The sequence below is a fragment of the Hymenobacter cheonanensis genome (assembly GCF_030581075.1).
Classification (GTDB): domain Bacteria; phylum Bacteroidota; class Bacteroidia; order Cytophagales; family Hymenobacteraceae; genus Hymenobacter.
Genome location: NZ_JAUQSW010000011.1, coordinates 1 through 212,002 on the forward strand (window position 1 = coordinate 1; position 212,002 = coordinate 212,002).

A 212,002-nucleotide genomic window follows, 5' to 3' on the forward strand; every position below is an offset into this window, starting at 1 on the left:
GGCCGGGCGCCGTTCGTGGCTGCGCTAGGCCGGGCCGCCCGCGGGCGGGGCCATGCCGGCAGCGGGGGCCGGCAGCGGCGCGGCGGTGGCAGCCCCCGCCTTTGCGTTTTTAGAAGACTTGGTTTTGGTTTTTACAACCGTTTGCTGGGCGTGGGCGGCGGGGCCGGCTAGCAGCAAGGCGGCCAGCAGAGCCACCACCGAAAAAGACTTTTTCATAATGAAGGGGGGAAGAAAAATGGAAGGCGTTAGCAGTGCGTCGGCGGACTCCGGTTGCCCTTTCGACGATACAAAATTTCTATCGCCCCCTGAGGCTGGCCTGAAGCCCACATTAATTTTTCTTCAGCCTGGTTTGTGGTGCTGAGAAGCGCTCGCTGGCCGCTCGTCAACCTCACCCCCTAGTTCTCTGCTCGCTTGCGTAGGGAGGTCGGCGTGGGGTTAATGTACAAAGCAAACGCCCGCCCGCAGCTGGGCACTGCAAGCGGGCGTTCAATGAAAGTGGCTAGGGCCTAGCCGGCGGCTACTGCCTTGCGGCGGCTGGGCTTGGCGGCGGGCAGGCGCTCCTCGCCCTGGGCTAGTAATTCCTCGTCGCGCTCGGTCTTTTTGGGTATCCAACTCACGCCGTAGAGGTCCTTGCGGCGGTCGCGCAGGTTGCGCACGGCCCCACTGGTATTCAGGTCTTTAAGCAGGTCGAGGTCGAGGTCGGCGATGAGCGTCATCTCCGTATTGGGCGTGGCCTCGGCCACGATGGCGTCGTGCGGAAACGCAAAGTCGCTGGGGCTGAACACGGCCGACTGCGAGTACTGAATGTCCATGTTCTCGACGCGCGGCAGGTTGCCCACCGAGCCCGTAATGGCCACGTAGCACTCGTTTTCGATGGCGCGGGCCTGGGCGCAGATGCGCACGCGCTGGTAGGCATTCTTGGTGTCGGTCCAGAAGGGCACAAACAGAATTTTCATGCCCTCATCGCTCAGAATACGAGAGAGTTCCGGAAACTCCACATCGTAGCACACCAGGATGCCGATTTTGCCAAAGTCCGTGTCAAAGCACTTGATTTTGTCGCCGCCGCGCATGCCCCAGTAGCTGGCCTCGTCGGGCGTTACGTGCAGCTTGTACTGCTCGTCCACGGTGCCATCGCGCCGGCACAAGTAGCTCACATTGTAGAGCTTACCATCTTCGTAGAGCGGCATTGAGCCGGCAATTACGTTGATGTTGTAGCTCACGGCCAGCTCCATCATCCGCACCTTGATGGGCTCGGTGAAAGCCGCCATGCCCCGAATGGCCGCCGAGGCCGATTCCTCATTGGTAAGGGCCATCATGGGCGCGTTGAAAAACTCCGGAAACAGCACGCAGTCAGCCTTGTAGCCGCTCACGGTATCGACAAAGAACTCTATTTGCTGGAAGAAGTCCTCCAGGCTCTTGGTGGCGCGCATCTGCCACTGCACAATGCCGATGCGCACATTCGACTTCTGGTTGCCGATGAGCTTGTCAAACTCCTCGTCGTAGTACACATTAATCCACTCTAGTAGCGTAGCGTAAGCCTTTGACTCTGAGTCGTAAGGCAGGTAGCCACGGATAATTTTGCGCACGTAGAACTCGTTCGAGAGCTGGAACGTGAGGATGGGGTCGGTCAGCTCCTTGTTGCGCACCATCTCCACGTACTTGGCGGGCGTCATCTCGTTGGCATACTGGGCGTAGCCGGGAATGCGGCCGCCGGCTACCATCGCGCGCAGGTTCAGGCTCTCGCACAGCTCCTTGCGGGCGTCGTAGAGGCGGCGGCCCAGGCGCAGGCTGCGATACTCGGGGTCTACAAATACATCGACGCCGTAGAGCGTGTCGCCCTCCGCGTCGTGGGTGTCAAACTTGCCGTTGCCGGTGATTTTGGCGTAGGTGTGCTTATCGCCAAACTTGCTGTAATCCACGATGATAGCCAGGGCGGCGGCCACTACTTCACCATTGTCCTCGATGCAAATCTGGCCTTCCGGAAACTTGCGCAGCAGAGCCGCAAACTCGTCGGCCGTCCAGGCGCCCTCCATGTTGGAGTACACCTTTTCCATGATAGCCTTGATGGCCTTGAAGTCGTTGCGGCGCAGCTGGCGCAGCACCAGCTTGTGGGCCGGTACGGCGGTGGGCGTCAGGCGCTCATCAATGGCCGTGAGGGCGGGGCCTAGCTTATTGCCTTTTTTGGGGTGGTGCGCGCCGCCGGGGGCGGCCTTACCGTTGGAAGAAGTAGCCATACTAAATAGAAAAGTCGAACCGGATAAAGGGGCGGTAGTCAAAATTACCCCCGAAAAAACCCGCTGGCGGCGAGCCAGCGGGGTCTATAACGCCTAAACTGCCAGATAGGTGCGCATGTTCACTGCCGCACCACCCGGCGGGTGGCCGTGCCCCGGGCCGTAGTCACCGTGAGCAGCAGCACTCCCCGGAACGAGCCGAAGGTACCTGCATCGAGCACGAGCACGCCGCCAGGGCTGCTAGGGTAAGCTTTGGTAAATAGCTGCCGGCCAAGTAAATCGGTGCCCGAAACGGTGAGCGGGCCGCTGCCGGCCGGCACCACCAGCCGCAGCCCGGTGCCCACGGCCGAAGGATTGGGGTAGGCCCCGAGTACGGCGTCGGTGGCCGCGTCGCGGGCAGCTAGGCCCACAAAGCGCCGAAACACGTCGCGGTATTCCACGCTCGCTATTACCTCGCTGCCAGCCACAGCGGTGGTCGTGATGGTGAGCACTGGCACGTGCACGCCCTTGGCCAGCCACTTGTACTCGCGCACCAGCGGCAGCGTAAGGCCCTGGCCCGGCGCGCCGCCGAGGGCGATGCTGTCGTGGTCGGCCAGGGTCGTGACGACCCGCACTGCCTGAAACGTGCCGAAGGGCGTGGTAAGCGTGCCCCAGGCATCGGGCTGGTTGGTGCGCTGGCGCTTCTGGCTGAAGTAGCCGTTGCTGGCCAGGGCCACCGGCGTGGTTAGCAGCGAGTTGCTGACATCGGCCGCGTTGCCGTAGCTGATAGGAAAGCGGTAGATAACGTCTTGCTGCGCCCGGCTGGCGTAGGTAACCGGCACGGCCGTGCCGCTGATAGTGCCGCCGTAGCCTACCAGCCGGTAGTCGGCGCTCGACACGGCCGAAAACTCCAGCGGGTCGGTGACGGGCAATGTGCCCGCCGCGGCCGGCAAGCCCTGCGGCGACACCAGCGTGGCGCGCGTATCGGGGCTGAAAAAAGCGTTGTTAAATGTCAGCTGTAGGAGCGTACCGGCGGCGGTGCTCACGTTGTTGTAGCGCACCACGCGCTGCGCGGTGGCTACCAGGCCCGCATAGTTCCAGGTTTGGTTGGCGCCGTTGCGGCTCAGGGGCGGGGCGCTGGCCGGCAGCGCCGGGCTAGCCTGGCTCAGGCGCAGCGAATCGCCCACCACCGGCATATCGGCCGCCGTGATGCTGGGCGAGGTTTGGGCCAGCGCGGGGCTAGCCAACAGGGCGAAGGGCAGAAGTAGCGAGTAGCGCATAAAAAAGTAGGAGAAGCTTTAGCTTGCCAGCGTCAGCCGAGGCGTAGAGCTAAGCCGAAGAGCCTGACAAAGAACGCGCAAGCTAAAGCTTACGCTACACGCCCGTCATTTCGGGCACCTGCTCATCGGGCACGGGTACCAGCAGGCGGCCGGCCGTGGCGGCCCGTATCTGGGCCACGCTCACGCCGGGGGCGCGCTCGCGCAGCACAAAGCCGTCGGGTGTCACGTCGAGCACGGCCAGCTCGGTCACGATTTTCTTCACGCAGTGCAGGCCCGTGATGGGCAACGTGCAGGCGGGCAGCAGCTTGCTAGAGCCGTCGCGCGCCACGTGCTGCATGGCCACGATAATGTTTTTGGCCGAGGCCACGAGGTCCATCGCGCCGCCCATGCCCTTCACCATCTTGCCCGGAATCTTCCAGTTGGCAATGTCGCCGCGCTCGCTCACCTCCATGGCGCCCAGGATGGTGAGGTCCACGTGCTCGCCGCGAATCATGCCAAATGAGTCGGCCGACGAGAAAATGCTGGAGCCCGGCAGCGTGGTCACCGTCTGCTTGCCGGCGTTGATGAGGTCGGGGTCTACCTCGCTTTCCGTCGGGAAAGGCCCCATGCCAAGCAGGCCGTTTTCAGATTGCAGCTCGACGCTGATGCCCGGTGGAATATAGTTGGCCACCAGCGTGGGGATGCCGATACCAAGGTTCACGTAGGAATTATCCTGTACTTCTTGCGCGATGCGCCGGGCAATGCCGTGTTTGTCTAACATGGAGTGGAGTGGAGTGCAGTGGGGAGAGGAAAGTTCGCGCTACTTGGCCTGGCGCTTGGCTAGGGCCGCGTACACGGTTTTGCGGAAGCGCGGTACCAGGTCGGGCGTGTTGTTGTGCGGAAATTTCTGGGTGTAGAGCAGCACCACGAGGTGCTCCTTGGGGTCAACCCAGTAGTCGGTGCCAAAGGCACCGCCCCACTCGTAGCTGCCCACCGACTGCCCGGTTTGGGCCGCGCCGGCCGGCGTCACGATGCTGAAGCCCAGCCCAAACTTGTTGAGGCCCTGGGTCACGTCGCCAATCTGGTTCTGCGTCATCAGGGCCACGGTGCTGGGCTTCAGCAGGCGGTGGCCGCCGTAGGTGCCGCCGTTCAGCAGCATCTGCAAAAAGACGGCGTAGTCGTCGATGGTAGACGACAGGCCCCCGCCGCCCGAAAAGTACGTGCCCGCCTGGTTCGGAAAGTCGGGCCGCAGGTTCAGCATTCCCGAAGCCGGCATGGGCACGGTGCGCCCCTGGTACTCGGTGTAGAGCGGCACGAGGCGGCGCTGGCGGTCGGCGGGCAGGTAGAAATAGGTATCGGTCATGCCCAGCGGCTCAAACACGCGGGCGCGCAGGTACTGGTCGAGCGGCTGGCCGCTCAGCACCTCAATCAGGCGGCCCAGCACATCCACGCTCAGGCCGTAGGTGAAGCGCGCGCCGGGCTGGTGCATCAGCGGCTGGCGGGCCAGCGCATCGATGGCGGGGGCTAGGGTGCCCGGCGGCGAGCCCACCCCCGACGGCACGTGCGCCTTGGCATAGATGGCCCGCGCCTCGGCCGAGCCAATTACCGCGTAGCCAATGCCCGAGGTGTGCGTCAGCAGCTGCCGGATGGTAATCTCGCTGCGCGCCGGCACCGTCGTAAAGGTGGTGTCCTTGGCGTTGAAGGTGGCTAGCACCCGCGGGTGGGCAAAGGCCGGCAGGTACTTCGAGATGGGGTCATCTAGTTGAAACTTGCCCTGGTCATACAATTCCATCAGCCCCACGCTCGTGATGGCCTTGGTTTGGGAGGCAATGCGCTCGATGGCGTTGGGGCGCAGCGGCGTTTTGGCCTGGGCATCGGCGTAGCCGAAAGCCTGGCGGTACACCACCTTGCCATCGCGGGCCACCAGGGCAATCACGCCTGGCAGGCGGCCATCGGCCACGTAGCCTTGCAGCAGTTGGTCAAGCTTTTTTAGGCCTTCGGGGCTCACACCTACGCTGGCGGGCGCTGCCGCCGGCAGCAGCGCCGGGCTGCCGGCAGCCGGCTGCGCCCAGCCAGGGGTAGCAGTGCCCAAGGTGCCGAGCATCAGCAGCCCGGCAAACAGGTTTTTTCTCATAGCTGCCATCTGCAAAGGGGGTAAACTGAAGGGCAAGGTCGACACCGCTGCCCAAAACCCGGGCTAGGCGGTGGCCCGCACCGTGCGCTGCTCAATCCGCTTCTCGTAGTGCTGGCCCTGAAAAATGCGCTGCACAAAAATGCCCGGCGTGTGAATCTGGTTGGGGTCAAGCTCACCGGCGGGCACCAGCTCTTCCACCTCGGCCACGGTGATTTTGCCGGCCGTGGCCATCATGGGGTTGAAGTTGCGGGCCGTGCCCTTGTAGATGAGGTTGCCGGCGGTGTCGCCTTTCCAGGCTTTTACCAGGGCAAAATCGGCGTGCAGGGCCGTTTCGAGCAGGTACATTTTGCCGTTGAACTCGCGGCTTTCCTTGCCTTCGCCCACCTCGGTGCCGTAGCCGGCCGGGGTGTAAAAAGCCGGAATGCCCGCCCCGCCGGCCCGGCAGCGCTCGGCCAGGGTGCCCTGCGGAATCAATTCCACCTCCAGCTCGCCGGCCAGTAGCTGCCGCTCAAACTCGGCATTTTCGCCCACGTAGCTCGAAATCATCTTGCGGACCTGGCGCTTTTGCAGCAGCAGGCCAATGCCGAAGTCATCGACGCCCGCGTTGTTGGAGATGCAGGTCAGGTCTTTCACGCCGAGGCGCAGCAGCTCCTGAATGGCGTTTTCGGGAATGCCGCACAGGCCGAAGCCGCCGAGCATCAGGGTCATGCCGTCGGTGAGGCCCGCGAGGGCGGCCCGGGCGTCGGCCACAGTTTTGGTTATCATGGGTGGGAGGAAGAGCCGGGGGGCAAGTAATTAACGGGCAAAAATTCACCCATTTTTTCGAAACCCCAGTACCCGTCGGTGAATACGGCCAGCGGATTGGCCAGTTGGCCGTTGGGCTCAATCTCTATTTCGCGCTGCATCAGCACCAGCTGCGACACCTGCCTATCCTGCGGCAGGGGCGGCGCCGCGCCGCGCGCGTAGCGCGCGGGCTGGGGGTGGTAGTTGGCATCGGGGCCGGCCAGCAGGTACGTCACCTGCAGGCGGTCGCGGAAGCGCAGCAACACCCGCTGGCCGCCGGGCGCCACGCGGCGCAGGCTGTCTACGTGCAGCGGCGTGGCGTAGAGCAGCGCAAAGCTAGGCGGCACCCCGGCCCAGCGGCCCAGCGAATCCTGCTCGGCGGCCGAGTAGGCGCGGGGCTGCCGCAGCAGCGCCCGGCGCAGGCTGTCGGCGCGGGCAAAGCGCGGGTTGGGCACAATGCGCAACCGCCGGGCCACAAAGCCCTGGGCCGTGAGCTGGCTATCGCGCAGGCTGCGAAAAAAATGGGTGGGCGAGCCCAGGTAAGCCTGCGCACGGTTGGCCGCCCACTGGCGGCGCTGCCGCTCCGAGCGGGGCGTCATCTCCTCAAATACCGGCTGGCCGTAGAACGTGACGACCTGCCGGGTGAAGTTGCAAGTGAAGTGCAGCCCATAGTATCGCACGCGGTAGCCCAGCGCCTGGTTATCGACCTGCACAAACTTATTGGCCCTGGCCGTAAGCTCGTTGGCCTCAGCATCGAAATCGACCAGCACATCGTCGGGATTGCGGATGCGGCACTGGCGCGAAAACGTGCTCTGGCCTAAAAACAGGTCAGTGAATTTCTGGTAGTCGCTGGCCCGGTTGGGGTTGGGGCGCACTACCACCTCGCCCAGCTGGTTGGCCGTGGGGGCCAGCCGCAGCGTCAGCTGCTGCGGCACCTCGGTTACTTTAATGGTTTGGCGGGCCAGCCGGTAGCCCACGTAGGAAGCTACTAGGTCGTAGGTGCCGGCCGGTACCCGGGCAAACTCAAACGTGCCTTGTTCGGTGGTGGTAACGCCTAGCGTGGTATTGGCCAGAAACACGCTGGCAAAAGCCAGCGGCTGGTGCGTCACCGAATCCTGCACCACGCCGCTGAGGCGGCCCTGGCCCAGGGCCAGCCCCGGCAGCAGCAAACAGAAAAAGGCCAGGAGCGTGCGCATCTGGCAAGCATTTACCCAGCAGCTCGGGCAAAAGTTGCGCGCCCGCCCTGGCCGGGCGGGCCTACTTGGCGGGCGCCGGGGCTAGCGCGGGCGGCTGGTAGTCGAGGGGCAAAAACTCACCCATCTTCTCAAAGCCCCAGTACTCGCCGGTCGAGATATCGGCCGGGTTGCGCAGCGCGCCGTTGGGCCGGATTTCGGCTTCCCGGGTTTGCAGGCGCAGGCGCGACACCTCGCGCTTGGCGGGGTAGGGCTGCTTGCGCGGCTCGGGGCCCAGCGTGGCCATGGGAGTGGTGTAGTTGGCGTCGGGCGCCTCGCCAAAATGGGCCACTTGCAGCTCGCCCGTGAAGCGCAGAAACACGCGGCCATCGCTGGCCACGCGGCGCAGGCTGTCGAGCGGGCGGGCGGCCGGGTAAAGCGTGGCAAACGCGGGGTCGAGCTTGCCCAGCACTGCCAGCGAATCCTGCTCGGCATCGGTGAGCGAGCCGGCCGGGCGGCGCAGCAAGGGCTCCAGCCGCTGGAAGCGTGGGTTGGGCGTGAGGCGCACCTGCTGGGCCAGGAAGCCATTGGCGCGCAGCTGGCCGGCGTACACACTGCGCACGAAGTGCGGAAACGAGCCCACGTAGGCCGTGGCGCGGTTGGCCTCCCACTGCCGCTGCTGGGCCGCATCGCGGGGCGTCATTTCCTCAAATACCGGCTGACCGCTGAAGGCAGTGAAGTCCGTTTCGGGGTTGTAGGTGAAAAACATGCCGAAGTACTTGAGGCGGTAGCCCAGCGCCTCGTTTTCGACCTGCACAAAGTTCTTGGCCGCCGCCGTCAGTTCCTTGGTCGAGTCGTTGGTATACACCACGATATCCTTGGGGTTGGTGATGTGGCACTGCTGCGAAAACGTGCTTTCGCCCAGAAAGAAATCGCTGAATTTCTTGAAGTCCTCGGCCCGGTGCGGGTTGGCCTCCACCACCACTTCGCCCAGCTGCGGCCCGGAGGAAGCCAGCAGCAGCGTTACTTGCTGCGGCGCGGCGCCCTTGCCAATGGTAATAGACTGCTTGCTAAGCCGGTAGCCCACGTAGGAGCCCACCACATCGTAGGAGCCAGCGGGTACCTTCGGAAACTCAAACCGGCCCTGCTCGTCGGTAGTGGCCCCGAGTGTGGTATTGGCCAGAAACACACTGGAAAAAGCCAGCGCCTGGTGGGTGGCCGAATCCTGCACCACGCCGCTGAGGCGGCCCTGGCCCAGGGCTAGCCCCGGCAGCAGCAAAAGAAGGAAAGCAAGCGTTTTGTGCATAGTAGCTCAAGAATAGGAAGCGGCCCGCCGCCCGGCGGGCGCCGGGCGGGGCCCAGGCAATAGTCGGGCCGAGGCTGCGCGTCTAGCCGCCGAGCGCCGCCCGCGTGGCCTGCGCATCGAGCGCCAGCTGGGCCGTGAGGGCGGCCAGGCCGTCGTACTTTTCCTCGCCCCGCAACCAGGCAACGAACTCCAGCGTCAGGAATTGCCCATACAAGTCGCCGCTGAAGTCAAGTAGGTTAACCTCAATGGTTTGGGCTAGCCCCTCGCCAATAGTAGGCCGCACCCCAATGCTGAGCATAGCCAGGTGCCGGGTGCCCGCCGCCGTGGTGGCCCACACCGCGTAAATACCCTGGGCGGGCACCAGCTTCAGGGTTGAGGGCACGTCGAGGTTGGCGGTGGGGTAGCCGATGGTGCGGCCCAGCTGCTGGCCCGTCACCACCAGACCCGTTACCGGGTAGTGGTATCCCAGGTAAGCGGTGGCGGTGGCCACGTCGCCGGCCCGTAGCGCCCGCCGGATGCGGGTGCTGCTCACGCCCACGGCGTCCACGTCCTGGCGCGGAATTTCCTCTACCGTGAAGCCGTAGCGCGCGGCATTTTGGGTGAGGTAGTCGAAGCCGCCCTCCCGGTTTTTGCCAAAGCGGTGGTCGTAGCCGATAACCAAATGCCTGGTGCCCACTATTTTGAGCAGCAGCTCCTGGATGTACTGCTCCGACGTCCAGTCCGCAAACTCGCGGGTGAAGGGCATCACCAGCAGGTAGTCCACGCCGTGCTGGGCTAGCCGGGCGGCGCGCTCCTCTAAGGTGTTGAGCAGCTGCAATTCCAGCAGCTCGGGGTGCGAGGGCGGCGGGCCCAGCACCAGGCGCGGGTGAGGCCAGTAGGTAATGACCACGGCCGGGCCGCCCACCGCATCGGCCACCTGCCGCAGCCGCGCCAATATGCGCTGGTGGCCCAGGTGCACACCGTCGAAGGTGCCGCTCGTCACCACGGCGTCGGCCAGGGCCGGGAAGTCGGCAGGGTCAGTAATAACAACCATAAATCACGGATTAGCACGGATTATAGCGGATTGCACGGATTTTGTGGACGCTGCTGCCGCTTGGTTTTGGTACCGCAATAATTACGCAGATTCGGACGGGTGCGGCGAATCCAGCGTTGGCGCATCCGATTTGGCCGGCGCCCCGGCCTGCTGGCTAGCGTAGTAGTCGAGGCCCGCGCGCGCCACCTTAATGCGCTCGCGGCGCGGGCGGTCGCCGGGGCGCGGGGTGGCCTCGGTACCTTCAGCTACTTCTGGCCGCTCGGGACGGGGCGGGCGCAGGGCCTGCACCTCGGCCACGGTCCAGGCGTCGGCCAGGCGGTGCTCGCCAATGCGGGTGCGCACCAGCCGCGTGAGGTGGGCGCCGGTGCCCAGCACCGCGCCCAGGTCGCGGGCCAGGCTGCGGATGTAGGTACCCTTCGAGCACACCACCCGAAAATCAATGTCGGGCAGCTCGATGCGCGTGATGTCAAACACCTTAATATCTACCGTTTTCGACTTGATTACCGCCTCCTCGCCCTTGCGGGCCAGCTCGTAGGCACGCTGCCCATCCACTTTCACTGCGGAAAACAGCGGCGGCGTCTGCTCGATTTTGCCCAGAAACGTGGCTGCCGCGGCCCGGATTTCCTCGGCCGTGAGGTGGGCGTAGGGCTGCTCACGGTCCACGGGCGTTTCGAGGTCGAAGCTCGGCGTAGTTTGGCCTAGCCGGAAGGTGCCCTCGTATTCTTTTTCCTGCGCCTGAATCTGGTCTATGTCCTTGGTTTTCTTGCCGGTGCAGAGAATAAGCAGGCCCGTGGCCAGCGGGTCGAGGGTGCCGGCGTGGCCGATTTTGCGCGGGCGCAACGTGTTTTTCACCTTGCGCACCACGTCAAACGAGGTCCAGGTCAGCGGCTTATCGAGCAGCAGCACTTCGCCCTTTTCAAAGTCGAAATCTGCCAGTTGTTTCTTCTCACTCATACCAATTCTAGATTCAGGCCCAGCCCGAGCATCAGCAACAGCAGCGCGCCCACAATGATGCGGTAGATGCCAAACGCCCGAAAGCCATACTTGGCCACAAAGCCCACAAACAGCCGGATGGCCAGCAGCGCCACCACAAAGGCCACCACATTGCCCAGCACCAGCAGCTTCACCTCCTGGCCCGAAAACAAGTGCCCTAGCGTGATGCCCTGGGTATGCGCCGCTTTGTAGTAGTCATAAATGTCCTTCACGGCCGCCGCCGCCATCGTAGGCATGGCCAGGAAAAACGCAAACTCGGCCGCCGCCCGGCGCGTGAGCTTTTGGGTGAGGCCGCCGATGATGGTGGCCGCCGAGCGGCTCACGCCCGGTACCACGGCCAGGCACTGAAACAAGCCGATAATGAAAGCCTCTTTCCAGCTAGGGTTCGTAACCGGGTGGCCGCCTTCCTGCGGGTCTTCCTGCGGAAACCACTTATCCACAAACAGCAGCACGATGCCGCCCAGCAGCAGCATGACGGCCACCGTCGTCACCGATTCGAGCAGGGCGTCGATGTGCTTTTTGAGGGCTAGCCCCACCACCACGATGGGCAGAAAGGCTACCAGTAATTTCAGGTAAAAATCGAAGCTCTGAAAAAAGCGCTTCCAGTACACCACCAGCACCGAGAGGATGGCGCCAAGCTGAATCACGACCAGAAAGAGCTTCACGAACGGTGTGGCCTCGATGCCCAGCAGCTTGGAAGCGATAATCATGTGGCCGGTGCTGGAAACGGGTAGAAATTCAGTAATTCCTTCCACAATAGCCAGCAAAAGAGCCTGCCAGTAAGTCATTATTCGTTGCGTAGTTGGTGATAATTAATTCTACTCTGTCATTGCGAGCAAAGCGAAGCAACCGCATCCGAACAGCTCGTTCTGAGGCGATTGCTTCGCTTTGCTTTGCTCGCAACAACAGTAGTGTAAAAAGGAGCCTAGCCGGGGCGCTTGTAGGCGGGCTTGGCCGGGCGCGGGGGCACGGGGGCGGTGGGCGCCGGGGCGCTGGCTACCGGCTGGGTCAGGGGCTGGGCAGCCTCGGCCAGGGGCGTGGGGGCGGGGGCCACCGGCACCTCTTCGCCAGGGTTGCTGCGCACCAGAATGGCCGCGAACTCAATTACGAAGCCCACAAACAGCAGAATTGGCCCTAGCGTGAGGCCTAGAAAGCCCTCGCCGTAGTCGGCGCCATCGAGCATCATCGTGATGAAGCCGACGGCCAGCACGGCCAGCCCGAGCCACATCAGGCGGTAGTTGCGGGGGCCGAAGGCAAAGCGCGGGGCCGGAGTAGTTGGTTGCATAGCAGGTTAATAAAGCTCGTCGAGCGATACGTTCAGGTATTTATTTACGGCCCAGTACGAGCTGAGAAAGCCGATGGCCGTGCCCAGCCCCAGCACCCCCAGCAGCAGCAGGCCGATGAGGTGGTCGTCGCGCAACAGGCGCAGCTGGGCAATTTCGAGGTAGGCGTATTGCAGTAAGCTCAGCAGCAGCAGCGCGGCCAGAAAGCCGCTGGCCAGCCCCTGCCAGGTGGCCCGCCGAATAAACGGCTGCCGGATAAAGAACCGCGTGGCCCCCACGAGTTGCATGGAGCGGATAAGCAGCCGCTGCGAAAACATGGCCAGCTTAATGGTATTGTTAATCAAAATAACCACCACAAGCACGAGCACGGCCGCGAAGCCCAGCAGCAGCAAGCTTACCCTAGCTAGGTTCTGATTGATGCTGGTAAAGAGGCTTTTGGGGTACTGCACCTCAAACACGCCGCGCTGCTGGCCCAGGCTGCGGCCCAGCAGGCGCAGGTGGGTGGTGTCGGTGTACTCGGGCTTGATTTTGAGGGCGTAGGCGTCGCGCAACGGGTTGTCATCCAAGAAGTTGTGGAAGTCCTCGCCAGTAGTTTCGAGCAGCTGGCGGGCACCTTCCTCCTTGCTCACGAAGCGCACCTGCGGGCGGCCATTCTGCTCGGCCACGTAGGGCTGGTGCTCCAGGTCCTGCTGCAGGCGCAGCAGTTCGGTTTCGGGCAGGTTGCGCTCCAGGTACACCTGCACTTCCAGGTTTTCGCGCACCTGCTCGCTTAGCTTGTGAGCGTGCAGCAGCAGCAGGCCAAACAACCCGATGACAGTAAGCGCCAGCGTGATGCTGAACACCACCAGCAGGGTAGGGTAAGAGCCGAGTTTCTTTTTGCGGGGCCGGGCCATAGGGGCGCAAAGGTACGCCGGGCATTTAATCGCCTGTCATTGCGAGCGCACCGAAGTGAAGCGCGGCAATCTTTCCTTTTTCGTTGAATTGGTGACCCTAGCGTAAAGGAAGGATTGCCGCGCTTCACTTCGGTGCGCTCGCAATGACAAACGTGCTAATTAGTAGCAACTTACAAGCTCGTGCGCTTGTCTTCCTCCACCGTCAGCACCTCGCGGGCGCGGCGGGTGTCGCGCTCGCGGCGGCTAGGGGTTTCGCGGCCAAAAAGCTCGCCCAGGTTGTTGAACTCCTTGGTGTGCAGCAGTGAGATACCGGCGCGGGGCTGGTTTACGGTGGTCACGATGTTGTCGCGCGGGGTGGTTTCGTAGCGCAGCTTGGCCCGGAATTTTCCGTCCGAGCGCAGGAAATATTCCAGGCTGAAATCGCCGATGAGCGACGACTGCGTGGCCGAGTAAGGCAACCCGGTATTGGGGTTGATGGCCGACGACGTAGAGTTGCTGATGCCACCCTCACGCGTGAGACGCAGCCGCCCACCCAGGAAGGAATAGCTTAGGCGCACTTGCAGCGCCTGTAGCTGGTCGGCCGTGAGGCCGTTGATGTTGAAGTCGATTTCCAGGTTCTGGTCAATCTGCGAGGTAAGCAGGCCTAGCTGCGAGGAGATAATCTGGCCCAGGCTGTTCTGTACCGCATTGCCCTGCCCCGTGAGCGAAATGCCGCTGAAGCTATTGCTGTTTTGGGGCGATAAGGTGCGGAAAACCAACAAACTAAACACCTGGCGGTTCAGCTCCTGCTCGTCGTTGCGCAGCAAGGCAATGAAGGCCGCCAAATCGTTTTGCAGCGAGCTAGGAGCATCGTCAAACTCCAGGGCCAGCTTGATAACCGGCAGCAGCAGCGGCCCGGTCAGGTTCATCACGGCCGTAACGGGCACCACCGCCGCGCTCGTGCCCGAGCCGCTGGTCGACAAAATAGGGGCTAGCGAAGTGCGCTGGGTGTAGGTGGCCGTCACGTTCATCTGGCCGTCGAGCGGGTCGCCGTTCCAAGTGATAACGCCGCCCGGCTGCACCACAAACTCTTTATTGACAAGCCCTTGCAGCGTGAAATTGTAGGCGCCGCGCACAATCTCCACCTGCCCGTACATGTTAAAGTCGCCCCGCGTGTCGATGGCCAGGCGCAGCTGGCCGGTGGCCGCGCCCCTAATTACATCGCCCGTTGCCTCATCCAGCAAAATCTCCAGGTAAGCGTCGGGCGTCACTGTCAGGTTCATATTAAGCTGAATGCCAGACAAATCGACTTTGTCCTGCGCCGCAATAATGGCCGCCTGCCGCGCCTGGCGGCGGCGCACCGAGTCGGACAGGTTGCGGTTCACAAACTTGATGTAGCTGGCCTGCTCGGCCTTGGCCGCATTGTCGAGGGGCAGGGCTAGCCGGGTGCCGGCCTCCGAGGTGGCCGTCACGTTTACCACCAGGTCATCGACGGGGCCGCGCACGGTGGCCGTACCCGTGGCGTAGGCCGTGCCGAAGTACAGGTCGTTGTCGCGCCGGGTGGTGCGCAGCACCTGAAACTTGCGGAAGCTGGCGCTCATGTCCAGCGTCATGTTCTGAAAGCCCTGGTGCCGGATAAGGCCCGTGACGGTGCCCAGGTTGCCCTGCGCGTCGCGCAACTGCACGTTGCTAAAGGCTATCGACGTAGTAGTGAAGCTGATGCGGTCGGCAAACTTATAGGTAGTGCCCAGGTAGCCGAAGGTGAAGCGGCCATCGGTGACATCGACCGCGCCAGCCAGGGTGGGCGCGCTAAACATGCCCCCTAGCTGCAACTGGCCGCGCCCGGTGCCACCCAGGTTTTGCAGAATACTACCCAGAAAAGGCTGCGCCAGCACAATGGGCGCATCATTAAGCTCGCCCACTAGGTTGAGCTGCTGGGTGGTAGAGCGCGGCGCCAGGTAGCCCGTCACGGTGAGCACGCGCTGCTGCTGGCGGGCCACGTCGAGATTGAGGCGCAGCTGGCTGCTGGGGTTGTCCCAGTCGCCGCGGCCGGCCACCTGCCCGATGGGCGTGCCCTCGTACACGAGCGAATCGACGGCCAGCGTACTGCTGATAGCCAGCTGGTTATACACGCCGCTCACGGCGGCCTGCATGTTCAGGCGCCCCCCTAGCCGCTGACCGATAACGGATGTCAGGCTAGCCAGGTCGAGGTTAGCAATGTCGAGCTTGAGCGGCGGCTGGCGCGGGTCGGGCGAGATAAAGCCCTGGGCGCTCAGCCGCTCATTGTTGTGGCTGATAACGAAGTTCTGAATGTCAAACTCCTTGCCCCCGCCGCTGATGCGCACCGAGTTGTCGGCCGCAATCACGTACTCCTGGTTCAATAAATTCAGGCTGCTGCGCCGGAATACCACCTGCACCGCGCGCGGCAAAAAGCTCAGCGCGCCGTTGATGTTGGCGCGGTTGGTGGTGCCGCTCTGGGCTAGCGAGGTCGAGAAATTGATGCGCTGCTGGTCCCACACGCCTTCCAGCACAAACTTTTCGGTGCGGCCCAGCGTGGGCACGAGCTGGTGCTCGGAGGTAAGGCTGGCCTGGGCCAGCACCTCGGGCTGGTAGGGCAGCTTGGAAGTGGTGAAGTCGAACTCGGTGGCCGTGGTGTGCACCGGCCCGTACCAGATGCTGTCAAACTTACCGCCGAGCTGCAAAATCGACGTTTCGCCCTGCCGGAACGAGCCATCGAGGTGGCTGCGGTCGGCAATCTGCAAATCGGGCATGAACAGGTTGAGCACCGGGTTGATGTGCTTGAGATTCACGTCCAGCTCAATGGCGTACACTGGCAGGCGCACCTGGCGCTTGCGCCGGTAGTAGGCGGCCGTGGCGGCGGCGTTGCTCTCAAAATTGAGCCGGTACTCGTGCCAGAGCGTCTGCAAGTCGCGCGATACCTGGGCCACCTCAAAGGCACCGTTGGCCGTGAGGTCGGCCAGCTCCGAGCGCAGCATCACCTGGCGCTGGCCGCGGCGGTTGCGGGTGCTACGCACGTCCAGCGTGTCAAGGTCGAGGCTCTGGCCGCGCAGCGCGAAGTGCGAGCCACGCAGCTGCGCCGTACCCAGCAGCGAGTCGAGCTGGGTGCCGCGCAGGTTCACGCGGGCGGTGGTGCTCACCGTGAGCGGCGCGCTCAGCAAACCCAGCGTGCCCAGGTTGGCGTGGGCAATATTGGCTTGCACGTCGATGTGCTGGTGCCTGGGGTCGAGGTTAAAATCGCCGTTGGCGGTGAGGCGCACGGCGGGGTCATCGGCCGTTACCTTGCCGGTAAAGCCCTGGCCGGCAAAGTCGCCGTCGAGGCTGATATTGTGGTAGCGGTAGCCGTTGAGCCAGATAGCGGGCACCGATACCACGGCGTGGCCCTTAGCAATGGGCGGCACGAAGCCGGTGCCCTGCACCCGCCCATTCAGCGTCACGTCGCGGATAACCGACTCATCCCCAATAAACCTACCCAGGTTAAACGCCGTGCTGCGCACGGTGCCCTCGTACACGGCGTGGTCGAAGTCGCTCTTGGTTTTCAGGTTCACATCGGTCGAGATGGCCCCGAGCGCCGTGTCAAAATTGGCCTTGCCCACAAAGTCGTTGTAGAAGCCCACAAACTGCCCATCGAGCTTTATCAGCCCTAGCCGCTGCACCAGCTTGTTGGCCGAGGCGGGCAGGAACTTGCGCAAATCGGCGGCATCGACCTGCGAAGGTTGCAGGCGCAAGTCAATGAGGCTTTCGCGCCAGCGGGGCAGGTTGTCGGCGTGGGCGCGGGTGGCCACAATGTGCGTGCGGCGGCCGTAGCGCACATCCAGGTTCTTAATCTGGAAGTCGCGCACGTAGCCTTTGGCATCGCCGGAGAGAAAAACGGAGTCGCGTAGCGAGGCCAAATCGGGGGCGAACTTGGCAATATCATCCGTGTAGAGCTTAGTACCGCGCAGCTGCGCTACTACCCGCATCGAGTCGTTGAAATCGGAGAAATTGCCGAAGCGCTTATACTCAAAGCGCACGTACTTGCGCAGCTCGCTCTTGCCCAGCCGCAGGGTCAGGTCCTTGAATTCCCAGAAGTGCTTGTTGTAGGAAATGTCGGCCGTGAGTTCGCGCAGGCGGGTTTTGGTGGGCATTTCGACGGTGCGCAGGCCCGCGATGCGGGCGCGCAGCGTGTCGGTTTTCCAGTTGAGGTTCGAGATATCGGCGTAAATGCTGTCGGCCACCAGGTGGTTGTAGTCGATGCTGCTGCCGTAGTATTTCTCGCGGGGGCGGTCGGGGCGTTCCAGGGCAAAGTGGCCGTTGCGAATAGCCACGTCATGCAGCTGAAAGTCAAACGGCTTGCTTGTGGTAGTCGTGTCAGGCGGCCCACTCAGGCGCTTAATAGCGGCCAGAAACTGGTCGAGCGTAGTCGAGTCGGGCCGGCCGGCCACGTCGCGCAGCACAAACCGCGGCTCCGTGAGCGTGAGCGTGCCCACGTGCAGGTGGCTAGGGTCGAAAACGGAGAACAGCTTGATGTCGGCATCGGCCTGGCCCACGCCAAACAGCTCGCCGCCGCGCCTATCGAGCACCCGCACGCCCTCTAGCAGCACGTGCGAAAACGGCCGGATATCGACGCTGCCGATAGTTACCGACTGGCCCAGCTTCCGGGTCAGCACGTCGGCTACCTGGTGCGCCACCCGCGTTTGCACGCTCGGCACGCGCAGCGCCAGCAGCAGGCCGCCCACGGCCAGCACCAGCACCACGGCCAGCCCTAGCAAGATTCGGAGCAGAATACGGAGAACGCGACGCACAAAAAACAGCGAATGCAGGTTTAACTAAAGCCCTAGCGAGCCGATACTAACGCAAAGGTGCGGCTTTTAGCACGCACCAATCGCGCCAACGCATAAGGTATAGCCCAGGTTCGCCCGAACTTTGCGGTTTCGCTAGAAGCAAAAAACCGGAAATTGCCGGTCGTTACGCTCGCAATGACGGCTGAATTTTGTAATTACCTGAATAATTAAGCTATGAATCTCCTCGCCATCGAGTCGAGCTGCGACGATACCGGGGCCGCGGTTTTCCAGAATGGCCAGCTGCTGAGCAACGTGGTAGCCGGCCAGGCCGTGCACGAGCAGTACGGCGGCGTGGTGCCCGAGCTGGCCTCGCGGGCCCACCAGCAGCACCTGCTGCCGGTGGTTACGGCCGCGCTGCGCCAGGCGGGCCTCACGAAGGACGACCTCGACGCTGTAGCCGTGACCCAGGGCCCCGGGTTGCTAGGGTCTTTATTGGTTGGCAACCTCTTCGCCAAAAGCCTGGCGCTGGCGCTGGGCAAGCCGCTGCTGGCCGTGAACCACATGCGGGCGCACATCCTGGCGCATTTTATCAAAGACCCGAAGCCGAGTTTTCCGTTTCTGTGCCTCACCGTGAGCGGCGGCCACACCCAGCTGGTGGTGGTGCGCAGCGCCGCCGACATGGAAATTCTGGGCCAAACCATCGACGATGCGGCCGGCGAGGCGTTTGACAAAACCGCCAAGCTGCTGGGCCTGCCGTACCCCGGCGGCCCGCGCCTCGACAAGCTGGCCCAGACCGGCAACCCGCGCCGCTTCGAGTTTCCGCTGGGCGCACTCGAAGGCTACAACTTTTCGTTTAGCGGCCTGAAAACGTCGGTGCTGTACTTCCTCAAAAAGGAAACGGCTGCCAACCCCAATTTTATTCAGGAAAACCTGGCCGACCTCTGCGCCAGCATTCAGCACACCATCGTGCGCTCGCTGCTGCGCCAGCTCAAAAAAGCGGCCCTCGCCACTGGCCTGCGCCAGGTGGCCCTAGCCGGCGGCGTGGCCGCCAACTCGGGCCTGCGCCAGGGTTTGCAGGCGCTGGCCGAGGCCGAAGGGTGGGCAGTATTTATTCCCGACTTTCAGTTTTGCACCGACAATGCGGCGATGGTAGGCCAGGCGGCCATCTTCCAGTACGAAGCCGGCGATTTTGCCAGCCAGCTCACCAGCCCCGACCCGCGCCTGAAACTGACGTAGGCCAATACCTTTAAGCCTCAGCCGCCGGGCTCGGTTGCCCCCCAGGGGCTAGCGAAGCCAAGTAGCGCAGTTCTGCGTAAGCAGCAATTCCATGAAAGACAAAACTCCTGCTCCCATCAACATCAAGAACCGCCGCGCCAGCCACGAATACACGTTTCTGGCCAAGTACGACGCGGGGATGATGCTGCATGGCACCGAAATAAAAAGCGTGCGCGCCGCCGAAGTAAACCTGCAGGATGGCTACTGCACCTTCGACCACAAGGGCGACCTGTGGGTGCACAGCGTGCGCATTGCGCCTTACACGCCAGGTACTTACAACAACCACGATGCTATGCGCGTGCGCAAGCTGCTGCTCAACAAGCGCGAGCTGAAGCAGCTGGCCAGCAAAATGGATACTGGCCTCACCATCATTCCGCTGCGCTTGTTCGTAACCGACCGCGGCTTTGCCAAGCTCGAAATAGCGCTGGCTCAGGGCAAGAAGCTGTTCGACAAGCGCGACGACCTGAAGGCCAAAGACCAGAAGCGCGAGATGGAGCGCTTTGTCCGCTAGCCTTGCTCTAGCTTAGCGCTCAAAAACGACCGTCATGCTGAACAAAGTGAAGCATCTTGCTGGAACCGTTAGAGTTGTTAATTCAACGATACGAGCAAGATGCTTCACTTTGTTCAGCATGACGTTCTTTGTAGCCTTTATTACTAGTAAACCTAAAACTTGAACCACGGTATTTGCGCGCTCAGCGCCGTTCCCGTCCGCGCCGAGCCCACCGACCGCGCCGAGCTGGTCACCGAATTGCTGTTTGGCGAGTGCTACACCGTGCTGCAAACCCAGGGCAACTGGCTGCGCATAGAGGCCGCCGCCGACAACTACCTAGGCTGGATAGACTTCAAGCAGCACCGCCCCGTGAGCGACTCCTATTTCCGGGCCTGGCGCGCCCAGGACCACCCGCGCGTGCTCGACGTGGTGCAGGTGGTATCCAGTGCCACCATGCGCCAACCCATTACGCTAGGGTGCCGGCTGCCCTTTTTCGATGGCATGACCTTGAAAGTGGGCGATGATAACCCGCTGTTTTTCAATGGTACGGCTACTAACCTGGCTAATGCTTGCCCACCTGAGCGTCAGCTAGCCCTGCTGCGCAAAATGGGCCAGCAGTTTATGCAGGCGCCCTACGTGTGGGGCGGCAAAAATCTGTTTGGTATCGACTGCTCCGGGCTGATGCAGACGCTGTATGGCCTTATCGGTATTCAGCTGCCCCGCGATGCCAAGCAGCAGATTGCCCTCGGCGAGCCCGTCGATTTTGTGACCCAGGCCAAAGCCGGTGACCTGGCTTTTTTCGACAATGCCGACGGGGCCATCGTGCACGTGGGCCTGGTGCTCGACGATGGCCTTATCCTGCACGCCCACGGCGAGGTGCGCCTCGACCCGCTCGACCATCACGGCATCTTCAACCGCGACCGCCAGAAGTACAGCCACAAGCTGCGCCTAATCAAGCGGTTGCTGTGATATGTGGTTCAGAAATTCTATTCTGTCCTTGCGAGCAACGCGAAGCAATCGCCTCAGAGTGAGCTGTTCGGGTGCGATTGCTTCGCGTTGCTCGCAAGGACAGAATTTAATCTTACCAAACTATCGGTTTTTCGCCGTGCGTTGAGAGCCATGCATTGGTTTGGCTGAAGGGCCTGGAGCCAAAGAACCCGCGGTCGGCCGAGTAGGGAGAGGGGTGCGCGGCCTTCAAAACCAAGTGCTTACTGCTATCAATCAGCTCTTCTTTTTTCTGGGCATAGGCCCCCCAGAGAATGAATACCACGTGCGGCCGGCCCTCCGACACCTTGCGGATAACGGCGTCGGTAAATTCTTCCCAGCCTTTTTTCTGGTGCGAGCCCGGCGTGGCGGCCCGCACCGTGAGGGTGGCATTGAGCAGTAGCACGCCCTGGCTAGCCCAGCGGTCGAGGTTGCCGTTGGCCGGGGCCGGCGTTCCGGGTATATCGTCCTGCAGCTCCTTGAAAATATTTTGCAGCGACGGCGGCGTGCGCACGCCCTCGTTCACGGAGAAGGCGAGCCCGTGCGCCTGGTTTTTGCCGTGGTAGGGGTCCTGGCCCAGAATAACGACTTTCACCTCCTCGAACGGGCAGGCGTCGAAGGCGTGAAAAATCTGCGACCCTAGTGGGTACACGGCGGTGGTGGCGTACTCGCCCCGCACCCAGGCCGTGAGCTTTTGAAAGTAGGGCTTGTCAAATTCGTCGGCGAGCACGGGCCGCCAGCTTTCGGCAATTTTAACCATGTGGAAGGGGGAAAGAAGAGAAGGATGCGCGCCACAACTAAACAGCCCGGCGCGGCGTTTAGGCCATGAAACCACACGAGCGGGGCGACTGTTGCCCCGGCAGCGTAATTTCGCCGGCCGCCGCTATGCCTACTACCACTACGCAGGGCGTAACCGTTACGGTTACGACCAACTACCTGCCCGACTACTCCAGCCCCGCGCAGGAGCACTTTGTTTTTGCCTACCGCATCGATATCCGTAACGATAGCGAGTTTACCATCAAGCTCTTGCGCCGCCACTGGTACATTTCCGACGTGGGCACCGGCCTGCGCGAAGTGGAAGGTGAGGGCGTGGTGGGCCGCACCCCCGTGCTCGAGCCCGGCGAGGCCCACCAGTACGTGAGCGGCTGCAACCTGAAGTCGGGCTTGGGCAAAATGCGCGGCACCTACCTCATGGAGCGCCTGGCGAGCGGCGAGCACTTTCAGGTCAATATCCCGGAATTTACCCTGATTGTGCCCTTCCGGATGAACTGATTTTCAAGCTTGTACCAACTTTTCGCTTACCTCCGCTACTGGCTCCTGCGCTCGGGCAATGCCCACGGGCTGCACTCGCCGTTCGTGTTTGGCCTCTACACCACCGTCATTCGTCCCACCGGCGCGTATGCTGCCTTCGCCCGCATCGAAAAGCGCCGCCAGGAGCTGTTGGCCAGCGGCCAGGTGCTCGACGTGACCGATTTTGGGGCCGGCTCGCAGGTGGCCGGCGCGGGTGGCCGCCGGCGCCCCGTGCGCGATATTGCCCGCCACGCCGCCAAGCCGCCGCGCCTGGCGCAGCTGCTGTTTCGGCTGGTCAACCACTTTCAGCCGCGCACCACCCTGGAGCTAGGTACCTCGCTGGGCCTCACTACGGCCTACCTGGCCCTGGCCGATTCGCGCAACCAGGTTATTACCTTCGAAGGCTGCCCCAACACGGCGGCGGTGGCCCGCCAAACGTTTGACGAGCTGCATATTAAGAACGTGCAACTGGTAGAAGGGAACCTCGACCACACGCTACCCGCCACGCTGGCCAGCCTGGCGCAGCCGCTCGACTTCGTGTTTTTCGACGGCAACCACCGCTACGAGCCCACGCTGCGCTACTTCGAGCAATGCCTGGCTAAGGCGCACGAAGACAGCGTGTTCGTGCTCGACGACATCCACTGGTCAGCCGAAATGGAGCGCGCCTGGGAGGCCATCAAGGCGCATCCTAGCGTGACGGTAACCATCGATTTATTCTACGTTGGGCTGGTGTTCTTCCGTAAAAAGCAGCGACGCGAGGACTTCTGGCTGCGGTATTGAAACCCACTTAACCTAAAAAACGCCCATCAAGCTAGCTGCTGCTAGCCCGATGGGCGTTTTTATTTTAATGTCTGGCTAGGCATTCAGCCCCTGCGGGTCGATGTCGCCGCTGGGGCGCACGGCCTCGCGCACGCGGGTGAGGCGCTGCAAGAGGCCTTCCAGCTTGTCGAGCGCCAGCATGTTGGCGCCATCGGAGAGGGCGGTAGCGGGTGTGGGGTGCGTTTCGATAAACAGGCCGTCGGCACCTACGGCAATAGCCGCCTTGGCAATGGTTTCGATGAGGGCCGGCTGGCCGCCCGTGACGCCGCTCGCCTGGTTGGGCTGCTGCAAGGAGTGCGTCACGTCCATCACCACGGGCACGCCGAAACTGCGCATGGTGGGCAGGTTGCGAAAATCGACTACCAGGTCGCTGTAACCGAACGAGTTGCCGCGGTCGGTGAGGATAACGTGCGGGTTGCCGGCGCCCTGCACTTTGTCCAGGGCCCAGCGCATGGCCTCGCCGTTCAGAAACTGGCCCTTCTTGATATTCACCACTTTGCCGGTTTTGGCGGCGGCTACCAGCAGCTCGGTTTGGCGGCAGAGGAAGGCCGGAATTTGCAGCACGTCCACGTACTCAGCCGCAAAGGCGGCTTCGTCCGATTCGTGAATGTCCGTCACGGTCGGCACGCCGATTTCGCGCCCCACTTTTTGCAGAATGCGCAGCGCCGTTTCGTCGCCGATACCCGTGAAGGAATCGAGCCGCGAGCGATTGGCCTTGCGGTACGAGCCCTTGAAAATGTACGGAATCTGGAGCTTATCGGTAATATGCTTCACGCGCTCGGCAATGCGCAGGGCCATGTCCTCGCCCTCGATAACGCAGGGCCCGGCCATCAGAAAAAACTGGCCGGAATTGGTGTTGCGGAAATGGGGCAGAGCTTGGGCGAGGGACGTGAGCATGGGGTATTTTAGTTGGAGTAAATAATAGAAAATCGCGTCTGTCATGCAGCGCGCAGCGAAGCATCTCGCGTGCCTACGTAAGCGAACGCCACTGATTACTACGCCAAGCGAGATGCTTCGCTGCGCGCTGCATGGCGATTTATCTTAAGTAGAGAGGCCGGCAGCGGCTTTTTGCAGGCAAATAAACAGCTCGCGCCCGGCCCGCGGGGCGAGCGAGTTATACGCTGTGTCGAAGTGGATAAACTCGAAATAAGGCGCAAAGTAAGCGCGGTACTCTTCGCGGCTGCCGCCAAACGGCGGCTCGCTAGCCCCCGCAAACTCGGTGTCGAAGAGCAGGCCCACCAGCTTGCCGCCGGGGCGCAGCAGTGCGGCACACTGCCGGGCGTAGGCCGGCCGCAGGCTGGGGTCGATAGCGCAGAAAAACGTTTGCTCGATGAGTAAATCGAATTTTTCGGCCGGGTTCAGCGCAAAAAAGTCGGCTAGCCAGAGGTTTTCCTGCGGGAAGTCGGGCACGCGGGCCGCTAGCTCGGCCAGTGGCTCGGGGGCCAGGTCGGCCACCACCACGTGGCGGAAACCCAGGCGGTGCAAGTACTCGGCCTCGTGGGCGCGGCCCGCCCCCGGGATGAGGATGCGCGGCTGGCTGGCCACCGGCAGCTGGTCGAAGTAGGCGCGCAGCGGCGGGGTGGTGCGGCCGGCGTCCCAGCCGGCGCGGCCGGGGGTGGCGTAGCGCGCCTGCCAATAGGCCGCATCGAAGGCGTTGGAAACCGTTTGCATGAGAGCCAAGTATAACGAAGGCCGGAGCCAACTGGAAATTTCGCCTATTTTTACCCACCACAAAGGTAGGTAATTGCCCGGCCCGCCCGGGCGGCCACCCTTTTTCTGCCACTTCTAATCCCCCCAGACCCCACTTATGGAGCCTCAACAGGAATATCCCGAACCCCGCCAAAACAACAGCCGCGTCCTCCTCTGGGTGGCCCTCGTACTAGTGCTGGTCGGTATCAATGGGGTCTTGTTTTACTTGAATTCGCAGAAGAAGACCGAAAACGACCAGCTTACGACTCAGGTGCAGGCCAAAGACACCAAGCTGCAAGCCCAGATTAAGGAATACGAAGACCTGAAAGCCAGCTACGAGCGCCAAAGCCAGGACCTGCAGAAGCTGGGCCTCAGCAACGACTCGCTCGAAGCCCGCATTGCCGGCATCAATGCCGACCTGCTGAAGCTGCGCTCGTTTAAGGCGGGCTCGTTTTCGCTGGTCGAGCAGCAGCGCTTCAAGCAGCGCGCCCTCAACCTGGAAAGCCAGCTCAAGAAGAAGGACGACCAGATTGCCGACTTGCAGAAGTCGAACGAGAACCTCTACACCGAAACCACGACCCTCAAGGAAAAGCAAAACAAGCTGACGGATACCATCAGCACCATCGCCAAAACCAACCGCGACCTGAGCGAGAAAGTGACGGTAGCCTCGCGCATTCAGGCCGACAATATTCGCGTAAGTGTGCTCAATAAGAAGGACAAGGAGACGGACGATGACAAGGATGAGTACAAGGCCCGCAAGGTAGACCGCGTGAAAGTGGCCTTCAACCTGAGCCGCAACGACGTGACGCCCAAGGACACCAAAACTATTTACCTACGCATTCTGGAGCCCGACGGCGCAGCCCTCTACAACCTGAGCACCGGCGGCGGCACCTTTACGGTAGATGGCCAGGAGGCCTTTTACACCATGAAGCAGGACGTGGTGTTTGACAACACCCGGCAGGCCCTCAACTTCGTGTATGCCAAGGGCGGCGACTACAAAATCGGCCAGCACACGGTAGAGCTTTACGAAGGCGGCGCCCTGATGGGCAAAAGCACCTTTACGCTGAAGTAGAAGACGTTAAGTTGATAAATAACGAACGTCATGCTGAACGAAGTGAAGCATCTCGCTCGAACTGTTGGAGTAGTGCCTCCAGCGGCTCGGGCAAGATGCTTCACTTCGTTCAGCATGACGTTTTTCGCGAGTAGCTAGCCCTCCCCCTATGCCCGAACAAGCCCTGATGAGCTGGAGCGGCGGCAAAGACTCGGCGCTGGCGCTCTACCACGCCCTGCACGAGCCGGGCTACCGCGTGGCACACCTGCTCACGAGCGTAAATGCGCACTACGAGCGCATCTCGATGCACGGCGTGCGCGTGGCGCTGCTCGAAACCCAGGCCGCGCGCCTGGGCCTGCCGCTTATGCAGCTGCGGCTACCCGAAATGCCCACCATGCCCGAGTACGACCAGGCGCTGCTGGCCAGCCTTGCCGCGCTACGCGCCGAGGGCGTGGCGACGGCCGTGTACGGCGATATTTTTTTGGAAGACCTGCGCGCCTACCGCGAGGCGCAGCTGATGCGGGCCGGGCTGCGGGGCGAGTTTCCGCTGTGGCAGCGGGCTAGTGCTGACCTGCTGCGCGAGTTTTGGGCGCTGGGCTTTCAGGCCATTGTGGTGTGCGTGAATGACCGCTACCTCGACGCCAGCTTCTGCGGGCGCCTGCTCGACGAGGCTTTTGTGCGCGACCTGCCGCCCGGCGTGGACCCCTGCGGCGAAAACGGCGAGTACCACAGCTTCGTGTTCGACGCGCCCTATTTCAGCGCGCCCATTGCCTTCCGCAAAGGTGAGCTGGTGCGCCGCACCTATGCGCCCCCGGCAGGCAGCGCGGCTAGCCCTGCGCCGGGCGCCGATGACCCGTTTGCCGCCGGCTTCTGGTACTGTGACCTGCTGCCGGCCTAGCGCCCAGGTGCTGTCGCCAGGGCAAACCGGCACCTGGCTAGCGAAATAGCAAATTCAGGCCGACTTTTGCGGCTTCTCTTTTTGCCCCGCCCCCGCTTGTCCGCTAAAAAATATCTCCTGCTTCTGGCGTTGCTGGCTTTGCCGCTGCTAGCCCTTGCCCAGCGCCGCCCGGCCGCCCGGCCCGGCTCCAAAAAAATGGTGGCTAACCCGCCCGCCCGCCGGCGAGCCGCTAAGCCGAAAAAAGCCAGTCCGCCCAAAGCTGCGGCGGCCACCCAGCAGCCCGGCTTTTTGCGCTACCTGCACTCGGCCTGGGTCGATAGCCTCATGCGCACGCTCACGCCCCGGCAGCGGGTGGGGCAGCTGTTTATGGTGGCCGCGTATTCCAATAAACCGGCTATCTACCAAGACTCTATCTCGACGCTGATACGCGACTACGGCATCGGCGGGCTGATATTTTTTCAGGGCGGGCCGGTGCGCCAGGCGCGCCTGCTGAATCGCTTTCAGCGCGAAAGCCGCGTGCCGCTGCTGGTGGCCATGGACGGCGAGTGGGGCGCCGGCATGCGCCTCGACAGCGTGCTACGCTTCCCGTACCAGATGAGCCTGGGCGCGGTGCCCGCCGCCGACTCGGCCCTCCTCTACGACATGGGGCGCGAGGTGGCGCGTCAGTTCAAGCGGCTGGGTATGCAAGTCAACTTCGCGCCGGTGGTCGATGTCAATAACAACCCCGCCAACCCGGTTATCGGCTTCCGCTCGTGGGGCGAAAACCCGGCCGCCGTGTCGCGCCTCAGCCGCTTGTATATGATGGGGATGCAGGATGCGGGTGTGCTGGCCGTGGCCAAACACTTTCCCGGCCACGGCGACGTGGACGCCGACTCGCACCTGGCCCTGCCGCTGGTGCGCGTAGACCGCGGCCGGCTCGACTCGCTTGAGCTGCCGCCCTTCAAAAGCATGATTGCCAACGGCATCGGCGGCATGATGGTGGCTCACCTCGATGTGCCCGCCCTCGATACTGCCCGCGGCCCTAGTACCTTGTCGAAGCCCACCGTGACGGGCCTGCTGCGCCAGCAGCTGGGTTTTAGAGGCGTGGTATTTACCGATGCCATGAACATGGCGGGCGTGATGAAAGTGACACCCACCGGCGAGGCCGAGGTGCGCGCCCTGCTGGCCGGCAACGACGTACTGGAGTTCAGCAAAAACGTGCCGCTGGCCCTGCGCACCGTGCTGGCCGCCGTGGATAGCGGCCGCATCTCGCAGGCGCGCATCGACGAAAGCTGCCGCCGCGTGCTGGCCCTCAAGCAGTGGAGTGGCCTGCGCCGGGCTAGCCCCGTGCCCGAGCAAAATATCATTGCCGACCTCAACCCCGCCCACGCCCGCTACCTGGCCCACCGCCTCACCGAGCGCAGCCTCACGCTGCTGCGCAACCAGGGCAATATGCTGCCCTTGCAGCGCCTCGATACCCTGCGCGTGGCCACGCTCGTGCTCGGCGGCAGCCCCGCCGATACCACCGATTTTCAAAAAGCAGTGGCCAGCTACGATGCCCAGGCCGGGCATTTTCACCTGCCCGCCGCACCCACGCTGGACGAGCTGGAGGACATTCGGGCCAGGCTTTTTGGCTACGACGTGGTGCTGGTGGCGCTGCAAAGCCTGGGCCGCCTGCCGGCCACCAACTTCGGCATTGCGCCCGAGGCCAACCTGCTGCTGCGCGAGCTTACCAAGCCCGGCCAGCGGGTGGTGCTCAGCATTTTCGGCTCGGCCTACGCGGCGGCCAAGGTGCGCGACTTCGACCGGGCCAGCGCCGTAGTCATGGCGTATCAGGAAAGCCCGTCGGCCCAGGAGCTGGCGGCGCAGCTCATTTTTGGCGGCATCGGGGCTAGCGGCAAGCTACCCGTGTCGGTGAGCAATAGCCTGCCCGCCGGCTTCGGCCTCACCACCCAGCCCGGCCTGCGGCTAGCCTATGCCAACCCCGAAGACGCCGGCATGAGCCCCCGCCTGGAGGCCCGCGTGGACAGCATTATGGCCCAGGCGCTGGCGGCCGGCGCCACGCCGGGCGGGCAGGTAGTTATTGCCCGGCGCGGCGTGGTGGTGCTGCGCAAAAGCTATGGGGTGCAAGAGAAAACGGGCAGCAGCGCCGGGCCGGTGGCGGCGCTGCCCGGTGCCAGCGCCCCGGCGGCGGGCAACTTCGGCAGCGAGCCGGGTAGTGAGCCCGGCCGCCCGGCTGGGGCTAGCCCGGCGCCGCAGCCGCTGCGCACTGGCCCGGCGCCCGGCGCCCGCCCCGTGCAAAATACCGACCTCTACGACCTCGCCTCGCTCACCAAGGTGCTGGCCGCCACGCCCGCGCTGCTCCGGCTGCAAGCGCAGGGTAAGTTCAGCCCCGATAGCACGCTGGGGCAGTTTTTTCCTTTCCTGCGCAAAACCAACAAGGCGGATTTGAAAATGCGCGACGTGCTGGCCCACCAGGCCGGCCTGCCCGCCTGGATTCCCTTCTGGAAGGACTTTGCCAAGGCCGATGGCGCGCTGCGCCGCCGGTGGTTCCGGCCCGATTCGTCGGCGCGCTTCCCGCTGCCGGTGGCCGGCGGGCTGTGGGGCCGCCGGCAATTGCCGGCTTATATCTACGAGCGTATCGGGGCCGCGCCGCTCAATGCCAAGCCTGGCTACGTGTACTCCGACCTCTCCTTTTACCTCTACCCCGACCTCGTGCAGCGCCGCACGGGGCAGTCGTTCGAGCAGTTTTTGAGCAAGGAAGTGTACCGGCCGCTGGGGTCGGGGCTGCACTTTCAGCCGCGCCACCACGCCGCGCTAGGCCGCATAGTGCCTACCGAGTACGACTCGCTGTTTCGGCGCCAGCTGCTGCGTGGCTACGTCGATGATGAGGGCGCGGCGCTGCTGGGCGGCATCTCGGGCCACGCGGGTCTGTTTGGCTCGGCCAACGACGTGGCCCAGCTGGCCCAAACCTACGCCTGGGGCGGGCGCTACGGCGGCCAGCAGATTTTCGATAAAGCCATGCTGGCCGACTGGGCGCGGGCGCAGTTTGCCGGCAACCGGCGCGGGCTGGCCTTCGACCGGCCGGCTAGCCCCCCGGCGGGCAATACCGCGCCCGGGGCCTCGGCCGGCAGCTTTGGGCACTCGGGCTTCACGGGCACCTATTTCTGGGTCGACCCCGAGAAAGAGCTGGTGGTGGTGGTGCTCACCAACCGCGTTAATCCCTCGCGGCGGAATAATAAGCTGAGCCAGCTCAACGTGCGCACCCAGATTCAGCAGGTGGCACTGGAGGCTATTCGCTAGCCTGGTGCAACCCCGGCCCGACTGGCGGCCTCTACTTATCATATCGGCCTGCTGAATTTATGAAGAAGTATTACGCAGCTGTCGCTGTGGGGCTAGCCAGCGCCGGGCTGGCGGGGTGCAAAAGCCAAACCATCGAAACGCGCCTGCCAGCCGAGGCGCTGGCCTGGCAGCCCTACCAGGCGGGGCAGGTGCTGCGCTTTGGCCAGGCCAGCACGAGCCAAGTGCGCACTTACATTATCGGCGATGTACACGATGAGCTTATTCAATACTCGCGGGGCGGCAATGCGCCGGTGTACCTAGGCCCGCCCACCAAATACCGCACCCAGATGATTACCGTGAGCGCCAACCGCACCGATACCGTGCGGTACGTGCGCACCGGCGCGAGCACCGCCGCTAAGCCCGATTCGGTGCTGTACACCGGCGGCACCACACTGCTCAGCCTAATGGCGGCTGACGATACCGGGAACTCGCCGCCGGCCTATCTCGGCTGGGATATTGGGTTTGAATGCAATTTTCCGCTGTCGGAAGTAGTGGTTGGCCAGGCCCCCGCCGACACGGCCCAACAACTGCTGCCCACGCTGCGCCTGGGCGGCGTCACCTATGGCCCGGTGCTGCGGCTAGCCAACCAGCTGGCGCCGCCCACGGGCCCCTACGTAAGCTTTCCGCGCAACAAGCCGGCCCGGCGGGTGTACTATGCCAAAGGCGTGGGCGTAGTCGGCTTTGTGGAAGGCAGCACGCTGTGGTACCTGCTGCCGTAGCCCGGTAGGAGAGCGCGGGGAAGGTGCGCGCTGAGTGGCAGGCCGGGCCAGCTAGCCGCCTCCGGCGCTTGCCGCGGCGGCCACACAGCTACTATCTTCCGGCGCTTATCCTTTATTTCCCACCCCGCCCCGAACATGCTCGGACTTATGATGCTCCAGCCCCTGCGCATTGCGGGGCTGCTCGAACACGCCGCCAAGTGGCACGGCGACACCGAAATCGTATCGCGCCGGCCCGAGGGCGGCCCGCTGCACCGCTACACCTACGCCGCCGCCCACGGCCGCGCCAAGCAGCTGGCCAATGCCCTGCGGCGGCTAGGTATCCAAAACGGCGACCGCGTGGGCACGCTGGCCTGGAACACGCACCGGCATTTCGAGCTGTACTATGGCATCTCGGGCATTGCGGCGGTGTGCCACACCATCAACCCGCGCTTGTTTTTCGAGCAGCTGGTTTACATCATCAACCACGCTCAGGACCGGCTGCTGTTCTTCGACCTCACGTTTCTGCCCCTGGTCAATAAGCTGGCGCCGCACTGCGCCACGGTAGAAAAATGGGTGTTGATGGCCGGCCCCGAGCACCTGCCCGCCGAGTCGGCCCTGCCGGGCCTGGCCAGCTACGAAAGCCTGCTGGCCGCCGAAAGCGCCGACTTTGAGTGGCCCGAATTTGATGAAAACACGGCCTCGTCGCTCTGCTACACCTCCGGCACCACCGACGAGCCCAAGGGCGTGCTCTACTCGCACCGCTCCACGCTGCTGCACAGCTACGCCGCCTCGCTGCCCGACTGCTTCAACTGCGGCGCCCGCGATGTGGTGCTGCCCGTGGTGCCCATGTTCCACGTCAATGCCTGGGGCATCCCCTACGTGGCCCCGCTCAATGGCTGCAAGCTGGTACTACCCGGCCCGGCGCTCGACGCGGCTAGCCTCTACGAGCTGTTTGAGAGCGAAGGCGTTACCTTCTCGGCTGGCGTGCCCACCATCTGGTTTGGGTTGTTGACCTACATGCGCGAGGGCCACCGCAAATTCTCGACCCTGCGTAAGATGATAGTAGGCGGCGCCTCGTGCCCGCCCGCCCTGCTGCGCGCCTTTGATGAGGAGCTGGGCGTCGAAATCCGCCACGCCTGGGGCATGAGCGAAACCTCGCCGCTCGGCACCGTGAGCACCCTCAAGGCCAGCCAGCTCGACCTGCCCGAGGAAGCTAGGTTCTTCTTCAAAATCAAGCAGGGCCGCGCCATTTTCGGCATCGACATGGAAATTGTGGACGGCGAGGGCCAGCCCCTGCCGCACGACGGCGTGGCCTTCGGCGACCTGCTGGTGCGTGGGCCGTTTGTGGCCAGCGACTACTTTGGCACCCCTAGCCCTGGCCAGCTCACGGCTAGCGGCTGGTTTCGCACCGGCGACGTGGCTACCATCGACCCCGATGGCTTCATGAACATCACCGACCGCTCGAAAGATGTAATAAAATCGGGCGGCGAGTGGATTTCGAGCATCGACCTCGAAAACCTGGCCGTGGCCCACCCCGCCGTGGCCGAGGCCGCCGTTATCGGCGTGCCGCACCCCAAGTGGAGCGAGCGGCCGCTGCTAATCGCCGTGCTTAAGCCCGGCCACGACCTCAGCGGCGAGGAGCTGCTAGCCTTCCTCGACGGCAAAATAGCTCCCTGGTGGCGCCCCGACGCCGTGGAGTTCGTGGCCCAATTGCCCCACACCGCCACCGGCAAGCTGCTGAAGACGCAATTGCGGAAGGATTTTGCGGGGTATGAGCTAAAGTAGTCGCATCACGCTGTAAAGTCCTTTGCAACGGACAGCTTTGGGCCCCTAGCAGTAACGCTAGGGGCTTTTTTGTGCTTGTGCAGGTATCAAGTTGGTGTCAGATTTTAGCAAAAATAGAATAGTAAGCCTCTGAGTTGCGTCGGTATATTTATTTCAGCCTATCGCACATTCCCATGAAGCCACTTCTTCTCATTCTAGCTGTCGCGCTAGCCTTATCCGCTTGTAAAAAGGACGACCCTGAGGCCAGCCTACCGGCCGCCACGCAGGAGGGAGCCAATACGGGCGGCTATTTACTGGATGGGCGGGCCGTCGGCGCTACCGGCTATCCCGGCCACAATGGGCTGCTCTCCTCAACTCAGCCTACCCCACCCGTGGCTGGCGGGTTCGTGAATGACAGTATGCTGTACGTAGGGCTGTTCAGCATGTGGGGCAACCAACGCTATGAGCTGACATTTTTTGTGCGCTACCACGGCATAGGGACTTATCAGCTTGGAAAAACAACCTCTACTTACAGCGGCTTGGCAGTGAAGTCCTTGCGTAATTACGCCGCTTTATATCAAGACTGTGTTTCACCTGCTTGTCCTACCCAAGCACATCGTACTGATTCCCTGCGCACGGGCACTCTCACGCTCACTTACGTCAACCGTCCCAAAGGCATAATCGCAGGTTTGTTTGAGTTTAGTGCCTACGATAATTCCAGTAAGCAGATTATCAATGTGAGCCGTGGTCGCTTCGACTTACGGGAGTGAGTATAAAAACTGCAAAAAAGCCCCGCTAGCTAGTGCCAGCGGGGCTTTTTTGTGGGCAAGTTGTCTACTGGCCTTGCTGCGCCTGCAAGTAGGGGGCTAGCACGTCGTAGGCTTTCTTGGCGCGGGCCTCGTCCTTCACCTGCACGGCCACCTGGTACACGCTCTGGAGCGTAACGAGGTTCATACGCTGCAAGTCGTCGAAGAGGGCGCCGTCGTGGGTTTGCAGGTAGGAGATGGTTTGCAGGCTGCGGCTGGTGAGCTTGTCGAGGATGGCGTCGCCCTTCGCCTTTTCGCCCACGGCGTAGAGCACGGGCACGAGCTGCGCGGTGTAGTAGTCGAAGGGCACGGCGTTGTCGGGCATCACTTCCAGGCACTTATTAGCCACTTCCTTGGCCTTGGCCAGGTCGCCGGCGGCGGCGTAGGCTGTGGCGAGGCGGGCAAATTTATCGCGGTAGTTGGAGGGAAAGCGCTGGTTGTTCTCGTCGTAGAACACGTTGGCGTTGTTCAGCCCGCGGTAGCTGAACTTGTGCATCAGGTCGTCGTAGCAAATGGATTTCTCCACGTAGCCTTCGTCGCCGCGGCGGTCGTAGTTGGGGTCGCGCAGCGGCAGCAGGCGGTAGGCCATGCCCTCAAGCTGGAAGTATGGCTGCAGGTTCATGAAATCCGACGTAGCCACCGTGGAGCTGAAGTAGATGGGCCGCTTCCAGTTGTTGGTCGCAATCATGTCCAGAATCACCAGGTTTTTCTTCTCGATGGCGCGCTTGCCCATGCTCCAGTCCATGCGGGAAACGAGCTGCTTTTCGCGGTCTTTCGGAATGATGCCGAGCTGCTTCACGGCCGCCGTATCCACGTTCAGGTAGAACTTGGGCGTGGGGAAGGTCATGGTCGAGTAGTTGCCGTCGGTGTACTTGAGCAGCGGGCTGCCCTGGCCTACCAGGCTGATGAACTGCTTGAGGTCCAGGCTGTCCACGGCCGGGTTGGGCGAGAAAGGCAGCATGTCGTTGTTGCCCTGCACGTAGGTAGCGTCGTTCATGCCGATGGGCAGCGGCTGCGACTTGTAGGCGCGGCGCTTCATCTGCTGGATGTACCAGTCGGTGTTCAGGTACGAGAGCACAGCCACGCGCACGTCGGTGCGAATGCCCTCCACCTCCTGGGCGTACCAGAGCGGGAAGGTGTCGTTGTCGCCGTTGGTGAACAAAATGGCATTGGGGGCGCAGCTATTGAGCAGGTTGGTAGCCGAATCGACCGAGTTGTAGCGGCCCGAGCGGTTGTGGTCGTCCCAGCCCTGCGCCAGCAGGATGGTGGGCGAAATCAACCCTAGCAGCACGGCTACGGCGGCGCGGGCATTCTCAGCCTTGAGGGCGGCGGCCAGCAGCTGGCCGATGCCAATCACCCCGAGCCCAATCCAGATGGCAAACGCAAACGTGGCGCCGCAGAACGTATAGTCGCGCTCGCGCGGCTCGATGGGCGGCTGGTTCAGATACACCACAATGGCAATGCCAGTGAACAAAAACAGCAAGCCCACAATCAGGGCATCGTGCCCGCGGCGGCGAATCTGCACAAACAAGCCGATGAGGCCCAGGATGAGCGGAATGGCGTAGAAGTTATTGTGCGCAAAGCTGCCGCCCAGGCGCGCGGGCAAGGTGCTAGCGGCCGGGCTAAAGGGCGTTACCACGCCCGACTGCTGCACGTCGGACTCGCGGCCCACGTAGTTCCAGAAGAAGTAGCGCCAGAACATGTGCCCAATCTGGTACCGGAACAGGAAGCCCAGGTTCTGGCCCATCGTGGGCTTCTGGCCCTCCTGCAAGTCGGGCACCCACTTCTTATACTCTTGAATATGAGCGGGGTCGTAGCTGTAAAGGCGCGGCAGCAGCATCTTGTCGGCGTCGGCGTAGCCGGGCTCCTGGGCGCGGGGCAAAATCTCGACGTACTTGCCCTTGTCGCGCTTGTAGCGCGGGGCACCCTCCTCGTAGTGGTCGGGCTGGGCATTAAACTGCGGGCCGTAGAGCAGCGGGCGCGAGCCGTACTGCTCACGCTTGAGGTAGCTCACGAAGCTGAGCACATCCTCGGGGTCGTTCTCGTTGATGGTGGGGTGAAACGATGAGCGGATGGGCACAATCAGGTAGGTCGAGTACCCGATGAGGATAAACACGAAGCACAGCATGGCCGTGTTCAGCAGCTGGCTGCGGCGCTGGTAGGAGAGGCGGAAGCCCCCGTAAATGGCGCCCACAAACAGCAGCAGGAAGATAATAAGGCCCGAGTTGAAGGGCAGGCCCAGCGTATTCACAAAGAACACCTCGAAGCCGCCGGCTAGGGTCGGCAAACCCGGAATAATACCCACCAGCACCGAGCCCACGATGATGAGGCTAACCACCAGGGTGACAATGCCGCCCACCAGGTTGGGGTTGCTGGAGCGGCGATAGTAGTAAATGAACGCCAGGGCCGGCACGGCCAGCAAATTCAGCAAGTGCACGCCGATGCTGAGGCCGATAACGTAGGCAATGAGGATGAGCCACTTATCGGAGTCGGGGTTGCTGGCGTGCTCTTCCCACTTCATCATAATCCAGACTACGGCGGCGGTGCAGAGGCTCGACATGGCGTACACCTCGCTTTCCTCGGCGTTGAACCAGAACGAGTCGGAGAACGCGAACGAGAGCGCCCCCACGATGCCCGCGCCCAGAATGAGCAGCGTTTGGAAGCTGGTGGGCTCGGGCGTTTCGGTTTCAAACTCGCTGCGGGCCACCAGCAGCTTGCGGCCCATGCGCGTGATTATCCAAAACAGAAACAGCACCGTGAATGCGCTGCTCAAGGCCGAGAGCGCATTGACCAGCACCGAAACCTTGGTGACATCGCCGAAGCTGAACAGCGACATCAGCCGGCCCAGGATGAGGAAAGTAGGCGCCCCCGGCGGGTGGGGCACCAGCAGCTTGTAGGCGCAGGCCGTAAACTCGCCGCAGTCCCAAAACGGGGCGGTGGGCTCCAGCGTGAGCAGGAAAACGACGGCGGCGATGGCAAACACCACCCAGCCGACCAGGTTATTCAACCGTTGAAAAGAACGCATACGGGGCAAAAAGGGCTGGCCGCCGCTGCCCAGGGCAGCCGCCGCCAAGCCAGAGGAAAATTCCGGTATAGCTAAACCGTTGCCACTTGGCAACAAGCCCCCAAAAGTAGGCAACAACCGGCGAGGGGTTGCGTCGGGGGCTGGCCGGGCCATAAAAAAAGCCGCTCCTGCGAAGAAGCGGCTTTGGCAAACTTGGCGCGGTAGCTTACAGCAGCGTCAGGCGGTTGGTGCTCACGGCCTTGTCGTTCACCAGCAGCGAGCAGAAATACAGCCCGGCCGGCAGCCCGGTCACATCCAGGGGCAGGCCCGTGGTGGCGGTAGACAGCGGCAGGGGCAGCAGGCGCACCTCGCGGCCCAGCACGTTGCTCAGGCGCAGCTTGTACTCGGGCCCGTGCTGGGCCAGCAGCTGCACCGTGAGCAGCCCCCGGGCGGGGTTCGGAAACACGCTCAGCATAGGGGCGCCCGATTGGGAAGGCATAGTAGCGAGCGCCGCGTGCAGGCTGGGCGGCGTGAAAGCCCCCGCCGGGCTAGCCGGCTTGGCCAGCGTGAGGCCGGGGGCCGGGCTGCCCAGGGCCCACAGCAGGCTGCCCGCCTCGTCGGCCGGGTTGTAAGGTGCCACCCGCGCCGGGGTGCTAGCCCCCAGGTGCGCGCCATAGGTGGCAGCGGCGGCCGGCAGCAACGCCAGCCCGGCCAAAAAGAGGGTCAGCACACGAGTAGCAAGGCGCATGGGGAAAAGAGTAAAGGAGTAGATTATAGAGAGAAGCTGGCTCAAAGGTAGTAGTTTGCCAGTGAGTCGGTAATGAACAAGCACCGTGCCGGGCGTATAAGTTTCCGGTTCGGGACATTCTGTCGACTAACGCCGGGCCTTACTCGGCGAGCGGAGTATCAAGTACTTACCCCGGCGCCACCGCGCTAGGGCTGTTTAGTCGTTTATACGCGGCTGCCGGGCTGTCAGCCCGCGCGGTGGGCGGCCGGCCAACTCATCTACCTGGCTATGAGAAAAAACGTTACGCGGCAGTTTTTTTTTAAGCGCCTGGCCGGGCTGGCCGGGCTGTGGCTAGGAGGGCTGGCGGCCTGCACCCCTGGTGCCGAGCCGCCCGTGGTGGCCCCGCCGGCCCCGCACACGGCGCAGGCCGCCGTGCGGCCCTGGCCGGTGGGCTTCGGCTACGGCTGCAACCTGGGCTACTACGGCCCCGCCTGGCCCGATGAGCAGTTGGCCCGGGCCGTGCGTACCGCCGGCGGCAATACCCTGCGCGTGACGCTGCCCGAGCAGTTTCTGGCCCAGTGGGGCTGGGATGCCCGCCGCGCCGCCTTCGCCTACTACGCCGACTCACTGCACCTGCGCGACTTGGTGTGCTTTGTAGGCGAGCCCAGCCCGGCCCACCGCGACCCCGCGACTTACCCCGGCTGCCCAGGGCCTAGCAAGCTGTTTGCAAACCTCTACGAGCCCATCTGGCGGGCCGATAGCACCGTGAACCCCAGCAATTATTACGCGCAGTACATCTACGAGCTTACCCGGCGCTACGGCCGCTACGTGCGGGTGTGGGAGGTGGTGAACGAGCCCGACTTCATCAGCGGCACCGTGAATAAGGAGTGGCTGCGCCGCGCCCCCGCGCCGGCCGAGCTGCCCAACGTGCTAGCCCCCATCGAGCGCTACATCCGCACGCTGCGCATTACCTACGAGGTAGTGAAGAAATACCAGCCCGCCGCCTACGTGGCGCCCGGCGGCCTGGGCTACCCCGAGTACCTCGACGCGCTGCTGCGCTACACCGACAACCCCCGCGCCGGCCAGCCCAGCGCCGAGTACCCGGCCACCGGCGGCGCGTATTTCGACGTGCTGGCCTTCCACGTGTACCCGTCCTACGACCTGCGCCACCGCAACTGGTGGCGCGCCGGCCGCTTTGCCTACACCCGCAACTCCGATTTTGCCGCCCGGCAGGTGCTGGCTCACCAGGCCGCCATGCAGGCTGTGCTGCGCAAATACGGCTACAACGGCACCACGTACCCGAGCAAGCACCTGCTCGTCAGCGAAACCAATATCGGCCGGCGGCCCTCGGAGTGGCGCGCCGGCACCGACGAGATGCAGCGCAACTTTGGCCTCAAGGCCCTGGTGCTGGGCCAGCAGGCCGGCTTGCGCCAGCTGCACTTCTACCGGGTGGGCGAGGGGGCCGATGCCCCGCCACCCGGCACCACCGTGGGCGGCGATGCCGAGCTGGCCCTCATGGGCCTCTACGAAAACCTGAGCCGCGACCAGCCCGGCGCTCAAAAAATGACCGAGCTGGGCCGCGCTCTGCGCACCTGCGGGCAGCTGCTGGCCGGCCGGCCCTACGATGCGGCGGGCACCGCCGCGCTGCGGCTGCCGCCCGGCGTGGCGGGCGCCGCCTTTGGCCAGGGGCGCCGCACCGTGCTGGTGCTGTGGGCCGTGGCCCAGGCCGACCAAAGCGAGGCCGCCGCCGCTACCTACGTGCTGCCCGCTGCCTGGCGTGGGCGGGCGCTCATGCGCTACGACTGGGACCACCTGCCCGGCGCCCCCGGCCAGCCCTGCCCCGGCCCTGGCCTGGCCCTGACGGGTACGCCCGCTTTTTTTGCGATAGCGCCGCTGGAGCAATAAAATTAACGTACAAAATTTGGGGATATTACCCGCTGTGCGGTTAAGCTGGGCGCTAGCTAATAAGCTGAACAGCAAGTGCTTCTAAAAAAAGCGGTTTCCGCTGATAAAAAACGGGTTTTTACCAGTTTTCAACTCCCGGGCAATAGCTGTTGACCGAAAATATAGCTAGCCAACCAAAGTACCACGGTGGACCAAAAAAGTATAATTAAACCGGCGCAAGTAGTTGATAGTGAATTGATAATTGGTTTTACTCGTGGTGCAGGTTTGTTTGCTGGGTTGTATTTTCGTGAGTAGTCAGCAACCTGTTGCCTGGGCTGGCGGCTTTTACGACCAGCAGTTTAGGTGAGAATACTTCTACGCGATTGCCCTAGCGAGCCGGGGAGCTGAACCCGATTTCTCGCCCCTGTACTATCCGGCTGCCGGCGGCAGCTCCCACCCAATCCCTCGGGGCTTACCCTATCAGGCGGCTGATACCGGCCGCGTTGTGCGCTTTTTATCCTACTTATTTTCTTATATGTTTAACTACAAAACAGCCAGTCTCTGGCTGGCCCTGGCTGCCGTTGGGCTGTTGCCCTGGGCGGCGCGGGCCCAGGCGGCGGGCGAGGAGCGCGTGGCCATTACCGCCATTTCGCCCAGTATTGATACCGGGCAGGACTACTCGGCCTGGCTCGATGACGACCCCAGCAACCTGGTGCCCAACAGCTGGATGCCCGCCAACTTCCAGTACATCGACGTGACGCTGAAGCTGGCTAAAACCACCACGCTCAGCCGCCTGGCGCTCTTCGACTACCAGGGTGTTTTTACGGCCCAGCCGGCGCTCATTTATGCCCAAAGCGGCAGCCAGCGCACCCTCATCGGCTCGTTCGACGGCGCGCAGTACAACGTGTGGGTCGATATGGCGCCTAGCGCCCCGGTTACGGCCGATGCCATCGTTATTCACAAGTTTTGCAATAATATCCCGGTCAAAATCAAGGTCTTTGGCACGGCCGGTACCAGCACTACGCCCACCACCCCCACGCCGGTAGCCGCCACGCTGAGCTTTGGCGCGTTAGCCCCCAAAACAGTGGGCGACGCGCCCTTTGCGCTCTCGGCCACCAGCACGAACGCGCTGACGCCTATTGCGTTTGCTTCGTCGGATGCCAGCGTGGTGAGCGTGGCCCTGGCCAGCGCGGGCATCTGGCAGGCCACGGTGGTGGGCGCGGGCACGGCTACCATCACGGCTACGCAGGCGGCTAGTAGCACCTATTTGGCTGCCAGCGCGTCGCAGACGCTTACTGTGCAGGCAGCTGCCCCAGTGCCCGCGCCGACGCCGGTCCCGGGGCCGACCACTACTACCCCTAGCGGGCCCGTTACGGCCGGTAAAATTCCGCTTGACCCTAGCCGGTGGTACCAGCTCACCAACGCGCCTAATACTATTACGCCGCTCTTTGATGGCTCGACGGCCACGGGCACGACCATTGGCTGGGGCAAGGTTATCCCGACCTACGATGCCTACTACCCACTGCTGCCGGGCGAGGCCATCAGCCTGGAAAGCATTCGCTTCTACGACGGCGAGGGCAGCAACCCCAGCGACCCCATGACCCTGTCGGTCATCACCGATACCTGGCAGCGCATTCCGGTGGCCACCTTCACTGGCGGGCAGTACAACCGCTGGGTGGGCCCCGACCCCAGCCAGCCCGACAACTTCAAGCTGAGCGCGCCCATCAGCAACATCCGCTACCTCGTACTCACGGCCTCGTGGGCGTACCCAACCGAAATTGAGCTGACCGGCTCTTACGCGGCCGGCAGCGGCGTGGCGGCGGCCGACGGGCAGGCCCTGGCCGTGCAAAAGAAAATCAAGTTTGCGCAGGAGCTGGGTGTGAATGGCTTTGAGTGGGATGTGGAAAACCCCGATGCCCCCGGCCAGATTGACGAAACGCGCCTCAAGGGCCTGAAGAACTTCACCGGCTTCCGCCATTATATGGATTGGCAGAAACTCGAATCGACGGAGGGCGGCTACACCTTCAACCCCGTGCACAGCGGCGGCTGGAACTACGACGTGCTCTATCAGCGCCTCAAGGCCGAGAATATCACCGTGCTGGCCTGCCTCAAAACGCTGCCCGACTGGCTGCTGAATACCTACCCCGGCGACCAGCGCGAGTTGGAAAACGTACCCGTGCGCTACGGCAAGGACTTTTCAGACCCCAACTCGTACCTGGAGCAGGCCAAGGTAGCCTTCCAGTACGCGGCCCGCTACGGCGCCAACGCCGGCGTGCCGGCTAGCCTGCTGCACGTGGACCAAAGCACCCGCTGGGCCGGCGATGGCGCGAACGAGGTCAAAATCGGCCTCAACCTGGTGAAATACATCGAGTGCGACAATGAGCGCGACAAGTGGTGGAAGGGCCGCAAGGCCTACCAGACCGGCCGCGAATACGCCGCCAACCTGTCGGCTTTCTACGACGGCCACAAGAACACGATGGGCGCCGGCGTGGGCGTCAAAAACGCCGACCCTGGTATGCAAGTGGTGATGGCGGGCCTGGCCGCCGCCACGCCCGACTACGTGCGCGGCATGATAGACTGGTGCAAGCAGTACCGGGGCTACCGGGCCGATGGCTCGGTGAATTTGTGCTGGGACGTGATTAACTACCACCTCTACTCGAACGACGCCAGCACCTCGCAGGGCGGCAATGCCACGCGCGGCGCGGCCCCCGAGGTAGCCAATACCGCCCAGGTGGCCCAGAGCTTCGTGCAGATGGCTCACCAGTACGCCAATGACATGCCGGTGTGGGTAACCGAGGCTGGCTACGACACCAACCAGGGCAGCCCGTTCAAGGCCATTGCCATCGGCAGCAAGTCGGTGCTCCAAACCGAGGCCGACTGGACGCTGCGCACCGCGCTGCTATACGCCCGCTGGGGCGTCGAGCGCACGTTTTTCTACATGCTGACCGATGATAACGCGGCTAGCCCGGTGCAGTTCAGCTCGTCGGGCCTGCTCAATGCCGACCGCTCGGCCAAGCCCGCCGCCGACTTCGTGCGCCAGGCCGGCCAGCTGCTAGGGGCTTACACCTACACCGGCACCCTCAACAATGACCCCCTGGTGGACCGCTACGAGGCCGATGGCAAAACCATTTACGCCCTGGTAGTGCCCGATGAGAAAAACCGCACCGCCACCTATACCCTCGACCTGGGCCCGGCCACTACGGCCACCATCTACCAGCCCACGGCCGGCCAGGCCATTATGACGGCCACGTCCGTGAGCGCGCCGGGCGGCAAGCTGACCATCACCGTGACCGAAACGCCGCAGTTTGTGGCGGCCGGCGGCACGCCCGCCGCCACCCCTACCACGGCCTGCGCCGGCACCGGCTCGATAGGCTGGGAGCAGTGGGCCGGCGCCTGGGGCAGCCTCGCCAACCTGCCCCTGACCACAACCGCCAATAGCATGGCCACGCTCACCAAGCTGGAGAGCGCGCGCAACATCGGCGATTATTACGGGGCGCGCATCCGGGGCTACATCTGCCCGCCCCAGGATGGCAGCTATACCTTCCGGATTGCCGGCGACGACGCCTGCCAGCTCTACCTGAGTGCCGACGACAACCCAGTCAATAAGCAGCTGATAGCCAGCGTAAGCGGCTACACGAGCTACGGCGAGTGGAGCAAGTACAGTACCCAGCAGGCGGCGCCGGTAACCTTGCAGGCCGGCCATCGCTACTACGTCGAGGTGCAGCACCTGGAAATAACGGGCGATGATTTTGTGTCGGTAGCCTGGACGCTGCCCGACGGCACCACGGAGGCGCCCATTGCCGGCGCGCACCTCCTTCCGTTTGGCCTCACGGCCAGCACGGCTACTTCCTTCACGGTCGGCGCCCAGGCGGCCAATGCCCTGGCCACGCAGGCGGCAGATGCGGCCAGCGCCACTGCGGCCACGACCGGCCTGAGCGTGTATCCCAACCCTTTCACCAAGCAAACGACCCTGGAGTTTGCGCTGCCCCAGGCCGGCCCGGCCACGCTCGAAGTGTACGACGTACAAAACCGCCTGGTGCGCCGCCTCTTCGCCGGCTCGGCCGAGGCCGGCGAGCGCCGGCAATTTATCCTCGATGGGGCTAGCCTGCCGGTGGGCGTGTACCTGGTGCGGCTAGTCACGAGCAGCCAGGTGTACACCCAAAAGCTAGTGCGCGTAGAGTAGGTATAAGCGAATTGCCTAAAGCAAAAAAAGCGCGTCCTGCCAACTTAGCAGGGCGCGCTTTTTTTGCTTTAGCCGCTGGCTAGGCTCCGGTCTTGGCGGGCCGCAGGCGGCGCAGCATGCCATCGAGCTGGCCGCGCACTTCCTCGGCCGCCAGCTCCGGAATGCCGCTGAAGCTGATGGGCAGGTAGCGCCGCAGCACCACATAGCCGTAGGCCGTACTGGCTAGCAGCGTGATGATGGAGGCCGCCGCCACGCCGTAGATGTTGCGCGTGAAGTAGATGCAGGCCACATCGGCCACCACATTCACCACCAGCGCCAGCACCACCTTCACCAGGTTGAGCTGCGGGCGGCCAATAATGTCGAGCGTCACGCCCAAAAACCGCTCCAGCGGAAACACCAGCGAGCACACAATAAGAATGCGGTAGAGGTTGGCCGCCTCGGTAGCCACGTACTTGCCGCCCCCGATGAGGCCCACGATGGCATCGGCAAACACCAGCACCCCTAGCACGATGGGCACGAAAAGCAGCGTGAGAAAGCCCGCGTACTTCTTGAGCAAGGCCACCACCTCGTCGTTGCGCCGGCGGTTTACGGCCGCCGACATGCTGGGCATGGCCGTGCCCAGCCCGCTGCGCATGGGTATCTCAATAATTTCGAGCAGGCGTTGCGGCAGGTTGTACACGGCCAGCGCCGCCGGCCCGAGCATAAACTTGATAATGAACGTGTCGGAGCTGCGTAATAAATTGGAACACAAGAAAGTGCCGAAGCTGTACTTGCCGAAGTGAAACAGCTCGGCTACTACGGCCGGCGTGCGGTGCCCCAGCGCCGCAAGCCGCGACCAGCCCATTGCCACCACCACCACGCTCGAGAGCAGCGAGCTGCCCAAAAATGCCTGAATGATGCGCGTCAGGTTCACTTCCTTCACCAGGTAGAGCGTAAAAACCAGCACGATAAACGAGCCTTGGTTGAGCAACCGCAGCCACAGAATGCGGTCGAACCGCTGCTCGGCCTGCAATACCCAGATGGCCACGTTGAAGGGCAAGGTCAGGGCCAGGCTCAGGCCAAACCAGTAGAGCAGCACCCGCACCCCAACGTCCTGGAAGTAGCTGAGAAATAGCAGGGCTAGCAGATTGAGGACCACAAAGCCACCCGTCACGAGCAGGCCAATGTACCAGGCCGAGCCCGCCACGCAGCGCTGGCGCGCCTCGTCGGCGCCGGCGTAAAACTTGATGAGTGCCGTTTGCAATAGGCCCGTGCGGAAGGTGTCGAGCAGCAAAAACGAGAACTGGAAAAACACCCAGTTGCCCATGTCCGCCTCCGACAAAAACCGAAATAAAATGCTGTAAGTCAGTATGCTGAATACCGCCATCACGCCGTTGCCGGTAAACGACTGGAAGTGCCGGTTTTGGAAGAGCGTTCTCATAGGCTGGGGGCTAGCGCCGGGGTGAGGGCCGAAGCTGGGGGCCGGGCCGTGGCGAGCCCGCCTTGGTGCGCCGCAATAGCCGCGTAGATGCGGGCCACGCTGTTTTCCCAGGTGTGGGTGGCGGCAAAGTCGCGGCGGCGGCGCTGCCGGCCAGGGTCATCTTCGGCCAGCGCCCGCTCGATGAGCGTCAGGTATTCCTCCTTGCTCTCGGCCAGGTAGGTGTGCTGCTCGAAGGTGCGCATGGCCTCGGTGCGGGTGGCCACCACGGGCTTGCCCAGGGCCAGGTACTCGTCGATTTTGCGCGGGTAGTTGCCCACCGTCAGCAGGTTCACGGCCTGCGGGTTCAGGCACACGTCGAAGCTTTGCACGTAGCTAGCCAACTCGGCGGTGGGCTTGGCGCCCAGAAAGTGCACGTTGGGCCGGCGGTGCAAGTCGCTGGCTTTGAAGACTTCATCCTCGGGCCCAACAAGTACGATGCTCCACTGCGGGCGCTGGGCGCTGAGGTAGCGCAGCACCTCCAGGTCGAGGCGGGCGCTGGTGAGGGCGCCCACGTAGCCCACCACCGGGCCGGGCAGGGGGCGCACATCGGCCGGGGCGGGCGTGCCGGCCGGCTGGGGGGCTAGCGCGTCGCAGCCCTGGCCCACGTCAAACGACTGCGGGTTGTGGAGCCGGCAGTAGTCGGCCAGGTAGCTGGAGTTGGCTACGCACACGTCGCTTTTGGCAATGAGGGCGGGCTCCAGCGCCAGGCCGTGCTTGCGCCAGTAGCCCCCGGCCACCACAAAATCGCGCGAGTAATACACGCTCACGGCGGGGGCCAGCAGTTCCTTCAGATGAAAGCTGCGGAAGATGTCGTTATCGTTGAACAGCACGAAATCCTGAAAGTTGAGCTGCGCCAGCCCCGAGCCAATGGCCTGGGCAAAGCGCTTATTATTCAGCTTATTGGCTTGCCGGTGCAGCCAGCCGGCCGGCAGCCAGTTGATGGATTCGAGCACCGTGCCCGGCGAGAGCACCCACAGGTTGGGGGCCACGGCTTGCAGGCCGCTGGCCTGGCCGCGCTGCACGGCCAGGCGGGCCTGCACGGCGGGCTCGTGGCGGTGGCGCAGCACGGTGTTGCGGTCGAGCGGCGAGTTGACGTAGAGTACGCGGTTGTGGCGGCTGAACTCGCGGGCAATATCCTTGCAGTTGCTGCCCAGCGCGGTGTCCCAGGGCTGCTGCCCTACCACCACAATGTCGCGGCCGGTGAGGAGTGGTTTCATAGCTAGCGGGTGGTTAGTGAGTGGTTGTGGCGGCCGGGGCCTAGCCGGCCGCTACGCTGCGGGGGTAATGGCGCACCAGCCAGCCATCAACCAGGTTCAGAATGCTGTGGTCGAAGTCGGCGTCGAACTTGCGGGCAAAAAGCTTGTGGGCGTGGGCCAGCTTCGGAAAATCGTCGGCTAGCAGCAGCTTGGGGTTGGCCCCACCCGCCGACCAGTCGATGTAGCGGTAGTTTTCGTTGATGATGCTGCTCTTAAAAGGCGAATTCATGAGAATGGTCGCAATCAAAAACTCATCGGAGCCCCAGGTAAACATGCTGAACCAGCGCAGCTTAGGGTGCTCATCCACGAAGTGCACCAGGTAGGCCGCGCAGGCCGTGTCGAGCGTCCACCACGAGCCATCGGCGCCGCCATACAGCGCGTAGGGCAGCGGAAACCGGCGGCGCGGCAGCACTAGGTTCAGGAAGCGCTGCAGCAGGTACTGCCCCTTAAACCGGAAGTAGGTGGTGTGGTACTTCTCGATGCGGCTCGTGGCGTGCTGCCACCACGGCGAGCCTTCCGACTCGAACGATAAAAAGGAGTAGCCCTTGTGCCGGGCAAAAAAGTCGTGGATGGTCGCCGCTGGCTTAATCGGGTAGTCCTGCCCGCTCAGCAGGTTGATAAAAGCAAACTGCCGGCCGCCGGCCAGAATGTCGCGCGTGCACTCCAAAATGGCATGCGTGAAGCGGTACGAGGCCCAGCGCACCGCAAAGCGCCGGGCCGTAAACTCGACCCGCGGCCGGGTGGCCAGGTGCTCGTAGTCTTTTAGCTCACACTTGCTGTCGAGGTGAATAAAGAAATAGAAATCATCGTGCTGCAAAGCCGACAGCAGCCGCCCGAGCTGCTCGGGGTTTTTATGGGCCATTATCAGGTGCGCAATTTTCATGGCTGCAGGAAAGCGCGGGAGATGGAAAAAACAAGGAAAATGCCGGCGCGCGGAGCCGGCGCTACGCGCTGCTTTTCAGGCACTGGCCACGGCACCCGCTACGGTGGGCTGGCGGGTGGCCTTGGCCCAGGCGGCGGGCTGCGCCTTGCGCACCCAGCGCCTAAAGCCCAGGAAAACAGCCAGGTTCATGAGGCTGAAAAACAGCGGTATCACGAGCGGCCTGGCGGTGCGGCCGGTGCGGGCCGCCTGCTGCCACCCTAGCCAGGCCGCCGCGTACAGGGCCAGCTGCCCGGCCAGCAGCAGGCCGTAGAAGCCGGCGGCCGGCCCGGTAGCAGCCAGGGCCAGCCCTAGGCTCAGGGGCAGCAGCAGAACCAGCGCCAGCGGCGCCAGGCTCCAGCGCAGCACCCGGTGCGACACGTAGAGGAACGTGACCACCGGCTGCCGCAGCGGGTTCAGCAGCTGCGGCAGCCGCGTCATGGCCTGCCAGCCGCCCGCGCAGATGCGGATTTTGCGCTCCATCTCCTCGGGCAAGGTGGCCGAGGCGTCCTCGGTGGCGTAGGCTAGGGGCTCGTACACTACCCGGTAGCCCCGGCCCACAATGCGCAGCGACTGCACAAAATCATCAAGAATAGTATCGGCTTCGAGTGGGGCGAAGAGGTCGGAGCGGAACGACACCAGCTCGCCGGCCGCGCCCATCAGGCTGTATATCTGCGAGTCGCAGCGCTTAAGCAGCGACTCGTATTGCCAGTACAGGCCCTCGCCCGCGCCGGGCGCCGAGGCCTGGGGCCGGATTTTCTTCTCGCCCGATACCGCGCCCACGCTAGGGTCTTGGTAGTGCTTCACCAGCTCGCGCACGGCCCCGGGGTTCAGCAGGGTGTTGCAGTCGGTAAACACTACATAGGGTGTTTTCACGAACTCCATCGCCCGGTTTTCGGCCATCGACTTGCCGGCCCGCTTGGCCGCGTGCAGGTGCTCGACGCGCGGGTGGCGGGCCAGCACCTGGCCCGAATTGTCGGTCGAGCCATCGGTAATGAACACCACGCGCAGCTTGTCGGCCGGGTAGTCGAGGGCGAGCGAGTTGGCAATTTTTTCCTCCAGAATGCCAGCTTCGTTATAGGCCGGCACCACCAGCGTCACGGGCGGCTCAAAGGACCGGGCCGGCCCCGCTGGCCGGCCCAGCCCCCTGGCTTTGGCCCACAGCCACACCACCCCGGCATAGCCGAAGTAGGTGTAGAAAACCAGGGCTAGCAGCGCCCAACAAGTGTAGTGGAAAGGTTGCATAGGCTTGTTTTCAAGGGAGATAGAATGCGTGTAGGCTTGTTTTCAAAGAAAAAAGGGTGACGGTAAAAAGCAGGCTGGGCTAGGGCCGCAGCTTGCGCCCGGCGCGCAGGCCACTAAGCACGCCCAGCATGAGGCAGAGCAGAACGGGCGCGGCAATGAGGGCAAAAGGCATAGGCGAAGCGGCGTTAATTATCAAGCTGGAAGGCGGTGCCCGCCTTGTGCGGCGTGGCCAAAAAAGACGTGCGCGTGCGGCGTATGCGCAACAGCGCCAGGCACATGCACCAGATGGCGTAGGGCAGGCGCAGCCCCGCCGCCAGCACCTGGCGGTTGTAGAGGCGGGCGGGCAGGGCTAGCAACAGCGTGGCGGCCAGCGTGGCCAGCAGCCCCGCCCACACCAGCGGCGGCGGCCCCACCCGCAGCCCCAGCACCCAGGCCCCCGACGAGGCAGCCACCAGCAGCCCCAGCAGGGCCAGCAGCAGCGTGCGCGGCACCAGAAAGGCCTGCATTACCTTGTTGAAAAACTCGACGTTGCCGCGCAGCAGCGCCGGCAGGCCCTGGCCGGCATACTTCTTCAAAAACTCCCACTGCGAGGCTAGCCAGCGGGTGCGCTGCTGGGTGAAAACCCGGGCGTTCTCAATCTTCTCGTCGTAGACGTACACATCGTCGAGGTAGCAGATTTTCTGCTGGTCGCGGGCAATGCGGAAGTCCAGCTCCTTGTCCTCGCCCACCGTTTCGCCAATGCCCGCGAGCAGGCGCTGCAGGTAGCCATACTCGAAGGCCATGCCCGAGCCGATGAGCGCCGCCGACAAGCCCACCGCCGCCGGCCCCTTGCGGTAGAGGTGGTTGTTAATCTCCTCGTTGCAGGTGTCGAGCAGGGCGAAGGCCGTGCCCTGGTTTTTGGCGGTGCGGTGGGCCTGCACCACGCGGTAGCCGGCCCCAAAAGCCTGGTTGACAGCCTGGAGAAAGCCCCGGCCCATCACGTTGTCGGCGTCGAGCACCACGGCCACGTCAAAGGCGCTGGCGGGCAGCACCGACAGCGCTTGCAGCAGGGCCTTGCCCTTGGTGCTGCGCTCAAACTGCACCTCGACTACGCCAATGCCCTGGCGCTGCATGGCCTGCACGGTGGCTGGCTGCAGGCCATCGGCAATCACGACTACTTGAAAAACACCATCGTAAGGCTGGGCCAGCGCCGCGCGGCTGGTTTCCAGAATTACGGCATCTTCCTTATACACCGGCATAAGCACGCAGAGGCGGCGCGGCACCGTGCCGGGCGCCACGGCCGGCAGCGGCCGGGCGCGCCGGTGCCCGGCCACCGCAAAAAACAGCAAGTACAGGCAGTTGAGCAGCAGGTAGGCCGCCAGGGTATACAACAGCCCACTAAGCAGGGATAGGAGTACCGTCATAGATTCAAAAAAATTACTGTAAGCCACTGGCGTGTTGCAGGTTCCAGCGCAGGCCCCGGCCTAGCGCGCGCAGGTGCGACCAGTCGCGCTGTCGGGCGTAGCGCAGCGCCTGCTTGGGCAGGGCGGCGGCCACAAACACGAGTGTGCTCGTGAGGCGGGCCCAACCCCGGCTGTTGCGCCGGATGAACAACAGCCGGTTGCGGTTCATGTAATACGTCTTCAGCACCGAGGCCTTGCCCACCGATACCGACTCCTTGTGGTACACCGTCGACTCGGCCACGTAGTGGCAGGTAAAGCCCGCGTTTTTGATGCGCTCGCACCAGTCAAGCTCTTCATAGTAAAGGAAATACAGCTCGGGCATGGGCCCCACGGCCGCCAGCACGCGGCGGGGCACCAGCATGGCCGCGCCATCGGCCAGGGCCGTGGGGGCGGAGGCATTGTGCTGGCCGCGGTCGGCTTCGAGGTGGCCGATGGTGATGCTGCGGCCGGTCCAGGGGTTGATGCCGCGCGAGCCGGCGTACTGGATGAGCTGCTCGCCGTCGAAATACTTGATTTTGGGCGAGGCGATGCCGGCCCGGGGGGTGGTTTCGAACAGCTCGACCAGGGGCTCCAGAAAGCCGCGCTCTACCTCGGTGTCGTTGTTCAGGAAAAGCAGGTACTCGCCCTTGGCTTGGGCAATGCCCAGGTTGTTGCCGCCCGCAAAGCCCAGGTTTTGGGCCGACTTGATGAGCTTTACCTCCGGAAAGCGCTCCTTGATAACGTCGGGGTCATCGGCAGGCGAGGCGTTATCTACCACAATAATTTCCAGGCTAGGGTAGGTAATGCGGCGTAGCGAGGCCACCAGGTCGCACGTTACCCGCGCCTGGTTGTAATTGATGGAAATAACGGAAACCAGGGGGTAGCGCATGTTTCAATAGCTTTTAGGAGAGTGAGGTGCTTGCCAGGGGGCTAGCCTGCTTCTGCGTCTTCAGTGGGCTACAAGCCACTGGCGCCGACATCCTCGTCTAGCCTGGGGCCCAGAAAAACGAAAACCCAGGAGAGGTACACGACCAGCGCCGAGGGCATGAAATTGATAACCTCGTTGCCGTAGCTGCTGAAGAAACTGCCCGCAAAGCCGGCCGTGAGGGCAATGAGCTTGGTTTTGAGGGCCGGGTCGCGGATGCGCCACACAATGCCGCCGCACTTGCCCAGGATGTAGGCCATCATGCCCATCCAAATGGTGAGGCCCACTACGCCGTACATGGCCCACACCTTCACCCAGTAGCTATCGGGCGGAATAGTGGAGAGCAGCTTGCCGGGGTTGTAGTGAATGCCCGCGTTGCCGATGGTGCCCACCCCGCCGCCAAACGGCCGGCTGCTGAGGTAGTCGCGCAGCCGCAGCTGGTTGGTAAGGCGCACATTAAGCGAGGCATCTTCGGGGTCGAGAGCCGTGCGCATCCGATAGATGTTGTAGTTGCCATCGCCGATTTTGGTGTATTTCAGCACCCCGAAGCCCGCCAGCGCCACCATCGACCCTAGCACGAAGGCCTTGATGTTCTTGCTGATAAGCAGCGCTACCCCGAGGCCCGACATCAGGGCAAACAGCGCCCCACGGGTGCCCGAAATCAGCATGCCGATGAGGAGCAAGGCCGCCGCCGCCGCCAGCAGCACCCGCTTCCAGGGCCGGAAGGGGCCTAGCGCCAGAATGCCGGCTACCAGCGCAAGGTGCGCCTGCGCCGCCCCAAACTGTCCCGCATCGCTGTAGAAGGAAAACACCCGCAGCTTGCCCCAGAGCAGGTGGGTTTTGGCGTTTTCGAGCAGAAATTCCTGCTCGCCCGCCGAGGGGCCGATGTAGAGCTGCTTGAGCCCATTGAGCGTGCCCAGCACCGAGAGGCCGATGATGAGCATCAGGAACAGGTTGAGGTCGCGCTTCTTATGAAACAGCAAAAACGCCAGCGGCACCAGCAGCACCCAGTAGAGCGTGGTGCTGCGCATCTCCTGGTACCAGCCCAGCAGGCTGGCGCCCGGGTTCACGATTTCGAGCACGTTCACCCCAAACCAGGCCACGCTGAGCAGGCACAGGTCGTTTTGCACGTAGCGCCAGTCGTAGCGCTCGTGACGAAACGCCACCGCCACCCAGGTAACTACCAGCAGCCCATCCACGGCCAGGCCAAACGGGATGCTGCCGCCCACGATGCGCGAGATGAAAAACAGCAAAAAGCAGTAGCAAATAAGGGCAATGATGCCCATGCGCGGCTCCAGAAAAATGCCAATCAGCAGCGGCGCGCCCACCGCCAGCGCTATCAGCAGCCCCGGCACCAGCATACCCTGGCTAGCCGTGAGCCAGCCCACGAGCACGGCCAGCAGCAGCCCGGCCCCGAGCAGTGGCAGGTTGGCGCGGGTTTGAAAGGCGGGGAGTGAGAGCATAGGTTGAAATAGTTGGGCTAGCCTGGATGGCCCTAGATGGCGCGGGGCCAGCTGATATCTGGGAGCTTTGTTTAAGAATTGAGTAGCGCCTGCTGCGGGTGGGCGGGCAGGGCGGGGCGGTAGGGCGAGGTAGCCGGCCGCAGGCGGGCGCCGATAAACTCGGCCACGTACTCGGGCAGCACGCCATTGAGCACCAGCTCGATAGGTGCCTGGGTTACCGCCTGAATGTTTCTAAACACCGTGCGGTCGGCGGGCTGCCAGGCGCGGTCGGCGCGCACGGCCACCAGTATCAGGTCGAGGTCTTGCAGCAGCGAGGCGGGGTAGGCCGTTTCGAGCACCGGCGGAAACTCGATGATGACCACCGAATCGGGGGCTAGCCCGTCGCCGGTGAGGTCGGCCACCGACACGCCCGGCGCCAGGGCCGCCAGGGGCGAGTAGAGCAGCGTGTCGTCATTCGGAATAATCTGGAACGAGTGGTCATCGGGAAAGAGGCTGAACGTGCTGATATGCAGCTTGCGCAGGCTGGCGGCCAGGCTGGCGCACACCGCCGACTTGCCCTCGCCGCCCTGGCTGCTAAGCACCCCGATGGTGTAGGGCCGCCCGGCGTGGCGCGGCTGCTGAAACTTGAGCAGCAGCTGCCGGGCCAGGTGGTCTTCGGCGCGCCTGGCCTGGTCGAGCAGCAGGGCATCGGGGGCCGTGATTTTGGGCACCACGCCCGCCACCGGGAAGGTCGTGACCTTGGCCGCGTAGGCCGGGCTTTGCAGCGTGGTATTGAGCAGGCCAGTAGCGGCCACGCCGGCCCCGGTCAGCAAAAACGCCCCCATAAAGCCCCCGATAAGCAATAGCAGCAGCTTCGAGCCGCTCGCCTGCGTGGGCAGGTAGGGCGGGTCTACCACGCGCAGCTGCGAGGCCATAATGCCGTTTTGCTGCGATAATTTGCTTTGCTTCAGGCCTTCCATCTGCGAGAGGTATTCCTTTTCGGCCACCTCCACCTCGCGGCGGATTTTGCGGATTTCGGCCCCCAGCGGCACCAGCTGGTTGTACTGGCCGGCGGCCAGCTCGCGCTGGCGGCGCATCAGGCCCAGCTGGCTCTTGAGGTCTTCGACCTGCAAGTTGTTTTTCGAATAGTCGCTCACCAGGTCCTTCACCGCCACGCCGTGGCTGGCGTGGGCGTCGTTGTAGTAGCTGCTCACCGTTTCGCCAATCTGCCTGTCGAGGCTGGCGGCTTCCTGCTGCACGCTGGCCAGCCGGGCGGCGGTGGCCGAGCTGGGCTGGTTCTGCTGCATTATTTCCAGCTCCGAGGCTTGGTTGTTCAACTCCGAAAGCCGGTTGCGCAGCCGGATAATCTCCTGGCTTTTCAGGTTCGACTCGCCGCGCTTGCTCAGGCTGCCTTCCACCGATTTCAGGGTCGAGGACGCGCCGGCGTACTGCATCTCAAGCTGGGCGTACTTGTCGGCCGCCGCCTGCTTCTCATCGGTCGAGGACAGAATCTGCTTGTCGTAGTCCACGATGTTGTGCTTCTCGTGGAAGGCCAGCAGGCGCTGCTCGGCCTCGCGCAGGCGGTCAGCCGCCTTCTGCACCGACTGCGTGAAGTAGTTGATAACCGACTCGTTCTGGCCCGTAAACAGCTCCTTGTGCTTGCGAATAAACACCTGGGTCAGAATCTCCAGCGTTTTCTCGCACAGCTGTGGGTCCTTGGCCGCGTAGTCGATGCGCAGCAGGTCGCTGTCCTTCACCCGCGCCGCGTTGATGGTCAGCAGCGCGTTTTCCGAAAACAGCGGGTCTTTGGAGTTCACGAGCTTATAAACGGGGCTAGCCGGCCCGGCCTGGTACGCCGCCGCCACGCGCTGCACGGTGGCGTCCAGGGTCGGGCCGGTGAGCTGGGCCTTGCGGGCGGGCGTCAGCAAGAGGTCGAAGGGCGTTTTTTTCTTGTCGGCCAGCTTGGCTTGCACCACGCTCAGCACGCCGCTGCCCGGCGCGGCGGTGGCCGCCGGCGGGTGGCTAGCCTCCTCCTGCAGGCGCCAGGCCAGCAGGCGCAGGGCCACTTCCTCGCGGGTATCGCGCGAGTTGATGAGCGAGAGCAGGTTGTCGAAGGCCGTGGTGGTGGCCTGCCAGCCCTGGCCGCTGTCGTTGTTGCCGCCCTCGATTTTGTAGCCCGAGGCAATGCCCGTATACAGCACCGTGTCCGACTCGTACTTCTTGTCCTGAAAGCGGGAAAAGAAGAAAATCGACGCGGCGGTGGTCAGCGGCACCAGTACCAGCAGCGGCCAGTGGCGCAGCAGCCGGCGCACGAGTTCTTGTCCGTTCATTTGGCGGCGAGTGAAATGGAGGTAATGGGCATCCCAATGAGGTCTTCGAGCAGCAGCTGGGCGGTCTGGTACTTGTTGCGGGCTTCCTCATACCCTAGCTGGGCCTTGCTGTAGTAGTCCATAGCCGCCATCTGGTCATCGACCTGAATTTCGCCCTGCTTGAAGCGGCGGTCGGCAATCTGCCTGCTCACGTTGGCCGATTGCAGCGCCTCCTGGGCATTTTGCTGGGTGGCGCGGGCCAGCGCCAGGGCCTGGTACTGCACAATTACCACCTGCCGGATGGCTGCTTCCTGGGTGCGCCGCTGGGCCGCCGCCTGGTCCACCACGTACTCCTGGCGCATGATGGTGGTGCGCCGGGTGGCCAGCAGGTCGAGGGGCAGCGCCAGGCCCACGCCGGTCGAGAACTGGGCCCTGGCCCCCAGGTTGAAGGGGTTGGCCTGGTACACCGGCGAGGCGCTGGTTTCGGCGGTGGCAAAGTAGGGCAGCGTGCCGTAGGTGTAGCTGCCGGTGAGGGCCAGCATGTTGAGCAGGCGCTTGCGGGCCAGCTTCACGTCGGCCTCGGCCACGCTGTGCATGGCGTCGAGGCGGGCTATCTCGCCCGAGTGGGCAATGGCCGCCTCGTAGAGCTTGGGCAGCACCACCTCGGGCGCGGTGAAGAAGGTGCGCAGGTTGTTATCGGGCGGCGAAGCCTGGGCTGCGGCCACCGGCGGCGCCGCGGCCACCTCGAGCGCCGCCTGGGCGTAGCTAGCCTGCCCGCCCGCCAGCAGGGCTAGCAGCACAAAGAAAGAGCGTCTCATCACACGTTCTCCTGCTGAAAAAGCGCCGGCACGGTCCTGAGCAAAATCCGAAGGTCGCTTTGCAGCGAGTAGTTGCGGGCGTACTGCACGTCGAGGCCCTTGCGCTCGTCGGCCGACATGGGCCCCTTGCCGCCGCGCTTGCTCACCTGCCACAGGCCCGTGATGCCGGCCGGGGCCAGAAAGCGGGCCGCAAACTGGTCGGTGGTCAGCTTCTCGGCTTCGTAGAGGGGCAGCGGGCGGTTGCCTACTATCGACATATCGCCGCGCAGCACATTAAAGAGCTGGGGCAGCTCGTCGATGCTGGTATTGCGCAAAAAGGCTCCCACCCGCGTCACGCGCGGGTCGTTCACAATCTTCACAAACGCGGCCTCCTCGCTAGCCCGGCGCGCCTGCCGGTGCCGGCGCTCGCACACTAGCTGGCCTTGCTTATCAATGAGTTGGCTCTGGCAGCTGCCTTCACAGGCGCAGGTGTGGGCGGCGGGCGTGGCGGCGGCGGCCTGGTACTGGTTGTGGCCTTTCATGGCCGCCAGCTGCTGGTCGGCACCGGGCCGCATCGACCGGAATTTCCAGAACTTAAAAACGCGGTAGTTGGTCCCGACCCGGTACGAGTAGTAAAAAACCGGCCCCGGCGACTCCAGCCAGATGAGCAGCGCCACAAGCGCCAGCAGCGGCAGCAAAGCCAGCAGCACCAGCCCGGCAAACACGAGGTCGAACAGGCGCTTGGGGGTGGGCAGGGCAAAGGCCCGCACCGGGGCTGCCGCGGGGCGGGGCCGCCGGGTGGGGCCAGGCTGGCGCAGCAGCCAGTTGGGTAGCAGGGGCGTGGGGTAGGGGCGCGGCAGGGCCCGGTTGTTTATAGCTGCTTCCATAAGGCGGTAGGGTAGAGTGTTGGGTAATAGGCAACTACAGGGCTAGCCGGGGCACTATACGCTCACGCGCCCCAGTACCTTTTGAATCCGGATTTCCAGCTCCTCCGGGTTGAAGGGCTTCACGAGGTAATCGTCGGCGCCCGCCTTGAGGCAGAGTATCTTCTTGCTGGTTTCGTCGGTGGCCGAGAGCATGAGCAGGGGCACGCTCTCGTGGGCGGGCAGGGCCCGCAGCTCCCGGATAAAGTCGAGGCCGTTGAGCACGGGCATCTCGTAGTCGGCTACAATGGCATCGGCATAATTGCCCTGGTGCAGCCAGTCCAGCGCCTCCCGGCCATTGGCCGTGAGCACTACCTCGTACTCGCCGGCAAAGTAGTGTTCCAGAATGAGCCGGATGGCCGGCTCGTCATCAATGATGAGCAGCGTCTTCTTAAGTGTAAACATAGAAGTGGGGCATGGTGAAGGCTAAGGTTGAAATCAGGGCAGAACCAGAGGACAGAGCGAGGGAAACGGGGCAGTTTGGCAGGGCAAAAAGCCCCACCGCTTGACAAGCAAAATTTGCTTGAAAATCAAGGTATTAGCCGAAAAAAGTAGCGTGCATAGGCAATGAGGAGCCAGGCCACCAAAAAAGGCAGCAATCCAAAAAGATACAGCAGTGCAGGGGGTGGGAAAGGAACGCTGAGAGCGCCTCTAGTTTAGCTTATGCCAACAGCCCCGGAAGGCTACGGCAACAAGCCAAAGCTGTACAGGACTAGCTGCCAGCAGTTAGCGAATGGAAGATACGCTTAAGTTGCTTAATTGGGAACAGCCGGCCGCAATAAAAATAGCCTAATGGCTGAGCTTCTTGTATTCCTTAAATTGTACAAATAAATGCCGGGCAAATGCCGCCCGGCGCCGGCCAGCCATTGCGACGTAACATTGCGGTAAAGTGACATAAATACTTAAAATAATGCCTGGCAAGCCGTGGGCGCATTTTACAGCGCCGCCGGCGGCTGCAGGTTCTGCTCGAAAGCCTCGACCAATTGCGTAGTCAGCAGACGCAGAGCGCGTAGTAAGTTTAGAAGACTGTCGCTGGTCGGATTTTTTTTCAAAATTTCTTCGATTTTTTTCGCGTAGAGCAGCGCTTCCTCAATTTGCAGGTTGCCGTAGGTCGATTTCAGGCTGTGGCTCACCTGCCGGGCGGCCTCCCAGTCGTGGCTGGCCACGGCCGCTTCGAGCTGCCCTAGCTGGGCTGGCACCGTGTCGATAAACAGCTGCTGCATCTTGCGGATGAAGGTGGCATCGTGGGCCAGCTTGCCCAGGCCCGCAAAGCCGTAGCTAGGGGCGGCGGGCTGGGCCACGGCCGCCGGCGCCGTGCGCGTGGCCCGCCCGCTGGCGTAGGCCAGGGCCAGGTACAGGCTGTTTTCGTGGTAGGGCTTCACGAGCCAGTCGGTGAAGCCGGCCGGGCCGTAGGTGGCTACCTCGGTATGCAAAGCATTGGCCGTGAGGGCAATAATGGGCTGGTGCTGGTTGGGGCCGGGGGTGCCGCGCAGCCGCGCGGTGGCCGCCAGGCCATCGAGGCGCGGCATCTGAATATCCATCAGAATAACATCGTAGGGCGTGGCCAGGGCTAGCGCCAGGGCCTGCTCGCCGTCGGCGGCTACCTCGGCGCTGGCTTGCCAGGCTTGCAGCAGCGAGGTGGCCAGCAGGGTGTTCACGGCATTGTCCTCCACCAGCAGCACCCGCAGGCCGCGCAGCAGGCCCGGCGCCACGGGCGCCGGCTCGGCCTCGGCCAGCGCCTGCTCGCTCACGGGGTAGGGCAGGCTGAAGAAAAACCGGCTGCCGCGCCCCGGCTGGCTATCGAGCCAGATGCGGCCGCCCTGCAGCTCTACCAGCCGCTGGCTGATGGCCAGCCCCAGCCCCGTGCCGCCATACAGGCGCGTGGTAGAGCTGGCCGCCTGCCCAAAGCTGCGGAATATCTCGGCAAACTTATCGGGTGCGATGCCGATGCCCGTGTCGGCCACGCAAAACTGCAGGTGCACCTGCCCGCCCGCGTAGTGCGTCGCATCGGCCGATACCGTGACCTCGCCGGCCGGGGTAAACTTGATGGCGTTGGTGAGCAGGTTGAGCAGCACCTGGCCCAGGCGGCCGGCATCGCCCAGCACCGCCGGCAGGGGCGCGGCCGGCAGGCGCACGTGCAGCTGCAAGCCCTTGGCCTGGGCCTGGAAGGCCAGGGTTTTGGCGGCGCGCTGCACGGCGGCCTCCACCGCAAAGGGGGTGGCCTCCAGGTCGAGGGTGCCCGACTCGATTTTGGCAAAATCAAGCACGTCGTTGATGACCACCAGCAGGCCCTCGGCGCTCGTCAGAATGCTGTCGAGGTGGCCGGGGTAGTCGGCCGGGCTGGCCGTGCCTTGCAGCAGCCGGGCCAGCCCGATAATGCCGTTGAGCGGCGTGCGGATTTCGTGGCTCATGTTGGCCAGAAACGCCTCCTTGGCGCGGGCCGACTCTTCGGCCGCCACGCGGGCCTGGTTCAGGGCCGTAATGTCGGTGGCGTTGGTGAGCAGGCAGCGCGTGCCATCGGGCCGCATAAAAGCCTTGCTAACAACCTGGTAGCTGATGGTTTGGCCGTCGGGCAGCGCATACGCTTCCTCGCTGCTGGTGGCTTCGCCGGCCAGCGGGGCCGGGCCGGGGCTAGCGGGCGGGCCCGGGCGGGTGGCGCGCAGCTCCAGCAGCCGGGTGTAGGCGTCGTTGGCCAGGATGAGGTGGCCGTGCGCATCCTGCACGGCTACCGGGTTGGGGGTGGCGGCCAGCAGCTGGCGCAGCAGGTCGGCCTGGTTTTTTTCGGCCTGGGGGCGCCACCGCAGTTGGTTTTGGCGCGCTTGCCGCAGCTGCCGCTCTAGGTGCGCCACCTGGCGCCGCAGGCGCAGCAGCTCATCGGGGTGGGCCACGGGCAAGGAGTTAAGGTCTGCATCGGGCGTTTCCATAGCGATAGGGCAGTTAGGTAGCCGGCCGCTGAAGCAGCCTGCCAGGCTGGGCAGCCAGCCCGCTCAGTAAGTTATAAGGCCGGCTGCCTGCACCAGCACGGCTGCCGGCCCGCCAGCCGCTGGCAGCAGGTTGGAAAACCCGGGTGAGTACCAAAAGTCAGTAGTGCCTTGGTCGTGGCCTGAACAGTTGCAAGCCAATAGCGGATAGCTAGTTGGCTGCTGAATAGCAGAGGAAATAAGCGGCTAAAAATACCCGCGAAAATTTTTTCAAAAATAAAAAACGCGATTTCTGGGCAGATTATGAAGAAAAATTAAGAAAAAATGAATTTTTTCTTAATTTAAAAATCCGGGCGCGAATACCTGTCCGTAAGTTATTGACACCCTTCATGAAGCAGCGGTACGGCACCCGCAGTAAGGGTCTGCGCGCCGCACCGGCTGCTTCGCCTCCTAAACAACCTCCTATTTCCACAATTTTACATGAAGCGCACATTCTTTACTGCCATCCTGCTGGTTGGCCTCGGGGCAATCACGTCTTACGGCCAAGCCACAGTAGACCCTGAGCTGCGGGCCGCTTTCCGCACTAGCCCCACGGCGCAGGTAGTGGTCACTTTTACCGGCGACGGGGCCCCGCAGCTGCCCCAATTGAGTTTGCTACAACAGCTCGGCATCACCAAAGGCATCACGTTTCGGGCGCTGCCAGTGGCGGGTGTTATCGCCACCTCGGCGCAGGTAGAGGCCCTAGCCAAGAGCCCGGGCGTGCGGTCGCTCTACATTAACAAGCAGCTCGATTACTACAACTACCACGATACCAACCTGACCGGCGTGCGCCGCCTGCGCACCGACAAGGACGTGACGGCCCGCAACGGGGGCACGCCCGTATCGGGCCGGGGCGTGGGCGTGCTCATCAACGACAGCGGGGTTGATGGCACCCACGACGACATCAAGTATGGCACGCACCTGGTGCAGAACACGCTGGGCTCGACCAACTTGAACAACCTGAGTGACATGCTGCCGGTGACTTACATCGAGGGCGTGCCTAACACTGACAACAACTCGGGCCACGGCACGCACTGCACCGGCATTGTGGGGGGCAACGGCGCGCGCTCGGGCGGCAAGTACGAGGGCGTGGCGCCCGGCGCCTCGCTGCTGGGCTACGGCTCGGGCGGCGCGCTGCTGGTGCTCGATGCCATCGGGGGCTTCGACTACGCGCTCACGCACCAGTTTCAGTACAACATCCGGGTAATCAGCAACTCGTTTGGCACCTCGGGCGCCTTCAACCCCGATGCGCCCATTAACGTGGTGACCAAAAAGGTGTACGATAAGGGCATGGTGGTGGTATTTGCGGCCGGCAACTCGGGCCCTGGCGCCGACACCCACAATCCCTACGCCATTGCGCCCTGGACGATTTCGGTGGGCGCCGGCGACCGCAACGGCCTGCTAGCCAGCTTCTCGTCGCGCGGGGTGCGCAACCAGGGCGGCACGTTCACGGTCGATGGCGAAACTTGGACTTACAAGAACGAGCCCGTTATCGTGGGGCCGGGCGTGGATGTGGTTTCGACCCGCGTAATCGGGCCGGTGGCCTCGCTAGGCATTCAAACCGACGCCGCCACCCTCACGCCCGCCGAGCTGCCCTTCTACACCACCATGAGCGGCACCTCCATGGCCACGCCGCACGTGGCGGGCGTGGTGGCCCTGCTGCTGGAAGCCAAGCCCTCGCTCTCGCCGGCCCAGGTGAAGGACATTCTGCAGAAAACCGCCACCAACATGCCCGGCCGCGAGTCGTGGGAAGTGGGCGCGGGCTACGTGAACGCCTACGCCGCCGTAGACCAGGCCATGCGGGCCCCGGGCTTCGGCTCGACGGTGAACTCGGCCAAGCGCTTCAACAGCAGCGTAAACGCTATCTCGACCGACCTGCCCTTCAGCGTGAACTACAACCCGGCCGTGACGGCGGGCAACCAGTTTACGTTTCAGGTGGCTAGCGGCACCAATAGCATTGAGGCCAAAATCTCGTCGCCCGGCGTGCTCGGCGAAACCGGCAACCTCACCAACCTGGTGCTGCTAGACCCCAACGGCGTGAAGTACAGCTCGGGCACGCCCGTAACCTTTACGCTGAGCACCGACCGCAGCGTGGCCGTGGCCTCGCCCATCGCGGGCACCTGGACGCTGAAGGTAGACGGCGTGCGCGGCGTGGCCCTGCCCGAAGCGGTGAACGGGAAAATCACGCTCCTGACCCCGGCCGGCACCACCAACCTGAATGACATTGCCGGCCACCCGGCCGAGGCGGCCATCAAGCTGGCCATTACCAACCGCCTCGTGGATGGCCTGCCCGGCGGCTACAAGCCCGACGATAACCTGACCCGCATTCAGCTGGCCAACTACCTGCTCATGGGCCAGGAAATCCGCCAGTATTTGCCCACCAACGGTGCCGTTTCGTTTACTGATGTTTCGGGCACCGATGTGCTGCTGGCCGAGGCCGTAACGGCCAAGGGTGCCGCCCTGCGCGACCGCTTCTTCACGAATGATGGCGTGATGCGGGCCACCGCCGCCGGCACCTTTGCGCCCACCGGCCTGGTGAGCCGCGCCGACCTGGCCTACGCTGTGGTGCAGGGGCTAGGCTTCCAGACCCAGGCCCAGGGCCGCAATGGCCAGGCCGTAACCGTGACGGTCAATGGCCAGAAAGTAGCCATTGATGACGCCGCCAGCATCCCGGCCGGCCTCGAAGGCTACGTAAGCGTGGCCCTGGAGCTGAACCTGATTAATGCATATTACTCGGTTACGCAGGGCCCATTCGATTTGCAGCCCACGCTGCACGCCACCTTCAAGCCCACGCAACCCGTGACCCGTGGCGACTTCGCGGTGGTGGTTACCCGCACCTTCGCGCCCTACAATGCCCTGACCCAGCCGGCGGCCGCTAGTGCCACGGCCAGCCAGTCGGCCACGGCCTCGGCCGCCAAGTCGGGTGCCCTCGCCGATGCCAGCCAGCCTAGCCAGGAAACGGCCGCCTATCCCAACCCCTTCAGCGGCAGCACTACCCTGAGCTACTACCTGGCCCAGGATGGCCCGGTGAGCGTGGAGGTTTACAACAACCTCGGCAGCAAAGTACGCACCCTCGTGGTGGGCAACGAAGCCGCTGGCAGCCACCAGGTTCGCTTCGATGCCGGCGACCTGGCCCGCGGCAGCTACCTCTTCCGGGTAAAAACCGGCGAGGTGGTGAGCACCAAGCGTTTGGTTGTGCAATAACAGCCTGACGGTAACGCCAAAAAGGCGTTCTGCTCGAAAGAGCAGGCCGCCTTTTTTTGTGTGGATGCTGCCCTGGCGTGTCGCCTCACCCCCCGGCCCCCTCTCCGAAAAGGAGAGGGGGAGCCTGACAACTTTTCAACGACTGTTTGCGTGTGCTTGCGGTCGGCTCCCCCCTCTCCTTTTCGGAGAGGGGGCCGGGGGGTGAGGTGACACGCTAGAACGAGCTATTCTATCGCACCCGCACCACGCCAGCCCCGTTATACGAGTGATACTCCGCATTATACATGGCATCGGCGCTCACCGGGCCGAGCTTGAACGTGCCCTTGCTCACGGCCCTGGCCAGGTAGTAAAAGGTCTTGGGCCGGGGCGTGGCGGTGGTGAAGAGGTTGAGGCGGTCGTCGCGCACATCGAGGTAGTCGGGCTGGTCGGCCTTGGCCACGAAGCCGATTTCGCGGGTGGCGCCCAGGCGCGGATTTTCGATTTCGAGGCCGGCGGGCAGCAGGTCGGTGATGGCCACGTTCTTGACCTCGCCGGCCGCGTCGGCGGCCTGGATAGTGAGCTTTACCACCACCAAGTCATTCTGGCGGAAGCTGGCCGCGCGCACCGGCTGCCCGGTGCGCGTGAGGAACTGGCGGCGCACTTTCAGGTAGCTGTCTTCCTCGCGCACCCGGCCGCCGGCCGAGATGCCCTCGGCCTCCCAGAAGTAGTAGAGCGCGCCCGCGCCGCTAGCCTTCAGTAGCAGTTGATAGTTGGCCACGTTGTTCACCGTGAGGTCTTTGCCATCGAACTGGCCCAGCGTTTTGCCGCCCGCCGAGATGGTAGCGGTAGCCGTACTAGCTTGGCTTTTGCGGGCGATTTTGCCCAAGGCCAGCAGGGCAAAGGCGCGTTCCTGGGTGTTGAGGTAGGGTGCTAGGCGCACCTGCCGGCTCAGCTGCCGGGCAATGCTGTTGACCTGCGGGTTGGTAGGGTCGGCTTCGAGCAAGGCGTTGAGAGCCAGCGCCTCGTCGCGGATGGGCGAGGCGAAAGAGTCGCCCAGCTCGCGGCGCGACTTCTCGGGCGTGAACTGGGTGGGCAGCACCTCGCGGAAGGCCCGCTGCTGGCCGCCCAGCGCGTAGGTGCAGGCCAGCAGGAAGCGCGCATCGGGCGTGAGCAGCGGGCGGTTAGCCTTGTAGTAGTTGAGGGCCACGGCATCCTGGCGGCCGGAAAGGGCCAGCACGTAGAGCGAGTAGGTGATTTCGCGCTTGGCGATGGTGCGCTGGCGGGCTAGCCCGTCGGCCGTGAAATACTGGTAGGGCTCGGTTTCGCGCTTCTTGAGACGGAACTGCAAGTAGCGCAGCACCTTATCGAGGGTGCTCTGGTTCACGGCGAAGCCGGCCTGCCTGGCTTCGAGCAGGAAATGGGCGGCGTAGGCGGTGGCCCACCAGTTGTCGTAGTCGCCGCCCGGCCAGTAGCTGAGGCTGCCGTTGTAGAGCTGCATCGCCTCTATTTTGCGGATGGCTTCCTGTACGTTGTAGTTGGGGTTGTAGCGCTGGGCTTTGGCGCTAGCCCCCGTTTTCTGGCGCAGCGTGGCCGCGAGGTCGCCGAAATACAGCTGCGGAAACGCAGTCGACACGGTTTGCTCGAGGCAGCCGTAGGGGTATTCGAGCAGGTAGCTCAGGTCTTTTGCAACCTGCGTGAGCGGCGAGCGGCTCAGCATCAGCCGCGAGCGCTGGCCGGTGGGCAGGAAGTCGGTGCGCAGGTTAAGCGTGGCGGGTGCGCCGGCCGTGACCTCGCCGCTGCCGGTGCGCTTTTCCAGCGGCGCGGCCGGGCGGATGGGCATCTCTGTTGTTTCTCGGGTTAATGGTGCTTCAGGGTTTTTGGTAGTATATATACCAATGGAAATCATGTCATTTCCTACTGATTCCGCATTGATACGAAACATTACCATACGCTCAGCATTAGCGGGAATACTCACGTCGCGGCTTTGGCTTCTGAACGTCGGCATATCCATCGTTAGAAGCTCCTTATGAGTCAGCACTACTCTCAGCGACCCCATATCGTCGTTATTATTCCATAGCATTAAGTTGACACTTCCGCTTATTGTCTGCTTGGTCGTATTCGTCAGCGTCACCGGCACGTCAATTGTATCGCCGGGGCTCATAAACCGCGGCAGCGCCGTGCTAATCACCACCGGGTCGGCCACCTTCATCGTTTGCTCGGCGTTGCCGAAGGCGTCGTCTTTGTAGGCCACGGCCATCACGCGCAGCGCCCCGCTGAACTGCGGCACGCGCACCTTATAGCGCACCAGGCCGTTGGCATCGGCGGTGAGCAGGCCGCTCCACTTGGCCACGAGCTTCACGCGGCGGCTGGGCACGGGCGAGGTGCGGCGGGCCAGGTCGGCCGCGTCGCCGCCGCTGCTGCTGGTGCCCAGCTCGGGCAGCAGGAAGGGGTAGATGTCGAAGGCGCTCACTTCGAGCGCCCGCTTCTGGTAGAAGTAGCCATAGGGGTCGGGCGTGCGGTAGTCCTTGCGCTGCAAAATGCCCTCATCAACCACCGCCAGGGTCACCTGGGCTTTGGGCGCGGTGCGCACCTCAATGGTCTGGAAGGTTTGCGAGCGACTGAGGCTAGCCGCTTTCAAACTCACAGCCAGGTGGGTGCCGGGTTTCTCCACGGTGAGCGGCACGAAGCCCCTAGCCACGGTGAGCGGCAGCGAGTTGTCGGTGATGGGCCGGATGGCGGTGGCCGTGATGTAGACATTCGGCGCGTAGCCGGCCCGGATGGGCACGCTGACCCGAGCCGATTTCTGGTCGGTATCGACGTAGAAATGGTCGAGCACACGGTTGCGCTCCACCGTCACGAGCACCCGGCCGGGGAAGGGCGTTTTGAGCAGCAGCTGGGCGGTTTCGCCGGGCTCGTACTTGGGCTTATCGGCCTCGATAGTTATTTCGCCCTCATTGTTGACTTCGAAGGAGTTGCCGGCCGTGTCGCCGCTGCCGTAGGCGTAGAAGTGGCTAGCCACGTAGCTCGCCGCGCCCGGCCGGAATAGCCGGATTTCGTACTCGCCCGAGTAAGTGGGCGTGAAGGTCAGCGCGCTGTTGGCGTCCACCGTCAGGCTCTCATTTTGCAGCACCTGCTCGCGCTTCTGCGAGTTGTATGTGAGGCGCCCGCCCTGGCGCTCCAGCACGGTTTCCCAGAGCAAACGCACAATTTGCACCTGCGCCGGGGCGCTCGTGGGCCGCCCGCTAGGGGTCAGCGCGACGAGCTTAATGGGCAAAGCCTGGCGCGTGCTCACCAGGTCGCTCACTTCTTGGATGCCGAACATCACGGCCTGCGTCTGCACCTCGAAGGTGGCTAGCCGGTTCACGGGCCGGCCGGTTTCGTCGAAGATGGTAGCGAAGGCCACGCCTTCCAGCGTGCCAAGGTCGCGCACGTCGGGCAGGGCGTAGGCGGCGGTGCCGCGCCCGCTAGGGTCGGTTTCGCCCTCGCGCACTTCCTTCTGAAAGCGCTCGGCAATACCCGACACCGTGGACGCATTGCGGCCGGTGCCGGTGCGCAGCTGGAAGGAATAATCCGGGTATTTCGGGGCCGAAAACGTTTTTTCCTTCAGCGAAAACTCGACCTCAAACTTGCGCCCGGCGGCCGGCGGACCGAAGAGGTTTTGGGCCAGAATGTTGGCCGTTACGGTCTGGGCCGGGCGCACCACGGCGGGCGCGGCCGTTACGCTCACCTTCAGGCGGTCGGGGATGAACTCTTCCACGCTCACCTGCTTGGACGTGAGTAGGATGTCGTTGCCGGTCAGCACTTCCAGCGAGTAGAGCCCGGTCATCACGGTAGCGGGTAGAATGAAACGCGACTCCACGGCGCCGGTGGCGCTCAGCTTCTCGCCGAGGCTGGCGTATTCCTTGCCGGTGGGCAGCAGCAGGCGCACCTTCACGGGCAGGCCGGCGGGGGGCGTGCGCCAGTCGTCGGTGCGCACCACCACGTTGGTGTGGATGGTGTCGCCGGGCCGGTATAGGTCACGGTCGCCGTAGAGAAACGCCTGGTAGTGCGCCGCGTTGCTGGTCAGCCCGCCCACCTCAAAGCGCGAGGTTTCGACCCGGCTTTTGGGCAGGCTCAGGAAGGTAAAATCGCTGCCCTGCGTGGCCGTCACCATGCCTAGCCGCAGGCGCGAGCCCACTACACTGTCGTACCGGGCCACGCCCTGGGCGTTGGTAGTGGCGGTGCCCATGAGCTGATTATTGGTGCTGATGAAGCGCACCGTGGCCCCGGCCACCGGCCGCGCCGAGCGCAGCGAGTTGAGGAATACCACGGCCTCGCCGCTGGCATTCTGCTTGGCAATCACGCCGAGGTCGGTGAGAGCCACCAGCTTTTCCTCGCGCAGCCAGAGGTGCTCGGTATCCTGCACGCGCACCACGTACAGGCCCTTGAGCGGGCCGCTGAATTCGAGGTCTTTGAGACTGAGATTGAGCAGGTGCAGGCCGTTTTGCTGGGCTAGCCCGGCCGTGGAGTAGGTACGGGTAAAGAGCACGTCGCCCCGGTTTTCGAGGTCATAATATTGGTAGCCGTGGCCTTCTTCGTAGCCGCCACCTTCTTCGCCGTCCTCGTCGTCGCTGTCGTAGCCGTACTGCTTGTCGGCACGCAGGATTTCCTGGATGTTGCTGGCGTAGACCTTGGCGATGGTCACCTGCACTTTCTCTACCTCATTCAGGCGCAGCCCGATGTTGCGGGCGCCCGCCGCACCCAGGTACATGGCCTTGTCGGCGCTGGCAAAGCTGATGCCCGGCTCGCTGCTGCCAAAGCTTACGGTCTGGTTGAAGGCCTCAGCCAGCTGCCCGCCCAGCGCGCCGCGCAGGCCCGGTGTGAGGCTGATTTGGTAGTCCTTGCCCACCTCAAAGCCGCCGCGCAGCAGCAGGCCGCTTTCCAGCGCCTCCAGCTCGTAGGGCACGGCCGGCTCCACTTTCAGCAGCGGCTGAATATCGGCCACCGATACCGGCTGGTTGGTGAGCAGCGTCACCACGGCCTGGCCGTTGAGCACCTGGCCGGTCAGCTCGCGCACTTGCAGGGTTTGCTGGTCGGGCACTTCAGCCTCGGCCACTAGGGGGCTAGCGGTGGGCTGGCTGCCGGCCACGGCGGCTAGGCCCGGTTCTATCTCGACGTGCAGCGGCTGGCCCGTTTCTACCTGCTGGTTAAGGGTAAGGGCGAGCGTGCGGTCGGGCTCGGCACTGGTGAGGGTGAATGCCACCGGCCGGCCGCCCTGGCTCAGGTGCAGGCGCGGGCGCAGGTCGGCCGGCCGCACGGGGTAGTTGAACAGCACATTGGCACGCAGCTCGGCCGTGCCCGCCGCCCGGCTGCTGCGCCCGTAAAACACCTGCGCGCCCTTCAATTCCAGAAACGGCGTGTGAAACTTGCTGCGGGCCAGGGTCAGCTTTTGCTTGCCCGCGGGCAGCGTGGCCGGGCGCAGGCTAGCCGCAAACGTGGTGCTGGGCCGAAACGGCGCCAGCGGCGAAAACACCAGTTCGCGCCCGTCATTGGCCCACTTAAACTTGCCCCGGATGGCGGGCTCGAACTGTACATAGCGCGTGGTATCCCAGCGCCCGGCCTGGGTGGGGGCCACCACCGGCTCATCGAAGCTGAAGACCAGGTTTTGCTGCGGGTCTATTTCCTCGCCTGCCGCCTGGGTAGCGGCGCTGGCCTGCTCCTGGCCAGTCTTTTTAGAGCAGGAAAACGTGGTGAAAAGCGACAAAAACAGCAGCGGCAGCAGGCGGCGGTGGCGCATAAGAAGGCCGGAAATTAGCGGCGCAGAAAGGTAGGGAGAAAGCTCAAAACGCCGCTAACTTAGCAGTCAACTTATTAAATTAACCCAATAATGCCGGCTAAATTCATTGGCTCTGAATTGCTTGATGACAAGCCTCACGATTATGGCCAGGTGTATATGTTGGAAAGCTATCCGGCTTACTCCCGCTTGAAAATAGGAGCGTCTGCTAATGCGACGGAATTGCTACTGCATCTTAGTGATTGCATGTCGCCGCCTTTTTTCTGCTTATACGTATTGGTTATAGCTCCTTCGGATTCACAAGCAGGTAGATATCAATCGCCATTGATAACAAATAGAGCAGACTTGGTTGATTTTCTACTGGAGTACAAGCCCTTATTGGAGTCCGATGGCCGGCATCACCTATGGATAAGTGCCCCGGAAGCAAATGCCACCCTCGTCTACGACAAGCATAATGTCATTTATGCCTATGGTTTGCTGCAGGAATTCGCGGCCCATTTACAAAAGCTAGGGTATACAGAAGCAGAATTTGATTATCCTTACCCGCACGCGCATAATTATCTGCCTGAGAATTACAGCAAAGTAGAAGAGCTTCTGCATTACTGGGAGTGGCAGCATTTTCCGCTGCAAGAGGTAGATGAGGAGTAAATCAAGCGGTACCCATGCTATTAAGCGTACCTCCATGCTTTCCCACGCCCACGAAATTTTCCTCGAAGTAGCCCAGCGCCTGAGCTTTACCAAGGCCGGGCAGGCGCTGTTCGTCAGCCAGTCGGCGGTGAGCAAGCAGGTGAAAGCGCTCGAAGAACACTACAAAACCGGCCTCTTCGAGCGGCTGGGCGGCAGCGTGCAGCTCACGCCGGCCGGCCACAAGCTGTATCAAAAGCTATTGCAGGCCAAGCAGCTGCAACAGGAGCTGCACCAGGAAATGGCCGAGCTGAGCCCGGCCTTTGCGCCGGCCGTGCACCTGCTTATCGGGGCTAGCACCACCATCTCGCTGTATGTGCTGCCGCCGGTGGTGGCGGCCTGGCTGCACCAGCATCCGCAGCACCAGCTCAGCCTCAAAAACCGCAACAGCGACAATATTCTGCGGGCGCTGCTCGACCACGAGATTGAGTTGGGCATCGTGGAGGGCATCCACAAAGTCAGCAACGTGACTTACACGCCGCTGCTCAGCGATGAGGTAGTGGCGGTGTGCGCCGCCGCCAACCCGCTGGCGGGCCGCGCGCTGCTCAGCGGCGACCTGCTCGGCATTCCGCTAGCCCTGCGCGAGGTAGGCTCGGGCACGCTGGCCGTGCTGGAAGAAGCCCTGGAGCGGCACCACATCCGGCTGGCGGCCCTGCCCGTGCGGGTGCGCCTGGGCGGCACCGAGGCCCTCAAAAACTTCGTGCGGGTCGAGCCCACCTGCCTGGCCTTTTTGCCCCGCCAGGCCGTGCTGAAGGAGCTGGCCAGCGGCGAGCTGGTAGAAGTGAAAATCAAGGATTTATTTCTGGAGCGAAAATTCAATTTCATCCAGCGCAAGGGTACCGAAAACAACGGGCCATACCGCGATTTTCTACGGTTCACGCAACGCTACTATGCCGCTAAGGAATAGGCTATGCCAAAACTCCATTTCGCTAGGGCATAGCAACCCGTATAGGGTAGTCAGAACTTTGCCCTATGAACCAAGTAGCCACGTTGCCCATCTCGCGGATGCATGCCCTGCACTGCGCCCATTGCGGTACCGCTTACACGCCCTTCGAGCTGCAGGGCGTGTCGGCCTGCTGCCAGCAGCCGCTGGTGGCCGACTACGACCTGCACGAGCCGCTGAGCCGCAGTGCTGGTATCAACCTGGCCGACAGCTCGATGTGGCGCTACGGCGCCCTGCTGCCCCTGCTCGACGAAGCTAATAAAGTAACGCTGGGCGAGGGCCTCACGCCCCTGCTGGCCCTGCCCCGCCTGGCCGCCCGCTACAGCCTCAGCTCGCTCGTGCTTAAAGACGAAGGCCAGAACCCCACCGGCTCATTTAAGGCGCGCGGCCTCAGCATGGCCGTGTCGAAGGCCAAGGAGCTGGGCGTCACGGGCTGCATTATTCCTACCGCCGGCAATGCGGGCGTGGCCATGGCCGCCTACTGCGCCCGCGGCGGCCTGGCCGCCACCGTAGTGATGCCCCGGCACACGCCCGAGGCTTTTAAGGAAGAGTGCTACTGGTACGGCGCCCAGGTCGAGCTGGTCGATGGCCTCATCAACGACTGCGCGGCTAGGGTGCGGCAGCTCAACGCGGGCGGCGAACTGCTTGATATATCAACGCTTAAGGAGCCCTACCGCCTCGAAGGCAAGAAAACGATGGGCTACGAGATAGCCGAGCAGCTGAACTGGGAGCTGCCCGATGTGCTGCTGTACCCCGCCGGCGGCGGCACCGGCCTCATCGGTATCTGGAAAGCGTTTCAGGAAATGAAAGCCCTAGGCTGGCTGGCCCCGGGTACCAAACTGCCCCGCATGGTGGCCGTGCAGGCCGAAAACTGCTGCCCGCTGCTCGAAACCTACCTTGGCCGCCAGGCCAACTGCCACCACTACAACGGCCGCCCCACCCTGGCCAACGGCCTGGCCGTGCCCCGCCCGCTGGGCGAGCCGCTGATGCTGCAAGTGCTGCGCGAGTCGCAGGGCACGGTGGTGGCCATCAGCGAGGAAGGGATGCTGGAAGGCATGCGCGAGCTGGGCCAGCACGAGGGCTTGTTTGTAGCCCCCGAGGGCGCCGCCGTGTGGATGGCCGCCCGCCAGCTGCTGGCCGATGGCTGGCTGCGTGCCGACGAGCGCATCCTGCTCCTTAACACCGGCAGCGGCCAGAAATACATGAGCAACGTGGCTGGCCGCGCCTGGGCCTAGCGGGTAATTATTAGTGGTTAATGATTAATTAGTGGTCTGGCCCTTTAGACAGAATTAATAACTAACAATTAACCACTAATAATTATCACGGACCTTTGCGCCCATGCGCATCCTGCACGTCTTGTCTGCCAATTTCTTTGCCGGCTCGGTGGCCTATGCCGTGGCCCTGGCCGAAGCTCACCACCGCGAAGGCCACCAGGTGTGGCTAGCCTCCGACATGGCGGCGCTGCCCACGGTGGCCGCGCAGGTGCAGCTGCCCATCAGCCAGCGCAAGTACGGGCAGCGGCTGCGCAACATTCGGGCCCTGCGCCAGCTGGTGCGCCAGCACCACATCGACGTGGTGCACGCCCACTCGCGGGCGGCCAGCTGGGTTAGCTACTTTGCCCTGCGTGGGCTAGGGGTGCCGCTGGTGAGCACCGTGCACGGCCGCCAGCACCTGCACACGTCCACATCGCTCTTCGACATCTACGGCCAGAAGGTCATCGCCATTTGCGAAAACCTCGCCGAGCACCTGCGCGAAGAAGTGAAAATGGCCCCGGCCAAAATTGTGGTGGTGCCGAACGGAATTAATTGGGATTCAAAAAACAGAAATGAGGAAGGAGCTGAGGTTAATTCCTCTTTCTTCATTCCTGATTCCCAATCGCTACGCCTGGCTTTCATCGGCCGCTTCAACGGCCCTAAGGGCGAGCGGGCGGCGGCTTTGCTGCAGCACGTGTTTCCGGCGCTGCTGCAAGAGTTTAGCGAGTTGCGCGTAACGCTCATCGGCGGCGAGCTGGAGCAGCTGCCCGAGGCCGGCAAAACTGCCCTGGCGCACTTGCAAAGCCAGTATGGCGAGCGTATGGAGGTAATCGGCTTTACCGACGACGTGGTGGGCTGGCTGCGCCGCACCGACCTCATCATTGGGGCCGGCCGCGTGGCCATGGAGGCGCTAGGGGAGGGCCGCGCCGTGCTAGCCTTGGGCGAGGCGCTCTACGCCGGGCCCGTGACTCTAGCGAGCTACCCCGAGGCGGCGGCCTCCAACTTTGGTGACATCGCGGCCCAGCTACAGCCGGCGGCGGCCTTCGACCCGGCCCCGGTGCTGGCCGATGCGCGCGCCTTTCTGGCCCGGCCGCACCGCGTGGCGCCGGCCCTGGCGCAGCGCGTGCGCCACGACTACGACCTGGCCCGCGTGGCCGCCCGCGTACTGGGCGTGTACGAGTCGGCGCGCATGGCGCTGGCGGCGCCTGCCTTCATCCCGGTGCTCATGTACCATAAGATTCCGGACGCGCCCATCGCCACCAAGCACCAGATTTTTGTCACCAAGGAGAACTTTGCCAGGCACCTGGCTTATTTCAAAGACCACAAAATCACGCCCATTACCTTTCAGGACTACCAGGCTTTTGCCAGTGGGCGCCGCTCGCTGAGTGAGTTTCCGCGCCGGCCCATCGTCCTCACCTTCGACGATGGCTACACCGATAACTACACCAACCTGCTGCCCCTCATGCAGCAGTACGGCTACCGGGGCGTGCTGTATCTGCTGGGCGATTTTGATGTGCGCCACAACCAGTGGGACCTGGCGGTGGACCCCACCGAGCCCCGCGCCGATATCATGAGCGAAACCCAGAAGCAGGCCTTCGTGGCGGCGGGCTGGGAAATCGGGGCGCACACCCTCTCGCACCCGCACCTGGCTAGCCTGCCCCCTGCCGAGGCCGCCCACGAAATAGCCGCCAGCAAAGCCGAGCTGGAGCGCCGCCTGGGCATCAGCATCCTGTCCTTCGCCTACCCTTATGGCGACCTGAGCCCCGAAACCAAGCGCCTGGTGGCCGAGGCCGGCTTCACCTACGCCGTGGCCACCGACAGCGGTGGCCTGCACCTGGAAGACGACCGGATGCAGATTTTCCGCATCAATATGTTTCCGCACGAGTCGGCCAGCAGCCTGTTCAAAAAAACCGCCTCGTGGTACCGCCGCTACTACCGCTGGAAGCGCAAAAAGTAGCCGCGCTAGCCCGCTGCGGCGCGGCAGCGGGCCAGCACGGCCGCGCCGGCCTCGTCGGCCAGGCCGCTTATTTCCACCTTTTTGAAGGGCGCGGTGTGGCCACTCAGCAGCTGCACGTTGCGCTTGGGCACGCCGAATAGCTCGGCCAAAAAGGCAAGCAGCTCAGCGTTGGCTAGGCCATCCTGGGGCGGGGCAGCCAGGCGCACCAGCCAGCGGCCGCCGGGGCCGGGCAGCAGCTCGTTGCGGCGGGCATTGGGCTTAGCCTGAAGGTGCAGAATCAACGAAGTACTAGAGTTGTGGTGATGGAAAACGTGCTGGCCTTACTGCTGCTTACCCAGCGTAGCCTGCCCCACCGGGCACACATCGAGCATGATGCAGCGCTGGCAGGCCGGATTATGGTAGTAGCAGCATTTCTGGCCGTGGTACATGAGGGCCTCGTGGTGGTCGTACACCTGCTGGGCCGTCCAGTCGGGGGGCAGCAGGGCGGCCAGCAGCGCGTGGGCCGGGCCCTCGCCCACCTTGGGCCCGATGAGGCCTAGCCGCTGCGCCACCCGGTGGTGGTGGCTATCGACGGGCATGGCCGGCAGGCGCAACTTGCTGAATAGCAAGGTAGCCGCACTGGTCTTGGGCCCCACACCGCTGATGCTTTCGAGCCAGGCGCGGGCCTCCGGGATGGGCCGGTCGGCCAGGAAATCGAGCGAGCAGGGCGGCAGGTTTTCGTCGCCGCAACGGCGGCTTATCTCGCGCAGTACTTCCTGGATGCGAGGCGCCTTCTGCTCGGGCCAGGTGCAGGCGCTGAGCGCCCGCTGCACATCCAGGGTGGGCGCGTCGCGCACGTCTTCCCAGGTCGGAAAAGTGGCGCGCAGCTGCTGGTAGGCGCGGTGCGAGTCGGCGTTTTTGGTGCGGTGCGAGAGCAGCGCGCTGATAAGCTCGCTCAGCGGGTCCTTATCGCTGAAAAACAAAAACGGCGCCCCGTACTCGGCGCACAGCCGCTGGTGGGCCAGCAGCGCCAGCGCCTGGCGGGCCGCAAAATCGGGGGCATCGGCGGGCGCCGCCGCGCGGGAAGAAGGCATGCAGAGGTGGGAAAAGGAGGAATTTTAAAAACGTATGTCAGGCTCAGCCTGACATACGTTTTAGATGGACGCTAGGTCCTTTTTACTTCCTCACCCCCACCTAGCGCAGCCCGCCGCTGTTGTAGAGCGCAATGGCCTGGCGCTGGGCCGAGGCCTGCTTGCTCTGGAATATCAGCGGCACAATGAGCACCGGAATGGCCACGTAGGTAATGGGCGAAATGCCCGTGCTGTTGGCCTGAAACGACTGCAGCAAACCGTAGAGCAGCAGGCCGCCGCCCGCCACGTAGGCAATGGTAGTGGAGGTCTGGTAGCGGCGGGCCTGGGCTAGCAGCGCCTGCGCCCCGGCATTGTCGGCGGTAGCCAGGGCCAGGTTGCGGGCGTTCAGGTTCTGAATCGGGCCGTTGTCTTTCGAGAAGTACTCGGTTTTGGTGGTGCGGTAGCCGCCGTAGGGGTAGCCCCCGAAGCCCCCGTAGCCAAAGCCGCCGTAGCCGTAGCCCGGCATGCCGTAGCCGCCCGGCGCATAGCTGGTATTGTAGGTGGCGTAGAGGCTGATGCGGCCCGTTTTTTCGCGGCGCAGCGTAGCCTCGCGTGAGGAGCGCGGCAGCGTGGTGCGCACGTAGTGGCCGGTTTCGTTTTCGTAGAAGCCCACCTCGCTCAGCTCCACGCGGCGCTGGCCATCGAGCAGCAAAAAGTTGCGCCCAAACAGCGGCTGCTTCACTTCCACGTCGGTCACATTGTACACCGTGCCGTTCTTGAGGCCCACCTGGTAGCGCGTGGGCTGCGTAGAGCCGCCCATAATGTAGGGCCGGTTGAAGGGCGTGGGCGGCGCCTGGCCAGGGGCGGCTGGCGGCGCCGGGGCCGGGCTAGCGGCCGGGCTGGTTGCCACGGGCGCCCGCCGGGTCGAGTCGGCCGCCACGACGGGGGCGGGGCTGGGGGCGGGCACGGCGTCGAGCTGCCGGGGCGCGGGCGCCGGCTGGCGCGGCGCGGGGGCGGGCGCCACGGGGGCGCCCCCCAGCTGGCGGGGCGCATCTTGCGCCGAGGCGGGCACCCAGGCGGCGCTCAGCCCCAGGCCTAGCATCGCAACGAACGGAAGTTTCATGCAGGCAAATAAAAGCAATGCCGGCCAACTGCGGCCAGTGGCCTGCTAACGCTGCCGCCGCCGCCAAAAGTGCCCCGCCCGGCGGCTAGCCCGCAGTTTGCTGCCAACCTCCGGTAAAGTATTGCTTGATAATTACTTAAGTAATTTTTCCAACAGGCTCAGGCTGTCGGCCAGGTCGTCGCCGCTGGCAAAGTCGAGCGGCTTCAAAATGTAGCCGCTCACGCCCAGGCTAGCCGCCGCCTCGCGGTCGGGGTCGAGGGCCGAAGTAGTGGTGATGAACACCGGCAGGTGCGCCAGCTCGGGCGTGGCCCGCAGCACCGTCAAAAACTCCAGCCCGTTCATGCGGGGCATGTTCAGGTCGAGCAAAATGACCTCGGGCAGCGGCCGGATGGCGGGCACGCCCTGGCGCCCCAGCAGCATATCCAGCGCCTCTTCGCCATTAAAAGCCGTGTGCAGCACGTGCGGCACGCTAAAGCGAGCAAAGGATTTTTGGGCCGTCATGGTGTCGAAAACATCGTCTTCGACCAGCAGAACCGAGCGGGCCGGCGCGGTGCCAGCGGCAGAAGTAAGGGAATCGGGAGTCATAAAAATAGGGGAGGAGAAGCGACAAAAAGCGGGCTAGCCCGCCGCCACGCCCTTGGGCCAGGTGAAGATGAAGGCCGCGCCCTGCCCCTGCCCCGGGGCCGACTCGACGCGGATGCTGCCCTGCTGGTCGTCGATGAGCTTTTTGACGATGCTCAGGCCGATGCCCGTGCTTTCGGCGGTGTGGCGGTCGCGCAGGGTTTGGAACAGCAAAAATATTTTCTGGTGATGCTCGGGCGCAATGCCGGGCCCATTGTCCTGCACCTGAAACTCGTAGTGCGAGTCCAGGTCCTGGGCGCTCACCTCGATGCGGCCCTGGCCGGCGGGGCCCGCGTAGTACTTCACGGCGTTGCTGAGCAGGTTGGTAAACACCTGCTGCAAACCCAGGCGGTCGGCCACAAAGGTAGGCAGGCCCGGCGCCAGGGTGAGGGTAAAAGTGGGCGGCACCACCAGCTCGGCCACCTCGCGCACCAGCTGGGCAGTGTCTACGGGCCCGAGCTGGCGCTCGGTGCGGCTAGCCCGGGCGTAGGCCAGCAGGCCGTTGATGAGGTCATCGAGGCGGGCCAGGCGGCCCTTCATCTGGCCCAGGTAGGTGCGCAGCTGGGGCGAAAGCTCGGCGGCCAGCTCTTCCTCTATCCACTGCACAATGGTGCTGAGGCCGCGCAGCGGCGCCTTCAGGTCGTGCGAAGCCACGTAGGCAAACTGGTCAAGCTCCTTGTTGCGGTTTTCCAGCGCGCCAAAGGCCGTGTCAAGCGCCTGGGTCATTTGGTTGAGCAGCGTGGCCAGCGAGGCCAGCCGGTCGTGCTGCTCGCCGGGGTCGGTTATTTTCACCTTGTAATCGCCCTGCACTACCTGCCGCGTGAGGTGCTCCATGGCCCGGATGCGCTGGGCAGTGTCGAGGTTGGTGCGGGTGAGCTGCTGGCGCAGCTCGTCGTTGGCGCGCAGCTCGCCCACTATTTTCCGAAACAGCCACAGCACGATAATCACGGCCAGCACCGCCGATACGATGATGGCCGACGGCGCCAGCTTCTGAAACAGCGACTGCTGGCGGTTGCGCTTTTGCAGCAGCGCCTCCTCATACGAGCGCAGACGGGTCATCACGCCCTTGAGGACGCGCAGTGGCCCCTGCTCGCTCAGCTGCAGCGACTGGGCCGCCGGCGGCGTGGGCGCAAACTGGCGGAACGTGGCCAGCTCGCGCAGCTGCTGGGCCACGAGCCGGCGCAAGGAGTCGGCCCTAGCGTGCTGGGCCGCGTCATCGGCCACCAGCGTGTGCAGGGCACGGGCCTCGGCCTGCATCAGGGCTGCGTTGCGGCGGTAGTTGGTGAGGTAGGTGGTGTCGGCCAGCAGCAGGTAGCTGCGCACGCCGCTCTGCGCATCGCGGATGCTGATGCGCAAATCGCCGGTTTGGCGCAGCACTTGGTACGAGTGCTCGACCAGCCGCGTGTAGCGGCTGAGCTGCTGAATAGCCACGTAGGAGGTGATGGACGTGGCCATGAGTACCGACAGCGCAATGGCGAAGCCGAGCAGAATCTTGGTATTGAGCGGAAGAGCCAAACGAAAAAGTAAAGAAGTAAGAGGGTGAGCAGGTGAAAACTGCTGCTTCGCCCGAGGAGGTAAAAGTACGCTTCGCAAAAATGGCCCTGGCGCTGGGGTACGCCTGCCTTCGCCTGCTGGCTTTGGCCACTGTTTACTTTCTCGTCGCAGTGCCTCCTCCCCCCGCCCGTACCTTCGTGGCATGTTTGCCGCCCGCCCTTCCCAGCCCGACCGCATCACCAGCCTGCACAACCCGCGCATCAAAGACGTGCTGCGTTTGCAGGAAAAATCGGCCGAGCGCCGCCGCCAGGGCCTCACCCTGGTAGAAGGCTACCGCGAGCTTACTAATGCCCGCCAGGCCGGCTGGGCCGTGGCCACGCTCTTTGTGTGCGAGGAGCTGGCCGGCGAAGCCATCGCCCGCGAGCTGGCCGAGCCGGCCAGGCTCGTGCCGCGCCCCTACGAATACCTGCCCGTGAGCGCCGCCGTGTTTGCCAAGCTGGCCGTGCGCGAGCGCTCCGATGGCGTGCTGGCCGTGTTGCACACCCCGCGCCGCACCCTGGCCGACCTGGCTTTGCCCGAAAACCCGCTTCTCATCGTGCTCGAAGCCGTGGAAAAGCCCGGCAACCTAGGTGCCATTCTGCGCACCGCCGATGCCGCGCCCGCCCACGCCGTGCTGGTGGGCGATGCGCGCACCGACCTCTACAACCCCAACGTTATCCGGGCTAGCCTCGGCGGCATCTTCACGGTGCCCACCGTAGCCGCGCCGATGCCCGAGGTGCTGGCTTTCCTGAAAGAAAAAGGCATCCGCACCTTTGCCGCTGCCCTCGCCGACGACGCCAAAAGCTACACCGCCACCAGCTTCACCGGCCCCACGGCCCTGGTGCTCGGCACCGAGGCCGACGGCCTCACGCCCGCCACCCGCCAGGCCTGCGACGAAACCGTCATCATCCCCATGCGCGGCGTGCTCGACTCGCTCAACGTGAGCGTGGCCGCCGCCGTGCTCACCTTCGAGGCCGTGCGCCAGCGGGGCTAGGGCCGGCCGGCATCAATAGGCCAGGGCGGCCGCCAGCAAGGCGGGCGTTACCTGCGCGGGCAGCCGGTGCGTGGCCCGGTACGTGCGAATGGCCTGGTAGAGGTGCCGCCGGTTCCACTTCGTGGCCTTGATAAACCCGTAAACCGAGCCCGCCAGCAGGCTGTACACCACCGGGGCCACCTAGGGGTCGTAAGAGTATTTCTGGTAGTTGACGCCCGCGCCATACGGCCCGGTTTCGTAGTGCCGGCCCACCGCTACCACCGGCGCCGCCGGAATGCCCGCGATGTACATAATGCGCCGCCCCGCACTCCACTTGCGGTAATAGAGCCGGATAACGGCCTGCGCCGTATCGTTGAAGCCGTAGGTGTTCCCAAACTCTTCTTCCGATAGCCGAAACTCGCCCGGCTGGGGGGTGTCGTTCATGGTCGAGAGCAGGCCCTGCGCCCGCACCTGCGACCCTAGTAAAAACAGCGCCGCAAAAGAAAATAAATAATGCTTCATAAATAGCCCGGGTAATGCGGGTGCGAAGCTAGCACCGCAGCCCCGTTGCCGGGCTACCCTGCGCAGCTTTTTGCCAGTGGAAGCGGGGCTAGTACACCTTCAGGCCGAAGCCCAGCTGCTGCGCCAGGCTGCGCAGAGTTTCTACCTGCGCCTCGGCCACCACGCTCAGCGCGTGCGAGTCACTGTCCAGGGGCAGCAGCACCAGCGTCAGCCCTAGCGGCTCCAGCAGGTCCTGCACCTGGTCGAGGGCTTCGGGGCCGGTGGTAGTGGCGCGGCTCCCGGTGGGCGCGGCCAGCCGCTCGGGGCGGCCCTGCTGCGCCAGGGTTTCGTTGAGGCCATAGATGAGGTCGCCCGCCGGGTCTTGCCAGTCGGCTTCCCACAGCAGCTCTTCGCTCAGCAGCCCGTCGATGAGGGCCACGTCGCGCAGCTCCTGGGCCGGCAGCGCCGCCTCAATGCCGCGCTCGGCCAGCTCCTCGGCGTAGGCAGTCTGATAGGCGGCCGGGTCTTGCAGGGCCAGCGTTAGCCGCTCGGTTAGCCGCTGGCTAGCCTCCGCATTGGCAAGGGTAAAAAGCTGAATAAACTGGGCTAGGCTGGCGGGTTGCATGGCGAAAAACGAAGGGCTAGTGCTGCAAAGGTCGGCAGGCCGGCGCGGTAGTAGCCACCCAGGTCCTCAAAAAGGCCAGCCGCTAGTGCTTCACCACCCGCTGCACCAGGCTGCCTGCTGCCGTGGTAATGCGCAGCACGTACACGCCCGCCGCCAGCGTCGACAAATCAAGCTGCTGCTGCTTGCCGGCAAAATCAGCGGCCAGGCATACTCGCCCGCACACGTCCCGCAGCACTAGCTGGCCCGTAGTGGCGGCCGGGGCCGTCACGGTCAGGCGCTCGGCCGTAGGAATGGGGGTTAGCTGCCACCCGGCCGCGCTGGCCGGCCAGGTGGCCAGCACAGTAGTGGTAAAAGCATAATCCTTAACCAGAATCGTTACTTCACTGTAGTCGTTAGTGCTGAGATTAATCGCCGGCAGCACCTGCAGCCGCACCCACCCATACCGCCACGGGCCGAGGGCCGTAGTGCGCAGGCGCACAGCCGTGTAGCCATCTTTGCCATCCAGCCACAAGCCCGAGCCCTGCGGGCCACCCGGCGAACCCGTTTTGTAAGTTAGCCGCCCAGCACTGTAATCGTACTTGATAGAGGCCTTATCAACCCACACCGGCTCGATGGACAAAGCCGGGAATGCATTTACCAATCGCTGCTGAATTGTATCCCGGCTAAGGTAGTTTTTGACGTAGTCGACGTACGTATACTGGGCCAGGGCCACGTCGTCATGCAGTGCCCGTACCGAAGACATTACGTTGGGATAGAGACTGGTTGACAGCGACACCCTGAACTGCAAATCGAAGCGGCCATCCCCGTCCAAGTCCAGCGAATCCTTTTGACTATGGTCGCCCGCCAGCGTCGCGCTCAGCCGTTTGTCCGGCACCACATCCACATAGGTTGCGCCCGCTGTCTGGCCGGCCAGAATACACTGGGCGTGCGCCAGGCTCATACCCAGCAAGCCAATCGTTATCAGGCAGCAGCGAAGCCGTACCAGGTGTTTCATGGGGCGGGACAAGTGTGAAGCGAAGGGTGCGTAAATATAGAAAATACTTTAACTGAGCAGACGCAAAAAGGGGGATGCGGCGTCAGCCACATCCCCCTTTTGTAAAAAACCTACTGTGTATTATTCAGCCGTTTTGGCGTAGCGCAGGCGCTCGTTTTCGTCGAGCAGAATCTTGCGCATGCGCACCGACTTGGGCGTTACTTCCAGGTACTCATCCTTCTGGATGTATTCCATGGCTTCTTCCAGCGAGAACTGACGCTTGGGAACGATTTTGGCGTTCTCATCCGAGCCCGAGGCGCGCATGTTGGTCAGCTTCTTGCCCTTCTGGATGTTGATGGTCAGGTCGTTGGGGCGGGTGTGCTCGCCGATAACCTGGCCCGCGTACACTTCCTCGCCCGGGTCCACGAAGAACGAGCCGCGGTCCTGCATCTTGTCGATGGTGTAAGCGGTACCAGGGCCGGTTTCGAGCGAAATCAGCGAACCAGCAATCCGGCCCGGAATCGGGCCTTTGTGGGGCTCGTAGGCGGCAAAGCGGTGGTTCATGATGGCCTCACCCGCGGTGGCAGTCAGCACGTTGTTACGCAGGCCAATGAGGCCGCGGCTCGGAATGCTGAACTCCAGGTGCTGCAAGTCGCCTTTCGGCTCCATGATGGTCATTTCGCCCTTGCGCATGCTCACCAGCTCGATAACCTTGCCAGCGGTTTCCTCCGGCACGTCTACCACCAGCAGCTCCACGGGCTCCAGGCGGTTGCCGTTGTCGTCTTCCTTGAACAGCACCTGGGGCTGGCCCACTTGCAGCTCGTAGCCCTCGCGGCGCATCGTTTCGATGAGCACCGACAAGTGCAGAATGCCGCGGCCGAACACCAGGAAGGTATCTTCCTTGTCGGTCGTCTGCACGCGCAGGGCCAGGTTTTTCTCGGTTTCCTTGAACAGGCGGTCGCGCAAGTGGCGCGAGGTCACGAACTTACCTTCCTTGCCGAAAAACGGCGAGTTGTTGATGGTGAACAGCATGTTCATCGTCGGCTCGTCGATGCTGATGCGGGGCAGCGCCTCCGGGTTTTCGAAATCGGCTAGGGTGTCGCCGATGTCAAAGCCTTCGATGCCCGACACGGCGCAGATTTCGCCGCTGCTTACTTCCTCCACCTTGTTGCGGCCGAGGCCTTCAAACACGTGCAGCTCGCGGATTTTCACTTTCTTCACGCTGCCATCAGCCTTCATCAGGCTCATGTTGGCGCCCTCTTTCAGGGTGCCGCGGTGCACGCGGCCGATGGCGATGCGGCCCACGAACGACGAGTAGTCGAGCGAGGTCACCTGCATCTGGGGCGTGCCTTCCAATACCGGCGCGGGCGGAATAGAGGCCACCACCGCGTCGAGCAGCGGAATGATATTGTCGGTTTTTACTTTCCAGTCGGTGCTCATCCAGCCCTGCTTGCTCGACCCGTACAGGGTCACGAAATCAAGCTGGTCTTCGGTAGCGCCGAGGTTGAACATGAGGTCGAAAACCTGCTCGTGCACCTCGTCGGGGCGGCAGTTTTCCTTGTCCACCTTGTTCACCACCACAATGGGTTTCAGGCCCAGGCCCAGGGCCTTGCCCAGCACGAAGCGGGTCTGCGGCATGGCGCCCTCAAAGGCATCCACGAGCAGCAGCACGCCGTCGGCCATTTTCAGCACGCGCTCTACCTCACCGCCGAAGTCGGCGTGACCAGGGGTGTCGATGATGTTGATTTTCACGCCGTTGTAGCGTACCGATACGTTTTTAGAAACGATGGTAATGCCGCGCTCGCGCTCCAGGGGGTTGTCGTCGAGGATGAGGTCGTCGAAGTGCTGGTGAGCGTCGAAAATCTTAGAGGCGTGGATAATCTTATCCACCAAAGTCGTCTTGCCGTGGTCAACGTGGGCAATGATGGCGATATTCCGAATGTTCTGGGTCATACGTAAGTTTTTGCGGCCGCAAAGGTACGGAGTTTCTGCTGGAAAACCGAGTTGCGTTTTTATTATCCTGAAAATCAACGCTAGCCGGGCCTCCAAACGTTCCGACTGAGGGCGTGTGTTTTAGGCCGCGCTCCCGCTAGCCCGGCCGCTGCTCCTGCGCACGAGCGGCATCCGAACGCACTGGCTTTTACGTTTGTTAGGCAGGTAATTCTTTCCCGTCAGCCTTTCGCTTTTCCATGCGTCTCTCCCTGCTTTCCTTGCTGCTGAGCGTGGCGGCTCTTTCGCCGGCCTGCTCCCAAACCCATGCCGATAAGCCCCAGGCCGTAGCGGCCGTGCCGGCTGGCCCCAAAGGCGCTACCGTTACTACTGCCAAGTACCCGCAGCCGCAGCCCGTTACGGGCAAGCCCGGCGAGTTTCCGGTGCAGCACACCGATGCCGAGTGGAAAAAGCTACTCACGCCCGACCAGTACTACATCCTGCGCGAAGAGGGCACCGAGCGGCCCTTCACCGGCAAATACCACGACAACCACGCGGCGGGCACCTACTACTGCGCCGCCGACCACAACCTGCTGTTTTCCAGCGCTACCAAGTTCGATTCGGGCACCGGCTGGCCTAGCTTCTTTGCCCCGGCCACGGCGGCCAGTGTCAAGGTGAAATCGGACGAAAGCTTTGGCATGAGCCGCGACGAGATTGTGTGCGCCAAGTGCGGCGGCCACCTCGGCCACGTTTTCGACGACGGCCCCAAGCCCACCGGCCAGCGCTACTGCATGGACGGCAACGCGCTGCTCTTCGAGCCGCAGAAATAACGGCCAACTAGCGTGCCCGCAATCCGTTAGAAGCAAGGCGGCCCACCCCGGGCCGCCTTTTTGCTGCCCTTTATGTTCTCCCGCTATTTTTTCCGGGCCGCCGCCGGTCTGGTTTTGCCGCTAGCCCTGGCCGCCTGCTCGGCCTCCGAGCAAACCGCCGAAAGCGCTGCCCCTCGCTCGGTGCCCACCGAAGTAACGACCGACGCCGACCGCCGCGCCATCTACAACGCTAACACCACGCGCGGCACCGCACCCGCCGCCGCCGTGCCCGATGCCACACCCAATACCCTGCGCCTGGGCGAGCAGGCGTCCGACATCAACCGCCTCAAGCGCCCCGAAAGCCTCAATACCAACGACGCCAACAACACGACCAACGAAACCCGCATGCAGCGCATCGACCAGTCGATACCCGACACGCTGCGTCGGCCCTAGCCAAAAGTCACAGAGGCCGCTGCCGACACCGGCAGCGGCCTCTGTGACTGAATGAGCCCTAGCCGGGGCTAGACATTGTCTACGGCCACGCTGTCGTTGGCAGTCGCTACCGGCGTGCTTAGCTCGGCAGTTGCCACCTCGGGCGCTGCCTGTCGCTTAGGGCGGCCGGGGCCCCGGCCCGTAGTAGTTGGCTTGCTAGTGCTGCCCGTGGGGCGGCCGGCGCGCTTTTTGGCCGGCGTGGCTTCGGCGGCCGGCGCGGCCTCGGCGGGGCGGGTTTTGCGCGGGGCGCCGTTCTTACCGGACGTTGGCCCTGCGGGCGCAGTAGCGGCGGCATCGCTAGGGGTAGGGGCAGGCAAATTAATATCGGTGGTGCGGCCCGGCGCAATAGAGTCGTAGTGGCGCACAATGGTGTGCAGCGCCTGCTCAAACATGCGCTCGGTGTCCACGTCGAGGCGGCGCGTAGCTTCCTTTACCACTTCTTTCAGCTTGGCCTTCGTTTCTTTGCGGATGCGGTCCACCACTTCGCTCATGCGCGCGTCCAGCTCTTTTTGCAACTGCTTGGCGGCTGCCTTTAGGGTCTGTTTCTGGCTAGCCTTTTTTTCGGCGTGGTCCTGATTGAGCGATTTGGTAGCCCGGCGGCCGGCTTTGTCCGCCTTGCGTTGCGCTTTTTCTTCCGGCGTGCGTTTGGCGGGAGCGGCCGGAGCCAGCGTGTCCGCGCTGCTTTTTTTGGACATGAGTAAACGGGGTTTTGGTAAGGAAGTAAGGGGAAAGCTAGTAGGGATTCTTGTCAGCGATTTCCTTTTAAGTAATTGGCAAACGGCCTTTTATTGTTTTTGTTAGAAACCCAACGACCTTTTTGGCGCTTTTCCGAATAATTATTTTTCTTTTTTCGCCCTATTCATAATTAACGCCCAAATTACGCTCTTCCCCGCGTAAGAACAAGCTTGATTATTACTAGCGGTTATTTACTTGTAATGACTTTACTACCAAAGCGCTACACCGTGACGGCGGCCCTGCCTTATGCCAATGGCCCCGTGCACATCGGGCACCTGGCGGGCGTGTATCTGCCGGCCGATATTTATGTGCGCTACCTGCGCGCCCAGAACCGCGACGTTAAATTTATTTGCGGCTCCGACGAGCACGGTGTGCCCATCACCATCCGGGCTCAGAAAGAAGGGGTTACGCCTCAGCAGGTAGTCGATAAATACCACGTCCTAATTCGCGATTCGTTTCAGGAATTCAACGTGTCGTTTGATGTGTATTCGCGCACGTCTTCCGAAACCCACGCCGAGGTATCGAGCGCGTTTTTCAAGAAATTATACGAGGCTGGCCAATTCATCGAGCAAACTACGCAGCAGCTGTATGACGAGCAGGCCGGCCAATTTCTGGCCGACCGCTACGTGGTGGGCACCTGCCCCAACTGCGGCAACGAAAATGCCTACGGCGACCAGTGCGAGCGCTGCGGTAGCTCGCTCAGCCCGACGGAGTTAATTAATCCGCGCTCCATGCTCAGCGGCAATACGCCGGTGCTGCGCGACACCAAGCATTGGTTTTTGCCCCTCGACCAGTACGAGCCCTGGCTGCGCGAATGGATAATTGACGGCCATAAAAACGATTGGAAAACCAACGTCTACGGCCAGTGCAAATCGTGGATTGACCAGGGCCTGCACCCCCGCGCCGTAACCCGCGACCTCGACTGGGGTGTGCCCGTGCCCGTGCCCGGCGCCGAAGGTAAAGTGCTGTACGTGTGGTTTGATGCGCCTATTGGCTATATCTCCGCCACCAAAGAAGGTTTTCCTGATGAGTGGGAGAAATATTGGCAGGACCCCGAAACCAAGCTGGTGCATTTTATCGGCAAGGATAATATTGTCTTTCACTGCATTATTTTCCCGGTAATGCTGAAGGCACACGGCGACTATATTTTGCCCGATAATGTGCCCGCCAATGAATTTCTCAACCTGGAAGGCGATAAAATAAGTACCTCGCGCAACTGGGCGGTTTGGCTGCACGAGTATTTGCAGGATTTTCCGGGGCAGGCCGATGTGCTGCGCTACGTGCTGTGCGCCAACGCACCCGAAACCAAGGATAACGACTTCACCTGGAAGGACTTCCAGGCGCGCAATAATAATGAGCTGGTGGCCACGCTTGGCAATTTTGTGAACCGGGCGGCCGTGCTTACGCAGAAATTTTTCGACGGTAAGGTGCCGGCCAGGGGCGAATTATTGGGAATAGACGAGGAGGTATTTCGCCAGTTGGCCGAATTTCCGACCCGCGTGGGCGACCTCATCGAAAATTACCGCTTTCGCGACGCCCTGGCCGAAGTAATGAACCTGGCGCGCCTCGGCAATAAATACCTGGCCGAGACGGAGCCCTGGAAGCTTATTAAAACCGACGCTGTGCGCACCGGCACGGTGCTGCACGTGGCTTTGCAGGTGGCGGCGGCCCTGGTGCCGCTGCTCACGCCTTTTCTGCCCGAGTCGGCGGCCAAACTGGCCGCTATGCTCAGCTTTGAGCCTGGCGACTGGGCTAGCGCGGCCCGCGCCGAGCAATTGCCCGCCGGCCATCAACTGCAAGAGCCCGCGTTGCTATTTGCCAAAATCGACGATGCCGTGGTGAATGCGCAGGTGCAAAAGCTGCTCGATACCAAGCAAGCCAATACGCTGGCCGCTACGCCCGTCACAGCCACGAAAGAAAATATCAGCTTCGATGATTTCGGAAAAATGGATTTGCGCGTCGGCACCATCATTGCCGCCGAAAAAGTTGCTAAAACCAAGAAGCTGCTGAAGCTGACTATTGATACCGGCCTCGACCAGCGCACCATCGTGAGCGGCATCGCCGAGGCGTTTATTCCGGAAGCATTAATTGGGCAGCAAGCGATGGTATTGCTGAACCTGGCGCCCCGCGAAATAAAAGGTATTCAAAGCCAGGGCATGCTGCTGCTGGCCGAAAATGCTGACGGCAGCCTGGCCCTCATGCAGCCCGGTAGCGCGGTGCGCAACGGCAGCCCCATTCTATAAGGCTGTCGTAAAGCAGGCTAGCCCAGGCCAACGTAAAAAAGCCGGCGCTGAATTTCAGCGCCGGCTTTTTTATTTGACGTTTACCACGTTCATCGCCCGCTCCAGCCCTAGCGCCCCGAAGGCCAGTATGGCGTCGCCGGCTTTTTCGATGCGCAGCGGTAAATCAATCTGCTCGTCGGCCGAGAAAGGGTTCAGCACATAATCGACCTGCCGGCCTTTGGGAAAATTAGCGTCCACGCCAAAGCGCAGGCGCGCGTACACATCGGTGCCCAGCGTGGCCTGAATGTCCTTGAGCCCATTGTGGCCGCCGGCCGAGCCCTGGCCTTTCAGGCGCAGCTTGCCAAAGGGCAGGGCCAGGTCGTCGGTAACGACCAGCATGTGCTCAACCGGAATTTTCAGCGTGCTCAGCCAGTGCGCCGCCGCTTTGCCGCTCAGGTTCATAAACGTGGTGGGCTTCACCAGCACGTAGGTGTGGCCCTTGCTTTTAAACTCGGTAGTAAAGGCATGGCGCCCCAATTCGAAGCGTGGTGCCTCAAATTTTTGGGCCAGGTAATCGGCCACCATAAAGCCAATATTGTGGCGGGTAGCAGCATACTCTGGCCCGATATTACCAAGGCAAAGAAGTAGGAATTTCATAAATCACGGATTACGCGGATTTAAACGGATTTCACGGATTTTGTGGGTGACTACTAATAGCGTAGGCGGAAGTAGGTCATCCTGCGCACAAAAAAGCCGCTTCGGTTGAAGCGGCTTTTTTGTGTACGGTAAGCGGAAATAGCGTCGTTCACTAAATTCGTGAAATCCGTTTAAATCCGCGCAATCCGTGAGTATTACTTGTTGGCGGCCATCTCGCCTTTCAGGGCGCGCGGGATGGTTACGGTAGCAATCGGCGCCTGCGCGCTGGTCAGGATGGTGTAGTTGTTGGTTTGCACCGCGCCCACTTTCACCGACTTGCCCAGTTCCAGGGTGCTGATGTCTACTTCCACGTAGTCGGGCAGGTTGTCGGCCGTAGCCTTCACCTTCAGCTTACGCAGCTTGCTAGCCAGCTTGCCACCGGCCAATACGCCCGGCGAAACGCCGATGTATTTCACGGGGATGTCCATTTTCACTTCTTTGCCTTCCTGCAATTCCAGGAAGTCAACGTGCAGCAGCATCTCGTTCACGGGGTGAAACTGGGCGTCCTGCACGATGGCGCGGTAGTGCGTGCCCTCCACGTTCAGGTCCACGATGTGGGCCTCCGGGGTGTACAGCAATTCGCGGAATAGGATGGCGGGCACCGAGAAGTGCACCGTGTCGGTGCCACCGTACAGTACGCAAGGCACTTGGGCGTCGAGGCGCAGCGCTTTCGCATCCGTCTTGCCGAGATTCGCTCTTTTAAACCCTACAATCTCCAGGCTTTTCATAAAAGAAGTTGATTTGGAATGAATTATCCGCTAGGCATCCTTTGCCAAACGGGCCGCAAAGGTAGGGGTTTTTCACTAGATTTGCTAGCCCTCCCCTCGCTATCAGGCAAGCGGGCAAGCGAGCTAGCCTGCTTTTTTGCTTGCGGGCACCCTTTTGTTTTGAAGCAAGCTTCAATTTCTTACTTTCTCCTCTTATGACCACAAACCTTATTCTGAGCTGGCTTTTGCTGTTGTGCAGCGGCGCACTGCGCGCGCAGGCTCCGGTGCCGGCTAATGCCAGCTACGCGCAGCAGCACTACACCAAGCAGGAAGTGTACGTGACCATGCGCGATGGCGTAAAGCTGTTCACGGCTATTTATACGCCCAAGGATGCAAGCGCCGGGAAGAAATACCCCATCATGATGCAGCGCACCTGCTACAGCGTTGCGCCCTATGGCGTGGGCAGCTATCCGGCCCGCCTTGGCCCCTCCGAAACCATGATGGGCCAGGGGTACATCTTTGTGTATCAAGATGTGCGCGGCCGCTGGAAAAGCCAGGGCACCTTTACCAACATGACGCCTGTTATCGACAACAAGAAAGGCAAAGCCGCCGTGGATGAAGGTTCGGACACCTACGACACCATTGAGTGGCTAGTGAAAAAAGTAGCCAATAACAACGGCCGGGTGGGGCAGTGGGGCATCTCTTACCCCGGCTTTTACACGGCAGCCGGTATTTTATCCAACCACCCCGCGCTGAAAGCATCGTCGCCCCAGGCGCCGGTATCGGACTTCTTTTTCGACGATTTTCACCACAATGGGGCTTTTCTGGAGTCTTACCTCTTTGCCTTTCCCTTGTTTGGAGTGCCGAAGCCCGACACGACCAGCAAGTCCTGGTACGGCGCGCAGACCATCCAGCCGGGTACCCGCGACGGCTACCAGTTCTTCCTTGACCTAGGGCCGTTGAAAAATGTGGATAAGTACTACGCCAACAACTTTTTCTGGCAGGAAACCATCGACCATCCCAACTACGACGAGTTTTGGAAGTCGCGGGGCCTGCCCGCCCACTACACTGCCGGCGTGAAGCCCGCCGTGATGACGGTGGGTGGCTGGTTTGATGCCGAGGACTTACGCGGCCCCCTCACCATTTACAAAACCATTGAGCAGAAAAGCCCCGGCACGTACAACACGCTGGTGATGGGGCCATTCGGGCACGGGCGCTGGTCGCGCGAAACCGGCCACACGATGCACAGCAACGTGTATTTCGGCGACAGCATCGCCACGTTTTACCAGCGTAATATTGAGGCGAAGTTTTTCGAGCATTTCCTCAAGGGCTCGGGCGATAAAAACTCCGGCCTGCCCGAAGCCTACGTGTATGACACAGGCAAGAAGCAGTGGGACACCTTTGCTAAGTGGCCAGCAGCAGCCGCCACCCACCAGAAGCTCTACCTGAGCGCCAATGGTAAGCTGGACCAGCAGGCCGGCGCGCCCGGCGCCATGAGCTTCGTGAGTGACCCGCTGAAGCCCGTGCCTTACACGGAGGACAACACCACGACGATGGGCTTTACGCCGCACAACTACATGAGCGAGGACCAGCGTTTTGCTGGCCGCCGCCCCGATGTGCTGGTGTACCAGACCGATGTACTGACCGACGACGTGACGCTAGGGGGAGAAATTATGGCCAACCTCAAAGTGGCCAGCACCAGCACCGATGCCGACTGGGTGGTGAAGCTTATAGACGTGTACCCGGCCGATGAGCGCAACAACGACTACATGCCCAACAAGAACATCATCCTCAGCAACTACTGGCAAATGGTGCGCTCGGAAGTAATGCCCGCCCGTTTTCGCAACAGCTTTGAGAAGCCCGAGGCCATGGTGGCCAACCAGAAAACCGACGTCAACTTCCGGCTGCAAGACGTGCTGCATACCTTCAGGAAGGGCCATCGTATTATGGTGCAGGTGCAGAGTACGTGGTTTCCCTTCATTGCGCGCAACCCGCAAACGTTCGTGCCCAACCCTTATAAGGCTAGCGAGAGCGACTACGTGAAAGCCACCCACAGTGTGTACGGCGACAGCTTCCTGGATGTAGAAGTGCTGCCGGCCAGCAAGTAAACTGCAACCAGCAACCCGTTAAAAGGCCGCTCAACTTTTGGTTGAGCGGCCTTCTAAGTTTTAAAACCTTTGCTTAGAAAAACTTGCCCCTAGCTGAATAGCGAGCTGATGCTCTCGTGCGTGACCACGTTGCGGATGGCGGCGGCAAAAAGCGGGGCTAGCGAAATCACGCGCACCTTCTCGTTCGCCTCGCGCTGCGGAATGGTGTCAGTGGTAATAAGCTCGGTGAGAGCCGAGGCGCGAATGCGGCTGTGGGCCGGCCCGCTCAGCAGCGGATGCGTGATAACGGCGCGCACCGAGTTGGCGCCGCGCTCCATCACGAGGTCGGCGGCCTTGCAGATGGTGCCGGCCGTGTCTACCATGTCATCCACAAACACCACGTCCATGCCTTTGACATCGCCGATAATCTGCATGGAGGCAATTTCGTTGGCCCGCAGGCGCATCTTGTCGCACACCACAATCTCGGCCCCAAACTTCTTGGCAAAGGCCCTGGTGCGCACCACGCCGCCCACGTCGGGCGAGGCGAAGATGAGGTTTGCCAGGTTCAGCGACTTGATGTAGGGCGCCGTCACGGTGGCCCCGTCGAGGTGGTCAACCGGGATGTCGAAGAAGCCCTGAATCTGACCCGCGTGCAGGTCGCAGGTCATCAGGCGGTCGGTGCCCACGCTCTGAATAATATTGGCCACCACCTTGGCCCCGATGCTCACGCGCGGCTTGTCCTTGCGGTCCTGGCGGGCGTAGCCCATGTAAGGCATCACGATATTGACCTTGTGGGCCGAGGCGCGCTTGCAGGCATCCACCATCAGCATCAGCTCCATGAGGTGCTCGCTGGGGGGGAAGGTGCTTTGAATGAGAAAAACCTCGCAGCCGCGCACGCTCTCGTCGAAGCTGGGGCTTAGCTCATCGTCGGCGAAGCGTTGCAGCGTCAGGTCGCCCAGGGGCTGGCCGTAGGCGGCGGCAATTTTGCGGCCAAGCTCCTGGGAGGCGCTGCCGGCGAATAGTTTTACGTGAGGGTCCATGACAGAAGGGAAAGCAAAACGCCTGCTAGCCTGCAAGTAAGCAGGCCGGCAGGCGCAGAGTAGAAGGGAGATTTAACAAGCGAAAGGCGCCAACTTGCTCCCGGAGGGGAGAAGCCAGCGCCTTTGCTAAATTGTCGAGCGGTGTCGAAGTTGTCCGACCAGGGCTCGAACCTGGACTTTCTTGAATCAAAATCAAGCGTGTTGCCAGTTACACCATCGGACAATTTCCCGTAGAGCGGTGTGCTGTTCGGGGCTGCAAAGGTACTACGAGAATAATACGAGGCAAGAGCCAGGGCAAAAATTTTTCAAAAAAGTGCGTGGCCAGGTCGGCAAGGCGCTTTCCGGGCTGCTGGGGTGGGGGGCACATTCATCGGGGCTTCAGCTTTGAAAAGAGGGGTTTGCGGCGTACTTTTGCACCCTCAAAAGGATAATAACTTAGTAAAACCTAGTAAAACCCAAGCAAATGGCGAATTCGGGCAAAATCACCCAGGTTATCGGCCCCGTGGTGGACGTGAGCTTCGCGGGTGAAGGCGACCTCCCCAACATCTTCGACGCCCTGGAAGTAACCAAAGACAACGGCCAGGTGGTCATGCTGGAGTGCCAGCAGCACCTGGGCGAAGACCGGGTGCGCACCATCGCCATGGACTCGACCGAGGGCCTGACCCGCGGCGCCGAAGTGCGCAGCCTGGGCCACGCCATCACGATGCCTACCGGCGACGGCGTGAAAGGTCGTCTGTTCAACGTTATCGGCCAGGCCATTGACGGTATTCCGCAGCCGGTGAGCACCGGCGGCCTGCCCATTCACCGCAACGCCCCGGCGTTTGAGGAGCTGGCTACCTCGTCGGAAGTATTCTTCACCGGCATCAAAGTAATTGACCTGCTGGCTCCTTATGTAAAGGGCGGCAAAATTGGCTTGTTTGGGGGTGCCGGCGTGGGCAAAACCGTTCTGATTCAAGAGCTTATCAACAACGTGGCCAAGGCCTACTCGGGCCTGTCGGTATTTGCCGGCGTGGGCGAGCGTACCCGCGAGGGCAACGACCTGCTGCGCGAATTCATCGAAGCCAATATCATCCGCTACGGCGATGCCTTCAAGCACTCGATGGAAGAGGGCGGCTGGGACCTGAGCAAAGTGGACATGGCCGAGATGGAAAAATCGCAGGCTACCCTCGTGTTTGGCCAGATGAACGAGCCTCCCGGAGCCCGCGCCCGCGTAGCGCTGTCGGGCCTGACCATTGCCGAGAGCTTCCGCGATGGCGACGGCACCGGCGCCGGCCGCGACATCCTGTTCTTTATCGACAACATCTTCCGCTTCACGCAGGCGGGCTCGGAGGTATCGGCTCTGCTAGGCCGGATGCCGTCGGCCGTAGGTTACCAGCCTACCCTAGCCACCGAAATGGGTGCCATGCAGGAGCGCATTACCTCGACCAAGCGCGGCTCGATTACCTCGGTGCAGGCCGTGTATGTACCGGCCGATGACTTGACCGACCCGGCCCCGGCCAACACCTTCGCCCACTTGGACGCCACCACGGTACTGAGTCGTAAGATTGCCGAGCTAGGCATCTACCCGGCTGTTGACCCGCTCGACTCGACCTCGCGCATCCTCGACGCCACCATCCTCGGCGACGAGCACTACAACACCGCCCAGCGCGTGAAGGAGATTTTGCAGCGCTACAAAGAGCTGCAGGACATCATCGCCATCTTGGGTATGGACGAGCTATCGGAGGAAGACAAGCAGACCGTGAACCGCGCCCGCCGCGTGCAGCGCTTCCTGTCGCAGCCCTTCTTCGTGGCCGAACAGTTTACCGGCCTGCAAGGTGTATTGGTTGACATCAAGGACACCATCAAGGGCTTCAACGAAATCATCGACGGTAAGTACGACCACCTCCCGGAGTCGGCCTTCAACCTGGTAGGTAACATTGAGGACGCCGTAGCGAAGGGCGAGCGCCTGATGGCGGAAGCCAAGTAGTAGAACAGCAGAACGTCATGCTGAGCAAAGCGAAGCATCTCGCTCGCACCGTTGAGTACTACTCCAACGATTCGAGCAAGATGCCTCCTTCGTCGGCATGACATTCTTTTTGCTAGTTAATTAACTGAAAACCATGCATCTCGAAATCATCACCCCCGACCGGAAAGTTTATGACGGCGAAGCCACGTCGGTGCGGTTTCCGGGCACCGATGGCTCGTTTGAAGTGCTCAATAACCACGCGCCACTAATTGCGGCTCTCAAGGCTGGCGACGTGACGGTGACGGGGGCGGGCGGTGGCACGTTCCACATCAGCGGCGGCATTGTAGAAGTGTTGCACAACCAGGTAATAGTGCTGGCTGAATCGGCCTCGGCCTAGCCGGCAAGTACTTGGAAGCTGCGGGAGCGCCCGCGCTGGCTATGGCCGGCGCGGGCGCTTTTTTTGTGGGTGCGGCTGAGGAAAAGAGCGGGCGCGTATCTTGGGGACCTCCCTTTTAACCCCCTGTTAGTGTATGCGTTTTGGTACGGTACTGGGCTGGCTCTGGCTGGCTGTCGGATTGATGAGCATGGCCCCCGGCCCCGGATTTCGGGAAAAATACCAGGCCTTGATGCGCCAGGGCAAAACCCAGGAAGCCAGGGCGGTAGTGGCCCAGTGGGAAAAAGCCCAGCCGCAGGACCCCGACCTTTACGTAGCTAAGTTCAACCTCATGCTGAGCGAAGCCGAAGTACTGAACGTGTCGACAAAGTCCGCGCAGGGCGGCGAGTTCAGCATTACCGACCCTAAAACCGGGAAGGAGGTAGGCAGCATTGGGGGTGGCGGCTACAACCCCCTGAAAGTGCAGCAGGCCATGGATGTGCTGCGCAAAGGCCTGGCGCTGGCCCCCGGCCGGCTGGACATTCGCTTTGGGCTGGCCAAGGCCGCCGAGCTTAAACACGACCCCGAGCAGCAGCTGACCATACTGCGCGACGCGCTGGCCTGGCGGGCCTCGGCGGCGGGCCAGCCCTGGCGCTGGCGCGATGGCAGTGCCCTGCCGGCGCCCGAAGCCGAGTTTGTAGCCGGCAGCCTGGAAGAATACATGGTGCCCTACTGGCAGAGCGAAACGGCCGAAGGCTACCGGCACGGGCTAGCCCTGGCCGAGCTGCTGCTACAATACTACCCGAACAGTTCGCTGGGGTATTTCAACAAGGGCAACTACTACGCCTTCACCGATAACAGCGCGGAAGCGTATAAGTGGTTTGCGCAGGCGGATAAACGCGACCCGAACGACCCGCAGAATATCAACAATCTGCTGCGAATTAGCCTGAACCTTAAGGATAAGACCGCCGCGCAGGGCTACCTGAACCGGCTGCGCAAATATCCTGCCTTTACAGCCCAGTGCCAGCAATATGCAGCGGAGCTGGCAACATTGTAAGCTTATTTTTACCCTATGACGCACGCCGCCGAAACGAATATTTACTCTCCGAAACAGCGGTTTGTGCTGCTTATCATCACGCTGATAGTGCTAGGGCTGTTGTCCTTTTTTGGGCTTTTGCAATACCTGACCGCCTTCCTGGGCGCAGGTATTCTGTATGTGGTGCTGCGGCCCTGGTTTACGGCCCTGGTACACAAACGCCAGTGGAACCGGACCGCCGTCACGGTTTTTTTGCTGCTGTTTGCCGTGGTGGTGCTGGTAATCCCGTTTTTCGCGCTCACCTCGCTGCTCATCGACCGGGTGGCGGAGCTAGCCAAGCACCCCGAGCAACTATTGCAGGCCGTGCAAAGCGTGGAGCGCAAGGTGGGGATGCAGGTGACCCAGGAAAACCAGGTGCGCCAGCTGTTGCAACAGGGCGCCGCCCGCGTGAGCCAGTGGATACCCACCCTGGCCAGCAGCGTGCTCAATGTCATCGTGGTGGTGGGCCTGATGCTTTTTACGATGTACTATCTGTTCATGCAGGAGGAGGCCTTTCTGGCCGGCCTGCACCGCTACCTGCCCTTCCGCGAAAAGACAATGGACGAGCTGAGTATTTCGCTTAAAAACAACGTGAACTCGAACGTGCTGGGGCAGGGCATTGTGGCCTTGGTGCAGGGCCTGCTCACGGGCGCCACGCTCTGGATATTTGGCGTGCCCGATGCGATGTTCTGGACGATAATAGCCTTCTTCATGGCTTTTATTCCGGTGCTGGGCACGCCCCTGGTGTGGGGGCCGGCCGCCATCTATCAGTTTGCGCAAGGCCATAACAGCCAAGGTATTGGCATCCTGCTGGTTGGGGTGATTGTGATTATCAACGTGGATAACCTGCTGCGCATCTGGCTAGCCAAGTACATGGGCAATATTCACCCCTGGGTAACGCTGGTGGGCCTCACGCTGGGCGTCGAGATTTTTGGCATTGTGGGCCTGGTAATCGGGCCGTTGCTGCTGTCGTATTTTATTGTGCTCATGCAGGTATTTGCCCGCGAAAACCTGGCGCTGCAACACCTCATGCCCGATACCCTTACGGCCAAGGCCGAGCGCGTAGTAGAGGCCGAAAATGAGGCAAAAACTGCCGATAGCGAAGTGCGCCGCACGCAGTAGGCGAGTGGGGTAAACGGCCCCGGCGCTACCTTCGCTCCACTTATGGACCTGACCCCGATTCACCCGAAAGTTACCCCGATTTACCAGACTTCGGTCTTCAAATTCAGCTCGCTGGCCGAGCTGGAAGAATACTACACCGCGCCCGACCACGGCGGTATGTACGGCTACTCGCGCTCCGAGCACCCCAACTCCGACGAGTTTGTGGCCGAGGTAGCCAAGCTCGAAGGGGCTAGCGGCGGCGTGGCTACCGGCTCGGGCCTGGCTGGCCTGCTGGCCGCCGTGCTGGCCGTGTGCCAGGCCGGCGACCATGTGCTGTGCCCCGCCGAGCTTTACGGCGGCTCGGTGGTGCTGCTTTCGAATGAGCTGACGCGCCTGGGCATCGAAACGAGCTACGTGCCGCTGGCTGACCTCTACGATGTGGCCCGCCACCGCCAGCCCAACACCAGGCTGGTGCTGGCCGAGGTGCTGAGCAACCCGCTGCTGGTGGTGCTGGATGGCCCGCGCCTGGCCCAGGCCTGCCAGGCCGAGGGCATTTTGCTGCTCATCGACTCGTCGTTTACCTCGCCCATGCTCACGCAGCCGCTGGGCTGGGGCGCCGACATGGTGTGGCATTCGGCCACCAAGTACCTGGCCGGCCACTCCGACGTGACGGCCGGCGTAGTGGTGGCTCGCGACCCGGCCCTCAATAAAAACCTGCGCCGCCTGGCCACCAACCTCGGCCTGATGCTGGCGCCCCTGGAAAGCTGGCTAGCCCTGCGCGGCCTCAAAACTCTGCGCCTGCGCATGCGCCAGCACTCCGACAATGCCCTCACCGTGGCGCGCTTCCTGGCCGATAGCCCGGCCGTGGCGCAGGTATTTTACCCTGGTTTGGAGAGCCACCCCGGCCACGACCTGGCCGCCCATCAGCTGCTAGGGGGCCTCTACGGCGGCATGCTCAGCATCCGGCTGGCCGACGATTCGGCGGCAGCCGTGGAGGCGTTTATTCAGCGCAGCAAGCTGTTTCCGCTGGCCCCGTCGCTGGCGGGGGTGGCCTCGTCGTGCTCGTATCCGGCTGCCACCTCGCACCGGGGCCTCACGCCGGCGCAGCGGGCGGCGCTGGGCATCACACCCGGCGTGCTGCGCCTGAGCGTGGGGATTGAGGAAGTAGCCGACCTGCTCGTAGACCTGGAGCACGCGCTGGGCGTGGAATTAGCCTAAAGCAAACGCGCGAGCTAGCCCACCGGGCGGCGATTTCCTTCGCCCGGTGGGCTTTTTTGTGGGCATACTGCTCGAAATTGATAGTCTACCGCGGGGCTAGTGTTGGCTTTGGGAGTAGTTTCCCGGCGCCTTGCCCGGTCTAGCCCGACCTTTGTGCCCCATGCACACCCTAGCCCAACTCCGCGCCGGCCAGCTCGCGGGCACGCGCCGCCTCGATTTATCGGCGGGCCTCACCGAGTTCCCGGAAGAAATTTTTGACCTTGCCGATTCGCTCGAAATCCTCAACTTGTCGGGCAACCGGCTGTCGGCGCTGCCGGCCGGCCTGGGGCGCCTGCACCGGCTGCAAGTGCTGTTTTGCTCCGATAATCAGTTTGCCGCCGTGCCCGAAGTGCTGGGCGAGTGCCCCCAACTGACAATGGTGGGCTTCAAGGCAAATAAAATTCGCACGCTGCCGCCCGCCGCCTTGCCGCCCGCCCTGCGCTGGCTCGTTCTCACCGATAACGAGCTTGAGAGCCTGCCGCCCGAAATTGGCCGGTGCACGCAACTGCAAAAATTGATGCTGGCCGGCAACCGCCTGCGCCACCTGCCCGCCGAGCTGGCCCGGTGCACGCAGCTTGAGCTGCTGCGCATTGCGGCCAACCAGCTCGAAGAGCTGCCCGCCTGGCTGCTAGCCCTGCCCCGCCTAAGCTGGCTAGCCTACGCGGGCAACCCCTTTTGCGCCGAGGCCGAGGCGGCCGTAGTAGCCCGGCACCCCACCGAGCCCATTGCCTGGCCCGCCCTAACGGTGCAGCAGCAGCTGGGCGAGGGCGCGTCGGGCGTCATTTACCAGGCGCGCTGGGCGCGCGCCGGCCAGCCGGACCGGGAAGTTGCCGTGAAGCTTTTTAAGGGCGCCGTGACGAGCGACGGCCTGCCCGCCAGCGAGATGGCCGCCTGCATCGGCGCCGGCCAGCACCCTGGCCTGATTGCGGTAGAAGGCAAAATAACCCAGCACCCGGCCGGCGCCGAGGGCTTGGTGCTGGACCTCATCGACCCCGCGTATGGCAACCTGGCCGGCCCGCCCAGCCTGGCTACCTGCACCCGCGATGTGTACGCCCCGGGCACCACGTTCGGGCTGGCGGCGGCCGTGCGCCTGGCCCACGGCATTGCCTCGGCGGCGGCGCACCTGCACGCGCAGGGCATTGTGCACGGCGACTTATACGCCCACAACATCCTGGCGACGAGGGCCGGCGATGCCTTGCTGGGCGACTTTGGCGCGGCCAGCTTCTTCGACGCGGCGGCTCCCGGCGCCCGCGCCTTGCAGCAGCTGGAGGCCCGCGCCTTCGGCTGCCTGCTCGAAGAGCTGCTGGCCCATTGCCCCACCGGCGAAGCGGCCCCGCTAGCCGCCCTGGCTGCTTTGCAGCGGCGCTGCCAGCAGCCGGCAGTGGTGGCCCGGCCGCTGCTGGCCGAAGTAGCGCAAGAGCTGGCCGGCCTGCTGCCAGCACGCTAGGGCTAGCGGAGCTATAAACAGCGGCTCCCTGAAGAGAACCGAGTCGCTGCTTCTTTAAGGAGCTGTCCGAACTGCTCTTAAGGGCTTCAGAGCAGTCGTTGTTGCGAGCGTAGCGGAACAAGTATACTTCGGCGGTTCGCCTTGCTGCTGCGCCGTGTCTCTAGGTAAATGATTGAGGTACAGCGATTGGCGCTAGCCAAAATGACTTTTAGGCCAGGGCTTCGCGCAGGGCTTTGGCTACGCGGCGCAGCTCCTCTTCGCCCATAGCGGTGCCGCTGGGCAGGCACAGGCCCCGGGCAAAAAGGTCGGCGCACACGGCGCCGCCATACCTGGGCGCCTCAGCAAAGAGCGGCTGCAAGTGCAGCGGCTTCCAGAGCGGGCGGCTTTCGATGCGGCGCGTTTCGAGGTGTTGGCGCACGGTTTCGGGGGTGGCGGCGGTGGCGGCTGGGTCGAGCAAAAGGGTAGTCAGCCAGCGGTTGGAATGGCTGCCGGGCCGCTCGGTAGCAGGGGCTATGGCCAGGCCGGGCAGGCTAGCCAGCTGCTCGCGATACCAGTTAAAAATCTCGCGGCGGCGCTTCACCCGGTCGGGCAGCAGCTCCATTTGGCCGCGGCCAATGCCGGCCAGCAGGTTGGAGAGGCGATAGTTGTAGCCCACCTGCGAGTGCTGATAGTGCGGGGCCGCATCCTTGGCCTGGGTAGCCAGAAAGCGGGCGCGCTGGGCCAGCTCTTTGTCGTAGGTTACGAGGGCGCCGCCGCCGCTGGTGGTCAGTATCTTATTGCCGTTAAACGAAAACACGCCCACCCGGCCGAAGCCGCCCAGCGGCTGGTGCTGCCACTGCGAGCCCAGCGCCTCGGCCGCATCTTCCAGCACGGGCAGCCCAAACTCGGTGGCCAGGGCTAGCAGCTCGGGCAGCAGGGCGGGCATGCCGTAGAGGTGCACCAGCAGCAGGGCTTTCGGCTTCTTGCCCTGCCGGATGCGGTCTTCAAGGGACTCGCGCAGGCGCACGGGGCACATGTTCCAGGTGTCGGCCTCGCTATCGACAAACACCGGCGTGGCCCCGCAATACAGAATGGCATTGGCCGTGGCCACAAACGTGAACGAAGGGCACAGCACCTCATCGCCCGGCCCCACGCCCAGCAGCAGCAGCCCCAGGTGCAGGGCGGCCGTGCCCGAGTTGAGCGCCACGCAGTAGGGCACGCCCACCGCCGCGCAAATGTCGGCCTCGAAGCCATCCAGGTTGGGCCCCACCGGGGCTACCCAGTTGTCTTCCACCGCCTTGTGCAGGTAGTTTAGCTCGTGGCGGCCCAGGTGGGGAGGCGAAAGGTAGATGCGGTCCAAGAGATAGCTAGGGGTTATGAGTTAAAAGTTAGGAATCAAAAGCAGTGAGTAGAGCGACTAAATCAACTCCTAACTCCTGACTTTTAACTCATAACTCTGCCTTGCCGCCAGGCCGGGCGGGCACGCCCACGGCGGTGCAGCCGGCGGGCAGGTCGCGCACTACCACGGCGCCGGCGCCCACGGTAGTGCGCGCGCCCACCCGCACCTGGTGGATAACGGTGGCATTGGTGCCCAGGTATACGCCGGGCCCCAGGTGGGCCGCGCCGCCCACGTTGGCGTGGGGCATGAGCGAGCAAAAATCTTCAAGCACGGCATCGTGGCCCAGGGTGCAGCCCAGGTTCAGAAGCACGAAGCGGCCCAGCGTGATATCGCAGGTGAGAATGCAGCCGCGCTGAATCAGGCAGCCCTCGCCCAGCGCAATGCGCTGCGCCGGGCGCAGCGCCACCTGCGGGTGCACCAGCGCTGGAAACGAGAGCTGCGCCGCCGCCGCCAGGCGGCCCACCACGGCGGCCCGGCCCGCGCTGCTGCCCACGGCCACGGCCACCGCCAGGGGGATAGCCGTGGCCAGGAGGTCGGCCACGGTGCCGAGGTAGGGGAGGCCGCCCACGGTAGGCGCGGCGGGCGCGCGGTCGTCGTAAAAGCCGCGCAGGTCCCAGGCAGTATCACCGGCCTCGTTTATTTGGGCTACCAACTGGGCTATTTCGCGGCCTAGCCCCCCGGCGCCCACTAGTACGAGGGGCCGGGGGGCTAGGGGTGGGTTGGCTTCGTATTCCGAAAAAAATAACTGGGTCATGGGCAGCGGGCCACCGGGCTAGCTGCCGGGCGGATATCAGGCGGCCAGCAGGGTTTCGCCGTGCTGGCTGGTGTCGAGGCCGTGCGTCTCGTTTTCGGCATTTACCCGGATGGGCACGATAAAGTTAGTAACCCGGTATAAAAGCCACGAGCCACCGAAGGTAAAGATGCCCACTACCACTAGGGTGAGCAGGTGCGAATAGAGCAGCGCCGGGCCGCCGCCCGTGAACAGGCCGCCCTTTTGCGCAAACAGCGAGGTTGCCAGCATCCCCACGATGCCGCCCACGCCGTGGCACGGAAACACGTCGAGCGTGTCATCGAGCGTAGTACGGTTTTTCAGAATAACGGCCCCAAAACTCACGCCCGAAGCCAGAATGCCAATAGCAATGGCCGGCCCGTAGGCCACGTAGCCCGCCGCCGGCGTAATGGCCACCAGCCCCACCACGGCGCCCACCGCCGCGCCCATGGCCGAGGGCCGCTGGCCGCGGGCGGCTTCCAGCACCATCCACGTCAGCATAGCGGCGGCCGAGGCGAAGTGCGTGGTCACGAACGCCTGCACGGCCTGGGCATTGGCCCCCAGTGCCGAGCCGGCATTGAAGCCAAACCAGCCAAACCACAGCAGGCCGGTGCCCAGAATGACGAATGGAATATTGACCGGCGTGTGCGCGTGGCCATCGAGGTGCGCCCGGCGGCGGCCAATGGCCAGCGCCCCGGCCAGCGCCGCAAAGCCCGCCGAAATGTGCACCACCGTGCCGCCCGCAAAGTCGAGCACGCCCCACTTAAAGAGAAAGCCCTGCGGGTGCCAGGCCCAGTGCGCCAGTGGGCAGTAAATGAGCAGACTAAAGAGACAGATAAAAATGAGATAGCCCCAGAAGCGGATGCGCTCGGCAAAGCCCCCGCTGATGAGCGCCGGCGTGATGATGGCAAACTTGAGCTGAAACGCCGCGAACAGCACCAGCGGCAGCCCGGCCCCTAGCGTGGGATGCGGCGCCGTGCCCACATTATTGAACATGAAAAACGTGCGCGGGTCGCCAATCACGCCCCCGATGTCATCGCCAAAGGCTAGCGAAAAACCCACCACGTACCACAGCAACGAGATGACGCCTAGCGAGATAAAGCTCTGCAGCATCGTCGAGATGATGTTGCCCCGGTTTACCATGCCGCCGTAGAAGAAAGCTAGCCCGGGCGTCATCAGCAGCACCAGGGCCGTGGAAAACAGCATCCAGGCAATGTCGGCGGTAGCGAGTGTATTGGGGGCCGCATCGGGGTGGTGGTGCGGCATAAAAGCGGCTACCAGCGCCAGCACCACCAGTACCGCCAGCGAGGGGCGAGCAAGCAGTTGTTTACGTGACATAAATGATAAACTAGCGTAATGACCTCCGCGAAGATAGGGGGTAAGGCTAGTTTCTTGCTTATTTTGGTAAAAACTACTGCGATTTGACGGGTAAAAAGGAAGTAAAGCTTATAAAATTCCTCGATGCACCCAAAATAGGTGAGGTGTAAATTCTGCGGATTGGTTGTTGCTGGCGCTTGCAGACAACCTTGCTTTGGGGCGGAAGGTATGAAAAAGCAGGTGCGGCTAGCGGAGGCCGGGCCACTAGCTCCATAGATTCATGACACACAAGAAAAAATGGCTTCTTCTGGCCCCCGGCGGGCTCATGGCGATTGGCGCGGGCGCCTGCCTGGTCGACTGGGCCGGCACGATGAAAACGCAGGGTGCCCCACCCGCCAGGTGGATAATCGCCGGCACGGCGGCCCTGGCGGTGCTCAACGCGGGCGTCAGCATCTTCGCCCAAAGCGTGATAGAGAATGTGCTGTACCAGCTACGCGAAAAGCCAGCCGAAAACGCATCGGGCAACTAAACTGCCCGCCGGCAGACCACAAAAAAAGCCCTGGCTTCGGCCAGGGCTTTTTTTGGGCAGTCTTGGCTAAGACTAGTTTTCAGTTTTGGCTTCCATTTTCCGGCTGCCGCGCTTGGCTTTGCTGCTAACCTTATTGGCGCCGTGCTTGATTTTGCGACCAGCCTTCTTGGCTACGTTGCCGGCAGCATCGGCCGTGTTTTCGAGGGCAGCACCTACGTTGGTTTTGCCGGTTTTGGTAACAACCTTCTTTGTGCCGTTGTCACGAACCTTTACTTCAGTTTCGGGAGTTTGGGCGATGGCGGCGGTAGTGAACGCGCAGGCGGCGAGCAGCAAAATTACTTTTTTCATGACTTGAGTAGAAGGAGAAGAGGTGTTTTCGGAGCCTTTTACGCGGCCATCAGGGCCGGGTTGTCTCCGCTGGCCGCAATATTTCAAAGCCCGTGCCAAAGCCGACGTAGCCCGTTATAAGCCCGACCATTAGGGTAAAAGCAGTGAGGAGTCGCCGTAGCTCAAAAAGCGGTAGCCATGGGTTAGCGCGTGGTCGTACACCGCCCGCCAGCCCGGCCCTAGCAGCGCCGCCACCAGCAGCAGCAGCGTGCTTTCGGGCTGGTGAAAATTGGTAATCAGCCCCTGCACCAGCCGAAAGCGGTAGCCCGGCCCGATGAGTAGCTGCGTACTAGCCTCAATGGCTTCGGAGCCAGTGGCTTCTAAGTGAGCGAGCAGGGCTAGCAAGGCGGCCTCGGGAGTAATTTCGGTTTCGCCGGGGGCTAGCGGGGCGTAGGGCTGCCACTGCCCCACGCGCAGCTCGGCGCCGGGGCTAGCGGGTTGGCGCACCAGCGCCGCACCCAGCCAATACAGGCTTTCGAGGGTGCGCAGGCTGGTGGTGCCCACCGCGATAACCGGCCGCGGCCGGTGCCCTAGCAGCTGCCGCAACAAGCTGGCCTGCACAATAATAGGCTCGGCGTGCATGGGGTGGCCGGCCATGGTTTCGGCCTTCACTGGCTGAAAGGTGCCGGCGCCCACGTGCAAGGTTACGTAGCCGCTGGCCATGCCCTTGGCGGCCAGGTCGGCCAGCACTTCGGGCGTGAAATGCAGCCCGGCGGTGGGCGCCGCCACGGCACCCTCGTGGGCCGCGTACACGGTTTGGTAGCGCACGGCATCGGCGGCGGTGTCGGGGCGGTGCAGGTAGGGCGGCAGGGGCAGGTGGCCGGCCGCCCGCAGCACCTCGGCAAAGGGCAGCGAGGCGGGCGTCCAATTGAAATCAATCAGGCTTTCGCCGCTAGCCTCGTGGGCCTGGCGCACGGCCGTGAGCGTGGCGGGCCGGCCGGCAAAGCTGAAATTGAGCGTGACCGGGCCACTCTTCCAGCGGCGGCCGTTGCCCACCAGGCAGCGCCAGGTGCAGGCGCCGGTTTGCTGCAAGGCAGGCTCGATGGCCCGGTGCGGGGCCACCGGCTCCAGGCAAAACAACTCGACCATGCCGCCCGTGGGCCGCTGAGCCAGCAAGCGGGCGCGCACCACGCGGGTATCGTTGAAAATTAAGAGGCTAGCCGCTGGCAGCTCGCCGGACAGGTCGCGAAACGTCTTGTCGGCAATTTCACCGTGGCGGCTCACCAGCAGCTTGCTGGCGGCGCGGTCGGCCAGGGGCTCGGGCGCAATGCGGGCGGCGGGCAGGTCGTAGTGAAAATCCTGAATGCGGAGCTGGGAAGGGTCGGTAGGGGAGGGCATGAGCGGTGGCGCAAACTTGGTAGCTCGCGTTTTGCCCGTGACCTTGTGGGCTCGGAAGCGCGAGCTACAAAGGTCGCGCTGCCAGGCGCTAGCCCGCGCATACGCCCGATTGAATGCTATTTGCAGCGGCAAATTTCCGCCCGGCTCATGCTAAAATCGCTCGCGCTTCTCGCTTTCTTGTCCCTGCCGGCCCTGGCCGTGCCGCCCGCCCACCCGTATGCCGATGCGGTGCGCCGCCGCATTGCCACCGCCCAGGATGCCCGCCAAACGGCCACTCTGCTGCCTTTTCTGCAAGATAAAAACCCTGCCTACCGGGCCGCCGCCGCCGAAGCGCTAGCCTCGGTGCAGGATAAGAAGGCCGTGCCCGCCCTGCTGCCGCTGCTGCACGATGCCCGCCCCGCCGTGCGCCGCGCCGCCGCCTACGCCCTGGGCCAGACCGGCGACAGCCTGGCCGTGCCCGCCCTGGCCCAGCGCCTCGCCCAGCCCGAAGCCAGCGCGCTAGCCCGCCGCGCCACCTATGAGGCGCTGGGCCGCTGCGTCACCAAGCGCTCAGTCAGCCAGTTATGGGAGGTAAAGCTGCCCGGCCCCGACTCGGCCGCCGCGCCGGGCCAGGCCTGGGCGCTGTACCGCGCCAGCCTGCGCGGGCTGGCCATGCCCGAGGTGGTGCGCCGCGCCACGTTGCTGCTAGGCCAGCCGGGCGCCCGGCTGGCCCCGGCGCGGGCCGGCGCCTCGGCGGCCCTTACCCGGATGCGGGGCCAGGATTCGACGCTGGCGCGGGTGGCGCTACCGGCGCTGCTGCAAGCCGTCGGCACCGACCCTAGCTATTTTGTGCGCGAAAACTGCGCCTCGGCGCTGGGCCGGGTGGCGCGGCCGGCAGCGCTGGCTGCTTTGCTGAAGGCCGTTGGCAAAGACCCCGACCACCGCGTGCGCATTGCGGCGTTGCGCGCCTTGCCCACCAACCCCATCAAGGTAGTATCGGCCACGCGCCGGCCGGGCAAAGCGGCAAACCAGGTGATTTTACAAGTGAAAACCAGCGATACCGACAGCCTGCGTGTGCGCGCCGCCGGCCGGGCGCTGAGCGCGCCCCTGCCGCAGGAGTCGCTCACGGCCGCCGAGTGGTTTTTGAAAACCGCCCACGATACCACCACGGCCGACAATGAGGTAGACCGGGTGCGCTACGCGGCCGGCATCGCATTTTCGGCCCAAAACGCCCCCCACTGGCGCACCCGGGCCACGTTGCTGCAAGCGGCCCTGCGCCACGCCGCGGCCGAGCAGCGCCCGGCCCTGGCCGATACCATTCGCCAGCGCTACCAAAAAACGCCGAACCAATACGAGAAAGCCGCCTTGCTCACTGCCCTCAGCGAAGACCCGGCGCAGTTCGATTTTCTGGCCCAGGAAGCGGCCCTCACTACCGGCCCTACCATCGTGCCCGGCGCGGCCCTGGCGGCGCTGGTGAGCTTGCGCGGCAATAAAAATTTCTCTGCCGCCCGCCAGGCCGCTTTCACGGCCGCCCTGCGTCGGGCGCTGGCCAGCGCCGATGTGGCCCAGCTAGCCACTGCCGCAGAGGCATTTGGCAACGCTGCCCTGGTGCCCGCGCCTCAGCCCGAAGACCTGGCCGCCCTGCGCCAGGCCCAGGGCAAGCTCACGCTGCCCCGCGAAATTGAGGCGTGGCTAGGCTTGCAGCAGGCGCTGGATAAGCTCGAAAAGAAGCCGACGCCCACGCCCGCTCCGGTTGGCCCGGCCAGCCAGCATCCCATCGACTGGGCGCTGGTTCAAACCATTCCGGTGGGCCAGCGCGTGCAAATGACCACTACAAAGGGCGTTATCGTCTTGGAATTGAAAGTAGTAGAAGCCCCCGGCTCGGTAGCCAGCTTCGTGAGTTTGCTAAAGCAGCATTTCTACGACGGCCTGTATTTCCACCGCGTGGTGCCCGATTTTGTGGCCCAGGGCGGCGACCCTCGTGGCGATGGCTCGGGCAGCACGCCCTACAACCTGCGCTCCGAATTCAGCCAGCTCACCTACGGCGCCGGGGCCGTGGGGCTGGCCTCAGCCGGCAAAGACACCGAGAGCTGCCAGTTCTTTTTCACGCACCAGCCCACGCCGCACCTCGATGGCCGCTACACCATTTTTGCTCAGGTGGTGCAGGGCATGAGTGTGGTGCAGCAGCTCGAAATCGGCGATAAGATGCTGCGCGTTGAACTCCTGAAAACGCCCCGCTAGCCTCGTCTCGGCCATTATATTTGCCCAAGTCGCTTTTCCTAACGTTGCGTTGTCTATGCCTTTGCCAGTTGCCCTTTCCGTTTCTCAGCTCACTGTTTATACCGAGCGCCTCACGAGCCTCGTGGTGCTGTACCTGCCCCGGCTGCTGTCGGCGGTGCTGCTGCTCGTTATTGGCTGGTGGGTTATTGGGTGGGCTAGCCGGCTGGTATCGGCGGCCACGGCGCGGCTCGATGTGTCGCTCAGCTCGTTCCTGAGCAGCATGTTCAGCATTGCCCTCAAGGTGCTGCTGCTCATCTCAGCGGCCGGCATGGCCGGGTTCGAGACAACGTCGTTCGTGGCTATTCTGGGGGCGGCGGGCCTGGCCGTGGGCCTGGCCCTGCAAGGCACCCTAGCTAATTTCGCGGGCGGAGTGTTGATTCTGATTTTCAAGCCGTTTACCGTGGGCGATGTCATCGAAAGCCAGGGCAAGAGCGGCACCGTGCAGGCCATTCAGATTTTCAATACCCTGCTGCTCACCCCGCAGGGCGACACCATTATTCTGCCCAACGGCGCCACCTCCAACGGCGTCATTGTCAACAAGGCGCACCCGCAGCGTGCGCTGGTCGAAATTCAGCTGGAGCTGGCCAGCACCACCGACCTCGACGCCCTGCGCCAGCAGGCGCTGCCGCTGTTGCAGCGCGATGAGCAGGTGCTGCCCGAGCCTGCGCCGCAGGTTGCCCTCGTCAGCCTCAAGCCCGGCGCTACCATGCTGGTGGCCTTCCGCGCCTACACCGCCCCCGGCCAGGAAGATGCCACCCGCAACCGCTTGATGGAGAAGCTCCAGCAGCTATTTGCCGCCCAGGAAGCAACAAGTAAAAGCTAAGAACGTCCGTCATGCTGAGCTTGTCGAAGCATCTTGGTCGCGTTGTTAGGATTGGCGACCCTAGCAGTACGATTAAGATGCTTCGGCAAGCTCAGCATGACGGACGCTTTTTCGTTGTGGAAGTCCTACACCGGCACCACCACCACTTTTTTCGTCTCGAAAAATTCTTCCTGAAAAAAGTCCGACAAATTGACTTCGCGCGCTACCAGGCCGCTTTCGGCGATTTCCTCGGTCAGGTCGCCGCCTTTCAGGTAATACAAGCCGGCGCCTTTGGCGGGCTTGGCCTTGTAGCGGTGGGCTATCCAGGGGTGGAAGGTGGCTAGCCGGGCCACGGCGCGGCTCACCACAAAGTCGAATTTGGCGTGCACCTGCTCGGCGCGGGTTTGCTCGGCCGTCACGTTGGTCAGGCCCAGGTCGGCGGCCATAAACTGCACGGCCCTAATCTTTTTGCCGATGCTATCGACGAGGTGAAACTTCACCTCCGGGAATAGGATAGCCAGCGGCAGGCCCGGCAGGCCGCCGCCCGTGCCCACATCAAGCACCGCGCTGCCCGCCGGAAACTGCACCACCTTGGCAATACCCAGCGAGTGCAGAATGTGGCGCTCCAGGAGGTTGTCGGTGTCGGTGCGGGCCACCAGGTTTATCTGCGCGTTCCAGGCCTTAAACTCGGTTTCGAGGCGGGCAAACTGGGCTAGCTGCGGCTTGGTAAGATGGGGGAAGTAGGTAGTGAGAAGCTGCATAAAAAAAACTGTCATTGCGAGGAGGCACGACGAAGCAATCGCACCTGAACGGTACCCGAACGGCTCGTTCAGGTGCGATTGCTTCGTCGTGCCTCCTCGCAATGACAGGCGAGATTGATAGTACCGAAATAGACGATTAAATAAACTCTTTCTTGTCCTTCACCATGTCATAGAGCAGCTCGCGGGCGCGGTGCAGCTGGGCTTTCACGGTGCCGAGCGGGGCTTTCAGCTCGGTGGCGATTTCCTCGTAGCTCAGCTCGTCGAAGTAGCGCAGGCTCACGAGGCGCTGGTACTTATCGGGCAGGCGCGACACGACGTGGCGCATGATTTCGATTTTCTGGTTCTTAATCGTCGTGTCGGCCGGGTTGAGGTCGTTGTCGCGAAACTCCAGCTGAATCTCGTCGCCGTCGCCCATTTTCACGGCCGAGTCGATGCTCATCGTCTTGATTTTATTCTTGCGAATAAAGTCAATGCAATTGTTGGTGGCAATGCGGAACAGCCAGGTGCTGAACGCAAACTCGGGGTTGAATTTATGCAGGTTTTTGAACGCCTTGGCGAAGGCCTCGATGGTCAGGTCCTCGGCGTCGTCGGGGTTGCGCACCATCTTCAGCACGACGTGAAACACCGGCTTTTTGTAGATGTGCATCAGCTCGGCGTAGGCCTTCTCGTCGCCGTGGTCCACGGCTGCCCGGATAAGCTTGAAATCGTGCTTGGCCTTGGACGAGAACTGTTTCTGAATATCGGCAGGATTTACTTCCATTGGAGCGGGCGGCGGCGGAGCAAGGATGAACCCCAGGCGCAATAGAGGACGAAGTATAGAAAATCGAGGGCTGGCAGGGCCAGCGGGGGCAACGTAGTGCGCAAGCGGCGCGCTAGGGGTACATAAGTTAATAAGGCCAACAATGTTCGCGCCAACCAGATTATTGTCAAAGATACCAAGTTATCGCGGTTCCATCCAACTGCCAAAACGACGGGCGTAAGCGCGTAAAAAAGCACGTTGCTGCCCATAAAAAGGGCTAGCCGGCGGCGGTCGGCGGCCCGGTAGCGGCTGCCGGCCGAGAGGTGCCGCCGCTTCTGGCGCCACCAGGCGCCCCAGGTTTCGGCGGGCTGGCTCAGGGTCTGGGCGTCGGGGGCGGCCACCACGGCGGTGCGGGCGCCGGCGGCTACCGCGTCTTGCACCAGCAGGTCGTCGTCGCCGCTCAGGCGCCGGATGTGGCTGGCAAAACCCTTGGTGCTGTTGAAGGTAGCCTTGGTGTAGGCCAGGTTGCGGCCCACGCCCATGTAGGGGTGGCCGGCCCAGGCCAGGCCCAGGTATTGCGCGCCGGTAAGCAGCGTTTCGTAGCGAATGAGCTTGTTGAGCAAGCCCGGCGCCTCGGCGTAGCCGGAGAACCCTATCACGATATCGGCCCCGTTTTTCTGGGCAAAGCCGCGCTGCATCAGGCGCAGCCAGCCGGGGCTGACAGGCCGGCAGTCGGCATCGGTAAACAGCAGGCGCTCGTAGCGGGCGGCTTTGATGCCGAGCGTGAGCGCATATTTTTTGGGCGCAAAGCCGGCCGGCGTGCGCGCCACCGTCACGAGCCGGAAGCGACCCGGGTAATATTGGCTCAGCTGTTGGGCGTAGAGGTAGGTGTCGTCCTGGCTGCGGTCGTCGATGAGCACCAGCTCGAAACCAGCCGGGTATTCCTGGCGCAGCAGCAGCGGCACCAGCTCGCGCAGATTATCTAACTCGTTGTGCGCGCACACGATAATCGACACCGGCTCGTTGTCGGGGCCCGGCTCGCTAGCCCCGGCCTCGGCCGGGCGGCGGGTAAAAGGTCGAAAATACCGCCCCCAAAACCACCCTTGCACGAGCAGCAAGGGCAGCAAAAGCAAGGCGGGCGGCAAATGGGGGAGCGGAGATAACAACACGATACGAGCCGGCAAAGGTAAGCCGGCGGTAATTTTGGGAGAATGAAGTTTGACGTACTAGCCCACGACCCCGGCACCAAAGCCCGCGCCGGCCGCCTCACCACGGCCCACGGCGCTATCGAAACGCCCATTTTTATGCCCGTCGGCACGGCCGGCACCGTGAAAGCGGTGGGCCAGCGCGAGCTAAAGCAAGATGTGCAGGCCCAGATTATCCTCGGCAATACCTACCACCTCTACCTGCGCCCGGGCCTCGACGTGCTACAAGCTGCCGGCGGTCTACATCAGTTCAACGGTTGGGACGGGCCCATCCTAACCGATAGCGGGGGCTACCAGGTGTTTTCGCTTTCGGGAACCCGCAAGATTAAGGAGGAAGGCGTAACCTTCCGCTCGCACATCGACGGCTCGAAGCACCTGTTTTCGCCCGAGGGCGTGATGGATATTCAGCGCCGCATCGGGGCCGATATTATCATGGCCTTTGATGAGTGCACGCCCTGGCCCTGCGAGTACGACTACGCCCGCCGCTCGCTGGACATGACGCACCGCTGGCTCAAGCGCTGCATCCAGCGCCTCGACAGCACCGAGCCGCTCTACGGCTACGAGCAAACCCTATTTCCCATCGTGCAGGGCAGCACCTTCAAGGATTTGCGCGTGCAGTCGGCCGAGTTTATCGCCGCGCAGGGCCGCGCCGGCAACGCCATCGGCGGCCTCAGCGTGGGTGAGCCCGCCGAGCTGATGTACGAGATGACCGAGCTGGTCTGCGACATCCTGCCGAAGGACAAGCCGCGCTACCTCATGGGCGTGGGCACGCCGGCTAACATCTTGGAAAACATTGCGCTAGGGGTCGATATGTTCGACTGCGTGATGCCCACCCGCAACGCCCGCAACGGCATGCTGTTCACCACCCAGGGCATCATCAATGTGGGCAGTAAGAAATGGGCCGACGATTTTTCGCCCATCGACGAAGAGCTGGGCGGGCACGTGAGCAGCTTTTACAGCAAGGCCTACCTGCGCCACCTCATTCACTCGAAGGAGATACTAGGGGCCCAAATAGCCTCGCAGCACAACCTCACGTTTTACCTCTGGCTGGTGAAGCAGGCGCGCCAGCAAATCGTGGCCGGCACCTACGGGCCTTGGAAAACAGCGATGGTGGAAAAGCTGATGCGGCGGCTGTAAAAAAACCGTTTGTCATTGCGAGGAGGCACGACGAAGCAATCGCACCCGAACAGAACCCAAGCGGCTCGTCTTGGTGCGATTGCTTCGTCGTGCCTCCTCGCAATGACAAACACGATTAGTCTCAACTTGATAAAATGGTCTAGTATGAATGCCTATTACGTGTATATTATGACAAATAAATATCATACAGTTCTGTACATTGGTGTTACCAACGACCTAGAACGTCGGGTAGCCGAGCATAAGGCCGGCATGCACGAAGGCTTTACAAAGAGGTATAGTGTTAACAAGCTGGTCTATTTTGAAACATCGCCCAGTATTACGGCCGCCATCGAACGTGAAAAACAGTTAAAAGGCGGTTCTCGGTTGAAGAAGCTAGTGCTGATTAACGAGCAAAACCCGACGTGGCAGGATTTGATGGCGAAGTATTAGCTGCTGATTAAGCCGGTTAGATGCGATTGCTTCGTCGTTCCTCCTCGCAATGACAGGCGTATTTCTGTAATGACAGACGACTTTTTTATGATTTCGTGCGTAAATGAAAATCCTCGATAAATACATCATCTCCAAGTTTTTGACCGCGTTTTTTTTCACGGTCATCATGCTGGTGTCGGTGATATGCGTGATTGACTACACGGAGAAGAACGACGACTTTTTGCACCACAACCTCACGTTCTGGCACGTCTTCACGCACTACTACGTGTACCTGTTTCCGTACTTTTCCAACCTGCTGGCGCCCATTACCATCTTCATTGCGGTGGTGTTTGTGACCTCGCGGCTGGCGGCGCGCACCGAGCTGGTAGCCATGCTGGCCAGCGGCATGAGCTTCGAGCGGCTGCTGCTGCCCTACACCATGGGGGCCAGCATTATCGCGGTGCTCACGTTTGGGCTCATCAGCTGGGTTATCCCGAAGGGAACCAAGGAGATAGTGAAGTTTGAGAACCTGCACGTGCAGGAGCCCTGGAAATACGAGGGGCGCAACATTCACGTCAAAATAGGGCCGCGCAGCTACGCCTACCTGGAGAGCTACGACGCCGAGCACAACATCGGCTACCACTTTGCGCTCGAAACCATCGACAGCACCATTCTGCGCCGTCGCCTCACGGCCGATGCCCTGACCTGGGACTCGACCAAGCAGGCCTGGAAAATGACGCCCCAAACTGTGCGCACCTTTCACGGGCAAACCGCCGAGACGCTCCAGCTTATCCCGGCCCGCGATACTACGCTCAACCTCTACCCCAAGGACTTTGCCAGCACCTACCGCCTGGCCGAAACGTTGACTTCGCCCGAGCTTAACGACCTCATTGCCACCAAAATAATGCGCGGCGCCAACGACACGGCCCAGTACCTGAGCGTGAAGTACGAGCGCTATGCCTACCCGTTCGATACCATTATCCTGACCCTCATTGGGGTGGTGCTGAGTGCGCGCAAGAGCCGCGCCGGCGTGGGTGGGCAAATTGCGCTGGGCTTCGTGCTCGCCTTTATTTTCATCATCTTCGTGATGCTCTCGCGCAACCTGGCTTCGGTGGGCTCGGTGCCGCCCATGCTAGCGGCCTGGGTGCCGGGCATGGTATTTTCGGTCATTGGCGTGTTTTTGTATCGGGTGGTGCCCAAGTAGCAACCCCACAGTCGGCTGTCATTGCGAGCGCAACGAAGTGGAGCGCGGCAATCTTTCCTTAGCAGCTGGGATAATCCTCCACTCATGCAGCCGGCAAGGAATGATTGCCGCGCTCCACTTCGTTGCGCTCGCAATGACAACTAGATTATATGCTCAAAGACTACCTTAAGCTGCATTTTATCGTCCTGCTGTGGGGCTTCACCGCCATTTTGGGCAAGCTGCTCACGGTGCCGCCCGTTGAGCTGGTGTTTTGGCGCACCTTGCTGGCCAGCACCGGGCTAGCGGGCCTGCTGCTGGCGCGGCGCACCGGCTGGCGCGTGGCCCCGGCCGAGGCGCTGAAGCTGCTGGGCGTGGGCGCGCTGGTGGCGGCCCACTGGATTACGTTTTTTCTGGCCGCGCGCCTGTCGTCCGTTAGCGTGTGCCTGGCGGGGCTAGCCACGCTGGCCCTCTGGACCTCCTTGCTGGAGCCCCTGATTTTGTGGCGCCCGGTGCGGCCCTACGAGGTGGGGCTGGGGCTGCTGGCCATGCTAGGCCTGTATCTGATTTCGCAGGCCGAGTTTACGCAACTCACTGGCTTGCTGGTGGCGGTGGCCTCGGCGGGCTTGTCGGCGCTGTTCAGCGTGCTCAACTCGCAGCTCGTGAAGCGCCACGCGCCGGTGCGCCTCACCTTTTATGAGATGCTGGGCGCGTGCGGGAGCATTGTGCTGTTCTTCCCGGTTTACAGCCGGTATTTCACCCACGGCCAGGGCTTGCAGCTGGCCTGGCACGGCCTCGACTGGCTGTGGCTGCTGCTGCTGGCGGGCGTGTGCACGGTATACGCCTTCTCGTCGTCGGTCGAGCTGATGAAGCGCATTTCGGCCTTCGTGGTAAACCTGACCATTAACCTGGAGCCGGTGTATGGCATTGTGCTGGCGCAGAGTATGTTCGTGCTAGGGGTGCCGGGCTTTGGGCAGGAGAAAATGTCGGGCGGCTTTTACCTGGGCACGGTGCTCATCTTGGCCAGCGTGCTCGTGCACCCTGTGCTCGACCAGTGGAACCAGCGCCGCGCCCGCCAGCGCGCTGCAGCCGAGGTCGTAGTTTAAATGAAGAACGGTTGTCATGGCGCGCGCAGCGCCGCAAGCGCACCCGAGCGGTAGGCAAATGGCCGGCCCAAAAATCGGGCTGATGCAAGTGCCTCGCCAGGCTCGCCATGACAATCTTTTCTACAGCACACCCCGCCATACCAGGTACTCGCCGGGCCAGGCCAGGGCCGGCGCCTCGGCTAGCCCCGGAAACAGCCCATACACCGCCGAGCCCGAGCCCGAGAGACTGGCATAGGTGGCGCCCGCCTCGTAAAGCTGCTGCTTGATGTCGGCTAATAGGGGATGCACGGGGGCTAGCGACTTTTCAAAGTCATTGAAAACCGTGTGGCGCCACTCGGCCATCGGCCGGGCCAGGGCGGTGCGCAGCGGGTGGGCCGGCGCCTGCGGCACAATGCCCGCAAACGCCTGCGCCGTGCTGATGTGCAGCCCCGGATACACCACCACGCAGGGCGTGCCCGCCAGGTTCAAATCGATTGGCTCGAACACGTCGCCTTTTTCCAGGGCTAGCCGGGGCGTGTTTTGAATGAAAAACGCGCAGTCGGCCCCGAGCCGGCGGGCGTAGCTTTCGAGCTGCCCGGTGGTCAGGTTCAACCCAAAAACATCGCTGATAGCCCGCAGGGCAAACGCCGCATCGGCCGAGCCGCCGCCCAGCCCGGCACCGATGGGCACTATTTTGTGCAGCTGCATCTGCACGGCGGGCAAGCTTGGGAAATCAGCTTTAAGCAGCTCATATGCTTTGAGGCAGAGGTTGGTAGCCACTTCGCCCGGAATGGGCCGGCCGCTCAGCGTGAGGTCGGGGGCTAGCTGGCCTTTGGGGGCGGGCAGCACTTCGAGCACATCGGCCCAGGGCAGGGGCAAAAACACGGTTTCGAGCGCGTGGTAGCCATCGGGGCGCTTGGCCGTCACGTAGAGGCCCAGGTTGAGCTTGGCGTTGGGAAAGGAAAGCACGAAGAAGATGATGATAGGAGGGTAAAGAACGTCATGCTGAGCGTAGTGAAGCATCTCGCTCGCGTCGTTTGCGCTGGTCAACAACGCGGGCGAGATGCTTCACTGCGCTCAGCATGACGTTCTTTACCCTTTCATATCCCCCAAGTACTAGCTAACAAAATGTACCCCGGCAAGCGCCTGCTCGACCTGGCCGTGGCCCTGCCGCTGGTGGTGCTCACGGCGCCGCTGCTGGCGCTGGGCGCCGCGCTGGCGGCGGGCCAGAATGGCGGCGCCTGGCTGTTCAGGCAGGCGCGGCCGGGGCTGGGCGGGCGGCTGTTTACGCTCTACAAGCTGCAAACTATGACCGCCGCCCGCGACCCGGCCACCGGCCGGCTGCTGCCCGATGCCCAGCGCCTGCCGCCGCTGGGCCGCTGGCTGCGCACCACCTCGCTCGACGAGCTGCCCCAGCTCTGGAACATCGTGCGCGGCGACATGAGCCTGGTGGGCCCGCGCCCGCTGCTGCCGCAGTACCTGCCCTTGTACTCGCCCCGGCAGGCGCGCCGCCACCTGGTGCGCCCCGGCCTCACGGGCTGGGCCCAGGTCAATGGCCGCAACGCCATTAGCTGGGAAGAAAAATTTGCCTACGACGAATGGTACGTGGACCACGAAAGCCTGGCGCTCGACCTGCGCATCTTGGCGCGCACGGCCGGGCGGGTGCTGGGCCGGCGCGGCATTGCGGCGGCCGGCGAAGCCACAATGCCTCCCTTCCGGGGCAGCGCGCCGCAGAAGGAAGGCATTGTAGAGTAGGGGCGGGCCCGCCAATGCCAGCCAGCCCGGGTTGGTAGCAGGGCACCGCAAAAGCAGCACCTTGCCAGTAATCGAGCCCCTGGCAAAAGCAGCCAGCGGCGTTGCGCTAGGCGTGGCAGCAGTTAGCTAGGCCGGGCGCGCAAAGGAAACGCTTGGGTTGCAGGCAGGAAGCGGAAAGCTTGTTCATAGAAAGAAAGGAGAGCGCGACAAAGGTCTGGTTTGCCCGAGCCGGATGCTAGCGTAGAAATACGCAATTTATTCGGGTAAAAATACCGAATTGGTACCTGGCCGGCAGCGGACAGGTGCCCGGAATCGGACGCTTTTTTGCGAGGACAGAAAGTTAATTTTTGAGTAAAGTATTTGAAAATAAGTAATTTATAACAGTGGCACGGGGCTTGGCTTAGGTGTAGGGTATCTAGCCCCTCGTTGCCCACCAATGGACAGAGTACTTCCCCCCGCCACGCAGCGCCGCCGCCAACTGCGCGGCTGGCTTTGGGCCCTGGCCGGGCTGGCGGCCCTGGCAGCGGCCGGGCTGGGGCTGCGCGCCCTGGTGCAGCCCAGCCTGCGCCGCGTAGACCTGCTTACGGCCCCGGTCGAAACCGGCGATGTCGATGCCATGCTTACGGCCGCCGGCACCATCATACCGGGGCGCGAGGCGGTGATTGTGAGCCCTATCCAGAGCACGGTGCGGCGGGTGGCGCTGGCGGTGGGCGCCCGGGTGCAGCCCGGCCAAACCATTGTGGAACTCGACAAAGACCTGGCCGCCTCGACCCTGGCCAAGCTCGACGATGAGCAGCTGCGCAACCAGAACAAGAATGCCCAGCTAGGGCTGGCCCTGGCCCGCAGCCTCACCGACCTGCAGGCCCAGCAGCAAACCCAGGCCCTGAAGGTGAGCAGCCTGCAATCGGCCCTGCGCGACGAGCAGCACCTGCTCGAAATAGGCGGCGGCACGGCCGAGGCCGTGCGCCAGGCCGAGCTTAGCCTGCGCACTGCCACCCTCGAAGCCCAGCGCCTAAGCCAGCAGCTGGCCAACCAGCGCCGGGCCAGCCTGGCCGACCGCCGCGAGCTGGGCTTTACCGTGTCGATGCAGCAGCGCAGCATTCAGGAGCAGGCCGCCAAGCTGCGGCAGGCCGACATCAGCAGCCAGCTGCCGGGCGTGCTGACCTGGGTAAACGACAACCTGGGCGCCACCGTGCAGGCCGGCGATGCCCTGGCCCGGGTGGCCGACCTCAGCCGCTTTCGGGTGCGCGCCACCCTGGCCGACTCCTACGCCGACCAGCTGCACCCCGGCGATGCGGTGCTGGTGCGCCTGGGCCCCGGCACCGACCTGCGCGGCACGGTGGCCAGCATCAGCCCGGCCGTGGATAAGGGCGTGGTGACCTTCTACGCCACCCTCGACAACGACCACCACCCGGCGCTGCGCGCCAACCTGCGGGCCGATGTTTTTGTGATAACCCGGGCTCACCGCGGCGTGCTGCGCCTCAAAAACGGCCCCTTTTACCAGGGTGGGCAAGAGCAGCCGGTGTTTGTGCTGGCCGGCGGCCGGGCCGTGCGCCGGGTGGTGCGCCTGGGCGACAGCAATCCCGACTACGTGCAGGTGCTGAGTGGCTTGGCTAGGGGCGAAGAAGTAATTGTATCGGATACCAAAGCCTACGCCGACACGCCGGCGCTGCAGGTACAGTGAGTTTGAGGCCGCCCTAGCGTGGCGCTCCCTGGCCCCCTCCCCTTTGGGAGAGGAGGAGCCCGACGACTGAAAACTGAAAACCTATTCCACCACAAAAGTCGTGTTTCTTCATCCTATACTAGTCTCGCGCAAGCCGGCCTCACACTCGTCAGGCTCCCCCTCTCCCAGAGGGGAGGGGGCCGGGGGGTGGGGCGCCACGCTAGGGTTATGCTTGATTTCCTTTACGGCCGCCGCCCAGCAGGCACCCGGCCTCACGCTGCCCGCCCTCATTCAGCAAACGCTGGCTGGCTCGGCACCGGCCGTGCAGGCCCGCGCCGCCCGCGAGGGCGGCTACTGGGCCTACCGCGCCTACCAGGCCGGCTACCGGCCGCAGCTGGCCTTGCAGGGCGTAGTGCCCAGCTTCAACCGGGCCATTATTCCGGTGGTGCAGCCCGATGGCACTACCGCCTTCCAGAGCGTGCGCTACAACAACTCGCTGCTGGCCCTCAACCTGACCCAGAACATTGGCCTCACCGGCGGGCAGGTGGTGGTGGGCTCGCAGGTGCAGCGCTTCGACGATTTTATCAGGACCGAGAAGCGCTACAACAACCAGCCCTTTACCCTGGGCCTGACCCAGCCGCTAGGCTACTTCAACGGCCTGAAGTGGGGCCGCCGCATCGAGCCGCTGCGCTACCAGGAAAGCCAGCGCCAGTACCTCGAAGACCGCGAGGCCATCGCGCAGCGCGTGACGGAGCTGTATTTCGATGTGCTTTTGCAGCAGGTAAACGCCGCCGTGGCCGGCCAGAATGCCCAGGCCACCGCCGAGCAGCTGCGCGTGGGCCGCGAGAAATACGCGCTGGGCCGCCTTTCGCAAAGCGACTTATTGCAATTGGAGTTGAACCTGCTGAATGCCCAGCAGGCCCAGACCCAGGCCCGCCTCGACGCCGAAACCGCCGCCGTGAGCCTGCGCACCTACTGCGCCCTGCCCGCCGATGAGGCCGGCACGGCCGCCGTGCCGCCGCTGGCCGTGCCGGCCCCCGCGCCCGCCCTGGCCGTGGTGCCCGCCGAGGCCCTGGCCCAGGCGCGCCAGCACCGCGCCGCCGTGCTGGCTTTTCAGCGGCGCGAGTTGCAGGCGGCCCGCGACGTGGCCCAGGCGCGCGGCACCACCGGCTTTCTGGCCACGCTCACCGCCAACCTGGGCTACGTGAACCAGGCGCCCTACCTGCTCGACAGCTACCTGGCGCTGCAAAACCAGCAGCAGGTGGCCCTCTCGTTTTCGCTGCCGCTCGTGGACTGGGGCCGGCGCCGCGCTACCGTGCGCACCGCCGAGCTGCTGCGCGACCAAACCCAGGCCGCCGTGCGGCAGGATGAGCGCAGCTTCGAGCAAACGGTGCTCACGCAGGCCAGCCAAATTCCGGCGCTGGCGGGCCAGGCCCGCCTGGCCGCCAGGGCCGATACGCTGGCCCAGCGCCGCTACGCCATCACCCGCGCCACCTACGAAGCCGGTCGCCTCAGCCTCACCGATTTAACGCTGGCCTCGGCGGCCAAGGACCTGGCTCGGCGCAGCTACATCCTGGCCCTGCGCGCGGGCTGGGTGGCGCACTACAGCCTGCGCGGCCTCACGTTATTTGACTTTGAAACCCAGCAGCCCCTGGCGGCTGAGTGACAGGAAAGCCTTTTTTCACTTGACTCTTTTTTCGCTTGTCATGCTGACGAAGGAAGCATCTTGGCCACTTCATCTGCCTTTAACCAACCAGCCAAGATGCTTCCTTCGTCAGCACGACGGACGATTTTAAGCCCTTCATTATGCAAGCAGCCTCCCTTCCCGCCCCCGTCATCCGGCTCACCGGCATCGAAAAAGTTTACCAGACCCGCACCATCGAAACGGTGGCCCTCAGCGAAGTCAACCTCACCATCAATCGGGGCGAGTTTGTGTCGGTGATGGGTCCTAGCGGCTGCGGCAAATCGACCTTGCTCAGCCTCATGGGCCTGCTGGATGAGCCTAGCCGCGGCACCATCGAGATAGACGGCCGGCCCGTCACCTCGTACTCCGACAAGGAGTTGGCGGGGCTGCGCAACCACAAAATCGGCTTCGTTTTCCAGAGCTACCACCTGATAAACGACCTCTCGGTGCGCGACAACGTGGAGCTGCCGCTGCTGTACCGCCCCGGCGTGGGCGGCGCCGAGCGCCGCAAGCGCGCCCTGGCTGCCCTCGACCAGGTGGGGCTCAATGCCCGCACCAACCACTTTCCGGCGCAGCTCTCGGGGGGGCAGCGGCAGCGCGTGGCCATAGCCCGGGCGCTGGCCGGCCGGCCCGAAATCATCCTGGCCGACGAGCCCACCGGCAACCTCGACTCGGTGATGGGCGAGGAGATAATGGAGCTGCTGCTAGGCCTCAACCGCGAGCAGGGCACCACCCTGGTAATGGTGACCCACGACGAGCGCGAGGCGCTGAAAACCGGCCGCCTCATTCGCTTTTTCGACGGCCGCCAGGTGGCGTGACGGCAACCCCGCCCCGGCTGTCATGGCGCGCAATGCGAAGCAGGCGCACCCGCACCAATGGACGAATTGCCGGCGCGGGTGCCTTACTGAGGCGATTGCTTCGCCGTGCCTTTTCGCCATGACAAACGACTTTTTAACCTAAGCCCTATGTTACTAAGCTATTTCAAAATTGCCTGGAAGGTCCTCTTGCGGCGCAAGGTTTTCACCGCCATCAGCCTGTTTGGCATCAGCTTCACGCTGATGATTTTGCTGGTAGTGTACGCCCTGTTCGACTACACCGTGGGGCCGCACCGCCCCGAGCTGCACGTAGATAGGCTGCTGTACGTGAACCGGATGCAGCTCCTGTTTCGTGAGGGCGGGCAGAGCAATAATGCCGTGGGCTACGGCTTTCTAAACGCGCACGTGCGCACCCTCAAAACGCCCGAAAAGGTGTCGCTCAGCGAGGCCAACTACGGCGTGGCCGTGGCCTACGTGGGCCAGCAGGTGCTTAAGCTCGACCTCAAGCGCACCGACGGCGAGTTCTGGCAGGTGCTGGATTTTGAGTTTCTGGAAGGCCGGCCCTACAACCCCGGCGAGGTGCGCGACGCCGCCCGGCTGGCCGTGCTCAATGCCACCACCGCCCGGCGCTACTTCGGCACCGACCGGGGCGTGGTGGGCCGGCCCATCGAAATCGACGCGGTGCGCTACCGCGTGGTGGGCGTGGTGCACGATGTGGCCGTGGCCCGCGCCAACTCCTACGCCGAGGTGTGGACGCCCGTGACCACCGGCCCCGACGACCTGCGCAAGCCCGACCTGCTGGGCCAGTACCAGGCCATCATCCTGGCCCGCCAGGCCGCCGATGTGCCCGCCATCAAAGACGAGGTGCAGCAGCTGGTGCGCCACACCCCACTGCCCGACCCCAAGCAGTACAAGCAACTCAATATGCGGGCCCAAACGCTGCTGGCCTCTTACACGGCGCGCTTCGACAACAACGCCGCGGCCGATGGCGGGGTGGGCCGCTTTACGAAGGTGATGCTGGGGCTAGGGCTGCTTTTTATGCTGCTGCCGGCCCTCAATCTGGTGAATATCAACGTGAGCCGCACGCTGGAGCGCTCGGGCGAGATTGGGGTGCGCAAGGCGTTTGGGGCCACGGCCAGCCGGCTGGTGGGGCAGTTTCTGGTCGAGAATATTTTTCTGACCCTGGTGGGTAGCGTGCTGGGCCTGGCCCTGGCGGCGGGCGCGCTGGCACTGCTCAATAGCAGCCACCTTTTTGCCTACGCCAACTACGCGCTCAATGCGCGGGTGTTTGGGGTGGCGCTGGGCCTGGCGCTGTTTTTCGGCATCCTGTCGGGCGCGTACCCGGCCTACAAAATGTCGAAGCTGCAAGCCGTGCGGGCCCTCAAAGGCGACACCGGGGCCTAGCCACGTCGGGTAAAACTTCCTGCTAACTGCTCACTGCTGATTGAATAACTGACTTATGCTACGCCACCTGTTTACCCTGATGTGGAACCGCAAGCGCGCCAATGGCTTGCTGATTCTCGAAATATTTCTGGCCTTCGTGGTGCTCTTTGTGGTGGGCAGCGTGGGCGTGTACTACTGGCGCAACTACCGCGCCCCGCTCGGCTTCGGCTACGAAAACGTGTGGAAAGTGGAGCTTAACCCCGGCGCCCAGCCCCACGCCGCGCAGTTTGCCAGCTTGCAGCGCCTGGTAGCCCGGCTGCGCAGTACGCCGGGCGTGGTCGCGCTCTCGCGCAGCGTCGACAACACGCCGTTTGCCTTCAGCCAGAATTCCACTCAGTTTAGGGCTATCGGCGCAAAAATTCACCCCGATGTGTACGGCGACGTGTACGACGCCGGCCCCGAGTTCAAAGACGTAATGGGCCTGCGCCTGGTGGCCGGCCGCTGGTTCGACCGCCGCGACGAGGTGCCCGGCCGCTACCCGCCCATCGTGATTACGGACCTGGCCCAGGCCGCCCTATTTCCCGACGGCCGGTCGGCCCTCGGCCAGCTCATTGCCGACAACGACCACGACAGCTACCGCGTGGTGGGCGTCAGCGGCCCCTACCGCGCCAACGGCGAGCTGAGCGAGCCCCAGCCGGGCTATTTTCTCTACATCAGCCCCCAGGATACGGCGCGCGCTCTCTTCAATATGCTGGTGCGGGTGCAGCCGGGCAGCGGCGCGCAGCTCGAAAAAAAGCTGAACGAGGAAATACGAGCGGCCAGCGGCGGCTGGTCGAGCAACATCCTGCCCCTGCCCGACGAGCGCCGCACCCAGCTGAAGGTGGGCCTGGCGCTGCCCGGCATCCTGGGCGTAGTGTGCGTGTTTTTGCTGGTGAATGTGGCCCTGGGGCTGTTTGGCGTGCTGTGGCTCAACATCAGCCAGCGGCGCGCCGAGCTAGGGGTGCGCCGGGCGCTGGGGGCCACGGGGGCGGCCATCAGCCGGCAGGTGCTGGGCGAGCTGCTGGTGGTCACCACGTTTGGGCTGCTGCTGGGGCTGGCGGTGGCGGCGCAGTTTCCGCTGCTGGGCGTGTTTAGCGTGAAGGCCGGCGTGTACCTCACCGCGATGGCGCTGGCGGCGGCGGGGCTGTATCTGCTGGCCACCGTGTGCGCGCTGTACCCGAGCCGGCTGGCGGCGGGCATTCAGCCGGCCGTGGCCCTGCGTGAGGAGTAGGGAAGGGGCTTTGCTAGCCCCCAAAAGCCGCGTTGGGGTAAGGCTAGCGCTGGTTGGGATATTATTTTAGGGCGCGGCGGCAACGGCCGGCACTTTTGCCGCATCTACCCGGCCAGCCAGCGGGGTGAGGCCGCAAAATAGTTTGGCCGCCTCCGTAACGAACGCCCGCCTGGCCCGGTACCCGCTCCATAATCAACTGCTTCCGCCTTTCACTTTTCCTGTTTTTGCCATGAAAAACCTGCTCTTCCCCGCCTTGCTTTCGCTGGCCGCGCTAGCCCCCGCCTGCGCCCAAAGCACCCAAACGCGCGCCGTGCCCACGTTCCACGCCATTCAGGTGGGCACCGGCATCGAGCTGGCCCTCACGGCCGGCCGCAGCCAGCACGTGGAGGTGAGCGCCGCCACCGATGCTTACCGCGACCACATCGAAACCACGGTGAAGGACGGCGTGCTGATACTGCGCTACAAAAACGACGACGACCGCTACAGCCGCGACCGCACCAACAAGCACCTGCGCGTGGCCGTCACGGCCGATGAGCTTACGGCGCTCTCGGCCAGCAGCGGCTCGTCGGTGCGCACCGCGGGCGACTTCGACGCCGCTACGTTTCAGCTCGACATCTCGTCGGGGGCCAGCGTGCAGGCCGGCCTCGACACCGGCACCCTCACCGTGCGCCAGAGCAGCGGCAGCAGTGCCGACCTGAAGGGCCGCGCCACTAGCCTCGATGTGCAAAGCAGCAGCGGCGCCACCTTCGATGCCCACGACCTGCGCACCGACCGCTGCCGCGCCCAGGCCAGCAGCGGCAGCTCGGTGCGCGTGGCCGTGAAGGACGACCTGGTGGCCCAGGCCAGCAGCGGCGGCAGCATCAGCTACCAGGGCTCGCCGCAGCTTACCAAGCGCACCAGCAGCGGCGGCAGCGTGAGCGGCCGCTAGCCCCGCCGCCCCGGCCGGGGCCGTTCCCAAACCCGCGCTGCGCTCTTTCTTTGCAGCCGGCGGGCTTACTTTCTTCGCCGCTTTTCTGAGTTCATGAAAAAATACTTGCTGCCCGCCGCGCTCTGGCTGCTGGCGCTGGCCCCCGCCGCTGCCCAAACCACTGCCCCCGCCACTACGGCTGCCGCCAACGGCCCACAGGTGCGGCCCCTCGAAAAATTTCGCGCCATCAACGTGGGCACCGGCATCGAGCTGGTGCTCACGGGCGGCCACGCCCAGCAGGTGGAGGTGAGCGCTACCACCCTCGACCAGCGCGAGCACATCCTGACCACCGTGCGCGACGGCGTGCTGAACGTGCACTACGACAACCCCGACGAGCGCGCCGGCAACTCGAAAAAAGACCGCCAGAACCGCAAGCTGCGCGTGGCCGTCACGGCCGACCAGCTTTCGAGCCTCGCCGCCAGCAGCGGCGCCGCCGTTACGGCCAGCGGGCCCTTCGCCAACCCCGATTTTCAGCTCGATATCTCGTCGGGCGCCGCCGTGCGGGCCGACATCAACGTGGGCGTGCTCATCGTGCGCCAGAACGGCGGCAGCGTTATCGACCTCACGGGCCAGGCCCCGCGCTTCGACCTCAAGATTACCAGCGGCTCGGTTTTCAACGGCGACAAACTGCTCACCAACCGCAGCCAGATTGAAGCCAGCAGCGGCAGCAACGCCAAGCTGGCCGTGAAGGAAGTGCTGCTGGCCGAGGCCAGCGGCGGCAGCAACATCCGGTACTACGGCGCGCCCGAGGTGACCAAAAATGCCACCGGCGGCAGCACCATCAGCGGCCGCTAGGGGCGGTTTTCTGCCGTAGCTATTCAAACGTCCGTCATGCTGAGCTTGCCGAAGCATCTTGGTCGCACCGTTAGGATTAGTGACCCTAGCAGTGCGAGCAAGATGCTTCGACAAGCTCAGCATGACGGACGTTTTGCAATGGATAACAAACTCCCAACAACCCCGCATGATTCTCATTATCGACGACGACCTGGCAGTGCGCACCTCGCTGCGGCTGCTGCTCAAGCAGGCTGGCTACGCCCCGCACGCCGTGCCCGGCCCGGCCGAGGCGCTGGCCGCCGTGCGCGAGGCCACGCCCCGGCTCATCGTGCTCGATATGAACTTCTCGGCCGCCACTACCGGCGCCGATGGGCTAGCCCTGCTAACCCAGTTGAAGGCCCTGGCGCCGCAGGTGCCGGTGGTGCTGCTCACGGGCTGGGGCAGCATTGCGCTGGCGGTGGCCGGCATGAAGGCGGGCGCCGCCGAGTTCGTCACCAAGCCCTGGCAAAACGAGGCGCTGCTGCAAACCATCGGCACCATTTTGCAATTGCACGCGGCCCCGGCCGGTGGGGCTAGCCCCACCGGCCGGGCGGCGCTCGACCGGCAGTTTGCCTTCGGCAATATTGTGGGCGACGACCCGCGCCTGCTGGCCGTGCTGCGCCAGGTGGGCCAGGTGGCCGCCACCGATGCCTCGGTGCTGATAGAAGGCGAAAGCGGCACCGGCAAAGAGCTGATTGCCGAGGCCCTGCACCACAACAGCCACCGGCGCGGCCAATCTTTTGTGAAGGTGAACCTGGGCGGCATCTCGGCCAGCTTGTTTGAGAGCGAGATGTTTGGCCACCGGCGCGGCGCCTTCACCGATGCCCGCGCCGACCGCGTGGGCCGCTTCGAGCTGGCCAACGGCGGCACCATTTTTCTGGATGAGATAGGCGAGCTGGAGCTGGCCAGCCAGGTGAAGCTGCTGCGCGTGCTGCAAGACCGCACCTACGAGGTGCTCGGCGACAGCCGCCCGCGCCGCCTCGACCTGCGCGTGGTGGCCGCCACCAATAAAAACCTGGCCGAAATGGTAGCCCAGGGCCGATTCCGCGAAGACCTGTTTTATCGCCTCAACCTCATCACGCTGCGCCTGCCCGCCCTGCGCGAGCGCCCGGCCGATATCCCGGCCCTGGCCCGGCACTTCGTGGCCCAGCTGCAAGCCACCTACCACCGGCCCGGCCTGCGGCTGGGCCCGGCCGCCGCCCACTGGCTGCAAGAGCAGCCGTTGCCCGGCAACATCCGCGAGCTTAAAAACCTGGTGGAGCGCACCGTGCTCACTACCCCGCACGACGAGCTGACTCCTAGCGACTTGCAGGCTCCTGGTGCCGCGGCGCCCGCCCCGCGCCCGGCTAGCCCCGCCGAGCTGCCCGCCCCCGGCTCCATGACCCTGGAGGCCCTGGAAGAGCAGATGATACGCCAGAGCGTGGCCCACTACCAGGGCAACCTGAGCCGCGTGGCCCGCGCCCTGGGCCTGAGCCGCGGCGCCCTCTACCGGCGGCTCGATAAGTTTGGCATCCCGTACAGCGAGTAGCCTTACTTCAAAATTAAACGCCTTAAACAAACGGGTCATGCTGAACGCAGTGACGCATCTTTACCACTTGTACAAGGCGTTCAACGAAGGGGTAGAGATGCTTTACTGCGTTCAGCACGACCCGATTTTATGTTCTTTTTAGTTCAGGAGCAAGTCTTAGTAGCTAAGCCCAGCCGCCATGTCGCTTCGTAGCAAGCTTCTGCTCTTTCTGCTGCCGCTGTATGCCGTGCTGCTGGTGCTGGCGGCGCAGGTGCGCACGCGCCAGCCGGGGCTGTTTGTGGCCTGCGAGCTGACCATTGTGGCGAGCGGAGTGCTTACCTGGCAGCTGTACCGGGGGCTGCTGCGGCCGGTGCGCCTCATCGAGGCCGGCACGGCGGCGCTGGCCGCCCAAGATTTCAACCTGAAATTCAAGCCCGTGGGCCAGCCCGAGCTCGACCGACTCATCGGGGTCTACAACCAGATGCTCGACGCGCTGCGCCAGGAGCGCGTGGGCCAGCACGAGCAGGCCGTGCTGCTCGAGCGGCTACTGGCCGCCTCGCCGGCGGGCATTCTGCTGCTGAATTTTGACGGGGAGATAACCAGCGCCAACGCCGCCGCCGCCCGCGCACTAGGCCTGCCCGCTGCCGCGCTGCTGGGGCAGCCGGTGGCGGGCCTGCCCGCGCCCTGGGGCGCGGCGCTGGCCGGCCTGGCCGGCGGCCACCCCCAGCCGGTGCGCCTGCCCGGCGGGCAGCTCTACCGGGCAGCCGCCGCGCACTTTCTCGACCGGGGCTTTCAGCGGCGCTTTATCGTGCTGGAAGAGCTGACCGACGAGCTGCGCCAGCAGGAAAAGCAGAGCTACGAGCAGCTCATCCGCCTCGTGTCGCACGAGGTCAACAACTCCATCGGGGCCGTAAACTCGCTGCTGGGCAGCTTTGGGCACTACGCCCCCCAGCTAGCCCCCGCCGACCGCCTAGATTACCGCGAGGGCCTGGCCGTGAGCATTGCCCGCAACACCCAGCTTGCCGATTTTGTGGCCGCCTACGCCCGGCTGGTGCGCCTGCCGCCGCCCGCCCTGCACCCCACCGAGCTGCACGCACTGCTGCGGGGCCTGGGCCGCCTGCTAGCCCCACAAAGCGCCGCCCAGGGCATAGCCTGGCACTGGCAGCTAGCCCCTGAAGGCCCCCTGGTAGTGCCGGCCGATGCCCATCAGCTCACCCAGGCGCTGCTCAACGTGGCCAAAAATGCCCTCGAAGCCATTGGGCCGGGCGGGGGCAACGTGTGGGTGCGCACCACCGCCCAGCCGCCCACGCTGGCCATCGAAAACGACGGCCCGCCCTTGAGCCCCGAGGTGAGCCAGCGGCTGTTTACGCCCTTTTTCAGCACCAAGCCGGGCGGGCAGGGCATTGGGCTGGTGCTGGTGCGCGATATTTTGCTGGCCCACGGCTTTGCCTTTCGGCTCGAAACCGGGGCTGGCGGGCGCACGGCCTTTACCGTAGCCCTGCAACCTTCGGGCCGCTAGCGTGGTATTTGGGGCCGTAAAATTGTGGTTCCGCTTTCTTTGCTCATGCCTGCCAATCTGCCCGCGCTGCCCCTCTATTTTCAAAACGCGGTAGCCCGCCTGCTCGAGCACCCGCACGGCTACGTGGTGGTAGAATACCAGGCCGGGCCCCGCCAGCTCGCCGACTTGCAGGGCCTGCTAGGGGAGCTGGCGCAGCTGCTGGCCCGGCGCGGCTGGAACCGGGTGCTGGCCGACCAGCGCCTCATGCAGCCCTTTACTCCCGAAGAAAGCGAGTGGATACGTGCCCACTGGCTCACGCGCAGCAGCACGTTTCATGGGGCGGTGCTGCTGCCGCACGACGTGTTTGCGCGCCTGGCCAGTGCCCAGATTATACTCGAAGCCAAAGCCGCCAACCTCAGCTACCGGCTCTTCGACGACCTGGCCGCCGCCGAAACCTGGCTAGCCAAGCTAAAAGCGTAGGTTATTGCCAGCTAGCGGCCCCAGGCAAACACCGCCGGGCGCTTGTGCAGCTTGGGCAGCTCGGGCAGCCGGCGCCAGTCGGCCACGGCCAGGGTGCGCAGGTACTCGGTGGGCGCGGTGAGGTCGGTGGCCACGCAGAGGCGGGTAGCGGGCGCCAGGTGGGCTAGCAGGTCGCTGAGCAGCTGGTCGTTGCGGTAGGGCGTCTCTATGCACAGCTGGCTCTGGTCGCGCTGGCCGGCCTCCTTTTCCAGGCTTTTGATGGCCGCGATGCGGGCCGCCTTCTCGATGGGCAGATACCCATGAAAGGCAAACCGCTGCCCGTTCAGCCCCGAGCCCATGAGGGCGAGCAAGATGCTCGACGGCCCCACCAGCGGGCGCACCCCTAGCCCCAGCCGGTGCGCCTCCTGGGCCAGCGCCGCGCCAGGGTCGGCAATGCCCGGGCAGCCGGCCTCGGAAAGCACGCCGGCCTCAATTTTCTCTTTCACCAGCGGCTCCAGCGCGGCTTTCACCTGGGCGGGCGTGCTGTCTTTGTCGATGAGCACGAAGCGGATATCCTCAATTACGCGGTGCGGGGCCACCTCCTTCACGAAGCGGCGGGCGGTGCGCAGGTTTTCGACCAGGAAGTAGGGCAATCGGGCCACGGCGGCCACCACCTGCGGCGGCAGCACCTGCGGCGCCGTGCCGTCGGCCAGCGGGGTAGGAATCAGGTAAAGCATAGAGCAGCGCGGATTTTCAGTCCGCGTTTGATAATGGGGCGAGCACGGACGAAAGGCCCGCGCTACAGCTGCATTAAAACGAAGTTTTTGACCAGCCCAAATACTTCCTCGGGCTTTTCGGCGTGCAGCCAGTGGCCGGCGTCGGGCACGGTGGCAACCTGCGAGTTGGGGAACAGTGCCGGAATGCCGGTCAGCTTATCCTCGGGCAAAATGTAGTCGGATTTGCCGCCGCGCAAGAACAGCGTGGGCTTGAGAAACGGCTGAGCCGAACTGATTTCGGCGCCCACGGCCGCCAGGTTTTCGACCAGCGCCGGCAGGTTGATGCGCCAGGCAAAGGAATTATCGTCGCGCCGGTACAGGTTTTTCAGCAAAAACTGCCGCACGCCCACCTGCGGAATGGTGCGCGCCAGCGCCGCCTCAGCCTGCTGCCGGGTTTGGAGGGCGGCCAGGTCCACGGCCTGCAGGCCGGCAATGATGTCGTCCTGATGCTCCATGTTGGAAAAGCGCGGCGCGATGTCGAGCACAATGAGCTGGGCCAGCCGCTCGGGGTAGCCCAGCGCCAGGCACATGGCCACCTTGCCGCCCATGCTGTGGCCCATCAGCGTAAGGCGCTTAGGGTCGAGGGCCAGGTGGTCGAAGAGGGCGAGCACGTCCTCCGCCATGAGGGCGTAGCTGTGCTCGGGCGCGTGAAACGAGCGCCCGTGGTTGCGCAAATCCACCGAAACCACGCGCAGGCCGGCCTCCTCGGCCCAGCGCCGGGCTAGCGTCTGCCAGTTATCGAGGGTGCCAAACAGGCCGTGCAGAATAACGAGCGGCCGGGCGCCAGGGTCGCCCTGGTCGAGATAATGCAGAAGGGGCATTTTATAATGAGTAATGTTTACTTGTGAATGGTTAACGGGGAGTAGTGACTAGGCAGAGCCGTTAATAATTAATCACTGACAATTAACCACTAACTCAAATCCACGCCCAGGGGCGGCGCCTTTCTACGACCACTACGCCAAAGTGGCGCAGGTAGCGCACCAGCAGGTGCATATCGGGCAGCACCAGGCTAGTGAGGATAATGTCGCCCTGCGGCAGGGGCAGGCGCAGGTACTCGTAGCGCCGCCAGAACACGCCGGGCCAGCGGCAGCGGCTCCACTCTACCGGGCCGGGCCAGCCCTGGCGGGCGGGGTCGTAGGCCAGCACTTCGTCGAGGGCCACCTGCAAGTGGCCTTCCAGGGGGTTGAATACGAGCGTGGTAGCGGCATTGAGCGTGTAGTAGCGCAGGTGCAGCAGCAGCGCCGGCGCGGCCAGGGCCAGCACGGCCAGCAGTAGCCCCCAGGCCAGCCAGCGCTCGAAAGCCGTGGCGGCCACCAGGCCCGGGGCCGCGGTGGCAAAGCCAGTGCCCACCGCCAGCAGCGGCCACGTGAGCAGGGCTAGCTGCCGGGCTGGCGTGGCCCGGTACACGGTAGCCTTTTTGCTGAAAAGCCCCAGCGCCCAGCGGGCCAGGCCCAGCACCACCACCATGGTGAGGGCCGCTTCGAGCAGCGAGCGGAGAAAATTCATAAACTACGAACGTATACGAGCGGGCATTTGCGCCGTGCGCAGCGCCCGCCACAGCTGCCAGCCCAGGTACCCGGCACTCGTGCTGTACGAGGCCGACATGGCCAGCGCCGCCCCCACAATACCGAGCCGGGGCACCAGCACCAGCGTGGCGGGCAACCCCACCAGCAGGCCCAGGCCAGCCGTCCAATTGTTGATGCGGTAGCTGGCCCGCGCCGCAAAGTACGTACTCATCAGGTTCACGCCGGCGTTGGCCACTATGCCGGGGGCCAGCGCCCACAGTACCGGCCGGGCCGCCCCAAACTCGGGGCCGAAGCCCCAGGCCAGCCAGCTGGCGGGCACGGCCGCCAGCCCGGCCGCCCCCAGCGCCGTGAGGCCCAGCGCCGCCGCGGCCAGGCGGCCGGTTTCGGCATCGGGCGCGGCCGGGCTGGCGGCCGTGCGCACCTGCGCCACGTACTGAATGAGCGAGGTGCTGCGCGCAATCAGCCACAGCCCTTCGGCCACGGCCACGCCCACCGATAGCACGCCCAGCGCGGCCGTGCCGAGCAGGTAGGCCACCACGTAGTACCCCAGCCGGTAGTTGGCAAACACGATAATGTTGGAAAAATGCGCCCCCCGGCTGTGGCGGGCCAGCTCGCGGGTGGCAGCCCGGCGGCGCAGGCGGGTGCTGCCCGGCGCATCGGGCAGCTGCCGCAGCTGCTGCAGGCTCCAGAGCAGCGGTAGGCCGTAGGCCAGGTAGCTGGCCCCGTAAAACACGGGCACGGTGCGGTAGCCCAGGCCCACCAGCGCCCCGGCCAGCGCCAGCGCCAGCAGGGCGCCCTGCCCGGTGGTGAGCACATTATAAAGGCGCTCGCGCCCGCGCCCCAGCAGCAGCAGGCTGTTGATGCTCAGCCATGCTTGCAGCAGCGATAAAGCGCCCAGGTTGAGGGCGTAAAACCAGTCCTTGCCCTGCAAAATGGTGGCTACGGCCGTGCCCACCGCGCACACCAGCCCCGCCCACGCGTAGGCGGGCCCCAGCAGGTGCCACACGTTGCGCCGCGGCACCAGGTAAATGAGCGACGACCCGCCCAGCAACCCCGTAAACAGCAAAATGGCGGCTGTGGCCGTCACAAACAAGCTCACCTCGCCCCGGCCCGCCGCCCCCAGGTAGCGCGCCGTCAGCCACACCACCGCCAAGCTGGCTACGGCGCCCCCCAGCCGGGCCGCAAAGTGCTGAATAATACGCCGTAGCATCAAGTAGGGGAGGGTAGAGCAAGCCGGCCGCGCCCGTAGTGGGCCGCCCAAAGGCCTGGCCAACCGGCAAAAAGCGCTGTGCTGCCAGCGCGGCAAAGCCAAGGCCGCCGCGCTCGCACCGGGCTGGCGCGGCGGGCAAAGATAGCCGGCCCGGTGCCGCAGGCTAGGGCCCCTCACCCGCGAGCAAGGCTAGTGTAAAGCTCGTGAAACTGGCGGCCCACGCGGGCCGGGCTGCACTGCTCGGCGCTGGCCCGCAGCACCACCGGCGCAAACGCCGCCGGCTGGCTGAGGACCGCGTGCAGGGCCGCCAGCAGGGCCGCTTCGTCGTCGGGCGCCACCAGCAGGCCGTAGGTGCCGGCCGGCTCAAACAGCTCGGGCACGCCGCCCACCCGCGTGGCCACTACCGGCCGGCCGCAGGCCCGGGCCTCCAGCAGCACCACGCCAAACGTCTCGGCCCGGCTGAAGGACACCAGCGCCGTGGCCGCCTGCATTTCGGCGGCCACGGCGGCGTGCGGCAGCTTGCCCAGCCACTGCACAGTACCATCGGCCAGCAGGCCCAACTCGGCGGCGAGGGCTAGCAGGTGTGGCTCGTCGGGGCCGTAGCCGGCCACGCGCAGGCGCAGGCCGGGCCAGGCCGGGCGCAGCCGCGCCACCACCCGCAGCACCCCCGACAGGTTTTTCACGTCATCATGAAAAGCCGCCACGTGCAGCAGTCGCCGGGCTTCGTCGGGGCTAGCCAGGGCCGGTCGAAACAGCTCCGTATCAATCACATTATAAATAACTGCCGTGCGCCGGGCCCGCGCGCCCAGGCCAGCCAGGGCCTCGGCCAGCGCCCCCGATACCGTGTGCAGGGCGCCGGCCCGGCGCACCACCCAGCGCGTGAGCACCCGCCGCCAGCCCGGCAGGCTAGCCACCCGCGGCGGCAGGTACGCCGTCCAGTGCTCCGTAAGGAGGTAAGGAATGCGCCACGCCCGGCTCAGCAGCCAGGCCAGCAGGCCCGTGCGCAGCAGCACGTGGGCGTGCAGCATAGTGGGCCGCTGGCCGGCCCAGTGCCGCCGCACCGCCCGCAGGCCGCGCCGCTGGCACCACAGCCACAGCAGTAGCTTCAAGGGCTTGTCGAGCGGGGCCAGGCCGGTGGGGCGGGCGCGGTAATAGTAGCGCCAGGTGGGCACCGGCCCGCGCAAGTCAATTTCTTCTTCAATAAGTTGCCCCAGCGGCCCCCGCGCCACGGCCGCAAACACCACCGCCGACCGCCCGCCCGGCTGCGCGGCAATGGCCGCCACATGCCGCGCCACAAAGTCGCCATCCTGGTCGTCGTAGCGGTGCGGGTACCACTTGGGCAGGTGCAGGATATTCAAGGGGAAAGCACGAAATAGGTATTGCCGGGCGCGGCGGGCCGCAGCTACCAAAAGTAAAGCTCGCCCCGGCTAGGGCGAGCTTTACAAAGGTTAAGGCGTTTTGGGTAATGTAGGCTTCAGCACCCTGGGTAGCTGGCTAGAACGAGTAGCGCACCCCTAGCTGGCCCTGCCAGCGCGAGGCCAGCTGGTCGATGGAGTAAGTGGCCGGCGTGCCGAAGGTGAAGGCCGGGCGGTTGTACTGGCCCGCGCTGTAGGTGCTCGACACGTTGCCGGCGGCATCGGCAAAGGCCACCTGCGTGAGGCCGGTACCCAGCGTCGAGTTAAACGTATTGGGCACGAAGTACTGGCGGCCCCAGCTGCTGTTCAGCAGGTTGCCGAAGTTCACGATGTCAAACGAAATCTGGATGGTGTGGGCCGAGGGTACGGCGCCCGTCACGTCGGCGTCGAGCTTACCCAGCTTGGCTTCCAGCATGAAGCGCACGTCGGCCTGGTTGTTCCAGGGGGTGCGGGCGCCGTTGCGCTCGGCATACTGGCCGCGGCGGGTGCTCAGATACGGGTCATTGCTGATGAAGCTGTTGAGGGCTGCGTACTGCGCGCCACTGGCCTCCACGGTGTAAGGCGCCGTGCTGCTGGCCCGCGACACGAGCGTGATGTCCGAAGCCGAGCCGGGGATGTAGGCCAGCTGCACGTTCTGCTGGCCGTTGCCCAGGAAGTTGTTGTTATACACCCAGGTGTAGGGCGCGCCGCTCTGGTAGGTCAGCACCGAGGTGAGGTAGCCCGTGAAGCGCTGGGCGAAGGTCTTGTGCAGGTTGATGCTCGCCACCACGCGGTGGCGCAGGTCGAAGTTGGAGTAGGCCAGGCCGGGGTCGTTCACATTCAGAGCCGGGTTCAGCTCCCAGTTGCTCTGGGGCGAGTTGCGGATGCCGTTGCTGATGTCGTAGCTCTTGCCGTAGGTGTAGGCCACGTTGGCATCAATCAGGTTAGCCACCGTCTGGCCCACCGAGCCCGTGAGCTGGTAGCGGTAGCCCTGCTGGGTGTTGGTGAGGAAAAAGGCATTGGAAAACTGCGAGTTAACCTTGGTGCCAAACGGCGCGGCAGCGTAGCGCGGGCTCAGGGTGGGGCCCTGGCTGAGGTACGTGGCGTTGTCGGCCAGGTTGATGTTCTCAAACTTCACGTCCTGAATAACTTTCGTGTACAAGGCCTCCAGTGAGAAGCGCGTGCCGCTAGGCAGCTTGAAATCGACGGCCAGGTTCGAGCGCCACACCTGCGGCATCTTGAAGTTATTGTCAATCAGGTTCACCTCCGTGGTGCTGCGGGCCGAGGCCGGCAGCTGGGCGTAGATATTGTCGGGGTTCTGGCTCAGGTAGTATTTGCCGGCCGTGGCCGCCGTAGTCTGAACATTGTTCAGGTCTACCGAGTTGAAATTCACCCCGTTGTTGTAGTAGGCGTAGCCAAACCAGGCAAACGGTACCCGGCCGGTGAAGATGCCCGTGCCGCCACGCACCACCACCGAGCCATCGCCCTGCACGTCGTAGTTGAAGCCTAGCCGGGGCGAAATCTGCACCTGGCCCAGATAGCCGTTATTAAGCTCCTGCCAGGCCGTGTGGGTGTACGTCTGGTTCAGGGTGCGGGCGTCGTTGGTCGGGTTGTTTACCAGGCCCGCGTTCAGGGCCGGCTTGTTGGGCAGCGAGGCAATGTCGAAGCGGATGCCGGGCGTCACTTTCAGGCGGTCGTTTACCGACCACTCATCCTGCAAATAGCCGCTGAAGAAGTTGATGTTGAATGCCGCCGAAGGGTTGTTGTAGTTGTAGTCGTACGAGTTGTTGCCCACCGTGCCGTTGTTGTAGGTGCCGCGGATGCGGCTCGGCAGGTCGTTCAAAAAGTCGCTCGGGCTGTTGTACTCGATGCGGCCGTTCCAGGAGTTGATGAAGCCGTAGTCGATGTGGTAAAACTCGTTGTGCGTGCCCAGCGTCAGGGCGTGCGCGCCGGTGTAGAAGGTGAAGTTGTCGGTCAGCTCAAACGTTTTCTGGCGGGTGTTGAAGATGCTCGCCTCGCGGTCCGACCCTAGCAGAATCTGGTTCGAGCCACCGCCATAGTTTTTGGTCGGGTCGGTGCTCACGTTGTTTATCTGCACCGAGGGGTAGAGGTTGCCCTGCCCGCCAATCAGGTTGCGGTAGTCGTGAATGTTGGTGTAGCCCAGAATCAGGTTGTTGGCAAAGCGGCTCGAAAAGTTCGACTTCACTTCCAGCACCGTCGAATTCTGGATGTTGTTCTGCGTAAAATCCTGCGAGCCAAACTTAAACAAGCTGCCCGAACGCTCCAGGTTAGTGGCCTCCGACTTGATAAAGTTGTGACGCAGCGCAATGCTCGTTTTGTCGTCGAGGTTGTAGTCGAGACGCCCAAAAATCTTGTTGCTGTTGGCGTAGATGGTGTAGTCGCCGTAGTCGCCCACGTTGTAGCTAGCCTGGCTCAGCGAGCCATCGGCATTGCGGGTGGTGTAGTTGTTGAGCTTGGCCGTAATCTGCTGGGCCAGGTCCAGCGTCACCGGCGAGCCCGTAGTGCCGGCGGCGTAGAACTGCGGCTCGGTGCGGCGCGCAATCTCGGCGTTGGTGAAGAAGAAGAGCTTGTTCTTGATAATCGGCCCGCCCAGGCGGAAGCCCGTCTGGTAGTCGTGGTAGGCCGAGCCGATTTTGGCATCCGTGCCATCAATGCTACGGCCCGTAATGGCCTGGTTGCGGCCGTAGCCATACACCGAGCCGTGAAAATCGTTGGTGCCCGAGCGCGTCACGGCGTTAATCGAGCCGCCCGTAAAGTTGCCCAGCTTCACATCATACGGCGCCACCGAGGCCTGAATTTCCTGAATGGCATCGAGCGAAATCGGGTTCGAGCGGGCCGAGCCGCCGGGCAGGCCGCTGGTGCCGCCCTGCCCCCCTAGCGAGGGCGAAAAACCAATGGCGTCGTTGTTCACGGCGCCATCCAGGGTAATGTTGTTGTAGCGAAACGAGCTGCCCGCAAACGAGTTGTTCGAGTTGCGCGGGTCGAGGCGGGTAAAGTCCTGAATGCTGCGCGAAATGGTGGGCAGCTGCTGCAAGGCCTCGCGGCCCACGTTGGTGCCGGCGCCGGTTTTGGTAGCCTGGGTGTTGCCCACTACTACTACTTCGTTCAAGGCCTGGGCCTCGGCCGCCAGCACGATGTTGAGGCGGGTGGTATTGCCCAGGGTTAGGAATACGTTGTTGATAGTCTGCTCCTTATAGCCCACGTAGCTCACCGTTACGGTGTAGGGCCCGCCGGGCGCCAGGTTCGGAATGGTGAAGCGGCCGTCGGGCTCGGTGGCGGTGCCGCGCTTGCTGCCGGTGGGCACGTGGGTGGCTACCACCGTCACGCCAATCAGGTCCTCATTCTTGTCTGAAATAATTTTGCCGCCAAGGGCCGAGGTCGTGACCTGGGCCGAAGCCAGCCGGCCTAGCAGCAGGAGGAAGAACAAAATTGCCAGCCGCCACGCGGTCCGGTTACTACTGGTAAGAGTGCGCATAAAAAGGGGGTTAAGCCAATGCGAACGCAAAGGTCCCCCGGCATTTTCAGCCCCCGGCTAACTGGTCGGTTATCAAATCATTGGTAATGAAGCGGCCCGGTAATGCTGCCGTAACACGCGCCCAGTGCGTTCGGCGAGTAATCGGTGAGGGTGAGCGAGGAATAGGAACGGGTAAACGCCAAACCCACCCGGCTAGCCCACCGCCCGCAACCAAACGCCCGTACAACGGCCTAATTTTGCTTACCCAATCCGCCACCCGGCGGCGCTACTTCCCCTAGTTTATGTTGCTATCCATGACCGGCTTTGGCCAGGCGCACCGCGAAACGGACCGCTACACCGCCACGGCCGAGCTGCGCTCGCTCAACTCCAAAACGCTCGACCTGAGCCTGCGCCTGCCGCGTTTTCTGCAAGCCCACGAGCTGGAAATTCGCCAGCAAATCACCAAAGCCCTGCTGCGCGGCAAAGTCAATTTCAACTTCGATTTCAGCCGGCCGGCCAGCGCGGGCGCGGCCCTCAACCTCAACCGCGAAGCCCTGCTGGCCGCTTACCACGAGCTGGCCGCCGTAGCCAACTCGCTGGGCATCAGGCCGGGCGAGGAAACCCTACTAGCTGCCCTGCGCCTGCCCGGCGTGGTGCCCACCGCCGCCGAGGCTGCCCAGGCCAGCCAGGCCGAAGCCGGCCTCGATGAGCCCACCTGGGCCGAGCTGCAGCCGCTGCTCACCGAGGCGCTGGCCGCCATGCAGCAGTTTCGGCAGGATGAGGGCCAGACCCTGCAGCAGGAGATTCTGGGCTACATCGGCACCATCCGGCAGCAGCTGGCCGCCGTGGAGCTGCACGACCCCCAGCGTATTGCCCACGTGCGCCAGCGCCTGGCCGCCCACCTCGCCGAGCTTACGCAGCACGAGCAGTTCAACGCTACCCGCTTCGAGCAGGAGGTGCTGTATTACATTGAAAAGCTCGACATTGCCGAGGAGAAAGTGCGCCTGGCGGCTCACCTCAATTACTTTGAGCTAGCCACCCGGCAGCCCGACGAGGCCGTGGGTAAAAAGCTGGGCTTTCTGGCCCAGGAAATAGGCCGGGAAATCAACACGATAGGCTCGAAGGCCAACGATGCCACCGTGCAGCACCTAGTGGTGGGCATGAAGGAGGAGCTGGAAAAAATCAAAGAGCAACTAAATAATATCCTGTAGGTAAATCCGGCGGCTTAGCTGCTTCGTAAAGAAAAATACAGAAAGTCCTGCACCATTCCCGGTAGTTTTTGCATTTTTATTGGAAACAAAAAGTTTTTTTTATTCCAGATTCCGGTAATAATACCAGGTGTTGCTTTAAACATTGATTGATAAATAGCAGAACGATACCAAGTTAAAGTAAAATATGATGCCTTTTAAGGTTCTGGAAAGTAGCCAAAATTTGCAGAATACATTTTTGAACAAGCTTGGCCTTTTGTATGTAACTTAGTTCCCGAAACAACGCAACTACATTTCTACCAGCCAATTTTACTTAGCATACTCCCATGAAGACACTCGTACTCTTGCTGCTTACCAGCTGTGCCAGCCTGCTGATGGCCGCCCGCCCCGCCGCCGAGATTGAGCTTATCAAGAAGCGCGTGCTCAGCGAGCGCGTGGAGGTGCTCATCCCCAAAGGCTTTGAGGTGATGACGGAGCAGCAGATGGATTTTGCTTACGCCCACGCCAGCAGCCGCCCCAGCGTAGTGTTCACCAACAACAACCTGGTGTCGCTGGCCTTCAACTACTCTGACAATGACGCCGACCAGGACATGGTGCAGGTGTACGAGGAGAGCTTCGCCAAGGCCTATCACAAGCAGTACAGCAAGGCCACCTGGTTCAGCGAAGGCGTGAAGGAAGTGAGCAACCGCAAGGTGGGCTACCTCGAATACATGAAGCCGGAAATGGGCCACGAAGTATACACGCTCGTGTTCTTCACCGACGTGCAGGGCAAGCTGCTCATCTGCACCTTCAACTGCGCCGACCGCCAGAAGCCCGAGTGGGAGCCCCTGGCCAAGAAAATCCTGAACTCGCTGAAGGCGAACGGCTAAGCTAGTAGTCTAGCCTATATCCACTACTTGGTTTTGAAGTGACTTATTAAGTTAGAGCTAACATTATCAGCTGCCCCGGCAGCGCCAGACGCAGGGAGCCCCGGCCAATTGGCTGGGGTTTTTTGCGTTCAGGAGGCCAGCCGGCGCGGGCCTAGCGGGCGCCCAGGCCGTCGAGAAAGTCGCGGGCCAGCCCGTAGGCGCCCGCAAAGCCGGCCAGCGACAGGGCGGCCGGCTGGTCGTTTACATCGTGGTAGGCGAGGCTGCCGCCGCGGGTGTACAGGAAAAAGGCCGGCACGCCCGCCTCCGAAAAAGGAAAATGGTCAGAGTTGGCCGCCCGGCCCCTGGCCGTGAGGTGGGGCAGGTAGTGGTGGGCGTTGTTGAGGGCGGTGAGCCGGGCGAAGGCCGCCTCGTACACCCGGCCGTTCACCACGGTGGCGCCTTCCTCGCCGGTACCCAGCAGGTCGAGGTTGAGTAGGAACTTGATGCTGGCCAGCGGCACCAGCGGGTGCTGCACAAAGTAACCGGAGCCCACTAGCCCCGCTTCTTCGGCCCCGAAGAGCAGAAATACCAGTGAGTAGGCAGGTCGGTTTTCGGGCCGGGCATAGTGAGCGGCTAGCTCCAGCAGCAGGGCCACGCCGCTGGCATTGTCATTGGCGCCGGGGAAGTAAGTTTTACGGCCCATCATGCCCAGGTGGTCGTAGTGGGCCGAAACGACGAGAAAGCTATCGGGCTGGGTCGTGCCTTTTATAAGGGCGGCGAGGTTTTGGGTTTGGTAGTGGTGGAGGAGTTGGGCGTCGAGCTTCAACGTGAATAACTGCGGTGACGAGCCAGCCGGCCAGCTACTCGCCAATACCTCTAGGTGTGGATGAGGTGCCTGCTCGGCCGCTAGGGAAGCGGTGAGCTTAGGCACGAGCGTGAAATGAGGCCGCTCTGCGATATACTGGCGGAGCGCGGGTGGCAGGTGCGCTAACCGGGATTCATCGCGGTTGCGAATCACCAGCGCTTGCGACAAGCGTAATATCGTGGCCGGAGTTGGCTTGGGGCGCCCACCACTGCGGTAGTCGTAAGGGCGCAGATACTGGCGCCAAGTCGTGCTATCAATAAAAACCAGGGTATCAAGTAATGCTGCCTGAAACTGAGAAGCTAAAGGCCAGGGCCCTGACTCGGGAGCCGCAATAAAATCTCGTCCGGGTGCTAGCGGCTGGCCGCCTACGGTTAGCGCTATCTTCCCCGGAAACGTATTCACATCCAGCGTAAACGACTGCATATAATCTGGCGCCAGCGGCGCTAAACCCAACTGCCGCAGCCGCCCGCGCAGGTAGGCTGCCGCCACATGCTCGCCCTGCTGCACGTAGCCCCGGCCGTGCATGGTGGGCGCAGCCAGCGCCTCGATAGTGCGGCGGGCACGGGCCAGGTCGGGCTCGGGGGCCTGGGCATGCGAGTGGCCCGGCAAGAGCCCCAGGGCTAGCCCGACGCCTGTGCCTATACCCAGGCGGCGCCCGCGCCCGGCCAGGCTAGCCCCGGCTAAAACCAACGCCGCACCGATGGTGTCGCTCAGCAGGTCGGTCCACTCGGCGTGGCGGCCTAGCTGCATGGCGTATTGCAGCACCTCGATGAGGGCGCCGAACACAATGCACCCTAGCAGCACCAGGCTGACCGGATAGCGCACCCGCTGCCGCGCCCAGAGCCAGGCTAGCCCCGCCAGCACCGCAAATACGCCCGCGTGGGCCGCCGTATCGAAGGAAAGCAGCTTCCATTCGGGCATACGCGGCATTTCCTGGGCCGGCGTGAGGGTGAGCACCAGCATCACCACCACCCACAGTAGGGTAAGCGGGCCGGCAAAGCGGTTGGTGAGAGTTTTCATAGCGTATTACTACAGGAAGCAATTACCCTAAAAGAGAACGTCATGCTGAGCCCCGCGAAGCATCTCGCTCGCGCCGCTAGGGGTACTAATCCAACGGCGCGAGCGAGATGCTTCGCGGGGCTCAGCATGACGTTCTAAAGAAAAAACGAGAGACTAGCTAGGCGCCTACCAATTCGCCGTAGGCCTGGGCCGAGAGCAGGCCGGCAATCTCGCCCTGGTCGGCCACTTTCATCCTGATAATCCAGCCCTCGCCGTAGGGGTCCGAGTTCACGGTTTCGGGGGCGTCGGCGAGCTTGGCGTTTACTTCGAGCACCGTGCCGCTGATGGGGCTGAAAAGGTCCGAAACCGTCTTCACGGCCTCTACCGTGCCAAATACGTCGTGCTGGGCAATGTCTTTGTCCACGGTGTCGATGTCGACATACACAATGTCGCCGAGTTCGCGCTGCGCGTGGTCGGTGATGCCAATGGTGGCCGTGTCGCCGTCCAGGCTAATCCATTCGTGGTCTTTGGTGTAGTGCAGCGTGGCAGGGATGTTCATGGAGGAGGGGAAAAGAGAAGAAAACTGACTGCCGGCAAAAGTACGGCGAGGCCGCCCGTAGCCCCTAGGCCCCGCCGGCTTATTGCAGGCTGTAGCGCAGCTGAATGCCGCCCTCGGTGGTGGCATTGCGGAAGGCGTTGCTCACGCGGGGCTGCGTGATGGTCTGGCTGAAATAGAATTGCAGGTTCAGGCGGGCGTTCAGCAGGTAGTCGATGGTGGGGCGCAGCTGCACTTGCAGCGAGCCGTTGGTAACCTGGCTGGTAGAAGTGCCCACCACGCCCACCACGGCGGCGCTGCCCGTTGCCAGGGCCGGCGGCGTGGTGCCGGGTACGGGCACGGTAGTGGTAGCGGGCACCGGGTCGACCGAGCCCAGGATGCTGCGCTGGATGGTGGCGTTGTCGCGGATGCTGAGGTCGAGGCGGCCGGTGAGGTTGTTTTTCAGCACCCGCTGCTCGCCGCCCACCCGGAAGGGCAGCTTGAAGCCGGTGGCCGCGTAGCCCAGGCCAATGACCAGCTCGGTGGTGTGCAGCTCGGTTACCTGGGCGTTGGTAATGTTCAGCGACACGGCGCGGGCGGTGTTGTACTGCACGCGGCCGGTCACGTTGTTCACGGTCTGAAAATTCAGCCCTAGCAGCGGGGCCATGCTCTCGATAATGCTGACCTGGCCCACCACGTAGTAGGGCACCACCTGGCCGGTGGCATTGGAGAGGAAGGGCGTGGCGGGCGCGGGCCCAAACGTGGGCTCATTCTCGTAGGCCGTAGAGGTGGTGTAGCCGCCCAGGTTGTAGATAGACGAGTACACGTGGCTCAGGGTAAACGAGCGGAAGACGTTGCGGATGCCCGGCAGGTCGGAAAAGCCGTTGTACTGCACGTTCCAGTTGGGCAGCGGAATCACCGAGAAGGGGTTAAAGGTCTTGGCCTCGTAGCCATCCGACGACTTACCGTGGTAGGCATCGAGAAAGCTTTGCAGCAGCACATCCTGCGAGTTGTAGCTGTAGAGGTTGGTGGCCTGGTTGGTATAGGTCGTTACGGGCCGGCCGGTGGTGGGGTCTATCGTGGTGTAGCTTACCGTGCGGGTGCTGGAAGGGCTAGCCGCCTGCAGGCGCTGCTGCACAATGGCGCGGTTGGCCACGAAGCGGTCGAAGGCCTTGCTTGTTTCGCCATTATTGCCAAGGTCGCCAAACAGGGTTTGCACCGTGATGGTGCTCACGCTGTACGAGCCCGTGCCCAGGGCCTGGGTATTGGCCAGGTGCCGGTCGGCAAAGGGGTTGAGCGTGCCGTTGGCCAGGTACGCCGCGCTGGTGGTGTCGATGGCCAGGCGGTAGTAGGCCTCGTTGTTGCGCACCTTCTGGCTGCGCAAATCCAGCTGGATGTTGAAGCCCCGGAAGGGCTCCAGGGTGGTGCGGGCCGTGAAGTTTTCGGTGAGGATATTCGAGAGCGGCGTGTTCAGGTACTGGCTTTGCTGGGTGTACCAGTTGTTGGAGCTGGCCAGGTTATAAAGCTCGCCGGTGGTGTACTGCTGGCCCAGGATGAAGGGAATGCCCGGGGCTAGCCCGCCAAATCGGTTGTCGAGGCCAAAGTACTTGGTGGCCGGCAGGTAGCCCGGCAGCAGCGTGCCGCTCGACTGCGCGTAGGTGAAGTTGATGCTGCGCGCCGTCATCACGGCCCGCAGCACGGCCTTCACGAAGCGCAAGGGGTCTTTGCGGGCCGTATCGGGGGCGGTGGGCGTGGGGCGGGTAGCCACCGGGGCGTTGGGGTTGCTAGGGTCGGGCTGGGCCGGGCGGGGCGCGGGCGGCGGCGCGTTGTTGATAATGTTCAGGAAGCGCACCTTGTTGTAGAGCTTCACCAGGTCAATCTTGCCGTTGGCGCTCAGCTCGCGGTTGTTCTGCACGGTATTGCCCAGGTTGGCCAGCGTGGTGGTAGTGTCGCCCACCACGTTGGGGTTGGCGGGTATCCGGATGCCGGTGGCCGTCGACACGGCCTGCCAGCTGTAGTGCGCCGTGTAGCGCGTGTCGGCCGAAATCCAGTCGGTGAGCGGAAACTTATCGAGCGGCAGGCGGTAGGTGAGGGCGATGTTCTGGCTGAAGTTGGTGGTGCGGCCGCCGCGCTTCAGGTTGTTCCACTGCTCGGCGCGGTTGTTCTGGGCAATGGTGCCGTCGCCGAGGCTCTGGCCCACACCCTCGTCAATCACGCCCCGGTTGGTGGCGGTGTAGTCCAAGGTCAGGGCCTTGGTCAGGGCCCAGTTCATGTCGTATATCCGGTTGATGTAGAACGACTTGTAGAATACCCCATTATCCACGGCCGTGGGCAGCTGGCCGGGCTCGGTTACGCGCTGCAAAAAGCGCTCGTTGTAGCGCCGGTCGAGGTCGGTGCGGAACGAGAAGCGCGAGGGCAGCGGCGTAAAGTTGATTTGCTGAAAAATCTTCAGGTACGGGTTATCAAGCGCTTTGAAGCTGGCCAGCGGCGTGTAGTTGCGCGGAGTAGTCTGGTAGATGTAGGCCAGCGCGGCCGTGTACGACTGCGTGTAGTCGCGCTGGGTATTGATGTCGGTGTGCAGGCGCTCGGTGATGGCGTAGCTCACGGCCACGTTCTCGATGTCCCAGGGGTGGGTTTTGGTTTGGGTGGGGGCGCGCTCCTTGCGCACGTTCAGTACCGAGATGCTGCGGGTGGTGGTGCGGTCTACCACCAGGCTTTTGTAGGCCGTGGCATCGGCGCTGTTCTTAAACTTCTGGAGGCTCTGCTCCAGCTTGGTGTCGGGGTCGAGCGGGTCGTACTGCGGCGTAATGGTCTGGCGGCCTAGCTGCACCAGCACCGGCACCCGCAGGCGCAGCTGCGGCGGCAGCAGCTTATCGGCGGCCACGGTAGCGTTGAGGTCGCCGCGCAGCACGTCGCTGGTCGAGCGCTGCTGGGCCTTATCCTGCAAGCCCCCGAAGCCCACGCCGATAAATGAGCCGGTGGCCGTGAGGTTGGCCAGGTCGGCCAGCTTCACGTTCAGGCGGGCGTTGGCGGCCCAGCCGCCCTGGTTGTCGAAGTCAAACACCCGGAACTCATCGGCCCACAGCGTCACGCTCTTGTCGCCGGTGTCGGTATCGGCGCCCACGTTGGTGGCGGCCGGGTTCAGTACCCCAATCATGCAGCCCTGCACCTGCGAGAAATCAGGGTTGCCCATAATCGTGATAATGGGCCCTTTCTCCCGCAGCACTGGGTCGAGAAACACCTGAAACGGGGTGGTGTAGCTTACGGTAGGCTGCTGATTGCGAGTGGCTTTGGCATCAATAAAAGCCTGCAAAGCCACGTCCACGCTGTTTTCCGGGCGCCAGACCCGGTCCTGCGCTGTTTCGCCGGGCTGGGTCACTACCAGCGGCAGCGAGTACTCGTAGTAGTTCTGGCTGTAGTCGGTGCCGATGCGGATAAAGGCCCGCACGTCGCCGTCGGCCAGCTTGGTGGTGCTGTTGGCCTCGGCGTGCAGGTACATGCGCAGGCGCTTGTAGCGCAGCAGGTTGGTGGTCAGGTTTTTGTAGGCCGCTTTGCCGTAGCCGTCGCGCAGCCGGGTCACGGCCAGGCGCAGGCTCTGCTCGTTTTGCTGGCGCGACACGGCCGTGGAGCCGTACTCCACGTCGCGGGTGATGTTGGGCGGCACCACGTAGGGGATGGCGCCGGTGCTGCTGACGCTGGCCGCCGAGGGCCCATTTTCTTCCACGCTCACCGTCGACACGGCAAAGGCGTCGGCATCGGTAGGGTTGCCAATGCCCGGCACCTGAATGCGCGGGTCGGCGATGCGGCTGGCGTACTGGCGCCACTGGTTGGCCACAAACTGCGGCTGCACCATGCGCAGCACCACCGGCTGCTGCCAGCCCGTCATGTACAGGCGCATGAAGCGAATGTTCTTGAAGCCAAAGGGCTGGCCGTTGTTGCCCTGCACGCGCCCGGGCTGGCGAATGGGAATGCGGAACTGGTACCACGTTACCTGGTCGCCACCGCTGGCGGGTACCGTGTTGGTCACCTTATCGGTAATGTAGTTCTGGCCCACGTTCAGCTGGCCCGGCAGCAGCGGCATCGTGTACTCGTAGTACTGCTCGGTGGTTTGAATCACGTTGTCGCGGTTCAAATCTTCCTTGTCGGGGTAGGCCGAGGAGCTGAGCTGCGAGTTCTCGGGCGAGTTGCCCTCGTAGTTGTCGTAGTTTTTGTAGCGGCCCAGAATCTGGGTGCTGTTGGCGTCGTAGCTAGGGTCGAGGTGGTGGCGGAAGTTATCGTTCGACGGGTCGGCCAGCGCCCCGTAGCCCGGAATAGCCGCAAACTGCGTCCGCTCGTCGGCATCGGCCAGGCCGTCGAGGCCAATGTCCTGGCTGGCCCGCGCGCCGGGCGTGGCGTTGAAGGCATCGAGCAAAAACTGCTGGTTCGTAACGCGCCCGAACACCGTGGGCGAGGTAGTGCCCGCCGGGTCGCCGGGCACCGGCAGGCCGTTCTCAAACTCGTGCTGGCCCTGGTCGCGCAGCACGTCCTCGCTCACGTTGCCCAGGTTCAGCACCAGGTTGCCGCCCGTGGTGTTGGGCGCATCGTTGCCGTCCTGGTCGGTAATGTTCACCCGCGAGGCCGGCGCATTCGGGTTCGTGACCTTCAGGAAGGGGTCCATCAGCCAGAATTCCAGGTACTCCACGTTCGAGTTGTCGAAGTCGGTATCGAAGGTGATGCCCCGCGAAATGCCGCCGAAGTTGTTGTCGGGCAGGCCCGCCGCCGGCGAAAACCGTTTGCCGTCAGACAAAATATTGGGCGTGTAGTTGTAGGGCCCGCGCTCGCCGGGGAAGTACGCCAGGTCGAAGGTATACTCGAAGCCGTTGCCGGTGGCGCCCAGGTCCTTGTTCGGGAACACCTCGTTGCGCGGCACGCCCCGCACGTAGTGGTTGGCCAGGGTGGCGCCCGCAATGCCGGCCGGCACGTTGGGGCCGTTGGTGTAGTAGCTCTGGTCTACGGTGTACCAGGCCAGCTTGGCGCGGCGGTAGCCGTTGGTGAGGCCATCCACGGCGCTGTTGGCAAAGGGCGCGGGCGTGGCGGCCAGGCGCCAGGCCGGCACGGCGGCCAGGCCCCCCAGCGTGTAGGGCGTGCGGGCATTCTCAAAGTCATCGAGGTAGCTCACGCCGTTTTCGCCGTTGCCCAGCTTCGACTGCCCGGCAATGAGCTTGGCCACCTCGCCGGTAAAGGCCACCGTAGAAGTCTCTTTGGTGGCCAGGAAGGGCAGGCGGTCCACGAGCTTGGTGAGCACGCGGCTGTCTTTGCGCAGGCTGATGTCGGCGCCCAGCACGGTGTTGTTGGCCGGCTCGTCGCCGATGTTCACGCGGTTGATGCCCGGCGCCTGGTTTTCCAGAATGTGCATGGCCGTGGCCCCAATCAGCACATCCTTGCTGAGCGCGTAATCGAGGCGGGTGCCCAGCAGCTTGCGCGGCTGCACCTGCACAAGGGCGTTTTTCTCGAAGGTTATCCGCAGCTCATTGGCCGAGTTGAGGTAGGCCGGGTTAAGAATCTTGACCTTGGCCTGGTCGTAAAAAACCTGGTAGTCCACGCCCTCCGTCAGCAGGGTGCTGCCCGCGTACACCTTCACCGAGCCCTGCGCCACCCCAATGCCGGGTAGGCTTATCTCATCGGTGCTGGTGCCCTGGAAGCGCCCGCGCAGGAAAAACTTGTCCTTCACCTGCTGCTGCTGCGCATCGCTCTGCGTTTGGTTGTAGAGCGCCTGGTACACGTATTTCTGGGCTAGCAGGCGCTCGTTGGTGGCGTTGGGGCCTAGCGTATCAAACTGCGCCTTGAGGTACGAGCCGAAGGGCTGCACGCTCGGGAAAATAATCTTGCCCAGCTCCGGGTCGATGGTGATGCCCGGGAAATAGTCGAAGTTGCCGTCGGCGTTGCGGTCGTTGTTGGCGTTCACGCGGTCCAGGCCCAGGGCCTGAATCAGCGGCACGTTTTGCAGGCGCTGGCCTTCCTTCAGCGAAATCAGGTCGACGCCCGTAATGTCGTCTTTGTAGATAATCTGGAGCTGAAAGTTGTCGCGGTTTACCTGCGAGGTATTCAGGGGATAGATGTTTTTCATCATCAAATCCCAGGTCGGCGTGTTGTGGGTCAGCAGGTTCAGGTTGGCCGGGTTCACCGTGGGGTCGGCGGTGCCCACGCCGGGGTTGGTGGCCTTCAGCATCTTCAGGAAGATAACCTGGTCGGCCTGGGCGCCGGCGTACTCGGTCTGGGTTTCGCCCACCGTGTAGGGCAGGCCGTTGTAGAGCAGCTCGTAGCTCACGCCCAGCACCTGGTCGGGCAGCAGGGCCGTGTTCAGGTTCACGTAGCCTAGCTGGGCGTTGAAGGTATACTCGTTGGGCTGCAGCTTGCGGGCGCGCAGGCGCTCGTAGTCGAGGCTTTTCACCAGGCCCAGGCTACCCAGAAACGACTCGACCTGCAGGTTGTCGCGCGCTGCCGCGCCGCCGTTCGTCAGGGTCGGGAAGAGCGTGTTAGCCTTGTTGCTGGGCGGGGTTTTCACCGTGGGGTTTCGGGCCCCGTTGTAAAACTGCGGGCGGTAGAGGCGCTCCTGGCGCGGCTCGGCCAGGTCTTGCAGGGCCACCACGTTGCGCAGGTCGGCGGTGGTGCGGTTGTCGTTGGTTATCCACACCTCCAGGCGCCGGATTTCAAAGCCGCTCTTCACCGTGGGCAGGCCTTGCAGGGCCGCATCGTAGTTGTCGCGGAAGTACTGGCTCAGGAAATAGTGCCGGTCCTTCTCATACTGGCTGGCCTTAAGCTCGAAGGTGCGGCTCTGGGCGCCGTTTTGCACGCGCACCTCATCCTGCGAGCCGCGCAGGGTGGCGGCCACCGCCGTCACCCCCAGCCGGCCAAACTGCAGCTGGGTCTTGATGCCGAACAGGTTGGAGCCGCCCGTTATCAGCGAGTTGTTCAGGGGCATGCTCACGTTGCCCAGGTCCAGCTTGCGCAGAATGTCGGTGGGCTGGCCGGCGTAGTCGAACTTCATCTGGTTGTCGAAGTCGAACGCCGCCTTGGTATCGTAGTTGAAAACGAGCTTGAGCTTGGTGCCCACCTGGCCGCTGAGGCTCAGGTTCATGTTCTGCTCAAAAATGAAGTCGCCCACGCTCTGCTGGCGCAAGGTCAGGGCCGGGTTGCGGTTCACGTTGTACTTGGCCCCGGCCTTGAGCGTGAGCGAGCCCGCCGGCCGAATATCAATGTAAGAGCCGCCAAAAATGCGGTCGGCAATCGGCCCAAGGTAGATTTTCGGAATCAGGCGCTGGGCCTGCGGCGAGCCCGGCGCGGCCGGGGCACCCGCCACGCCGCCCATCGCCTTCTGGCGGTAGTAGTCGTTGATGGCTTGCCGCTCCTGAAACTTGAGCAGCTCGGCCTGCGAGATGCTGGTGGGGTCGCGGTAGTCAATCTGCGAGCCCACGGTTTCGCGCACGTTGTAGTTTTTGAGGCTGTCATCGGGCGTCACTTGCAGCTGCACGCTCTTGGGCAGCGGCAAAATGAGCGGCGAGCGCCGCCCGCGCTGCCCAAAGCGGCTGCCCGCCCGGTCGCGCACGGTGCGCAGGCGCGGCCGGCGGCTGGGCCGGTAGCGCCCCGTATCGCCGGGCGCAGTTTGGCTGGGCAGGCCCGGCGGCAACCCTAGCCGGCTCACCCACGTAGACCACGCAAACGAGTAGCGGCGGCCAGCCGCCCCGGCCGGCGCCGCCCACACGGCCGCCAGCAGCACCGACGACAGTACGGCCGCCGACAGCAGCGCGCCCGGAGAAGCGAGTTTAGAACCAGCAGACAGTAGAGACTTCAAGCAGATGCAGGTGCGGCGGCCGCCTCGCAGCGGCACCGGATTTAGACGAGGATAACGAATCGGTAAGCAGTTGTGCCTGCGAGTGCAACGCAGCAGGAGCGCGGCAATCTTCCCTTCCCACCAGGGGTATTCAGCCAATGGTGCGGACGATAAGGAGAGATTGCCGCGCTCCGTTTCGTTGCGCGCGCAACAGCAAAATACAGGGCATTTAAGCTAAAAGGCTTTAGTACGACTTGAGGGCAAATTTGATGAGTTCTTCCACGCTCAGGTCGTTGCCGTGCTTGTGCTGAATCTGGTCGAGATTTTTCTCAGCAGCCGCCCGGGCAAACCCCAGCATGACTAATGCCTGCAACGCCTCTTGGCGCTGCGTATTGTGCTGGCGGGCTAGCGGCACGGTATCCACGCCGGCCTTGGCCAGCAGCTCGTCCTTGCGCAGCTTGTCGCGCAGGTCCAGAATTACCCGCTGGGCCGTCTTAGGCCCCACGCCCTTGATGCTCTGGATGGCGCGCACGTCCTCGTTCACGATGGCCTGTCGAATATCGGCCACGCCCATGCTGCTCACCATGTTGATGCCCGTGCCCGGCCCAATGCCCGACACCGATATCAGGTGCAGAAACAGCGCCTTCTCGTTGGGGTCGAGGAAGCCGTAGAGCGTCTGGCCGTCTTCCTTGATGTGTTGGTAGGTGTACACCTTTACCTTTTCCAGCTCGGCGGGCAGCTTGGAGTAGGTAGCCAGCGAAATCTTTACTTCGTAGCCCACGCCCTGGGTGTCGATGATGGCTTGGGTGGGGTCTTTATAGGCGAGTTTACCGTCGAGGTAGGCAATCATAGCGAGAGGGTGGTAATGCGGCGGGGGTGCGAAGGGCCCGCCGCTTGCCAACTCAAATCTACTTCCGGCAAGTTCAATAATGAAGGGTAGGTGGGCTCTGCGTGCGCAAGCCAAGCTACCGAATAAGAGTGCTGGTTAACTAAACCAGTTTTGTATTAAGATTTTTAACTTCTTAGTATTTCATGGAAATTTTTATTATTATTGCTTTTGAATCTGTCTCTTCACCAACTCCTTTTTCACTCTATGAAAAAACATACCCTACTTAGCAGGAAGGGCCTGCTAGCGATGGCTGTACTGCTAGCCAGCAGCGTCGGCGGCTTATACAGCTGCCAGAAGAACCCGCAGGAAGCACCCGCCCCGGCACCTGCGGCCTCGCCTTTTGAGGCCATGCGGAGCGCCTTTAACGCCGCCGGTCACGAACAGGCCCTAACACAGCCTTTCGGCGACTCTGCCAGGCTCCGCTGGGAGCCAACGTGGCGCGCGGCCCACGACAAAACGGACCCCACCGGCGTGGTATATACCTACGTGCCCCTTATTCCGGCGCTAGTCGACGCTGGTGGCCGGCAGCGAGCCGGCGAATTTCACATGGTCGGTACGCAGCGGTTTATTATCGCAAAGCACGTTGGTAATGCATATAGCTTCGACCTAGCCACCTATACAGTAGCCCAGCCCGATAGCAAAGCCGCCAGTACCAAGCGCCGAACATTTGCAGAAGCTGCCGCGCAGCCCATTTTATTTGCTGCTTTCTCCGGTAAGCTGTCCTTGCAAGGGCTGACTTCAGAGAAGCACGCTATTTTTTCTTACCTGAATGGTGGGCTGGTTTCCTCTTCGAAGAAAATCAAATCAAAGGCACTGGCGGCGCTACTACGAATGCCTATGCATGCGTTACCGTTTATACCTGCTATTGGCAGGCCTTTTGCGAACATAATGGCAACCCGATTACCTATGGCGCAATGACTCAGGGTATCGACGGGTGCGACTCACCCGGCCAGGAAGCTTGTGGTATCGATAACTGGGGCTATAGTTGGGATAGTAATGGGTACACGACAAATCAGGCTTGTACGTATGTTGATGACCCGCCCGTGCCTGACCCAAATAGTGGAAATAGTGGATTTGATGCAACAATTGACGACAATCAATTAAAGCCTTGTATGGTCGCCGTTTTGAGTGAATTGAAAGGATTGAGCGATGGTAGGATAGCAGATATAATAGCAAAATTTGCAGGGCAAAGCCCAACAAATTATAACTGGGTAGTAAAGGATGGTTCCCTGGCGCCAGGCACCAATGGTTCTACATCAAGTTATGATAGAAATGCCCATAGCGTAACTACGGTATTCGATGCCAGTCAATTTCAGCAGGCTACTGATTTGTCAATTGCCCGGACTATAATACATGAGTCCATTCACGCTTATTTAGGTGCTTTTTTTGCTGATGACCCTAATCTGGCAAATGCTGCTTATTCCGATATGGTAATGGCTTATGCGACGCACATGAATAGCTCAGCTAATGATTTGCAGCATGATGAGATGGTGCGAGCGTGGGTACAGGATATTGCGGATGCACTACAACAATATGGTATAAATAAAGGCTATACATTACCTGCAAGCTTTTACGCGGCTTTAGCGTGGGGTGGTTTGGAAGGTACGCGAGCCTTTAAGAACCTCCCGGCAGCTGACCGAAATGCGATTCGAGATATCATTCTATCAGAATTAAATGGTACTGATTCTGTGGGAAATTCAAAATCGCCAAGTGGTAATTTAGCTGGATGCTAGGTATCCTCTCACTAAACACCTAATTGACTATGAATACTTTGAATTTCTGCTTTGTACTCGGTAGTTCTCTCGCCTTGTTGCTCCCTAATGCACAAAGCATTATAGTTGACTCAAGCCAAGTCTATGTTGAGTTAGCTTCGTATCAGGTACACTTCTTCAAAAGGCATACTGCAGCAAATCATCCAATTATAGTGGGTACTATCTACGATAGCCCATCTAAGAAAGCGCTTCCTAACCCCGCAATGGCTGTGCTGAATAATACCCAAGTGCATACAGACAGTGCAGGGCATTATGAAAAGGAAGTAAATCCTGGGGTATATACTGTAACTGGGAGAAATATATTTTATAAAAATTTATCTGTTAATAAATTAATTATATCTTCAGGAGATTCAGTAGTAGTTGATTTTTACTTGCAGGGAGAATCAACAACGAATTAGTTGTTGAATTTTTATTATATTTAATTATTTTTTGAACACATTTTTTATCAACAAAAAGACCCAGCATAGCTGGGTCTTTTTGTTGATAAAAAATGTAGTAGATAATCTTGAGCCCCAGCTACAGCGCCTTGCCGTCGCGCTGGGCATCGACCACCGCAATGGCAGTCATGTTCACGATGTCGCGCACACTGGCCCCTAGCTGCAAGATGTGCACGGGCTTACGCATGCCCATCAGCACCGGCCCGATTACCTCCGAGCCGCCGATTTCCTGGAGCACCTTGTAGGCAATGTTGCCCGACTCTACATTAGGAAAAATCAAGGTGTTGGCGCCTTTGGCGGCCAGGGGCGAGAAGCCGTAGTTTTCTTGCAGCAGCTGCGGGTTCAGGGCCACGTTGGCCTGCATTTCGCCGTCGATGAGCAGGTCGGGGTAGCGTTGCTTGGCCAGGTCGGTGGCGCGGCGGGTTTTCTCGGGCAGCGGCCCGGCGTTTGAGCCGAAGTTGGAGTAGCTGATAACGGCCACCCGCGGCTCGGCGTCGAAGAAGCGCACGGCCCTGGCCGAGAGGCCGATAATCTCCACCATTTCCTCGGCCGTGGGGTCGATGTTCACGGTAGTGTCGGCGAAGAAATACGGTCCTTTCTTGTTCTGAATAATGTACATCGACGACACCCGCTTGATGCCCTCGGCCGGCCCGATTACCTGCAAGGAGGGAATCAGGCTTTTGCCATAGTCTTTGGTGAGGCCCGTAATGCAGGCATCGGCGGCGCCGGTTTCCACCATCATGGCGGCGTAGTAGTTGCGCTCGCGCATCAGGCGGCGGCCTTCGTAGAGCGTGATGCCCCGGCGCTGGCGCTTCTGGTAGAGCAGCTCGGCGTAGTGGCCGCGGGTTTCTTCTTCCTGCAGAATATCAATAATTTCGCAGCCTTCCAGGTCGAGGTTATTTTCCTGGGCAATGGCCGCAATCTTCTCGTGCGACCCTAGCAGAATGGGGAAGGCAATGCCCTCGTCGCGCACGAGCTGCGCGGCCTTGAGAATCTTGTAGTTATCGGCCTCGGCAAATACCACGCGCTGGGGGTTGGAGCGTGCGGCCGAGGTGATGCGGTTCATCAGCTTGCGGTCGAGGCCGAGGCGGGCGCGTAGCTCATCTTCATACGCCTGCCAGTCTTCGATGGGGCGGCGGGCCACGCCGCTTTCCATCGCTGCCCTCGCCACGGCCGGCGAGATACTCGTAATCAGGCGCGGGTCGAGCGGCTTCGGAATGAGGTAGGTGCGGCCAAAAGCCAGCGTGTTGTCGCCGTAGGCGTTGTTCACGATGTCGGGCACGGGCTCCTTGCTCAGCTCGGCCAGCGCGTGCACGGCGGCCAGCTTCATGGCCTCGTTTATCTCGGTGGCCCGCACATCCAAAGCGCCCCGGAAAATGTAGGGGAAGCCCAATACGTTGTTCACCTGGTTGGGGTGGTCCGTGCGGCCGGTGGCCATAATGAGGTCGGGCCGGGTACCCATCGCCAGGTCGTAAGCGATTTCGGGGTCGGGGTTGGCCAGGGCAAACACGATGGGGTCCTGGGCCATGTGCAGCAGCAGCTCGGCGGGCAGCACATTGGCGGCCGAAAGCCCCAGAAACACGTCGGCCCCCACCAGCGCTTCGGCTAGGGTCGAGATGGGCCGCTGGGTGGCAAACTGCATCTGCATATCGGCCAGGTTGGTGCGGACGGGGTTGATAATACCGTCTTTATCAAAGACAACCACGTTTTCCTTGCGCACGCCCAGCGCCAGGTACAGCCGCAGGCACGACACGGCCGCCGCGCCCGCGCCGCTCACCACCAGCTGAATGTCCTCAATCTTCTTGCCCACGAGTTCGAGCGCGTTCAGCAGCGCGGCCGAGGTAATAATGGCCGTGCCGTGCTGGTCGTCGTGCATCAGCGGGATGTTCATCAGCTCGCGCAGCTCCGTTTCGATGCGGAAGCACTCGGGCGCCTTGATGTCCTCCAGGTTGATGCCGCCGAAGGTGGGCTCCAGCGCTTTTACAATGCGAATAAACTCGTCGGGGTCGCTGGCATCAATCTCAATATCAAAGCAATCGATACCCGCAAACTTCTTGAACAGTACGCCCTTGCCTTCCATCACGGGCTTGCTGGCGGCGGGGCCAATGTTGCCCAGGCCCAGCACCGCCGTGCCGTTGCTGATAACGGCCACCAGGTTGCCCTTGGCCGTGTACTTGTACACGTCGTCGGGGTTTTTGGCGATTTCCTTGCACGGCTCAGCCACGCCCGGCGAGTAAGCCAGCGCCAAGTCGAGCTGGGTACTGACGGGCTTGGTGGGCACCACCTCAATCTTGCCCTGGGGGCTTTGTTCGTGGTAAGCTAGGGCGTCTTCTCGGTTAATTTTGAGCATGGGAATTGGCAAAGGGTTCTCGGGCGCGAGGCCGCAAGTTCCGGCTAAAATGCCGGATTGCCGGCACCGCCCCTGCCATTGCTTAAGCCCCCATCGAAGTAGTAATCTGCCGGTAAGCGAGTTAGCCCATGCAGTACCGTTTTTTTGTTTGGCAGGCGTAAGCCCGACGGCCACTAAGCCCCTAGCTGGCCTGCACCACCAGTTTCTGGCCCAGCTTCACGTCGTCCGTCGTCAGGTGGTTAAGGCGCCGCAGCTCCTGCACGCTCACCTTAAAGCGCCGCGAAATGTTGTACAGCGTGTCGCCGGCCTGCACGGTGTGGGTGCTGAAATGCGGCTCGGGCCGCTCAGATGTCACAGCCCGTACCGGGCGCGTAGCGGCTACGGCATCGGCCGCTGCCGGCGCGCTAAAACGCAGCCGCTGGCCCGCCAGCACGGTTTCGCCGGGCAGCTGGTTCCAGGCGCGCACCTGCGCCACCGATACGCCCCGCGCCCGCGCCAGGTGGGTGAGGTCGTCGCCCGGCCGCACGGTGTATAATTCACTTTTAGCCAGCGGCGCGGCCGGCGCGGGCTTAGCCGCTACTAGCACTTCGGGGGCGGCAGTTTCGTGGGCGGCGGTGGCTAGCCCCTTGCTACGGCTGCGGCGGGTAGGAGCGGGGGGCGCCAGGGTATCGGCGCTGGCCGCGGCTTCGTCTGCCTCGGGGGTAGTGTCGGGCCGGGCCGCTGCTTCGGCCGCCAGCCGCTGGGCTTTCTCCTGGGCAGCAGCGGCCTTGGCTAGGGCTGCCGCCCGGAAAATGGCTTGCTGCTGCTGCGCTACGAGGCGGGCCGCCTGCTGCTTTTGGGCGCGTAACAGTTCTTTAGCTTGCGCGGCCTCGCGCTGCGCAATGCTCTGCGCTTCGCGGGCATACCGGGCGTTGGCCGCTGCCAGGGCCTGCACTGCGCTATCGGCGGGTGCTACGTGGCGGGGCACGGCCGGCAACGGGGTACTGGCAATAATGGCCGGCGCCTCGGCCGGCGGCAGGGGCACAAATACCACTAATTCGCGGCCCGGCCGCAGGGTGGCGTGCTTGGGCAGGTCATTCCAGCGGCGCACCTGGGCGGGGCTGACCTCAAATTTCTCGGCCACGGTGGCTACCGTCTGGCCCCGGCGCACGGTGTAGTGCACACGGCGCGAGCGGGGCGCGGCCTCCGCGCTGGCCGAGCGCGGGCCACTGGTAGCGGCCAGGGCATCATGCCCCAGCCAGGGCGTGGTGCCGGCCAGCCACACTTGCCGGCTGGGCAGCGGCTGCGGCAGCTCGGTGGCCGGCTGGCAGTAGGCCAGCAGCGTGGCGCGGTCTACGTCGCCCAGGTGCTCGCGGGCGGCGCTGGGGTAGCGCAGCACGTAGGGGCGGTAGCCGGCGGGGAGCCCGCCGTGGCGCACCTCGGGGTTGTAGCGCCCCAGCGTTAGCGAATCGGTGTAGCCCAGGGCGCGGCTCAGGCGGCGCAGGTCCAGGGCCTGGCCGCGCAGGCCTAGCGTATCGAGGGGCTCGTAGCGCTCGTAGCGCAGGGCCGGGTCGTTGAGGCTATGCTGAGGCGCGTACTTCATGGCGTACATGATGGCCGTGAAGGTGGGCACGTAGTTGCGGGTTTCGGCCGGCAGGTGCGGGTACAGCTCCCAGAAATTGCGCTTGCCGGTTTTGCGCATCACGCGCTGCATGTTGCCTGCGCCCCAGTTGTAGGCCGCCAGCACCAGTTCCCAGTCGTGAAACACGCCGTAGAGGTAGCGCAAATGCTTGCAGGCCGCCTCGGTGGCTTTTTCGGGGTGCATGCGCTCATCCACCCATTCGTCGCGCTTCAGGCGCAGGTCGCCGGCCGTAGGGGGCATAAACTGCCAGAGGCCCACCGCGCCCACCGGCGACTTAGCCGTCGGTATCAGCGCCGATTCTACCACGGCCAGGTATTTCAGCTCCTGCGGTAAATTGTACTGCGCCAGGTATTTCTCAAACGTCGGAAAATAAAACTGCTCCCGCTCCAGCACGCGCTGGGTGTAGCCGCGCTGCCGCTCGGTAAAGAGCCGCACGTAGGCTAGCACGGCCGTGTTAAATTGGTGCGGGGCAGCCGTTTCAATGCAGCCCATGCGGTCGTTCACCGTTTCGTAGAGCGTGGCGGGCGTTTGCAGCCACACCAGCCTGGCCGAGTCCACGGCCGGCTCTTCCAGCGGCTCGGCGGCCAGCGAGTCGAGTGTAGCGGCGGGCAACTCCACTACCTGCCGAATGGTATCGCCCGGAATAAGCGTCGATTGGGGCGGCTGGGCCGTTTCGTGCCGCCGGTGCGGCACCCGCTGCGCCACGGCCGGCACACTGCCCAGTGTGAGGGCTAGCAGCAACAACCGCCGCGCCAGGGGCGGCTTGCGCAGGCTAAGGGCGGGCGCGGGCAGTTGCTGTAAAGCTTTCATAGGGCTAAGGTAAATGACAATTACTGAACAACCTAACTAAAACGAGAGGCGCAACAGTACGGCTGACTGGCCGGTACTGTTGCGCCTCTGCGTTCTTGCTAAAGCGGCTGGCTAATTTAGTTGGCGGCTTCTACGGTGGTTAAAGTGCCGGCAAAAGCCAGTAAATCAGCCTCCCGGAAGGCACCACTCAGTATCTGCAAGCCAATCGGCAGCCCTTCGTTATCGGCCCCGGCCGGAATCGAAATGGCTGGCACACCAGCCAGCGAAGCCTGCACCGTAAAAATGTCGGCTAGGTACATCGAAACCGGGTCTTGCTTCTCTCCAATCTTAAACGCCGTGGTGGGCGTAGTGGGCAGCACCAAGAAATCGTACTGGCGCAGCAGCTCATCGGTTTTCTCTTTGATGAGCCGGCGCACGCGCTGGGCCTTGGTGTAGTACGCGTCGTAGTAGCTGGCGCTCAACACAAAGGTGCCCAGCATGATACGGCGCTGCACCTCGGGCCCGAAGCCCTGGGCCCGGGTCTTTTTATAGAGCGATTCCAGGTCCGTGACATCGGGCGCGCGGAAGCCGTACTTTACGCCATCGAAGCGCGACAGGTTGGAGCTAGCCTCGGCCGTGGTGAGGATGTAGTAAGTCGGAATCATCTCCTCCAGCAGCGGAAACTCTACTGCTTCTACCACGTGGCCGTGGCTGCGCAGCGTGTCGAGCGTGTGCTCCAAGGCGTTGTGCACTTCGGGCTGCAAGCCTGGCCGGTCGATGGCATTGGCGATGTAGCCGATGCGGTACTGCGCGGCGGGGACTAGCAGCTCGCTGTAGGCGGGCACGGGCTCCTGGCTGGCGGTGCTGTCGTAGCCATCGGGCCCGGCCATCACTTCCAGCAGGCGGGCGGCGTCTTCGATAGAGTGCGTAATTGGCCCAATCTGGTCAAACGACGAAGCAAAGGCCACCAACCCGTAGCGCGAAATGCGCGAGTAAGTCGGCTTCAGCCCAATAACGCCGCAGAACGCCGCCGGCTGCCGCACCGAGCCGCCCGTATCGGAGCCGATGGAGGCCAGGCACATATCGGCCTGCACCGCCACGGCCGAGCCGCCGCTGCTGCCGCCCGGCACCCGGCTAGGGTCCTGGGCATTGCGCACCACGCCAAAGGCCGAGTTCTCGTTCGAGCCGCCCATGGCAAACTCGTCGCAGTTCTGGCGGCCGATAAAAATGGCGTCCTCAGCCAGCAGGCGCTGCACGGCCGTGCCCGTAAAGAGCGATTTAAAGCCGTCGAGAATGCGCGAGCTGCTTTGCAGCGAGTGGCCCTGGTAGGCGAGCACGTCTTTGAGGCCGATAACCATACCAGCAAGCTTGCCGGCGGCGCCCTGGGCTAGCTTTTCATCGACGGCGGCGGCCTGCTGGCGGGCCTCATCGGCCCATACTTCCAGAAACACGTTTAGCTCCGCGTTGCGTTGGGCGATGTTATCGAGGTAATACTCAACGAGCTGGCGGCAGGACGTAGTGCCCGCCGCCAGCTCGCGCTGAATTTCCGAAAGGGAAGAAAACAGAGGTTTCAAATCTTATACTTCGGTTGATGGCTGGTCGAGGCGGGGCCGCGTACCGGGCACGCCATCGGCCGTGGGCGGAATGGGGATGCTCTGGTGGTAGGTCGGCTGGGCCGCCGCAGGCAAATCTACGGCACCCGGCGCAGTATAGTCGGCCACGGGCGCTACATAATCGCCCGAGAGGGGGGTAGCCGGGGCTTGCGACGGGTAGCCCGGTTGCTGCGGGTAACCCTGGTTGGGCTGGTTAGGGTTGTAAGGCTGGTTAGCATTATACCCCTGGTTGGGGTTGGGCTGGCCGGCACGCTCAAACTCATTGCGAATTTCGCTGCTAGCGTCCTTAAACTCCCGAATGCCTTTGCCCAGGCCGCGGGCCAGCTCCGGAATCTTATTGGCGCCAAAGAAAATGAGGATGACGACCATAATCAGAATCAGCTCGGAGCCGCCGATGTCGCCTAAGAAAAGCAGGGGAGAATTCATGCGTATTGAAAAATAAAAGCGGGAGATAAGCCAGGTTAATTACCTAGCTAGCGGGGGTATTGTTGGGGTTGTAAGGCGCCTGGGGCACCTGGCCGTACTGCTGGGGGTTGCCGTTGGGGTTGTAGGCCGTGGGCGGCTGCGGCTGCTGGGGGTAGCCATTTTGGGCATATTGCTGCGGCTGTTGCTGGCTGTAGCCAGGTTGCTGCGGGTAGCCGCCTTGGTTGCCTTGGTTGTAGCCGGGCTGCTGGTTGTAGTTGGGGTTATGGGGCTGCTGCGGCTCGGGGTTGCTGGCATCCTTAAACTCGCGCACACCCTGGCCCACACCCCGAAACAGTTCCGGAATCCGCTTTGCTCCGAAGAACAGCACCAAAACGAAAATAATAAAAATGACCGTTTTCGGATTGCCTAAAAACAGAAACAGCGCGGTTAGTAGCATGGAAGGGAGGGCAGAATTGCCGCGGAAAGTGATGAAAACGAAGATACGAAAAAAAGGAGGCTTTGGACGGGCAAAGTTACCGGCTAGTTGCCTAACAGAGCTGCCCAAAAAAATCTCCGAACGTGGTAACAACTCAGTGTGAAGGGCACATAACCTAATTATTTCGTCAGGATTAAGTGCAAATCAGCGAGATTTCTCATCCGTTAAGCCGTTCTAGGGGCAGATTCATCGAAAACTATTAGCACTTCCCCCATAATTGATGCACCTTTGTATCGGTTAGCAGCCTTAACCGAGGCCATGCTGTTTAGGCAGCGGGCCGAGGTAGAGGAAGTTGGCTAAGTTTGTTTTCATAGCTCAGAAAGGCATCGAATTTTATTCGATGCTTTTTTTTGCCCTTTACGCGCGCAGGCGGCCCCGCCCTTCCAGCGCATACACCAGGCCCGCAAAAAGCACCGGCAAGCCCGCCCCGAGCGCGTAGCCGGCCGGCGCCGGCAGTGCCCGCACGCCCGCCTGGCCCAGCACCACCAGCGCTACTGCCCCTAGCAGCCACCCCAGCAGGCGCCCTACCGGGTAGGGCACCGGGAAGTGGCGCTCGCCCAGCCACCAGCACAGCGCGGCCATCATAAAGTAGCAGGCCAGCGTGGCCCAGGCACTGCCCAGGTACCCTAGCACCGGAATCAGCAGAAAGTTGAGCACAATGGTGAGCACTGCGCCCGCCGCCCCAATGTAGGTGCCAAAATAAGTCTTGTCGGTGAGCTTAAACCAGACCGACAGGTTGTAGTACACGCCCAGAAACAGGTTGGCCAGCAGCAGGATGGGCACCACCCCCAGCCCGGCCAGGTACTCGGGCCTTTTCAGGAATTGCGGGCCTATCCAGCTTAAATTCAAGCTGATAGCCACGAAAATAAAGGCGCAGCACAGCGTAAACCACTTGAGCACCAGCGCAAACGTGGCCGGCGAGTTTTTCTCGGTGCTTTGCGAAAAGAAAAACGGCTCGGCCGCGTAGCGAAACGCTTGGATAATGAGCGACATGAAGATGCTGAGCTTGTAGCAGGCCCCGTACACGCCCACGGCGGCCAGCTGGCTTTGGCCGGGGTAAAAATTGGCCGGTAGCCAGGCCGGCAGCAAAATGCGGTCGAGCGTTTCGTTCACCATACCCGCCAGGCCCATCAGCATCAGGGGGAGGGCATAGGCTAGCAGGGGCTGCAAAAAAGCGGGCTGCGGCCACCGAAAGCGAAAATCCAGCAGCTCGCGGCCCAGTAGCAACAGCGTAAGGGCCGAGGCCGCCAGGTTGGCCAGAAAAACGTAGCCCACGCCCAGGCTGGGGTTGTACACGGCGCTCACCAAGGGCCGCAGCAGGGCTAGCAGGCTGCTCGGGGCGCTGCGCTCCACGGCCGGGCACAGCACAATGAAAAACAAATTGAGGCCCACATACAACAAGATGTTGGTGAGGCGGATAGCCGCAAATTTACGAGCCTTGTTTTCGAGCCGCAGCCGGGCAAAGGGCAGCGCCGCAATGGCATCGAGGCCCAGTATCAGCGCTATCCAGATAGCGTATTCGTCGTGGCCGGGCGGCAGGTGCAGCAGCCCTAGCAGCGGCCGGGCCAGCAGCATCAGCAGCCCCGTGAGTGCCACGCTACTCAGCAGCAGCAGGCTCAGGGTGCGGTTGTAAAGCTCGCGCCGGTCTTCACCGGGCCGGTTGGCAAAGCGAAAAAACGTCGTTTCGAGCCCGTAGGTAAACACCACGTTCAAAAACGACACGTAGGCATACAGGCCCGTAACAATGCCGTACTCGGCCGCCGCAAAGTGCCCCGTGTATATCGGCACCAGCAGGTAGCTCAGTACCCGCCCCACAATGCTGCTGACGCCGTAGATGGCCGTTTGGGAGGCCAGCTTTTGTGCAATCCCCATCTTAACAAATAAGGGCGCCGGCCGGCCACGCTGCCCACGAGCAGCGCGGCCGGCCGGCGGCGCTTAAAAAAAATTATTTTCCGGTGAAAACCGCCGGGCGCTTTTCCAGGAAAGCAGCGGTACCCTCTTTAAAATCGGCCGTGCCAAACGCCTGGCCAAATGCCGTGGCTTCGGCCGAGTAGCCAGCCTCGCCACCTTCGTCAAAAAATGTATTAACGCAGTCGATAGTGAGGCCAATCGCCACAGGCGCCTTACTCAAAATCTTGTTCAGCAAAGCTTTACAAAAAGGCAATAGCTCGGCTTGGGGCACTACGTGGTTGGCCAGGCCTAGCCGCACGGCTTCGTCGGCTTTCACCTGGTCGGCCGTAAGCAGCAGTTCCAACGCCTTGCCTTTGCCCACTAGCTGTACCAGCCGCTGCGTGCCGCCGTAGCCGGGCAGCAGCCCCAGGTTTACTTCGGGCTGGCCAAAGCGGGCATTATCGGCCGCTACGCGAATGTGGCAGGCCATTGCCAACTCGCAGCCACCGCCCAGGGCAAAGCCATTGACGGCCGCCACCACCGGCTTGGGGCTGGTTTCGAAGCGCCGAAACACGGCCTGGCCTTTGGCCGCTGCCTCCTGCGCGCCGGGACCGCTCAGGCCGGCCAGCTCCGCAATATCGGCCCCGGCCACAAACGCCTTTTCGCCGCTGCCCGTGAGCAGGATGCCCCGCACGCCGGCATCGGCCCGGGCCTGGTCGATGGCCTGGCCCAGTTCCGCAATAGTAGCCGCGTTCAGCGCATTGAGCTTGGTGGGGCGGTTGAGGGTAATGGTCAGAATGCCCGAAGCAGCATCCAGGTCATAGAGCAGGTTATCGAACGTCATGGCGGGCTAGCGAAAAAACGGGGTGGGTAACAGTCCCCAAAGGTAAGGCCGCCGGCCAAGCGGGTGGTGCCCAGCGCCTGGCCGCCGGCCTGGGCCTAGCCCGTAGCGCCCGGCGCTGGCCAGCGGCTACAGCGTGTCGTAGTAGGCTAGTAGCTTGGCCACGTCGGCCTCCTGCTTAAAGCTGAGGCGGTTTTGCCTGGCATACGCCACGAGGGCCGGGGCCAGCCCCATGCCCACCGCTTCCAGCACCGATTTCTCGGCCAGGCGAATGGGAACCACTGCATTATCGGCGCGTTTGATAAAAAACTGCGACTGCCCGCGCCAACTGGGCGGGGCGGCGGCCGTAAGCGAGGGGCTGGCGGTGCCCATGTGGGTTAGCGCTTTGGTGCGCTGGCACAGCAGCGCCGATTTGCCGGCATCGTACAGCACCTCAAAAAATGCCGTGCGCAAAGCCGGGTTCTCTATGCGAGCGGCCAGGTAGCGGCGAAAAGTAGCCCGGCTGCCGCGCAAAGAGTCGCCGAGCGTAAATTCCGTCACCCCGGCGGTGTTGATTTCCAGCGAGTCGCCCGCTGGGCGGCGCCACAGTAGCTGGCCACTGGCCAGGTTGTATTTCAACCACACGGCGCTCACCGGGCCAGTGCTGGTTACTACCCGGCCGCGCGTCCAGTAGGGCAGCAGCAGCGGCGTGCCCCGCACCTCGGCCTCGGCCGGGGGCCTGACACCTTTTTTCTCTGCCAGCCGCTGGCTGATGTATTCCAGGTTGGTGGGCGCAGTAATTCCCCGGCCTATTTGCTGCGCCCGCACCGCCGGGCCAGCGCTGGCTGCCACTAGTAGCCCCGTAAGAACAGCGGATAGTTTCATGGAACAAAGCTGAACGAGAGAATGACCATGCACGAAGAAACAAGAAAATCAATAAATTGCGCCGTGCGCAGTTCAGCCTTTGCCCAAGTGCCGAAGTAGCGTGCGCTTTCAGCTGTTCCTTTCTTTCACTTCACCTTCTGCGCCATGAGCTTTGTTTCTGAATTTAAAGAGTTTATCTCTAAAGGCAACGTACTCGACCTGGCGGTGGGCGTCATCATTGGCGGGGCCTTTGGCAAAATTGTCACCTCGCTGACCGATGATGTTATCATGCCTATCCTCAGCGTGTTTACCAGTGGCATCGATTTCAAGGAAAAGTTTTTTGCGCTGAACGGGCAGCATTACGAAACCCTGAAAGCAGCGCAGGATGCCAAGGCCGCCGTGGTAAGCTATGGCAACTTCCTCAATGCCATAATTTATTTTCTCATTATTGCTTTCGTCATTTTTTGGGTAGTGAAGCTGGCCAATCGCTTTAAAAAGCCTGCCGAAGTTGAAATAAAGGAGCCCGCCGCGCCCGTCATCACCCGCGACCAGGAGCTGCTCGCCGAAATTCTGACAACGCTGCGTAGCCGCGCCTAAGCACTGGCCCGGCCGGAACTTCTGGCCAGAGCCAGGCATTTAATTACTACTTCGTAGATGCGCCCTGCGCGTTCAGCTCTCGCCTCGTGAAAAAAATATTCGCCTCTATCTTCTTCTCCGCCAGCATTTTACTGCTGAGCGCGCCGGTTGCCCAGGCCCAAGCCACGGCCCCCGATTTTCCATCGTCGGCTAGCCCCGCCCGCCCCGCCCCAGGCCCCCCGGATAATGCCCGCGCCCGCCGCCAGCAGCAAATGAGCCCCGAAGATGCCGCCCGCGACCAGCAGCTGCAGCTGCTGGAAGCCCGCACCGGCAACACCAGCTTCGGCGCCGAAAAAGGCGGCCCCTACCGGCAGCTCGATAAAACGGGTGGTTCCTTCACCGTGCGCAAGTTTAAAGCCCTGCCCGGCCAGGACCAGAAGCGCGGCGAGTCGCGCCGCGTGCTTATGGGTGCCCGCACCACCGGCAAGCCGCTCGTGCACGACCGTGGGCGCAAAAAGAAATTTCTCTTCTTCTAAATCACGGATTACGCGGATTTTAGCGGATTTCACGGATTTTGTAGACGGCTCTCAGCGCAAGCTGGGAGCCGTTTTTTTCTTGTTTACGGCGCTGCCACGCACTGCCGATGCACGTTGAGAACTGTTTTCGCTACCATGGCTAGCCCGGCAAACGCAAAAAGGCCACCCAGTTGGGTGGCCTTTCCTACATCTACAAAATCCGTGAAATCCGCTAAAATCCGCGTAATCCGTGATTAAAGCTTGCGCTTGATTTCCTGTTCTTCGAAGCCTTCGATGTTGTCGCCCTCTTGCAGGTCGTTGAAGTTCTTCACCGAAATACCGCACTCGTAGCCCTGGCGCACTTCCGACACATCGTCTTTGAAGCGTTTGAGGTCCTGAATGTCGCCGGTGTACTGCACAATACCATTGCGCACTACTCGCACCTTGGTTTTGCGGGTGAAGGTACCGTCCGTCACCATGCAGCCACCGATGGTGCCCACTTTGGTAATATTGAATACCTGGCGAACTTCGGCGTTGGCCACCACCACTTCGTGCAGGGTAGGGGCTAGCATACCCTCCATTGCATCCTTCACCTCGTTGATGGCGTTGTAGATGATGGAGTACAAGCGTACGTCAATCTGCTCTTGCTCAGCCAGTTTGCGAGCGCTCTGCGAGGGGCGCACCTGGAAGCCAATGATGATGGCATCGGAAGCCGAGGCCAGCAGTACATCGCTTTCTGAGATGGCACCCACGCCTTTGCTCAGGATATTCACCTTCACCTCGGGCGTGCTGAGCTTCAGCAGCGAGTCGGAAAGGGCTTCTACCGAGCCGTCCACGTCACCTTTTACCAAGATGTTCAGCTCCTTAAACGAGCCGATAGCCAGGCGGCGGCCAATTTCATCAAGCGTGATGTGCTTCTTGGTACGGATGCTCTGCTCGCGGGCCAGCTGCTGGCGCTGGGTGGCCAGCTCGCGGGCTTCGCGCTCCGTCTCCATTACCTGAATGCGGTCGCCGGCCTGCGGCGCGCCCGTCAGGCCTAATACCTGCACCGGAGTAGCCGGGCCCGCTAGCTTCTTCTTCTTGCCGCGGTAGTCGGTCATGGCCTTTACGCGGCCGTAGTGCGGGCCAGCCAGCACGATGTCGCCCACGTTCAGTGTGCCGGTTTGCACCAGCACGGTAGTTACGTAGCCGCGGCCTTTGTCCAGCTCGGCTTCGATTACCGTGCCTACCGCGTTGCGATTCGGGTTGGCGTGCAAGTCAAGCAACTCAGCTTCGAGCAGTACTTTTTCCAGCAGGTCTTCTACGCCGAGGCCCGACTTAGCCGACACTTCTTGGCTCTGGTATTTGCCACCCCACTCTTCCACGAGAATATTCATCTGCGAAAGCTCTTCGCGGATTTTCTCGGGGTTAGCCGTGGGCTTATCCACCTTATTGAGGGCGATGATAATCGGCACCCCGGCGGCCTGCGCGTGGTTGATAGCCTCCTTGGTCTGGGGCATCACCGAGTCGTCGGCCGCGATTACGATAATGGCAATGTCCGTTACCTTGGCACCGCGGGCACGCATGGCCGTAAAGGCTTCGTGGCCAGGCGTATCGAGGAACGTAATGGGGTTGCCCGATTTGGTCTTAACCTCATACGCCCCGATGTGCTGGGTAATGCCGCCGGCTTCCCCTTTGGCTACGCTAGCCTCGCGGATGTAGTCAAGGAGCGACGTTTTACCGTGGTCGACGTGGCCCATGATGGTCACGATGGGCGCGCGGGGCACGAGGTCCTCGGGCGCATCACTCATGTCGATGGGCTCCTCGTCTTCCTCAGCCGAGAGGAATTCTACGTCATAGCCAAACTCGTCGGCAATCACCGTGATGGCTTCGGCATCGAGGCGCTGGTTGATGGAGACGAACATCCCCATGCCCAGGCACACTTTGATAACCTCATTCACGTTCACGTCCATCAGCGACGCCAAGTCGTTGGCCGAAATGAACTCGGTGAGCTTCAGCGTTTTGGCATCCAGCTCGTTCTGGGCACGCAGGGCCTCGCGCTCTTCGGCCGCCATCCCGCGCTTATCGCGGCGGTATTTGGCGCGGTTGGCAGCAGCGTTGGTTTTACCGCCGCTGAGCTTGGCCAGCGTAGCCTTGATTTGCTCCTGAATCTGCTTGTCGTTCTGCTCGGGCGTGAGCGGTACCTGCGGCGTAGCCGGGCGGTTATTGCCCTGGCCGGGGCGGTTGCCCTGACCCGGACGATTACCCTGGCCGGGGCCGCTAGGCCGGTTGCCTTGGCCGGGGCCGCCACCTGCGGGGCGGTTGCCCTGGTAGCCACCACCCTGGCCGGTGCCCGTAGTAGTACCGGCGCCGCCGCCCGGCTGGCCGGGAGCGGGCAAGCGCTGGCGCTTCTTCTGGTTGGCAGCACCCACGCCGCTTTTGCGCACGTCGGACGAAGCCACGGGGCGCGGTCCGCGGCCACCCGGGCCACGGCGGCTCGAATCAACCGGCAGCTGAATCTTGCCTAGTACCGTCAGGCCTTTCAGCTGGTCAGCCTTGGCCGTAATTGTGCCCTCTTCCGCAGCCGGAGCGGCGGGGGCTTCGGGAGTAGCTGATGCAGCTGGCGCGGCCGCAACCGGGCTAGCAGGTGCTGCCGCGGCCGGAGCAGCAGGCGCCGACGCGGCCGGAGCAGTAGTTGCCGCCGGGGCTGGCGCTGCTGCGGGAGCCGCCGCCACCGGGGCCGCCGTGTAAGTAGGCGTAGGCCGGGCCGGAGCTGCCGGGGCAGCCGCTACTGGTGCCGGTGCCGGAGTGGTAACAACTGGTGCGGCCGGGGCCGGTGCGGGAGCTGCCGCCGCCACTACGGGCGCCGGTTTTGCTTCAGCAGCGGGCGTGGGGGCCGGGGCAGCGGGTGCCGCCGGGCGGGCCGGAATAACGCGGCCTTTGCTGTCTAACTCAATCTTGCCCAGTACTTTAAGGCCCGGGGTTTTAGGGGCTTCAGTTGCCGCGGGCGCAGGTTGCGCTACTGGTACAGGCGCAACCGCCGCCTGGGTTACTGGGGTGGGCGCAGCCACCGGAGTAGGAGCCACAGCTACGGGTGCAGGCACTGGTGCAGGAGCCACCACTGTAGCAACAGGAACCGCTGCCGGGGCCGGCTTGGGAGCCGGGGCCGGTTTGGCCACGGCGGCTTGCGCCTGCGCATTCAGCTCGCTTTGGCGGCGGGCCTGCGTGTGGCGCTGGGCCTCCTGCTTGTCCTGGGCCGAAGCCGCAAATTCTTTTTCCAACAGGCTAACCTGCTCGCCGGTAAGCTTGGTGGTGGGCTTGTTTTCTACCGCAATTCCCTTCCGGGAAAGGGCCTCGACGGCCCGGTCGATGCCAATGTTCAGGTCTTTGGCTGCCTGTAAAAGCCGTTTCGGGGTTGCTTCCGCCATTCTAATAAGTCGCGAACGAATACGTTCAGGGTGCAAAGGTAAAGATTAAATCTGGCCAGCAGGCTATAAGTCAAGCCTACTGGCCTGATTTAATAACTTACCCGCTGGCGGTTAGCCCCGGCCCTCATTGGGCGGCCGGAGCGCTGTCGGTATCGGCGGCCGGCGCCGGGGTCGGCTCGGCATCGTCGGAAGTGGGGCTAGCCGCGGCGGCCGGCGCGGGGCTGGCTTCCTCAGGCAGGTTGTCGTCATCCGCAAATTCCTGGCGGATAACGCGGTATACGTCGTCTACCGTTTCTTCTTCCAACTCCGTGCGGCGCACGATGTCTTCTTTCTTCACCGCCAATACGGCGCGGCCGGTGTCGAGGCCGATTTTCTTCAGCTCGGCAATCACCCAGCCTTCAATTTCGTCGGTAAACTCGTCGAGCGCGATGTCTTCTTCGTAGTCGGTGGCTTCGCGGAAAACGTCGATTTCCATGCCCACCAAGCGGCTAGCCAGCTTGATATTGGCACCGCCCCGGCCGATAGCCAGGCTCACCTGGTCGGGCTTCATGAACACGGAAACCCGGCCCGTTTGTTCACTGATTTTCATCGAGCCCACCTTGGCCGGCGACAAGGCGCGCGAAATGAACAGCTCCAGGTTGTCGGTGTAGTTGATGATGTCGATGTTCTCGTTCATCAGCTCGCGCACTACGGGGTGAATGCGGCTGCCTTTCATACCTACACAGGCGCCTACCGGGTCGATGCGCTCGTCGTAGCTTTCGACGGCTACCTTGGCGCGTTCGCCGGGCTCGCGCACCACGTTCTTGATGCTGATGAGGCCGTCGAAAATCTCGGGTACTTCCTGCTCAAACAAGCGCTCCAGGAATGCAGGGGCAGCGCGGCTCAGAATCACTTTCGGCGAACCGTTTACCACATCTACGCGGTGCACCACGGCGCGCACGGTGTCGCCCTTGCGGTAGCGGTCCTTCGGGATTTGCTCGCTCTTGGGCAGCACCAGCTCGTTTTCGTCCTTGTCCAGGATAAGCGCCTCGCGGCTCCATACCTGGTACACCTCGCCGGTGATGATTTCGCCCACGAGGTCCTTGTATTTCTGGTATAGGTTGTCGCGCTCCATGTCCTTCACGCGCTGAATCAGCGTTTGGCGGGCTAGCAGCACGGCGCGGCGGCCGAAGTCGTCAATTTTAATCGGCTCAGCCACCGATTCGCCAATCTCGAAATCGGGCTCAATCTTCTGGGCTTCGGCCAGCGGAATCTTGTCGAGGTCCCAGATATCTTCCGAATCGTCGTCCACGATTTCGCGGTTGCGCCAAATTTCCAGGTCACCGTTGTCGGGGTTCACAATCACGTCGAAGTTCGAGTCGTCCTCAAACTTCTTGCGAATCATCGTCCGGAACACGTCGTCCAGAATCGACATCATCGTGGGCCGGTCGATGTTGCGGCTCTTCGCAAACTCCTGAAAGTTTTCGATGAGCATCCGCGCGTTGAGGTCGGCCTGGGCGGCGGCAACCTCCTGGGGGCTAGGAGTGACTTTTTTAGCCATGAGAGATAAGTGAAAGCGTCTAAAAACCCAAACAAAAGCGGCAACTGAAGCGGCTAGGCTACCTGGTGGGGCTAGCTGCGAAATCCGTTCACTTCGTTTGAATCGGCAGTCTATTTAAAAGATATAACAACGGTGGCCTCCTTTATGTCCCCGAAAGGAATAAAGACGGCGGGCAGCGTGGTCTTCTTGGTTTTTACTTTGATAACTTCTTCCAGCTCAACACCTTCTTCGGTAACGGCCGTGAGCGGGCCGGTTTTTTCGGTGCCATCCTGCAGCTTCAGCGCCAGGCTGCGGCCGATGTGGCGCGGGTACTGGCGCGGGTCGGTGAGGGGCTGGTCGGCGCCCGGCGAGGTTACTTCGAGCGAGTAGGCGGCGTCTTCACCGTAGGCTTCTTCCATGCCCCGGTTGAGGCGGCGCGTTACCTGGGCGCACTCCTGAATACCGAGTCCGTTGGGGCCGTCGAGGGTAACGGTAATTTTGGGCATCACCGAATCCGAGACGGTGAGGCCCACTACATATAACCCGCTGTCGCCGAGAGCGTCGGCGAGCAGCTGCTGAATACGTTGGCGGTCGAATTGAGCCATGACAGGCGGGGGCTAGGACAAAAAAAGAGGGGACTGCGCGTCCCCTCTTTTCAGATTGAATACCATTTTCTGGTGCAAAGATACGAACTTTTTGGTGATGTTACTCGCCCGGTTTTTTAGTTATTGCCGCAAACCCGTAGATGGCCAGGTATCCGACGAGGCACCCAATAGCCGCCGCTTTATGTCGTTTTAGCGATAGACACAGGTTAACTCCCGTAACGCCGCTCGTGCAAGCATCTTTCGAGCTTGGGTAGCCGGTTTCGTACTGATACTCACCATTGTGTTAATTACTGCGCAGCCCTCCAGCATACTGGCTAGGAGTAAAAAAACGGCTAGGTAGGCAATAAGGCGGTTCTTCATCCGGTACCCAAACTGAAAGCCAATCAGTAGCCCACCGCCTTGTCGTCGCCCCTGGGGTCGGCGCCGCCCTCCAGGCGGCCATCGGGCAGCACCCGGATGATATCGAGGCGGCCCCACGCGGCGCGCGGCTTGGGGTTGAAGCCTTTTTCCTGCAAGGTTTTTTCGGCTTCGGGCGTGAGGGCGCCGGCCTCCACGTCGAGCTGGTCGGGCAGCCACTGGTGGTGCAGGCGCGGCGCCGATACGGCCTGCTCAGCATTGCCGCCGTAGTCGACTACCGACAAAATACTCTGCAACACGCTGGTAATGATGGTGCTGCCGCCCGGCGAGCCCGTGACGAGAAACAGCTTGCCACCCCTAGCCAGGATAGCGGGCGTCATGCTGCTGAGCATGCGCTTGCCGGGTGCGATGGCGTTGGCGGTGCCGCCCACCAGGCCATACATATTGGGCACGCCGGCTTTCGAGCTGAAGTCATCCATCTCATTATTAAGCAGGAAGCCGGCGCCGGCCACTACTTCCTTGCTGCCGTAAGCACCGTTGAGGGTGGTGGTGCAGCTAACCGCATTGCCCTGGGCATCGACGATGCTGTAGTGCGTAGTTTGGTCGCTTTCGTAGGGCGGCAGGCCGGCGCCGGCGGCTACGGCAGTGCTAGGGGTGGCCTGGCCATCGGGCCGGATGGTGGCGCTACGCTGTTTGTTGTAGTCCTTGGCTAGGAGTTGGGCCACGGGCACCTTGCCAAAATCGGGGTCGCCGAGGTAGGTAGCGCGGTCGGCGTAGGCGCGGCGCTCGGCTTCGGTAATGAGGGCCACGCCGGCCGGCGAGTGGTAGCCGAGCTTGCCTAAGTTGCTGGTTTCCAGCATTTGCAAAATTTGCAGCAGGGCCACGCCGCCGCTGCTAGGGGGCGGCATCGTAATCACGTCGTAGCCGCGGTACTGGCCGTGCAGCGCGGCGCGCCACTTGGGCTGGTAGCCATTGAGGTCTTGCTGGGTGATGAGGCCGCCGCCCTTCTTCATTTCGGCCAGCAGCAGCTCGGCCGTGCGGCCCTGGTAAAAGCCGGCGCGGCCCTGGTGCTGAATGCGTTCCAGCACGGCGGCCAGCTCGGGCTGCTTGAGGGTGTCGCCCTTTTGCCAGGCCGTGGCGCGCACAAAAACCGGCGGCGAGCCGGGGTTGTATTTAATAAAATCGGCCTGCGTGCGGTTGAGGCCCGCCGCCTCCTTTTCGGTGAGGGCCACGCCGCGGCTGGCTAGCCGCACGGCGGGGGCCACGAGCCGGGCCCAAGGTAGCTTGCCGAGCTTTTTATGCAGCGCCTCCATGCCGGCCACGGTGCCGGGCGTGCCCACGGCCAGGGCGCCGGCGGTGCTGCGGCCGGGCACGATGTTGCCGCTGGCATCGAGGTACATATCGCGGCTGGCGGCGGCGGGGGCGGTTTCGCGAAAGTCGAGGGTGCCGTCCTGGCCGCTCTTGTCGCGGTACACGATAAAACCCCCGCCGCCCACGTTGCCGGCCACCGGCAGCACCACGGCCAGGGCAAACTGCACGGCCACGGCCGCATCGTAGGCATTGCCGCCCTGCTGCATAATAGCGCAGCCCACCTTAGAGGCCTCGGGGTGGGCCGATACCACCAAGGCGTGGCGCGCCACCACGGGCACGGTGGCCGGGGGCAGCTGGTCGGCCACGGGCGCCACCACCCGGCCAGCTGCCTTTTGGCCCAAAGCCGGGCTAGCCAGCCCCGCCAGCAGCAACATGGCCGAAGAAAAACGAGAAAACGTATGCATGTCGCAAAGTAGGCACAACGCCCGGTCTGCCGGGCAGTTGCCTACCTTTGAAAAGCTAAATCTTTCTTGCTTATGTCTGCCAAAACCCAGGCTCCCGCCGCTCCCGCCCCCGTGCTGACGCTCACCCAGGAAGACTCCTGGCTACAGCCCTACGAGCCCGTGCTGCTGGCTCGCCAGCAGCGGCTAGCCGACCGGCTGGCCGCCATCACCACCGAATACGGCTCGCTGGGCAAGTTTGCCACCGGCCACCAACGCTTTGGCTTGCACTACGATGCCCGCCGCCGCGGCTACGTGGTGCGCGAGTGGGCGCCCGGCGCCGAGGCCGTGAGCCTGGTGGGCGATTTCAATTTCTGGAACCGCGCAGCCGACCCGTTGCAGAAAGACGAGGCTAGCGGCGTGTGGGAAGGCTTTATCGCCGACGATGAACACGGCCGCCGCCCGGCCGCCGGCTCGCGCTACAAGCTGCACGTGGTGGCCCACGGCCAGGGCAAAGACCGCCTGCCCGCCTACCTGCGCCGCGCCGTGCAAGACGAGCAAACCAAGGATTATTCGGCCCAGCTCTGGGTGCCCGAAACGCCCTTTAAGTGGACAGATTCGACCTTCCGCATCAACAGCGCTACCAAGGGCCAGCCGCTGATTTACGAGGCGCACGTGGGCATGGCCCAGGAAGAAGGCCGCGTGGGCACCTACCGCGAGTTCGCCGACCACATTTTGCCCCGCATTCAGGCCGATGGCTACAATGCCGTGCAGCTGATGGCGGTGCTGGAACACCCGTACTACGGCTCGTTTGGCTACCACGTGGCCAATTTCTTCGCGCCCAGCTCGCGCTTCGGCACGCCCGAGGACCTGAAATATTTGGTAAACGAGGCCCACAAGCGCGGCATTGTGGTGCTGCTCGACCTCGTGCACTCGCACGCCGTGAAGAATGAGGCCGAGGGGCTAGCCGACTTCGACGGCTCGGGCAACCTCTACTTTCACAAGGGCGAGCGCGGCAACCACCCCGGCTGGGACAGCAAGCTCTTCGACTACGGCCGGCCCGAGGTGCAGCAGTTTTTGCTCTCCAATTTGCGCTACTGGCTCGAAGAATTTCACTTCGACGGCTTCCGCTTCGATGGCGTTACCTCGATGCTGTACCACCACCACGGCGAGGGCCACGCCTTCGGCGGCTACGACAGCTACTTCGGCCCGCAGGCCGACGACGACGCCATCCTGTACCTGATGCTGGCCAGTACGCTGGTGCGCGAACTCAAAAAATCGGCTCTGCTCATTGCCGAGGACATGAGCGGCCTGCCCGGCCTGTGCCGGCCCATCGCCGATGGCGGCGTGGGCTTCGATTACCGCCTGGGCATGGGCCTGCCCGATTTCTGGATTAAAACCCTCAAGCACAAGCGCGACGAAGACTGGGACCTCGGCGAGCTGTGGCACCAACTGGTAAACCGCCGGGCCGGCGAAAAAACCGTGGCCTACGCCGAAAGCCACGACCAAGCTTTGGTGGGCGACAAAACGCTGGCGCAGTGGCTGTATGGCGACGCCATTTACAGCCACATGCACGTGCTCGATGGCGATGGCGGCGCGGCCAGGGCCACGGCGCTGCACAAGCTCATCCGGCTCATTACGCTGAGCGCGGGCGGCGAGGCCTACCTCAACTTTATGGGCAACGAGTTTGGGCACCCCGAGTGGATAGATTTTCCGCGGGCCGGCAACGACTGGAGTTACCACTACGCCCGCCGCCAGTGGAGCCTGGCCGACAACCCCGACCTGCGCTACCACCAGCTGCTGGCCTTCGACCAGGCCATGCTGAGCCTGGCCCGCGAGCGCCAGCTGCTTGTAAAAGGCCCCGCCACGCTGCTCAATATTGATTTTGGCAATAAAATCATCGCCTTCGAGCGCGCGGGCCTGGTGTTCGTATTCAGCTTCAACGTGAGCGAGAGCTTCTTCGACTATGGCATTCCGGTGCCGGCCGTGGGGCGCTACCGCCTGGTGCTCACCTCCGACCGGCCCGCGTTCGGCGGCTTCGACCGGCTTGATGAGAAAGTGATTTACGACACGCTAGGGGGCGGCGGCACCGCCGAGGCGCCGCGCCTGCGCCTCTACGTGCCGAGCCGCACGGCACTGGTGCTGAGCAATAAATAACTGCTGAAGACCCGGGCTGGAAAAGGCTCGGGTCTTTTTTTAGCGTTAATTCTGCGCCAAGGGTAGCCATACCCGGCGCTGTTGGCGTTAACCAAGCCGGCCGCCGCAACCTGCCGCCCTCCGCTATGTCCGATTTGTCTACCCGCTACGCCCGCGTCTTATCGTTGCTCGACCGCCACGTTATTCGTCCGCTTTACACCGACCGGGTGCGCCGCGTTATCCTGCAAAGCTTCCCGTTTTGGATAGCCTCGCTGCTCACCGGGCTCGTGGCCGTGGGCTACGAAAAAGTGTTTGGCTGGGCCGAGCAGGCCAGCTTTACCTGGCTGGGCAATACCCCGTGGCTAGCCTTTGTAGTAACGCCCGTGGCCTTCGGGGCGTCGTGGCTGCTGGTGCGGCAGCTGGCCCCGGCGGCGCGTGGCAGCGGCATTCCGCAGGTGATGGCCGGCATCGAGCTGTCCAACCCGGCGCATCATCAGCACACGGCTTACCTGCTGAGCTTGCGCGTGGCCGTGGTGAAGGTGCTAAGCAGCGTGGTGTTGCTGCTGGGCGGGGGCGTTATCGGGCGCGAGGGGCCGACTATCCAGGTGTCGGCCGCTATTTTTCGGGCTATCAATAAGTTGCAGCCGGCGGGCTGGCCGCAGCTCTCGCGCCAGATTGCGCTGGTAACGGGCGGCGCGGCGGGCCTGGCGGCCGCCTTCAACACCCCGCTAGGGGGCATTGTGTTTGTGGTAGAGGAGCTGACCCAGATGCACATGGCCCGGTTTCGCATGGCGGTGTTCACGGCCGTTATCATTGCCGGCCTCACCGCCCAAACCTTCCTCGGGCCCTACCTCTACCTGGGCTTTCCCAAAATTATTCCGGCTACCGGCCGGGTGCAGCTGGTAGTGGTGCTGGTCGCCATTGTGTGCGGGCTAGCGGGCGCGTTTTTTGCCAAAACCCTGCTCTGGCTAAGTGCCTACCGCAAGCGGTTTGCCACGCTGGCGGCCCAGGCGGGCTGGGTGCTGGGCTGCGGCCTGCTGATGGCGGGCATTGCCTACGCCTTTGGCAATGAAGGCGTTGGTACGGGCAAGCCCATTATCAACCGGCTGCTGTTTCAGAATAACGGCCTCACGCCCTGGTACCTGTTTCCGGTGCGGTTTGCGGGCATGGCCCTCAGCTACAGCAGCGGCGGCGCGGGCGGCGTGTTTGCCACCTCGCTGAGCGCGGGCGCTATCCTGGGCGATGGCATTGCCCGGCTGTCGGGCGTAGCAATTGCCGACCGCAACCTGCTGATTCTGGTGAGTATGGTGAGCTTTCTCACCGGGGTAGTGCGCTCGCCGTTCACGGCCGCCATCTTGGTGCTGGAAATGACGGACCGGCACTCGGCCATTTTCCAGCTGCTAATCAGCGGTTTGCTAGCCCAAAGCGTGGCCACGCTGGTCGACCCTCACTCGCTCTACGAGCACCTCAAGCAGAGCTTCATCCGCGAAGCCCTGCCGCCGCGCCGCAGCCCGGAAGCGCAAGTAACACCCGCGCCCCAACCAGGCTGACTAGCCTAGTGCGCCGGCGCAAGCTGGTTTACGTCGTTCGTCGGTAGGCAGGAGGCTGAATAGCAGTGCACTACGCTGTTACTCGCGCTTGCGGCCGATGCTAAGGCGGTACACCGTTTCGGTGAGGCGCTTGCCGCGCATCTCGGGGGTTTTCGACCCCTTGAGGTAGCGCACATAGGAGCGCTGCTCGGTTTTGGTGAGGGTTTTGAAGAACTTAAAAGCGGCTTCGTTGCCGTTGAGGCCGGCGGCCAGGTCTTCGGGCAGCGTCACAACGCGCTCGCTCGTATCCTTGCTGAGGCCCACGTGCAGCACGTCGCCCAGGGTTTTGCCCACGGCGCGGCGCACCTCGCGCGGAATGCTGAGGCCGTGGTAGCCGTCGCCAATCGGCAGCAGCTCGCCCTGGTAGGGAAAGCCTTCGATGGCCGTTTGCACGAGCAGCTCTTCCTTGGTGCCGTACACTTCTTGCACCGAGAAAGGCACGGCTACAAATACGTCGCCGGTGTGCGGGTCGGCTTCCAGCACCGCGTCAAATTCCTGTTCAAATTCCGTCATTACCTGCAAAAGTAACGCCCGTTCAAAGTTTTCGGCGGGTGCTGGCAGCATAAGGAAGTCGGCTACTTGCTGGCTAGCCCACCGGCCGCACGCGGGCCGTGTGCAGCGCCTGGGCAATGGCCGCCGTGTCGGCTGCCGGAATGGCCTGCACCAAATCGACTCGCAGCCCTAGCTCGTGGCGCAGGCGCTGGGCCAGGGTGGGCGTTTCGGCCAGCAGCAAATCGGCGCGGTGCAGGGCCTGGCGCTGCAGCTCGGCAATCCAGCCGGCGGCGGTTTCTACCGACTCATCGGCAGGGGCAGCCAGCTCGGTTACGTGCAGCACCAGTGGCCGGCCCGTGCGGTTGCGCAGCTCCTGCGCGGCTAGCCAGGTGGGCCAGGCCGCCGCGTAGATAACGGCAAACGGGGCCTCGGCCAGCGCCACCGGCACCGCAAAGCGGGCGTACTGGATAATCTGAAAATTTAAATCGGGTGCCGGATAATGCGTGGCCGCCGGCCGCAGGGCCGGGTGCGTTGCCGACGCTGCCTCGGGGCTAGGCTCGGCAGCTGGCACTACGGGCGCCAGCTCGGGCGGAGCAGCGGGCTGGCGCAGCGTGGCTAAGGCTTCGGGCCAGCTAGCCTGCTCGGGAAGGGTGGGGGCTAGCTCATCGTCAGCCGCCAGCAGGTCGGGGCTAGGTACTTCAACAGTTGTTAGCTCGTTGGCCTCGGTTAATTCAGACAAAAAGAAGTCTGTTTCTAGGGAGTCCGCCTCCAGGTCAGCGGCTTGCGGGCGGGGCTCGGTTGCCTCGTCAAGTGTTAGGCCACGCGCGGGTTGTTCAGGGCTGGCTATTACAGTTGGTGTCAAAAAGCCAGTCGCCAGCGGCGGTAGCGTGCGCAGTGAAGGTATTGCGGAGGCTAGTGGCGCAGGCAGTGCAACCTGCATCGGGGGCAGGGCCGGGTTTTGGGAACGTGTTGGCCCCGGCCCGGCAGGTGGCGTGGCCCCCAGGTAAGGAGCCATTGGCAAGGCCGGGGAGCCCAGCCAAGTAGGGGCGGGGAGGGGCTGGCCCGCCCGCTGTGCCAGCTGCGGCAGGCTATAGTTGCCCAGGCGCAGAATGCGCACTGCTGCCCAGCCGCGTGAGGCTGCCGGCGTTGTGATAGGGGGTTGGCTGGGGCTGGCTGGCGGCCCGGTGGTTGGCAGAGGAGTGGCTAGCGGGGCATCCTCCGCCGTTGCTGGCGGCTGGGCTACGGCTTCACTGGCGTTGGGCGGCAGCTCGCTGGCGGGGGCGGGCAGTGGCTTGCTGGGTGCAGGCGGTGGCGGGGCAGCGGCGACCAAACCAGCCGGAGCTGCGTCCAAAACATCTGCATATTCGGGCGCGGCGGGGTCCGGAATTTCGGCTGCCGGCAGGGCTAGCGGCAGGTACTCTTCGGCGCTGAGATGGCCGGGCGCGTCGGCCTGCGGCACCATCACCAGAATAGACTCGACGGTGGGGGCGGGGGCCCGAGTGGCTTCAACCAGGGCCCGCACGGCCGGGGTAGCCTCGTCCCAAGCCAATACGAGCACGGCAATGGGGGCGGGTAAATCGGCGGCGGGCAAAGACATTCGACAGGTATTGGCCCTGCGAATAACGGCACGGCGGCGGCCAGGTTTGCGGCGCCCCCTAAAAATAATCGGGTTTTAAGCGAGCCAGGACCCGGGTTCAGCGTTTCGGCCGTGCCCGATGCGCGCTGCAAAAGGTAACTTGCCAGTCTAAAGCCGGCGCCCTGCCCGGCTAGCCCACTGCTTTTTAGTTGAAGCAGCGGGCGGCTGCTCGTCTTCCCTACCTCTATTTATATGCCCGCCAATTCCGCTCAGGAAAATAACTACATGCTCAACGACCTGGCGCTGCAAGCGCGCCAGGAACACCTGCCCGGCGCCGTGCACCGCGTGGAGCAAACCGACGACCACCTCTTCACCTTCATCACCGAAAACGGCACCCGCCTGCTGCTGCACGCGCTCAGCGACAAGATTCTGCGCTTTCGCTACCTCACGCCGGGCTCGCCCAGCGAGCCCGATTTCAGCTACGCCATTCCCGACCCGGCCGTGGAGCACACCCGGCGCCCAGCCGTGCCCAGCTTTCTGGAATTTCGGGAAAAGGCTGACCACTACCGCCTTACCACCGGCCGCCTCATCTGCATTGTGTGGAAGGACTCGCTGCGCACGCGCGTGCTCGACCGCTCGGGCAACATCCTGAGTGCCGACGAGAAGGGCTTTCACTGGCACCACGACGACGACACCGGCAACGACGTGGTGAAGATGAGCCACGCTGTGCCCAGCGGCGTGTGCTACTACGGCCTCGGCGACAAGCCCGCCAACATGAACCTGCGCGGCCAGCGCTTCCTCAACTGGGGCTCCGATACCTACGGCTACGTGAAGGGCTCGGACCCGCTATATAAGAACATCCCGTTCTACCACGTGCTGCAGCAGCGCATTGCGCACGGCATTTTCTTCGATAATACTTTTAAGGCGTTCTTCGACTTTGCGGCCGAGCGCGCCGACGTGACCAGCTTCTGGGCCGAGGGGGGCGAGATGAATTATTATTTCATCTACGGCCCCACCCTGCTCGAAACCACCGCCGAATACACGCGCCTGACCGGCCCGCCCGAGCTGCCGCCGCTCTGGACGCTGGGCTACCACCAGTGCAAGTGGAGCTACTTCCCGGAAAGCAACGTGCAGGAAATAACCAAGGGCCTGCGCGAGCGCCGCATTCCGTGCGATGCCATCTACCTCGACATCGACTACATGGATGGCTACCGATGCTTTACTTGGAGCCCGCAGCACTTTCCCGAGCCCAAGCGCATGGTGGATGAGCTGGCCGCCGATGGCTTTAAAACGGTGGTTATCATCGACCCCGGTATTAAAATCGACTCCAAGTACTCGGTGTATCAGGAGGGGCTAGCCAACGACTTTTTCTGCCGCCGCGCCGACGGCCCGCTAATGCGCGGCTCGGTGTGGCCGGGGCAGTGCAACTTCCCGGACTATACCCGCCCCGCAGTGCGCGAGTGGTGGGCGGGCCTGTTCAAGGGCCTGATTCAGGATACCGGCGTGAAGGGCGTGTGGAACGACATGAACGAGCCGGCGGTGTTCGAGAAGGGCACCTTCCCCGACGATGTGCGCTTCGACTACGACGGCCAGCCCTGCTCGCACAAGAAGGCGCACAACATCTACGGCATGCAGATGGCCAGGGCCACCAACGAGGGCGTGAAGCGCTTTAGTTACCCCAACCGGCCGTTTACCATTACGCGCAGTACCTACGCGGGCGGCCAGCGCTACTCCTCGGGCTGGACCGGCGACAACATTGCCAGCTGGGACCACTTGTGGCTAGCCAATATTCAGTGCCAGCGATTGAGTATCAGCGGTTTCAGCTTCATCGGTTCCGACATTGGCGGCTTTATCGACACGCCCGACGGTGAGCTGTATAGCCGTTGGATTGCGCTGGGGGCCTTCCACCCGTTTTTCCGCACCCACAGCTCGGGCGACCACGGCGACCAGGAGCCCTGGAGCTTTGGCGAGCCGTACACCAGCCTGGCGCGGCACTTCATCGAGCTGCGCTACATGCTGCTGCCTTATATGTACACGGCTTTCTGGCAGTACACTACGCAGGGCACGCCCATGCTGCGCCCGCTCACCTTCCTCGACCAGAACGACCCCGAAACCTACCTGCGCATGGCCGAGTTCGGCCTCGGCGACCACCTGCTCGTGTGCCCCATTACGCAGGCCGGGGCCGATGGCCGCTGGATGTACCTGCCTAAAGGTGAGTGGTACTACTACTGGACCGATGAGCTAAAAGCTGGTGGCGCCGAAGTGTGGGCCTCGGCCGACCTCACGCGCATTCCGCTCTTCATCAAGGCCGGGGCCGTGGTGCCCATGCAGCCCGTGATGCAGTACGTGGGCGAGCAGGTGGTGGAGCAGCTGACCCTGCACGTGTACTACAAAAACGGCACCGCCGAAAGCGTGCTTTACGACGATGGCGGCGAGGGCTACGCCTACCACGAGGGCCAGCAAACCACCCGTCGCTTTGCCGTGGCCGGCGATGAAGCCTCGCTCACGCTAACCCAGGCTAGCGAGGGCGAATACCAAACGCCCTACACCACCTACCGCGTGGTGCTGCACGGCCTGCCCGCCGCCATTGCCACCGCCACCGCCGATGCCCAGGCGCTGCCGCTAGGGGAGTACCCGGCCACCGAAACTACCGTGGCCGCCCCGGCCGTGGTAGTGGGCGTAGGCTTTGGCGAAGTGAAAATTGCCTTTGCCGCGCCGGCAGCCGAGGCGCCCGCCAAGGCCTAGCTGCGGCAGCTATTCAGCAAAAAAAGCGCTCTAGGTGATGCCAGAGCGCTTTTTTTGCTAGGTGCCCGTTGCTGTTATTAGGTAGTGCCTGCTGCTAGGTAGCTGGTGGCGAGTGCGTTGGGTAAAAATTTCACTTGTCTTCTTGTAGGAGGCAGTTATTGACCTACCTATACGAGCTGCCCGCCGCCGCACCTATATAGGCCGAAGGACTTTATAAGCGCTAGCCAGGGTTTTTGCGTAAAAGCCTTTGTCGCGGGTTTCGGCTGGCGGCTGCTTTTGCTCATACGCTATTTTGCCCCTGCCTGCATGGCCGAGAATGTACCCGCTGCCAATACTGCTGCCGGCCAAAACCAGCCCGAATCGAAAGTCACCGTGGTGGCCGCGCTGGTGGCCAACCTGGTGGTGGCCGCCGCCAAGTTTTTAGCGGCCTGGCGCACCGGCTCGTCGGCCATGCTGGCCGAGGCCATTCACTCCACCATTGATACTTCGAATGAGCTGCTGCTGCTGCTAGGCATGCGCCAGAGCGCGCAGCCGCCCACGGTCGAGCGGCCGTTTGGCCACGGGCGCGAGCTGTATTTCTGGGCCTTTGTGGTGGCGGTGTTCATCTTCGCCATCGGCGGCGGGTTCTCGCTCTATGAGGGCTACGAACACCTGCGCCACCCCACGCCCCTGCGCGACCCCACCTGGAATTACGCCGTGCTGGCCCTGGGCTTCCTTTCGGATGGTGCCTCGTTCGTGATTGCCTGGCGCACGTTCGGCAAGCAGCGCGGCCGGCGGCCGTTCTGGCGCGCGTTCCGCATCAGCAAAGACCCTTCGGTGTTTATGGTGCTTTTTGAGGATGCCGCCGCGCTGCTGGGCCTGCTGCTAGCCTTCCTGGGCGTGTTTTTGAGCCATTACTTCAACCGCCCGGCCCTCGATGGCGTGGCTTCGATGGCCATTGGCGTGCTGCTGCTGCTAGTAGCGGGCCTGCTGCTACGCGAAACCAAAAGCCTGCTGCTCGGCGAGCCCGCCGAGGGCAAGCTGCTGACGCAGATACGCGAGCTGGCCCGCGCCCAGCCCACGGTGCGGCAGGCGTGGCCGGCGCTGTCGTCGTACCTGGGGCCGCACGAAATACTGGTGGTGCTGCCCGTCGAGTTCACTCCCGACTTGTCCGTCGGCCAGCTCGTAGAAGCTACCAAGCACCTGCGCCAAGCTATCAAAAAATGCCACCCCGATGTGCGCCACGTATTTATTCAGGCCGAAGGACCCGAGCCGCCGCCCTTGCTGCCCCCGGCCGAAGACATATCCCAGTAACCAAGCCTAGCGAGTGAGCTGAGCCCCGCGCTACCGCTGCTTGCCGCTAGCTACCTTTTTGCCGCCCGTGCCCACCGCCCCCGACCAGCCCTGGTGCAAAGCCGCCATCATTGCCGCGCTGGCGGCATAAGCTGCTGGCTATACGTAGCTTGAAACAATGCTTGACCATAGCTACCAGCCATAGAAAGTGATAGGTGATAAAGAAGCCCTCTAATTTGGTCAGAGGGCTTCTTGGTACACACATATATGAAAAAACATTATTTCACCTCGACCGTAAACGTGCTTTGCCGACTGTACACGAGGCTGGTGGCGGGCAGGCCCGAGGTTTCGGGGTCTATCGTAGTCTGCTTGCGGAAGAGGTCGTAGTTGTTGGCCTTGCCTTCGTTAATGAGGTAATCCAAGTCATATATTCCGGCCCGTTGCTCACGGCCTTCCGGGTCGGGGGGCAGTTGCGCAGCTAGGGCCGGAATGTTCTTCTCTAGCCCGCTTTCGCCTTCGGCGGGCATGAGCAGCAAGGAGATGGCGTTGATGCCGGGCTGCGTTGGAATTAAGCCAAATCTGAATCGGTAGGTATGGCCGTCGTAGATAGGAAAGAACTGGCCGGTCAAGGCTCCTCCGGTTCCGGCCCGGCCAATTTTCTCCACCACTCGAAAGGCCGAGGCGTTGGCCGTGGTGGGCTGGCCATTGCCGAATAATTTATGGATGGCGAAGTAGCTAGCTAGTGGTAAATCCTGGGGCTGCACCCGGAAGCGGCGGCCGGTTTCGAAGTCGCGCAGGGAGTCGCTACAGGCCGCCTCAACCCAGAGCGTATCGCCAACCTGCATAGTAGCGCGCGTGGGGCTCACCGTAACTGGGGCAGTCAGGATGAGGCTCACGGAGGTCGGGGATGGCGACTTCTTGCAAGTGGCTAGTGCTAGGCAGAAGCTACCGGCCACACCTAGCTTAAAAAGATTCTTGACCATGGCTACCAGCCATAAGAAGTGGCAAGTTTAAGTAACAGCGCTATACCCGGCTGGCTGAAGTAGTTGACTGCTACCAGCTAAGGTATTGCTCGGTGGGTTAAGGTAGACAGTTAGTTATTGTAATTTTTTAGTAGTACTAGGCCGCTTATGCATCTCGCGAAGCAAGCCTGCCTAGGTGGCCTCAACGCTCATTGCCCACCCGCTAGCCCTCCCTCGCCGCCCGTAGCCCCAACCTACCTTACCGGTCCGCGCCCGTACACAGCCGCAGCAACCGCCTGCTAGTATTTCGCCTTGTCACCCGTGCCCGCCGCCCCCGACCACCCCCAATCCAAAACCGCCATCATTGCCGCGCTGGCGGCCAACCTGGGCATTGCCGTCATCAAGTTTGTGGCGGCGTGGTTCACGGGCTCGTCGGCTATGCTCTCCGAGGGCATCCACTCGCTCGTGGACACGGCCAATGAGTGGCTGCTGCTGCTGGGGTTGCGCGCCAGCAAGCAGCCGGCCACCGCGCACCGGCCCTTCGGCTACGGGCGCGAGCTGTATTTCTGGGCCTTTATGGTGGCGGTGTTCATCTTCGCCATCGGGGGCGGCTTATCGCTCTACGAGGGCTACGAGCACCTGCGCCACCCCGAGCCGCTGGGCAGCCCCACCTGGAACTACGTGGTGCTGGCCGTGGCCTTTGGCCTCGATGGCAGCTCATTTCTGGTGGCGCGCCGCACCTTCAACGCCCAGCGCGGCAAGCAGCCATTTTGGGCCGCTTTCCGGGCTAGCAAAGACCCGTCGATTTTTGTGGTGCTGTTCGAAGATGCTTCTGATTTGCTCGGCCTGCTTATTGCCTTTCTGGGTGTTTTCCTCAGCCATTTGCTCAATATGCCCGCCCTCGATGGCGTGGCCTCGCTCCTCATTGGCCTGCTGCTGCTGGTAGTGGCGGGCCTGTTGCTGCGCGAAACCAAGAGCCTGCTGCTGGGCGAGCCCGCCGAGGCCTCGCTGCTGGCCAGCATTGCGGAAATGGTAAGCGCCGAAAAATCGATTGTGCGCGCGTCTACGCCGCTCTCGTCCTACCTCAGCCCCCACGAAATACTGGTAGTGGTGCCCGTCGAGTTTGCGCCCACGCTGCCGGCCAGCCAGCTCACCGCGATAATTGGGCAGGTTTGCGATAAGATAAAAGCCGCTCACCCCGATGTGCAGCACGTGTTCTTGCAGCCCGCCGTGCTGCCCGCCACGGCCGCTCTGCCACTCAGCACGGGGCAGGAGGGGGCTAGCCAGAAAATTATCGAGGGGTAAAACCAGCGCAAACGTTTGCGACCGGGCTAGCCCGCTGCCGGGCACTAAACCGTGCTTAATATTGACGCTGCGAAGAACAACGCGGCTACGCAGCCTGTTAATCGCCCTCAACTTTAGTTACCCCGCCCGGCCTGCTGGCTGGGGCGGGGCACCCAAATCTTACCCAATCCCACCGCAACAATGACCAAAATCAAAGTAGCCAACCCCGTAGTAGAGCTCGATGGCGACGAAATGACGCGCATCATCTGGAAGTTTATCAAGGACAAGCTCATCACGCCTTACCTCGACCTCGATATCAAGTATTATGACCTCGGCATCGAGTACCGCGACGAAACCAACGACCAGGTAACCATCGACTCGGCCAATGCTATTAAGCAGTACGGCGTGGGCATCAAGTGCGCCACCATCACCCCCGATGAGGAGCGCGTAGCGGAGTTTGGCCTGAAGCAGATGTGGAAGTCGCCCAACGGCACTATTCGTAACATATTGGATGGTACCGTGTTCCGCGAGCCTATTGTGATGAGCAACGTGCCGCGCCTCGTGCCCAACTGGACGGCCCCCATCTGCATTGGCCGCCACGCCTTCGGCGACCAGTACCGCGCCACCGACTTCGTAACCAAGGGCAAAGGCAAGCTCACCATCACCTTCACGCCCGAAGACGGCGGCGAGGTGCAGTCGTTTGAGGTGTTTAACTTCAAAAACGATGGTGTGGCCCTGGCCATGTACAACACCGACGAGAGCATCCGGGGTTTTGCCCACGCCTGCTTCAACCAAGCCCTGATGAAGGGCTGGCCGCTGTACCTGAGCACTAAGAATACCATCCTGAAGAAGTACGACGGCCGCTTCAAGGACATCTTCCAGGAGATTTACGAGCAGGATTACCAGGACAAGTTCAAGGCCGCCGGCATCACCTACGAGCACCGCCTAATTGACGACATGGTGGCCTCGGCCCTGAAGTGGAACGGCAATTTTGTGTGGGCCTGCAAAAACTACGACGGCGACGTGCAGAGCGACACCGTGGCCCAAGGCTTCGGCTCGCTCGGCCTGATGACCTCGACGCTCGTGACGCCCGACGGCACCGTGATGGAGGCCGAAGCCGCCCACGGCACCGTGACGCGCCACTACCGCGACCACCAGAAGGGCAAGCCCACCAGCACCAACCCCATCGCCAGCATCTTCGCCTGGACGCGCGGCCTGGAGTTTCGCGGCAAGCTCGACGGCAACCAGGAGCTTATCGACTTCTGCCACAAGCTGGAGCAGGTGTGCATCGAAACCGTGGAAAGCGGCAAAATGACCAAGGACCTCGCCGTCTGCATCCACGGCAACAAAGTGGAGCACGGCCGCGACTACCTCTACACCGAGGAGTTTCTGGAGGCGCTCGACGAGAACCTGAAGAAGAAGCTGGGCCAATAAGCGGCTAGCCTCTTCGCACGCAAAAAGCCCCGGCAGCCCCGCTGCCGGGGCTTTTTGGCTTTGGGTGAGTAAGAAAGGGCTAGCCCTAACGAAGCGGCTCCGGCCGCAGGCCGCTATTTTGCTTTTATGAAGCCCGGTTTATTACACCTGTTCGCAGTAGGCTTGCTGTTGGTTGCTCCCTGGTTGGCGCCGGCCCAGCCCCGGCTGCCACGCCGCCTGCTAGCCCCCGCCGACACGGTGGGCCTGGGGCGCGTGCTGGCGCGGCCCGAATTTTATCACCTGCAAATCAGCTTGGTGCGCGTGCGGCGCGATGCGCAGGGGCTAGCCCACCTGGCGCGGCCGGTGCGCTACCGGGTGCGGCCCCGCGAATACTTTTACCCGGCCAGCGCCGTGAAGCTGGCGGCCGGCGTGCTGGCCCTCGAAAAGCTGGAGCGCCTGCAAGCCAGCACACCCGGCCTCAGCCCCGATTCGCCCTTGCGCACCGACTCAGCCTTTGCGGGCCAGACCCGCGCCGTGCACGATGCTACGGCCGCCAGCGGCCGGCCCAGCCTGGGGCACTACCTGCGCAAAATGCTGCTGGTGAGTGATAACGATGCCTATAACCGCTTGTATGAGTTTGTGGGCCCGCAGGAATTGAGTGCCGGGTTGCGCCGGCTAGGCCTGCGCCACGCCCGCCTCGTGCACCGCCTCAGCGTGGGCGATGGGGTGCCCGGCTGGCGCCATACCAATCCCATCCGGTTCTTCGCCGATACGGCCGAAACGCAGCTGCTGCTGGCCCAGCCGGCCGCAGCGTGGCGCGCGCCCCTGCCCCCAGCGCGGGTGCGGCCGGCTAGCCTGCATGTCGGCCAGGCGTATGTGAATGCCCAAGGGCAGCAGCTAGCCCAGCCGCTCGACCTGAGCCAGAAAAATGTGTTCAGCCTGTCCGATTTACAACAGCTGTTGCAAGCCGTAGTGCTGCCCGAAACTGTGCCCGCCCGGCAACGCCCGCACCTCACAGCGGCTAGCCTGGCTCGTGTGCGCGAAGCACTGAGCCAGCTGCCGCCCCAGAGCCGCTCACCGTACTACGATTCGCTCGCTTACCCAAGCACCTACGCCAAATACCTGCTCGGTGGTGGGGGAGAAGCACGCCTGCCGCCCGGTGTGCGGGTGTATAATAAAATCGGCCAGGCCTACGGCTTTCTCATCGACAACGCCTACGTAGTAGATGCCGCCCACGGGGTTGAATTTCTGCTGGCCGCCGTGCTCTACGTCAACGCCGATGGCGTGCTCAACGACGATAAGTACGACTACGACACGGTAGGCCTGCCCTTTCTGCGCGAGCTGGGGCGGCACGTGTATGAGGCCGAAGTGCGCCACCAAGCTACCCGCCGCACTATGAATTAGTCACCGTAACGGCCTGGCCGAGATAGGTATCGCTTTGCAGTTGGTCAACCATGAACTGCGCCAGGTCGGCGCGGGTGATTTTGTGGGCTTTGTCTTCGTCCGTTACCACGTGCGCCTGGCCCGTGGCGGGGCTGTCGGTGAGAAAAGGCGGGCGCACCAGTACGAAATCCAGGCCGCTAGCCTTCACCTCCGCTTCCATCGCTTCCTTATCGGGCACGGCGCCGCGCAGAAAAGTAGGCATCAACAAATGCTCGTAAAAAAAGCCTGCCTGCTCCTTGCTATCGCCCACCCCTAGCACCGAAATAGCTATCAGCCGGCGCACCCCGTGCCGATGCATGGCGTCTATAATCGCCTTGGCCGTATGCTGCTCTAAATCAGTAGCCAGGTACGGCGTTTTGCCACCAATGGCGTCAATAACGGCTTGCTGCCCGGCCACTGCTTTTTCAACAGTAGCTGCGTCGGTAGCATCGCCGGTTACTACCTGCACGCCGGCCGGAGCCTTATACGAGGCCGCATCGTGCACTAGTGCCGTGACCGAGTGGCCCGCCGCCAGCGCACGCTCGACTACCAATTGGCCCGACTTACCGCCGGCTCCTACAACGAGTATTTTCATGCTGCTCAGGTGCTTAAGAGAGTGTGCTCTTAGTTACGCACTCGGCCAGCGCAGGTTGGCCATTTAAACCAGAAAAGGTGCCCGGGCTAAACCCAGGCACCTTTTCGACAGCGTAGAAACTACCTGGCCTACGCCAGATTATTCGAGGTCGCCTTGGCCGTCAGGAACTCACGGTTCAGGATGGCGATGTTCTCCAGCGAAATGCCCACCGGGCATTCGGCGGCGCACGAGCCGATGTTCGAGCAGGCGCCAAAGCCCTCGATGTCCATCTGGGCCACCATGTTTTCCACGCGGGTCTTGGCTTCTACCTGGCCCTGGGGCAGCAGGGCTAGCTGCGATACCTTGGCCGACACGAAGAGCATAGCCGAAGCATTTTTGCAGGCCGCCACGCAGGCGCCGCAGCCAATGCAGGTGGCTGCCTCAAACGCCCGGTCCGAAATTTCTTTCGGAATCGGAATCTCGTTGCCGTCGGGCGCGCCGCCGGTATTCACGCTCACGTAGCCGCCTGCCTGAATGATGCGGTCGAAGGCCGAGCGGTCGACGCTCAAATCCTTGTTAACCGGGAAGGCGTTGGCGCGCCAGGGCTCAATAGTAATGGTATCGCCATCCGAGAACTTGCGCATGTGCAGCTGGCACGTGGTAGTGCCCTTCTCGGGGCCGTGCGAGCGGCCATTGATAAACAGGTCGCACGAGCCGCAGATGCCCTCGCGGCAGTCGTGGTCGAAGGCTACCGGGTCCTGGCCCTTGTGGAGCAGGTCCTCGTTAAGCACGTCGAGCATTTCCAGAAACGACATATCGGGCGAGATGTCCTTCACCTGATAGTCAACAATGCTGCCTTCGGTCTGGCGGTTGGGCTGACGCCAAACTTTCAGCGTCAGGTTCATGGGTTTAGCGTTGGGGTTACTTCCGGCCATTATAGTAAAACGTCATGCTGAACGCAGTGAAGCATCTCGCTCGCGTCGTTGTGATAGGTAGTTACTGCTGCCCGCGAGATGCTTCACTGCGTTCAGCATGCCAAGTAGTTATTATTTGTAGCTCCGTTGCGTAAGCTTCACGTTTTCGAACACCAACTCTTCCTTGTTGAGGCGCTCGGGCTGGTTTTCGCCCATGTACTCCCAGGCGGCTACGTAGGCGTACTCGTCGTCGCGGCGCATGGCCTCGCCGTCCTCCGTAGCGTACTCCTCGCGGAAGTGACCACCGCAGCTTTCGTTGCGGTCCAGGGCGTCGTCTACCATCAATTCGCCAAGCTCGATAAAGTCGGCTACGCGGCCGGCTTTCTCCAGCGCCTGGTTCATTTCCTCACCCGAGCCCACCACTTTTACATCCTGCCAGAACTCCTTGCGCAGCTTGGCGATTTCAGCCTTGGCGTACTTCAGGCCTTCGGCATTGCGGGCCATGCCGCAATACTCCCACATGAGGTGGCCGAGCTTTTTGTGAAACTCGTCGGGCGTGCGGTTGCCCTTGATGCTGAGCAATTGCTCTACGCGAGCCTGCACGCCAGCCTTGGCTTCGGCAAAGGCCGGGTGGTCGGTAGTTACCGGCTTGGGCGGCGTAGCGGCCAGGTAATCGCCAATGGTATAGGGAATTACGAAGTAACCATCGGCCAGGCCCTGCATAAGGGCCGACGCCCCCAGGCGGTTGGCGCCGTGGTCTGAGAAGTTGCACTCGCCCGTGGCGTAGAGGCCAGGCACGGTGGTTTGCAGGTTATAATCAACCCACAGGCCGCCCATGGTGTAGTGCACCGCCGGGTAGATGCGCATGGGCATCTGGTAGGGGTTTTCGTCGGTAATCTTCTCGTACATCTCGAAAAGGTTGCCGTACTTCTGGCTTACCGCCTCGGCGCTGGTGCGCTTGATAACATCAGCGAAGTCGAGGTATACGGCTAGGCCCGACGAGCCCACGCCGCGGCCTTCGTCGCACATCTGCTTGGCGTTGCGCGAAGCCACGTCGCGCGGCACGAGGTTACCAAAAGCCGGGTACTTGCGCTCGAGGAAGTAGTCGCGGTCGTCTTCCTGGATATCTTGCGGCTTCAGCTCGCCTTTACGCACGCGCTCGGCCAGGGCCACCGTTTTGGGTACCCACACGCGGCCATCGTTGCGCAGCGACTCCGACATCAGCGTCAGCTTCGACTGGTAGTCGCCCGACACCGGGATGCAGGTAGGGTGAATCTGGGTGAAGCAGGGGTTAGCAAAATAAGCCCCCTTTTTGTGCGCCCGCCACGCGGCCGTGGCGTTGCAGTACATGGCGTTCGTGCTCAGGTAGAACACGTTGCCGTAGCCGCCGGTGGCTAGCACTACCGCGTGGGCGGCGTGCGTCTGCACCTCACCCGTCACGAGGTTGCGGGTGATAATGCCGCGGGCCTGGCCGTCGACTACTACCACGTCGAGCATTTCCGAGCGGGTGTACATCTTCACCTTGCCGTAGGCAATCTGGCGGCTCAGGGCCGAGTAGGCACCTAGCAGCAGCTGCTGCCCGGTCTGGCCGCGGGCGTAGAACGTGCGGCTTACCTGCGCGCCGCCAAACGAGCGGTTGGCCAGCAGCCCGCCGTACTCGCGGGCAAACGGCACGCCCTGCGCCACGCACTGGTCGATGATATTAACCGATACCTGGGCTAGCCGGTACACGTTGGCTTCGCGGGCGCGGTAGTCGCCACCCTTGATAGTGTCGTAAAACAGGCGGAACACCGAGTCGCCGTCGTTCTGGTAGTTCTTGGCAGCGTTGATGCCACCCTGCGCCGCGATGGAGTGCGCGCGGCGCGGCGAGTCGTGGTAGGTGAAGGCTTTCACGTTGTAGCCCAGCTCGGCCAGCGAGGCGGCAGCGGCGGCGCCCGCTAGGCCGGTGCCCACCACAATCACGTCGTACTTCCGCTTGTTGGCGGGGTTCACGAGCTTGACGTTGAACTTATGCTTGTCCCATTTCTCGGCCAGGGGGCCTTCAGGGGCTTTGGAATTCAGTACCATAGAGAAGAGCTAAACTGCCAGAAAACGGACTTAGTTAAACGCCAGCGTGAGCTGGTGCAGCACGGCCGGTGCGTGGCTCAACAGCGCCCCTTTCTCGTTGGTAAACAAGAGGAAGTAGAGCGGCATCGAAGCAAAGCCAGCCGATACAATGACAGCAAAGGCATAGCCAAAGTTCTTGATAATCGGCATGTATTTGCGGTGGTTCAGGCCCAGGGTCTGGAAGCCCGAGCGGAAGCCGTGCCACAGGTGGTAGCCCAGGCTAGCCTGCGCGGCCACGTACAGCAGCACATACCACCACTGATGGAAAGACGACACCACCAATTTGTACAAATCGTCGTTGTGGTTGATGTCCGGGTCGAGGGTGCCGAAGCGGGCGCGCCAGAAGAAATTGTACAGGTGCACAATCAGAAACACGAGAATAATAGAACCTAGAATACCCATGTTGCGCGAGGTCCATTCCGAATTTTGCTTGGCTTCCCACTGCGCGTAGCCGTGCGAGCGGGCGCCTTTGTTGCGGATGGTCAGCATCAAGGCCTCGTAGATGTGAAAGCCGAAGCCCAGCACCAGCCCCCACTCGATGGTGCGAATGACCGGGTTGGTGCCCATGAAGTGCGAGTAGGTATTAAACGCCACCCCGTCGTCGTGTTTGAAAAGCTGGAGGTTGCCAATCAGGTGCACCACCAGGAACGTGCAGAGAAACAGGCCCGTAAGGGACATGATAATCTTGCGCCCGATGCTGCTGCTAAAGGTTTTTGTAAACCAGTTCATAGAGATTTCAGCCGAAAAAATGACCTTTTGTACTGCCCAAAGGTAGGGCCGCCGCCGGCCTTAGCCCAAGGTACCCCCGTAACATAGGCGTTATTTAGAAGGATTAAACACTAGGCCCGGGAAGCACGCTCCGCGGCGTGAATCAATCGGCCGCGAGTTCCGTTAGCCCAATTGCTACGTACTTTAGGACAACCAACCGCCCGCGCAAAAGGTTGGCTAGGGAGTATGGTTCGGCGCGAGGTCCAATTTTCAGGGTAGTAGGCTGTTTTTCAACACAGGTAGATTATGCAACTTCTTTTATCTTTTGGGAAGAATGCGGGGCGGGGCGCCTGGCTGGTGGCCGCGCTGCTGCTGGCCCTGGGCTGGCTGCGCCCGCAAGCGGCGCTAGCCTCGCACATCCGGGCGGGCGACATTCAGGCCAAGGTGGACACTACGGCGGCGCATAACCCCAACCGTATTTTTTACAAGCTTACGCTGTACCGGGACATTACGGGGGTAGACCAGCCCACGGTGACCATGTATTTCGGCGATGGTACCCGGCTGGATGGGATTCCGAAAGCCTCTACCGTGCGGGTGGGGCAAACGGATATTTTCAGCTACTACTGCGAGCACACGTATCCGGCGGCGGGGCCATATCCGGTAAGCTTTGTGGGCGAAAACCGCAATACGGGCGTACTCAATATGGCAGCTTCTAATACGCAGACGTTTTACGTAAGCACCACTATTACCATTAACCCGGCCTACGGGCTCAATCACTCGCCGGTGCTGCGCGCCCCGGCCGTAGACCAGGGCACGGTAGGGCAAGTATTCTTGCACAACCCGGCGGGCTACGATGCCGATGGCGACTCGCTCGTCTATCACCTGCGCACCTGCCAGCAGGTAGTAAATGGCACTACGGCGGCCAACGTTACGAACCTGCCCACGCCAACGGTATGCACCAACTATGTGTATCCCGATGATGCCAGCATCACGCCGGGTACTACCCCCATGCAGGTGGCGTACAACGGGGTGCCGGCGGGTAATCCCAGCCAGCGGGCTTTCATCTCGCAGGATATCAACACCGGCCAGATAACCTGGAATGCGCCCGCCAGGGCAGGTATTTACAACATCGCCTTCACGGTAGATGAGATTCGGCGCACGGCCAACGGGTTCCGGGTAATTGGCCAGGTAATCCGGGATATGCAGATTATCATTCAGGCTACCAATAACCTGCCGCCAGTGCTGACGGTGCCGCCCGACCTGTGCGTGGTGGCCGATACGCCCGTGACACTCACGGTATCGGCTACCGATGGCTCTAGCGCCACTGTCCCGGCTACCAACGTAACCCTGTCGGCTTTCAGCGGCATTCTGCCGCCCGCTACCTTCCGGCAGAATAACACCGGCACCTCGGTAACGGGTACATTCCAGTGGACGCCCGGCAACAGTGCCGTGGCCGGCAGCACCACCGCCCCCGGCGGCAGCAACGTATCGGACCAACCGTACATAGTGGTATTCCGCGCCCAGGATACGCCGCCCAACGCGGCCTCGCAGCCCTTGGTTGATATCAGGCCGGTGCGCATCACGGTGGTGGGGCCACCGCCCCAAAACCTGCGCGCTACGCCTTCGGGCACGCCCGGCGGGCTAGTAAGCGTGCTGACCTGGAATTTGTATAAGTACCAAAACGCCAGCCAGATACTGATTTACCGCAAGGAAAATCCGTCCAACTTCAACCCCGGGCCGTGCGATACCGGCATTCCGGCTTCGGCAGGCTACACGCAGGTGGGCGCGGTGCCGGTGAGTGCCACCTCGTTCTCGGATAATACGGGCCTGGTGCGGGGCAAAACCTATTGCTACCGCATCTACGCCACCTTTCCGCTGCCGGCGGGTGGGGCCAGCATTGCCTCGGCCGAGGCCTGCCTGACCTTCAATGGTCGCTCGGCCATGCTCACGAACGTGGATGTGAACACCACCAACACGGCTACCGGCCAGATAACCGTGAAGTGGACCCAGCCTAAAGCCGATGTGGGCACGTTTACCTCGCCCATCTACCGCCTGACCCGCCAGATTGGTACGGGCGCCCCGACGCTGGCCGCCACCATCACCAACCTAGCCGATACCACCTACGTGGACAACGGCTTGAACACGGTGGCCAACCAATACACCTATACGCTGACCTTTTTGAGCGGCACCGGCGCTACGCAGGTGCAGGAAACTGCCCCTAGCGCCACCAGCGTGCGCACCAGCCTGGTGCCCAACGGCATTACGAAGGCCATAACGGTGAACTGGGCCTATAATGTGCCCTGGGATAACAGCAAGCAGCCTTCGCGCATTTACCGCCGCGACCCGGGCAGCACTACGTTCAACCAGATTGCGACCGTGACGCCGGGGGCTACCAGCGGCACCTACGTCGACCAGAATCTCGTGGCTGGGCAGGAGTATTGCTACTACGTACAGACCACCGGCCAGTACGCCAACTACAGCTTCCTGAGCAACTTGCTCAATAAGAGCCAGCAAATCTGCGCCACGCTGCAAGCGGTGCCCTGCACGCCGGTGCTCACGCTGCAAGTGGTGAACTGCGACAGCCTGGCTAGCCTGGCCTCGTACCTACCCGTTAACCAGACCTACCAGAACAACCTGCGCTGGACGGTGGGCAGCACGCCCGCTGGCTGCGAGGCCAACGCCGTGTACTACCGCATTTTCCGCAGCGATACCGACGGCGGCCCCTACGTGCTGATTGACTCGACCACGCAGCGCACTTACAGTGACCGCAACCGGCCCCGCCCCACCTACTGCTACAAAGTGCAGGCCGTGGCGGCCTCGGGCCAGCGCAGCGGCCTCAGTAACTCGGCCTGCCAGGCCGACTGCGTGTTCTTTATCCTGCCCAACATCTTCATCCCGGGCAGCAACAGCACGGCCAATCAGGTGTTCCGGCCTAAGACGACCAGCCCCCTGCTGCGCACGCACATCCAGATTTTCAACCGCTGGGGCCGCAAGGTGTACGAGAGCGACCGCGACCCCTACATTAACTGGACGGGCGGCGGCGTGGCCGGCGAAAGCGGCACGAGCGGCATGGTATCGGGCGGTATTTACTACTACCTGGCCGAAGTCGAGTTTGCCGACGCGGCCCAGACCAAACGCACCTATAAAGGCTGGGTGGAGCTAGTGCGCTAGCCCCCTTTTCAGCGATAAGCCAAAAAAGCCACTCCACCCGGGGTGGCTTTTTTGGCTTTATTTTGCCCCGCCTGCCGAGCGTGCGGGCTAGCCGCACCTTCTAACTCTTGTTTGCTTTGACACCTTCCCACCCCACCGAGGCCGCCCGCGTGGCCGTTTTATTTCCGGGCCAGGGCTCGCAGTTTCCGGGCATGGCCCGCGAGCTGTACGAGCAAAGCGAGGCCGCCCGCGCCGTGCTGATGCAGGCCAACGACATTATGGGCTTCGACCTCACCAAGCTTATGTTTGAGGGCACCGAGGAAGACCTTCGCCGCACCGACGTAACCCAGCCCGCCGTGTTTGTGCACTCGGTGGCGCAGTTTGTGGCCCGGCCCGACCTCGTGCCCGCCATGGTAGCCGGCCATTCGCTGGGCGAATTCTCGGCCCTGGTGGCGGCCGGCGTGCTCACCTTTGCCGATGCGCTGCCCCTGGTAGCGCGCCGCGCCCAGGCCATGCAGGCCGCCTGCCAGGAGCAGCCCGGCACCATGGCGGCCATCCTGGGCCTGGCCGATGAGGCGGTGGAGCAGGGCTGCCAGCAGGTAGCGGCCGGCGGCGACGTGGTAGTGGCGGCCAACTACAACTGCCCCGGCCAGCTCGTTATCTCGGGCTCCACGGCCGGCATTGCCAAGGCCTGCGAAGTGCTAAAAGCCGCTGGGGCCAAGCGCGCCTTGCCGCTGCCCGTGGGCGGTGCCTTCCACTCGCCGCTCATGCAGTCGGCCCAGGCCGCGCTGGCCGAGGCCATCGAGCGCACCGAGTTTCACGCCGCCCGCTGCCCCGTGTACCAGAATGTGGACGGTGCCCCGCACACCGACCCGGCCGAGATTAAAGCCAACCTGCTGGCCCAGCTCACCGCCCCCGTGCGCTGGACCCAGAGCGTGCAGGCCATGTTCCGCGATGGTGCCACGGCGTTCGTGGAGTGCGGCCCCGGCAAAGTATTGCAAGGCCTGGTGAAGAAAATTGAGCCCACGGCTACAATTGCTTAGAGCGTGTTTGGATTTTCAATTTCCGGGTCATACTGAGCTTGTCGAAGCATCTCTACCGCCCCGTTGAGCGGCTTTTCAACAAAGCGGTAGAGATGCTTCGACAAGCTCAGCATGACAAAAATCGTGTTTTTTACAATTCCCAAACACGCTCTTAGTTAGCAAGCAGTAGCGCCGACTTGCAGTCCGCGAATGAGCTAGCCTAATCTTAAGCCGCGAAGCCGGCTAGCCTTGCGTAACTGCGCGGGGCTAGCCGGCTTTTAGCTTGCTACGCGCGCTACGGCCAGCATATCGGGGCACGCGGCCAGCAGCTGCGCAATGGTGCGATGCAGCTGCGGATGCACTACCTGCGGCGCCACCTCGGCCAGGGGCGTGAGGGCAAAGCGCCTAGCCGGCAGCGCCGGGTGCGGCACCGTGAGGGTAGTGGTATGGATAACCGCGTTGCCAAACAGCAGAATATCCACGTCGAGGGTGCGGGCGGCCCAGCGCACCTGGCGCTCGCGGCCCTGCTGCTGCTCGGCGGCCAGGCAGGCGGCTAGTAGGCTAGGGGCATCTAGTTCCGTCTCAATAGCCAGCACCTGGTTGAGGAATGCTGGCTGGTCTTCGAGGCCCCAGGCCGCCGTTTGATACAAGTCAGAAGCAGCCACCAAGCACCCAGCGGTAGCCGCCAGGTCGTGGCGCGCCTGGGCCAGCCGGGCGGCCCGGTCGCCGAGGTTGCTGCCCAGCAGCAGGTAGGCGAGGGTAGAAGCCATTTTAATGGCTGGCAAAAAACGCGGCTGTGCGCTCGGCAATAACCCTGGCTGGGGCCGGCAGTTCACTCCCCGGCCACGGGTGTGCGCCGCCAAACATGTGCCCCGCGCCGGGCACCACCGCTACTTCAGCGGCGGGCTGGCCGGCGTGCAATTGGTGCACGGCCGCCAGGGGCACCGTCTCATCCTGGTCGCCGTGGATGAGCAGCAGCGGCTGGCGCAGGCCGGGCAGCAGGGCCGGCAGGTCGAGGCGGGCACGGTTCTGGTAGAAGTTTTCGGCAATCTGGTAGTACATGGGCAGTTGCTGGCCGGTGCGCGCGTTGGGCACGTGCAGCACGCCCTCGCGCTGCCACTGGGCCAGCACCTCGGCGGGCCAGCGCGGGTGCAGGTCGGCCACGGCCGCCCAGGTGGCCACGGCCGCTACGCGTGGGTCTTCGGCGGCTTTCAGCAGCACGAGGGCGCCGCCCCGGCTATGGCCCACCAGGTAGACGCGGCGCAGGTTGAGGGCCTCGGCGGGCAGGGGCGTGGCGCCGGGCGTGTGCAGTGCATCGAGCAGCTGGCCCAAATCATCAAGCTCCAGGCTGAAATTATTCTGGCCGAAGGCTTCGAGGTCTTCCAACTCGCCGGTGCCGCCCACCACCACGCCGTTGTGCGAGAGGTTGAGCTTGACGAACACGAAGCCCCTTTCGGCAAAAAACCGGGCTAGCAGCCCAAAGTGCCCCCAGTCCTTAAACCCCTTGAAACCGTGGACAAAAACCACCACCGGCTGGGGCTGGCCGGTGGGCTGCCAGGTGGCATCGGCGGCAAACGGCCGGCCGTGGGCCCGGCCGCGCAAAGTGAACTCGACAGTACGGAGCATGGAGCTAAGGTAGCGCGCGCGCCGGCGTCTGGGTTTAAGCTCAACGAACCCCAATTACCAAGTCCGCGCTGCTGGCCGTATCATTGCGCCCGCATGGCAAACCCGCTCGACCAGATACAAGCGCCCATTGCGGCCGAGATGGCCGAGTTTGAGGTGAAATTCCGCCAGTCGATGCAAACGCGGGTGCTGCTGCTCGACAAGATTATGGGCTACATCGTGCGCCGCAAAGGCAAGCAGGTGCGCCCCATGTTCGTGTTTCTCACGGCCCGTGCCAGCAGCGCCAACCCTGGCGGGCCGCTGCCCGAGGCTGTATTTCGGGGCGCCGCCCTCATCGAGCTGCTGCACACCGCCACCCTGGTGCACGACGACGTGGTGGACGAAAGCAACTACCGGCGCGGTTTCTTCTCTATCAATGCCTTGTGGAAGAATAAGATAGCTGTGCTGGTGGGCGATTATCTGCTGAGCCGCGGCCTGCTGCTCTCGCTCGAAAACGACGACTTCGACCTGCTCAAAATCGTGAGCAACGCCGTGAAGGAGCTTAGCGAGGGCGAGCTGCTGCAAATTGAGAAAGCGCGCCGCCTCGACATCACGGAGGATGTCTATTTCGATATTATTCGCCAGAAAACGGCCTCGCTCATTGCCTCGTGCACGGCCGTGGGCGCGGCGGCGGCCGGCGCCGACAAGGCCACCATCGAAAAGGCCCGGCTGTTTGGCGAGAAAGTCGGTATGGCGTTCCAGATAAAAGACGACCTGTTCGACTACGGCACGGCCGAAATCGGCAAGCCGGTGGGCATTGATATCAAAGAGAAAAAGATGACGCTGCCGCTCATCTACGCCTTGCAGCAGGCGAGCTGGCTCGACAAGCGCCGCGTTATCTACAACGTGAAAAACAACGCCGGCCACCGCGACCGCGTGCAGCAGGTTATCGACTTCGTGAAGCAGTCGGGCGGCCTCGACTACGCGGTGCGCACGATGGAGCGCTACCGCGACGAGGCGCTGGCCCTGCTGCGTGAATTTCCGGAGTCGGAGGCCCGTAATTCGCTCGAAACGCTGATTAACTACACGATAGAGCGCGAAAAGTAGCGCGAAGCCTCTGCTTCGTGCTACTTCAGTACCAGCATGGGGTTGGGGCACAGCTGGGCCCAGTAGGCGCGCTCGCTGGGCGGGGCCACGCCTGGAAAATCGCCCCAGCGACCCTGCATATCGGCCATAAGCTGAAAATGCAGGTGCGGCGGCCAGTCGCCGTTTTCGGGGTGCGGGCCCACGTGGGCAATGACTTGCCCGGCGGCCACGGCCTGCCCGGGGGCTAGCCCCGCCAGGTCGGTGCGGGTGAGGTGGCCATAGAGGCTATAAAACATTACGCCTTCCAGCTCGTGCTGTAAAATAATGGTGGGGCCGTAGTCGCCGAAATGATTGTTGTCGGCCAGGCTGTGCACCACGGCGGCTAGCGGCGCGGCCACGGGCGTGCCGGCCGGCACCCACACATCCACGCCCAGGTGCAGCGAGCGCGGCTCGGCAGCGTCGTTGAAATGCGGGCTGCGGCGGTAGATAACCCGGTTTTCGAGGTAGCCGCCGATGCCCGCGGCGGCGTGCTGCGCAGTCAGCATTTCGGCTACTACCGCGTCGAACACGAAGGTATCGCGCAGGCGCTCGGGGTGGGCGAGGAGCGGGTTGGCGGCCGTAAAATCGAGCGGAGCTAGGTGGGTGCTGCCGAGCGGATAAGTGGGCAGCACGGGCGCAAAAGCCGCCCGGTGGCGGGCTAGCAGGGGGGCAAGGTCAGGCATAGGAAAACGAAGCTAGGGCCAGCCGAGTAAACCAAGTGCTGGCACAAAAAGAGATGGGTGAAACTTCACCTGCCGCCCGCGCCGTAAATTTGCCCTTCTTACTTAGCTTATCCTCATGTCGTCGTACCTGACGCTTACCGTCGTTGCCCTCACCCAGGAAACCCCTGACACCGTTACCATCCATCTTCAACGGCCCGATGGCCAGGCCGTGCCCAGCAAGCCGGGCCAGTTTCTGACCCTGCTCGTGCCCTGCGGCCCGGCCGGCAGCCGCCCCGAGCGCCGGGCCTACTCGCTCAGCAGCACCCCCGCCGAGGCCCCGCGCCTGTCCGTGACGGTGAAGCGCGTAATGGGCGGCCTGGTAAGCAATTATCTGCTTGATAACGTGCGGGTAGGCCAGCAGTATGAGGTGCTGCCGCCGCTCGGCAGCTTCGTGGTGCAGCCCAGTCCCAAAGCCGCCCGCTCGCTGGTGCTCATCGGCGCCGGCTCGGGCATTACGCCGTTGATGTCGATGCTGAAGGCCATTGTGGCCGAGGAGCCGCAGAGCCACGTGCTGCTCATCTACGGCAACCGCAACGAAGACACGGTTATCTTCAAAGACCAGCTCGACGCGCTGGAAGCCAGCAGCCGGGGCCGCCTGCAGGTCGAGCACGTGTACAGCCAGCCGCTGCACCCCGGCGGCGCGCACCAGCATACCGGGCGCCTCAACCGCACTACCATTTTGCGCATTCTGGAGCAGCGCCACCAGTTTCCGGCCCCGCAGGCCGAGTACTACATCTGCGGCCCCGAGGGCCTGATGATTGAGGCCCAGGCCGCCCTGGAGCTGCTGAACGTGCCGAGCAGCCGCGTGCGCCGCGAAAGCTTTTTGGCCGCCGCCGAAGCGGCCGAAACCGGCGATACCCACGGCGACGCCCTGGCCGGCGCCAACGACGGCCCCGTAACCGAGCGCACCGTCACTATCCAGTACGAGGGCAGCGAGTACAAGCTGGTGGTGCCCGCCAAAACCACCATTCTCGACGCGGCTCTTGACAAAGACATCGACCTGCCCTATTCGTGCCAGGCGGGCGTGTGCACGGCCTGCCGGGGCAAGTGCCTCAGCGGCAAGGTGCACCTCGACGAGCGCGAGGGCCTTTCCGATGCCGAGCTGGCCAAAGGCTATATCCTTACCTGCGTGGCGCACCCGCTTACGGCCGATGTAGTAATTGAAATTGGCTGATAAATAATCGGTTGTGACTGAATAGACGGAGTTTGCGGGCCGGATAAAAAAACTATTCGGACGGCTGGCAATTATTTACGTAACTTGTACTCTATGGTGTTTTCTGAGCTTGATACCCTAGCCAATTCGCTAGCCACCGATACTGCCCGCCCGCCCCGCCACTACCTGCCCGAGGATTTCCACGTGACCGACTGGACCGCGCTGGAGCCATTCTTCCAAGAGCTTCAGCACCGCGACCTGGCCGATGCCGCCGCGCTCGAGCGCTGGCTGCTCGACCGCTCCGAGCTGGAGTCGGTGTTGAGCGAAGACCTGGCCTGGCGCTACATCCGCATGACCTGCGACACCCAGGATGAGGCCCGCGCCGAAGCCTTCCAGTTTTTTGTGCAATCCGTAGAGCCCCTCACCGCGCCCTACGACCACGCCCTGAACGAAAAGCTGCTGGCTAGCCCCTACCTGCCCGAGCTGGACCCCGCCCGCTACGGCGTGTTTCTGCGCTCGGTGCGCCGGGCATCGGAGATTTATCGGGAGGAGAATATTCCGCTCAAAACCGAGATTTCGACCAAGCAGCAGCAGTACGCCGCCACCGTGGGCGCCATGACGGTGACCCTCGATGGCGAGGAAATAACCCTGCCCCGCGCTGCCGACCGCCTCAAAAGCCTCAGCCGCCCGGTGCGCGAGCAGGCGTGGCGCGCCATTCAGGCCCGTCGCCTGCAAGACAGCAAGCCGCTCGACCAGCTCTTTACCGAGCTAGTGGGCCTGCGCCACCAGGTGGCGCTGAACGCGGGCTTTGCCAATTTTCGCGACTATATGTTTGCCGCGCTGGGCCGCTTCGACTACACGGCCGAGGACTGTTTTGACTTCCATTCAGCTATTGGAGCTACGGTGGTGCCGCTCATCAACGAGTTTGACGAGGCCCGCCGCACGGCGCTGAAGCTGCCCGCCCTGCGCCCCTGGGACCTCGACGTGGACCCTAGCGGCCAGCAGCCGCTGCACCCGTTCCAGACCGGGGCCGAGCTGCTTGATAAGACGATAACCGTTTTTCAGCGCCTCGACCCCTTCCTGGGCGACTGCCTGCGCACCATGCGCCAGATGGGCCACCTCGACCTGGAAAGCCGCAAGGGCAAGGCGCCCGGCGGCTACAACTACCCGCTCGACGAAACCGGCGTGCCGTTCATTTTCATGAACGCTACGTCGTCGCTGCGCGATGTAGTGACGATGCTGCACGAAGGCGGTCACGCCGTGCACTCGTTCCTCACGCGCCGCCTGCCGCTTTCGGCCGATAAGCACCCGCCCTCCGAGGTGGCCGAGCTGGCCTCGATGAGCATGGAGCTGATGAGCATGGACCACTGGGACGTGTTTTTTGACAACCCTGCCGAGTTGCGCCGCGCCAAGAAAACCCACCTCGAAAGCGTGCTCGAAACGTTTCCGTGGGTAGCCACCATCGACAAGTTTCAGCACTGGGTTTACGAAAACCCAACCCACACCGAGGCCCAGCGCCACCAGCGCTGGACTGAGATTTTCCAGAATTTCAACCAGCGCACCGTGAGCTGGAGCGGCCTCGAAAAGTTTCGGCCCTACCTGTGGCAGAAGCAGCTGCACCTCTACGAAGTGCCGTTCTACTACATCGAGTACGCGATGGCGCAGCTCGGGGCCATTGCCGTGTGGCGCAATTACCGGCAGGACCCCGCCGCTGCCCTGGCCGGCTACCAGCGGGCGCTGGCCCTGGGCTACACCGTGCCCATCGGCGAGGTGTATGCGGCGGCCGGCATCCGGTTCGATTTCAGCACCGAGTACCTGCGGCAGCTGGCCGACTTCGTGCGCGAGGAAATGGCAGCGCTTTAGTTTCGCGGCTCACGCTGAGATAAGTAAAAAAACCCGGCTCTCGGCCGGGCTTTTTTGTGCCCTAGGCCTTGGCTGGGCTAGGTACCTTTGCAGCCAAAAAGGCTACTTGTGCCCCTTCGTATGCTCACCGTCCCCGTTATCAACTCCTCGCGGCACCCGCTGCCTGCTTATCAGACTGCCCACGCCGCCGGCCTCGACCTGCGCGCCGACCTGCCCGGCGGCCCCCTCACGCTAGGGCCTTTGGAAAGGGCTTTGGTGCCCACCGGCCTCAGCCTGGCGCTGCCCGTGGGCTACGAGGCGCAGGTGCGCCCGCGTAGCGGCCTGGCCTACAAGCACGGCATTGGCATCGTAAACAGCCCCGGCACCATCGACGCCGACTACCGGGGCGAGATTAAGGTGCTGCTCGTCAATCTCTCTAACGAGCCTTTCCTGGTGCAGGACGGCGAGCGCATTGCCCAGCTGGTGGTAGCCCGCCACGAAACCATTGAATGGCAGCCCACCGAAACCCTGAGCGAAACCGCGCGCGGCGCCGGGGGCTACGGTAGCACGGGCAAGTAATGCCGAAAGCCGGCCCGGCCGCGCCCTCCTGCCCTGGCCCGGGCAGACTGCGAAGCCCCCCGGGGCTGCTTATGTAAAAATTACGCTATCAATGTCTTACCTGGCATTCTGGGCGGGGCTGGGTCTTGGGGTCGAACCCATCAAAAAGGCTGGCCAAGCAGAAAGCAAGCAGCTGAATAAAGCCCGGTCGAAAGGCAGGCTGGATGTAAAAGGGCCGCTTCATGCCTGCCGCAGCTACTACCTTAGGGAAATTTTATTTGTGCAGCTCGGTATTCGTAATGAAAATATTTGCCATTTCAGTTGTCAAAAACGAAGCCGACATAGTCGCCAAAAGCCTGGAGGAAGCCAGCCGGTGGGCCGATAAGATATTTGTGCTCGATAATGGCAGTACCGATGGCACCTGGGAGATTGTCCAGAGCTTGGCTTCAGACCAAATCGTTCCGTATAAGCAAGACAGCACGCCCTTTTATGACGGCATCCGGGCGCAGGTATTTCAGGCTTTTCAGCACCTGGCCGCAGAAGGCGACTGGTGGTGCTTCCGGCTCGATGCCGATGAGTTTTACATCGACGACCCGAAAGAGTTTCTGAAAAAAGTGCCTAAAAACCACCATTTTGTGGTGACGGATAGCGTGCAGTTTCGGCTAACCAAGGAGGATTTTGCGGATGGCAAATCGCCGCAAGGCATTGAGGATATTCGCTACCACGATAAGAAAACGTGGAGTGAAACCCGGTTTTTTCGCCACCGCCCCGGCATGGAGTGGACACCGGCTATGGAGCGCCCGCGCCACATGGGGGTGTTGCACTCGCGGCGCATTAAGCTGAGGCACTACCAGTTTCGGTCGCTCGACCAAATCAGGAAGCGGGTGGCTGTGCGCGCGGAGGCAAAGAAAAGCGGGTTTGCGGGTTTCCAGTATTCGGTTGAGGAGAACGTGGAGGCTTATCTCCACGACCGTAAGGAGCTGAACTATTACGACGGGCCCGAAAACTTACGGATAGAAGGCCCGACTAATCACCTTTACCAGCGCTGGTACGACGTGCTGCTGAAGACCATACTTCACGCCACTAAGATTTATAAATAGCAGCTGGCGGAGAGCTGGCGCGCCGCGCCCGGGCGTGTGCGCTCTGCCGCCGGCAAGACCAAGCCCCTAGCAAGAAGCCCCCGCTACGGCCGTAGCGGGGGCTTCTTGCTAGGGGCTACCTGGCAGCCTAGTGGGCGGGCGCGGTGCCGGCCGCGCGCTGGCGGGCAATGATTTGCAGGTTGCCGCCGGCCGAGTTGAGCTTCTGGCTCAGCTCGCGCAGCTTGTCGCCCACGCCGCCGAAAGCGTGCAGGGGCAGGGCCGACTGCGAGGTGAGGATGGCCAGCTTCTGAAACGAGGCGCCCATGGCGGCCACGTCGTTGCGCTGAATGTGGCCGTTGAGCACGTCAAGCTCCTGCGCCACGAGGCGCACGGCGGGCACGTCGCTGCCGTTGAGCGCTTGCAGCCAGTTGCCGACCTGCTGCTGGCCCACGCTGGTGTCTTGAACAAAGCCGGCGTTGATGGCCGCAAACAGCGTTTGAATGCTGGATTCGATTTCGGAAATGAAGTTCATGGTGCAAAAGTAAGGCGCCCTTGCCCTAACGCAGAAGCGCGCCGGGCAGTTATGCCACCGCTAGGCCACCGCTTGGGCCTTGGCCGGCGCGGCCCCACCTTTGCGGCCTCCAACTGCCTAGCCGTTTCTCATGCAACTCACTACCCTGGCCGACCTTGAGCAGGCGCAGCAGCGCCTGCAGGGCTTGGCGCGGCGCACGCCGCTGCTGCCGCTAGCCCTGCCCGAGCTGGGCACCGAGCAGGTGTACCTCAAGCCCGAGAGCCTGCAACCCATTGGCTCGTTTAAAATCAGGGGTGCCGGCAACCGCATTATGGCCCTCACGGCGGCCGAGCGGGCGCGGGGCGTGCTGGCCTACAGCAGCGGCAACCACGCGCAGGGCGTGGCCTACGCGGCGCGCCAGCTAGGCCTGCGCGCTACCATCATCATGCCCACCAATGCGCCGCAGGTGAAGGTAGCCGCCACCCGCGCGCTGGGGGCCGAGGTTATCCTCTACGACCCCGCCCACGAAAAGCGCGAGGCCGTGGCTGCCCGCCTGCTGGCGGGCGCCGCCGAGCCGCCGGTGCTGGTGCCGCCCTTCGACGACCCCTACGTGATAGCCGGCCAGGGTACCGTGGGCTTGGAAATCTTTGAAGACCTGCCCCGTGTGGAGCTGGTGCTGACGCCGGTGGGCGGCGGCGGGCTGCTAGGCGGCGTGGCCGCCGCCCTCAAGCTGCTGAAGCCGAGCGTGAAAGTGATTGGCGTAGAGCCCGAGCTGGCCGCCGATGCCCAGGCCTCTTTCCGGGCTGGCAAAGTAGTGGAGTGGGCCGCCGCCGACACCAACCGCACCCTGGCCGACGGTGTGCGCACCCTGGCCGTGAGTGAGTTAACTTTCGCCCACCTCCAGCAATACGCCGATGATATTGTGACCGTGAGCGAGGCCGAGCTGCGCGCCGCCGCCCGCCGCTTGCTGCTCGAAGCCCGCCTGGTAGTAGAGCCCACGGCCGCCCTGCCGCTCGCCGCGCTGCTGCGCCACCGGGCTAGCCTGCCCCCTAGCCAGTGCACCGTGCTGGTGCTTACGGGGGGCAATGCCGACCCAGCCACCCTCATCGACCTGCTGAAAGGGTAAAAAGCGGTTCCGGCTTGGGCTAGCCGGGGTTCAGACGCATCTTTGTGCCCTTGAGTAGCCCAACCGAAACGGGCCAAATACAGTAAGCCCTTTATCATTTCTGAAAACACCTTCCACCCAACTTCACCGATGAAAATTATCGTCCCGATGGCCGGCATGGGCAAGCGCATGCGCCCGCACACGCTCACCGTTCCCAAACCCCTGATTCCTATTGCGGGCAAGCCCATTGTGCAGCGCCTCGTGGAAGATATTGCCCGCGTGTGCGGCGAGCCCGTGGAGGAAGTGGCCTTCATTATCGGCCGCTTTGGCAGCACTGTGGAGAAAAGCCTCGTGGCCATTGCCGAATCGGTGGGCGCCAAGGGCACCATCTACTACCAGGATGAGCCGCTAGGCACCGCCCACGCCATTTTGTGCGCTAAGCCCTCGCTGAGCGGTCCGCTCGTGGTGGCCTTTGCCGACACGTTGTTTAAGGCCGATTTTACCCTGGATAGCTCGGTGCCCGGCACTATCTGGGTGCAGAAAGTGGAAGACCCGCGTCCGTTTGGCGTGGTGAAGCTCAATGAGAAAGGCCAGATTACCGACTTCGTGGAGAAGCCCGAAACCTTCGTGTCGGACCTCGCCATTATCGGCATCTACTACTTCCAGGACGGCGAGTACCTGCGCGACGAGCTGCAATACCTGCTCGACAACGACATCAAGGACAAGGGCGAGTATCAGCTCACCAACGCCCTGGAAAACATGAAGAACAAGGGCACCATCTTCGTGCCCGGCCAGGTAACCGAGTGGCTCGACTGCGGCAACAAGGACGCCACCGTGTTCACCAACCAGCGCTACCTCGAATACCTGAAGGAGCGCGGCGAGAAGCTCGTGTCGGCCTCGGCCAAAATCACCAACTCGGTGATTATCGAGCCCGTGTACATCGGCGATGGCGCCGTGGTTACTAACTCGGTAGTGGGCCCGCATGTGTCGCTGAGCGGCGGCGCCACCATCGAAGACTCGCGCGTGTCGAACTCCATTATCCAGGCGGCAGCCACCGTGCGCCACGCCAACGTGACCAATTCTATGATTGGCAACAGCGCCAGCCTCACCGGCCGGCCCAACGACCTAAGCGTGGGCGATTTTAATGCCCTGCAAGTGTGATGTTTTTAACGCGTTGTGCGTTGACGAGCGGCGTGGTTCCCGGTGGGAGCCGCGCCGTTTTTTCATAGAGCCCCGTACATTAGCCGGACAGGATTCCGGTTTGTTGCTTATGCGTATGCGTCTGGTTGCGGTTAGTGCAGTAGTGATGGGTTTGTGGGCCGGGGCTAGCCATGCCCAGGGCCTGGGTACGGGCGGGCGGGCCGATACAACTACCGTGCGCAAGCCCGTGAAGCTGAGCCGCAAAGAGCGCAAGGAGCTGGCCCAGCACCTCGAAATAGAAGCCAAAAAGGCGGCGGCCCGCCCGCCGCTCTCGGCCCGCGAGCGCGAGCTGAGTGAGTCGCTCTACACCGATGGCGTGAAATACGTCATCCTCGAAGACTACCCCAAGGCCCTGGAGCGCCTGCTGAAAGCCTACACCCTGATGCCCGAAAACGCGGCCGTCAACTACAAGCTGGCCGAGGCTAACCTGCTGAGTGGCAACCTGCGCGATGCCACTGGCTACGCCGAGGCCGCCGTGAAGCTCGACACCAAAAACCCCTATTACTACCTGCTGCTAGCCCAGGCGCAGGCCAGCCAGAAGCAGTACGAGGCCGCCACCGCCACCTACGCCAGCCTGGTGAAGGAGGTCCCCAACTCGGGCAGCTACCTCTTTCAGCTGGCCGACCTGTACCTGGCCCAAAACAAGCTGCCCGAAGCCCTGGCTACTCTCGAAAAAGCCCAGGCCCAGTTTGGCAGCATCGACGAGATTGCCTTTAAAAAACAGCAGATATACCTGCGCCAGAACAACCTGCCGCTAGCCCTCAAGGAAGGTGAAAACCTGATTGCGGCCAACCCCAGCGAGCCGCGCTTTGTGCTGGCCCAGGCCGAGATGTACGCCGCCAACAACCGCCTGCCCGATGCCATTCGGGTGGCCGAGCAGGCCCTGCGCCTCGACCCCGCCAACCCCCAGGCCCGCCTGATACTGGCCGATGTGTACCGCCAGCAAAACCAGCCCGCCGAAGTGGAAAAGCAACTGCGCCTGGCCTTCGACAGCCCCGCGCTGGACATCGACCAGGAGGTGCGCATTCTGGCCAATTACATCAAGCAGCTGCCCGACCCTAAGGTGGCGCCGCTGGCCCTCGACCTGGCCGCCGCCACCGTGCGCAACCACCCGCGCGAGGCCAAGGCCTACGGCGTGGCCGGCGACGTGCAAATGCAGAGTGGCCGCAAAAAGGAAGCCCGTAACACCTACCTCAAAGCGCTCAAATACGACAAGTCGAAGTACCAGCTCTGGCAGCAGGTGGTGCTGCTCGATGCCGAGCTGAGCCAGACCGACTCGCTGCTCGTGCACACCGACGCGGCCCTGGAATTGTTTCCTAACCAGGCGCCGCTGTGGTTCTACAACGGCGTGGGGCACCTGCTGAAAAAGCAGCCCCAGCAGGCGGTGCAGGCCCTGGAGCACGGCCGGCGGCTAGCCGCCGGCAGCGCCGAGCAGCAAAGCCAGTTCGATTCGCAGCTTGGCGATGCTTACCAGGAATTAAAAGAATACGCCAAGTCGGACGCAGCCTACGAGGCGGCCCTGGCCGCCGACCCCGACAACTATGGCGTGCTCAACAACTACAGCTATTTTCTGAGCTTGCGGGGCGAGAAGCTCGACAAGGCCAAGGAGATGGCCGGCCGCACGGTGGCTAAATTTCCCGACAACGATACCTACCTCGATACCTACGCCTGGGTGCTGTATAAGCAGAAAGACTACGCCGGCGCCCGCCAAAACCTGGAGAAAGCGCTGCGCACTACCAAAGACGCAAGTATCCTGGAGCACTACGGCGACGTACTGTGGCAACTCGGCGAGCACAGCGGGGCCGTGGCCGCCTGGCAGCGCGCCCGCAAGGCCGGCCCCGGCACCTCGCCGCTGCTCGACCGCAAAATCAAAGACCAAAAATTGTATGAATAAAGCCGCACTGCTCCTGGCCGGGCTAGCCCTGGCGGGCTGCCACCGCGCCGTATCTACCAAGTCGGGCTCGCTCACGGCGGGCACGTCCGAAGCCGTGAAGGTGACCACGCCGGCTGGCGTGAAAGCCACCAACACCAATTTTCAGTACCTCACCGGCCACGGCAAGGTGCATTTCAAGGCCAAGGGCAACGACCAGTCGGCCAACTTTACGCTGCGCATCAAGCGCGACTCGGCCATCTGGCTCTCGGGCTCGCTGCTGGGCATTGAGGGCGTGCGCGCCCTGCTCACCGCCGACTCGGTGCGGGTGGTAAACCGCCTGCAAAAGACCTACTTTGCCGGCGACTATGCCTACCTCAGCCAGCTGCTGAACGTGCCCGTGACCTACCGCCAGATGCAGGACATCCTGCTCGGCGACTACCAGGCGGCCCCCAAGGGCGCCCTGCCGGTGGTGAAAGCCGAAGGCGATAACCAGAGCGTAACCTTCCCCGTGGCCCCGCTCATTATGGAGCAGCTCGTGAGCAGCGCCACCGGCCGCCTGCAGCAGCTGAAGGTGAGCGAGAGCGCCGCCCAGCGCAGCCTCACCGTGGGCTACACCGACTTTCAGAAGGCTAGCGGTACCGACCTGCCCTTCGCCTTCACCACCAACGTGCTAGGCCAGCAGGGCGGCACCGAGAGCACCTCGGCCACCCTCAACTACCAGAAAGTGGAAGTGGGCAGCGGCCACCTCGATTTCCCCTTCAGCGTGCCCAAGGGCTACGCCCGGCAAACGAAGGTGAAGAAGTAGCGGGTGGGCAGCGCTGCTTTGGTAACTAATGAAACACGACCGTGGTGCCGGATGCAGTAGGATGCCCTACTGCATCCGGCACCACGGTCGTTTAGCAAGCTAGCAATCGTATTCTTAAATTTGAAAAACGGTCGTCATGCTGAACGCAGTGAAGCATCTCTGCCGCACCGTTGAGCAGGGCAAACGAAGTGGTAGAGATGCTTCACTGCGTTCAGCATGACCGACGTTTTCACGTTGGTTCAGGCGCGAGGCCAGTTGCCGCTTCTACTCCAGGCGCAGCTGCTGGCGGGTGAGCACGTCGCTGCCGCGCAGTACGTGCACGAAGTAGAGTCCCGGCAGCAGCTTATTTACTTTGACCTTGATGGTGGCCTCGCCCTTGCTGCTTAGCTCGAGGGCTAGCCGGCCCTGACTGTCGAACAGGCGCACCGTAGTGTGCCGGGCCGTATCCACGTTTTCGAGGTGCACGTACACGCTCTCGTGGGCCGGGTTGGGGTAGATGGAGACCGTGGGCTGGGCCGGCTGGGGCGCCGTAAGCTCGTTGGCGCAGCCCGCGCCGTGCTCGATGGCCACGTTGTAGGTAGCCGCCAGTGTGCCCGCACCGGGGCAGATGCCCGCCACCGTGACACCGACCTGCGTGGAAGCGGCAGTGCTGGACAGGGTATAGGTTATCTGCGCCTGGTTGTCGAACTGCGACTGGGCGCGCCCGTCGATGGTCCAGCGAAAGTTGGTGCCGATGTTGAGGCCGTCGGCGGTGAAGGTGGCCGGCAGGCCGCCGCAGCCGCCATAAATGCCAATGCCCACGAAGCTAGCCCCCACCCGCAGCGGCAGGCCCGCCAGCGGCAGCTCGCAGCCACCCGCTGTTGAAACCAGGGTGGCCTGGATGGTAGTGTTGCCATCGGCCCCGGCCGGCGCCTGCACCGTAAACGTGTTGCCCGTGCCGCTGGTGGGCGATACGACCCCGCTGGAGGAAACGCTCCACCGCACCTGCACCCCGGCCGGCAGGTTGCTGATGGTGTAGGTGCCCGTAGCGCCGGGGCACAGCTGCGTAGGGCCGCTGATGGTGGCTGCGACCGCGCTGCATTCAGCGGAGCAGGCTATTTGCTCAGCGTGCTTCAGGTTGTTCTGCATCTGGTCGAAGATGAACTCCCCGTTGCGGGCCGTGAAAGTGAGGTGGGGTACATTGAAATCAGTATTTCCGAACAGATTCGTCTGCTCTTGAGCGATGAAACTATTGGTGCTGGTAGTGCTAAAAGAAGTAATGTTATTGATATACTTGGCCGATAGAGCGGGTAGCGTAAAATCGGCGATGTCGAGGGCACTGGCTGGGGATACAAAGCTGAAGCGGCTGTGTAGCGCAAATTGAAAGGAAAATAGGGGGCCTAGCCAAGCCGGTGTGCTACCAGTGATGACGTTTGGCCCACCTGCAAAGGGTTCGGTGCTGCCGGGTGCCCCATCCAGCGGGAGCAGCCCGGTGGGACAGGAAAAGTTCTGCCGCGTGAGGGTCACGTTGACCGGAATAACACGCAAAATTCTGATTTGTAAATAAAGATAAAGACCCGCCACGCGAGCCGACTGGCCGCCATCGGGCAAGGCATTGAGCACCACCTCCCCACCAAAACCAGCCCGAATCGGTAGGAATGTCTGAATAATATAGCCTAGCACCCCGTTGAATGTACTAGTCGACGCCCGTACTAACTCGCTGTAGGGCGGAAACAGGCCCACGCCGCACTGCGAGCCCTGGCTGACGGCCACAATGCGGTAGGGCGCCGCGTAATTTATCATTTGCCGGTAGGGGCCGTCGATAAAGGTGTTGGTAAAAAAATCGCTGCTGTTAGGCCCTAGCGCCTGGTATTTGAGTAGCTGGCGGGTACCGGGCTGGTCGAGTAGTGCTACTCCTTCCTCGATATACTTGTTAATGTCTTTGAGGGAGATGCCGCGCAAAAAGCAGTTGTTGGCCTGCCGAACGGCCGCCGCGATGCCCAGCGGCAAGTTGGCCCCGCGCTGCGGGCTGTCCTGCAAAATGAGCAGGCGCACGTGGGTGCTGCCGGGGTTGGCCTTTTCGAGCTGCGCTAGCTTGTAGCGGCCTATCAGCCCGCCCATGCTCATGCCCATCACCACGTTCTGCTCGGTCGAGGCGGGGTCTTTGTTGGTGTTGACGTAGTTGAGCACCCGCTCGAACAGCCCGGCATTGAGCAGAATGTCGTCCGTGCCGTTGGCATAGTCGACAAATACAATGTCGTAGTCGCCAGTGTTTTCGAGGGCATCTCTGAGATTGAAGCCGTTAGTTATTTCTGTCTCTCTTAAAAATTGGTCGAGAGAGTAATTGAAAGGTGAGATATGCGGCGCGATATAATGCTTATCATATCCCTCCAGTACAATGAGTGGTTTGACTAGCTTGTGACTGGTCTGCCGGCTAGCTGCGTAGCGGATGTAGATTTTGCCAGCGGCCTGGCCCGGTGCGGCGGCAAAAGCTACGGAATCGTTCGCCAGGCCAGCCAGGTTATTGGTACGGGCCGTGGGGCTCCCCGAGCTTTGAGTAACTCCCTGGGGTACATACAAGTCGAATTGGCTTTCGTAGGGCACCGTCTGGGCCGATTGCTGGTAGGTGAAGCGTACTTTAATACGCTTGTTACCCGCCGAAGCGTAACTGATTACCAGGCGCTGGTCCCAACTGGCCGCCCGGTAGCCGACACCATCGCCCGCGTCTAGCTCCAGCGAGCGCAGGCTGGCGCCGGGGCTGGCGGCGAGGTACTCGACGTAGAGGGCGCGCGGCAGCAGAAACGTGACGGTGCGGCTGCTGGCGTACTCACGGCTGGGGGCGGCCACGAAGAGGGCGCGGGTCTGGTAGGGGCTCTGGCTGCGGCCGGGCACGTCGTAGAGCTGGTTGTTCTAGGCGCGCAGCAGGTTGGCAGTAAGCGCATCGGGGCGCAGCTGAGCGTAGTCGAGGCGCTGCACCATAATGGGGATGAGGGTGGGGCTAGTGGCTTCGACGGCGTCGACCTGGGCGTTGTAGGCGGGCAGGGTAGCCAGGGGGTTAGGGCCGGAGAGGCAAGCGGTGTAAGCCGTGGCGTAGAGGGCGCGAAACAGGGTGGGGTTGGTGCGGGTGCTGTCGGCCAGCGTGCCGTTGAAGGAGGCGAGCGGCACGAGCGGCAGGGCAAAGTCGGCCAGCAGGCGGGTGGGCACCTGGCTTTTGTCGACGTTGGCGAAGACAGCGTTGAGCCTGAGGCTCAGCGAGTCGGTTTGCTGGGCGTGGAGCGCGGGTAGGCGCAGCAGGCTGAGCAACAGGAGCAGGTAAAGTTTTTTCATGGCAAGGAGTGGAAAAGGAGAGAAAGATTAAAGCGTGTAGTCGAAGCGCCCTTGCGTGATTTTCAATGTGTCACAACTAGGCTGAGCAAATTTGAAGTTGAACGTACCCGAAATGATACCTGCTTTCAGGTCGAAACGGGTAAGAGTGAAGCTCCCCGTTCGGTAAGTGCCCGGATTAGAATAGCTTTGTAAATTACAAGGTGCTACTAGACTAGTATCAAAATAAGAAATGCCATTATTAGGAATAGAGAAGAAATATGTACCAGCCTGGGAAACATTCACCGCACCAAAAATTATACTTTGAAAGGTGCTGTTGCTAGTATAGCGATAGCACTTTATCTGTAAGGCTCCGCCTCGATAGCCTGAGTCATAAGTTAGAACAAAATTGGGGCTGCCATCATAGCCACTAGGGGTCCAGGGCTGGCCATTGAGCAGGCAGCCGAAGGTGCCGGCCCCGGTCTGGGTGGCGGGGGGTAGCTGGTCCTCGGGCCTGGCGGGGCCGGAGTCGCTTTTCTTGCACTGGCTCAGGCCCAGCAGGGCGGCCAGCAATAGCAGCGGAGAGGGAGGTAGGCGCATGTGGAAGAGGAGATTAAATGAAGGCAAAATGTACAGGGAATGAATTAAAATGTTTTAATGGCAAGATATTATGTTTTTACAAACAATATTTCCTCCATGCCCGGCGTGTTAGCGGCTGAAATCAAATGGTTTAGCGAAGGTGTCAGCGTGCCCGCCGCCGCGCAAGGGGATACTGCCCCGGGTCAGACTTTAGAATCGACCTCTCGGGTAGATACTGCCAGCTAAATAATGCTTTACTCTTAGCCGGAAGGTATAAAGCGGTGGGTGCGCCAACTGACTTTAGAAAAAGCGCCAGGCTAGCCAGTAACAGGGCCGCCAGAGCGCCGGCGGTGGCCCGCCCCGCCATTCGTGCGTTATTTTGCGGGGCGGTGGCTTGCCCGCCCCGCCTTGCCTTGCCTGTGACCGTTCTGCTGCCCGTTTCTCCCCTGCGTTTCGTATCGGCCCTGCTGCTGCTGGGGCTGCTGGCCGCGCCGGCCGCAGCGCAACGCCACCGCCCGGCCAAAAAGACGGCCCGCGCCGAGCGTCCGGCCGCCCGCCGCCCGCGCACCCGTACCAAAAGCAAGGAGCAATTGGAGCGCGAGCGCCAGGCCAACCTCAGCCGCATTGCCGAAGCGGGCAAGGTGCTGACCCAAACCACCCAGAAGAAGCAGGCTACGCTGGGCCAGCTCAACGTTATCAAGGAGAAGCTGACGGTGAAGCAGGGCCAGATTCAGCACATCTCGACCCAGCTGCAGGGCATCGAAACCAACGTGCACCAGACCGTGAAGCAGGTGCTGAGCACCCAGGAGCAGCTGGCCCGCCTCAAGGAAGAATACGGCCACCTGATGTACGCAGCCTCCAAAACGAGCAGCGGCTTCAACCAGCTCATGTTTTTGTTTGCTTCGGAGTCGTTCAACCAGTTTGTGGTGCGCCTGCGCTACGTGCGCCAGTACACCGAGGAGCGCCAGAAGCAGGCGCTGCGCATTGTGGGCGCGCAGCAGCAGCTCAGCCACGAGCTTGATGGCCTCACCCAGCAGCGCCAGCGCCAGAAAAGCCTGCTCACCACCCAGCTCGTCGAAAACCGCAATCTGCTGGGCCTCAAAACCGAGCAGGACGAGGTGGTGCAGCAGCTGAGCCAGCAGGAGCAGGGCCTGCGCCAGGAGCTGGCCCAGCGCCAGCAGGCCGTGGCCCGCCTCGACGACCTCATTGCCCAGCGCGTGCGCGAAGAAATAGCCCGCGCCGCCCACGCTGCCCGGCTGGCGGCCGCCGCGGCCCGCCGCCGCGCCGCCCGGGCCACGGC

The 212,002-nt window shown here is 62.8% G+C and carries 164 protein-coding genes and 1 tRNA gene; 73 read left to right on the forward strand and 92 right to left on the reverse strand.

Annotated elements, in window-relative coordinates:
* Positions 1-24: 24 nt before the first annotated feature.
* The 14 genes from Q5H89_RS18395 to Q5H89_RS18460 all read right to left on the reverse strand — a co-directional run bounded on the left by Q5H89_RS18395 (position 25) and on the right by Q5H89_RS18460 (position 17,847).
* The gene (locus tag Q5H89_RS18395; RefSeq protein ID WP_305020816.1) at positions 25-216 is read right to left on the reverse strand and encodes a hypothetical protein; all 192 of its coding nucleotides are present in this window, start codon (positions 214-216) and stop codon (positions 25-27) included.
* A gap of 290 nt (positions 217-506) precedes the next feature.
* Positions 507-2,054 (reverse strand): carbon-nitrogen hydrolase family protein, encoded by a 1,548-nt coding sequence (locus Q5H89_RS18400; protein WP_369810681.1) that lies wholly within the window; start codon positions 2,052-2,054, stop codon positions 507-509.
* 299 nt (positions 2,055-2,353) lie between these two features.
* On the reverse strand, positions 2,354-3,490 hold the full coding sequence (locus Q5H89_RS18405; protein ID WP_305020818.1) for a T9SS type A sorting domain-containing protein: 1,137 nt from the start codon (positions 3,488-3,490) through the stop codon (positions 2,354-2,356).
* A 94-nt stretch (positions 3,491-3,584) separates the two neighbouring features.
* On the reverse strand, positions 3,585-4,250 hold the full coding sequence (locus Q5H89_RS18410; protein WP_305020819.1) for a 3-oxoacid CoA-transferase subunit B: 666 nt from the start codon (positions 4,248-4,250) through the stop codon (positions 3,585-3,587).
* Between the two features lie 39 nt (positions 4,251-4,289).
* Positions 4,290-5,603 carry a serine hydrolase domain-containing protein gene (locus Q5H89_RS18415; RefSeq protein WP_305020820.1) on the reverse strand — a complete coding sequence of 438 codons (1,314 nt, stop codon included), beginning with the start codon at positions 5,601-5,603 and terminating at the stop codon, positions 4,290-4,292.
* 63 nt (positions 5,604-5,666) lie between these two features.
* Entirely contained in the window at positions 5,667-6,368 is a 702-nt protein-coding gene (locus tag Q5H89_RS18420; protein ID WP_305020821.1) for a CoA transferase subunit A, read from the reverse strand.
* The gene (locus tag Q5H89_RS18425) at positions 6,365-7,582 is read right to left on the reverse strand and encodes a carboxypeptidase-like regulatory domain-containing protein (RefSeq protein ID WP_305020822.1); all 1,218 of its coding nucleotides are present in this window, start codon (positions 7,580-7,582) and stop codon (positions 6,365-6,367) included. Before Q5H89_RS18425 ends, Q5H89_RS18420 begins: the two co-directional genes overlap by 4 nt.
* Positions 7,583-7,643: 61 nt before the next feature.
* Complete coding sequence (locus Q5H89_RS18430) at positions 7,644-8,864, reverse strand: carboxypeptidase-like regulatory domain-containing protein (RefSeq protein WP_305020823.1); 1,221 nt, start codon at positions 8,862-8,864, stop codon at positions 7,644-7,646.
* 82 nt (positions 8,865-8,946) lie between these two features.
* On the reverse strand, positions 8,947-9,897 hold the full coding sequence (locus Q5H89_RS18435) for a bifunctional riboflavin kinase/FAD synthetase (protein ID WP_305020824.1): 951 nt from the start codon (positions 9,895-9,897) through the stop codon (positions 8,947-8,949).
* A gap of 81 nt (positions 9,898-9,978) precedes the next feature.
* Positions 9,979-10,851 (reverse strand): tRNA pseudouridine(55) synthase TruB, encoded by an 873-nt coding sequence (truB, locus tag Q5H89_RS18440; RefSeq protein ID WP_369810677.1) that lies wholly within the window; start codon positions 10,849-10,851, stop codon positions 9,979-9,981.
* Positions 10,848-11,678 (reverse strand): undecaprenyl-diphosphate phosphatase, encoded by an 831-nt coding sequence (locus tag Q5H89_RS18445; RefSeq protein WP_305020825.1) that lies wholly within the window; start codon positions 11,676-11,678, stop codon positions 10,848-10,850. Before Q5H89_RS18445 ends, truB begins: the two co-directional genes overlap by 4 nt.
* A 137-nt stretch (positions 11,679-11,815) precedes the next feature.
* The gene (locus tag Q5H89_RS18450) at positions 11,816-12,175 is read right to left on the reverse strand and encodes a DUF3098 domain-containing protein (protein WP_305020826.1); all 360 of its coding nucleotides are present in this window, start codon (positions 12,173-12,175) and stop codon (positions 11,816-11,818) included.
* Between the two features lie 6 nt (positions 12,176-12,181).
* Positions 12,182-13,066, reverse strand: a complete 885-nt coding sequence (locus Q5H89_RS18455) for a cell division protein FtsX (RefSeq protein WP_305020827.1) — start codon at positions 13,064-13,066, stop codon at positions 12,182-12,184.
* A gap of 170 nt (positions 13,067-13,236) precedes the next feature.
* A complete protein-coding gene (locus Q5H89_RS18460; protein ID WP_305020828.1) occupies positions 13,237-17,847 on the reverse strand; it encodes a translocation/assembly module TamB domain-containing protein in 4,611 nt (1,536 codons plus the stop codon).
* A gap of 213 nt (positions 17,848-18,060) precedes the next feature.
* On the opposite strand from Q5H89_RS18460, the gene tsaD reads away from it, so the two are divergent.
* The 3 genes from tsaD to Q5H89_RS18475 all read left to right on the forward strand — a co-directional run bounded on the left by tsaD (position 18,061) and on the right by Q5H89_RS18475 (position 20,560).
* Positions 18,061-19,062 carry a tRNA (adenosine(37)-N6)-threonylcarbamoyltransferase complex transferase subunit TsaD gene (gene tsaD, locus Q5H89_RS18465; RefSeq protein ID WP_305020829.1) on the forward strand — a complete coding sequence of 334 codons (1,002 nt, stop codon included), beginning with the start codon at positions 18,061-18,063 and terminating at the stop codon, positions 19,060-19,062.
* 91 nt (positions 19,063-19,153) lie between these two features.
* Positions 19,154-19,612 (forward strand): SsrA-binding protein SmpB, encoded by a 459-nt coding sequence (smpB, locus tag Q5H89_RS18470; RefSeq protein ID WP_305020830.1) that lies wholly within the window; start codon positions 19,154-19,156, stop codon positions 19,610-19,612.
* A gap of 159 nt (positions 19,613-19,771) precedes the next feature.
* Entirely contained in the window at positions 19,772-20,560 is a 789-nt protein-coding gene (locus Q5H89_RS18475) for a C40 family peptidase (RefSeq protein WP_305020831.1), read from the forward strand.
* A gap of 112 nt (positions 20,561-20,672) precedes the next feature.
* Here the strand turns inward: Q5H89_RS18475 and Q5H89_RS18480 are convergent, their stop codons facing one another.
* The gene (locus Q5H89_RS18480; protein ID WP_305020832.1) at positions 20,673-21,335 is read right to left on the reverse strand and encodes a uracil-DNA glycosylase; all 663 of its coding nucleotides are present in this window, start codon (positions 21,333-21,335) and stop codon (positions 20,673-20,675) included.
* 125 nt (positions 21,336-21,460) lie between these two features.
* On the opposite strand from Q5H89_RS18480, the gene apaG reads away from it, so the two are divergent.
* Positions 21,461-21,847 carry a Co2+/Mg2+ efflux protein ApaG gene (gene apaG, locus Q5H89_RS18485; RefSeq protein ID WP_305020833.1) on the forward strand — a complete coding sequence of 129 codons (387 nt, stop codon included), beginning with the start codon at positions 21,461-21,463 and terminating at the stop codon, positions 21,845-21,847.
* 9 nt (positions 21,848-21,856) lie between these two features.
* Positions 21,857-22,645: an O-methyltransferase gene (locus Q5H89_RS18490; RefSeq protein WP_305020834.1), complete on the forward strand. Its 789-nt coding sequence runs from the start codon at positions 21,857-21,859 to the stop codon at positions 22,643-22,645.
* Positions 22,646-22,720: 75 nt separating this feature from the next.
* Here Q5H89_RS18490 and kdsA read toward each other — a convergent pair whose 3' ends face one another.
* Positions 22,721-23,581 carry a 3-deoxy-8-phosphooctulonate synthase gene (gene kdsA, locus Q5H89_RS18495; RefSeq protein ID WP_305020835.1) on the reverse strand — a complete coding sequence of 287 codons (861 nt, stop codon included), beginning with the start codon at positions 23,579-23,581 and terminating at the stop codon, positions 22,721-22,723.
* Between the two features lie 144 nt (positions 23,582-23,725).
* The gene (locus Q5H89_RS18500; RefSeq protein WP_305020836.1) at positions 23,726-24,355 is read right to left on the reverse strand and encodes a methyltransferase domain-containing protein; all 630 of its coding nucleotides are present in this window, start codon (positions 24,353-24,355) and stop codon (positions 23,726-23,728) included.
* A gap of 136 nt (positions 24,356-24,491) precedes the next feature.
* Between Q5H89_RS18500 and Q5H89_RS18505 the strand changes: the two genes are divergently transcribed.
* The 6 genes from Q5H89_RS18505 (at position 24,492) to Q5H89_RS18530 (ending at position 32,875) form a co-directional block, all read left to right on the forward strand.
* Positions 24,492-25,445, forward strand: a complete 954-nt coding sequence (locus Q5H89_RS18505; protein WP_305020837.1) for a hypothetical protein — start codon at positions 24,492-24,494, stop codon at positions 25,443-25,445.
* A 148-nt stretch (positions 25,446-25,593) separates the two neighbouring features.
* Positions 25,594-26,322: a Dph6-related ATP pyrophosphatase gene (locus Q5H89_RS18510; protein ID WP_305020838.1), complete on the forward strand. Its 729-nt coding sequence runs from the start codon at positions 25,594-25,596 to the stop codon at positions 26,320-26,322.
* A gap of 96 nt (positions 26,323-26,418) precedes the next feature.
* Entirely contained in the window at positions 26,419-29,604 is a 3,186-nt protein-coding gene (locus tag Q5H89_RS18515; RefSeq protein WP_305020839.1) for a glycoside hydrolase family 3 N-terminal domain-containing protein, read from the forward strand.
* Positions 29,605-29,663: 59 nt separating this feature from the next.
* On the forward strand, positions 29,664-30,362 hold the full coding sequence (locus Q5H89_RS18520) for a hypothetical protein (protein ID WP_305020840.1): 699 nt from the start codon (positions 29,664-29,666) through the stop codon (positions 30,360-30,362).
* A 135-nt stretch (positions 30,363-30,497) separates the two neighbouring features.
* A complete protein-coding gene (locus Q5H89_RS18525) occupies positions 30,498-32,126 on the forward strand; it encodes a 3-(methylthio)propionyl-CoA ligase (RefSeq protein WP_305020841.1) in 1,629 nt (542 codons plus the stop codon).
* Between the two features lie 173 nt (positions 32,127-32,299).
* On the forward strand, positions 32,300-32,875 hold the full coding sequence (locus Q5H89_RS18530; RefSeq protein ID WP_305020842.1) for a hypothetical protein: 576 nt from the start codon (positions 32,300-32,302) through the stop codon (positions 32,873-32,875).
* A gap of 64 nt (positions 32,876-32,939) precedes the next feature.
* Here Q5H89_RS18530 and Q5H89_RS18535 read toward each other — a convergent pair whose 3' ends face one another.
* Both Q5H89_RS18535 and Q5H89_RS18540 read right to left on the reverse strand, forming a co-directional pair.
* Entirely contained in the window at positions 32,940-35,936 is a 2,997-nt protein-coding gene (locus Q5H89_RS18535; RefSeq protein WP_305020843.1) for a glycosyltransferase family 117 protein, read from the reverse strand.
* 205 nt (positions 35,937-36,141) lie between these two features.
* A complete protein-coding gene (locus tag Q5H89_RS18540; RefSeq protein WP_305020844.1) occupies positions 36,142-36,663 on the reverse strand; it encodes a T9SS type A sorting domain-containing protein in 522 nt (173 codons plus the stop codon).
* A 267-nt stretch (positions 36,664-36,930) separates the two neighbouring features.
* On the opposite strand from Q5H89_RS18540, the gene Q5H89_RS18545 reads away from it, so the two are divergent.
* Together Q5H89_RS18545 and Q5H89_RS18550 are read left to right on the forward strand one after the other, a co-directional pair.
* On the forward strand, positions 36,931-38,547 hold the full coding sequence (locus Q5H89_RS18545) for a hypothetical protein (protein WP_305020845.1): 1,617 nt from the start codon (positions 36,931-36,933) through the stop codon (positions 38,545-38,547).
* 514 nt (positions 38,548-39,061) lie between these two features.
* On the forward strand, positions 39,062-42,709 hold the full coding sequence (locus Q5H89_RS18550) for a PA14 domain-containing protein (protein ID WP_305020846.1): 3,648 nt from the start codon (positions 39,062-39,064) through the stop codon (positions 42,707-42,709).
* Positions 42,710-42,788: 79 nt separating this feature from the next.
* Here the strand turns inward: Q5H89_RS18550 and Q5H89_RS18555 are convergent, their stop codons facing one another.
* The 12 genes from Q5H89_RS18555 to Q5H89_RS18610 all read right to left on the reverse strand — a co-directional run bounded on the left by Q5H89_RS18555 (position 42,789) and on the right by Q5H89_RS18610 (position 58,329).
* Positions 42,789-44,129, reverse strand: a complete 1,341-nt coding sequence (locus tag Q5H89_RS18555) for a lipopolysaccharide biosynthesis protein (RefSeq protein WP_305020847.1) — start codon at positions 44,127-44,129, stop codon at positions 42,789-42,791.
* Complete coding sequence (locus Q5H89_RS18560; protein WP_305020848.1) at positions 44,126-45,385, reverse strand: glycosyltransferase; 1,260 nt, start codon at positions 45,383-45,385, stop codon at positions 44,126-44,128. The genes Q5H89_RS18555 and Q5H89_RS18560 overlap by 4 nt, the downstream gene beginning before the upstream one ends.
* Positions 45,386-45,425: 40 nt before the next feature.
* Complete coding sequence (locus tag Q5H89_RS18565) at positions 45,426-46,307, reverse strand: beta-1,6-N-acetylglucosaminyltransferase (RefSeq protein WP_305020849.1); 882 nt, start codon at positions 46,305-46,307, stop codon at positions 45,426-45,428.
* Between the two features lie 75 nt (positions 46,308-46,382).
* Positions 46,383-47,588 carry a glycosyltransferase family 2 protein gene (locus Q5H89_RS18570; RefSeq protein WP_305020850.1) on the reverse strand — a complete coding sequence of 402 codons (1,206 nt, stop codon included), beginning with the start codon at positions 47,586-47,588 and terminating at the stop codon, positions 46,383-46,385.
* A gap of 185 nt (positions 47,589-47,773) precedes the next feature.
* Positions 47,774-48,991, reverse strand: coding sequence for a glycosyltransferase (locus tag Q5H89_RS18575; protein WP_305020851.1), 1,218 nt, complete (start codon positions 48,989-48,991; stop codon positions 47,774-47,776).
* 13 nt (positions 48,992-49,004) lie between these two features.
* Positions 49,005-49,898: a glycosyltransferase family 2 protein gene (locus tag Q5H89_RS18580; RefSeq protein WP_305020852.1), complete on the reverse strand. Its 894-nt coding sequence runs from the start codon at positions 49,896-49,898 to the stop codon at positions 49,005-49,007.
* 68 nt (positions 49,899-49,966) lie between these two features.
* Entirely contained in the window at positions 49,967-51,397 is a 1,431-nt protein-coding gene (locus Q5H89_RS18585; protein ID WP_305020853.1) for an O-antigen ligase family protein, read from the reverse strand.
* Positions 51,398-51,468: 71 nt separating this feature from the next.
* Positions 51,469-53,706, reverse strand: a complete 2,238-nt coding sequence (locus Q5H89_RS18590; RefSeq protein WP_305020854.1) for a GumC family protein — start codon at positions 53,704-53,706, stop codon at positions 51,469-51,471.
* Positions 53,703-54,503: a TolC family protein gene (locus Q5H89_RS18595; RefSeq protein ID WP_305020855.1), complete on the reverse strand. Its 801-nt coding sequence runs from the start codon at positions 54,501-54,503 to the stop codon at positions 53,703-53,705. Before Q5H89_RS18595 ends, Q5H89_RS18590 begins: the two co-directional genes overlap by 4 nt.
* Positions 54,503-55,369 carry a sugar transferase gene (locus tag Q5H89_RS18600; RefSeq protein ID WP_305020856.1) on the reverse strand — a complete coding sequence of 289 codons (867 nt, stop codon included), beginning with the start codon at positions 55,367-55,369 and terminating at the stop codon, positions 54,503-54,505. Before Q5H89_RS18600 ends, Q5H89_RS18595 begins: the two co-directional genes overlap by 1 nt.
* Positions 55,370-55,423: 54 nt before the next feature.
* Positions 55,424-55,810: a response regulator transcription factor gene (locus tag Q5H89_RS18605; protein WP_305020857.1), complete on the reverse strand. Its 387-nt coding sequence runs from the start codon at positions 55,808-55,810 to the stop codon at positions 55,424-55,426.
* A gap of 530 nt (positions 55,811-56,340) precedes the next feature.
* Positions 56,341-58,329 (reverse strand): ATP-binding protein, encoded by a 1,989-nt coding sequence (locus Q5H89_RS18610; protein WP_305020858.1) that lies wholly within the window; start codon positions 58,327-58,329, stop codon positions 56,341-56,343.
* 477 nt (positions 58,330-58,806) lie between these two features.
* Here Q5H89_RS18610 and Q5H89_RS18615 point away from each other — a divergent pair, with 477 nt between their 5' ends.
* A complete protein-coding gene (locus Q5H89_RS18615; RefSeq protein ID WP_305020859.1) occupies positions 58,807-61,569 on the forward strand; it encodes a S8/S53 family peptidase in 2,763 nt (920 codons plus the stop codon).
* Between the two features lie 229 nt (positions 61,570-61,798).
* On the opposite strand, the gene Q5H89_RS18620 is transcribed toward Q5H89_RS18615, so the two are convergent.
* Positions 61,799-67,324, reverse strand: coding sequence for an alpha-2-macroglobulin family protein (locus tag Q5H89_RS18620; RefSeq protein ID WP_305020860.1), 5,526 nt, complete (start codon positions 67,322-67,324; stop codon positions 61,799-61,801).
* Between the two features lie 90 nt (positions 67,325-67,414).
* Here Q5H89_RS18620 and Q5H89_RS18625 point away from each other — a divergent pair, with 90 nt between their 5' ends.
* The 4 genes from Q5H89_RS18625 to Q5H89_RS18640 all read left to right on the forward strand — a co-directional run bounded on the left by Q5H89_RS18625 (position 67,415) and on the right by Q5H89_RS18640 (position 72,158).
* Positions 67,415-67,969, forward strand: a complete 555-nt coding sequence (locus Q5H89_RS18625) for a hypothetical protein (protein WP_305020861.1) — start codon at positions 67,415-67,417, stop codon at positions 67,967-67,969.
* 34 nt (positions 67,970-68,003) lie between these two features.
* On the forward strand, positions 68,004-68,912 hold the full coding sequence (locus Q5H89_RS18630) for a LysR family transcriptional regulator (RefSeq protein WP_305020862.1): 909 nt from the start codon (positions 68,004-68,006) through the stop codon (positions 68,910-68,912).
* Between the two features lie 65 nt (positions 68,913-68,977).
* A complete protein-coding gene (locus Q5H89_RS18635) occupies positions 68,978-70,183 on the forward strand; it encodes a threonine synthase (RefSeq protein ID WP_305020863.1) in 1,206 nt (401 codons plus the stop codon).
* Between the two features lie 103 nt (positions 70,184-70,286).
* On the forward strand, positions 70,287-72,158 hold the full coding sequence (locus Q5H89_RS18640; protein ID WP_305020864.1) for a polysaccharide deacetylase family protein: 1,872 nt from the start codon (positions 70,287-70,289) through the stop codon (positions 72,156-72,158).
* Between the two features lie 5 nt (positions 72,159-72,163).
* Here Q5H89_RS18640 and Q5H89_RS18645 read toward each other — a convergent pair whose 3' ends face one another.
* The 5 genes from Q5H89_RS18645 to Q5H89_RS18665 all read right to left on the reverse strand — a co-directional run bounded on the left by Q5H89_RS18645 (position 72,164) and on the right by Q5H89_RS18665 (position 76,466).
* Positions 72,164-72,439, reverse strand: a complete 276-nt coding sequence (locus tag Q5H89_RS18645; protein WP_305020865.1) for a DUF167 domain-containing protein — start codon at positions 72,437-72,439, stop codon at positions 72,164-72,166.
* A 39-nt stretch (positions 72,440-72,478) separates the two neighbouring features.
* Positions 72,479-73,231 (reverse strand): endonuclease III domain-containing protein, encoded by a 753-nt coding sequence (locus tag Q5H89_RS18650; RefSeq protein ID WP_305020866.1) that lies wholly within the window; start codon positions 73,229-73,231, stop codon positions 72,479-72,481.
* 100 nt (positions 73,232-73,331) lie between these two features.
* Complete coding sequence (locus Q5H89_RS18655) at positions 73,332-74,330, reverse strand: hypothetical protein (RefSeq protein ID WP_305020867.1); 999 nt, start codon at positions 74,328-74,330, stop codon at positions 73,332-73,334.
* A 132-nt stretch (positions 74,331-74,462) separates the two neighbouring features.
* Positions 74,463-74,915, reverse strand: coding sequence for a response regulator (locus Q5H89_RS18660; RefSeq protein WP_305020868.1), 453 nt, complete (start codon positions 74,913-74,915; stop codon positions 74,463-74,465).
* A gap of 33 nt (positions 74,916-74,948) precedes the next feature.
* A complete protein-coding gene (locus Q5H89_RS18665; RefSeq protein ID WP_305020869.1) occupies positions 74,949-76,466 on the reverse strand; it encodes a sensor histidine kinase in 1,518 nt (505 codons plus the stop codon).
* A gap of 181 nt (positions 76,467-76,647) precedes the next feature.
* On the opposite strand from Q5H89_RS18665, the gene Q5H89_RS18670 reads away from it, so the two are divergent.
* Entirely contained in the window at positions 76,648-77,478 is an 831-nt protein-coding gene (locus tag Q5H89_RS18670) for a TrmH family RNA methyltransferase (RefSeq protein WP_305020870.1), read from the forward strand.
* Positions 77,479-77,490: 12 nt separating this feature from the next.
* On the opposite strand, the gene Q5H89_RS18675 is transcribed toward Q5H89_RS18670, so the two are convergent.
* The 5 genes from Q5H89_RS18675 to typA form a co-directional block, all read right to left on the reverse strand.
* Positions 77,491-77,658 (reverse strand): hypothetical protein, encoded by a 168-nt coding sequence (locus Q5H89_RS18675; RefSeq protein ID WP_305020871.1) that lies wholly within the window; start codon positions 77,656-77,658, stop codon positions 77,491-77,493.
* Positions 77,659-77,979 carry a hypothetical protein gene (locus Q5H89_RS18680; protein WP_305020872.1) on the reverse strand — a complete coding sequence of 107 codons (321 nt, stop codon included), beginning with the start codon at positions 77,977-77,979 and terminating at the stop codon, positions 77,659-77,661. It lies immediately after the preceding gene.
* Positions 77,980-78,067: 88 nt separating this feature from the next.
* Entirely contained in the window at positions 78,068-78,583 is a 516-nt protein-coding gene (locus Q5H89_RS18685; protein ID WP_305020873.1) for a DUF6630 family protein, read from the reverse strand.
* A gap of 82 nt (positions 78,584-78,665) precedes the next feature.
* On the reverse strand, positions 78,666-79,577 hold the full coding sequence (locus Q5H89_RS18690) for a T9SS type A sorting domain-containing protein (RefSeq protein WP_305020874.1): 912 nt from the start codon (positions 79,575-79,577) through the stop codon (positions 78,666-78,668).
* Positions 79,578-79,697: 120 nt separating this feature from the next.
* Complete coding sequence (typA, locus tag Q5H89_RS18695) at positions 79,698-81,509, reverse strand: translational GTPase TypA (RefSeq protein ID WP_305020875.1); 1,812 nt, start codon at positions 81,507-81,509, stop codon at positions 79,698-79,700.
* A 236-nt stretch (positions 81,510-81,745) separates the two neighbouring features.
* Here typA and msrB point away from each other — a divergent pair, with 236 nt between their 5' ends.
* Both msrB and Q5H89_RS18705 read left to right on the forward strand, forming a co-directional pair.
* Positions 81,746-82,315, forward strand: coding sequence for a peptide-methionine (R)-S-oxide reductase MsrB (msrB, locus tag Q5H89_RS18700; RefSeq protein ID WP_305020876.1), 570 nt, complete (start codon positions 81,746-81,748; stop codon positions 82,313-82,315).
* 72 nt (positions 82,316-82,387) lie between these two features.
* Positions 82,388-82,747 (forward strand): hypothetical protein, encoded by a 360-nt coding sequence (locus Q5H89_RS18705; RefSeq protein ID WP_305020877.1) that lies wholly within the window; start codon positions 82,388-82,390, stop codon positions 82,745-82,747.
* A 68-nt stretch (positions 82,748-82,815) separates the two neighbouring features.
* On the opposite strand, the gene Q5H89_RS18710 is transcribed toward Q5H89_RS18705, so the two are convergent.
* A complete protein-coding gene (locus tag Q5H89_RS18710) occupies positions 82,816-83,481 on the reverse strand; it encodes a hypothetical protein (protein ID WP_305020878.1) in 666 nt (221 codons plus the stop codon).
* Positions 83,482-83,721: 240 nt separating this feature from the next.
* Between Q5H89_RS18710 and metG the strand changes: the two genes are divergently transcribed.
* Positions 83,722-85,764: a methionine--tRNA ligase gene (metG, locus tag Q5H89_RS18715; protein ID WP_305020879.1), complete on the forward strand. Its 2,043-nt coding sequence runs from the start codon at positions 83,722-83,724 to the stop codon at positions 85,762-85,764.
* 69 nt (positions 85,765-85,833) lie between these two features.
* Here the strand turns inward: metG and pth are convergent, their stop codons facing one another.
* Together pth and Q5H89_RS18725 are read right to left on the reverse strand one after the other, a co-directional pair.
* Positions 85,834-86,400 (reverse strand): aminoacyl-tRNA hydrolase, encoded by a 567-nt coding sequence (gene pth, locus Q5H89_RS18720; protein ID WP_305020880.1) that lies wholly within the window; start codon positions 86,398-86,400, stop codon positions 85,834-85,836.
* Between the two features lie 194 nt (positions 86,401-86,594).
* Positions 86,595-87,167: a 50S ribosomal protein L25/general stress protein Ctc gene (locus Q5H89_RS18725; RefSeq protein ID WP_305020881.1), complete on the reverse strand. Its 573-nt coding sequence runs from the start codon at positions 87,165-87,167 to the stop codon at positions 86,595-86,597.
* Between the two features lie 194 nt (positions 87,168-87,361).
* Here Q5H89_RS18725 and Q5H89_RS18730 point away from each other — a divergent pair, with 194 nt between their 5' ends.
* A complete protein-coding gene (locus Q5H89_RS18730) occupies positions 87,362-89,254 on the forward strand; it encodes a CocE/NonD family hydrolase (RefSeq protein WP_305020882.1) in 1,893 nt (630 codons plus the stop codon).
* Positions 89,255-89,343: 89 nt separating this feature from the next.
* On the opposite strand, the gene Q5H89_RS18735 is transcribed toward Q5H89_RS18730, so the two are convergent.
* Positions 89,344-90,273, reverse strand: coding sequence for a ribose-phosphate pyrophosphokinase (locus Q5H89_RS18735; RefSeq protein WP_305020883.1), 930 nt, complete (start codon positions 90,271-90,273; stop codon positions 89,344-89,346).
* Positions 90,274-90,423: 150 nt separating this feature from the next.
* Positions 90,424-90,496: transfer RNA gene (locus tag Q5H89_RS18740), tRNA-Gln, on the reverse strand.
* A gap of 240 nt (positions 90,497-90,736) precedes the next feature.
* Here Q5H89_RS18740 and atpD point away from each other — a divergent pair.
* From atpD to Q5H89_RS18770, 6 genes are all read left to right on the forward strand, one after another.
* A complete protein-coding gene (gene atpD / locus Q5H89_RS18745) occupies positions 90,737-92,239 on the forward strand; it encodes a F0F1 ATP synthase subunit beta (RefSeq protein WP_305020884.1) in 1,503 nt (500 codons plus the stop codon).
* A gap of 133 nt (positions 92,240-92,372) precedes the next feature.
* A complete protein-coding gene (atpC, locus tag Q5H89_RS18750) occupies positions 92,373-92,615 on the forward strand; it encodes an ATP synthase F1 subunit epsilon (RefSeq protein ID WP_305020885.1) in 243 nt (80 codons plus the stop codon).
* A 133-nt stretch (positions 92,616-92,748) separates the two neighbouring features.
* Positions 92,749-93,648, forward strand: a complete 900-nt coding sequence (locus Q5H89_RS18755; RefSeq protein WP_305020886.1) for a hypothetical protein — start codon at positions 92,749-92,751, stop codon at positions 93,646-93,648.
* 15 nt (positions 93,649-93,663) lie between these two features.
* Entirely contained in the window at positions 93,664-94,788 is a 1,125-nt protein-coding gene (locus Q5H89_RS18760; RefSeq protein WP_305020887.1) for an AI-2E family transporter, read from the forward strand.
* Between the two features lie 42 nt (positions 94,789-94,830).
* Entirely contained in the window at positions 94,831-95,985 is a 1,155-nt protein-coding gene (locus tag Q5H89_RS18765) for a trans-sulfuration enzyme family protein (protein ID WP_305020888.1), read from the forward strand.
* Between the two features lie 160 nt (positions 95,986-96,145).
* Positions 96,146-97,471, forward strand: a complete 1,326-nt coding sequence (locus Q5H89_RS18770; RefSeq protein ID WP_305020889.1) for a leucine-rich repeat-containing protein kinase family protein — start codon at positions 96,146-96,148, stop codon at positions 97,469-97,471.
* A gap of 208 nt (positions 97,472-97,679) precedes the next feature.
* Here the strand turns inward: Q5H89_RS18770 and Q5H89_RS18775 are convergent, their stop codons facing one another.
* The 3 genes from Q5H89_RS18775 to Q5H89_RS18785 all read right to left on the reverse strand — a co-directional run bounded on the left by Q5H89_RS18775 (position 97,680) and on the right by Q5H89_RS18785 (position 100,956).
* On the reverse strand, positions 97,680-98,810 hold the full coding sequence (locus Q5H89_RS18775) for an aminotransferase class I/II-fold pyridoxal phosphate-dependent enzyme (protein WP_305020890.1): 1,131 nt from the start codon (positions 98,808-98,810) through the stop codon (positions 97,680-97,682).
* An 88-nt stretch (positions 98,811-98,898) separates the two neighbouring features.
* The gene (locus tag Q5H89_RS18780) at positions 98,899-99,603 is read right to left on the reverse strand and encodes an acetyltransferase (protein ID WP_305020891.1); all 705 of its coding nucleotides are present in this window, start codon (positions 99,601-99,603) and stop codon (positions 98,899-98,901) included.
* Between the two features lie 36 nt (positions 99,604-99,639).
* A complete protein-coding gene (locus Q5H89_RS18785) occupies positions 99,640-100,956 on the reverse strand; it encodes an ammonium transporter (RefSeq protein WP_305020892.1) in 1,317 nt (438 codons plus the stop codon).
* Positions 100,957-101,215: 259 nt separating this feature from the next.
* Between Q5H89_RS18785 and Q5H89_RS18790 the strand changes: the two genes are divergently transcribed.
* On the forward strand, positions 101,216-101,464 hold the full coding sequence (locus tag Q5H89_RS18790) for a hypothetical protein (RefSeq protein ID WP_305020893.1): 249 nt from the start codon (positions 101,216-101,218) through the stop codon (positions 101,462-101,464).
* Between the two features lie 72 nt (positions 101,465-101,536).
* Here Q5H89_RS18790 and Q5H89_RS18795 read toward each other — a convergent pair whose 3' ends face one another.
* Positions 101,537-101,812: a hypothetical protein gene (locus Q5H89_RS18795; protein ID WP_305020894.1), complete on the reverse strand. Its 276-nt coding sequence runs from the start codon at positions 101,810-101,812 to the stop codon at positions 101,537-101,539.
* Between the two features lie 129 nt (positions 101,813-101,941).
* Positions 101,942-103,189 carry an S-adenosylmethionine:tRNA ribosyltransferase-isomerase gene (locus Q5H89_RS18800; RefSeq protein WP_305020895.1) on the reverse strand — a complete coding sequence of 416 codons (1,248 nt, stop codon included), beginning with the start codon at positions 103,187-103,189 and terminating at the stop codon, positions 101,942-101,944.
* Positions 103,190-103,336: 147 nt separating this feature from the next.
* Between Q5H89_RS18800 and Q5H89_RS18805 the strand changes: the two genes are divergently transcribed.
* Both Q5H89_RS18805 and Q5H89_RS18810 read left to right on the forward strand, forming a co-directional pair.
* Complete coding sequence (locus tag Q5H89_RS18805; RefSeq protein WP_305020896.1) at positions 103,337-105,409, forward strand: peptidylprolyl isomerase; 2,073 nt, start codon at positions 103,337-103,339, stop codon at positions 105,407-105,409.
* Between the two features lie 55 nt (positions 105,410-105,464).
* On the forward strand, positions 105,465-106,271 hold the full coding sequence (locus Q5H89_RS18810) for a mechanosensitive ion channel family protein (RefSeq protein ID WP_305020897.1): 807 nt from the start codon (positions 105,465-105,467) through the stop codon (positions 106,269-106,271).
* Between the two features lie 125 nt (positions 106,272-106,396).
* Here the strand turns inward: Q5H89_RS18810 and rsmG are convergent, their stop codons facing one another.
* The 3 genes from rsmG to Q5H89_RS18825 all read right to left on the reverse strand — a co-directional run bounded on the left by rsmG (position 106,397) and on the right by Q5H89_RS18825 (position 108,883).
* Positions 106,397-107,011, reverse strand: coding sequence for a 16S rRNA (guanine(527)-N(7))-methyltransferase RsmG (gene rsmG, locus Q5H89_RS18815; RefSeq protein WP_305020898.1), 615 nt, complete (start codon positions 107,009-107,011; stop codon positions 106,397-106,399).
* A 136-nt stretch (positions 107,012-107,147) separates the two neighbouring features.
* Positions 107,148-107,771 (reverse strand): RNA polymerase sigma factor, encoded by a 624-nt coding sequence (locus Q5H89_RS18820; protein WP_305020899.1) that lies wholly within the window; start codon positions 107,769-107,771, stop codon positions 107,148-107,150.
* Positions 107,762-108,883, reverse strand: coding sequence for a glycosyltransferase (locus Q5H89_RS18825; protein WP_305020900.1), 1,122 nt, complete (start codon positions 108,881-108,883; stop codon positions 107,762-107,764). The genes Q5H89_RS18820 and Q5H89_RS18825 overlap by 10 nt, the downstream gene beginning before the upstream one ends.
* Positions 108,884-108,961: 78 nt before the next feature.
* Here Q5H89_RS18825 and tgt point away from each other — a divergent pair, with 78 nt between their 5' ends.
* From tgt to Q5H89_RS18845, 4 genes are all read left to right on the forward strand, one after another.
* Positions 108,962-110,092: a tRNA guanosine(34) transglycosylase Tgt gene (gene tgt, locus Q5H89_RS18830; protein ID WP_305020901.1), complete on the forward strand. Its 1,131-nt coding sequence runs from the start codon at positions 108,962-108,964 to the stop codon at positions 110,090-110,092.
* A 144-nt stretch (positions 110,093-110,236) separates the two neighbouring features.
* Positions 110,237-110,521, forward strand: a complete 285-nt coding sequence (locus Q5H89_RS18835) for a GIY-YIG nuclease family protein (protein ID WP_305020902.1) — start codon at positions 110,237-110,239, stop codon at positions 110,519-110,521.
* Between the two features lie 103 nt (positions 110,522-110,624).
* The gene (locus Q5H89_RS18840; protein WP_305020903.1) at positions 110,625-111,704 is read left to right on the forward strand and encodes an LptF/LptG family permease; all 1,080 of its coding nucleotides are present in this window, start codon (positions 110,625-110,627) and stop codon (positions 111,702-111,704) included.
* Between the two features lie 149 nt (positions 111,705-111,853).
* The gene (locus Q5H89_RS18845) at positions 111,854-112,786 is read left to right on the forward strand and encodes a DMT family transporter (protein WP_305020904.1); all 933 of its coding nucleotides are present in this window, start codon (positions 111,854-111,856) and stop codon (positions 112,784-112,786) included.
* 120 nt (positions 112,787-112,906) lie between these two features.
* Here Q5H89_RS18845 and ispE read toward each other — a convergent pair whose 3' ends face one another.
* Positions 112,907-113,734: a 4-(cytidine 5'-diphospho)-2-C-methyl-D-erythritol kinase gene (ispE, locus tag Q5H89_RS18850; protein WP_305020905.1), complete on the reverse strand. Its 828-nt coding sequence runs from the start codon at positions 113,732-113,734 to the stop codon at positions 112,907-112,909.
* Between the two features lie 159 nt (positions 113,735-113,893).
* Between ispE and Q5H89_RS18855 the strand changes: the two genes are divergently transcribed.
* The 11 genes from Q5H89_RS18855 (at position 113,894) to Q5H89_RS18905 (ending at position 126,600) form a co-directional block, all read left to right on the forward strand.
* The gene (locus tag Q5H89_RS18855) at positions 113,894-114,520 is read left to right on the forward strand and encodes a sugar transferase (protein ID WP_305020906.1); all 627 of its coding nucleotides are present in this window, start codon (positions 113,894-113,896) and stop codon (positions 114,518-114,520) included.
* A gap of 436 nt (positions 114,521-114,956) precedes the next feature.
* A complete protein-coding gene (locus Q5H89_RS18860) occupies positions 114,957-116,204 on the forward strand; it encodes an efflux RND transporter periplasmic adaptor subunit (protein WP_305020907.1) in 1,248 nt (415 codons plus the stop codon).
* A 211-nt stretch (positions 116,205-116,415) separates the two neighbouring features.
* Positions 116,416-117,849 carry a TolC family protein gene (locus Q5H89_RS18865; protein ID WP_305020908.1) on the forward strand — a complete coding sequence of 478 codons (1,434 nt, stop codon included), beginning with the start codon at positions 116,416-116,418 and terminating at the stop codon, positions 117,847-117,849.
* 140 nt (positions 117,850-117,989) lie between these two features.
* A complete protein-coding gene (locus Q5H89_RS18870) occupies positions 117,990-118,685 on the forward strand; it encodes an ABC transporter ATP-binding protein (RefSeq protein WP_305020909.1) in 696 nt (231 codons plus the stop codon).
* Between the two features lie 147 nt (positions 118,686-118,832).
* The gene (locus tag Q5H89_RS18875; RefSeq protein ID WP_305020910.1) at positions 118,833-120,086 is read left to right on the forward strand and encodes an ABC transporter permease; all 1,254 of its coding nucleotides are present in this window, start codon (positions 118,833-118,835) and stop codon (positions 120,084-120,086) included.
* Positions 120,087-120,141: 55 nt separating this feature from the next.
* A complete protein-coding gene (locus Q5H89_RS18880; protein ID WP_305020911.1) occupies positions 120,142-121,335 on the forward strand; it encodes an ABC transporter permease in 1,194 nt (397 codons plus the stop codon).
* Positions 121,336-121,564: 229 nt separating this feature from the next.
* On the forward strand, positions 121,565-122,263 hold the full coding sequence (locus Q5H89_RS18885) for a head GIN domain-containing protein (protein WP_305020912.1): 699 nt from the start codon (positions 121,565-121,567) through the stop codon (positions 122,261-122,263).
* Between the two features lie 93 nt (positions 122,264-122,356).
* The gene (locus tag Q5H89_RS18890) at positions 122,357-123,097 is read left to right on the forward strand and encodes a GIN domain-containing protein (protein ID WP_305020913.1); all 741 of its coding nucleotides are present in this window, start codon (positions 122,357-122,359) and stop codon (positions 123,095-123,097) included.
* Positions 123,098-123,263: 166 nt separating this feature from the next.
* Complete coding sequence (locus tag Q5H89_RS18895) at positions 123,264-124,643, forward strand: sigma-54-dependent transcriptional regulator (RefSeq protein WP_305020914.1); 1,380 nt, start codon at positions 123,264-123,266, stop codon at positions 124,641-124,643.
* A gap of 178 nt (positions 124,644-124,821) precedes the next feature.
* The gene (locus Q5H89_RS18900; RefSeq protein WP_305020915.1) at positions 124,822-126,141 is read left to right on the forward strand and encodes a sensor histidine kinase; all 1,320 of its coding nucleotides are present in this window, start codon (positions 124,822-124,824) and stop codon (positions 126,139-126,141) included.
* A 45-nt stretch (positions 126,142-126,186) separates the two neighbouring features.
* Positions 126,187-126,600: a hypothetical protein gene (locus tag Q5H89_RS18905; RefSeq protein WP_305020916.1), complete on the forward strand. Its 414-nt coding sequence runs from the start codon at positions 126,187-126,189 to the stop codon at positions 126,598-126,600.
* A gap of 11 nt (positions 126,601-126,611) precedes the next feature.
* Here Q5H89_RS18905 and Q5H89_RS18910 read toward each other — a convergent pair whose 3' ends face one another.
* From Q5H89_RS18910 to Q5H89_RS18935, 6 genes are all read right to left on the reverse strand, one after another.
* Positions 126,612-127,316, reverse strand: a complete 705-nt coding sequence (locus tag Q5H89_RS18910; protein ID WP_305020917.1) for an SAM-dependent methyltransferase — start codon at positions 127,314-127,316, stop codon at positions 126,612-126,614.
* Between the two features lie 62 nt (positions 127,317-127,378).
* Entirely contained in the window at positions 127,379-128,176 is a 798-nt protein-coding gene (locus Q5H89_RS18915; protein WP_305020918.1) for an alpha/beta fold hydrolase, read from the reverse strand.
* A 94-nt stretch (positions 128,177-128,270) separates the two neighbouring features.
* Positions 128,271-128,861, reverse strand: coding sequence for a hypothetical protein (locus Q5H89_RS18920; protein WP_305020919.1), 591 nt, complete (start codon positions 128,859-128,861; stop codon positions 128,271-128,273).
* 3 nt (positions 128,862-128,864) lie between these two features.
* Positions 128,865-130,091 carry a lipopolysaccharide biosynthesis protein gene (locus Q5H89_RS18925; protein ID WP_305020920.1) on the reverse strand — a complete coding sequence of 409 codons (1,227 nt, stop codon included), beginning with the start codon at positions 130,089-130,091 and terminating at the stop codon, positions 128,865-128,867.
* 173 nt (positions 130,092-130,264) lie between these two features.
* Positions 130,265-131,449: a glycosyltransferase gene (locus Q5H89_RS18930; RefSeq protein ID WP_305020921.1), complete on the reverse strand. Its 1,185-nt coding sequence runs from the start codon at positions 131,447-131,449 to the stop codon at positions 130,265-130,267.
* A 136-nt stretch (positions 131,450-131,585) separates the two neighbouring features.
* On the reverse strand, positions 131,586-134,981 hold the full coding sequence (locus Q5H89_RS18935) for a TonB-dependent receptor (RefSeq protein WP_305020922.1): 3,396 nt from the start codon (positions 134,979-134,981) through the stop codon (positions 131,586-131,588).
* Positions 134,982-135,262: 281 nt separating this feature from the next.
* Here Q5H89_RS18935 and Q5H89_RS18940 point away from each other — a divergent pair, with 281 nt between their 5' ends.
* Together Q5H89_RS18940 and Q5H89_RS18945 are read left to right on the forward strand one after the other, a co-directional pair.
* Entirely contained in the window at positions 135,263-136,171 is a 909-nt protein-coding gene (locus Q5H89_RS18940) for a YicC/YloC family endoribonuclease (protein WP_305020923.1), read from the forward strand.
* Positions 136,172-136,494: 323 nt separating this feature from the next.
* Entirely contained in the window at positions 136,495-137,037 is a 543-nt protein-coding gene (locus Q5H89_RS18945) for a hypothetical protein (protein ID WP_305020924.1), read from the forward strand.
* Positions 137,038-137,188: 151 nt separating this feature from the next.
* Here Q5H89_RS18945 and Q5H89_RS18950 read toward each other — a convergent pair whose 3' ends face one another.
* The 4 genes from Q5H89_RS18950 to ruvA all read right to left on the reverse strand — a co-directional run bounded on the left by Q5H89_RS18950 (position 137,189) and on the right by ruvA (position 148,075).
* Positions 137,189-138,901 (reverse strand): VanZ family protein, encoded by a 1,713-nt coding sequence (locus tag Q5H89_RS18950; protein ID WP_305020925.1) that lies wholly within the window; start codon positions 138,899-138,901, stop codon positions 137,189-137,191.
* 157 nt (positions 138,902-139,058) lie between these two features.
* The gene (gene gcvH, locus Q5H89_RS18955; protein ID WP_305020926.1) at positions 139,059-139,439 is read right to left on the reverse strand and encodes a glycine cleavage system protein GcvH; all 381 of its coding nucleotides are present in this window, start codon (positions 139,437-139,439) and stop codon (positions 139,059-139,061) included.
* 79 nt (positions 139,440-139,518) lie between these two features.
* Positions 139,519-147,246 (reverse strand): T9SS outer membrane translocon Sov/SprA, encoded by a 7,728-nt coding sequence (gene sov / locus Q5H89_RS18960; protein ID WP_305020927.1) that lies wholly within the window; start codon positions 147,244-147,246, stop codon positions 139,519-139,521.
* Positions 147,247-147,469: 223 nt separating this feature from the next.
* Positions 147,470-148,075 (reverse strand): Holliday junction branch migration protein RuvA, encoded by a 606-nt coding sequence (gene ruvA / locus Q5H89_RS18965; protein WP_305020928.1) that lies wholly within the window; start codon positions 148,073-148,075, stop codon positions 147,470-147,472.
* A gap of 243 nt (positions 148,076-148,318) precedes the next feature.
* Between ruvA and Q5H89_RS18970 the strand changes: the two genes are divergently transcribed.
* The 3 genes from Q5H89_RS18970 to Q5H89_RS18980 are packed head-to-tail and all read left to right on the forward strand — an operon-like array spanning position 148,319 to position 150,284.
* Positions 148,319-149,032 carry a hypothetical protein gene (locus Q5H89_RS18970; protein WP_305020929.1) on the forward strand — a complete coding sequence of 238 codons (714 nt, stop codon included), beginning with the start codon at positions 148,319-148,321 and terminating at the stop codon, positions 149,030-149,032.
* Entirely contained in the window at positions 149,029-149,847 is an 819-nt protein-coding gene (locus Q5H89_RS18975) for a hypothetical protein (RefSeq protein WP_305020930.1), read from the forward strand. The genes Q5H89_RS18970 and Q5H89_RS18975 overlap by 4 nt, the downstream gene beginning before the upstream one ends.
* 29 nt (positions 149,848-149,876) lie before the next feature.
* Positions 149,877-150,284, forward strand: coding sequence for a hypothetical protein (locus Q5H89_RS18980; RefSeq protein ID WP_305020931.1), 408 nt, complete (start codon positions 149,877-149,879; stop codon positions 150,282-150,284).
* A gap of 118 nt (positions 150,285-150,402) precedes the next feature.
* On the opposite strand, the gene Q5H89_RS18985 is transcribed toward Q5H89_RS18980, so the two are convergent.
* From Q5H89_RS18985 to Q5H89_RS19020, 8 genes are all read right to left on the reverse strand, one after another.
* Complete coding sequence (locus tag Q5H89_RS18985) at positions 150,403-152,673, reverse strand: NADP-dependent malic enzyme (protein ID WP_305020932.1); 2,271 nt, start codon at positions 152,671-152,673, stop codon at positions 150,403-150,405.
* Positions 152,674-152,854: 181 nt separating this feature from the next.
* Positions 152,855-155,104 carry a LysM peptidoglycan-binding domain-containing protein gene (locus Q5H89_RS18990; RefSeq protein WP_305020933.1) on the reverse strand — a complete coding sequence of 750 codons (2,250 nt, stop codon included), beginning with the start codon at positions 155,102-155,104 and terminating at the stop codon, positions 152,855-152,857.
* 116 nt (positions 155,105-155,220) lie between these two features.
* Positions 155,221-156,657: an Asp-tRNA(Asn)/Glu-tRNA(Gln) amidotransferase subunit GatA gene (gene gatA, locus Q5H89_RS18995; RefSeq protein ID WP_305020934.1), complete on the reverse strand. Its 1,437-nt coding sequence runs from the start codon at positions 156,655-156,657 to the stop codon at positions 155,221-155,223.
* Positions 156,658-156,660: 3 nt separating this feature from the next.
* Entirely contained in the window at positions 156,661-157,122 is a 462-nt protein-coding gene (gene tatA, locus Q5H89_RS23320; RefSeq protein WP_369810678.1) for a Sec-independent protein translocase subunit TatA/TatB, read from the reverse strand.
* 43 nt (positions 157,123-157,165) lie between these two features.
* Entirely contained in the window at positions 157,166-157,558 is a 393-nt protein-coding gene (locus Q5H89_RS23325; protein ID WP_369810679.1) for a Sec-independent protein translocase subunit TatA/TatB, read from the reverse strand.
* A gap of 396 nt (positions 157,559-157,954) precedes the next feature.
* A complete protein-coding gene (locus Q5H89_RS19010) occupies positions 157,955-159,469 on the reverse strand; it encodes an oligosaccharide flippase family protein (protein ID WP_305020935.1) in 1,515 nt (504 codons plus the stop codon).
* 73 nt (positions 159,470-159,542) lie between these two features.
* Positions 159,543-160,331 carry an enoyl-CoA hydratase/isomerase family protein gene (locus Q5H89_RS19015; RefSeq protein ID WP_305020936.1) on the reverse strand — a complete coding sequence of 263 codons (789 nt, stop codon included), beginning with the start codon at positions 160,329-160,331 and terminating at the stop codon, positions 159,543-159,545.
* Positions 160,332-160,457: 126 nt separating this feature from the next.
* Positions 160,458-161,192: a hypothetical protein gene (locus Q5H89_RS19020; RefSeq protein ID WP_305020937.1), complete on the reverse strand. Its 735-nt coding sequence runs from the start codon at positions 161,190-161,192 to the stop codon at positions 160,458-160,460.
* Positions 161,193-161,336: 144 nt separating this feature from the next.
* Here Q5H89_RS19020 and mscL point away from each other — a divergent pair, with 144 nt between their 5' ends.
* Both mscL and Q5H89_RS19030 read left to right on the forward strand, forming a co-directional pair.
* Complete coding sequence (mscL, locus tag Q5H89_RS19025; RefSeq protein WP_305020938.1) at positions 161,337-161,768, forward strand: large conductance mechanosensitive channel protein MscL; 432 nt, start codon at positions 161,337-161,339, stop codon at positions 161,766-161,768.
* 86 nt (positions 161,769-161,854) lie between these two features.
* On the forward strand, positions 161,855-162,283 hold the full coding sequence (locus Q5H89_RS19030; RefSeq protein WP_305020939.1) for a hypothetical protein: 429 nt from the start codon (positions 161,855-161,857) through the stop codon (positions 162,281-162,283).
* Between the two features lie 233 nt (positions 162,284-162,516).
* Here Q5H89_RS19030 and infB read toward each other — a convergent pair whose 3' ends face one another.
* The 4 genes from infB to ggt all read right to left on the reverse strand — a co-directional run bounded on the left by infB (position 162,517) and on the right by ggt (position 169,925).
* The gene (infB, locus tag Q5H89_RS19035) at positions 162,517-165,669 is read right to left on the reverse strand and encodes a translation initiation factor IF-2 (RefSeq protein ID WP_305020940.1); all 3,153 of its coding nucleotides are present in this window, start codon (positions 165,667-165,669) and stop codon (positions 162,517-162,519) included.
* A gap of 124 nt (positions 165,670-165,793) precedes the next feature.
* On the reverse strand, positions 165,794-167,143 hold the full coding sequence (gene nusA, locus Q5H89_RS19040) for a transcription termination factor NusA (RefSeq protein ID WP_369810682.1): 1,350 nt from the start codon (positions 167,141-167,143) through the stop codon (positions 165,794-165,796).
* Positions 167,144-167,319: 176 nt separating this feature from the next.
* Positions 167,320-167,793, reverse strand: coding sequence for a ribosome maturation factor RimP (locus Q5H89_RS19045; RefSeq protein ID WP_305020942.1), 474 nt, complete (start codon positions 167,791-167,793; stop codon positions 167,320-167,322).
* A 383-nt stretch (positions 167,794-168,176) separates the two neighbouring features.
* Positions 168,177-169,925, reverse strand: coding sequence for a gamma-glutamyltransferase (gene ggt, locus Q5H89_RS19050; protein ID WP_305020943.1), 1,749 nt, complete (start codon positions 169,923-169,925; stop codon positions 168,177-168,179).
* Positions 169,926-169,997: 72 nt separating this feature from the next.
* On the opposite strand from ggt, the gene Q5H89_RS19055 reads away from it, so the two are divergent.
* Together Q5H89_RS19055 and Q5H89_RS19060 are read left to right on the forward strand one after the other, a co-directional pair.
* The gene (locus Q5H89_RS19055; RefSeq protein ID WP_305020944.1) at positions 169,998-172,058 is read left to right on the forward strand and encodes an alpha-amylase family glycosyl hydrolase; all 2,061 of its coding nucleotides are present in this window, start codon (positions 169,998-170,000) and stop codon (positions 172,056-172,058) included.
* 125 nt (positions 172,059-172,183) lie between these two features.
* Positions 172,184-173,587 (forward strand): chloride channel protein, encoded by a 1,404-nt coding sequence (locus tag Q5H89_RS19060; RefSeq protein WP_305020945.1) that lies wholly within the window; start codon positions 172,184-172,186, stop codon positions 173,585-173,587.
* Between the two features lie 78 nt (positions 173,588-173,665).
* Here Q5H89_RS19060 and Q5H89_RS19065 read toward each other — a convergent pair whose 3' ends face one another.
* Both Q5H89_RS19065 and Q5H89_RS19070 read right to left on the reverse strand, forming a co-directional pair.
* The gene (locus tag Q5H89_RS19065) at positions 173,666-174,139 is read right to left on the reverse strand and encodes a YdeI/OmpD-associated family protein (protein WP_305020946.1); all 474 of its coding nucleotides are present in this window, start codon (positions 174,137-174,139) and stop codon (positions 173,666-173,668) included.
* Positions 174,140-174,212: 73 nt separating this feature from the next.
* Positions 174,213-175,715: a glycosyltransferase gene (locus tag Q5H89_RS19070; RefSeq protein ID WP_305020947.1), complete on the reverse strand. Its 1,503-nt coding sequence runs from the start codon at positions 175,713-175,715 to the stop codon at positions 174,213-174,215.
* A gap of 231 nt (positions 175,716-175,946) precedes the next feature.
* Here Q5H89_RS19070 and Q5H89_RS19075 point away from each other — a divergent pair, with 231 nt between their 5' ends.
* Both Q5H89_RS19075 and Q5H89_RS19080 read left to right on the forward strand, forming a co-directional pair.
* A complete protein-coding gene (locus Q5H89_RS19075) occupies positions 175,947-178,439 on the forward strand; it encodes a glycoside hydrolase family 31 protein (protein ID WP_305020948.1) in 2,493 nt (830 codons plus the stop codon).
* 306 nt (positions 178,440-178,745) lie between these two features.
* Positions 178,746-179,732 carry a cation diffusion facilitator family transporter gene (locus Q5H89_RS19080; protein ID WP_305020949.1) on the forward strand — a complete coding sequence of 329 codons (987 nt, stop codon included), beginning with the start codon at positions 178,746-178,748 and terminating at the stop codon, positions 179,730-179,732.
* A gap of 257 nt (positions 179,733-179,989) precedes the next feature.
* On the opposite strand, the gene Q5H89_RS19085 is transcribed toward Q5H89_RS19080, so the two are convergent.
* Positions 179,990-180,607: a hypothetical protein gene (locus tag Q5H89_RS19085; protein ID WP_305020950.1), complete on the reverse strand. Its 618-nt coding sequence runs from the start codon at positions 180,605-180,607 to the stop codon at positions 179,990-179,992.
* Positions 180,608-180,994: 387 nt separating this feature from the next.
* Between Q5H89_RS19085 and Q5H89_RS19090 the strand changes: the two genes are divergently transcribed.
* The 3 genes from Q5H89_RS19090 to Q5H89_RS19100 all read left to right on the forward strand — a co-directional run bounded on the left by Q5H89_RS19090 (position 180,995) and on the right by Q5H89_RS19100 (position 184,774).
* Positions 180,995-181,978, forward strand: a complete 984-nt coding sequence (locus Q5H89_RS19090; RefSeq protein ID WP_305020951.1) for a cation diffusion facilitator family transporter — start codon at positions 180,995-180,997, stop codon at positions 181,976-181,978.
* 180 nt (positions 181,979-182,158) lie between these two features.
* Positions 182,159-183,391, forward strand: coding sequence for an NADP-dependent isocitrate dehydrogenase (locus tag Q5H89_RS19095; protein WP_305020952.1), 1,233 nt, complete (start codon positions 182,159-182,161; stop codon positions 183,389-183,391).
* Between the two features lie 126 nt (positions 183,392-183,517).
* Positions 183,518-184,774 (forward strand): serine hydrolase, encoded by a 1,257-nt coding sequence (locus Q5H89_RS19100; RefSeq protein WP_305020953.1) that lies wholly within the window; start codon positions 183,518-183,520, stop codon positions 184,772-184,774.
* Here Q5H89_RS19100 and Q5H89_RS19105 read toward each other — a convergent pair.
* The 4 genes from Q5H89_RS19105 to Q5H89_RS19120 all read right to left on the reverse strand — a co-directional run bounded on the left by Q5H89_RS19105 (position 184,764) and on the right by Q5H89_RS19120 (position 189,115).
* Positions 184,764-185,387: an NAD(P)-dependent oxidoreductase gene (locus tag Q5H89_RS19105; protein ID WP_305020954.1), complete on the reverse strand. Its 624-nt coding sequence runs from the start codon at positions 185,385-185,387 to the stop codon at positions 184,764-184,766. The genes Q5H89_RS19100 and Q5H89_RS19105 overlap by 11 nt on opposite strands.
* Before the next feature lie 128 nt (positions 185,388-185,515).
* Positions 185,516-186,271 carry a succinate dehydrogenase/fumarate reductase iron-sulfur subunit gene (locus tag Q5H89_RS19110; RefSeq protein ID WP_305020955.1) on the reverse strand — a complete coding sequence of 252 codons (756 nt, stop codon included), beginning with the start codon at positions 186,269-186,271 and terminating at the stop codon, positions 185,516-185,518.
* 141 nt (positions 186,272-186,412) lie between these two features.
* Positions 186,413-188,347 (reverse strand): fumarate reductase/succinate dehydrogenase flavoprotein subunit, encoded by a 1,935-nt coding sequence (locus tag Q5H89_RS19115; RefSeq protein ID WP_305020956.1) that lies wholly within the window; start codon positions 188,345-188,347, stop codon positions 186,413-186,415.
* Positions 188,348-188,377: 30 nt separating this feature from the next.
* Complete coding sequence (locus Q5H89_RS19120) at positions 188,378-189,115, reverse strand: succinate dehydrogenase cytochrome b subunit (RefSeq protein ID WP_305020957.1); 738 nt, start codon at positions 189,113-189,115, stop codon at positions 188,378-188,380.
* Between the two features lie 285 nt (positions 189,116-189,400).
* Here Q5H89_RS19120 and Q5H89_RS19125 point away from each other — a divergent pair, with 285 nt between their 5' ends.
* Together Q5H89_RS19125 and fabD are read left to right on the forward strand one after the other, a co-directional pair.
* Positions 189,401-192,265: a T9SS type B sorting domain-containing protein gene (locus Q5H89_RS19125; RefSeq protein WP_305020958.1), complete on the forward strand. Its 2,865-nt coding sequence runs from the start codon at positions 189,401-189,403 to the stop codon at positions 192,263-192,265.
* A gap of 116 nt (positions 192,266-192,381) precedes the next feature.
* Positions 192,382-193,287 carry an ACP S-malonyltransferase gene (fabD, locus tag Q5H89_RS19130; protein WP_305020959.1) on the forward strand — a complete coding sequence of 302 codons (906 nt, stop codon included), beginning with the start codon at positions 192,382-192,384 and terminating at the stop codon, positions 193,285-193,287.
* Between the two features lie 257 nt (positions 193,288-193,544).
* Here fabD and folK read toward each other — a convergent pair whose 3' ends face one another.
* Complete coding sequence (folK, locus tag Q5H89_RS19135; RefSeq protein WP_305020960.1) at positions 193,545-194,036, reverse strand: 2-amino-4-hydroxy-6-hydroxymethyldihydropteridine diphosphokinase; 492 nt, start codon at positions 194,034-194,036, stop codon at positions 193,545-193,547.
* Between the two features lies 1 nt (position 194,037).
* Positions 194,038-194,892, reverse strand: a complete 855-nt coding sequence (locus Q5H89_RS19140; RefSeq protein ID WP_305020961.1) for an alpha/beta hydrolase family protein — start codon at positions 194,890-194,892, stop codon at positions 194,038-194,040.
* A 93-nt stretch (positions 194,893-194,985) separates the two neighbouring features.
* On the opposite strand from Q5H89_RS19140, the gene Q5H89_RS19145 reads away from it, so the two are divergent.
* Positions 194,986-195,975 (forward strand): polyprenyl synthetase family protein, encoded by a 990-nt coding sequence (locus tag Q5H89_RS19145; protein WP_305020962.1) that lies wholly within the window; start codon positions 194,986-194,988, stop codon positions 195,973-195,975.
* 20 nt (positions 195,976-195,995) lie between these two features.
* Here Q5H89_RS19145 and Q5H89_RS19150 read toward each other — a convergent pair whose 3' ends face one another.
* Positions 195,996-196,676 carry a peptidoglycan DD-metalloendopeptidase family protein gene (locus tag Q5H89_RS19150; protein ID WP_305020963.1) on the reverse strand — a complete coding sequence of 227 codons (681 nt, stop codon included), beginning with the start codon at positions 196,674-196,676 and terminating at the stop codon, positions 195,996-195,998.
* Positions 196,677-196,791: 115 nt separating this feature from the next.
* Between Q5H89_RS19150 and Q5H89_RS19155 the strand changes: the two genes are divergently transcribed.
* From Q5H89_RS19155 to Q5H89_RS19170, 4 genes are all read left to right on the forward strand, one after another.
* A complete protein-coding gene (locus Q5H89_RS19155) occupies positions 196,792-197,889 on the forward strand; it encodes a ferredoxin--NADP reductase (RefSeq protein ID WP_305020964.1) in 1,098 nt (365 codons plus the stop codon).
* Positions 197,890-197,982: 93 nt separating this feature from the next.
* A complete protein-coding gene (locus Q5H89_RS19160) occupies positions 197,983-199,731 on the forward strand; it encodes a M3 family oligoendopeptidase (protein WP_305020965.1) in 1,749 nt (582 codons plus the stop codon).
* Between the two features lie 120 nt (positions 199,732-199,851).
* Complete coding sequence (dut, locus tag Q5H89_RS19165) at positions 199,852-200,289, forward strand: dUTP diphosphatase (RefSeq protein WP_305020966.1); 438 nt, start codon at positions 199,852-199,854, stop codon at positions 200,287-200,289.
* 278 nt (positions 200,290-200,567) lie between these two features.
* Positions 200,568-201,368 carry a glycosyltransferase family 2 protein gene (locus Q5H89_RS19170; RefSeq protein WP_305020967.1) on the forward strand — a complete coding sequence of 267 codons (801 nt, stop codon included), beginning with the start codon at positions 200,568-200,570 and terminating at the stop codon, positions 201,366-201,368.
* Between the two features lie 127 nt (positions 201,369-201,495).
* Here the strand turns inward: Q5H89_RS19170 and Q5H89_RS19175 are convergent, their stop codons facing one another.
* On the reverse strand, positions 201,496-201,879 hold the full coding sequence (locus tag Q5H89_RS19175; RefSeq protein ID WP_305020968.1) for a hypothetical protein: 384 nt from the start codon (positions 201,877-201,879) through the stop codon (positions 201,496-201,498).
* Between the two features lie 130 nt (positions 201,880-202,009).
* Between Q5H89_RS19175 and Q5H89_RS19180 the strand changes: the two genes are divergently transcribed.
* The 4 genes from Q5H89_RS19180 to Q5H89_RS19195 all read left to right on the forward strand — a co-directional run bounded on the left by Q5H89_RS19180 (position 202,010) and on the right by Q5H89_RS19195 (position 206,841).
* Entirely contained in the window at positions 202,010-202,984 is a 975-nt protein-coding gene (locus tag Q5H89_RS19180; RefSeq protein WP_305020969.1) for a threonine ammonia-lyase, read from the forward strand.
* Positions 202,985-203,113: 129 nt separating this feature from the next.
* Entirely contained in the window at positions 203,114-204,124 is a 1,011-nt protein-coding gene (locus Q5H89_RS19185) for a sugar nucleotidyltransferase (protein WP_305020970.1), read from the forward strand.
* 115 nt (positions 204,125-204,239) lie between these two features.
* Positions 204,240-206,057, forward strand: a complete 1,818-nt coding sequence (locus tag Q5H89_RS19190; protein WP_305020971.1) for a tetratricopeptide repeat protein — start codon at positions 204,240-204,242, stop codon at positions 206,055-206,057.
* Positions 206,050-206,841 carry a DUF4292 domain-containing protein gene (locus Q5H89_RS19195; protein ID WP_305020972.1) on the forward strand — a complete coding sequence of 264 codons (792 nt, stop codon included), beginning with the start codon at positions 206,050-206,052 and terminating at the stop codon, positions 206,839-206,841. The genes Q5H89_RS19190 and Q5H89_RS19195 overlap by 8 nt, the downstream gene beginning before the upstream one ends.
* Positions 206,842-207,105: 264 nt before the next feature.
* On the opposite strand, the gene Q5H89_RS19200 is transcribed toward Q5H89_RS19195, so the two are convergent.
* Genes Q5H89_RS19200 through Q5H89_RS19210 form a run of 3 tightly spaced genes read right to left on the reverse strand, consistent with a single transcriptional unit; the run spans position 207,106 to position 210,723 of the window.
* Positions 207,106-209,712 (reverse strand): T9SS type A sorting domain-containing protein, encoded by a 2,607-nt coding sequence (locus Q5H89_RS19200; RefSeq protein WP_305020973.1) that lies wholly within the window; start codon positions 209,710-209,712, stop codon positions 207,106-207,108.
* 18 nt (positions 209,713-209,730) lie between these two features.
* On the reverse strand, positions 209,731-210,147 hold the full coding sequence (locus Q5H89_RS19205) for a hypothetical protein (RefSeq protein WP_305020974.1): 417 nt from the start codon (positions 210,145-210,147) through the stop codon (positions 209,731-209,733).
* A gap of 27 nt (positions 210,148-210,174) precedes the next feature.
* Entirely contained in the window at positions 210,175-210,723 is a 549-nt protein-coding gene (locus Q5H89_RS19210) for a hypothetical protein (RefSeq protein ID WP_305020975.1), read from the reverse strand.
* A 398-nt stretch (positions 210,724-211,121) separates the two neighbouring features.
* Between Q5H89_RS19210 and Q5H89_RS19215 the strand changes: the two genes are divergently transcribed.
* Positions 211,122-212,002 (forward strand): murein hydrolase activator EnvC family protein (locus Q5H89_RS19215; RefSeq protein ID WP_369810680.1); only part of this gene is annotated, 881 nt, incomplete at its 3' end.

Excerpts from the sequence above, each read along its gene's own strand:
- Q5H89_RS18395 (WP_305020816.1), bottom strand. The coding sequence starts at position 216 with ATGAAAAAGTCTTTTTCGGTGGTGGCTCTGCTGGCCGCCTTGCTGCTA.
- Q5H89_RS18400 (WP_369810681.1), bottom strand. The coding sequence starts at position 2,054 with ATGGAAAAGGTGTACTCCAACATGGAGGGCGCCTGGACGGCCGACGAG.
- Q5H89_RS18405 (WP_305020818.1), bottom strand. The coding sequence starts at position 3,490 with ATGCGCTACTCGCTACTTCTGCCCTTCGCCCTGTTGGCTAGCCCCGCG.
- Q5H89_RS18410 (WP_305020819.1), bottom strand. The coding sequence starts at position 4,250 with ATGTTAGACAAACACGGCATTGCCCGGCGCATCGCGCAAGAAGTACAG.
- Q5H89_RS18415 (WP_305020820.1), bottom strand. The coding sequence starts at position 5,603 with ATGAGAAAAAACCTGTTTGCCGGGCTGCTGATGCTCGGCACCTTGGGC.
- Q5H89_RS18420 (WP_305020821.1), bottom strand. The coding sequence starts at position 6,368 with ATGATAACCAAAACTGTGGCCGACGCCCGGGCCGCCCTCGCGGGCCTC.
- Q5H89_RS18425 (WP_305020822.1), bottom strand. The coding sequence starts at position 7,582 with ATGCGCACGCTCCTGGCCTTTTTCTGTTTGCTGCTGCCGGGGCTGGCC.
- Q5H89_RS18430 (WP_305020823.1), bottom strand. The coding sequence starts at position 8,864 with ATGCACAAAACGCTTGCTTTCCTTCTTTTGCTGCTGCCGGGGCTAGCC.
- Q5H89_RS18435 (WP_305020824.1), bottom strand. The coding sequence starts at position 9,897 with ATGGTTGTTATTACTGACCCTGCCGACTTCCCGGCCCTGGCCGACGCC.
- truB (WP_369810677.1), bottom strand. The coding sequence starts at position 10,851 with ATGAGTGAGAAGAAACAACTGGCAGATTTCGACTTTGAAAAGGGCGAA.
- Q5H89_RS18445 (WP_305020825.1), bottom strand. The coding sequence starts at position 11,678 with ATGACTTACTGGCAGGCTCTTTTGCTGGCTATTGTGGAAGGAATTACT.
- Q5H89_RS18450 (WP_305020826.1), bottom strand. The coding sequence starts at position 12,175 with ATGCAACCAACTACTCCGGCCCCGCGCTTTGCCTTCGGCCCCCGCAAC.
- Q5H89_RS18455 (WP_305020827.1), bottom strand. The coding sequence starts at position 13,066 with ATGGCCCGGCCCCGCAAAAAGAAACTCGGCTCTTACCCTACCCTGCTG.
- tsaD (WP_305020829.1), top strand. The coding sequence starts at position 18,061 with ATGAATCTCCTCGCCATCGAGTCGAGCTGCGACGATACCGGGGCCGCG.
- smpB (WP_305020830.1), top strand. The coding sequence starts at position 19,154 with ATGAAAGACAAAACTCCTGCTCCCATCAACATCAAGAACCGCCGCGCC.
- Q5H89_RS18480 (WP_305020832.1), bottom strand. The coding sequence starts at position 21,335 with ATGGTTAAAATTGCCGAAAGCTGGCGGCCCGTGCTCGCCGACGAATTT.
- apaG (WP_305020833.1), top strand. The coding sequence starts at position 21,461 with ATGCCTACTACCACTACGCAGGGCGTAACCGTTACGGTTACGACCAAC.
- kdsA (WP_305020835.1), bottom strand. The coding sequence starts at position 23,581 with ATGCTCACGTCCCTCGCCCAAGCTCTGCCCCATTTCCGCAACACCAAT.
- Q5H89_RS18500 (WP_305020836.1), bottom strand. The coding sequence starts at position 24,355 with ATGCAAACGGTTTCCAACGCCTTCGATGCGGCCTATTGGCAGGCGCGC.
- Q5H89_RS18505 (WP_305020837.1), top strand. The coding sequence starts at position 24,492 with ATGGAGCCTCAACAGGAATATCCCGAACCCCGCCAAAACAACAGCCGC.
- Q5H89_RS18510 (WP_305020838.1), top strand. The coding sequence starts at position 25,594 with ATGCCCGAACAAGCCCTGATGAGCTGGAGCGGCGGCAAAGACTCGGCG.
- Q5H89_RS18520 (WP_305020840.1), top strand. The coding sequence starts at position 29,664 with ATGAAGAAGTATTACGCAGCTGTCGCTGTGGGGCTAGCCAGCGCCGGG.
- Q5H89_RS18525 (WP_305020841.1), top strand. The coding sequence starts at position 30,498 with ATGCTCGGACTTATGATGCTCCAGCCCCTGCGCATTGCGGGGCTGCTC.
- Q5H89_RS18530 (WP_305020842.1), top strand. The coding sequence starts at position 32,300 with ATGAAGCCACTTCTTCTCATTCTAGCTGTCGCGCTAGCCTTATCCGCT.
- Q5H89_RS18535 (WP_305020843.1), bottom strand. The coding sequence starts at position 35,936 with ATGCGTTCTTTTCAACGGTTGAATAACCTGGTCGGCTGGGTGGTGTTT.
- Q5H89_RS18540 (WP_305020844.1), bottom strand. The coding sequence starts at position 36,663 with ATGCGCCTTGCTACTCGTGTGCTGACCCTCTTTTTGGCCGGGCTGGCG.
- Q5H89_RS18545 (WP_305020845.1), top strand. The coding sequence starts at position 36,931 with ATGAGAAAAAACGTTACGCGGCAGTTTTTTTTTAAGCGCCTGGCCGGG.
- Q5H89_RS18550 (WP_305020846.1), top strand. The coding sequence starts at position 39,062 with ATGTTTAACTACAAAACAGCCAGTCTCTGGCTGGCCCTGGCTGCCGTT.
- Q5H89_RS18555 (WP_305020847.1), bottom strand. The coding sequence starts at position 44,129 with ATGAGAACGCTCTTCCAAAACCGGCACTTCCAGTCGTTTACCGGCAAC.
- Q5H89_RS18560 (WP_305020848.1), bottom strand. The coding sequence starts at position 45,385 with ATGAAACCACTCCTCACCGGCCGCGACATTGTGGTGGTAGGGCAGCAG.
- Q5H89_RS18565 (WP_305020849.1), bottom strand. The coding sequence starts at position 46,307 with ATGAAAATTGCGCACCTGATAATGGCCCATAAAAACCCCGAGCAGCTC.
- Q5H89_RS18570 (WP_305020850.1), bottom strand. The coding sequence starts at position 47,588 with ATGCAACCTTTCCACTACACTTGTTGGGCGCTGCTAGCCCTGGTTTTC.
- Q5H89_RS18575 (WP_305020851.1), bottom strand. The coding sequence starts at position 48,991 with ATGACGGTACTCCTATCCCTGCTTAGTGGGCTGTTGTATACCCTGGCG.
- Q5H89_RS18580 (WP_305020852.1), bottom strand. The coding sequence starts at position 49,898 with ATGCGCTACCCCCTGGTTTCCGTTATTTCCATCAATTACAACCAGGCG.
- Q5H89_RS18585 (WP_305020853.1), bottom strand. The coding sequence starts at position 51,397 with ATGCTCTCACTCCCCGCCTTTCAAACCCGCGCCAACCTGCCACTGCTC.
- Q5H89_RS18590 (WP_305020854.1), bottom strand. The coding sequence starts at position 53,706 with ATGAACGGACAAGAACTCGTGCGCCGGCTGCTGCGCCACTGGCCGCTG.
- Q5H89_RS18595 (WP_305020855.1), bottom strand. The coding sequence starts at position 54,503 with ATGAGACGCTCTTTCTTTGTGCTGCTAGCCCTGCTGGCGGGCGGGCAG.
- Q5H89_RS18600 (WP_305020856.1), bottom strand. The coding sequence starts at position 55,369 with ATGGAAGCAGCTATAAACAACCGGGCCCTGCCGCGCCCCTACCCCACG.
- Q5H89_RS18605 (WP_305020857.1), bottom strand. The coding sequence starts at position 55,810 with ATGTTTACACTTAAGAAGACGCTGCTCATCATTGATGACGAGCCGGCC.
- Q5H89_RS18610 (WP_305020858.1), bottom strand. The coding sequence starts at position 58,329 with ATGGAAACGCCCGATGCAGACCTTAACTCCTTGCCCGTGGCCCACCCC.
- Q5H89_RS18615 (WP_305020859.1), top strand. The coding sequence starts at position 58,807 with ATGAAGCGCACATTCTTTACTGCCATCCTGCTGGTTGGCCTCGGGGCA.
- Q5H89_RS18620 (WP_305020860.1), bottom strand. The coding sequence starts at position 67,324 with ATGCGCCACCGCCGCCTGCTGCCGCTGCTGTTTTTGTCGCTTTTCACC.
- Q5H89_RS18625 (WP_305020861.1), top strand. The coding sequence starts at position 67,415 with ATGCCGGCTAAATTCATTGGCTCTGAATTGCTTGATGACAAGCCTCAC.
- Q5H89_RS18630 (WP_305020862.1), top strand. The coding sequence starts at position 68,004 with ATGCTTTCCCACGCCCACGAAATTTTCCTCGAAGTAGCCCAGCGCCTG.
- Q5H89_RS18635 (WP_305020863.1), top strand. The coding sequence starts at position 68,978 with ATGAACCAAGTAGCCACGTTGCCCATCTCGCGGATGCATGCCCTGCAC.
- Q5H89_RS18640 (WP_305020864.1), top strand. The coding sequence starts at position 70,287 with ATGCGCATCCTGCACGTCTTGTCTGCCAATTTCTTTGCCGGCTCGGTG.
- Q5H89_RS18650 (WP_305020866.1), bottom strand. The coding sequence starts at position 73,231 with ATGCCTTCTTCCCGCGCGGCGGCGCCCGCCGATGCCCCCGATTTTGCG.
- Q5H89_RS18655 (WP_305020867.1), bottom strand. The coding sequence starts at position 74,330 with ATGAAACTTCCGTTCGTTGCGATGCTAGGCCTGGGGCTGAGCGCCGCC.
- Q5H89_RS18660 (WP_305020868.1), bottom strand. The coding sequence starts at position 74,915 with ATGACTCCCGATTCCCTTACTTCTGCCGCTGGCACCGCGCCGGCCCGC.
- Q5H89_RS18670 (WP_305020870.1), top strand. The coding sequence starts at position 76,648 with ATGTTTGCCGCCCGCCCTTCCCAGCCCGACCGCATCACCAGCCTGCAC.
- Q5H89_RS18680 (WP_305020872.1), bottom strand. The coding sequence starts at position 77,979 with ATGAAGCATTATTTATTTTCTTTTGCGGCGCTGTTTTTACTAGGGTCG.
- Q5H89_RS18685 (WP_305020873.1), bottom strand. The coding sequence starts at position 78,583 with ATGCAACCCGCCAGCCTAGCCCAGTTTATTCAGCTTTTTACCCTTGCC.
- Q5H89_RS18690 (WP_305020874.1), bottom strand. The coding sequence starts at position 79,577 with ATGAAACACCTGGTACGGCTTCGCTGCTGCCTGATAACGATTGGCTTG.
- typA (WP_305020875.1), bottom strand. The coding sequence starts at position 81,509 with ATGACCCAGAACATTCGGAATATCGCCATCATTGCCCACGTTGACCAC.
- msrB (WP_305020876.1), top strand. The coding sequence starts at position 81,746 with ATGCGTCTCTCCCTGCTTTCCTTGCTGCTGAGCGTGGCGGCTCTTTCG.
- Q5H89_RS18705 (WP_305020877.1), top strand. The coding sequence starts at position 82,388 with ATGTTCTCCCGCTATTTTTTCCGGGCCGCCGCCGGTCTGGTTTTGCCG.
- Q5H89_RS18710 (WP_305020878.1), bottom strand. The coding sequence starts at position 83,481 with ATGTCCAAAAAAAGCAGCGCGGACACGCTGGCTCCGGCCGCTCCCGCC.
- metG (WP_305020879.1), top strand. The coding sequence starts at position 83,722 with ATGACTTTACTACCAAAGCGCTACACCGTGACGGCGGCCCTGCCTTAT.
- pth (WP_305020880.1), bottom strand. The coding sequence starts at position 86,400 with ATGAAATTCCTACTTCTTTGCCTTGGTAATATCGGGCCAGAGTATGCT.
- Q5H89_RS18725 (WP_305020881.1), bottom strand. The coding sequence starts at position 87,167 with ATGAAAAGCCTGGAGATTGTAGGGTTTAAAAGAGCGAATCTCGGCAAG.
- Q5H89_RS18730 (WP_305020882.1), top strand. The coding sequence starts at position 87,362 with ATGACCACAAACCTTATTCTGAGCTGGCTTTTGCTGTTGTGCAGCGGC.
- Q5H89_RS18735 (WP_305020883.1), bottom strand. The coding sequence starts at position 90,273 with ATGGACCCTCACGTAAAACTATTCGCCGGCAGCGCCTCCCAGGAGCTT.
- atpD (WP_305020884.1), top strand. The coding sequence starts at position 90,737 with ATGGCGAATTCGGGCAAAATCACCCAGGTTATCGGCCCCGTGGTGGAC.
- atpC (WP_305020885.1), top strand. The coding sequence starts at position 92,373 with ATGCATCTCGAAATCATCACCCCCGACCGGAAAGTTTATGACGGCGAA.
- Q5H89_RS18755 (WP_305020886.1), top strand. The coding sequence starts at position 92,749 with ATGCGTTTTGGTACGGTACTGGGCTGGCTCTGGCTGGCTGTCGGATTG.
- Q5H89_RS18760 (WP_305020887.1), top strand. The coding sequence starts at position 93,664 with ATGACGCACGCCGCCGAAACGAATATTTACTCTCCGAAACAGCGGTTT.
- Q5H89_RS18765 (WP_305020888.1), top strand. The coding sequence starts at position 94,831 with ATGGACCTGACCCCGATTCACCCGAAAGTTACCCCGATTTACCAGACT.
- Q5H89_RS18770 (WP_305020889.1), top strand. The coding sequence starts at position 96,146 with ATGCACACCCTAGCCCAACTCCGCGCCGGCCAGCTCGCGGGCACGCGC.
- Q5H89_RS18780 (WP_305020891.1), bottom strand. The coding sequence starts at position 99,603 with ATGACCCAGTTATTTTTTTCGGAATACGAAGCCAACCCACCCCTAGCC.
- Q5H89_RS18785 (WP_305020892.1), bottom strand. The coding sequence starts at position 100,956 with ATGTCACGTAAACAACTGCTTGCTCGCCCCTCGCTGGCGGTACTGGTG.
- Q5H89_RS18790 (WP_305020893.1), top strand. The coding sequence starts at position 101,216 with ATGACACACAAGAAAAAATGGCTTCTTCTGGCCCCCGGCGGGCTCATG.
- Q5H89_RS18795 (WP_305020894.1), bottom strand. The coding sequence starts at position 101,812 with ATGAAAAAAGTAATTTTGCTGCTCGCCGCCTGCGCGTTCACTACCGCC.
- Q5H89_RS18800 (WP_305020895.1), bottom strand. The coding sequence starts at position 103,189 with ATGCCCTCCCCTACCGACCCTTCCCAGCTCCGCATTCAGGATTTTCAC.
- Q5H89_RS18805 (WP_305020896.1), top strand. The coding sequence starts at position 103,337 with ATGCTAAAATCGCTCGCGCTTCTCGCTTTCTTGTCCCTGCCGGCCCTG.
- Q5H89_RS18810 (WP_305020897.1), top strand. The coding sequence starts at position 105,465 with ATGCCTTTGCCAGTTGCCCTTTCCGTTTCTCAGCTCACTGTTTATACC.
- rsmG (WP_305020898.1), bottom strand. The coding sequence starts at position 107,011 with ATGCAGCTTCTCACTACCTACTTCCCCCATCTTACCAAGCCGCAGCTA.
- Q5H89_RS18820 (WP_305020899.1), bottom strand. The coding sequence starts at position 107,771 with ATGGAAGTAAATCCTGCCGATATTCAGAAACAGTTCTCGTCCAAGGCC.
- tgt (WP_305020901.1), top strand. The coding sequence starts at position 108,962 with ATGAAGTTTGACGTACTAGCCCACGACCCCGGCACCAAAGCCCGCGCC.
- Q5H89_RS18835 (WP_305020902.1), top strand. The coding sequence starts at position 110,237 with ATGAATGCCTATTACGTGTATATTATGACAAATAAATATCATACAGTT.
- Q5H89_RS18840 (WP_305020903.1), top strand. The coding sequence starts at position 110,625 with ATGAAAATCCTCGATAAATACATCATCTCCAAGTTTTTGACCGCGTTT.
- Q5H89_RS18845 (WP_305020904.1), top strand. The coding sequence starts at position 111,854 with ATGCTCAAAGACTACCTTAAGCTGCATTTTATCGTCCTGCTGTGGGGC.
- Q5H89_RS18855 (WP_305020906.1), top strand. The coding sequence starts at position 113,894 with ATGTACCCCGGCAAGCGCCTGCTCGACCTGGCCGTGGCCCTGCCGCTG.
- Q5H89_RS18860 (WP_305020907.1), top strand. The coding sequence starts at position 114,957 with ATGGACAGAGTACTTCCCCCCGCCACGCAGCGCCGCCGCCAACTGCGC.
- Q5H89_RS18870 (WP_305020909.1), top strand. The coding sequence starts at position 117,990 with ATGCAAGCAGCCTCCCTTCCCGCCCCCGTCATCCGGCTCACCGGCATC.
- Q5H89_RS18875 (WP_305020910.1), top strand. The coding sequence starts at position 118,833 with ATGTTACTAAGCTATTTCAAAATTGCCTGGAAGGTCCTCTTGCGGCGC.
- Q5H89_RS18880 (WP_305020911.1), top strand. The coding sequence starts at position 120,142 with ATGCTACGCCACCTGTTTACCCTGATGTGGAACCGCAAGCGCGCCAAT.
- Q5H89_RS18885 (WP_305020912.1), top strand. The coding sequence starts at position 121,565 with ATGAAAAACCTGCTCTTCCCCGCCTTGCTTTCGCTGGCCGCGCTAGCC.
- Q5H89_RS18890 (WP_305020913.1), top strand. The coding sequence starts at position 122,357 with ATGAAAAAATACTTGCTGCCCGCCGCGCTCTGGCTGCTGGCGCTGGCC.
- Q5H89_RS18895 (WP_305020914.1), top strand. The coding sequence starts at position 123,264 with ATGATTCTCATTATCGACGACGACCTGGCAGTGCGCACCTCGCTGCGG.
- Q5H89_RS18900 (WP_305020915.1), top strand. The coding sequence starts at position 124,822 with ATGTCGCTTCGTAGCAAGCTTCTGCTCTTTCTGCTGCCGCTGTATGCC.
- Q5H89_RS18905 (WP_305020916.1), top strand. The coding sequence starts at position 126,187 with ATGCCTGCCAATCTGCCCGCGCTGCCCCTCTATTTTCAAAACGCGGTA.
- Q5H89_RS18910 (WP_305020917.1), bottom strand. The coding sequence starts at position 127,316 with ATGCTTTACCTGATTCCTACCCCGCTGGCCGACGGCACGGCGCCGCAG.
- Q5H89_RS18915 (WP_305020918.1), bottom strand. The coding sequence starts at position 128,176 with ATGCCCCTTCTGCATTATCTCGACCAGGGCGACCCTGGCGCCCGGCCG.
- Q5H89_RS18920 (WP_305020919.1), bottom strand. The coding sequence starts at position 128,861 with ATGAATTTTCTCCGCTCGCTGCTCGAAGCGGCCCTCACCATGGTGGTG.
- Q5H89_RS18925 (WP_305020920.1), bottom strand. The coding sequence starts at position 130,091 with ATGCTACGGCGTATTATTCAGCACTTTGCGGCCCGGCTGGGGGGCGCC.
- Q5H89_RS18935 (WP_305020922.1), bottom strand. The coding sequence starts at position 134,981 with ATGCGCACTCTTACCAGTAGTAACCGGACCGCGTGGCGGCTGGCAATT.
- Q5H89_RS18940 (WP_305020923.1), top strand. The coding sequence starts at position 135,263 with ATGTTGCTATCCATGACCGGCTTTGGCCAGGCGCACCGCGAAACGGAC.
- Q5H89_RS18945 (WP_305020924.1), top strand. The coding sequence starts at position 136,495 with ATGAAGACACTCGTACTCTTGCTGCTTACCAGCTGTGCCAGCCTGCTG.
- Q5H89_RS18950 (WP_305020925.1), bottom strand. The coding sequence starts at position 138,901 with ATGAAAACTCTCACCAACCGCTTTGCCGGCCCGCTTACCCTACTGTGG.
- gcvH (WP_305020926.1), bottom strand. The coding sequence starts at position 139,439 with ATGAACATCCCTGCCACGCTGCACTACACCAAAGACCACGAATGGATT.
- ruvA (WP_305020928.1), bottom strand. The coding sequence starts at position 148,075 with ATGATTGCCTACCTCGACGGTAAACTCGCCTATAAAGACCCCACCCAA.
- Q5H89_RS18970 (WP_305020929.1), top strand. The coding sequence starts at position 148,319 with ATGAAAAAACATACCCTACTTAGCAGGAAGGGCCTGCTAGCGATGGCT.
- Q5H89_RS18975 (WP_305020930.1), top strand. The coding sequence starts at position 149,029 with ATGACTCAGGGTATCGACGGGTGCGACTCACCCGGCCAGGAAGCTTGT.
- Q5H89_RS18980 (WP_305020931.1), top strand. The coding sequence starts at position 149,877 with ATGAATACTTTGAATTTCTGCTTTGTACTCGGTAGTTCTCTCGCCTTG.
- Q5H89_RS18985 (WP_305020932.1), bottom strand. The coding sequence starts at position 152,673 with ATGCTCAAAATTAACCGAGAAGACGCCCTAGCTTACCACGAACAAAGC.
- Q5H89_RS18990 (WP_305020933.1), bottom strand. The coding sequence starts at position 155,104 with ATGAAAGCTTTACAGCAACTGCCCGCGCCCGCCCTTAGCCTGCGCAAG.
- tatA (WP_369810678.1), bottom strand. The coding sequence starts at position 157,122 with ATGAATTCTCCCCTGCTTTTCTTAGGCGACATCGGCGGCTCCGAGCTG.
- Q5H89_RS23325 (WP_369810679.1), bottom strand. The coding sequence starts at position 157,558 with ATGCTACTAACCGCGCTGTTTCTGTTTTTAGGCAATCCGAAAACGGTC.
- Q5H89_RS19010 (WP_305020935.1), bottom strand. The coding sequence starts at position 159,469 with ATGGGGATTGCACAAAAGCTGGCCTCCCAAACGGCCATCTACGGCGTC.
- Q5H89_RS19015 (WP_305020936.1), bottom strand. The coding sequence starts at position 160,331 with ATGACGTTCGATAACCTGCTCTATGACCTGGATGCTGCTTCGGGCATT.
- Q5H89_RS19020 (WP_305020937.1), bottom strand. The coding sequence starts at position 161,192 with ATGAAACTATCCGCTGTTCTTACGGGGCTACTAGTGGCAGCCAGCGCT.
- mscL (WP_305020938.1), top strand. The coding sequence starts at position 161,337 with ATGAGCTTTGTTTCTGAATTTAAAGAGTTTATCTCTAAAGGCAACGTA.
- infB (WP_305020940.1), bottom strand. The coding sequence starts at position 165,669 with ATGGCGGAAGCAACCCCGAAACGGCTTTTACAGGCAGCCAAAGACCTG.
- nusA (WP_369810682.1), bottom strand. The coding sequence starts at position 167,143 with ATGCTCATCGAAAACTTTCAGGAGTTTGCGAAGAGCCGCAACATCGAC.
- Q5H89_RS19045 (WP_305020942.1), bottom strand. The coding sequence starts at position 167,793 with ATGGCTCAATTCGACCGCCAACGTATTCAGCAGCTGCTCGCCGACGCT.
- ggt (WP_305020943.1), bottom strand. The coding sequence starts at position 169,925 with ATGCATACGTTTTCTCGTTTTTCTTCGGCCATGTTGCTGCTGGCGGGG.
- Q5H89_RS19055 (WP_305020944.1), top strand. The coding sequence starts at position 169,998 with ATGTCTGCCAAAACCCAGGCTCCCGCCGCTCCCGCCCCCGTGCTGACG.
- Q5H89_RS19060 (WP_305020945.1), top strand. The coding sequence starts at position 172,184 with ATGTCCGATTTGTCTACCCGCTACGCCCGCGTCTTATCGTTGCTCGAC.
- Q5H89_RS19065 (WP_305020946.1), bottom strand. The coding sequence starts at position 174,139 with ATGACGGAATTTGAACAGGAATTTGACGCGGTGCTGGAAGCCGACCCG.
- Q5H89_RS19070 (WP_305020947.1), bottom strand. The coding sequence starts at position 175,715 with ATGTCTTTGCCCGCCGCCGATTTACCCGCCCCCATTGCCGTGCTCGTA.
- Q5H89_RS19075 (WP_305020948.1), top strand. The coding sequence starts at position 175,947 with ATGCCCGCCAATTCCGCTCAGGAAAATAACTACATGCTCAACGACCTG.
- Q5H89_RS19080 (WP_305020949.1), top strand. The coding sequence starts at position 178,746 with ATGGCCGAGAATGTACCCGCTGCCAATACTGCTGCCGGCCAAAACCAG.
- Q5H89_RS19095 (WP_305020952.1), top strand. The coding sequence starts at position 182,159 with ATGACCAAAATCAAAGTAGCCAACCCCGTAGTAGAGCTCGATGGCGAC.
- Q5H89_RS19100 (WP_305020953.1), top strand. The coding sequence starts at position 183,518 with ATGAAGCCCGGTTTATTACACCTGTTCGCAGTAGGCTTGCTGTTGGTT.
- Q5H89_RS19105 (WP_305020954.1), bottom strand. The coding sequence starts at position 185,387 with ATGAAAATACTCGTTGTAGGAGCCGGCGGTAAGTCGGGCCAATTGGTA.
- Q5H89_RS19110 (WP_305020955.1), bottom strand. The coding sequence starts at position 186,271 with ATGAACCTGACGCTGAAAGTTTGGCGTCAGCCCAACCGCCAGACCGAA.
- Q5H89_RS19115 (WP_305020956.1), bottom strand. The coding sequence starts at position 188,347 with ATGGTACTGAATTCCAAAGCCCCTGAAGGCCCCCTGGCCGAGAAATGG.
- Q5H89_RS19120 (WP_305020957.1), bottom strand. The coding sequence starts at position 189,115 with ATGAACTGGTTTACAAAAACCTTTAGCAGCAGCATCGGGCGCAAGATT.
- Q5H89_RS19125 (WP_305020958.1), top strand. The coding sequence starts at position 189,401 with ATGCAACTTCTTTTATCTTTTGGGAAGAATGCGGGGCGGGGCGCCTGG.
- folK (WP_305020960.1), bottom strand. The coding sequence starts at position 194,036 with ATGGCTTCTACCCTCGCCTACCTGCTGCTGGGCAGCAACCTCGGCGAC.
- Q5H89_RS19140 (WP_305020961.1), bottom strand. The coding sequence starts at position 194,892 with ATGCTCCGTACTGTCGAGTTCACTTTGCGCGGCCGGGCCCACGGCCGG.
- Q5H89_RS19145 (WP_305020962.1), top strand. The coding sequence starts at position 194,986 with ATGGCAAACCCGCTCGACCAGATACAAGCGCCCATTGCGGCCGAGATG.
- Q5H89_RS19150 (WP_305020963.1), bottom strand. The coding sequence starts at position 196,676 with ATGCCTGACCTTGCCCCCCTGCTAGCCCGCCACCGGGCGGCTTTTGCG.
- Q5H89_RS19155 (WP_305020964.1), top strand. The coding sequence starts at position 196,792 with ATGTCGTCGTACCTGACGCTTACCGTCGTTGCCCTCACCCAGGAAACC.
- Q5H89_RS19160 (WP_305020965.1), top strand. The coding sequence starts at position 197,983 with ATGGTGTTTTCTGAGCTTGATACCCTAGCCAATTCGCTAGCCACCGAT.
- dut (WP_305020966.1), top strand. The coding sequence starts at position 199,852 with ATGCTCACCGTCCCCGTTATCAACTCCTCGCGGCACCCGCTGCCTGCT.
- Q5H89_RS19170 (WP_305020967.1), top strand. The coding sequence starts at position 200,568 with ATGAAAATATTTGCCATTTCAGTTGTCAAAAACGAAGCCGACATAGTC.
- Q5H89_RS19175 (WP_305020968.1), bottom strand. The coding sequence starts at position 201,879 with ATGAACTTCATTTCCGAAATCGAATCCAGCATTCAAACGCTGTTTGCG.
- Q5H89_RS19180 (WP_305020969.1), top strand. The coding sequence starts at position 202,010 with ATGCAACTCACTACCCTGGCCGACCTTGAGCAGGCGCAGCAGCGCCTG.
- Q5H89_RS19185 (WP_305020970.1), top strand. The coding sequence starts at position 203,114 with ATGAAAATTATCGTCCCGATGGCCGGCATGGGCAAGCGCATGCGCCCG.
- Q5H89_RS19190 (WP_305020971.1), top strand. The coding sequence starts at position 204,240 with ATGCGTCTGGTTGCGGTTAGTGCAGTAGTGATGGGTTTGTGGGCCGGG.
- Q5H89_RS19195 (WP_305020972.1), top strand. The coding sequence starts at position 206,050 with ATGAATAAAGCCGCACTGCTCCTGGCCGGGCTAGCCCTGGCGGGCTGC.
- Q5H89_RS19205 (WP_305020974.1), bottom strand. The coding sequence starts at position 210,147 with ATGAAAAAACTTTACCTGCTCCTGTTGCTCAGCCTGCTGCGCCTACCC.
- Q5H89_RS19210 (WP_305020975.1), bottom strand. The coding sequence starts at position 210,723 with ATGCGCCTACCTCCCTCTCCGCTGCTATTGCTGGCCGCCCTGCTGGGC.